This is a genomic window from Kaistia sp. SLG-1 (assembly GCF_059699055.1).
Map to the genome: position 1 here is coordinate 2,336,042 of NZ_AP048544.1, position 225,660 is coordinate 2,561,701.

Annotated in this window: 206 protein-coding genes and 1 riboswitch (1 of these 207 running past the window's edge); of the genes, 134 read left to right on the forward strand and 72 right to left on the reverse strand. The window is 66.6% G+C overall.

Features of this window, described 5'->3' with window-relative positions; all coding sequences use genetic code 11:
* The 21 genes from AC6HZP_RS10510 to AC6HZP_RS10610 all read left to right on the forward strand — a co-directional run.
* On the forward strand, positions 1–143 hold the 3' portion of the coding sequence (locus AC6HZP_RS10510; RefSeq protein WP_497526508.1) for a branched-chain amino acid ABC transporter permease. Its footprint begins 904 nt before the window's first position; the window shows 143 of its 1,047 coding nt (coding positions 905–1,047); the start codon falls outside the window, past its left edge; the stop codon is at positions 141–143.
* Positions 140–937 (forward strand): ABC transporter ATP-binding protein, encoded by a 798-nt coding sequence (locus AC6HZP_RS10515; RefSeq protein ID WP_497526509.1) that lies wholly within the window; start codon positions 140–142, stop codon positions 935–937. Before AC6HZP_RS10510 ends, AC6HZP_RS10515 begins: the two co-directional genes overlap by 4 nt.
* Positions 930–1,649: an ABC transporter ATP-binding protein gene (locus AC6HZP_RS10520; RefSeq protein ID WP_497526510.1), complete on the forward strand. Its 720-nt coding sequence runs from the start codon at positions 930–932 to the stop codon at positions 1,647–1,649. Before AC6HZP_RS10515 ends, AC6HZP_RS10520 begins: the two co-directional genes overlap by 8 nt.
* Before the next feature lie 258 nt (positions 1,650–1,907).
* The gene (gene npdG / locus AC6HZP_RS10525; RefSeq protein WP_497526511.1) at positions 1,908–2,573 is read left to right on the forward strand and encodes an NADPH-dependent F420 reductase; all 666 of its coding nucleotides are present in this window, start codon (positions 1,908–1,910) and stop codon (positions 2,571–2,573) included.
* Positions 2,574–2,577: 4 nt separating this feature from the next.
* On the forward strand, positions 2,578–3,345 hold the full coding sequence (gene cofE, locus AC6HZP_RS10530) for a coenzyme F420-0:L-glutamate ligase (protein ID WP_497526512.1): 768 nt from the start codon (positions 2,578–2,580) through the stop codon (positions 3,343–3,345).
* Positions 3,342–4,334: a 2-phospho-L-lactate transferase gene (gene cofD, locus AC6HZP_RS10535; RefSeq protein WP_497526513.1), complete on the forward strand. Its 993-nt coding sequence runs from the start codon at positions 3,342–3,344 to the stop codon at positions 4,332–4,334. The genes cofE and cofD overlap by 4 nt, the downstream gene beginning before the upstream one ends.
* A complete protein-coding gene (gene cofC / locus AC6HZP_RS10540; protein WP_497526514.1) occupies positions 4,331–5,011 on the forward strand; it encodes a 2-phospho-L-lactate guanylyltransferase in 681 nt (226 codons plus the stop codon). Before cofD ends, cofC begins: the two co-directional genes overlap by 4 nt.
* The gene (cofH, locus tag AC6HZP_RS10545; protein ID WP_497526515.1) at positions 5,008–7,419 is read left to right on the forward strand and encodes a 5-amino-6-(D-ribitylamino)uracil--L-tyrosine 4-hydroxyphenyl transferase CofH; all 2,412 of its coding nucleotides are present in this window, start codon (positions 5,008–5,010) and stop codon (positions 7,417–7,419) included. The genes cofC and cofH overlap by 4 nt, the downstream gene beginning before the upstream one ends.
* Before the next feature lie 132 nt (positions 7,420–7,551).
* The gene (locus AC6HZP_RS10550) at positions 7,552–9,054 is read left to right on the forward strand and encodes a pyridoxal-phosphate dependent enzyme (RefSeq protein ID WP_497526516.1); all 1,503 of its coding nucleotides are present in this window, start codon (positions 7,552–7,554) and stop codon (positions 9,052–9,054) included.
* 37 nt (positions 9,055–9,091) lie between these two features.
* On the forward strand, positions 9,092–10,057 hold the full coding sequence (locus AC6HZP_RS10555) for a CoA transferase subunit A (protein ID WP_497526517.1): 966 nt from the start codon (positions 9,092–9,094) through the stop codon (positions 10,055–10,057).
* The gene (locus AC6HZP_RS10560; RefSeq protein WP_497526518.1) at positions 10,050–10,817 is read left to right on the forward strand and encodes a CoA-transferase subunit beta; all 768 of its coding nucleotides are present in this window, start codon (positions 10,050–10,052) and stop codon (positions 10,815–10,817) included. The genes AC6HZP_RS10555 and AC6HZP_RS10560 overlap by 8 nt, the downstream gene beginning before the upstream one ends.
* A gap of 21 nt (positions 10,818–10,838) precedes the next feature.
* Positions 10,839–11,822 carry an LLM class flavin-dependent oxidoreductase gene (locus AC6HZP_RS10565; RefSeq protein ID WP_497526519.1) on the forward strand — a complete coding sequence of 328 codons (984 nt, stop codon included), beginning with the start codon at positions 10,839–10,841 and terminating at the stop codon, positions 11,820–11,822.
* 92 nt (positions 11,823–11,914) lie between these two features.
* Positions 11,915–13,198: an ArgE/DapE family deacylase gene (locus tag AC6HZP_RS10570; RefSeq protein ID WP_201403518.1), complete on the forward strand. Its 1,284-nt coding sequence runs from the start codon at positions 11,915–11,917 to the stop codon at positions 13,196–13,198.
* A 249-nt stretch (positions 13,199–13,447) separates the two neighbouring features.
* Entirely contained in the window at positions 13,448–14,587 is a 1,140-nt protein-coding gene (locus tag AC6HZP_RS10575) for a Re/Si-specific NAD(P)(+) transhydrogenase subunit alpha (RefSeq protein ID WP_497526520.1), read from the forward strand.
* 147 nt (positions 14,588–14,734) lie between these two features.
* Positions 14,735–15,058 carry an NAD(P) transhydrogenase subunit alpha part 2 gene (locus AC6HZP_RS10580; protein WP_201403520.1) on the forward strand — a complete coding sequence of 108 codons (324 nt, stop codon included), beginning with the start codon at positions 14,735–14,737 and terminating at the stop codon, positions 15,056–15,058.
* Complete coding sequence (locus AC6HZP_RS10585; RefSeq protein WP_201403521.1) at positions 15,055–16,443, forward strand: NAD(P)(+) transhydrogenase (Re/Si-specific) subunit beta; 1,389 nt, start codon at positions 15,055–15,057, stop codon at positions 16,441–16,443. Before AC6HZP_RS10580 ends, AC6HZP_RS10585 begins: the two co-directional genes overlap by 4 nt.
* 223 nt (positions 16,444–16,666) lie before the next feature.
* The gene (locus AC6HZP_RS10590; RefSeq protein WP_497526521.1) at positions 16,667–19,033 is read left to right on the forward strand and encodes a xanthine dehydrogenase family protein molybdopterin-binding subunit; all 2,367 of its coding nucleotides are present in this window, start codon (positions 16,667–16,669) and stop codon (positions 19,031–19,033) included.
* Positions 19,030–19,869: an FAD binding domain-containing protein gene (locus tag AC6HZP_RS10595; protein ID WP_497526522.1), complete on the forward strand. Its 840-nt coding sequence runs from the start codon at positions 19,030–19,032 to the stop codon at positions 19,867–19,869. The genes AC6HZP_RS10590 and AC6HZP_RS10595 overlap by 4 nt, the downstream gene beginning before the upstream one ends.
* Complete coding sequence (locus AC6HZP_RS10600) at positions 19,866–21,107, forward strand: xanthine dehydrogenase family Fe-S subunit (RefSeq protein WP_497526523.1); 1,242 nt, start codon at positions 19,866–19,868, stop codon at positions 21,105–21,107. The genes AC6HZP_RS10595 and AC6HZP_RS10600 overlap by 4 nt, the downstream gene beginning before the upstream one ends.
* A gap of 228 nt (positions 21,108–21,335) precedes the next feature.
* A complete protein-coding gene (locus AC6HZP_RS10605; protein WP_497526524.1) occupies positions 21,336–22,100 on the forward strand; it encodes a GntR family transcriptional regulator in 765 nt (254 codons plus the stop codon).
* A gap of 205 nt (positions 22,101–22,305) precedes the next feature.
* Positions 22,306–22,791 (forward strand): Lrp/AsnC family transcriptional regulator, encoded by a 486-nt coding sequence (locus AC6HZP_RS10610; RefSeq protein ID WP_201403526.1) that lies wholly within the window; start codon positions 22,306–22,308, stop codon positions 22,789–22,791.
* Between the two features lie 51 nt (positions 22,792–22,842).
* Here the strand turns inward: AC6HZP_RS10610 and AC6HZP_RS10615 are convergent, their stop codons facing one another.
* The 3 genes from AC6HZP_RS10615 to AC6HZP_RS10625 form a co-directional block, all read right to left on the reverse strand.
* The gene (locus AC6HZP_RS10615; RefSeq protein ID WP_497526782.1) at positions 22,843–23,970 is read right to left on the reverse strand and encodes an ABC transporter substrate-binding protein; all 1,128 of its coding nucleotides are present in this window, start codon (positions 23,968–23,970) and stop codon (positions 22,843–22,845) included.
* A 392-nt stretch (positions 23,971–24,362) separates the two neighbouring features.
* Complete coding sequence (gene amaB / locus AC6HZP_RS10620) at positions 24,363–25,907, reverse strand: L-piperidine-6-carboxylate dehydrogenase (protein WP_497526525.1); 1,545 nt, start codon at positions 25,905–25,907, stop codon at positions 24,363–24,365.
* A 37-nt stretch (positions 25,908–25,944) separates the two neighbouring features.
* The gene (locus tag AC6HZP_RS10625; RefSeq protein WP_497526526.1) at positions 25,945–27,228 is read right to left on the reverse strand and encodes an NAD(P)/FAD-dependent oxidoreductase; all 1,284 of its coding nucleotides are present in this window, start codon (positions 27,226–27,228) and stop codon (positions 25,945–25,947) included.
* 194 nt (positions 27,229–27,422) lie between these two features.
* On the opposite strand from AC6HZP_RS10625, the gene AC6HZP_RS10630 reads away from it, so the two are divergent.
* On the forward strand, positions 27,423–28,439 hold the full coding sequence (locus AC6HZP_RS10630; RefSeq protein WP_497526527.1) for a CorA family divalent cation transporter: 1,017 nt from the start codon (positions 27,423–27,425) through the stop codon (positions 28,437–28,439).
* 95 nt (positions 28,440–28,534) lie between these two features.
* On the opposite strand, the gene cydX is transcribed toward AC6HZP_RS10630, so the two are convergent.
* The 3 genes from cydX to AC6HZP_RS10645 are packed head-to-tail and all read right to left on the reverse strand — an operon-like array spanning position 28,535 to position 31,439.
* Positions 28,535–28,666 carry a cytochrome bd-I oxidase subunit CydX gene (gene cydX, locus AC6HZP_RS10635; RefSeq protein ID WP_201403531.1) on the reverse strand — a complete coding sequence of 44 codons (132 nt, stop codon included), beginning with the start codon at positions 28,664–28,666 and terminating at the stop codon, positions 28,535–28,537.
* A gap of 16 nt (positions 28,667–28,682) precedes the next feature.
* Positions 28,683–29,834 (reverse strand): cytochrome d ubiquinol oxidase subunit II, encoded by a 1,152-nt coding sequence (cydB, locus tag AC6HZP_RS10640; RefSeq protein WP_497526528.1) that lies wholly within the window; start codon positions 29,832–29,834, stop codon positions 28,683–28,685.
* A 15-nt stretch (positions 29,835–29,849) separates the two neighbouring features.
* Complete coding sequence (locus AC6HZP_RS10645; RefSeq protein ID WP_497526529.1) at positions 29,850–31,439, reverse strand: cytochrome ubiquinol oxidase subunit I; 1,590 nt, start codon at positions 31,437–31,439, stop codon at positions 29,850–29,852.
* A gap of 148 nt (positions 31,440–31,587) precedes the next feature.
* On the opposite strand from AC6HZP_RS10645, the gene cydD reads away from it, so the two are divergent.
* Positions 31,588–33,372: a thiol reductant ABC exporter subunit CydD gene (gene cydD / locus AC6HZP_RS10650; protein ID WP_497526530.1), complete on the forward strand. Its 1,785-nt coding sequence runs from the start codon at positions 31,588–31,590 to the stop codon at positions 33,370–33,372.
* Positions 33,372–35,024: a thiol reductant ABC exporter subunit CydC gene (cydC, locus tag AC6HZP_RS10655; protein WP_497526531.1), complete on the forward strand. Its 1,653-nt coding sequence runs from the start codon at positions 33,372–33,374 to the stop codon at positions 35,022–35,024. The genes cydD and cydC overlap by 1 nt, the downstream gene beginning before the upstream one ends.
* Positions 35,025–35,374: 350 nt before the next feature.
* Here cydC and AC6HZP_RS10660 read toward each other — a convergent pair whose 3' ends face one another.
* Positions 35,375–35,980: a TetR/AcrR family transcriptional regulator gene (locus AC6HZP_RS10660; protein ID WP_201403535.1), complete on the reverse strand. Its 606-nt coding sequence runs from the start codon at positions 35,978–35,980 to the stop codon at positions 35,375–35,377.
* 110 nt (positions 35,981–36,090) lie between these two features.
* On the opposite strand from AC6HZP_RS10660, the gene AC6HZP_RS10665 reads away from it, so the two are divergent.
* Complete coding sequence (locus AC6HZP_RS10665; protein WP_497526532.1) at positions 36,091–36,714, forward strand: FMN-dependent NADH-azoreductase; 624 nt, start codon at positions 36,091–36,093, stop codon at positions 36,712–36,714.
* Positions 36,715–36,816: 102 nt separating this feature from the next.
* Here AC6HZP_RS10665 and AC6HZP_RS10670 read toward each other — a convergent pair whose 3' ends face one another.
* The 5 genes from AC6HZP_RS10670 to AC6HZP_RS10690 all read right to left on the reverse strand — a co-directional run bounded on the left by AC6HZP_RS10670 (position 36,817) and on the right by AC6HZP_RS10690 (position 41,595).
* Positions 36,817–38,781 (reverse strand): aq_1923 C-terminal domain, encoded by a 1,965-nt coding sequence (locus AC6HZP_RS10670; RefSeq protein WP_497526533.1) that lies wholly within the window; start codon positions 38,779–38,781, stop codon positions 36,817–36,819.
* A 164-nt stretch (positions 38,782–38,945) separates the two neighbouring features.
* Entirely contained in the window at positions 38,946–40,088 is a 1,143-nt protein-coding gene (locus tag AC6HZP_RS10675; RefSeq protein ID WP_497526534.1) for an aq_1923 C-terminal domain, read from the reverse strand.
* A 207-nt stretch (positions 40,089–40,295) separates the two neighbouring features.
* Positions 40,296–40,457, reverse strand: coding sequence for a hypothetical protein (locus AC6HZP_RS10680; RefSeq protein WP_201403539.1), 162 nt, complete (start codon positions 40,455–40,457; stop codon positions 40,296–40,298).
* 168 nt (positions 40,458–40,625) lie between these two features.
* Positions 40,626–40,793: a hypothetical protein gene (locus AC6HZP_RS10685; RefSeq protein ID WP_497526535.1), complete on the reverse strand. Its 168-nt coding sequence runs from the start codon at positions 40,791–40,793 to the stop codon at positions 40,626–40,628.
* Positions 40,794–40,896: 103 nt separating this feature from the next.
* The gene (locus tag AC6HZP_RS10690; RefSeq protein WP_497526536.1) at positions 40,897–41,595 is read right to left on the reverse strand and encodes a pentapeptide repeat-containing protein; all 699 of its coding nucleotides are present in this window, start codon (positions 41,593–41,595) and stop codon (positions 40,897–40,899) included.
* A 259-nt stretch (positions 41,596–41,854) separates the two neighbouring features.
* On the opposite strand from AC6HZP_RS10690, the gene AC6HZP_RS10695 reads away from it, so the two are divergent.
* The 3 genes from AC6HZP_RS10695 to AC6HZP_RS10705 are packed head-to-tail and all read left to right on the forward strand — an operon-like array spanning position 41,855 to position 45,047.
* The gene (locus AC6HZP_RS10695) at positions 41,855–42,169 is read left to right on the forward strand and encodes an NIPSNAP family protein (RefSeq protein WP_201403542.1); all 315 of its coding nucleotides are present in this window, start codon (positions 41,855–41,857) and stop codon (positions 42,167–42,169) included.
* Between the two features lie 12 nt (positions 42,170–42,181).
* Positions 42,182–44,029, forward strand: coding sequence for a TRAP transporter large permease (locus AC6HZP_RS10700; protein ID WP_497526537.1), 1,848 nt, complete (start codon positions 42,182–42,184; stop codon positions 44,027–44,029).
* Between the two features lie 13 nt (positions 44,030–44,042).
* Positions 44,043–45,047: a TRAP transporter substrate-binding protein gene (locus AC6HZP_RS10705; protein ID WP_497526538.1), complete on the forward strand. Its 1,005-nt coding sequence runs from the start codon at positions 44,043–44,045 to the stop codon at positions 45,045–45,047.
* A gap of 288 nt (positions 45,048–45,335) precedes the next feature.
* Here the strand turns inward: AC6HZP_RS10705 and AC6HZP_RS10710 are convergent, their stop codons facing one another.
* Positions 45,336–45,941, reverse strand: coding sequence for a TetR/AcrR family transcriptional regulator (locus AC6HZP_RS10710; RefSeq protein WP_497526539.1), 606 nt, complete (start codon positions 45,939–45,941; stop codon positions 45,336–45,338).
* A 107-nt stretch (positions 45,942–46,048) separates the two neighbouring features.
* Here AC6HZP_RS10710 and AC6HZP_RS10715 point away from each other — a divergent pair, with 107 nt between their 5' ends.
* Complete coding sequence (locus AC6HZP_RS10715; protein ID WP_497526540.1) at positions 46,049–46,456, forward strand: VOC family protein; 408 nt, start codon at positions 46,049–46,051, stop codon at positions 46,454–46,456.
* A 4-nt stretch (positions 46,457–46,460) separates the two neighbouring features.
* Here AC6HZP_RS10715 and AC6HZP_RS10720 read toward each other — a convergent pair whose 3' ends face one another.
* Both AC6HZP_RS10720 and AC6HZP_RS10725 read right to left on the reverse strand, forming a co-directional pair.
* Complete coding sequence (locus tag AC6HZP_RS10720) at positions 46,461–46,898, reverse strand: RES family NAD+ phosphorylase (protein ID WP_497526541.1); 438 nt, start codon at positions 46,896–46,898, stop codon at positions 46,461–46,463.
* Between the two features lie 25 nt (positions 46,899–46,923).
* Entirely contained in the window at positions 46,924–47,352 is a 429-nt protein-coding gene (locus AC6HZP_RS10725) for an Xre family toxin-antitoxin system antitoxin (RefSeq protein WP_201403548.1), read from the reverse strand.
* A gap of 275 nt (positions 47,353–47,627) precedes the next feature.
* Here AC6HZP_RS10725 and AC6HZP_RS10730 point away from each other — a divergent pair, with 275 nt between their 5' ends.
* Positions 47,628–48,107, forward strand: coding sequence for a porin (locus tag AC6HZP_RS10730; RefSeq protein WP_497526542.1), 480 nt, complete (start codon positions 47,628–47,630; stop codon positions 48,105–48,107).
* Between the two features lie 13 nt (positions 48,108–48,120).
* A complete protein-coding gene (locus AC6HZP_RS10735; RefSeq protein WP_497526543.1) occupies positions 48,121–48,597 on the forward strand; it encodes a porin in 477 nt (158 codons plus the stop codon).
* Between the two features lie 205 nt (positions 48,598–48,802).
* Here the strand turns inward: AC6HZP_RS10735 and AC6HZP_RS10740 are convergent, their stop codons facing one another.
* From AC6HZP_RS10740 to AC6HZP_RS10755, 4 genes are all read right to left on the reverse strand, one after another.
* Positions 48,803–49,645: an HAD family hydrolase gene (locus AC6HZP_RS10740; RefSeq protein ID WP_497526544.1), complete on the reverse strand. Its 843-nt coding sequence runs from the start codon at positions 49,643–49,645 to the stop codon at positions 48,803–48,805.
* Between the two features lie 90 nt (positions 49,646–49,735).
* A complete protein-coding gene (locus tag AC6HZP_RS10745; protein ID WP_497526545.1) occupies positions 49,736–53,431 on the reverse strand; it encodes a vitamin B12-dependent ribonucleotide reductase in 3,696 nt (1,231 codons plus the stop codon).
* A 1,223-nt stretch (positions 53,432–54,654) separates the two neighbouring features.
* Positions 54,655–55,059 (reverse strand): NADH:ubiquinone oxidoreductase subunit NDUFA12, encoded by a 405-nt coding sequence (locus tag AC6HZP_RS10750; protein ID WP_497526546.1) that lies wholly within the window; start codon positions 55,057–55,059, stop codon positions 54,655–54,657.
* A gap of 104 nt (positions 55,060–55,163) precedes the next feature.
* Positions 55,164–55,640, reverse strand: a complete 477-nt coding sequence (locus AC6HZP_RS10755) for a MarR family winged helix-turn-helix transcriptional regulator (protein ID WP_497526547.1) — start codon at positions 55,638–55,640, stop codon at positions 55,164–55,166.
* 210 nt (positions 55,641–55,850) lie between these two features.
* Here AC6HZP_RS10755 and AC6HZP_RS10760 point away from each other — a divergent pair, with 210 nt between their 5' ends.
* Complete coding sequence (locus AC6HZP_RS10760) at positions 55,851–56,279, forward strand: organic hydroperoxide resistance protein (protein WP_497526548.1); 429 nt, start codon at positions 55,851–55,853, stop codon at positions 56,277–56,279.
* A 95-nt stretch (positions 56,280–56,374) separates the two neighbouring features.
* On the opposite strand, the gene AC6HZP_RS10765 is transcribed toward AC6HZP_RS10760, so the two are convergent.
* Entirely contained in the window at positions 56,375–59,290 is a 2,916-nt protein-coding gene (locus AC6HZP_RS10765) for an Rne/Rng family ribonuclease (protein WP_497526549.1), read from the reverse strand.
* 799 nt (positions 59,291–60,089) lie between these two features.
* On the opposite strand from AC6HZP_RS10765, the gene AC6HZP_RS10770 reads away from it, so the two are divergent.
* The 5 genes from AC6HZP_RS10770 to mgtE all read left to right on the forward strand — a co-directional run bounded on the left by AC6HZP_RS10770 (position 60,090) and on the right by mgtE (position 67,589).
* A complete protein-coding gene (locus AC6HZP_RS10770) occupies positions 60,090–61,463 on the forward strand; it encodes an N-acetylmuramoyl-L-alanine amidase (protein WP_497526550.1) in 1,374 nt (457 codons plus the stop codon).
* Between the two features lie 323 nt (positions 61,464–61,786).
* Entirely contained in the window at positions 61,787–64,231 is a 2,445-nt protein-coding gene (locus AC6HZP_RS10775) for a penicillin-binding protein 1A (RefSeq protein WP_201403557.1), read from the forward strand.
* Positions 64,232–64,288: 57 nt separating this feature from the next.
* Entirely contained in the window at positions 64,289–64,786 is a 498-nt protein-coding gene (locus AC6HZP_RS10780; protein ID WP_497526551.1) for a GNAT family N-acetyltransferase, read from the forward strand.
* A 689-nt stretch (positions 64,787–65,475) separates the two neighbouring features.
* Positions 65,476–65,901, forward strand: coding sequence for an EamA family transporter (locus tag AC6HZP_RS10785; protein WP_497526783.1), 426 nt, complete (start codon positions 65,476–65,478; stop codon positions 65,899–65,901).
* Positions 65,902–66,221: 320 nt separating this feature from the next.
* On the forward strand, positions 66,222–67,589 hold the full coding sequence (gene mgtE / locus AC6HZP_RS10790; protein WP_497526552.1) for a magnesium transporter: 1,368 nt from the start codon (positions 66,222–66,224) through the stop codon (positions 67,587–67,589).
* Between the two features lie 426 nt (positions 67,590–68,015).
* On the opposite strand, the gene AC6HZP_RS10795 is transcribed toward mgtE, so the two are convergent.
* A complete protein-coding gene (locus AC6HZP_RS10795; protein WP_497526553.1) occupies positions 68,016–68,645 on the reverse strand; it encodes a DUF4893 domain-containing protein in 630 nt (209 codons plus the stop codon).
* Between the two features lie 106 nt (positions 68,646–68,751).
* Here AC6HZP_RS10795 and prfB point away from each other — a divergent pair.
* Both prfB and AC6HZP_RS10805 read left to right on the forward strand, forming a co-directional pair.
* A protein-coding gene (gene prfB / locus AC6HZP_RS10800) for a peptide chain release factor 2 (RefSeq protein WP_497526554.1) occupies positions 68,752–69,880 on the forward strand; the annotation gives its coding sequence in 2 pieces (ribosomal slippage) (positions 68,752–68,820 and positions 68,822–69,880; 1,128 coding nt in all).
* A gap of 160 nt (positions 69,881–70,040) precedes the next feature.
* Positions 70,041–71,021, forward strand: a complete 981-nt coding sequence (locus tag AC6HZP_RS10805; protein WP_497526555.1) for an SDR family oxidoreductase — start codon at positions 70,041–70,043, stop codon at positions 71,019–71,021.
* Positions 71,022–71,052: 31 nt separating this feature from the next.
* On the opposite strand, the gene AC6HZP_RS10810 is transcribed toward AC6HZP_RS10805, so the two are convergent.
* Positions 71,053–71,622 (reverse strand): cysteine hydrolase family protein, encoded by a 570-nt coding sequence (locus tag AC6HZP_RS10810; RefSeq protein WP_497526556.1) that lies wholly within the window; start codon positions 71,620–71,622, stop codon positions 71,053–71,055.
* A 101-nt stretch (positions 71,623–71,723) separates the two neighbouring features.
* Here AC6HZP_RS10810 and AC6HZP_RS10815 point away from each other — a divergent pair, with 101 nt between their 5' ends.
* The gene (locus AC6HZP_RS10815) at positions 71,724–72,698 is read left to right on the forward strand and encodes a GlxA family transcriptional regulator (protein ID WP_497526557.1); all 975 of its coding nucleotides are present in this window, start codon (positions 71,724–71,726) and stop codon (positions 72,696–72,698) included.
* Positions 72,699–72,731: 33 nt separating this feature from the next.
* On the opposite strand, the gene AC6HZP_RS10820 is transcribed toward AC6HZP_RS10815, so the two are convergent.
* From AC6HZP_RS10820 to AC6HZP_RS10840, 5 genes are all read right to left on the reverse strand, one after another.
* Positions 72,732–73,481 (reverse strand): SDR family oxidoreductase, encoded by a 750-nt coding sequence (locus AC6HZP_RS10820; RefSeq protein ID WP_497526558.1) that lies wholly within the window; start codon positions 73,479–73,481, stop codon positions 72,732–72,734.
* Positions 73,482–73,585: 104 nt separating this feature from the next.
* The gene (locus tag AC6HZP_RS10825) at positions 73,586–74,200 is read right to left on the reverse strand and encodes a nucleotidyltransferase domain-containing protein (RefSeq protein WP_497526559.1); all 615 of its coding nucleotides are present in this window, start codon (positions 74,198–74,200) and stop codon (positions 73,586–73,588) included.
* Between the two features lie 149 nt (positions 74,201–74,349).
* The gene (locus tag AC6HZP_RS10830) at positions 74,350–75,813 is read right to left on the reverse strand and encodes a peptidoglycan DD-metalloendopeptidase family protein (protein WP_497526560.1); all 1,464 of its coding nucleotides are present in this window, start codon (positions 75,811–75,813) and stop codon (positions 74,350–74,352) included.
* 134 nt (positions 75,814–75,947) lie between these two features.
* Positions 75,948–76,772 carry a ferritin-like domain-containing protein gene (locus AC6HZP_RS10835; RefSeq protein ID WP_497526561.1) on the reverse strand — a complete coding sequence of 275 codons (825 nt, stop codon included), beginning with the start codon at positions 76,770–76,772 and terminating at the stop codon, positions 75,948–75,950.
* Between the two features lie 8 nt (positions 76,773–76,780).
* The gene (locus AC6HZP_RS10840) at positions 76,781–77,248 is read right to left on the reverse strand and encodes a peroxiredoxin (protein ID WP_497526562.1); all 468 of its coding nucleotides are present in this window, start codon (positions 77,246–77,248) and stop codon (positions 76,781–76,783) included.
* Between the two features lie 320 nt (positions 77,249–77,568).
* Here AC6HZP_RS10840 and AC6HZP_RS10845 point away from each other — a divergent pair, with 320 nt between their 5' ends.
* The 3 genes from AC6HZP_RS10845 to AC6HZP_RS10855 all read left to right on the forward strand — a co-directional run bounded on the left by AC6HZP_RS10845 (position 77,569) and on the right by AC6HZP_RS10855 (position 85,280).
* Positions 77,569–80,913, forward strand: coding sequence for a hypothetical protein (locus AC6HZP_RS10845; RefSeq protein ID WP_497526563.1), 3,345 nt, complete (start codon positions 77,569–77,571; stop codon positions 80,911–80,913).
* A gap of 231 nt (positions 80,914–81,144) precedes the next feature.
* The gene (locus tag AC6HZP_RS10850; protein ID WP_497526564.1) at positions 81,145–83,922 is read left to right on the forward strand and encodes an autotransporter family protein; all 2,778 of its coding nucleotides are present in this window, start codon (positions 81,145–81,147) and stop codon (positions 83,920–83,922) included.
* 279 nt (positions 83,923–84,201) lie between these two features.
* A riboswitch (SAM-I-IV-variant riboswitch) is annotated at positions 84,202–84,310 on the forward strand.
* A 37-nt stretch (positions 84,311–84,347) separates the two neighbouring features.
* The gene (locus AC6HZP_RS10855) at positions 84,348–85,280 is read left to right on the forward strand and encodes a homoserine O-succinyltransferase (RefSeq protein WP_201403571.1); all 933 of its coding nucleotides are present in this window, start codon (positions 84,348–84,350) and stop codon (positions 85,278–85,280) included.
* A gap of 301 nt (positions 85,281–85,581) precedes the next feature.
* On the opposite strand, the gene tyrS is transcribed toward AC6HZP_RS10855, so the two are convergent.
* The gene (gene tyrS, locus AC6HZP_RS10860; protein ID WP_497526565.1) at positions 85,582–86,835 is read right to left on the reverse strand and encodes a tyrosine--tRNA ligase; all 1,254 of its coding nucleotides are present in this window, start codon (positions 86,833–86,835) and stop codon (positions 85,582–85,584) included.
* A 185-nt stretch (positions 86,836–87,020) separates the two neighbouring features.
* The gene (locus AC6HZP_RS10865) at positions 87,021–88,082 is read right to left on the reverse strand and encodes a 3-deoxy-7-phosphoheptulonate synthase (RefSeq protein WP_497526566.1); all 1,062 of its coding nucleotides are present in this window, start codon (positions 88,080–88,082) and stop codon (positions 87,021–87,023) included.
* Between the two features lie 316 nt (positions 88,083–88,398).
* Between AC6HZP_RS10865 and AC6HZP_RS10870 the strand changes: the two genes are divergently transcribed.
* The 3 genes from AC6HZP_RS10870 to AC6HZP_RS10880 all read left to right on the forward strand — a co-directional run bounded on the left by AC6HZP_RS10870 (position 88,399) and on the right by AC6HZP_RS10880 (position 91,659).
* Positions 88,399–89,514 carry an anhydro-N-acetylmuramic acid kinase gene (locus AC6HZP_RS10870; protein WP_497526567.1) on the forward strand — a complete coding sequence of 372 codons (1,116 nt, stop codon included), beginning with the start codon at positions 88,399–88,401 and terminating at the stop codon, positions 89,512–89,514.
* Positions 89,515–89,575: 61 nt separating this feature from the next.
* A complete protein-coding gene (locus tag AC6HZP_RS10875) occupies positions 89,576–90,361 on the forward strand; it encodes an RBBP9/YdeN family alpha/beta hydrolase (RefSeq protein ID WP_497526568.1) in 786 nt (261 codons plus the stop codon).
* A 566-nt stretch (positions 90,362–90,927) separates the two neighbouring features.
* Positions 90,928–91,659 carry an outer membrane protein gene (locus AC6HZP_RS10880; RefSeq protein WP_497526569.1) on the forward strand — a complete coding sequence of 244 codons (732 nt, stop codon included), beginning with the start codon at positions 90,928–90,930 and terminating at the stop codon, positions 91,657–91,659.
* Between the two features lie 245 nt (positions 91,660–91,904).
* On the opposite strand, the gene AC6HZP_RS10885 is transcribed toward AC6HZP_RS10880, so the two are convergent.
* A complete protein-coding gene (locus AC6HZP_RS10885; RefSeq protein ID WP_201403577.1) occupies positions 91,905–92,558 on the reverse strand; it encodes an alpha/beta hydrolase in 654 nt (217 codons plus the stop codon).
* A 222-nt stretch (positions 92,559–92,780) separates the two neighbouring features.
* Between AC6HZP_RS10885 and AC6HZP_RS10890 the strand changes: the two genes are divergently transcribed.
* From AC6HZP_RS10890 to AC6HZP_RS10940, 11 genes are all read left to right on the forward strand, one after another.
* A complete protein-coding gene (locus tag AC6HZP_RS10890; protein WP_497526570.1) occupies positions 92,781–93,941 on the forward strand; it encodes a cysteine desulfurase family protein in 1,161 nt (386 codons plus the stop codon).
* Positions 93,942–93,990: 49 nt separating this feature from the next.
* A complete protein-coding gene (gene sufB, locus AC6HZP_RS10895) occupies positions 93,991–95,469 on the forward strand; it encodes a Fe-S cluster assembly protein SufB (protein WP_497526571.1) in 1,479 nt (492 codons plus the stop codon).
* A gap of 161 nt (positions 95,470–95,630) precedes the next feature.
* A complete protein-coding gene (sufC, locus tag AC6HZP_RS10900) occupies positions 95,631–96,380 on the forward strand; it encodes a Fe-S cluster assembly ATPase SufC (protein ID WP_497526572.1) in 750 nt (249 codons plus the stop codon).
* Positions 96,381–96,397: 17 nt separating this feature from the next.
* Positions 96,398–97,696, forward strand: a complete 1,299-nt coding sequence (gene sufD, locus AC6HZP_RS10905) for a Fe-S cluster assembly protein SufD (RefSeq protein WP_497526573.1) — start codon at positions 96,398–96,400, stop codon at positions 97,694–97,696.
* 20 nt (positions 97,697–97,716) lie between these two features.
* The gene (locus tag AC6HZP_RS10910; RefSeq protein ID WP_497526574.1) at positions 97,717–98,361 is read left to right on the forward strand and encodes a hypothetical protein; all 645 of its coding nucleotides are present in this window, start codon (positions 97,717–97,719) and stop codon (positions 98,359–98,361) included.
* Positions 98,348–99,586: a cysteine desulfurase gene (locus AC6HZP_RS10915; RefSeq protein WP_497526575.1), complete on the forward strand. Its 1,239-nt coding sequence runs from the start codon at positions 98,348–98,350 to the stop codon at positions 99,584–99,586. Before AC6HZP_RS10910 ends, AC6HZP_RS10915 begins: the two co-directional genes overlap by 14 nt.
* Before the next feature lie 9 nt (positions 99,587–99,595).
* Complete coding sequence (locus tag AC6HZP_RS10920; RefSeq protein WP_497526576.1) at positions 99,596–99,997, forward strand: SUF system Fe-S cluster assembly protein; 402 nt, start codon at positions 99,596–99,598, stop codon at positions 99,995–99,997.
* A gap of 14 nt (positions 99,998–100,011) precedes the next feature.
* The gene (locus AC6HZP_RS10925; protein WP_201404413.1) at positions 100,012–100,464 is read left to right on the forward strand and encodes a VOC family protein; all 453 of its coding nucleotides are present in this window, start codon (positions 100,012–100,014) and stop codon (positions 100,462–100,464) included.
* Between the two features lie 53 nt (positions 100,465–100,517).
* Positions 100,518–100,904 (forward strand): Fe-S cluster assembly scaffold SufA, encoded by a 387-nt coding sequence (sufA, locus tag AC6HZP_RS10930; RefSeq protein ID WP_497526577.1) that lies wholly within the window; start codon positions 100,518–100,520, stop codon positions 100,902–100,904.
* A 122-nt stretch (positions 100,905–101,026) separates the two neighbouring features.
* A complete protein-coding gene (gene tenA / locus AC6HZP_RS10935; RefSeq protein WP_497526578.1) occupies positions 101,027–101,692 on the forward strand; it encodes a thiaminase II in 666 nt (221 codons plus the stop codon).
* A gap of 8 nt (positions 101,693–101,700) precedes the next feature.
* Positions 101,701–102,036 (forward strand): TfoX/Sxy family protein, encoded by a 336-nt coding sequence (locus AC6HZP_RS10940; RefSeq protein ID WP_497526579.1) that lies wholly within the window; start codon positions 101,701–101,703, stop codon positions 102,034–102,036.
* A 23-nt stretch (positions 102,037–102,059) separates the two neighbouring features.
* On the opposite strand, the gene AC6HZP_RS10945 is transcribed toward AC6HZP_RS10940, so the two are convergent.
* Positions 102,060–102,923 (reverse strand): 2'-5' RNA ligase family protein, encoded by an 864-nt coding sequence (locus AC6HZP_RS10945; protein ID WP_497526580.1) that lies wholly within the window; start codon positions 102,921–102,923, stop codon positions 102,060–102,062.
* Between the two features lie 27 nt (positions 102,924–102,950).
* Positions 102,951–106,436 carry an acyl-[ACP]--phospholipid O-acyltransferase gene (locus AC6HZP_RS10950; protein WP_497526581.1) on the reverse strand — a complete coding sequence of 1,162 codons (3,486 nt, stop codon included), beginning with the start codon at positions 106,434–106,436 and terminating at the stop codon, positions 102,951–102,953.
* A 111-nt stretch (positions 106,437–106,547) separates the two neighbouring features.
* Between AC6HZP_RS10950 and AC6HZP_RS10955 the strand changes: the two genes are divergently transcribed.
* Positions 106,548–107,171: a TetR/AcrR family transcriptional regulator gene (locus AC6HZP_RS10955; protein WP_497526582.1), complete on the forward strand. Its 624-nt coding sequence runs from the start codon at positions 106,548–106,550 to the stop codon at positions 107,169–107,171.
* A gap of 6 nt (positions 107,172–107,177) precedes the next feature.
* Here the strand turns inward: AC6HZP_RS10955 and AC6HZP_RS10960 are convergent, their stop codons facing one another.
* From AC6HZP_RS10960 to AC6HZP_RS10970, 3 genes are read right to left on the reverse strand one after another with little or no spacing between them, the layout of a single operon-like run.
* The gene (locus AC6HZP_RS10960) at positions 107,178–108,185 is read right to left on the reverse strand and encodes a hypothetical protein (RefSeq protein WP_497526583.1); all 1,008 of its coding nucleotides are present in this window, start codon (positions 108,183–108,185) and stop codon (positions 107,178–107,180) included.
* Positions 108,185–108,613, reverse strand: coding sequence for a lasso peptide biosynthesis B2 protein (locus AC6HZP_RS10965; RefSeq protein WP_201403591.1), 429 nt, complete (start codon positions 108,611–108,613; stop codon positions 108,185–108,187). Before AC6HZP_RS10965 ends, AC6HZP_RS10960 begins: the two co-directional genes overlap by 1 nt.
* Positions 108,610–108,900: a PqqD family protein gene (locus AC6HZP_RS10970; RefSeq protein ID WP_497526584.1), complete on the reverse strand. Its 291-nt coding sequence runs from the start codon at positions 108,898–108,900 to the stop codon at positions 108,610–108,612. Before AC6HZP_RS10970 ends, AC6HZP_RS10965 begins: the two co-directional genes overlap by 4 nt.
* Positions 108,901–109,328: 428 nt before the next feature.
* Between AC6HZP_RS10970 and AC6HZP_RS10975 the strand changes: the two genes are divergently transcribed.
* Both AC6HZP_RS10975 and AC6HZP_RS10980 read left to right on the forward strand, forming a co-directional pair.
* Positions 109,329–110,381, forward strand: coding sequence for a nucleotidyltransferase family protein (locus AC6HZP_RS10975; protein ID WP_497526585.1), 1,053 nt, complete (start codon positions 109,329–109,331; stop codon positions 110,379–110,381).
* A 60-nt stretch (positions 110,382–110,441) separates the two neighbouring features.
* Positions 110,442–111,119, forward strand: coding sequence for a Crp/Fnr family transcriptional regulator (locus AC6HZP_RS10980; protein ID WP_497526586.1), 678 nt, complete (start codon positions 110,442–110,444; stop codon positions 111,117–111,119).
* Positions 111,120–111,170: 51 nt separating this feature from the next.
* Here the strand turns inward: AC6HZP_RS10980 and pgi are convergent, their stop codons facing one another.
* Complete coding sequence (gene pgi / locus AC6HZP_RS10985; protein ID WP_497526784.1) at positions 111,171–112,787, reverse strand: glucose-6-phosphate isomerase; 1,617 nt, start codon at positions 112,785–112,787, stop codon at positions 111,171–111,173.
* 256 nt (positions 112,788–113,043) lie between these two features.
* On the opposite strand from pgi, the gene AC6HZP_RS10990 reads away from it, so the two are divergent.
* The gene (locus tag AC6HZP_RS10990) at positions 113,044–114,330 is read left to right on the forward strand and encodes an ROK family protein (RefSeq protein ID WP_497526587.1); all 1,287 of its coding nucleotides are present in this window, start codon (positions 113,044–113,046) and stop codon (positions 114,328–114,330) included.
* 25 nt (positions 114,331–114,355) lie between these two features.
* On the opposite strand, the gene AC6HZP_RS10995 is transcribed toward AC6HZP_RS10990, so the two are convergent.
* On the reverse strand, positions 114,356–115,519 hold the full coding sequence (locus AC6HZP_RS10995) for a pyridoxal phosphate-dependent aminotransferase (RefSeq protein WP_497526588.1): 1,164 nt from the start codon (positions 115,517–115,519) through the stop codon (positions 114,356–114,358).
* Positions 115,520–115,670: 151 nt separating this feature from the next.
* Here AC6HZP_RS10995 and AC6HZP_RS11000 point away from each other — a divergent pair, with 151 nt between their 5' ends.
* The 6 genes from AC6HZP_RS11000 (at position 115,671) to aat (ending at position 121,141) form a co-directional block, all read left to right on the forward strand.
* Positions 115,671–117,059 (forward strand): M48 family metalloprotease, encoded by a 1,389-nt coding sequence (locus AC6HZP_RS11000; RefSeq protein ID WP_497526589.1) that lies wholly within the window; start codon positions 115,671–115,673, stop codon positions 117,057–117,059.
* 61 nt (positions 117,060–117,120) lie between these two features.
* Complete coding sequence (locus AC6HZP_RS11005; RefSeq protein WP_497526590.1) at positions 117,121–117,876, forward strand: DsbA family protein; 756 nt, start codon at positions 117,121–117,123, stop codon at positions 117,874–117,876.
* Positions 117,877–118,012: 136 nt separating this feature from the next.
* Complete coding sequence (gene aroQ / locus AC6HZP_RS11010) at positions 118,013–118,450, forward strand: type II 3-dehydroquinate dehydratase (protein WP_201403599.1); 438 nt, start codon at positions 118,013–118,015, stop codon at positions 118,448–118,450.
* 34 nt (positions 118,451–118,484) lie between these two features.
* On the forward strand, positions 118,485–118,943 hold the full coding sequence (accB, locus tag AC6HZP_RS11015; RefSeq protein WP_201403600.1) for an acetyl-CoA carboxylase biotin carboxyl carrier protein: 459 nt from the start codon (positions 118,485–118,487) through the stop codon (positions 118,941–118,943).
* A gap of 14 nt (positions 118,944–118,957) precedes the next feature.
* Positions 118,958–120,301: an acetyl-CoA carboxylase biotin carboxylase subunit gene (gene accC, locus AC6HZP_RS11020; RefSeq protein WP_497526785.1), complete on the forward strand. Its 1,344-nt coding sequence runs from the start codon at positions 118,958–118,960 to the stop codon at positions 120,299–120,301.
* Positions 120,302–120,463: 162 nt separating this feature from the next.
* The gene (aat, locus tag AC6HZP_RS11025; RefSeq protein WP_497526591.1) at positions 120,464–121,141 is read left to right on the forward strand and encodes a leucyl/phenylalanyl-tRNA--protein transferase; all 678 of its coding nucleotides are present in this window, start codon (positions 120,464–120,466) and stop codon (positions 121,139–121,141) included.
* On the opposite strand, the gene AC6HZP_RS11030 is transcribed toward aat, so the two are convergent.
* Positions 121,078–121,500 carry a DUF2155 domain-containing protein gene (locus AC6HZP_RS11030; protein WP_201403602.1) on the reverse strand — a complete coding sequence of 141 codons (423 nt, stop codon included), beginning with the start codon at positions 121,498–121,500 and terminating at the stop codon, positions 121,078–121,080. The two genes, aat and AC6HZP_RS11030, sit on opposite strands and share 64 nt — an antisense overlap.
* 444 nt (positions 121,501–121,944) lie before the next feature.
* Between AC6HZP_RS11030 and AC6HZP_RS11035 the strand changes: the two genes are divergently transcribed.
* The gene (locus AC6HZP_RS11035) at positions 121,945–122,886 is read left to right on the forward strand and encodes a DMT family transporter (protein WP_497526592.1); all 942 of its coding nucleotides are present in this window, start codon (positions 121,945–121,947) and stop codon (positions 122,884–122,886) included.
* Between the two features lie 15 nt (positions 122,887–122,901).
* On the forward strand, positions 122,902–123,699 hold the full coding sequence (thiD, locus tag AC6HZP_RS11040; RefSeq protein ID WP_497526593.1) for a bifunctional hydroxymethylpyrimidine kinase/phosphomethylpyrimidine kinase: 798 nt from the start codon (positions 122,902–122,904) through the stop codon (positions 123,697–123,699).
* 6 nt (positions 123,700–123,705) lie between these two features.
* Here the strand turns inward: thiD and AC6HZP_RS11045 are convergent, their stop codons facing one another.
* Positions 123,706–124,332 carry a TetR/AcrR family transcriptional regulator gene (locus AC6HZP_RS11045; RefSeq protein WP_497526594.1) on the reverse strand — a complete coding sequence of 209 codons (627 nt, stop codon included), beginning with the start codon at positions 124,330–124,332 and terminating at the stop codon, positions 123,706–123,708.
* Positions 124,333–124,534: 202 nt separating this feature from the next.
* On the opposite strand from AC6HZP_RS11045, the gene AC6HZP_RS11050 reads away from it, so the two are divergent.
* Entirely contained in the window at positions 124,535–125,491 is a 957-nt protein-coding gene (locus AC6HZP_RS11050) for a homocysteine S-methyltransferase family protein (protein ID WP_497526595.1), read from the forward strand.
* A gap of 48 nt (positions 125,492–125,539) precedes the next feature.
* Here AC6HZP_RS11050 and AC6HZP_RS11055 read toward each other — a convergent pair whose 3' ends face one another.
* Both AC6HZP_RS11055 and AC6HZP_RS11060 read right to left on the reverse strand, forming a co-directional pair.
* The gene (locus tag AC6HZP_RS11055; protein WP_497526786.1) at positions 125,540–126,793 is read right to left on the reverse strand and encodes a mechanosensitive ion channel family protein; all 1,254 of its coding nucleotides are present in this window, start codon (positions 126,791–126,793) and stop codon (positions 125,540–125,542) included.
* 324 nt (positions 126,794–127,117) lie between these two features.
* On the reverse strand, positions 127,118–127,966 hold the full coding sequence (locus tag AC6HZP_RS11060; RefSeq protein WP_497526596.1) for a fumarylacetoacetate hydrolase family protein: 849 nt from the start codon (positions 127,964–127,966) through the stop codon (positions 127,118–127,120).
* Between the two features lie 200 nt (positions 127,967–128,166).
* On the opposite strand from AC6HZP_RS11060, the gene AC6HZP_RS11065 reads away from it, so the two are divergent.
* From AC6HZP_RS11065 to AC6HZP_RS11085, 5 genes are all read left to right on the forward strand, one after another.
* Positions 128,167–128,760 (forward strand): LysE family translocator, encoded by a 594-nt coding sequence (locus tag AC6HZP_RS11065; protein WP_497526597.1) that lies wholly within the window; start codon positions 128,167–128,169, stop codon positions 128,758–128,760.
* 76 nt (positions 128,761–128,836) lie between these two features.
* Entirely contained in the window at positions 128,837–129,646 is an 810-nt protein-coding gene (locus AC6HZP_RS11070) for a UDP-2,3-diacylglucosamine diphosphatase (RefSeq protein WP_497526598.1), read from the forward strand.
* Positions 129,643–130,677, forward strand: coding sequence for a glycosyltransferase family 4 protein (locus tag AC6HZP_RS11075; RefSeq protein WP_497526599.1), 1,035 nt, complete (start codon positions 129,643–129,645; stop codon positions 130,675–130,677). The genes AC6HZP_RS11070 and AC6HZP_RS11075 overlap by 4 nt, the downstream gene beginning before the upstream one ends.
* 39 nt (positions 130,678–130,716) lie before the next feature.
* Entirely contained in the window at positions 130,717–131,688 is a 972-nt protein-coding gene (locus AC6HZP_RS11080; protein WP_497526600.1) for a threonine ammonia-lyase, read from the forward strand.
* Between the two features lie 126 nt (positions 131,689–131,814).
* Positions 131,815–132,984 carry an MFS transporter gene (locus AC6HZP_RS11085; protein WP_497526601.1) on the forward strand — a complete coding sequence of 390 codons (1,170 nt, stop codon included), beginning with the start codon at positions 131,815–131,817 and terminating at the stop codon, positions 132,982–132,984.
* Here AC6HZP_RS11085 and dgcA read toward each other — a convergent pair.
* Together dgcA and dgcN are read right to left on the reverse strand one after the other, a co-directional pair.
* The gene (gene dgcA / locus AC6HZP_RS11090) at positions 132,970–133,953 is read right to left on the reverse strand and encodes an N-acetyl-D-Glu racemase DgcA (RefSeq protein WP_497526602.1); all 984 of its coding nucleotides are present in this window, start codon (positions 133,951–133,953) and stop codon (positions 132,970–132,972) included. The two genes, AC6HZP_RS11085 and dgcA, sit on opposite strands and share 15 nt — an antisense overlap.
* Complete coding sequence (dgcN, locus tag AC6HZP_RS11095; protein WP_497526603.1) at positions 133,950–134,963, reverse strand: N-acetyltransferase DgcN; 1,014 nt, start codon at positions 134,961–134,963, stop codon at positions 133,950–133,952. Before dgcN ends, dgcA begins: the two co-directional genes overlap by 4 nt.
* A gap of 150 nt (positions 134,964–135,113) precedes the next feature.
* Here dgcN and AC6HZP_RS11100 point away from each other — a divergent pair, with 150 nt between their 5' ends.
* From AC6HZP_RS11100 to AC6HZP_RS11115, 4 genes are read left to right on the forward strand one after another with little or no spacing between them, the layout of a single operon-like run.
* Positions 135,114–136,256: an ABC transporter permease gene (locus tag AC6HZP_RS11100; protein WP_497526604.1), complete on the forward strand. Its 1,143-nt coding sequence runs from the start codon at positions 135,114–135,116 to the stop codon at positions 136,254–136,256.
* 2 nt (positions 136,257–136,258) lie between these two features.
* The gene (locus AC6HZP_RS11105) at positions 136,259–137,053 is read left to right on the forward strand and encodes an ABC transporter ATP-binding protein (RefSeq protein ID WP_497526605.1); all 795 of its coding nucleotides are present in this window, start codon (positions 136,259–136,261) and stop codon (positions 137,051–137,053) included.
* Complete coding sequence (locus AC6HZP_RS11110; protein ID WP_201403616.1) at positions 137,053–138,423, forward strand: MlaD family protein; 1,371 nt, start codon at positions 137,053–137,055, stop codon at positions 138,421–138,423. Before AC6HZP_RS11105 ends, AC6HZP_RS11110 begins: the two co-directional genes overlap by 1 nt.
* 56 nt (positions 138,424–138,479) lie before the next feature.
* Entirely contained in the window at positions 138,480–139,061 is a 582-nt protein-coding gene (locus tag AC6HZP_RS11115; protein WP_497526606.1) for an ABC-type transport auxiliary lipoprotein family protein, read from the forward strand.
* 341 nt (positions 139,062–139,402) lie between these two features.
* Here the strand turns inward: AC6HZP_RS11115 and AC6HZP_RS11120 are convergent, their stop codons facing one another.
* The 3 genes from AC6HZP_RS11120 to parE form a co-directional block, all read right to left on the reverse strand.
* Positions 139,403–140,941 (reverse strand): DEAD/DEAH box helicase, encoded by a 1,539-nt coding sequence (locus AC6HZP_RS11120; RefSeq protein WP_497526607.1) that lies wholly within the window; start codon positions 140,939–140,941, stop codon positions 139,403–139,405.
* 147 nt (positions 140,942–141,088) lie between these two features.
* Entirely contained in the window at positions 141,089–141,532 is a 444-nt protein-coding gene (locus AC6HZP_RS11125) for a hypothetical protein (protein ID WP_201403619.1), read from the reverse strand.
* Between the two features lie 103 nt (positions 141,533–141,635).
* A complete protein-coding gene (gene parE / locus AC6HZP_RS11130; protein WP_497526608.1) occupies positions 141,636–143,681 on the reverse strand; it encodes a DNA topoisomerase IV subunit B in 2,046 nt (681 codons plus the stop codon).
* Positions 143,682–144,232: 551 nt separating this feature from the next.
* Between parE and AC6HZP_RS11135 the strand changes: the two genes are divergently transcribed.
* From AC6HZP_RS11135 to AC6HZP_RS11150, 4 genes are all read left to right on the forward strand, one after another.
* Positions 144,233–145,054 carry a tetratricopeptide repeat protein gene (locus AC6HZP_RS11135; protein ID WP_497526609.1) on the forward strand — a complete coding sequence of 274 codons (822 nt, stop codon included), beginning with the start codon at positions 144,233–144,235 and terminating at the stop codon, positions 145,052–145,054.
* Between the two features lie 279 nt (positions 145,055–145,333).
* The gene (locus AC6HZP_RS11140; RefSeq protein ID WP_497526610.1) at positions 145,334–147,469 is read left to right on the forward strand and encodes an OmpA family protein; all 2,136 of its coding nucleotides are present in this window, start codon (positions 145,334–145,336) and stop codon (positions 147,467–147,469) included.
* An 8-nt stretch (positions 147,470–147,477) separates the two neighbouring features.
* Complete coding sequence (locus tag AC6HZP_RS11145; protein WP_497526611.1) at positions 147,478–147,606, forward strand: hypothetical protein; 129 nt, start codon at positions 147,478–147,480, stop codon at positions 147,604–147,606.
* Complete coding sequence (locus AC6HZP_RS11150; protein WP_497526612.1) at positions 147,603–148,673, forward strand: helix-hairpin-helix domain-containing protein; 1,071 nt, start codon at positions 147,603–147,605, stop codon at positions 148,671–148,673. The genes AC6HZP_RS11145 and AC6HZP_RS11150 overlap by 4 nt, the downstream gene beginning before the upstream one ends.
* Positions 148,674–148,759: 86 nt before the next feature.
* Here the strand turns inward: AC6HZP_RS11150 and AC6HZP_RS11155 are convergent, their stop codons facing one another.
* Positions 148,760–150,913, reverse strand: coding sequence for a transglycosylase SLT domain-containing protein (locus AC6HZP_RS11155; RefSeq protein ID WP_497526613.1), 2,154 nt, complete (start codon positions 150,911–150,913; stop codon positions 148,760–148,762).
* 306 nt (positions 150,914–151,219) lie between these two features.
* Between AC6HZP_RS11155 and dapA the strand changes: the two genes are divergently transcribed.
* Together dapA and smpB are read left to right on the forward strand one after the other, a co-directional pair.
* Positions 151,220–152,095 (forward strand): 4-hydroxy-tetrahydrodipicolinate synthase, encoded by an 876-nt coding sequence (gene dapA, locus AC6HZP_RS11160; protein ID WP_201403626.1) that lies wholly within the window; start codon positions 151,220–151,222, stop codon positions 152,093–152,095.
* Between the two features lie 12 nt (positions 152,096–152,107).
* On the forward strand, positions 152,108–152,584 hold the full coding sequence (gene smpB / locus AC6HZP_RS11165; RefSeq protein WP_201403627.1) for an SsrA-binding protein SmpB: 477 nt from the start codon (positions 152,108–152,110) through the stop codon (positions 152,582–152,584).
* A 173-nt stretch (positions 152,585–152,757) separates the two neighbouring features.
* On the opposite strand, the gene AC6HZP_RS11170 is transcribed toward smpB, so the two are convergent.
* The 3 genes from AC6HZP_RS11170 to AC6HZP_RS11180 form a co-directional block, all read right to left on the reverse strand.
* A complete protein-coding gene (locus tag AC6HZP_RS11170) occupies positions 152,758–153,981 on the reverse strand; it encodes a porin (RefSeq protein WP_497526614.1) in 1,224 nt (407 codons plus the stop codon).
* Between the two features lie 491 nt (positions 153,982–154,472).
* Complete coding sequence (locus tag AC6HZP_RS11175; protein WP_497526615.1) at positions 154,473–155,123, reverse strand: uracil-DNA glycosylase; 651 nt, start codon at positions 155,121–155,123, stop codon at positions 154,473–154,475.
* 15 nt (positions 155,124–155,138) lie between these two features.
* A complete protein-coding gene (locus AC6HZP_RS11180; RefSeq protein WP_201403629.1) occupies positions 155,139–155,744 on the reverse strand; it encodes a LabA-like NYN domain-containing protein in 606 nt (201 codons plus the stop codon).
* Between the two features lie 259 nt (positions 155,745–156,003).
* On the opposite strand from AC6HZP_RS11180, the gene rpoZ reads away from it, so the two are divergent.
* From rpoZ to era, 9 genes are all read left to right on the forward strand, one after another.
* Positions 156,004–156,378 (forward strand): DNA-directed RNA polymerase subunit omega, encoded by a 375-nt coding sequence (gene rpoZ, locus AC6HZP_RS11185; RefSeq protein WP_201403630.1) that lies wholly within the window; start codon positions 156,004–156,006, stop codon positions 156,376–156,378.
* Between the two features lie 122 nt (positions 156,379–156,500).
* A complete protein-coding gene (locus AC6HZP_RS11190) occupies positions 156,501–158,708 on the forward strand; it encodes a RelA/SpoT family protein (protein ID WP_201403631.1) in 2,208 nt (735 codons plus the stop codon).
* 34 nt (positions 158,709–158,742) lie between these two features.
* Positions 158,743–159,321, forward strand: a complete 579-nt coding sequence (gene pyrE / locus AC6HZP_RS11195) for an orotate phosphoribosyltransferase (protein ID WP_497526616.1) — start codon at positions 158,743–158,745, stop codon at positions 159,319–159,321.
* Between the two features lie 32 nt (positions 159,322–159,353).
* The gene (locus AC6HZP_RS11200; RefSeq protein ID WP_201403633.1) at positions 159,354–159,929 is read left to right on the forward strand and encodes a DUF2062 domain-containing protein; all 576 of its coding nucleotides are present in this window, start codon (positions 159,354–159,356) and stop codon (positions 159,927–159,929) included.
* A 17-nt stretch (positions 159,930–159,946) separates the two neighbouring features.
* Positions 159,947–160,711 carry a pyridoxine 5'-phosphate synthase gene (locus AC6HZP_RS11205; protein WP_201403634.1) on the forward strand — a complete coding sequence of 255 codons (765 nt, stop codon included), beginning with the start codon at positions 159,947–159,949 and terminating at the stop codon, positions 160,709–160,711.
* Complete coding sequence (acpS, locus tag AC6HZP_RS11210) at positions 160,708–161,112, forward strand: holo-ACP synthase (protein WP_497526617.1); 405 nt, start codon at positions 160,708–160,710, stop codon at positions 161,110–161,112. Before AC6HZP_RS11205 ends, acpS begins: the two co-directional genes overlap by 4 nt.
* A gap of 167 nt (positions 161,113–161,279) precedes the next feature.
* A complete protein-coding gene (gene lepB, locus AC6HZP_RS11215; protein ID WP_497526618.1) occupies positions 161,280–162,035 on the forward strand; it encodes a signal peptidase I in 756 nt (251 codons plus the stop codon).
* Between the two features lie 20 nt (positions 162,036–162,055).
* A complete protein-coding gene (rnc, locus tag AC6HZP_RS11220) occupies positions 162,056–162,754 on the forward strand; it encodes a ribonuclease III (protein ID WP_201404419.1) in 699 nt (232 codons plus the stop codon).
* Positions 162,744–163,667, forward strand: coding sequence for a GTPase Era (gene era, locus AC6HZP_RS11225; protein ID WP_201403637.1), 924 nt, complete (start codon positions 162,744–162,746; stop codon positions 163,665–163,667). The genes rnc and era overlap by 11 nt, the downstream gene beginning before the upstream one ends.
* Positions 163,668–163,845: 178 nt before the next feature.
* Here era and AC6HZP_RS11230 read toward each other — a convergent pair whose 3' ends face one another.
* From AC6HZP_RS11230 to xth, 5 genes are all read right to left on the reverse strand, one after another.
* A complete protein-coding gene (locus AC6HZP_RS11230; RefSeq protein WP_201403638.1) occupies positions 163,846–164,538 on the reverse strand; it encodes a helix-turn-helix transcriptional regulator in 693 nt (230 codons plus the stop codon).
* Between the two features lie 4 nt (positions 164,539–164,542).
* Complete coding sequence (locus AC6HZP_RS11235) at positions 164,543–164,845, reverse strand: hypothetical protein (RefSeq protein ID WP_201403639.1); 303 nt, start codon at positions 164,843–164,845, stop codon at positions 164,543–164,545.
* A gap of 117 nt (positions 164,846–164,962) precedes the next feature.
* On the reverse strand, positions 164,963–166,015 hold the full coding sequence (locus AC6HZP_RS11240) for a DUF2332 domain-containing protein (protein ID WP_497526619.1): 1,053 nt from the start codon (positions 166,013–166,015) through the stop codon (positions 164,963–164,965).
* 9 nt (positions 166,016–166,024) lie between these two features.
* Positions 166,025–166,447, reverse strand: coding sequence for a GFA family protein (locus AC6HZP_RS11245; protein ID WP_201403641.1), 423 nt, complete (start codon positions 166,445–166,447; stop codon positions 166,025–166,027).
* A complete protein-coding gene (gene xth, locus AC6HZP_RS11250) occupies positions 166,444–167,226 on the reverse strand; it encodes an exodeoxyribonuclease III (RefSeq protein WP_497526620.1) in 783 nt (260 codons plus the stop codon). The genes AC6HZP_RS11245 and xth overlap by 4 nt, the downstream gene beginning before the upstream one ends.
* Positions 167,227–167,418: 192 nt before the next feature.
* Between xth and AC6HZP_RS11255 the strand changes: the two genes are divergently transcribed.
* From AC6HZP_RS11255 to AC6HZP_RS11270, 4 genes are all read left to right on the forward strand, one after another.
* A complete protein-coding gene (locus AC6HZP_RS11255) occupies positions 167,419–167,844 on the forward strand; it encodes an OsmC family protein (RefSeq protein WP_497526621.1) in 426 nt (141 codons plus the stop codon).
* A gap of 98 nt (positions 167,845–167,942) precedes the next feature.
* A complete protein-coding gene (locus tag AC6HZP_RS11260; RefSeq protein ID WP_201403643.1) occupies positions 167,943–169,430 on the forward strand; it encodes an AMP nucleosidase in 1,488 nt (495 codons plus the stop codon).
* A 77-nt stretch (positions 169,431–169,507) separates the two neighbouring features.
* Positions 169,508–169,765, forward strand: coding sequence for a type II toxin-antitoxin system Phd/YefM family antitoxin (locus AC6HZP_RS11265; RefSeq protein ID WP_497526622.1), 258 nt, complete (start codon positions 169,508–169,510; stop codon positions 169,763–169,765).
* Complete coding sequence (locus AC6HZP_RS11270; RefSeq protein WP_497526623.1) at positions 169,762–170,193, forward strand: type II toxin-antitoxin system VapC family toxin; 432 nt, start codon at positions 169,762–169,764, stop codon at positions 170,191–170,193. The genes AC6HZP_RS11265 and AC6HZP_RS11270 overlap by 4 nt, the downstream gene beginning before the upstream one ends.
* Here AC6HZP_RS11270 and erpA read toward each other — a convergent pair.
* Positions 170,190–170,528, reverse strand: coding sequence for an iron-sulfur cluster insertion protein ErpA (erpA, locus tag AC6HZP_RS11275; protein ID WP_497526624.1), 339 nt, complete (start codon positions 170,526–170,528; stop codon positions 170,190–170,192). The genes AC6HZP_RS11270 and erpA overlap by 4 nt on opposite strands.
* A gap of 110 nt (positions 170,529–170,638) precedes the next feature.
* Between erpA and AC6HZP_RS11280 the strand changes: the two genes are divergently transcribed.
* The 15 genes from AC6HZP_RS11280 (at position 170,639) to AC6HZP_RS11350 (ending at position 187,285) form a co-directional block, all read left to right on the forward strand.
* Positions 170,639–171,856, forward strand: a complete 1,218-nt coding sequence (locus tag AC6HZP_RS11280; RefSeq protein WP_497526625.1) for a deoxyguanosinetriphosphate triphosphohydrolase — start codon at positions 170,639–170,641, stop codon at positions 171,854–171,856.
* Between the two features lie 45 nt (positions 171,857–171,901).
* Entirely contained in the window at positions 171,902–173,659 is a 1,758-nt protein-coding gene (gene argS, locus AC6HZP_RS11285) for an arginine--tRNA ligase (protein WP_497526626.1), read from the forward strand.
* A 65-nt stretch (positions 173,660–173,724) separates the two neighbouring features.
* A complete protein-coding gene (locus AC6HZP_RS11290) occupies positions 173,725–175,416 on the forward strand; it encodes an SPOR domain-containing protein (RefSeq protein WP_497526627.1) in 1,692 nt (563 codons plus the stop codon).
* A 70-nt stretch (positions 175,417–175,486) separates the two neighbouring features.
* Positions 175,487–176,521 carry a beta-N-acetylhexosaminidase gene (gene nagZ, locus AC6HZP_RS11295; RefSeq protein WP_497526628.1) on the forward strand — a complete coding sequence of 345 codons (1,035 nt, stop codon included), beginning with the start codon at positions 175,487–175,489 and terminating at the stop codon, positions 176,519–176,521.
* A 15-nt stretch (positions 176,522–176,536) separates the two neighbouring features.
* A complete protein-coding gene (locus tag AC6HZP_RS11300; protein WP_497526629.1) occupies positions 176,537–177,373 on the forward strand; it encodes a segregation and condensation protein A in 837 nt (278 codons plus the stop codon).
* A 2-nt stretch (positions 177,374–177,375) separates the two neighbouring features.
* The gene (gene scpB / locus AC6HZP_RS11305; RefSeq protein WP_497526630.1) at positions 177,376–178,050 is read left to right on the forward strand and encodes an SMC-Scp complex subunit ScpB; all 675 of its coding nucleotides are present in this window, start codon (positions 177,376–177,378) and stop codon (positions 178,048–178,050) included.
* A 212-nt stretch (positions 178,051–178,262) separates the two neighbouring features.
* The gene (locus AC6HZP_RS11310; protein WP_497526631.1) at positions 178,263–179,246 is read left to right on the forward strand and encodes a TAXI family TRAP transporter solute-binding subunit; all 984 of its coding nucleotides are present in this window, start codon (positions 178,263–178,265) and stop codon (positions 179,244–179,246) included.
* A gap of 55 nt (positions 179,247–179,301) precedes the next feature.
* Complete coding sequence (locus AC6HZP_RS11315) at positions 179,302–180,417, forward strand: ABC transporter ATP-binding protein (RefSeq protein ID WP_201403652.1); 1,116 nt, start codon at positions 179,302–179,304, stop codon at positions 180,415–180,417.
* A 97-nt stretch (positions 180,418–180,514) separates the two neighbouring features.
* Positions 180,515–180,739: a twin-arginine translocase TatA/TatE family subunit gene (locus tag AC6HZP_RS11320; RefSeq protein ID WP_201403653.1), complete on the forward strand. Its 225-nt coding sequence runs from the start codon at positions 180,515–180,517 to the stop codon at positions 180,737–180,739.
* A gap of 79 nt (positions 180,740–180,818) precedes the next feature.
* On the forward strand, positions 180,819–181,472 hold the full coding sequence (gene tatB / locus AC6HZP_RS11325) for a Sec-independent protein translocase protein TatB (RefSeq protein ID WP_497526632.1): 654 nt from the start codon (positions 180,819–180,821) through the stop codon (positions 181,470–181,472).
* Entirely contained in the window at positions 181,469–182,284 is an 816-nt protein-coding gene (gene tatC / locus AC6HZP_RS11330; RefSeq protein WP_201403655.1) for a twin-arginine translocase subunit TatC, read from the forward strand. Before tatB ends, tatC begins: the two co-directional genes overlap by 4 nt.
* Before the next feature lie 184 nt (positions 182,285–182,468).
* Complete coding sequence (serS, locus tag AC6HZP_RS11335) at positions 182,469–183,782, forward strand: serine--tRNA ligase (RefSeq protein WP_497526633.1); 1,314 nt, start codon at positions 182,469–182,471, stop codon at positions 183,780–183,782.
* Between the two features lie 94 nt (positions 183,783–183,876).
* Entirely contained in the window at positions 183,877–184,635 is a 759-nt protein-coding gene (surE, locus tag AC6HZP_RS11340; RefSeq protein ID WP_201403657.1) for a 5'/3'-nucleotidase SurE, read from the forward strand.
* 166 nt (positions 184,636–184,801) lie between these two features.
* Positions 184,802–185,494 carry a protein-L-isoaspartate(D-aspartate) O-methyltransferase gene (locus tag AC6HZP_RS11345; protein ID WP_497526634.1) on the forward strand — a complete coding sequence of 231 codons (693 nt, stop codon included), beginning with the start codon at positions 184,802–184,804 and terminating at the stop codon, positions 185,492–185,494.
* A 306-nt stretch (positions 185,495–185,800) separates the two neighbouring features.
* Positions 185,801–187,285, forward strand: coding sequence for a peptidoglycan DD-metalloendopeptidase family protein (locus tag AC6HZP_RS11350; RefSeq protein ID WP_497526635.1), 1,485 nt, complete (start codon positions 185,801–185,803; stop codon positions 187,283–187,285).
* Positions 187,286–187,355: 70 nt separating this feature from the next.
* On the opposite strand, the gene AC6HZP_RS11355 is transcribed toward AC6HZP_RS11350, so the two are convergent.
* On the reverse strand, positions 187,356–188,240 hold the full coding sequence (locus tag AC6HZP_RS11355; protein WP_497526636.1) for an ATP-binding protein: 885 nt from the start codon (positions 188,238–188,240) through the stop codon (positions 187,356–187,358).
* Positions 188,241–188,569: 329 nt separating this feature from the next.
* On the opposite strand from AC6HZP_RS11355, the gene yajC reads away from it, so the two are divergent.
* The 5 genes from yajC to AC6HZP_RS11380 all read left to right on the forward strand — a co-directional run bounded on the left by yajC (position 188,570) and on the right by AC6HZP_RS11380 (position 192,780).
* Positions 188,570–188,908 (forward strand): preprotein translocase subunit YajC, encoded by a 339-nt coding sequence (gene yajC, locus AC6HZP_RS11360; RefSeq protein WP_497526787.1) that lies wholly within the window; start codon positions 188,570–188,572, stop codon positions 188,906–188,908.
* A 64-nt stretch (positions 188,909–188,972) separates the two neighbouring features.
* Complete coding sequence (gene secD, locus AC6HZP_RS11365; protein WP_201403662.1) at positions 188,973–190,571, forward strand: protein translocase subunit SecD; 1,599 nt, start codon at positions 188,973–188,975, stop codon at positions 190,569–190,571.
* Positions 190,572–190,582: 11 nt separating this feature from the next.
* Positions 190,583–191,521: a protein translocase subunit SecF gene (secF, locus tag AC6HZP_RS11370; protein WP_201403663.1), complete on the forward strand. Its 939-nt coding sequence runs from the start codon at positions 190,583–190,585 to the stop codon at positions 191,519–191,521.
* Positions 191,522–191,526: 5 nt separating this feature from the next.
* Positions 191,527–191,925 carry an Mth938-like domain-containing protein gene (locus AC6HZP_RS11375; protein WP_497526637.1) on the forward strand — a complete coding sequence of 133 codons (399 nt, stop codon included), beginning with the start codon at positions 191,527–191,529 and terminating at the stop codon, positions 191,923–191,925.
* A gap of 12 nt (positions 191,926–191,937) precedes the next feature.
* A complete protein-coding gene (locus AC6HZP_RS11380; RefSeq protein ID WP_497526638.1) occupies positions 191,938–192,780 on the forward strand; it encodes a phytoene/squalene synthase family protein in 843 nt (280 codons plus the stop codon).
* Between the two features lie 21 nt (positions 192,781–192,801).
* Here the strand turns inward: AC6HZP_RS11380 and AC6HZP_RS11385 are convergent, their stop codons facing one another.
* From AC6HZP_RS11385 to AC6HZP_RS11395, 3 genes are all read right to left on the reverse strand, one after another.
* Positions 192,802–194,556: a B12-binding domain-containing radical SAM protein gene (locus tag AC6HZP_RS11385; RefSeq protein WP_497526639.1), complete on the reverse strand. Its 1,755-nt coding sequence runs from the start codon at positions 194,554–194,556 to the stop codon at positions 192,802–192,804.
* A gap of 152 nt (positions 194,557–194,708) precedes the next feature.
* Positions 194,709–196,118 (reverse strand): methylenetetrahydrofolate--tRNA-(uracil(54)-C(5))-methyltransferase (FADH(2)-oxidizing) TrmFO, encoded by a 1,410-nt coding sequence (gene trmFO / locus AC6HZP_RS11390; protein ID WP_497526640.1) that lies wholly within the window; start codon positions 196,116–196,118, stop codon positions 194,709–194,711.
* Between the two features lie 197 nt (positions 196,119–196,315).
* Entirely contained in the window at positions 196,316–196,462 is a 147-nt protein-coding gene (locus AC6HZP_RS11395; RefSeq protein ID WP_201404423.1) for a YjiS-like domain-containing protein, read from the reverse strand.
* Between the two features lie 283 nt (positions 196,463–196,745).
* Here AC6HZP_RS11395 and AC6HZP_RS11400 point away from each other — a divergent pair, with 283 nt between their 5' ends.
* Positions 196,746–197,333, forward strand: a complete 588-nt coding sequence (locus AC6HZP_RS11400) for a hypothetical protein (RefSeq protein WP_497526641.1) — start codon at positions 196,746–196,748, stop codon at positions 197,331–197,333.
* Positions 197,334–197,451: 118 nt separating this feature from the next.
* Here the strand turns inward: AC6HZP_RS11400 and AC6HZP_RS11405 are convergent, their stop codons facing one another.
* Positions 197,452–198,306 (reverse strand): DUF2189 domain-containing protein, encoded by an 855-nt coding sequence (locus AC6HZP_RS11405; RefSeq protein ID WP_497526788.1) that lies wholly within the window; start codon positions 198,304–198,306, stop codon positions 197,452–197,454.
* Between the two features lie 237 nt (positions 198,307–198,543).
* On the opposite strand from AC6HZP_RS11405, the gene AC6HZP_RS11410 reads away from it, so the two are divergent.
* Both AC6HZP_RS11410 and AC6HZP_RS11415 read left to right on the forward strand, forming a co-directional pair.
* Complete coding sequence (locus AC6HZP_RS11410; protein WP_497526642.1) at positions 198,544–199,944, forward strand: NfeD family protein; 1,401 nt, start codon at positions 198,544–198,546, stop codon at positions 199,942–199,944.
* A complete protein-coding gene (locus tag AC6HZP_RS11415) occupies positions 199,941–200,714 on the forward strand; it encodes a slipin family protein (protein WP_201403669.1) in 774 nt (257 codons plus the stop codon). The genes AC6HZP_RS11410 and AC6HZP_RS11415 overlap by 4 nt, the downstream gene beginning before the upstream one ends.
* A gap of 52 nt (positions 200,715–200,766) precedes the next feature.
* Here the strand turns inward: AC6HZP_RS11415 and AC6HZP_RS11420 are convergent, their stop codons facing one another.
* The gene (locus AC6HZP_RS11420; RefSeq protein ID WP_497526643.1) at positions 200,767–201,561 is read right to left on the reverse strand and encodes a polysaccharide lyase family 7 protein; all 795 of its coding nucleotides are present in this window, start codon (positions 201,559–201,561) and stop codon (positions 200,767–200,769) included.
* Between the two features lie 365 nt (positions 201,562–201,926).
* Between AC6HZP_RS11420 and AC6HZP_RS11425 the strand changes: the two genes are divergently transcribed.
* Positions 201,927–202,331, forward strand: coding sequence for a VOC family protein (locus tag AC6HZP_RS11425; protein WP_497526644.1), 405 nt, complete (start codon positions 201,927–201,929; stop codon positions 202,329–202,331).
* 38 nt (positions 202,332–202,369) lie between these two features.
* Here the strand turns inward: AC6HZP_RS11425 and AC6HZP_RS11430 are convergent, their stop codons facing one another.
* Positions 202,370–203,164, reverse strand: coding sequence for a VOC family protein (locus AC6HZP_RS11430; protein ID WP_497526645.1), 795 nt, complete (start codon positions 203,162–203,164; stop codon positions 202,370–202,372).
* 383 nt (positions 203,165–203,547) lie between these two features.
* Here AC6HZP_RS11430 and AC6HZP_RS11435 point away from each other — a divergent pair, with 383 nt between their 5' ends.
* Positions 203,548–203,823 (forward strand): hypothetical protein, encoded by a 276-nt coding sequence (locus AC6HZP_RS11435; protein ID WP_497526646.1) that lies wholly within the window; start codon positions 203,548–203,550, stop codon positions 203,821–203,823.
* 36 nt (positions 203,824–203,859) lie between these two features.
* Here AC6HZP_RS11435 and AC6HZP_RS11440 read toward each other — a convergent pair whose 3' ends face one another.
* The 4 genes from AC6HZP_RS11440 to AC6HZP_RS11455 all read right to left on the reverse strand — a co-directional run bounded on the left by AC6HZP_RS11440 (position 203,860) and on the right by AC6HZP_RS11455 (position 207,698).
* Entirely contained in the window at positions 203,860–204,975 is a 1,116-nt protein-coding gene (locus tag AC6HZP_RS11440; protein WP_497526647.1) for a winged helix DNA-binding domain-containing protein, read from the reverse strand.
* Positions 204,976–204,980: 5 nt separating this feature from the next.
* The gene (locus AC6HZP_RS11445; RefSeq protein ID WP_497526648.1) at positions 204,981–205,607 is read right to left on the reverse strand and encodes a LysE family translocator; all 627 of its coding nucleotides are present in this window, start codon (positions 205,605–205,607) and stop codon (positions 204,981–204,983) included.
* Positions 205,608–205,947: 340 nt separating this feature from the next.
* Positions 205,948–206,694 (reverse strand): LOG family protein, encoded by a 747-nt coding sequence (locus tag AC6HZP_RS11450; RefSeq protein ID WP_201404426.1) that lies wholly within the window; start codon positions 206,692–206,694, stop codon positions 205,948–205,950.
* 176 nt (positions 206,695–206,870) lie between these two features.
* Entirely contained in the window at positions 206,871–207,698 is an 828-nt protein-coding gene (locus AC6HZP_RS11455) for a DUF3626 domain-containing protein (RefSeq protein WP_497526649.1), read from the reverse strand.
* A 331-nt stretch (positions 207,699–208,029) separates the two neighbouring features.
* On the opposite strand from AC6HZP_RS11455, the gene AC6HZP_RS11460 reads away from it, so the two are divergent.
* From AC6HZP_RS11460 to AC6HZP_RS11480, 5 genes are all read left to right on the forward strand, one after another.
* A complete protein-coding gene (locus tag AC6HZP_RS11460; RefSeq protein WP_244669913.1) occupies positions 208,030–208,989 on the forward strand; it encodes a substrate-binding domain-containing protein in 960 nt (319 codons plus the stop codon).
* A 292-nt stretch (positions 208,990–209,281) separates the two neighbouring features.
* Complete coding sequence (locus AC6HZP_RS11465) at positions 209,282–210,820, forward strand: sugar ABC transporter ATP-binding protein (protein WP_497526650.1); 1,539 nt, start codon at positions 209,282–209,284, stop codon at positions 210,818–210,820.
* 19 nt (positions 210,821–210,839) lie between these two features.
* A complete protein-coding gene (locus AC6HZP_RS11470; RefSeq protein ID WP_201403678.1) occupies positions 210,840–211,859 on the forward strand; it encodes an ABC transporter permease in 1,020 nt (339 codons plus the stop codon).
* A gap of 202 nt (positions 211,860–212,061) precedes the next feature.
* Complete coding sequence (locus tag AC6HZP_RS11475) at positions 212,062–212,931, forward strand: DUF2092 domain-containing protein (RefSeq protein WP_497526651.1); 870 nt, start codon at positions 212,062–212,064, stop codon at positions 212,929–212,931.
* Positions 212,928–213,245: a hypothetical protein gene (locus AC6HZP_RS11480; protein WP_497526652.1), complete on the forward strand. Its 318-nt coding sequence runs from the start codon at positions 212,928–212,930 to the stop codon at positions 213,243–213,245. Before AC6HZP_RS11475 ends, AC6HZP_RS11480 begins: the two co-directional genes overlap by 4 nt.
* 422 nt (positions 213,246–213,667) lie before the next feature.
* Here AC6HZP_RS11480 and uvrA read toward each other — a convergent pair whose 3' ends face one another.
* Entirely contained in the window at positions 213,668–216,595 is a 2,928-nt protein-coding gene (gene uvrA, locus AC6HZP_RS11485; protein WP_497526653.1) for an excinuclease ABC subunit UvrA, read from the reverse strand.
* Positions 216,596–216,858: 263 nt separating this feature from the next.
* Between uvrA and AC6HZP_RS11490 the strand changes: the two genes are divergently transcribed.
* Positions 216,859–217,365 carry a single-stranded DNA-binding protein gene (locus AC6HZP_RS11490; protein ID WP_201403682.1) on the forward strand — a complete coding sequence of 169 codons (507 nt, stop codon included), beginning with the start codon at positions 216,859–216,861 and terminating at the stop codon, positions 217,363–217,365.
* 674 nt (positions 217,366–218,039) lie between these two features.
* Here the strand turns inward: AC6HZP_RS11490 and gbd are convergent.
* Positions 218,040–219,167, reverse strand: a complete 1,128-nt coding sequence (gene gbd, locus AC6HZP_RS11495; protein ID WP_497526654.1) for a 4-hydroxybutyrate dehydrogenase — start codon at positions 219,165–219,167, stop codon at positions 218,040–218,042.
* A 157-nt stretch (positions 219,168–219,324) separates the two neighbouring features.
* On the opposite strand from gbd, the gene AC6HZP_RS11500 reads away from it, so the two are divergent.
* The 5 genes from AC6HZP_RS11500 to AC6HZP_RS11520 all read left to right on the forward strand — a co-directional run bounded on the left by AC6HZP_RS11500 (position 219,325) and on the right by AC6HZP_RS11520 (position 223,415).
* Positions 219,325–219,861, forward strand: coding sequence for a mismatch-specific DNA-glycosylase (locus AC6HZP_RS11500; RefSeq protein WP_497526655.1), 537 nt, complete (start codon positions 219,325–219,327; stop codon positions 219,859–219,861).
* 33 nt (positions 219,862–219,894) lie between these two features.
* Complete coding sequence (locus AC6HZP_RS11505) at positions 219,895–220,647, forward strand: MOSC domain-containing protein (protein ID WP_497526656.1); 753 nt, start codon at positions 219,895–219,897, stop codon at positions 220,645–220,647.
* 112 nt (positions 220,648–220,759) lie between these two features.
* Entirely contained in the window at positions 220,760–221,569 is an 810-nt protein-coding gene (locus AC6HZP_RS11510) for a glycosyltransferase family 25 protein (RefSeq protein ID WP_497526658.1), read from the forward strand.
* Between the two features lie 156 nt (positions 221,570–221,725).
* Complete coding sequence (locus AC6HZP_RS11515; protein ID WP_497526659.1) at positions 221,726–222,532, forward strand: glycosyltransferase family 25 protein; 807 nt, start codon at positions 221,726–221,728, stop codon at positions 222,530–222,532.
* Between the two features lie 112 nt (positions 222,533–222,644).
* Positions 222,645–223,415 (forward strand): glycosyltransferase family 25 protein, encoded by a 771-nt coding sequence (locus AC6HZP_RS11520; protein WP_497526660.1) that lies wholly within the window; start codon positions 222,645–222,647, stop codon positions 223,413–223,415.
* An 8-nt stretch (positions 223,416–223,423) separates the two neighbouring features.
* On the opposite strand, the gene AC6HZP_RS11525 is transcribed toward AC6HZP_RS11520, so the two are convergent.
* The 3 genes from AC6HZP_RS11525 to AC6HZP_RS11535 all read right to left on the reverse strand — a co-directional run bounded on the left by AC6HZP_RS11525 (position 223,424) and on the right by AC6HZP_RS11535 (position 225,559).
* Entirely contained in the window at positions 223,424–223,744 is a 321-nt protein-coding gene (locus AC6HZP_RS11525; protein ID WP_201403689.1) for a hypothetical protein, read from the reverse strand.
* 130 nt (positions 223,745–223,874) lie between these two features.
* Positions 223,875–224,798, reverse strand: a complete 924-nt coding sequence (locus AC6HZP_RS11530; RefSeq protein WP_497526661.1) for a CHAD domain-containing protein — start codon at positions 224,796–224,798, stop codon at positions 223,875–223,877.
* Positions 224,799–224,899: 101 nt separating this feature from the next.
* Positions 224,900–225,559 (reverse strand): MarC family protein, encoded by a 660-nt coding sequence (locus AC6HZP_RS11535; RefSeq protein WP_497526662.1) that lies wholly within the window; start codon positions 225,557–225,559, stop codon positions 224,900–224,902.
* Positions 225,560–225,660 lie beyond the last annotated feature (101 nt).

The window sequence follows — 225,660 nt, forward strand, 5'->3', positions numbered from 1 at the left end:
TGCTGATGATCCTCATCGTCTTCGTCCTGCCGGAGGGCATCGTCCCGGCGATCGAGCGCTGGTTCACCCGCAAGCCCGGGAGCGCCTCCGCCGGCAAGCCGGCCGGCCTCGTCCTTGAATCGAGCAAGGGAGCGCGTTCATGACCGTCGCTGCAACGAGTTCCTCGCAGCCGATCCTCGCCATCGAGCATGTCGCGGTGCATTTCGGCGGCCTGATCGCCATCTCCGACATGAACTTCGTCGTCAACGAGGGCGAGCTGGTCAGCCTGATCGGCCCGAACGGCGCCGGCAAGACGACGGCGTTCAACGTCATCACCGGCTTCCTGAAGCCGACCAAGGGGCAGGTGACCTTCAAGGGCCAGTCGCTGAACGGGCTGAAGCCGCACGAGGTCACCTCGCTCGGCCTCGTCCGCACCTTCCAGCGCACCAGCGTGTTCGAGAAGATCTCGGTCTTCGACAATGTGCGGATCGGCCTGCATCGGCGCACTAGCGCGAGCCTCTTCGGCACGATCTTCGGCCTGCCGCGCGAACGCCGCCAGGAAGCGGCGCTGCGCGAGGAGGCCTGGGAAATACTGCGCCTCGTCGGCATTGAGCATCAGGCGGACGAGCTCGGCGGCAGTCTGCCCTATGGCGACCAGCGCCTGCTCGGCGTGGCGCTGGCTCTCGCCGCCAATCCGTCGGCGCTGCTTCTGGACGAGCCCGTATCCGGCATGAACGCCTCGGAGACCGGCCGTTTCGTCGCCCTGCTCAACAAGTTGCGCGCCAACGGCAAGACCATCCTGCTCGTCGAGCACGACATGCCGATGGTGATGGGCGTGTCCGACCGCATCGTGGTGCTGAACTACGGCCGGATCATCGCCAACGGCACGCCGAAGGAGATCCAGAACGATCCGGACGTCATCCAGGCTTATCTGGGGCAGGGAGTGAAGCATGCTTGAGATCTCGAACCTGGTCTGCCGATACGGCAAGGTCACCGCGCTCAAGGGCATCTCGCTCAAGGTCCCGGCCAAGCAGCTCGTGGTGCTGGTCGGTGCGAACGGCGCCGGCAAGAGCACGACGCTGCGCGCCATCTCCGGCCTCGTGCCGGCGGCGAGCGGCAGGATCACCTTCGACGGGCAGGACATCACCGGCATGTCGGCCGGGCGCATCCTGTCGCTCGGCATCGCGCATTGTCCCGAGGGACGGCGCGTCTTCAGCCAGATGACCGTGCTCGAGAACCTCGAGATGGGCTGCTATCTGCGCTCCGACAGCAAGGGCATCGCCTCCGATCTCGACCACATCTTCGGCCTGTTCCCGCGTCTCGCGGAGCGGCGCAAACAGGTCGCGGGCACGCTGTCGGGCGGCGAGCAGCAGATGCTCGCCATCGGCCGCGCCATGATGTCGAGGCCGAAGCTGATCATGTTCGACGAGCCGTCGCTCGGCCTCGCGCCGAATATCGTCGCGCAGACCTTCGACATCATCCAGGGCATCCGCGAATCCGGCACGACCGTGCTGATGGTCGAGCAGAACGCCTATGCCGCGCTCGACATGTGCAACTACGCCTATCTGCTCGAGGCGGGCACGATGGCGCTGGAAGGGCCGGGCGAGACGCTGATCAGCGACCCGCATGTGCGCGAGGCCTATCTCGGCGCTGGTCTCGCCCACGCCTGAGGCCGGGCTCGCCATCCATTTTCCGCAGCATCCCGAAGCCGGTCGCGCCCAGCGCGGCCGGCTTTGCCGTTTCCGGCCCTCGTTCCGGACGTCTCGGCCAGCCGGCAGCCCGTGTGAATGATGTTGTCTTATCTTTCTATTGATAGTATGACTCTTACATGGTGAAAGCCGAGGGGGATGGGCGCAGGGCTCGCGAGCGAGCCGAGCCCCGGCCTCCGAAAAGGCAGCCTCAACGCGAGCATTTCAGGCAGGGATCACATGTCCGATACGTCGAAGCCGGTCATTGGCATCATCGGGGGAACCGGCGACCTCGGTTCGGGGCTGGCCAAGTGCTGGGCCGCCGCCGGCTATCGGGTGCTGATCGGCTCGCGCTCGCGCGACAAGGCCGTGGCGCTGGCGCCCGAGCTGGGTGAGGGTGTCGAGGGCGAGGACAATGTCGGCGCCGCGCGCGCGGCCGACATCGTGATCCTCGCCGTGCCCTTCGCCAGCCACGACGCCACGCTCCACGAGATCCGCGACGTCGTGCAGGGCAAGATCGTCGTCGACGCCGCCGTGCCGCTGGTGCCGCCCAAGGTCTCGACGGTGCAGCTGCCGGAGGCCGGCTCGGCCGCGAAGATCGCCCAGGCGATCCTCGGCGAGAATGTCCGCGTCGTCTCCGCCTTCCACAATGTCGGAGCCACCAAGCTGCATGCCGGCGGCAAGATCGATTGCGACGTGCTGGTGTTCAGTGATGACAAGGACGCGCGCAACGCCGTCATCGAGCTCGCCGGCGCGGTCGCCAATCGCGGTGTCGGCGGCGGCGTGCTCGCGAATTCCGCGGCGGCCGAGGCGCTGACCTCCGTGCTCATCTGGATCAACCGCACCTACAAGGTGCCGGGCGCCGGCATCGCCATTACCGGTCTCGAAGACGCCGTCCGGGCCTGATCCCATGCGCGCGGCGTCCGTTTCCCTGCACCCGCTAGCGGGCGTTCCGCTCGTCGAGCCGGGCGACGACCTGGCGGAGATCCTGATCGGGACGCTCCGCGACAACGGTCTCCAGCTGGTCGATGGCGATATCCTCGTCGTCGCCCAGAAGATCGTCTCGAAGGCGGACGGCCTCTATGTCGATCTCGACAGCGTCGAGCCGTCGGACAAGGCGCGGGAATTGGCCGGGAAGGTCGGCAAGGACCCGCGCCATGTCGAAGTGGTGCTCCGGGAGGCGGCCGAGATCGTCAAGGTCGGTCCGCATGTCATCGTCACGGCGCATCGCCTCGGCTTTGTCATGGCCAATTCCGGCATCGACGAGTCGAACATCAGCCACGACAAGGGAAGTCGTGTCCTGCTCCTGCCGCGCGATCCCGACGGGTCGGCGGCGCTGCTGAAGCAGCGGCTCGACGCGGCCTTCGGCGCGAAGATCGGGGTCGTGATCAATGACAGCTTCGGTCGCCCGTGGCGCAACGGCGTCGTCGGTGTCGCCATCGGAGCGGCCGGCGTCTCGTCGCTGGTCGACCGCGTCGGCAGTACCGACCTGTTCGGCCGCAAGCTGAAGGTCACCGAGATCGCCATGGCCGACGAACTGGCCTCCGCCGCCTCGCTGCTGATGGGGCAGGGCGATGAGGGCATCCCCGCCGTGCTGATCCGCGGCGTCCGTTCGCCGGCGCCGGAAACGCCGGCCAAGTCTCTGATCCGCAGTCGCGAGAGGGATATGTTCCGATGAGTGGCTTGTCTTCATCAGGATCGGGAAGGGGCCGCGTCGTCGCACTCTGCGGCGGCGTCGGCGGCGCCAAGCTGGCGCTGGGCCTCGCCCGTCAGGTTGGCTCGGATCTGACCATCGTCGTCAATACGGGCGACGATTTCGAGCATCTCGGCCTCGCCATCTCGCCGGATCTCGACACCGTCCTCTATACGCTCGGCGGCATCGCCAACAAGGAGCTCGGCTGGGGCCGCGCCGACGAGAGCTGGAACTTCATGCAGGCGCTCGGCCATCTCGGCGGCGAGACCTGGTTCCAGCTCGGCGACCGCGATCTCGCCCTGCATGTCGAGCGCACGCATCAGCTCCGCGCCGGCCGGTCGCTTACCGATTTCATGGCCAAGGCGGCGCGCGCGCACGGCATCGACGCGACCATCCTGCCGATGTCGGATGATCCGATCCGCACGACGCTCGCCACGTCGGAAGGCCAGCTGCCGTTCCAGCGCTATTTCGTCGAGCGGCGTTGCGCGCCGGAAGTGTTCGGCATCGCCTTCGGGGGCGCGGCGACGGCCCGACCATCGGAACCGGTCGTAGAGGCGCTCGCCGATCCGGACCTGCGCGCCATCGTCATCTGCCCGTCCAATCCCTTCCTCAGCATCGATCCGATCCTCGCGGCGCCGGGCATCCGCGCGCTGCTGCAGCAGGCGAGCGCTCCGGTCGTTGCGGTCTCGCCGATTATCGGCGGTGCGGCGGTGAAGGGACCGACGGCGAAGATCATGGCCGAGCTCGGCGTGCCGGCGACCTCGCGCGCCATCGCGCAGCACTATGACGGCCTGCTCGATGGCCTCGTCATCGACACGGTCGACGCGGGCGAGCGCGACGAAATCGGCCTGCCGGTGCATGTCATGCCGACGCTGATGAAGAGCGACGCCGACCGCGAGCATCTCGCTCGCGAAGTGCTGGCCTTCGCCGACAGCCTGGCTGAGGCCAGCCAGCCCGTGGCGGCGGCGTCATGATCTGGGCGCTTATTCCCGTCAAGCGGCTGGGCGCCGCGAAGTCGCGCCTCGCGCCGGTCCTCGACAGCGCGGAGCGCGGGCGGCTCGCCAAGGCGATGCTCCGCGATGTCCTCGACACGCTCGGCCGCGTCAGTGCGCTCGCCGGCATTCTCGTCGTGACGGATGACGCCGAGGTCGCGGCCATCGCCGCCGGTCACGGCGCGACCGTGATCGGCGATCCGCCGGAGCCGGGGTTCAACGCCGCCGTGCTGCACGGCATGCATTGGCTCGATGCCCGCCCGAAGGCCGGCGCGCTCGTGGTTCCGGGCGATATCCCGCTGGTGAGCGTCGAGGAGATCGAGGCCGTGCTGGACGCGACGCGCGCCAGTCCGGTCGTCATCGTCCCGGCGACGCGTGACGGCGGCACCAACATGCTGGCGATCGCGCCGCCTCTGCTGATGTCGCCGGCCTTCGGTCCCGACAGCTTCGCCCGCCACGTCGCCGCCGCGCAGGCGCTTGGTATCACGCCCGCCATCCTCCGGCTCGAGGGCGTTGGCCATGACGTCGACGTCGCCGCCGACCTCGTTCTCGATCCGGAGAGCGCCGCCGCGTCGCGCACGCGCGCTCTCATCCGTCAGCTGCGCGGCGACCCCGGTCCCGCCGTCGCCGGTTCTTTCAAGGAGGCAGTTTTGCCATGAGCATCCAGACGCTTCTCGCCGACTTTGCCCATGACCGCCGGCTGACGCGCGCCGAAGCCCTCGGCCTCGTCGATATGGATGACCTGTCGCCGCTGCTTCGCGCCGCCTCGGCCCGGCGCGATTTCGCCCATGGCGACCAGGTCTCTTATTCGCGAAAAGTCTTCATCCCGCTGACGCAGCTCTGCCGCGACGTCTGCCACTACTGCACCTTCGCTCATCCGCCGCGGAAGGGCGAGCGCGCCTTCCTGACGCGCGAGGAGGTGCTTGCGATCGCCGAGGCCGGCAAGCGCGCCGGCTGCAAGGAGGCGCTGTTCACGCTCGGCGACAAGCCGGAGCTGCGCTACAAGATCGCCCGCGAGGAGCTCGCCGCGCTCGGCCACGAGACGACGATCTCCTATCTCGTCGAAATGGCGGCCATGGTGCTGAAGGAAACCGGCCTGCTGCCGCACGCCAATCCCGGTCTCCTGACCGATGCCGATCTCGACGCGCTCCGCCAGGTCTCGATCTCGCAGGGCATCATGGTCGAGAGCACGTCGGAGCGGCTCTGCGCCAAGGGCGGCGCGCATTACGGCTCGCCGGACAAGCTGCCGGCGGCGCGCCTCGATACGATCCGCCGCGCCGGCGAGCGCGCCGTGCCGTTCACCTCAGGCATCCTGATCGGCATCGGCGAGACGCGGGAGGAGCGGATCGACTCGCTGCTGGCGCTGCGCGACCTCAACGACGCGCATGGCCATATCCAGGAGATCATCGTCCAGAATTTCCGGCCCAAGGCCGGCACCAAAATGGCTGATGTCGAGGCGCCGTCGGAGGAGGATCATCTCTGGACCATCGCGATCGCCCGGCTGCTGTTCGAGCCGGAGATGAACATCCAGGCGCCGCCCAATCTGAGCCCCGGCGCGCTGCCGCAGCTGGTCGCGGCCGGAATCAACGATTGGGGCGGCGTGTCGCCGGTAACGCCGGACCACGTCAATCCCGAGGCGCCCTGGCCGCATGTCCGCGAGCTCGCCGCCGCCACCGCCGAGGCCGGCAAGGACCTGACCGAGCGCCTCGCCATCTATCCGGCCCACGCGCGCCAACCGTATCGCTGGGTCGATCCGGCGCTCCGGACTGCGCTGTTCAACCTCGTCGACGGCGACGGCTGGCCGCGCGCTGATGGCTGGTGCCCGGGCCGCGCCGACCCACTGCCGGCGCGCGACGTGGCGCTGCTCACCGGTGGTGCGCCGGCGCGGATCGATGTCGGCCTCGAGATCATCCTCGACAAGGCGATGGCCGCGCAAAGGCTGTCGGAGAGCGAGATCGTGCGGCTGTTCCGGGCGCGGGGCGATGCCTTCACGGCGGTCTGCCAGGCGGCCGACGATCTCCGCCGTCGCGTGAATGGCGACATCGTCAGCTATGTCGTCACGCGCAACATCAACTACACCAATGTCTGCTACTACAAGTGCCAGTTCTGCGCCTTCTCGAAGGGGAAGATGAGCGAGAATCTGCGCGGCCGCCCCTATGATCTGGAGATGGCGGAAGTGGCGCAGCGGGTGCGCGAGGCGGCCGAGCGCGGCGCCTCCGAGGTCTGCATGCAGGGCGGCATCCACCCGTCCTATACCGGCCAGAAATACCTCGACCTCTGCGCCACGGTGAAATCAGCCGTGCCGGCCATGCACATGCATGCCTTCTCGCCGCTCGAGGTCTCGCAGGGTGCCAAGACGCTCGGCGTCCCGGTCGGCGAGTTCCTGCAGCGGCTGAAGGAGGCTGGTCTCAACACGCTCCCCGGCACCGCCGCCGAGATCCTCGACGACGAGGTGCGGGCGCTGCTCTGCGCCGACAAGGTCAAAACCGACGAGTGGCTCGACGTCATGCGCACCGCGCACGGCCTCGGCTTCCGCTCCACCGCGACGATCATGTTCGGCCATATCGAGCGCTACGAGCATTGGGCCCGCCATCTGATCCGCGTCCGCGACCTGCAGGCCGAGACTGGTGGCTTCACCGAATTCGTGCCGCTGCCCTTCGTCCACATGGAGGCGCCGATCTACCTGAAGGGCAAGTCGCGCCCCGGCCCGACCTTCCGCGAGACCGTGCTGATGCACGCCGTCGCCCGCCTCGCGCTGCATCCCCACATCACCAACATCCAGACCTCCTGGGTGAAGCTGGGGCCGGAGGGCGCGCGCCATTGCCTGAACGCCGGCGTCAACGATCTCGGCGGCACGCTGATGGACGAGAGCATCTCGCGCTCGGCCGGGGCCAGCCACGGCCAGGAAATGACGCCGCAGCGGATGGAGGAGATCATCCGCGCCGCCGGTCGCCTGCCACGTCAGCGCACGACGCTCTACGGCAACGCACCCGCCGGCCTGCTGGAGCGGTCCTTCGCCGCCTGCCAGCCGGCTCAGGACGCCCCGCAGCCCGCCTTCGCCAACTGAGACGCGGTCCTTCCACCGCGCCCTGGGCGCGGTGGAATATTCACGCCATGGGATAGTAGTACTAACATTAGTATGATAGCCTCTTTTGACCGTCGGCAGTGACGGTGAGCAGGGGGCGGGGAGCTTTCGGAAATGGCGGATGTCGTGGCGGGTCTCGTCGCCAGGCCAGAGATTATGGATGGGGAAGGGCGCCGCGCCGCCATCGAGCGGGCGCGCAGCCGGGGCATCGTGCTGCCGACCTTCGCCCAGCTTTCCGGCCAGGAACCGGTTCCCGCTCCTATCGAGGCGCGCCTCGCCGAGGTCGATCCCGACGCGCCCGCCGCTGAAAACCTCTGGCGCGTGCACTGGTACAACGCTGCCGACCGACGCGGCCGCGTCGACGTGCCGGCCCATGTCGTTCTGCCGCCGGCGCTGACCGGCGTCGCCGCGCCGATCGTCGTCCTGCTCGGTTCGCGCTTTCCGATGATCGGCGCGCACAAGGTGCTGCCGGCCTATGCCGGGCTGGTGACGCGCCTCGTGACGGGTGAGTTCGATCCCGACCGCAACCGCGCTGTCTGGCCGTCGACAGGCAATTATTGCCGGGGCGGCGTCGCGGTCTCGCGCATCCTCGGCTGCGACGGCATCGCCGTGCTGCCGGAGGGCATGAGCCGCGAGCGCTATGAATGGCTGGAGCGCTGGGTCGCCGACCCCGCGCACATCATCCGCACACCCGGCACCGAGAGCAACGTCAAGGAAATCTACGACAAGTGCCACGAACTGGCGGCGAGCGACGAGAACGTCATCCTCAACCAGTTCTCGGCCTTCTCGAACTACATGGCGCATTACGCCTGCACCGGCATCGCCTGCGAGCGGGTGTTCGCCGACGTGCAGGCGAAGCGCAGCGACGCGCGGCTTTCCGCCTTCGTCTCGGCGACCGGCTCGGCCGGCACGATCGCGGCCGGCGACCATCTGAAGGAAGTGTTTGGCACGCGGATCGCCGCCGTCGAGGCGCTCGAATGCCCGACCATGCTGGAGAACGGCTATGGCGAGCACAACATCCAGGGTATCGGCGACAAGCACATCCCGCTGATCCACAACATGATGAACACGGATTTCGTCATCGCGGTCTCGGACCGGGTCAGCGACAAGCTCAACCTCTTGTTCAACACGGATGCGGGCAGGTCCTATCTGGCCGCGCGGCCGGATCTCGACGGCGATCTCGTCGCTGCCTTCGCCGAGATCGGCATTTCCGGCCTCGCCAACATTGCCGCCTCGATCAAGCTGGCGCGCTACATGGACTACGGCCCCGACGACGTCGTCATGACGATCGCGACGGACAGCGCGCGGCTCTACGGCACCGAACTCGGCGGCGCCGAGCGCAAGTTCTATCCCGGCGGATTTTCCTCGGCCGATGCGGGCGGGATCTTCGCATCCTGCCTTACCGAACTCTCGGACGAGAACGTCCTCGAACTCGGCCAGCCGGGACGGCGGCGCGTCTTCAACCTCGGCTACTACACCTGGGTCGAGCAGCAGGGCGTCAACGTCGAGGATTTCGACAGCCGCCGGGAGCAGTCCTTCTGGAAGGACATCGCCGCGTCCGTGCCCGCCTGGGACCGGCTCATCACCGAATTCAACGCCGAAGTCGGCCTGAACTAGCAGAAGCGGCACTGGCCGCCAGCGGAAGGAGGAGCGTGTGCTGAACGCCCAGGTAGAGCCCTATCAGAGGCTCAGGGAGAATCTGTCCCAGCGCGACCGCAGTCTGCGCGAAAAGGTCATGACCTTGGAGGAGGCCGCCTCCTTCGTGCAGGACGGCATGAAGGTCGGCATCGGTGGTTCCACCATGTCGCGCACGCCGATGGCGATGATCTGGGAGCTGGTCCGCCAGCGCCGCAAGAACCTGTCCTGCTCGCGGGCCATAACCTCGACGGATGGCGACATCCTGTTCGGCTCCGGTGTCTCCGACCACATCATCACCAGCTGGTTCGCGCAGGGCATTCTCTGGGGCCTTTCCAAGGTCATGCGCCGCCATGTCGAGCAGGGCCTGGCCCGCTACGAGGAATGGAGCCACATGGCGGTCGGCATGCGCTTCCGCGCCGGCGGCATGGGTGTGCCGTTTTTGCCGATCCGCTCGATGCTGGGTTCCGGTGTCATGGATCAGCGCCCCGAGGCCAAGCCAATCGACTGCCCGTTCACGGGCGAGAAGCTGCTGCTGGTGCCGGCGCTCAACCCCGACGTCGCGCTGATCCATGTCCAGCGCTGCGACGCCTATGGCAACGCCCAGATCGACGGCCTGCAGTTCATGGACATCGACCTGGCGCTCGCCGCTAACCGCGTGATCCTGACGACGGAGCGCATCGTATCCAACGACCAGATCCGCCGCGCGCCCGACCAGACCAAGATCCCGTTCTTCTGCGTCGACGCGGTCGTCGAGGTTCCCTATGGCTCCGCGCCGCATGAATGCTTCGGCCTCTACGAGCCGATGCTGAAGCACATGGAAGCCTATGTCGGTCAGGTCAATTCCGACCCGGTCGAGGGCATGCGCGACTATCTCGAGCGCTACTTCTACGCGCCGAAATCCTGGAACGAATACCTCTCGCTGATTGGCATGGAGGAGGTCCTGGACGCGAGCCAGAAGGGGCGGAGCATCTACAATGACTGACACGACGCGCTACACCGCCGCCGAGATCCTCGCGATCCTGAGCGCCCGCCAGTTGAAGGACGGGCAGGTGGTCTTCGCCGGCGTCGGCACGCCGCTGCTGGCGGCGACGCTGGCGCAGCGCCTGCGCTGCCCGGGCCTCACCATCCTGTTCGAGGGCGGCGTCGTCGGCGCCTTCGTCGAGCCCGGCAAGCTGCCGCCCTCGACTAACGACCAGCGTTGCACCAAGCGCGCCAACATGGTGCTCGGCAGCGCCGACGTGCTGCTGCTCCTGCAGCGCGGCTATGTCGACATCGGCTTCATGGGTGGCGCCCAGATCGACCAGTTCGGCAATCTGAACTCGTCCTTCATCGGGGATCCGGCTGTGCCGAAGACGCGCCTGCCGGGAACCGGCGGCGGCAACGACATATCGAGCCTCACCAACATGATCGTGGCGATGAAGCACGAGAAGCGCCGCTTCGTCGAGAAGGTCGACTTCATCACCAGCCCCGGCTTCCTCCGCGGCGGCACCAGCCGCGCCGAGAGCGGCCTGCCGGCCGGCGGCATGTTCCGCGTCATCACCGAGCTCGCCGTCTTCGGCTTCGACGACACGACGCGCCGCATGAAGGTGCTAGCGCTCAATCCCGGCGTCAGCCGCGAGAACGTGCAGGACAATACCGGCTTCGACCTCGTCTTCGACGAGCAGATCGCGATCACCGAGCCGCCAACCGAACATGAACTGGAAACGCTCCGGTCGATCGACCCCGAGCGGATGTTCATCTGAGTTTTCATTGGGAGGAATTCAATGACTATGCTGTCCAAGACGTTCGGCATCGCCGCGCGCAACTTCGTCGCGTATCCGAACATGCCCGATGCCCGCGCGCTGGTCGATTATGGCGTCCGCGTCGAGGAGCTCGGCTATGACTCGGTGTGGGTCTGGGACCACATGCTGCTCGGCGTCGACCCGAACTTCCCGATCATCGACTCGCTGACCGCTCTGACCGGCATCGCCGCCCGCACAACCCGCATCAAGATGGGCACCGGCATTCTCGTCCTGCCGCTGCGCAACCCGGTCGCGCTGGCCAAGCAGCTCTCGTCGATGGACCAGCTGTCGAACGGCCGCATGGTCATGGGCATGGCCGCCGGCTGGTACAAGCGCGAGTTCGACGCCATGAGCCTGCCCTTCGGCAAGCGCGGCAAGATCATGGATCAGAACCTCGAGATCATTCGCCGGCTGTGGACCGAGGATCTCGTCACCGGCGACTACAAGATCGACGACGAGACCACAGGCGTGCAGCTGAACTACAAGCTGTCGAAGGCGGTGATGTATCCGAAGCCCGCGCAACCGCAGCTTCCGATCCTGATCGGCGGCTATGCCGATGCGGCGCTGAAGCGCGCGGGATCCACCGGCGACGGCTGGCTGACCTATTTCTACCGCGCCGAGGACTTCAAGAAGTCGTGGGACAAGGTGCTCGGCTTCGCCAAGGAAGCCGGTAAGGACCCGTCGAAGGTCATGAACGCCTCGCAGCTGCCGATCATGGTCGGCCCGTCCAAAGAGGCGGTGCATGACGACATGATGGATTGGCTCAACAAGGAATGGGACTTCCCCGAGCACAGCGACTGTACCCGCGAGAGCGCCATCATGGGCTCGGTCGACGAGTGCGTCGAGCAGCTCCGCGCCCATATCGACGCCGGCGTCCAGAAGATCATCTTCGTCCCCTACAAGTACCAGACGGACCAGATCGAGACGATCGCCCGCGAGATCATTCCGCGTCTGAAGGCGCTCTGAGCCTCCGAGCTTAGGCCCGCGCCGTCTCCGGAGGGGAGGCGGCGCGGCCTCTCGCCGCCGAAACACCATCCAGAAGCAATCCGGAACGTCTCATGACCGATCCCAACCGCCAGAAAATCATCGACGCGATCGACGCCAACCGCGACCCGGCGATCCGCTTCCTGCAGGACATGGTCGCCATTCCGAGCGTCACCGGCGACGAGGCCGCGATCCAGGAGTTCGTCTCCGGCTACATGACCGGCATCGGCCTCGACGTCGACATGTGGGAGACGGACTGGGAAGAGCTGAAGAAGCATCCGGGCTACCGTCCGGTCGATCGCGGCTATGAGGGTCGCCCCAACATCGTCGCCACCCGCAAGGGCACCGGCGGCGGCCGCTCGCTGCTGCTGAACGGCCATACCGACGTCATCCCTGTCGGCAATGGCGAGGGCTGGAGCGATGATCCGTGGTCGGCCGCCATCAAGGATGGCCGCATCTATGGCCGCGGCTCCTGCGACATGAAGAGCGGCGTCGCCAGCCACATCCTGGCGGTCCAGTATCTGAAGGAAGCCGGCATCGATCTGAAGGGCGACGTCTACATCAACGTCGTCATCGACGAGGAGGTGTCGGGCCACGGCACGCTCGATACCGTCATCCGCGGCTACACCGCCGACGCCGGCATCTCGGGCGAGACCAGCGATCTCGCCGTCCAGCCTGCCTGCATCGGTCGCATCTGGTTCCAGATCGACGTGCAGGGCAAGCCGGCCGGCATCCAGCAGCGCTATATGGGCATCAGCGCCATCGAGCTCGGCAACAAGGTCGTCAAGGCCGTGCAGGAGCTGGAGGATCACCGCGTCGCGACGGTCAAGCATCCGCTCTATCCGAGCGCGCTCGACTCGCTGCCTTGCATCATCGGCTCGTTCCAGGCCGGTAACTATCCGAGCGCCTTCCCGGCCAGCGCCGTGCTCAAGGGCAGCATTGGCACCGTGCCGGGCGAGGACCATGAAGGCGTCAAGCAGAGCCTCGTCGACAAGATCGCCGAGATGGCGAAGAACGATCCCTGGATGAAGGACCATCCGCCGGTCGTCCGCTTCGTCGGCTATGACGCGCAGGCGTCCGAGATCCCGCGCGACCACGGCATCGTCGAGACGGTGTGCCGAACCTATACCGAGGTGACGGGCAAGACGCCGGTGATCAGCGGCCGCCAGGGCGCCGCGGATACCCGCTTCCTGAACGAATATGGCCACACGCCGACCGTGATCTTCGGACCGGGCTCGACGGCGGTCATGCATGCCAATGACGAATATGTCTCGATCGACGATTACCTTACCTCGATCAAGGTGATGGCGCTCAGCATCTATGACTGGTGCAATAGCGAGCCGATCGCGAAGGCCTGACGGCCGCCGACCCGCAGCGGCTCGAGGAGGGGAAGAGGCATCGCCTGGCGATGCCTCTTTTTTTGCGCGTGACTCGCCCCTGGGTTGCGCCCTGAGGCGGCGAATAATTTCGGCATCAATAGTTTCTATCTTACTATAAATAGGTTGATTATGAATCGCGTCGGGCGCAGTGTGGGCTCGATGTCAGGGCAAATGACCGTGGGGGCACGCTGTCGGCTCTGCCGTCTTGCCAGTTCAGGAGACGAGGCCATGCATATTGCGGTTCTGTCCGATACGATGACCGACACGCGGGTGGCAGCCACCCCGGAGACGGTGAAGAAATACGAGACGCTGGGCGGGAAGGTCCTGGTACAGGGCGGCGCCGGACACGGCGCGGGCTTCTCCGATCAGGAGTTCGAGCGTGCCGGTGCCCGTGTCGCGCCCGACGCCGCCACGACGGTTCGCCATGCCGACATCGTGCTGTCGGTCAACCGGCCCTCGGCCGACGTCATCCGCGCCTGCAAGCCGGGCGCGATCGTCATCGCCACGATGGATCCGCATCGCCCGGCCGACTCGCTCGACGTCATGGCGAGCGCCGGCGTCTCGGCCTTCGCCATGGAGCTGATGCCGCGCATCACTCGCGCGCAGAGCATGGACGTACTGTCGAGCCAGGCCAATCTCGCCGGCTACCGCGCCGTGATCGACGCCTCTTCCGCCTATACCCGCTCGCTGCCGATGATGATGACAGCGGCGGGCACCGTTCCGGCCGCGCAGATCTTCATTATGGGCGCCGGCGTCGCCGGCCTGCAGGCGATCGCCACCGCGCGTCGCCTCGGCGCCGTGGTCACGGCGACCGATGTCCGCCCGGCCGCGCGCGAGCAGGTTGAATCGCTCGGCGCGAAATTCATCGCTGTCGAGGACGAGGAGTTCAAGAAGGCCGAGGCCGCCGGCGGCTACGCCAAGGAGATGTCGAAGGCCTACCAGGCCAAGCAGGCGGAGCTGGTCAGCGAGCATCTGCGCCGCCAGGACATCGTCATCACCACGGCTCTGATCCCCGGCCGCGCCGCGCCGATCCTGATCACCGCCGCGATGATCGAGCCGATGCGCGCCGGATCGGTGATCGTCGATCTCGCCGTCGAGCGCGGCGGCAATGTCGAGGGCGCCAAGGCGGGCGAGGTCGTGACCACGGCGAACGGCGTCAAGATCCTCGGCAATTCCAGCGTGCTGAAGGTCGCCGCCACCGCGTCGAACCTCTATGCGCGAAACCTCTATTCCTTCGTCTCGACGCTGGTCGACCAGCGCACGGCGGATCTCGCCGTCAACTGGGACGACGATCTGATCAAGAGCACCAATCTGACGCGGGGAGGGCAGATCGTGCACCCGGCCTTCGCCAACGCGCTCGCGAGCTGACGCGGCGCGCGCCGCCAGCGTCTAACGGACCTTTTCACATCGAGCACCGGGCGTCGTCGTCCGGCGCAGCCCCCGCGAGCCATCGCGGGGGAATGCCTTCCCTTGCGCCGCCGTCGCCGACGGTCGGCCATCCTCCGGAGGATCATCATGACGTCCACGGCCGTCATCCAGCTCTTCGTCTTCGTCCTCGCCGGCTTTGTCGGCTTCCAGGCCATCACCCGCGTGCCGCCGCTGCTGCACACGCCGCTGATGGCCGCGACCAATGCCATTTCCGGCATCTCGCTCGTCGCCTCGATCGTGCTCGCCGGCGCCAACCAGAGCGTGCTCAGCACCGTGCTCGGCACCATCGCGGTGGGCTGCGCCATGGCCAACGTCGTCGGCGGCTTCCTGATCACCGATCGCATGCTCGCCATGTTCGACAAGGCCAAGGCCGCCAAGCAGGAGGAGCGCGCGAGCGCTAGGGTCCATTGATCGACATTGTCATCCAGCTTTCCTACCTGCTGGCCTCGGTCCTCTTCATCTTCGCGCTGCGCTCGCTGAGCCGTCCCGATACGGCGCGGCGCGGCATGCAGCTCGCCGCCTTCGGCATGCTGATCGCCGTCGCGGCGACGCTGCTCCATGCCCGCATCGTCACCTATGAGTGGATCCTGATCGGCGCCGCCGTCGGCGCGCTGATCGGCTACCCGCTCGGCATGTGGGTGCCGATGACGGCCATGCCGCAGCGCATCGCCTTCAGCCACGCCTTTGGCGCGCTGGCCGCGACCCTCGTCGGCATCGGCGAATATGCGCATCTCTATCACGAGCAGAGCCTGACCCGCGGCGTCATGACGGCGCTCGGTTTCGAGGTGCTGCTCGGCGCGCTGACGGTGACGGGAAGCCTGATGGCCTTCGGCAAGCTGCAGGAGCTGCTGCCCGGCCGGCCGATCACCTTCCCCCTCCAGAACTACTTCAACCTGGCCCTCTTCGCCCTCGGCGTCGCCGGCTTGGTCTGGGTGGTGCTGTTCCCGTATGACGTCTGGGTCTTCGCGGCGATCTGCGCGATCGGCCTCATCGTCGGTATATTGATCGTCATGCCGATCGGCGGCGCCGACATGCCGGTGGTGGTCTCGCTGCTCAATGCCTATGCCGGCCTTGCCGCGGTAGCGACGGGCTTCGCCCTCGACAACAACGTGCTGATCGTCGTCGGCGCGCTGGACGGCGCCAGCGGCTTCATCCTCTCGGTCGCCATGAGCAAGGCGATGAACCGCTCCTTCGCCAACGTGCTGTTCGGCGCCTTCGGTTCGGCGGGCGGTCCCGACGAGGCCGCGGCTTCCGGAGCCTCCGGCGATATGACGGCGATCCAGGTCGACGACGCGGCGCTCCGCCTCGCCTTCGCCAACCGCGTCATCATCGTGCCGGGCTACGGCCTCGCCGTGGCGCAGGCGCAGCACCAGGCGCGCGAGCTGGTGGATCTGCTGGAGAAGCGCGGCGTCGACGTCCGCTTCGCCATCCATCCGGTCGCCGGCCGCATGCCGGGGCACATGAACGTCCTGCTGGCCGAGGCGGGCATCTCCTACGACAAGCTGATCGACATGGAGGACATCAACGAGCGCTTCGCCGGCACCGACGTCGCGCTCGTCGTCGGCGCCAACGACGTCGTCAATCCGGCGGCGCGCACCAACAAGAGCTCGCCGATCTACGGCATGCCGATCCTGAACGTCTCCGAGGCGACCAGCGTCATCGTGCTGAAGCGCGGCAAGGGCGCCGGCTTCTCCGGCGTCGAAAACGATCTCTTCGTGGCGCCAAAGACGTCTATGCTGTTCGGAGACGCGAAGCAGTCGTTGATGCAGCTGGGCGCCGAGGTCAAACTGGCCTAGCCCGCGCGAGCGGTGGCGCCGGCTCCGGCGCCACCAGCGGCTCTCCAGGCGAGAGCCGCCTCCCGTTCTCAGACCCGGCAAGCGGCCGGCATTCGGACGGCAGGCACAATAGTCTTGCTATCATTCCAAAAATAAGATGAGCTAGCGTTTGCGGACGGTCCGAGAGGACAGCCGCCGGCATCCGACCGCCGGCGCTGGGGGCCACCGCAACGGGAGGATCCAAATGAAGAAACAGGGTGTCGGCGCTTCCATGCTCCGCAAGGAGGACGACCGTTTCCTGCGCGGGCGCGGCCAGTATGTCGCCGACCTGCGGCTGCCGGGGATGAAGGACGTCGCCTTCGTGCGCTCGCCGCTGGCCCATGCCCGCATCGCCGGCGTCCGCGTTCCGGACGAGATGCGCGACCGGGTCTATGTCGCGGGCGACCTCGAGGGCGTGAAGCCGATCGTCGCCGTCTCGGGCCTCGCCGGCTTCAAGGTCTCCGAGCAGCCGGTTCTGGCCTATGAGAAGGTGCGCCAGGTCGGCGAGCTGATCGCCGTCTGCGTCGGCGCGACCCGGGCCGAGGCGGAGGATATCGCCGCGACCGTCGAGCTCGACCTCGACGAACTGCCGGCCCTGCACGACATGATCGAGGCCCGGAAGCCGGGCGCCGCGCTGGTGCATGAGCATTGGGGCGACAACGTCTTTCTCGAGACCTTCGTCGACGTCAACATGGAGGCGGCCTACGACGCCCCAATCAAGGTGACGCGCGAGATCTCGACCGCCCGCCAGTCGATGGCGCCGATGGAAGGGCGCGGCACCGTCGCCTATTGGGACAAGCGGCTGGAGCAGCTCGTGCTCCATACCGGCAGCCAGATGCCGCACATCGTCCGCACCGGGCTTGCCGAATGCCTCGGCCTCGACCAGGGCCAGGTCCGCATCGTCTCGCCGGATGTCGGCGGCGGCTTCGGCTACAAGGGCATCCTGCTGCCGGAGGACATCTGCCTCGCCTTCCTCGCCATGAAGCTCGACCATCCCGTCCGCTGGATCGAGGATCGCCGCGAGCATCTGACCGCCGGCGCGAATTGCCGCGAGCACCACTACGTCATCACCGGCTATGCCGACCGCGACGGCAAGCTGCGCGGCATCGAGTGCGAGGCGACCGTCGATTCCGGCGCTTACTCGTCCTATCCGTTCTCGGCCTGCCTGGAGGCGGCGCAGATCGCCAGCATCCTGCCGGGCCCGTATGATTTCCCGTCCTATCGCTGCCGGACCTGGTCGGTCTCGACCAACAAGTGCCCGATCCTGCCCTATCGCGGCGTGGCGCGGACCGGCGTCTGTTATGCGCTGGAGCTGGTGCTCGACGCCATCGCCCGCGAGGCGGGGATCGAGCCGCATGAGGTCAGGCTGAAGAACCTCGTCCAGCCGGAGCAGATGCCGTTCGACAACATCACCCGCAAGCATTTTGACTCAGGCGATTATCCCGAGGCGTTGAACCGGGCCATCGCGGCGATCGACCTCTCCGGCATCCGCGAGCGCCAGCGGCGCGGCGAGCCGGACGGGCGGCTGATCGGCATCGGCCATTCGATCTATTGCGAGCAGGGCGCGCATGGCACCTCGGTCTATGCCGGCTGGGGCATTCCCATGGTCCCCGGCCATGAGCAGGCAACGGCACGCATGACGCCGGATGGCGGCCTCGAACTCCGCGTCGGCGTGCATTCGCACGGCCAGAGCATGGAGACGACGCTGCCGCAGGTGGCGCACGAGATCCTCGGCATCGACATCGCCAGGATCAAGCTCGTACATGGCGACACCGAATACACTCCGTACTCGACCGGAAGCTGGGGCTCGCGCTGCGCCGTGATGGCCGGCGGCGCGGTCGCGACCGCGGCCCGCGAGGTCGCCGGCCTCGCCAAGGGCATCGGCGCACATCTGCTGCAGGCCGACGTCGCCGACGTGAAGCTGGTCGATGGCCATGTCGTCGGCCCGAATGGCAGCGTCAGCCTCGAGACGGTCGCCTACACCTGGTATCGCCGTCCGCAGGACCTGCCGGCCTCGGTCGATCCGCGCGGTCTGGAATCGACCATCGGCTTCAAGCCGGTGCGCGATTCCGGCACCTTCAGCTATGCCGCGCATGCCGTGGTCGTCGCCGTCGATCCCGAGATGGGCGACATCGAGATCCTCGACTACGTGATCGTCGAGGATGGCGGCCAGCTGATCAATCCGATGGTCGTCGATGGCCAGATCTATGGCGGCCTGGCGCAGGGCATCGGCACGGCGCTCTACGAGGAGATGAATTTCGACGCCTCGGGCCAGCCGCTCGCCTCGACCTTCGCCGATTATCTGCTGCCCGGCCCGACCGAGGTGCCGGCGCCACGGCTCGACCATATGGAGACGCTCGCGCCCTATACGGAGTTCGGCGTCAAGGGCATCGGCGAGGGCGGGGCGATCGCGCCGCCGGCGGCGATCGGCAACGCCGTCAACGATGCGCTCCGCCGCTTCGGCGCCGAGTTGCTGCACTCGCCGATGACGCCGCGCCGCGTGCTCGAGGCGATCCAGGCGGCCAAGACGACCAAGAAGGCCAGCCAGGTGAAGCAGGGGGAATTCGCGTGAAGCCGGTCAATTTCGACTATGCGCGGCCGGCCGATGTCGGAGCGGTGCTCGCGCTGCTCGCCGAGGACGGCCCGACCGTGAAGCTGATGGCGGGCGGCCAGTCGCTCGGCCCGATGCTCAACATGCGGCTGGTGCAGCCGGATCTCCTCGTCGACATCGCCGCGATCGACGAATTGAAGCAGGTGACGGACAAGGGCGATACGATCGTCTTCGGCGCGTGCATCACGCACGCCGATATCGAGGATCGCCGCGTGCCCGACGTGACGCATGGGGCGCTGCCCCGTGTCGCCAACGGCATCGCCTATCGCGCCGTGCGCAATCGCGGCACGGTCGGCGGCAGCCTGACCCACGCAGACCCGTCGGCCGACTGGATCTCCATGCTCTCGGCGATCGGCGCCCGCGTCACGCTGCGCGGGCCCTCCGGCGAGCGGACGATCGCCGTCGAGGACTACATGCTCGGCGCGCTCGAAGCCGATCTCCGGCAGGGCGAGATGCTCGTCTCGGTGACGGTGCCGAAGCTCGGCCGCTCGGCGCGCTGGGGCTACTACAAGAGCTGCCGCAAGACCGGGGAGTTCGCCCATGCGATCGGCGCGTTCCTGGCGGATCCGGATCGCGGCGTCAGCCGCGTCGTGATCGGCGCCACGGAAAGCCGGCCGATCGTCATCGCCGATGCGCGGCATCTCCTCGGCGACGGCACCGCCGCCCGGCTCGACCAGGCCTTCGACAGCGCCGCCGCCGAAGAGGCCGTCGCCGCCGCCGGCATGGACGACCCGATCGACCGCCAGACCCATGTCGTCGCGCTCCGTCGCGCCATCGAACGAGCCACTTCAGCATGAACACCGTCACCCTCAAGGTAAACGGCAAGCCGGCGCGCGCCGAGATCGAGCCGCGCATGCATCTCGCGGATTTCTTGCGCGACACCCAGAACCTGACCGGCACCCATATCGGCTGCGAGCACGGCGTCTGCGGCGCCTGCACGATCCTCGTCGACGGCGTGCCGACGCGCTCCTGCATCACCTTCGCGGTCGCCTGCGAGCAGGCCGACGTCACCACCGTCGAGGGGCTCGACGCGGACGAGGTCGCGACCGAGCTGCGCGCCGCCTTCACTAGGGAACACGGTCTTCAGTGCGGCTATTGCACGCCCGGCATGATCGTCTCGGCGCGCGACGTCGTGCTGCGCATGGATGATCCCACCGAGCACGAGATCCGCGTGGCGATGAGCGGCAATCTCTGCCGCTGCACCGGCTATGTCGGCATCGTCCGCGCCATCCAGGGGGTGATCTCGGCCCGCCGCGCGCGCGGGATCGCCGCCATCCCCGGCGGCGAGCACCGCACGACGCTCGGCCCGGCCGGATCCGGCCACGCCGCCGCGGCGACGCAGGCAGGCTCCGCCTCGACAAAACGTCCCGCGCTGACGGTCGCGAAATCCGAGGTGAGGGCGGAGACAAAGGCCGCCGCGCCGGCCCGGCAGGAGGCCGACTGGAAGCCGCAGACGACCTTCACCGAGAGCTTTGTCGTCGGCCATCCCGTCGAGGACGTCTGGGCGTTCTTCGACCGTATCGGCGAGGTCGCGTCCTGCCTGCCCGGAGCCTCGCTCGCCGGCGAGCCGGTCGATGGCCATGTCGAGGGCCAGATCCGCATCAAGGTCGGGCCCATCTCGGCCGAGTTCCAGGGTGTCGCCGATGTCAGCCGCGACGACGCGACCAAGACCGGCACGATCAACGGCGCCGGCAAGGACAAGCGCAGCAATTCCGCCACGCGCGGCCTGATCGGCTATGCCGTGAAGCCCGGCGACAAGCCGGGCGAGACGCGGGTCGACGTCAGCATCGGCTACACGCTGACCGGCGTGCTCGCGCAGTTCGGCCGCTCGGGGCTGGTGCAGGACGTCGCCGGACGGCTGATCGCCGCCTTCGTCCAGAATCTGGAGGCGAAGCTGGCGCATCAGGCCGGCGGCGGGGAGCCGGGCGCCTCGGCGCCGCCGGTGGTGACCGAACTCGACGCGGGCTCGCTCGTCTCCTCCGTCATCCTCGGCCGGCTGAAGCGCTTCTTTGCCGCGCTGTTCGGTCGTCGCTAACAGTCGCGCGCGGGCAGGGGAGGGAAGTTGCCCTCATCCGCATCGGTGGCGGCGACCTCAGGGGTTGCCGTAGGGGCCGGCTGGACGTATCGAGGTTGTGGGGATGATCGGACTCGCGCAAGCTTGCTTCGGTCCCGACAGCTCGCCGCTGCCGGGGGACCGATCGGTCTGCGCGGAAAGGTCGGGGTTGCGCTGGTAAAATAGGCCCATCTGCCGTATGTTGGTATTATGAGCAAACTCACTTCGATCTACGACCGCAGCCGCGTGCCTCTCTACATCCAGGTCGCGTCCGTGATGCGACAGCGCATCGACACGGGCCACTGGGTGGAAGGCGACAAGATCTCGACGCTGGAAGAGCTGGAGCAGGAGTTCGCGGTCGCCCGCGTCACCATCCGCCAGGCGATCGAACTTCTGCGCGAGGAAGGCCTCCTCAACGCCCAGCAGGGTCGCGGGACCTTCGTGTCCGGCAAGCCGAAGCACAATCGCTGGCTCAATCTCGCCAATGATTTCGACACAATGGTCTCGTCGATCAAGGACAATGTGCTGAAGCGCGTCCATATCGAGGAGATCGCCGCCAATCCGGATCTTTCGGAAGGCGAGGGCACCCTCGCCGACAGCTACGTCTTCCTGCGCAGCGTCCAGTACAACGACAACGAGCCGTTCTCGGTGGTCAACCTGCACCTGGCCCGGTCGATCTTCGACAAGGGCGGCAAGCAGTTCATGAGCGTGGCGGCGCTGCCGAAGATCGTCGAGATGGCGGATGTCACGATCGCCCACGCCCATCAGACCCTGACCATCGGCGTCGCCAGCCCGGAGACGGCCGACCTGCTCAAGATCGGCCTCGGCGAACCGACGGCGGATTGCCGGCTCGTGCTGGTCGACGACAACGGCATCGCGATCTACGTAGCCGATATCCACTATCACAAGAACTGCTTCGCGCTCCGGAACGATCTTCTCGAGCGAAGCGGCCCGCGCCGGGGCGGCGCCAAGTAGGCCCGCCCGCTTCGCTGGATTTCTGGCGATCTTGTCTTTCGAAAAATTCCAGCGAACCGCCATGCGCACGGCCGATGAACCGTCGCGCGTGTCCGATTATCCTTCCCGTCTCGATATCGGTGTGAGCAATTCTGTTGCGGCTGTGACGGGATCTGCGCTCTAATCGAGGCCGTTGCATGAAGCGTTCTTGCGTGGAGCCCCAGTCTTGCAAAGTGATTCCTCCGCCAGCGGGCTCGATCGCTTCGACCTGGCCATTCTCGAAATCCTGCAACGCGACAACACCACACCGCAGCGGCTGATCGGCGAGCAGGTGCATCTCTCCGCCGCCGCCGTGCACCGGCGCATCCGCCGCATGGAGGCGGAGGGCGTCATCGCCGCCAACATCGCCAGCGTCGATCCCGCGCGCGTCGGCCGCCCGATCACCATCGTGGTGGAGGTGCATGTCGAGAGCGAGCGCATGGGCCTGCTCGACGACGCCAAGAAGGCCTTCTCGGAGGCGCCCGAGGTGCAGCAATGCTACTACGTCACCGGCGACGCGGATTTCGTGCTGATCATCACGGTCGCCAGCATGGGCGAATATGAGGCGCTGACCCGCCGACTGTTCTTCCAGAACCACAATGTGAAGCGCTTCCGCACGCTGGTCGTGATGGACCGGATCAAGACCAGCCTCGCTGTGCCGACCGGGGCGTGAACGAAAAAGGCCCCGGCGCAGGTCCGGGGCCTTCAAGAGTTGGTTTAGACCTCAGTGGGCGAGGGTGACCTTGCCGTCGACGATCTTCACCAGCGTGCCGTTCGCCATGTACTGGCCGCTCTCGCGACCCTCGGGCCCGTCCTTGACGAAGGTGACGGTGCCGTTCAGCGTCGGCACCGAAATCTGCCAGAACGCCTCGCGGATCGCCTTCGGATCGGCGGCGCCGGCCTTCTCGATCGCCGCCTTGATGACGTGGATGCCGTCATAGCCGCGATAGCTCTCGGTCAGGCCCGCGCTGCCATGGCCCTGCTTGGCCCAGGCGTCGATGAAGGCCTTGGCCTGGTCCGGATGCGGGGTCTTGTCCGGCTCCCACGGCGCGAAGAACACCATGTGCATCGTGTTGTTGGCGGCGGAGCCGGCCTGCTCGATCAGCTGGTCCGGGTTCTGCGATCCGCCGGTGGTGATGATGCGCTTGGTGATGCCGAGGGCCGCCGCCTGCTTCAGCACCAGCGTCAGCTGCTCGACGGCGGTGGTGACGATGATGGTGTCGGAGTCAGACGCCTTGATCTTGGAGAGCTGGGCGCTCATGTCCTGCGCCGACTGGTCCATGATCTCGGAGAGGCTGACGTCGACGCCGTTCTCCTTGAACATCGCCGTGAAGTCGGTGATCGTCCCGCGGCCCCAATCGTTGTTGATGGCCAGGAAGTCGACCTTCTTGATGCCGAGATCCGGCAGCAGCGTCTTGAACAGCGCCGCCTCGACGAAGGAGGGCGGCGAGATGCGGAAGATGTAGGGATTGCCCTGCTTGGTGATCTTGCTCGACGACGACGTCTCGACCAGCATCGGCACTTCGTACTGCATCAGCTTCGGCATCGCGGCGAGCGTCAGGCTGGAGCCCCAGGCGCCCATCATCACCGGCACCTTGTCGCGCTCGATCAGCTTCTCGGCGACAGCGGCGGCCTCGGTCGGGTTGCTCTTGTTGTCCTCGATCACGAGCTCGATCGGGTTGCCGAGCACGCCGCCGGCGGCGTTGATCTGCTCCACGGCGATCTTGGCGCCGTCGACGATATAGGTTCCGGAGGCCGCGAACGGCCCCGTGAGCGGCTGGTTGACGCCGATCTTGATCGCGTCCGCCGATGAAAGCCCCGTCGTCGCCATGAGCATCGAAAGGGCCAGCATCGTGATCGAAGTTCTTGCCTTGAGCATTCGTTCTCCTCCCGTCGGGTTGGGCCGCACGCTTCTGCACGCCCGCGACGACGCCGTACCACCGAGGCGGCCTGGTACAGCGTTCCTCATCGTCGATGGAGCAGGCCACCCTTGTTCCAAAGTTGCCTGACGCATTGGTGCTATCTTGCTGTCTTTAGGATGTTATCGCAAGGGAAATATAGGACCAATTTTCGCGTTGGTCCGCTCGTCCGAACGCGCGGTTTCCGGACGATTTCCGGATCGGGACGAAGGGCTGGAAGATCAATCGGTTGCCGCGAAATCCTGCATGGGCGCGACCGGGCGAGCCCCGTCGCGAGCCCGGTCATGGGCCGGGCTCGTCGGGGTAGGATCGGCTTCGGAAGTCGTCAGGCGACGTCGAACTGGACGCCTTGCGCCAGCGGCAGCGTCTTGCCGAAATTGATCGTGTTGGTGGCGCGGCGCATATAGGCCTTCCAGGCGTCGGAGCCGGATTCCCGGCCGCCGCCGGTCTCCTTCTCGCCGCCGAACGCGCCGCCGATCTCGGCGCCGGACGGGCCGATATTGACGTTGGCGATGCCGCAATCGGAGCCGCGCGACGAGAGGAAGGTCTCTGCCTCGCGCAGGTCGTTGGTGAAGATCGACGAGGAGAGGCCCTGCGGCACGGCGTTGTGCAGGCGAAGCGCCTCGTCGAAATCGGAATAGCGCAGGACATAGAGGATCGGCGCGAAGGTCTCCTGCTCGACCGGGCCGGTCTGCGCCGGCATCTCAACGATGGCGGGTCGCACGTAATAGGCGGCGGGCGCGGCCGCCGCGTCGACGCGATCGCCGCCCGTCACCGTGCCGCCGGCGGCCCTCGCGGCGCCGAGCGCCCGCTGCATGCCCTCGAAGGCGCGGGCGTCGATCAGCGGGCCGACCAGCGTGCCGGCCTCCAGCGGGTTGCCGATTTTGACCGAGCCATAGGCCTGCTTCAGGCGCGACACGAGGGCATCGTAGATGCTGTCATGAACGAAGAGGCGACGCAGCGTGGTGCAGCGTTGGCCGGCCGTGCCCATGGCGGCGAAGGCGACGCCGCGCAAGGTCAGGTCGAGATCGGCCGAGGGGCAGACGATGGCGGCGTTGTTGCCGCCGAGCTCCAGGATGGCGCGGGCGAAGCGGCCGGCGAGGCGCGGGCCGACGGCGCTGCCCATGGCGGTCGAGCCGGTCGCCGAGACGAGCGGTACGCGCGGATGGTCGACCAGAGCCTCGCCGACGGCGCGGCCGCCGATCAGGACGGTCGCGAGGCCGTCCGGCAGCGTGCCGCCTTCGGCGACGAAGCGTTTTGCCGCGCGGTTGAACAGGGCCGTCGTCGCCAGCGCCGTCAGCGGCGTCTTTTCGGACGGCTTCCACACGACGCTGTTGCCGCAGACGAGCGCCAGCGCCGCATTCCACGACCAGACCGCGACGGGGAAATTGAAGGCGGAGATCACGCCGGTGACGCCGAGCGGATGCCAGGTCTCCATCATCCGGTGATCGCTGCGCTCGGTGGCGATGGTGAGGCCATAGAGCTGGCGCGACAGGCCGACGGCGAAATCGCAGATGTCGATCATCTCCTGTACCTCGCCGAGGCCTTCCGAGACGATCTTGCCGGCCTCGATCGAGACCAGCCGGCCGAGGGCCGCCTTGTGCTCGCGGAGCTCCTCGCCGAGCAGGCGGATCAGTTCGCCGCGCTTCGGCGCCGGCACGCTGCGCCAGGCGAGGAAGGCCGCATGCGCCGCCTCAATGGCGCGGTTCGCCGCGGCTTCGTCGGTCTCGACGAGACGGGCCAGCTCCTCGCCGGTAACAGGCGAATGGACGGCGAGCGTGCCGCCGGAGCGTACCGATGCGGGAACGCCGATCTCGGCGAGAAGGGTGTCGACCTCGGCCTTGAGGCTGTTCTTGATGGCGATGGTCATGCTCTTCCTTCCTCGAAATCCGGGTCTCGACTGCGTTTCAAAGCCGGGCGTCGGCCAGATGGGCGATCTGCGACCCCACTTCGTAATAGGCTTCCTTGAGACGGCGCAAGCGCGCCGCGCTGGCATCGGTGACGGGAAGCGGCAGCGCCTCCTCCGGGATCCGGCCCGCGATATGCCCGGCGAGGATTTGCCCGAACACGGTGCCGGGCGCGATGCCGCGTCCATTGTAGCCCGAGAAGGCGATCACGTTGGGGGCGAGCTTGTGGAAGCGCGGCAGGCAATTGTCCGTCATGCCGATCTGGCCGTACCACTCGGCCTCGAAGGCGATTTCGCCGATCTGCGGGAAGATTTTGGCGAGCGCCCGCTTGGCCCAGGCGCGGTGGATCGGCGCGCCGCTGCCGCGCAGCGCCCCGACGCTGCCGAAGACGAGCCGGCCGGCCCGGTCGAAGCGGAAGGAGCTCAGCACCTCGCGGGTATCCCAGGCGCCCTGCCGCCCCGGCAGGATCGTGCTCCGGAGATCCGCGTCGAGCGGCACGGTGGCGAAGTTGAAATAGGGCAGGTGGATCTGCTCGGCGCGGATCTCGGGCCAGGGCATGCTCGTATAGGCGTCGGTCGCGACGACCACCCACCCGGCCGTGACGCTGCCGCCCGCCGTTGCCACGCGCCAGCCGCCGGCCGCTCTTTCCGCCGAGACCACCGGGCTTCGCACATGGATGCGCGCGCCGTGATCGAGCGCGGCGCGGGCGAGGCCGCGCGCGTAGGCGAGCGGCTGGATCGTCCCGGCGCGAAGGTCGAGCAGCGATCCGGCATAGGCATGGCTGCCGGTCGTTTCCGCCGTCTCGGCGGCGTCGAGCAGGCGGACCGGCGCGCCGCGGGCAAGCCATTGCCCCGCCCGCTGCCGGATCTCCGCCAGCCCCTTCGCCCCGACGGCGCAATGCAGCGTTCCCTGTGTCTCCAGCTCGCATTCGATGCCATGCGCCCGGACCAGCTCGAAAACCTGTCGCGGCGCGTCGCCGAGCAGCTCGAGCAGGCGGTCGCCAGGCTCGCGGCCGAGCGTCGCCGGCACGTCGTCAGGCATCACCCACATGCCGGCATTGACCAGCCCGACATTGCGCCCCGACCCGCCGAAGCCGATCTCGACGCCCTCGAGCAGCACGACATCGAGGCCGTCGCGAGCGGCATGCAGGGCGGTCGACAGGCCGGTATAGCCGCCGCCGATCACCACGACGTCGGCCGTGCGGTCGCCGGCGAGAGGCGTCAAAGGCGGGGCAGGCGGCGCCGTGCGCTCCCAGAGACCGTGCGATCGTGGATCGTTCTGCATGAGCCCGTCCCGGCGGATGTTCACCTTCCGTAAGGCGATCATGGCTGCCGCCCGCGTCGGCGACAATGGAATTCCACGACCCGCGCGCGGCCTGTCATCGTTCTGTCATATGAACTGTCGCATGTGGTGCCGCCGCGCGGCGGCATGTCGAAATTCCTGCTCGACCGGCAAGCGATGCGATGATCAATCCGGCAATGCCTGCTGAAGCTTCTGCGCTGTCCCGACCCGTCTCGGGTGTGATCTGGGCCTATCGTTTCGATGCCGGCGGCGGCGCGCGCGCCATCGCGCTGGACGAGACGATCGCGCCGAGCGATCCGGCCGATGGTTTTGTCTGGGTGCATATCGATTTCGTCGATCGTCTGGCGCGCGACTGGATCGCCGGGGTCGGTTGGCTGAGCGGCGATGCGCGTCGCCTGCTGCTCTCCGTCGACGATCATCCGACGCTCGATTTCGACAAGCACGCCGTCTGGGGCCGCTTCTCCGACACGCTGCAGGAGCATCCGGGCGAGGATTCCGACCGGACGGTGCCGATGCGCTTCGCCTTTGGTCCGGGCTATCTGGTCTCCGGCCGGCGGCATCCCGTGCGCGCCGCGGCGCTGGCGCGAAGCAAGATCCAGAGCGGCCAGCCCGTCTCAGGTCCCGTCGCGCTGTTCGAGCTGATGATCGAGCAGGTGCTGCGTGCCATGGCGGAGACCCTTCGTGCGCTGCGGATGGAGGCGGATTCGATCGAGGACCGCGTGCTCGACGAGCGGCTGCACGACGAGTCGCGCCGGCTCGGGCCGCTGCGGCGGACGGCGGTCAAGCTGCACCGTCAGCTGTCGGGCTTCCGCAGCATCCTGCGCGAGTTTCCCGAGGACGACGACGACGAGGACGAGCAGAGCCACCAGGCCGCCTCCGCGGCGGCGGAACGGCTCCTGCGCCGCATCGAGACGCTCGATCAGGAAGTCCAGGAAGTGCAGGACCGCGCGCGCTTCCTGCAGGACGAGATCGCGGCGAAGCTCGCCAACATCAGCAACCGCCACCTCTATGTGCTCTCGATCATGACGGCGCTCTTGATGCCGCCGACGCTGGTGACCGGCTTTTTCGGCATGAACACCGGCGGCCTGCCGTTCCTCGACGGCTCCACTGGCTGGATCGGCGCCTCCGTCATCGGCGTCGTCGCCTCCGGCTTCACGCTTCTGCTGCTGCGCCGGCTCGGCTTCTTCGACTAGGGCGGCGGATCCGAGGCCCCCAAACGAAAACGACCGCCCGGGATCGTCGGATCCGTCGGGCGGTCGTTCTGTTTTGCGCCGGGCGCTGGTCTAGATCAGCGATCCTTGCTCGGCGTGATGCCGAGGCGGCCCTTCAGGCGGTCGTCACGCAGCTCGTACCACATGGCGTTCAGGATGCCGAAGGCGCAGGCGAGGCTGAGGCCGAGGATCCAGGAGAAATACCACATTGCTGAAATCCTCCGCTCAGTAGGCGTTCGGGTTCTTGTCCATCGTCACCGCCGTCACCTTGCCGCGCATGACGCGGTAGATGAAGGCCGTGTAGATCAGGATGATCGGCAGGAAGAAGCAGGTCGACAGCAGCATCACCCAGAGCGTCAGCTTCGACGAGGACGCGTCCCAGATCGTGAGGCCGTTGCTCGGATCGACCGAGGACGGCAGCAGGAAGGGGAACAGCGACACGCCGGCCGTGGCGATGATGCCGAAGATGGCCGCGCCCGAGGTGATGAAGGTGAGCGCCGGCTTCCTGACGGTGAAGCCGACGAGCGCCAGCAGCGCGCCCGCGAAGCCGAGGATCGGCGCGATCATCATCCACGGATACTTCGTGTAGTTGGCGAGCCACGCGCCGTTCTCGACCGACACCGTCTTGCCGAGCGGGTTGGAAGGCCCGAGCGGGTCGATGACGCTGGTCAGCACATGGCCGCCGATGCCATAGGCGGTCCAGACGCCGGCAAGCGCGAACAGCACGATGACGGCGAGCGCCGCCAGCCGTCCGTAGCTGCGGGCGCGATCGGCGATGACGCCCTCGGTCTTCCACGTCAGCAGCGCCGCGCCATGCATGATCAGCATGGAGAGGCTGACGAGGCCGGCGAGAAGCGCGTAGGGCGTCAGCAGCTGGAAGAAGTTGCCGCGCCAGAACGTCCGGAGCGTGTCGTCGAACTCGAACGGCACGCCGAGCAGCACGTTGCCGACGGCGACGCCGAGGATCAGCGCCGGAATGACGCCGGCGATGCAGAGCACGATGTCCCAGGTCGAGCGCCAGCCGGGATCGCCGATCTTGCTCCGGTACTTGAAGCCGACCGGGCGCAGGATGAGGGCGACCAGGATCACCATCATCGCCAGGTAGAAGCCGGAGAAGGACACGGCGTAGAGCATCGGGAAGGCGGCGAAGATGGCGCCGCCGCCGAGGATCAGCCAGACTTGGTTACCTTCCCAGACCGGCCCGACGACGTTGATCACGACGCGGCGTTCCTCGTCCGTCTTGGCGACGAACGGCAGGAGGGCGCCGATGCCGAGATCGAAGCCGTCCATCACGGCGAAGCCGATCAAAAGCACGCCGAGCAGGAGCCACCAGATGAGGCGGAGCGTTTCGTAGTCGACTGGTACAATGTCATTCATGATAACCCCCGCGGATCAGAGCTTGGGGCCGGCGGCGGCCGGGATCGGCAGCACGTCGGGACCTGCGACGGCCGGCTGCAGCGGATCATGCTCCAGCGGGCCCTTCTTGATCGTCTTCACCATCAGGATCACTTCGATCACGGCCAGCACGCTGTAGATCAGAAGGAAGATCGACAGGCTGATGACGAGATCGGTGAACGTCAGGCCGGATGCCGCATAGAAGGTCGGCAGCACGCCTTCGATCGCCCAGGGCTGACGGCCATATTCGGCAAGCAGCCAGCCGGCTTCGATCGCCACCCAGGGAAGCGGCAGGCTGAACAGCGCCAGCCACAGCGTCCAGCGCTGCTCGCCGAGCTTGTGCCGCGAGGCGATGTAGAAGGCGGCGGCGAAGAAGGCGATGAAGTAGAAGCCAAGACCCACCATCAGGCGGAAGCTCCAGAACATGACGGGCACGTTCGGGATGGTCGAGGCGGCGGCCTTGGTGATGTCCGCGTCCGTCGCGTTTTCGACGTCGGGGCGGATCTGCTTGACCAGGAGGCCGTAGCCGAGGTTCGGCCACTTCTCGCTGAACACCTCGCGAGCCTGGGTGTCGCCCGGATTGGCGCGGACGACCTGCAGGGCCTTGTAGGCCTCGATGCCGTCGCGGATCCGGTCCTTGGCCGTCTCGACCAGGTTGACGATGCCGGGCAGTTCCTTCGTCAGCGAACGCGTGCCGATGACGCCGAGCAGGTAGGGGACGCTGATGGAGAAGCTGTTCTCCTGCTTCTCCATGTTCGGGAAGGCGATGAGGTTGAGCGCGGCCGGAGCCGGCTCCGTGTGCCACATGCTCTCCATCGCGGCGACCTTCATCTTCTGGTTTTCCGTCGTCACGTAGCCGCTCTCGTCACCGAGCACGACGACGGACAGCGCCGAGGCGAGGCCGAAGCTGGCCGCGACCGCCATCGAGCGCTTGGCGAACTCCAGGTGCCGGCCCTTGAGCAGGTACCAGGCGCTGACCGCCATGACGAACATGGAGCCGGTGACGTAGCCGGCGCTGACCGTATGGACGAACTTCGCCTGCGCGACCGGGTTGAACAGCACCGCCATGAAGTCGGTGACTTCCATGCGCATCGTGTCGGGATTGAAGACCGCGCCGACGGGATGCTGCATCCAGCCGTTGGCGATCAGGATCCAGAGCGCCGAGAAGTTGGCGCCGAAGGCGACCAGCCAGGTGACGCAAAGGTGTCCGACCTTCGACATCCGGTCCCAGCCGAAGAAGAACAGGCCGATGAAGGATGCTTCGAGGAAGAAAGCCATCAGCCCTTCGAGCGCCAGCGGCGCGCCGAAGATGTCGCCCACGTAGTGGCTGTAATAGGACCAGTTCATGCCGAACTGGAATTCCATGACGACACCCGTCGCCACACCCATGGCGAAGTTGATGCCGAAGCAGGTTCCCCAGAAGAGGGTCATGCGGCGCCAGATCTCGCGGCCCGTCATAACATAGACGCTCTCCATGATCGCCATCAGGAAGGAGAGCCCGAGCGTCAGGGGAACGAAGAGAAAATGATACATAGCCGTGGCCGCAAATTGCAGCCTCGACAGCGTAACGACATCGATATCAATCATGGCCTATACCTTTTGAGTCGCCAGGCTTTCACAGCTAGGGTTCCATAAGGCTCCGAACATTGAGCGAAATCAATGCAGCGAGATCACGCGTGCGGTGGATTGGCACAGGGGCCGCACGGATACCGGCCAACACTATAAGCTTGGCCACATGAACACTGTCGAATCCAGGCGCGACTCCGCGCCCGCCCGCCCGTCCTCCCGTGAAATCCGGTGGCTGAGGGAGCGGGGACGTGTCGGCAAACGTGCGCTCGGCATCGCGATTCTCGTGCCGCTTGTGAGCGCCTGCCTGACGGTGACGCAGGCTTACTGGCTTGCAACCATCCTCCATCGCGCCATCGTCGACCACGTCGAGATGGCGACGCAGATGCCCGCGCTCGCCGGTCTCGCCGGCCTCGTCGCCGCCCGCGCCGCGCTCGCCTGGATCGGCGAATGGGCCGGAATTCGCGCCGCCGAAGACGTCAAGCAGGCGATCCGGCGCGATCTTTTCGCGAATTTGATGCGCCGAGGGCCCGATTGGATGCGTCAGCGTGCCTCAGGAGAGCTCGCGAGCCAGATTCTCGACCAGGTCGAGGCCCTTGACGGCTATTTCGCCCGATTCGTTCCGGCGATGATCGCCGCCGCCGTCGTGCCGATCGCCTTCGCCATCGGGCTGATGCCGGTCGATCTCGTCGTCGGCATCGTGCTCCTCGTCACCGCGCCGCTCATCCCCGTCTTCATGGCGCTGGCCGGCTGGGGCGCCGAGGCGGCGAGCCGCCAGCATCTGACCGCGCTCGCCCGGCTTTCCGGCATGTTCGCCGACCGCATTCGCGGCCTCGTCGTGCTGAAGCTGTTCGGCCGCGCCGAGGACGAGATCGTCCGCGTCCGCGCGGCGAGCGACGAGTTCGCCAGCCGCACGCTCGCCGTGCTCCGAATCGCCTTCCTGTCGTCGGCCGTGCTGGAGTTCTTCGCGGCCCTCGGCGTCGCCGGCGTCGCGCTCTATGTCGGCCTCACCTATCTCGACATGCTCAACCTGCGCGGCAGCGAGCTCGGCCTGCAGGCGGGCTTGTTCTGCCTGCTGATGGCGCCCGAGGTCTACATGCCGCTGCGCACGCTCGCGGCGCACTATCACGACCGAGCCAACGCCAAGGCGGCGGTCGCCAGCATCGAGGCGGCCTTCGGCAGCCTGCCGGAGGTCGCGCCCGCGACGGAGGCAAAGGGCGCGCCCTGGCCGGGCGAGGGCGGCGCCGTCCCCGTCCGGGCCCGGCATCTCACCGTCGATACGCCGGAGCGCGACACGATCCTTGCCGATACGAGCCTCGATATCGCGGCCGGCGAGAGCGTCGCGCTGCTCGGGCCGAGCGGTATCGGCAAGTCGACGCTGATCGAGGTGCTGGCGCGGCTACGCAGCCATCAGGGCTCCGTCGAGATCGGCGGCGTCGCGCTTGAAGCGCTGGACGAAACGGCATTCCGCCGGCATGTCGCCGTGCTCGGCCAGCGGCCGCGCCTGTTCCACGGCACGATCGAGAGCAACATCCGGCTCGGCCGGCCGGGCGCCACCGATGTCGAGGTCCGGCTCGCGGCGACACGCGCCTCAGTCCTCGATTTCGCTGAGCGTCTCCCGGACGGTCTCGCGACGCCGATCGGCGAGCGGGGCAGGGGCCTCTCCGGCGGCGAGGCGCAGCGCGTGGCGCTCGCTCGCATCTTCCTGCGTGATCCGGCGCTGGTGCTCCTCGACGAGCCGACCGCCCATCTCGACACCGAGACCGAGGCGCGGGTGATGGACGAAATCCTCGCTTTCGCCGCCGGCCGCACCCTCCTGATCGCGACCCACTCCATGGCAGTAGCCGAGCGGATGAATGCGATCTGCGAGATCGACGATCGCAAGCGCATCGTCCGTCGCGCGCGTGCCCCCGGCCGCGCCGCTCCCGCCATCCAGCTCGACGGGGTGGCGTGATGCGTCTTCTCTTCAGTCTCTTCGCGGCACGCTCGGGCGGTCTTCTGCTGGCGCTTGCGCTCTCCTGCATGACGCTCGCGGCCGGCGTCGCCCTGTTCGGCGTCTCCGGCTGGTTCCTGACCGGCGCGGCGCTCGCCGCCTCGGCGATGACCTTCGATCTGTTCGCCCCCTCGGCGATGGTGCGCGGCTTCTCGTTCCTGCGCATCCTCTCGCGCTATGGCGAGCGCCTCTCCGGACACGCGACGACCTTCAAGATCCTGTCGGATATCCGCGTACGCATCTTCTCGCGGCTGATCCCGCTGGTGCCGCTCAAGGCGGCTGCCCACCGCACCGGCGATTTCGTCGCCCGGCTGACGGCGGATGTCGAGACGCTCGACATGATGTTCCTGCAGGTCGTCGCCCCGGTCGCGACCGCGATCCTCGGCGCGCTCGGCCTTGGGATCTTCCTCGCCCTCGTCCTGCCGGACGCGCTGCCGGTGGCGCTGATCGGCTTCGGGCTGACGGCGCTGCTCCTGCCGTCGCTGATCGTGATCGCGGGCCGGAATACGGGCGCAGCGACCGTCCGAACGGCGGCGGACCTCCGCGTCGCCGTGCTCGACGGCATCGACGGTCATGCCGATCTCGTCGCGCTCGGCGCGGTCGGGGAAGCCACCCGCGCCGTCGACGATGCCGCCGCCGTTATGCGTCGTGCCCGCCTGCGCCAGTCTCTGCTGATCGCCTGCGGCCCGGCTTTCGTCACGCTCGGCTCCGGCGCGACGCTGATCGGCACGCTCTGGATCGGCTTGCAGGTTCTCGCCGAAGGCCGTGTCAGCGGGCCGGCCATGGTCGGCGTTCTGCTCGCGGTCACCGCCATCTTCGAAGTCGCAGGCCCGATCCTGCGCGGCGCGGGCAAGCTGGGCGCCGCCAGCGCCGCGGCGCGGCGGGTGCAGTCGCTGGTCGACATGCCGCCGGCGATCCGCGATCCCGAACGCCCGGTGGCGATGCCGGCCTCCGGCGGGATCCGCTTCGAGAAGGTCGGCTTCACCTATGGCCGCGACCACGATGTCCTGTCCGGGCTCGATCTCACCGTCGAAGAGGGCGAGCGCATCGCCATCCTCGGCGAGAGCGGCACCGGCAAGTCGACGCTGCTCAGCCTTCTGCTGCGGCTCGCCGATGTCGAGGCCGGGCGGATCCTCGTCGACGGCGTCGATATCCGCGCTGTCCGCCAGGCGGACCTGCACGCGCATATTGCACTCCTGACGCAGGAAGCGCCCGTCTTCATCGGCACGATCCGCGACAATCTCCAAATCGCCGACCCCTCGGCCGATGATGCCGCCCTCTATGCGGTTCTGGAAAAGGCGCGGCTCGACGCCTTCGTGCGCGGCCTGCCGCGCGGGCTCGATACCTGGCTGGGGGAGGCGGGCGAGACGCTGTCGGCCGGCCAGGCGCGCCGCCTCTGCCTGGCGCGCACGCTGCTGTCGCCGGCGAAGGTATTGCTGCTCGACGAGCCGACCGCCGGCCTCGACCGCGCGACGGAAGTGGCGTTCCTCGTCGATCTCCTCGCGGTGACGACCGGCCGCACGCTGATCCTCGCCACCCACGCGGCGCTGCCGGAAGGCGCGGTCGACCGGGTTTACAGGCTGGAAAACGGCACGCTGACGCTGGCTGGGTAGGTCGGGTCAACGAAGTGAAGGGCCCGAATACCGATCATCATCCTGAGGTGCTTCGCGTCAGCGAAGCCTCGAAGGAGGGTCCAGCGGGGCACCGAAGTTTGCCGACTAAGTCCGGCGAAATTCTCTCGCGGTCTTCATCAGGCGCGTGTCCCCTGGACCCTCCTTCGAGGCCCAGCGTTGCCGGGCACCTCAGGATGATGGTCGAGATTTGGAAATGCGGTCTGGGAGAATGGTCTCGGCGATCGATCGCCGACCTCCGCCAGCATCATGCGCTTGGATCGACGCGCACGAGGATCGTCCCAGCATCCGCCCCACCCATCGGGAAGATGGGCGTCGCAGACTGAACCAGCCTACCGCTTATGCGAGGCGATGATGCCGGCGGCGAGCGTTGCGAGATCGGCGCCCGTGCCGTGGCCGACATTCTGCCAGGCGACGCGCGAGCCCTCGATCAGCAGGAACAGCTGATCGGCGAGTAGCTCCGGCTCGGCGAGATCGGAGGCGCGGCAGAGGCGGATCAGGTTGTCGCGGTGCCGGCGCGTATTCTCCTCGATCACCTTGCGGCCGGGATGGTTCGGATCGGTGATCTGCACCGCCGCCTTGGCCAGGGCGCAGCCGCTCTCATTGTCGGGCTCGGCATGCCGGGCGAACCGCCCCAACCAGGCGTTGATCTGGGCCAGCGGCTCGCCGGGATGCTCCGCCTCGATCTCGCACCAGATCGCCGAGGACTCGGCCACCAGGCCGCGCAGATATTCGGCGACCAGCAGATCCTTCGATTCGAAATGCCGGTAGAGCGTCATCTTGTTGGTGCCGGCCGTCTCGGCGATCGTCTCGACGCCGACGCCGTGCACGCCATGCCGCGCGAACAGCTCCCGCGCCGCGACGAGGATGCGCTCGCGCGGCGGCGTCGCCTTCGCAGCGCCCAGGTGAACAGTCTGTTCAGCGGTTTTCAAATCCATCCCAATTGACTCGATGTTACCCAGTAGTAACATTTGCTAATGTTACTCAACGGTATCGGCGGCTCCCCCCGGGTCTCGGCCGGCTCCGTAACATAGTGAAGGAAAGACCGATGACCAATATCCTTTTCGTAACGTCCAGCCCGCGTGGCGACGCTTCGCACTCCAGCAAGGTGGCCGAGCGCGTGCTCACCGACCTCGTCGCCCACAGCCCGAACGCGACTGTCGTCCGCCGGGACCTGGCGCGCGATCCGCTGCCGCATATCAACGAGGCCTATCTCGGCGCCGTGTTCACCCCGGCCGAAGCCCGCAATGAAGAGCAGCAGGCGATCGCCGCGCTCTCCGACAAGCTGATCGACGAGCTGTTCGCCGCCGACATCATCGTCATCGCCTCGTCGATGATCAACTTCTCGATCTCCTCGACGCTGAAGACCTGGGTCGACTATGTCGCGCGCGCCGGCCGCACCTTCTCCTATGTCGATGGCAAGCCGGTCGGTCTCGTGACGGGCAAGCGCCTCGTGCTGGTCGAGTCGAAGGGCGGCGTCTATTCCGAGGGCCCGGCCAATCAGTTCGACTTCCAGCTGCCCTATCTCCGCGCCGTCTTCTCGTTCCTCGGCCTGAGCGATATCGAAGCGATCACGGTCGAGGGCGTCGCCTTTGGTCCGGAGCATGCGGCGAAGGCCGTCGCCGCCGCCGAGGCCAAGGCCTCCGAGACGGCGCGCACGCTCGCCGCCTGATCGGCCGGCAATGCCTGGTCTCCCGTAGGAACGGGTTCCCCATAAGAAAACGGCCGGATCTCGCGATCCGGCCGTTTTTTGTTACGGGGTGGTCTTGTGCCGTTACGGGGTGGTCTTGATCTCGACCTGGAGCAGGTCGGGCAGCTTCTGCGGCGCGTTCTCCGCCGTGTCGATCAGCTGCGTCACCGGCACCGGCGTCGCCGGCGCGGCGATGAGCGTCAGCGTGCCCGGCGCCTTCAGGAACGCCTGCAGGGCCGGGGCGAGCTTCGCCTGGAAGCCCGGGTTCTTCAGCGCGATCAGGAACAGCGGCAGCGCGCCGGCGATCTGCTGGCGGAACTTGTCCGGCTCGACGTTCATCTTCTTCGCCTGCATGCCGATGGCGCGCTCGACGATCGACTTGTCCTCGATCGCAAGCTGGCCGCGCGCGAAGAGCAGCGACGGGAGCACGGCCTCGAGCCGCTTCGGATCCTCGATCGCGGCCCGCGACAGGCCGGTCAGGGTGGCGTCCAGCGTCACCGTCGCCATGTCCTTGAGGGCGAGGCGGAACGTGTCGATCTTCACGCTCTCGTCGGCCTCGCGCCAGGAGATCTTCAGGCCGTAATCGGCGATCAGGCGGTCATAGCCGAGACCCTTGATCATCTCGCGCGCCCGGCGATCGTCGATCTGCGACAGGTCGAGGTCGAGCCCGCGGACGTCGGTCGCGATGCTGGTGGGAACCGGGCCGATATAGCCGCTGAGATCCGTGCGGGCGCGATCGACGGAGCCGAGCTTCTTGCCGCCCTGCGTGACGTCGAGATTGACCGCCTCGGCGAAGCCGAAGGTCGGAAGGAGCGGCAGCGGATTGACCTCGATGCCGCGCTCGCTGGCGTAGATCGACTGAACCACCGCGTCGGGATCAGGGAACTTGAAGCCGCCGATCGCCAGGCGCTCGGCGCCGATCGAGCCCTTGTCCTGGATCGCCGCGTCGAGGTCGGCGATGCCGATCTCGCCGATGCCGTCGCTGGACAGGTCGAGGATGTGGAAGTCGCCGAGGTGGAAGCGCTCAACCTCGGGGGCCGAGACGTCGAGGTCGTTGAGACGCAGGGCGCCGACGCCGGCGAAGCTCAGCAGGCCGGCGATGTTGTCGCGTGCGACCCGGGCCATCTCGTCCTCGGACATCTCCGGATTGGCGATGATGGAGTCGATGAAGCCGGTGAAGCTCCGCTTCGGCTGGCGGACGCGGAGATTCTCCGCCTCGAACGAGCCGACGCGGATCGCGGCGCCGGGGACGTCGATGGCGAAGTTGCGGTAGGTTTCGAGGCCGAGCACGTCGCGCCACTTGCCGTCGCCGACGCCGCCGACATAGCGATCGGGATCGAACACGTCGATCATCGCGTCGAGGTCGTATTTGTGCGCCTCGATCTTGTCGACCTTGAAGGTCACCAGCCCATCCGGAGACGGCATTTCCTGCAGCACCGGACCGAGCGTGACGCGCTCGATCTTGCCGTTGGCCATGCCCTTCAGCTCGTAGCTGCCATAGGAGGCGCGCGAGGTCTGGCCTTCGGCCTTCTGGGTCGATTCCACCTGGCCGATGCGGATGCTGTCGATCGAGGTCTTGGCCGCGATCGCCAGGCCCCTCACGGCGGAGGTGAAGGCGTGGGCCGGATCGAAGACGAAATTGGCGAAGCTCGGCACGGCGAGATTCTCGACGCGGATATCGCGGAGGTTCATGTCGGCGATGTCGCCGATCACGATCTTGCTGTCGTCGGCGCGAAGCTCGAGCGCCTTGAAGCCGTCCGAGGCTTCGGAATAGCCGGTCACGCCGATCGTGCCGAAGCTGATCTCGATCTTGGTCGCCAGCGTCTCGCTGCGGATGGTCAGGTTGCGGACCGTCGCGGTGCGCTGGCTCGCGTCATAGGAGAGCTCGGCATAGCCGGCGACCCAGTTGGGCGAGGCGTCGAGCGCGGCGATCCAGCTGCGGATTGCCGTTTCCGCCGGCTCCTCGGCAAGGGCGGGCAGCGAGGCCGTCATCGCGGCGGCGCTGACGCTGACGGCGAAAAGACGGAGGCGTAGCGACGGACGACTCATAGCAGGGCTCCATGGCGGCTGGGCGTTCGCGCGATTTCGGCGTTGCCCTCTCGAAGGCGGTCTTTCCGGCAGGGGAAAGAAAAAACCGGGCGGTCTGCACCGCCCGGGATCCATTCATCGCGTTTCGGGCGCGGGGCCCGCGACGCGCAAGAGAGGCGGTGACCTCAGTTGTTGGCCTTGATGTCGACGGCCAGCACGTCCGGCAGCGTCTGCGGCGCGGTCGAGGCGGCGCCGAAGATCTGCATGACCGGAACCGGGTTGCCCGGGGCGGCCGTGATCGTCAGCGACTTCGGATCCTTCAGGAAAGCGGTCGCGGCGGTGGCGATGCGGTCCTGGAAGTTCTGGTTGCCGACGACGGAGAGCAGCAGGGGCAGGGCGCCGCTGATCTGGTCGACGAACTGGTCCGGCGTCGCGCCCATGGCCTTCGCCTGCATGTCGATGACGCGCTGGACGATGCCGGCATTGTCGAAGCGGATCGTCGCGGCGTCGACGGTGGCGGTCGCGGCGAGCTCCGACAGCTTGTCCGGATCCTGCAGCTTCTCGCGCGGCAGGCCGCCGAAGGTGCCGGTGATGGCGAGCTTGCCGACATCCTTGCCGTCGAAGCTGATCGACTTGAAGGTGAAGGTCTTGTTGGAGCCGTCATAGCTGCCGTCGATGGCGACGTCGAAGTTCAGCTTGTCGTAGCCGAGCTGCTCGACCCAGTCCTTGGTCTGCTCGTCCGACTTCAGCACGTCGCCGGGCACGTTGACGCCGTTGACATGGAGCTGGCCGTCGTTCGGCGCGCCCTCGATGACGTTGCCGAGCGCGACGTTGAAGCTGTCGACGGTGATCGGCGCCGGCGCCTCGGTCGACACGACGCTGATGGTCGAGATCTCGAGGTTCGAGAAGGGGGTGATCTTGGCCTTGGAGTTGATCTCGGTCGGCGCCGGGACGATCGCGTCCTTGGCGAGGCCCTTGGTCCAGTTGATCGTCGTTTCCTTGTCGACGATCTTGCCCGAATCGAAGCCGATGCTGGCCGCCGTGAAGCCGCCGGCGGTGCGCTCGATCGGGCTCTCGATGACGAGCAGCGGGATCGTCACGTCGCCGCCATGCTTCGCCTTGATCACCACGTTGCTCAACGTGACGTTGTCGCCGTCCGCCTTGGCGGCATCGAACGTGACCTTGGCCTCGTCCCGGGTCTGGGCCGCGGCGACGAAGGCGTCTGCGATCTTCTGGGCATCGGGGGCAGCGAAGGCCGCCGTCGACAGCATCAGCGCCGAAGCCAGCGTGAGGCTGCGCACCGCGAAGCCGGAAACCGTCAGGTTCATTATGTCCTCCAAGGAACGAATCGGAAGGGCCCGGGTGTGTGCCCGGGCCATGACTGGTGGGCATTCTGGACGGAGTTCATGGCGAGAGCAAGAACCGGCCCGATGGCTGTGACGGAGTTCACCCGCGTCGAATGGGCCGCTTGCACGCGCGCGAAACTTCCCGCCCCGCGCGCACTCCGTTGGTTGCGGCAATCCGGCCCGCTGGTCTCAGCGGTGATTGGAGGAACAGGCATTGATGTCCTGCGTGCCGCCGGAGCCGCAGGCATTGACCGGCTCCATGGCGCGGATGGCCGGCGAATTCGGATCGGTGGTGCAACCGCTGAGCCCGAGGAGGGTGCAGAGGACGAGAAGGACGGAGAATTGGGGCATGATGACTCAAAGGTGGGGGGCAGATGCCAGTTAGATAGGGCGTCCGGCGCGCGTAAACAGCCGGGCGAGAACGGGATCCTTTCCGCGCGCTGTCGCTCGCGGAAGGGATCCCGTGCTGCTGGGTATCGTGGCTGCTATCGGCGCGGGAGAGACGTCTCTTCCGCGATACTAGCGACCGCGGCCGCTCGGGCAATCCTCGGCGTTGGCCGAGCCGCCGGGTCCGCAGGCGTTGACGGGGTTCATGGCCTCGATGCCGGGGGCATTCGGATTGCTGGTGCATCCGGCGAGGGGCACGAGGCTGGAGCCGATGGCAAGGGCGAGAAGTAGTGCACGCATGGGTACTCTCCTCCGCGGCGAGGTTGCCGCAGCGTCAATATAGCGCCCGGCGGCCGGGTGACCAGAGACCTGTTCAACCCAAGGATGGCGCTGGGGGTACGCCTCAGAGCACGATGAGACCGATTCCCTTCAGGAGCTCGCTCGCCTGCGCCTTCGAGATGATAGCCTTGCGGAACAGCGCGGCGTCGGCGAGCGTGATGTCGCCCAAATCGCAGCCGCGCAGGTCGGCGCTCTCGAACTTGGCCGCCTTCAGATTGGCGGAGCGGAGCGACGAATCGACGAAGATCGCGTGGCGGAAATCGGAGCCGGCGAGATCGGCATCGGCGAAGTCGACCCCGTCGATCGTCTCCTTGCGGAAGGAGATGTTGCGCAGCATCGCGCCGTTCAAGCGGGAGCGGCGGAACGAGATGCCCAGCGTCGCCGCGCCCTGAAAGTCGCCGCCCGTCAGCTTGCAGTCCTCGAAGCTCGCCTGGGACAGCCGCGCGCCGGCGAAGTCGGCATTGCTGAAATTCGAGTGGCTGAATTGCGCTTCGGAGAGATCCGCGCCGGCGAGCTTGGTCTTGAGGCTGCGCGTGCCGGTCCAGCGCGAGCGCGAGGCGTCGACACCGCGAAGATCAGAGCCGCTGACGTCGCAATGCTCGAACACGGCCTCGGACAGATTGAGCCCGGTCATGTCGCAGTCCGTCAGCCGGCAATTGACGAAGCGCGCGCCGGCAAGCTGCGTCGTTCCGTCGAGAAACTTCGACAGCCGGACTTCCGCGACGACGAGTTCTTCGAACAGGCGCGGCTGGGATTTGCGCATCGAATCGAGCCCTCCCGGAGGCTGTCATTTTACCGTCACGTGCGGCGCGGCGCCATGCGGAGCGGTTTTTTCCAATCGCGGCGCGCGCGGGAGAATATCCTTGCCATGCCGGACAATGCGGTCGCCAAGCCCGCCATTTTCGCCTAAGCCGGGGCGATCGAGCGGTGGCGGCCAGGCGGTTTCCCCAAGCCGATCAGGATGTTCCGGCTGGATCCTGCGAGCCGACGCGGGAGGGCGGGACGCGCGGACGGAGCAGGCGATGATTGTCGACGAGCGGACCTATGCCATCCACCCGGCCCATGTCCGGGAATATCTCGATCTCTATGTGCGCGAGGGGATGGAACTGCAGATCCACCATCTCGGCCATCTGATCGGCTGGTTCACCACCGATGTCGGCACGGTGAACGAGGTGGTGCACATGTGGGGCTTCGAGGGGCTTGGCGAGCGCGAGCGCCGCCGCGCCGCCATGGAAGCCGATCCCGAATGGCAGAAGTTCCGCGCCCGCACCTCCGGCTTCGTCCAGAGCATGCGCAGCCGCATCCTGCGGCCGACGGCCTTCTCGCCGCTGCGCTAGGGACGGGCAGCTTTGTCGTCGAGCGAAACCCTGGTGACGCGCGAGGCCTTCGCGGCGGCCGTCGCCGGCCGTCTGCTGCGCGGGCTCGAGGGGCTCCTCGGCCTCGTCTGCGCGGGGCTGCTGGTGGCGTTGCTCGGCGTGGTGATCACGGCGGTGGCGCTGCGCTACGGTTTCGGCGGCGGCTTTGCCGGCTCCGACGAGCTGGCGATCTGGCTGCATGTCGCGCTGATCGCCTTCGGCGCGCCGCTCGCCATCAACAGCGCGCTCGCCATGCGGCTCGATGTCTTCACGCGGCTGCTGCCGGCCTGGGGGCAGCGAACCGCAGATATCGTCGCCGACGCCTTCGTCCTCGTCGGCGGACTGGTGCTGGTATCCGGCGCCGCCGAGATCGCAGCGATGATCGGCGGTGTCTCGCCGATGCTCGATCTGCCGGAATGGATCCGCTTCGCGCTTTTGGGCGGCGGCGGCGCGCTGGTGCTGCTGGCGGTGTCGCTGCAGCGGATCGCCGCCGGGCGTAGTCTCCGGCTGCTAGCCTCGCTGGCGATCGCCGTCGTCGTCTATGGCGGCGCCGGCAGACTCGAGATCGCGACGTCGCTGCCGCCGAGCCTCGCACTCGGGCTGATCGCGCTGGTCGGGCTCATCGTCTCGGCGCCGCTGCCCTACGCCTTCCTCGCCGCCGCCTATCTCGCCATTCCCTTCGGCAGCACCATGCCGGAGCCCGCCATGGTCGGCTCCGTTGTCTCGGGCCTGTCGAAGTTCCTCCTGCTCGCGATTCCCTTCTTCCTGCTGGCGGGCGGCCTGCTCACCGCCTCCGGCGTCGCCGGCCAGCTGGTGCGCTTCGCCGCAGCGCTGGTCGGTCACAAGCGGGCGGGCCTCGCGCAGACGACGCTGCTCACCAGCGTGCTGTTCTCCGGCGCCTCCGGTTCGTCCGTCGCCAATGCCGCCTTCGGCGCCAGCACCTTCCAGCCGGAGTTGGTCAAGCACGGCTATCCGCCGGCGCAGGCCGGCGCGATCATCGCCTCGACCTCGGTGCTCGACAACGTCATTCCGCCGTCGATCGCCTTCCTGATCCTCGCCGCGGCGACCAATCTTTCCGTCGGCAAGCTGCTGGTCGGCGGCTTCGTCGCCGGCGCGGTGATGGCGGTGTCGCTCGCCGTCGCCATCCATTGGACGGTGCGGGGCGGCGCCACGGCGATGCCCTCGTCCAGCGCGGAAAAGTGGCGCGCGGCGGTGGCGGCGATCCCCGCCTTCGGCCTCGGCTTCATCGTCGTCGCCGGCATCCGCTTCGGCATCGTCACGACGACCGAGGCGGCGGCGCTCGCCGCGCTCTATACGCTCGGCCTCGGCCTGTTCGGCCGGCTCCGCGCCGCCAGCCTCTACGACGCCTTCCGCCAGGCCGGCACCGAGGCTTCCGCCATCGGCCTCCTGATCGGCACGGCGGCGCCCTTCGCCTTCCTGCTCGCCGTCGACGACATCTCCGGCCTGGTGGCGAGCCTCGCCGGCGCCTTCGGCAACAGCGCCGTCGCCGTCATGCTGCTCAGCAATGTCATCCTGCTTGTCGTCGGCCTCGTCCTCGATATCGGCGCGGCGATCCTGCTGTTCGGGCCGCTGCTCCTGCCGCTCGCGGTCGCCGCCGGCATTGATCCCATCCATTTCGGCGTGATCGTCGTCGTCAATCTGATGATCGGCGGCCTGACGCCGCCGGTCGGCATGCTGGTCTATGTCGTCAGCGGCGTCACGCGCCTGCCGGCGGCGTCGCTGTTCCGCGCCATCCTGCCTTATCTCGCCGCGCTGATCGTCTCGCTCGCCATTCTCTCGGCCGGCGCCGTCGTCGCCAGCGCCCTCGTTGCTCCCCGCTAGGAAAGAGCCCGCCATGTCCGTCTTCAACCGCCGCCAGTTCCTCCGATCCGCAACGCTCGCCGGCACCGCGGCGCTCGCGGCTCCCGCGCTGATCGGCCGGGCCGAGGCGGCAGTGCGGACACTGACCGTCGCGTCTCTGCTCGGCCCCGACAAGCCGGAGACGATGATCTGGCAGAACATCCGCGATCGCGTCGAGGCCGAGCTTCCCGGCGCCTTCCGCTTCAACATCGTCCAGAACGCGGCGCTCGGCGGTGAGAAGGAGGTGGCCGAGGGGCTCCGCCTCGGCTCGATCCAGGCTTCGCTCTCGACCGTCTCGGCGCTTTCCGGCTGGGTGCCGGAGGCGCAGATCCTCGACCTGCCGTTCATTTTTCGCGACGGCAACCACCTGAACCGCGTGCTCGACGGCGATCTCGGCGCCGAACTGAAGCAGAAATTCGCCGCGCAGCAGTTCATCGTCGCCGACTACATCAACTACGGCGCCCGCCACCTGCTCGCCAAGGAGGCGATTACCGTTCCCGAGCAGCTCGCCGGCAAGCGCATCCGCGTCCTGCAGAGCCCGTTGCATACCGCGCTCTGGTCGGCGCTCGGCGCCAATCCGGCGGCGATCCCGATCCCCGAGACCTACAACGCGCTGGCGACCGGCGTCGTCGACGCCATGGACCTGACCAAATCCGCCTATGCCGGCTTCAAACTCTACGAGGTCGTGCCCTGGCTGACCGAGACCGGCCACATCTGGGCCTCCGGCGTCGTGATGTTCGCGGCGCCCTTCTGGAACGGCCTCAGCGACAAGGAGAAGGAAGTCTTCCAGCAGGCAGCGCAGGCGGGCGCCGCCTATTTCGACGCGCTGATCGTCGCCGACGAGGGCGCCTCGATCGAGCTGGCGCTGGAGAATGGCGGCCATGTCATCCAGCCGGAGGACCGCCCGGCCTGGGAAGCCGGCGCGCATCCGGTCTGGCAGCAATTCGCCGACAAGGTCGGCGGCATGGACAAGATCGAGGCAATCCGCGCGGCGGACTGAGTTCAGGCGGAGGAGGGGGATGCTTTCTTGCTCCTCGCTCTGGAGACTGCTGCAGAACGCAATCCCCATCATGCTGAGGAGGCCCGAAGGGCCGTCTCGAAGCACGCAGAGCGGTCGTGCAGTCGAAAAGCTGCATAGAGACCGTGCGTCCTTCGAGGCCCGAGCTGCGCTCGGGCACCTCAGGATGTTGGAGATCGGGCGCTGCATGTCGGTTGGACAGGGTTGCGCGAAGGTCTTCTCGGGGAGAGGTGAAATCCGGGCGTTCCTGAAAAGGGGGCTGCTCCCGCCTTAGGCACCGGCGAGCCGCCGGGCCATGAGCCCCGCCAGCACTTGCTCGACGATGGCAGCGAGTTCCCCGGCGCTGGCGCCGTCGCGCGCCTGCACGGAAAGGCCCTGCATCACGGCGATGAGATAGCGGGCGAGCGCCGGCGCTTCCGCCTCGCCTGTCCAGGGGGCGAGGGCGCGGACGATCGCCTCGCGATAGCGATCCCGCCGCTCCGCCACGATGCGCGCCACGCCCTCGTGCTCGGGATTGGCGAAGATCATGCCGGTGGAGATCATGCAGCCGAGCTCGCCGGCCGGATGGGTGACGGCGGATACGCTCGCCTCCAGCAGCTGCCGGACGGCGTCCTCCAGCGTCTCCGCCTCGCCGGCCTCGGGCAGGCCGACGGTCGACAGCGCCTCGTAGCGGCCGAGCGCTTCCGCATAGAGCTCGGCCTTGCTGCCGAAGGCGGCGTAGAGGCTGGGCGGCGCGATGCCGAGCGCGCGCGTTAGCTCGCCGATCGAGACGCCCTCATAGCCATGCCGCCAGAACAGCCGCATGGCGATGTCGAGCGCACGATCGCGATCAAAGCTGCGCGGCCGCCCGCCGCGTGATTTTTCCCGAAGTTCCATAGCGATCACTAAATATCCCTTGACCCCTTCCGTCAAGTTCAGGTTGTTTAGTGATCACTAAGAATCATTCAGGCTTCCGTCGCGACGTCGAAAATCAGGAAAATCCCATGATCCTAAAGACCTACGCCCGCGTCTTCACCAACGATGCCGAGAGCGCGCTGGCAACGTTCCGGGCGCTGCACGGCGCCGAGCCGCATCTGAACTTCCGCTTCGGCGAGTGGGACCTGATCGGCATCGGCGACACGTTCATCGTCGGCGGCACCGACGCGGCGCTGGCGCCGATCCGCGACAGCCATGGTCCGTGGATCGTTCGGGATCTCGACGAGGCGCAGCGCCGGCTGGAGCAGGCCGGCGCGACGATCACGCAAGCGGCGGCGGCGTCGCCGACCGGGCGCTTCCTCTATGCCCGCCACGCCGACGGCACGCTCGTCGAATATGTGGAGTGGACGCCCGAGCTGGTGGAAGAATTCATCCGCGCGCCGCAGCGCGAGGGCCGGCTGTCGTCGCAATTGTGAGCCCTCAGGGCTGCCAGAGCCGGGCGTCGAAGCGAAACGGCCGCTGGCTTTCCACCCTCAGCCCCGCCGCGTCGGGATGGGCGGGGTTGATCAGCAGGTTCGAACTCTCCGGCACGATGAAGGAGGGCACGCGCAGGATCGGCGTCCGCGCCTCGGCCAGCCAGGCGTCGCCCGTCGCCTGCGGGGCCTCCGGCAGCGTATCGACCGTCTCGACCGCGAGGCCGTCGACGGCGATGCCGGTCAGCACATAATCGTCCGGCAGCAGGTCGGGCGTCAGGTCGAGATGGACGCGAACCTCGAGCACGGCGAGTGCCGCCGTCTCGGCCGCATAGATCAGCGTCCGTCCCGGTGAGTTCCAGCGCCCGCCATAGAGCCGAGCCCCCGTGCCCGAGAGATCGGCATAGGGAGCGCGGCTGATGCGCCAGGCGATCAAGCGCGGCACGCCGCGAGGCGAGGGAAGTGGCCCATCACGCCGCGATGCCGTGGTTGATCCGGCCGAGTAAAGTCTCGACCTGCAGCGCGCCTTCCGACGTGTCGAGCAGCGACAGCGGCGTCTCGTCGTCGAGCGCCGTCGTCGGCCGGCGCAGCCATGAGGCCGCCTTCTCCTTCGAGCCGAACGTGTCTTCCGCCGCCGCGATGACGCGGGCGGCGCGCATCAGCCGGTCGGACTGGTCGGCGGTGAGCGTGCCGATCTTGCGGCGGTGCGACAGCGTTTTTCGCGGCAGGACGACGAGATCCAGCTCGGCCAGCGTCATCCGCCCGCTGTCGAGCACATGCTCGACCGCCTGGACCGGCAAGCCATGCCGGACGGCCGCGATCAGGTCGCGCCCGCTGCGGATCGAAAGCCCGAGCGCGCTCTCGCCGCCAACGATGTCGAGCGCTTGCGTGTGAGCCATGGAAACCTCCGCGCTTCTGGCGATATGCCCACAAGATAGGGGCACATCGCCGCCCAGGCAAGGAGAGGCCCGGCCGACATGCCTCGGCCGAACCATGGCGCGCGCCGATCGGGCTTGGGTGCGATCGGTTGCAAAGCTGCAACACGGTAAAGGAATGATGAATGGCAGCCTTATGGGATGGCAGGCGATCTTGTTGGAAAGGAAATTGCGGCGCTAGTCTCGCGCTGCGTAAGGCGGGGCCCGGCGGCGTCGCAGCGCTTCTGTAGGGGCACAACATGAAGATTTCGGCCATTGGCGCCGCGACGCTCGTCGCGGCGAGCGCTCTCGCTATGCCTGCGCCCGCCCGGGCCGCGATCGAATATGTCCGGGTCTGCAATTCGTTCGGTGTTGGCTACCAGTACATCCCGGGCACCGACACCTGCGTCAAGGTGGCGACCGGCGAGACGGCGAAGAACACCGAGAACGGGCCGGTCTTCGGCAAGACGGAGCTGGCCTCCCGCGTCGACCAGGCCTTCGACGCGATCGACGAGGCGAATGAGGGCGTGGCGGTGATGAGCTCGCTGCCGGTGCCGATCATCGAGAAGAACCACAATTTCGCGCTGGCCGGCAATTTCGCCCAGTTCGACAGCGACGGCGCCTTCGGCCTCGCCGGCGCCTTCCGCGTCAACAGCCATCTGACCTTCAACGGCGGCCTCGCGGTCGGTGCCGACCAGGGCAAGGTCGGCGGCCGCGTCGGCTTCAACCTCTCCTGGTAGGGCGGGCAGCAGCATGGCCATCAGGATCACGATCCTCGGCGCCGCCGTCCTCCTCGCCGTAGCGCCTGTCCCCGTGCGCGCCGCGCCGGTGGAATATGTGCGCGTCTGCAACACGTTCGGCCCCGGCTATCAATATATCCCGGGCACCGAAACCTGCGTTCGGGTCGATACCGGCGAGACCGCGCGCCAGACCGAGAACGGCCCGGTCTTCGGCCAGACGGACCTCGCCGAGCGGATCGACCAGGCCTTCGCCTCGGCCAAAGAGACCAGCCGCGCCGCCGCGGTGATCGGCGCGCTGCCGGTTCCGATCATCGAGCAGGGGCACAATTTCGCGCTCGCCGGCAATTTCGCCCAGTTCGAGGACGACGGCGCCTTCGGCCTCGCCGGCGCCTTCCGCATCAACAACAACGTCACCTTCAACGGCGGCCTCGCCATCGGCGCCGACGAAGGCAAGGTCGGCGGAAGGATCGGGCTGAACGTGTCGTGGTAGGGGCGGGGCCCCGCCCCGCCCGCGCTTTGCCCGAACCGCACGCTCTGTCGTCATCCCCGCGAAGGCGGGGATCCATGCAGCCGGGTTCTTCGTCGCGATCGACGCTCCGGCTGGATGGATCCCGGGTCAAGCCCGGATGACGGCGAGTTTGGTTCGACTGTACTAGAAGGCCCTGCGGTTGCTTTCGTGCAGGCGCTCTTTGCAGCTAATCGTCCGCCCGGACGTGCTGAGCGGCGGAGCGTGTCGCAACCAGGTCGATCTGCGCCTTTACAATTCTGTCTATTCTGCTTCCAGCATCATAATTTGCCGGGGACACGCAATGAACGCGCCCGTCATTCTTGTATTGCTCAGCTTTCGATTTGGCGCCGCTGGTATGCGGCCTGTATACCGCAATCGACAATCCGCCCTGCTCCTTGACCAGCCGGAAGCAAGGTATGTCAGTTGATCCGTCGCCTATGAAGATCATGTTCTCGAACGGAACTGGCCGATCCTGTTTGGCTACGAACCGGTTCACTTCCGAGTTTTCACTCAGGTCGTGAGCATCTTTGTTGATGCGGAATAGGTATTGGGTTTTTGTTGTGTAGTTAACGGCCAATGCAGGCCAGTCAGCGACGCCGTTTTGATTAAAGATGAACTTCGAAGCATATACTTGAGAAAACTTAGATGCGATCGGCGTCCCGGCAAATATCTCGGCATTGCCAGAGGAAATCAAAACATGGTCGACACGAACTTCTTGCGCTCGCGCGTACTCGGTAATTCGGTCAAACCATTCAATCACCCCGTCGAAGAGCTTAATTTGCTCGCCGTGGGCCTTGAAGTTTTCGCGGCGCACGGGGACATTCGCCGCATTAGCCTTCTTCAACATCAAGTTCATGTACACTAGCACTTCGTCAGCTTGGTGCTCCTGCGTGAGGCGTTTAACCTCCGCCCAGAAAACGGCCGGCTTTATACCTATGTCCGGAAGGAACTGATGTTCCTGCATATTGCCGGGAGCGAGCGTTCCATCGAAGTCATATGCGATTGCCATGCGTGCATGTTTCTTCGCCATGTGGGTCGTGGTTTCCAGCTTCTATCTTTGTGACTTGGCCATAAAAGAAGGGCCGGCATTTCTGCCGGCCCTAACTTCCAGAAAAACTAGTTACGAGCAGCCGCTCGTATTGCCGCAGGTGTCGCACTTCAGGCAGGTGCCGTTGCGGACCATGGTGAAGTTGCCGCATTCGGTGCAGCTTTCGCCCTCGTAGCCCTTCATCCGCGCGATCGCGACTTGTTCGGCCGCCTTCGGCTTCGGCTGGGCCGAGGCCGGCTCGGCGTGGCCGATAGCGAGCTCCGCCTCGGTGGCGACGTCGCGCTTGAAGGCGGTGGCGGCCGCGCCGCCGACGCTCGTCGTGCGCAGCGCCGTCACGGTCGAGCCGGTGGCGGTGGGAGCCGTCGCTGCGCCCTTCGATTCCCCGGCGCGGTCGACCAGCTTGAAGCGCTCGGTCTTGCCGCGGACGAGGCCGTGGCTCACCGGGGCAGGCCGGCCGGTCGGCTGGTCGCCGCCGCCGAGCGTCGTGGCGTTGTTGTCGTCGGGGACGACATGCGCCAGGTCGTTGCGGCCGAGATAGGAGACGGCGAGCTCGCGGAACACGTAGTCGAGGATCGAGGTCGCGTTCTTGATCGCCTCGTTGCCGGTGACGAGGCCCGCCGGCTCGAAGCGGGTGAACACGAAGGCCTCGACATATTCTTCCAGAGGCACGCCGTATTGCAGGCCGAGCGAGATGGCGATGGCGAAGTTGTTCATCATCGCACGGAAGGCGGCGCCTTCCTTGTGCATGTCGATGAAGATCTCGCCGAGGCGGCCGTCGCGATATTCGCCGGTGTGCAGGTAGACCTTGTGGCCGCCGACATTCGCCTTCTGGGTGTAGCCCGTGCGGCGATCCGGCATCTTCTCCCGCTTGCGGACCTCGCGCTCGATGATCCGCTCGACGATGCGCTCGGCGATCTGCTCGGCGCGCGCCGCCGGTGTCTTGGCGACCAGCGCCTCGACCGCGTCCTCGGCGTCGTCCTCGTCATCGGCGAGGAGCTGCGAGTTCAGCGGCTGCGACAGCTTGGAGCCGTCGCGGTAGAGCGCGTTCGCCTTCAGCGCCAGCTTCCACGACAGCATGTAGGCGTTCTTCGCGTCCTCGACGGTCGCGTCGTTCGGCATGTTGATCGTCTTGGAGATGGCGCCCGAGATGAAGGGCTGCGCCGCCGCCATCATGCGGATGTGGCTCTCGACCGAGAGGTAGCGCTTGCCGAGCTTGCCGCAGGGATTGGCGCAATCGAACACGGCGTAGTGCTCGGTCTTCAGGTGCGGGGCGCCCTCGAGCGTCATCGCGCCGCAGACATGCACGTTGGCGGCCTCGATGTCCTTCTTGGAGAAGCCGAGCGCCGGCAGGATCTCGAAGGCCGGGTCGTTCAGCTGCGCCTCGGTGAAGCCGAGGCCCTTCAGGAAGTCCTCGCCGAGCGCCCACTTGTTGAAGACGAACTTGATGTCGAAGGCGGAGGCGAGGCTCGCCTCCAGCTTCTCCAGAACCTCGTCGGTGAAGCCCTTGGCCTTCAGCGTCGTGTGGTTGACGCCCGGCGCCTGGCGCAGCGAGGCGTGGCCGACGGCGTAGGCCTCGATCTCGGCGATCTGGTGCTCGGCATAGCCGAGCGTCTGGAGCGCCTCCGGCACGGCGCGGTTGATGATCTTGAAGTAGCCGCCGCCGGCGAGCTTCTTGAACTTCACCAGCGCGAAGTCCGGCTCGATGCCCGTCGTGTCGCAGTCCATGACCAGGCCGATCGTGCCGGTCGGCGCGATCACCGTCGCCTGGGCGTTGCGGTAGCCGTGCTGCTCGCCAAGCGCCAGCGCCTTGTCCCAGGCGGCCTTGGCATGCTCGCCGAGGCGGGCATCCTTGAGCGAGCCGTGGTCGAGCGGCACCGGCAGGACCGACAGGCCCTCATAGCCAGCGGTTTCGGCATGCGCCGCGCGGCGATGGTTGCGGATGACGCGCAGCATGGGCTCTCGGTTCTTGGCGAAGCCGGGGAAGGGGCCGAGCTCCTTGGCCATCTCGGCCGAGGTGGCATAGGCCGTGCCGGTCATGATCGCCGTCAACGCGCCGCAGATGGCGCGGCCCTCGGCCGAGTCATACGGGATGCCGGCGGTCATCAGCAGGCCGCCGATATTGGCGTAGCCGAGGCCGAGCGTGCGGAACTCGTAGGAGAGCTCGGCAATTTCCTTGGACGGGAACTGCGCCATCAGCACGGAGATTTCGAGCACGACGGTCCAGAGCCGGCAGGCATGCTCGTAGCGCTCGACATCGAAGGACTTGTCCTCGTTGCGGAACTGCAGAAGGTTCAGCGAGGCGAGGTTGCAGGCCGTGTCATCGAGGAACATGTATTCCGAGCAGGGATTGGACGCGTTGATGCGGCCAGACGCCGGGCTGGTGTGCCACTCGTTCATCGTCGTGTTGAAGTGCAGGCCCGGATCGGCGGAAGCCCAGGCGGCGTGGCCGATCTGCTCCCAGAGGTCCCTGGCCTTCAGCGTCTTGGCGACCTTGCCGTCGGTGCGGCGGATCAGCTGCCAGTCCCCATCATCCTCCACCGCGCGGAGGAAATCGTCGGTGATCGAGACGGAGTTGTTGGAGTTCTGGCCGGAGACGGTGAGGTAGGCTTCCGAGTCCCAGTCGGTGTTGTAGGTCGGGAACTCGATGTCGGTGTAGCCCTGCTTGGCGAACTGGATGACGCGCAGGACGTAGTTCTGCGGCACCAGCGCCTTCTTGGCGGCGCGGATCTCGCGCTTCAGGGCCGGGTTCTTGGCCGGGTCGTAGCAATCGTCGCCCGAGCCCTCGCAGTTCACGCAGGCCTTCATGATGGCCTTCAAGTGCTGCGCGTTGATCTTCGAGCCGGTGACGAGGGCGGCGACCTTCTGCTCCTCGTGCACCTTCCAGTTGATGTACTTCTCGATGTCGGGATGGTCGGCGTTGACGACCACCATCTTGGCGGCGCGGCGCGTCGTGCCGCCCGACTTGATGGCGCCCGCCGCGCGGTCGCCGATCTTCAGGAAGCTCATCAGGCCCGACGACTTGCCGCCGCCGGAAAGCTTTTCGCCTTCGCCGCGGAGCGCCGAGAAGTTGGAGCCGGTGCCGGAGCCGTACTTGAACAGGCGCGCCTCGCGGACCCAGAGGTCCATGATGCCGCCCTCGTTCACCAGGTCGTCGGAGACGGACTGGATGAAGCAGGCATGCGGCTGCGGGTGCTCATAGGCGGTCTTCGACTTCACCAGCTTGCCGGTCTTGAAGTCGACGTAGAAATGGCCCTGGCTCGGGCCGTCGATGCCATAGGCCCAGTGCAGGCCGGTGTTGAACCACTGCGGGGAGTTCGGCGCCACCTTCTGGGTCGCCAGCATGAAGCGGTGCTCGTCGAAGAAGGCCTGGGCGTCTTCCTCGGTATCGAAATAGCCGCCCTTCCAGCCCCAGTAGGTCCAGGTGCCGGCAAGACGGTCGAACACCTGGCGCGAATCGATCTCGCCGGTGAAGCGCTCTTTCTCGGGGAGGCTTGCCAGCGCCTTCTCGTCGGCGACCGAGCGCCAGAGGAAGGACGGGACGTCGTTCTCCTCGACGCGCTTCAGCCGCGCCGGGACGCCGGCCTTGCGGAAATATTTCTGGGCGATGATGTCGCTGGCGACCTGGCTCCAGGTCGCGGGCACGGCGATGCCCTCGAGGCTGAAGACGATCGAGCCGTCGGGATTGCGGATCTCGCTCTTGGTCGTTCGGAACTCGATCCCGGCATAGGCTGACTGGCCTGCTGTGGTGTAGCGCCGTTCGATCCGCATCGTCTCAAGCCCCTTGCTTTTTGGTGGCGCGCTTCAAGCGCGTCCCGGCCGGCGCTATCGCGCCCGCTCTGTCCCTTGCCCAACGCCTTACACGCGGATGGGTTCTATCCATCCATCATCTTGTGCTCAAGATACGCTGAGACTCTAAATATAGTATTTACACACCCAAAAGTCAGGGGGTGCGCACTCACACCGCGGACACAATAAGGCGATCAAACGGGGAGGGAGTCTACCCTTCCGCCGCATGCTGATGCTGCCGACAATGTCCTGGAAAATCTGGGCCGAGCGACCCAGAGCGCATTCCAACTCTCAGCCGGAAGCTATTCCGAGTCCGACGAAACCGTCAAGGAATAGTGGTGCCCATTTCAAAGCCGGCTATATCTGGATTTGGGGTTGCAAATTCCGGCGGAGGTCGCGTAGCGCGGGGCCGAGCCCCAGGGAAATCGCGGGAGTTGCAAGGTTAACAAAGCCTTGCGTCGCGAAGCCCCCGGATGCGACGGCGTTGTGACGATCCTGACGCAACGGAAATGATCCCCGCCTTATCCTCAATCTCCACAGATCCGGAGATTCGCCGCCCCTGTGGCAGCCCGGACCTTGCGAAACGCGAAACGGCGGAAAGCCGCCGTCCGGGGTCTGAACGCGATTGCAGGTTGTTTCGGCGGAGGCCGAATCGGCCGGGGTGTTTCGTGTGGGCTACTCACTGAGGAGGGTTGCACCGGGCGCCACTTCTTCACCTCTCCCTGAGGGAGAGGTCGGAGCGAAGCTCCGGGTGAGGGTTTAGGGAACTATCCGGCAAAGCCGTAAACCCTCACCCGCCGGCCTTTGGCCGTCGACCTCTCCCTCAGGGAGAGGTGAAAGGAGCGCGTCCCCCGCACGGACCAGACACTGGAGGAGAGCTTGCAGATGGGCAAGGCTCCGTCGCCCCGGCGGAGGCCGGGGCCCATGAACACCGGCCAAGGAGCTTGGACTAGACACCTTGGCCTGGCCTTGTGGCCACGGAGGATCTGGATCCCGGCCTTCGCCGGGATGACGGCCAAGGCTGGCACGGCCCGAGCTGCGCATCGATGGCAAGATCTCTCTGCGCGCTTCGACGGCCCGTCGGGCCTCCTCGGCATGTTGTTGCGCGAAGGCCTCCTCAGGCCGAGGGTGAGGGCGCCGCCCAAAAACAAAAGAGCCCTCCGCGGGGAGGGCTCTCGAAATCAACCTGCGGGCCGGCGATGCGCCTAGGGCGTCCAGGCCTCGTAGTCGCCGGTCGAGCGCGGACGCTGGTCGGCGCCGACGATCGAGCCCTTGGGGCGGTAGGCGGCGGCGGAGCCGGTGCCGTTCGGCTTGTGCGGCCGCTGCCAGCTGCGCGGCGTGTAGCTCTGCTGCGACGGCGGCGTCTCGACGCGGTGGTGGATCCAGCCGTGCCAGCCGGTCGGGATCGTCGAGGCGTCGGCATAGCCGTTGTAGATGACCCAGCGCCGCTCGGCGAAACCGCCGGCGGTGCGATCGCGGTCCGGCGTGCGGTAATAGGTGTTGCCGAACTCGTCGGTGCCGACCTTCTCGCCCTTGCGGCGGGTGTACCAGCGCGTGCCCATGGTCTGGCCGTTCCACCAGGTGAACAGCTCGGTCAGGAACCAGCCCATTTGTGACCTCTTCTCGAAATCTCGTTGCCCTGCTTATGCCGCCGTGGCGCAGGCAAGTCAAAGGCTGGAATGGCTCGAAGGGGAGAATGCGCCCCGTTTTGCGCTCATCCGTCGCGGCCTGTGTCGGCGCGTCCCTGCGCGGTCAGCGCGTCGCGCAGCGCGGCGATGCTGTCGCGGAGCTCGAGCGCCTGCGTTTGCGTGATCCCGAGGCCGGATCCGAGCGACTTCGTCACCGCGCAGGCATCGCCGAGCAGCGACCGTCCCTGGTCGGTGAGGGCGACCCGCACTTGCCGCTCGTCGGCGGTATCGCGGCGGCGGACCAGATGGCCGGCCGCCTCCAGCCGCTTCAGGAGCGGCGTCAGCGTGTTCGATTCGAGGAAGATGCGCGCGCCGATCTCGCCCACCGTCTGGTCGCCATGCTCGCGAAGGGTGAGGAGCACGAGATATTGCGGATATGTGAGGCCGAGCTTGTCGAGCAGCGGCCGGTAGGCGCGGTTGAAGGCGCCATTGGCCGAATAGATCGCGAAGCAGAGCATGCGGTCGAGATCGAGCGCGGCTGCCGCCGCCGTGGTTTCCGCCATCACGCGCATCTCCCCTGAAAGGCCCTTTCGGCTCCCTAAACCCGTCAAGATAGATCGTGAGCGATTGAAGCGGAAGCGAGAAGGCTGCATGCCGGCCATGCGAAATTATGCATCGTCAGCGATTAGATCGTATGCGATTTAATGCATCGCCGCGACGCAAGCGGCCATGCATCGAAGCGCCAAAGCGCTGCCGCATCCAGGAGCCAGGACATGACGATACTTTATTCCACCGCCGCCACCTCCACCGGCGGCGGCCGCGACGGCCGCAGCACCAGCGCCGATGGCCGGCTCGACCTGCAGCTGAGCGTGCCGAAGCCGCTCGGCGGCAATGACGGTCCCGGCACCAATCCGGAGCAGCTCTTCGCCGCCGGCTATTCCGCCTGCTTCCTGAGCGCGCTGCGTTTCGTCGCCGGCAAGGAGAAGGTGGCGCTGCCGGAGGGCACCACGGTGACGGCCGAGGTCGGCATCGGCCCGCGCGCCGACGGCACCGGCTTCTCGCTCGACGTGGCGCTCGTCGTCGCGCTTCCGGGCTTCGACAAGGCCGCCGGCGAGGACCTCGTCGCCAAGGCGCATGTCGTCTGCCCCTATTCGGAAGCGACCCGCGCCAACCTCGCCGTCCGTCTCTCCGTCGCGGTCTGATCGCTCGACGGATCCAGGCCCCAAGGGCTCAGCCAAAAAGAAAAGGCCCGGCAGATGCCGGGCCTTTTCCATTTCATGTTCCGATATCGCCCTTCTTAGAAGAACGACCGGCGCTGCCACCAGCCGCCGCGCTTCGGACGATCGTCCTCGGGCTGCGGCTCGGCTTCGACCTTCGGCGCCGGCTCGGCCTGCGCCGCCACCGGCTCGACCGCGACGGGCTCGCGTGCCGTTTCATCCGCTTCGGCGGCTTCCTCGGCGGCGATTGTATCCTCGGTGATCACCGTGAAGCTCGGGCGCTCCTCGGCCGGGGCGTCGTCCTCGTTGTCGCCGATTTCCGGCATTTCGAGTTCCGGCTCGTCGCGGATCTCGTCCAGGAAGGGCTCGTTCATGTCGCCGATGTCGGCGACCGGGATGTCGGCCGCGATCAGCCGATCGCCGGCGTCTTCCGGCTCGACATCGCGAATGCCCTGGTCCTCGACCTCGACATAGCCCTCGGAGAGGACTTCGCCAGTCTCGTCGAGCTCCAGCGTCTGGCCTTCTTCCGAACCTTCGCCCTCGGAGCCTTCGCCCTCGGCGCCACGACGGCCGCGACGGCCACCGCGACGGCCGCGACGACGGCGACGGCGCGGCTCGCCGTTTTCGTCATGGTCCTGGCCTTCGCCATCCGCCTCGGCGGCATCATCGGATGCCTGTTCGCCAGCGACGTCGGCGTCCCCCGCCTCGGAGGCTTCGGCGCCTTCGCCGTCCTCGTCCTCGTCGCCATGCTCGCCGGATGCGGCGTCCTGGCCGGCAGCACCAGCCTCGCCACCCCGCCGCCGCCGACGACGACGGCGCTTGCGGCGTCCGCCTTCATCGGCGCGAGCCGCTTCGGTCGAGCTGTCGCCAGCGGCTTCCGTCTCGGCCTCGGCCTCATCGGCAACGGCCTCGTCCTCGATCTCCTCGTCTTCCGGATAGATCGTATCGGGATGGACGATGGGCGAGGGGGCCGCGACCAGCGGCGCGTCGCGCGGCGCGACCGGCTCGCCGCGCTCGAGCATGTAATGCTGGGCGGAGTTGACGGTCTCGTCGGCGAGAACGGTGATGGCGATGCCGAAGCGCGCCTCGATCTCGGCCAGATGGTTGCGCTTCTGGTTGAGGATGTAGAGCGCGACGACCGTCTTGGTGCGGATCGTCAGATTATGCGTGGCGCTCTTGAGCAGGTTGTCCTCGAGCGAACGCAGGACGTGCAGCGCCACCGAAGCCGGCGCGCGGACATAGCCGGTGCCGTGGCAGTGCGGGCAGGTCTCGACCGAGCTCTCGACGACGCCGGTGCGCAGGCGCTGGCGCGACATTTCGAGCAGGCCGAAATGCGAGATCCGGCCGACCTGGATGCGGGCGCGGTCGTTCTTCAGCGCGTCCTTGAGCTTGCGCTCGACTGCCCGGTTGTTGCGCTTCTCCTCCATGTCGATGAAGTCGACGACGATCAGGCCGGCGAGATCGCGCAGGCGGAGCTGGCGCGCCACCTCTTCGGCGGCCTCCAGGTTGGTCTGGTAGGCGGTGTCCTCGATGTTGTGCTCGCGCGTCGACCGGCCCGAGTTCACGTCGATCGCGACGAGCGCCTCGGTCTGGTTGATGACGATGTAGCCGCCGGACTTCAGCGTCACCTGCGGCGAGAACATCGCGTCGAGCTGCGCCTCGATGCCGGTGCGGGCGAAGATCGGCTGGCTCTCGCGGTAGGGCTGGACGTTCTTGGCATGGCTCGGCATGAGCATGCGCATGAAGTCCTTGGCCTCGCGATAGCCGTCGTCGCCGGCGACGAGAACCTCGTCGATGTCCTTGTTGTAGAGATCGCGGATCGACCGCTTGATCAGGCTGCCTTCCTCATAGACGAGGGTCGGGGCGGCCGAGCGCAGCGTCAGCTCGCGGACGTTCTCCCAGAGACGCAGCAGATATTCGAAGTCGCGCTTCACCTCGGCCTTGGTGCGGGTCGCACCGGCGGTCCGAAGGATGACGCCCATGCCCTCCGGCACCTCCAGATCGGCGGCGACTTCCTTGAGGCGCTTGCGATCGGCGGTGTTGGTGATCTTGCGCGAAATACCGCCGCCACGCGCCGTGTTCGGCATCAGCACCGAATAGCGGCCGGCGAGCGACAGATAGGTGGTGAGAGCCGCGCCCTTGTTGCCGCGCTCTTCCTTGACGACCTGGACCAGCAGCACCTGGCGGCGCTTGATCACTTCCTGGATCTTGTACTGGCGCGCGCGGGCGCGGCGCCGCTCGGGCAGCTCCTCGAGCGCGTCCTCGGCGCCGACGGTGTCGACGGCGTCTTCTTCATGTTCCTCGTCGCCGCCGATTTCCTCGACGCTGTGGTCGGAGGGAGGCGCGTCAAGTTCGGAATGGTGGTCGTCGTGATGATCGTCCGACGCGGAAACCTCGGCCGGTGCATTGTCCTCGCCGTGCGGTGCGTCCTGGTCGTCCTCGGCGTGACGATCGTCATGATGGTCGTCGCCGTGGCCGGCGTCATCATGGTGCTCGGCGCGGGCGCCGGTGTCGTCGCCATTCGCCTCGTCGTGGTTGGTCTCTTCGCCGTGGGTCTCTTCGCCGTGAGCCTCGTCGCCATGGGCGTCGTCCGACTGGACCTCGCCGGTGCGCGCCTCGTCGGCGGCCTTGGCGGCGGCCGAACGATTGCTGCCGCGGCGGCGGCCGTTCCGGGCCTTGGCGGCGGCGCGCTCTTCAGCCTCGCGCTCTTCCTGCTCCTCGGCCTCGATCAGGGCCTGACGGTCGGCGACCGGGATCTGATAGTAGTCGGGATGGATTTCCGAGAAGGCGAGGAAGCCATGGCGATTGCCGCCATATTCGACGAAGGCCGCCTGCAGCGAAGGTTCGACGCGGGTGACCTTGGCTAGATAGATGTTGCCGCGCAGCTGCTTCCGGCTCGCGGATTCGAAGTCGAATTCCTCGACCCGATTGCCGCGCACCACCACGACCCGGGTCTCCTCCGGGTGGGTGGCATCGATGAGCATCTTGTTTGCCATATTGGGAACTCTCCATGGCCCGTCCGCGCAAATCTCCGGCCGGCGCCATGCGCCGATGCCGTGTTGGTCGCGAGCGGACCGTGATGGGGGAAAAGTGAACGTGCGCGCGCCTGCGCCAGCACCGTCGACGCCCCGCGACCGGCGATGGCCGGTTCAAGGTTGGCGTGACGGTCGGGGGTCGGCAAAAACATGGGTACGCGCTTTGAGCCTCTTGAAGAATATACCGCCGGAGCAAGCCCCGCCGGGAACTCGACCGTCGGCGCTTGCGCACCGCTCGGTCGCCGGACGGCAGGTTCCCGCATCGTGCGCTCTGAATATCAGGAGAGCTGCACGCGCCGGATCCCTGTCCCCATCCTCTGGCCGTGCACCGAAACGACCGGGACGTACCTGGTTCGCATGGGCTGGAAAGCCAGCCGATCGATCCGCAGCGTCCCCTCCGTGTCAGGCCGATCACGCCACGTAAGGCGGCAAACCAGCCGGAGGATGAATTCCGTGATCTCCTTTTATGGAAGGCGGCGATTCTTGGCAAGGATATTGGGGCGCGCGCACCGGAGCGGGCAGGGCGGCGAGCGATCCTTTCGGACGGAACGGGTGTGGATAGGCTAAGCTTGTACGCACTCTGGTTATCGGCTCTTAACCATTGCGGCCTAATCGTCTAAACAGCCGGATATCGGGGCAAGGTGGGGCTGGCACCGGACGACACGAGCAGATGCAGGCAGACAAACGCGTGACCGCCGATCAAAAGGGTTGGCGAAACAGCAGGCGAGGGGCCGGACGGCTTGTCGCCGCGAGTATCCTTTTGCTGTCATCCACGCTGTTGTCAGCCGCCCAGTCGCCCGATTCCGCGCGGCTCGCGCTCGGCGACGAGGCGGTCGCGCCTGACGCCACGGCTCCCGCTGTCACCGCTCCCGTCGACGTCCCGGCCATTCGCGGCAGCGCCGCGCAGGATCCGGCCGCTCCGGATGCCGCGACGGATACCTCTCCATCTTCGGTGGCCCCGGTCGCCTCCGGGCCGGTCGTGGCGCGGGAAGCGCGCGTCGTCGGAGACGGGTCGCGCACCCGCTTCGTCATGGATCTCTCCGGTCCGGCAGCGCTTTCCGTCTTCATGCTCGACGAGCCCTACCGTGTCGTCGTCGACCTGCCGGAGACGCATTTCGAGCTTCCCACCGATACCGGCAAGACCGGCAAGGGCCTGGTCTCCGCCTTCCGCTACGGCCTGATCTCGGCCGGCAAGTCGCGCATCGTCCTCGATGCCACCGGCCCGGTCGCGATCGACAAGGCCTTCGTCCTGCCGGCGGAGAAGGGCCAGCCCGCGCGCGTCGTCGTCGACCTCGTCAAGAGCACGCGCACCGCCTTCCTCGAGACGCTGCGTGTCTCGCGCGACCGCGACGGCAAGGGTCCGGCCCAGAAGCCGGAGGCGATCCCCGGTCCCGCGCCGAACGACGGCAAGCTGCGCATCGTGCTCGATCCCGGCCATGGCGGCATCGATTCGGGCGCCATCGGCAAGTCGGGCACGCTCGAGAAGACCGTGGTGCTGGCCTTCGCGCAGGTCTTGAAGGAGAAGCTCGAGGCGAACGACCGCTACGAGATCATCCTGACCCGCACCGACGACACCTTCCTGCCGCTGCGCGGTCGCGTGCAGTTCGCGCGGCAGAAGCATGCCGACCTGTTCGTCTCGATCCACGCGGATTCGTTCTCCGGCGGCGATATTCGCGGCGCCACCGTCTACACGCTCTCGGAACGCGCCTCCGACCAGATGGCGGCCCAGATCGCGGAATCGGAAAACAAGTCCGACATCCTCGCCGGCGTCGATGTGCCGGAGGACACCAACGAGGTTTCCGATATCCTGATCGACCTGGCGCGGCGCGAAACCAAGAATTTCGCCACCGTTTTCGCGCGCAACGTGATCAAGGAGCTGAAGCCGAACGTGCGGCTGTTCAAGCGCGCGCACCAGCAGGCCGGCTTCATGGTTCTGAAGGCTCCGGACGTTCCGTCTGCCTTGGTAGAACTCGGCTATCTCTCGAACGCGGAAGATGAAAAGCTGCTGACTTCGCCCGAATGGCGCGAGAAAACAGCCGTCGCCATCACCCGCGCCATCGACGCGTTTTTTCGCACACGGGTTGCAAACATGGCCGCCTCGGTCCCGGTGACGCCGGAGGTCGGGGAGCCGTGATGGGGCTGTTGCCTGAACATCACGCGCCGCCGCGGCCTTTGCTTATCGGCCCCAGCGCCCAAGTTTCTCCACAAATCGGCTGGAAGAACGGACCCATTGGGTCTATCGAGGCCAAACGAACCAGTAGTTCGCCGGCGGTCAACGGGCGGTTGAGTCCGTGGTTGCCAGGCGATGGTCGCGCGATGAGCGCGATCGGTGTCGTTAGACATTCAGGACCCGCTAGGCGACGGATGCCGAACGGATCAACCCATTTCGAACCGGGGTTCGTCTCGTCGGCTTGAGCTTGTCGCCGGCAAGGCGATCCAGCGGGGAACGCGAGCGATATGTTTCTGCGACTGATCGGTTATTTATTCGGGATTGGCGCCGTGTTTTTCTTGGCTGTTGCTGCAGGTGTGGCTTGGTACGTGTCCGGCTTGACGGGCGGTCTGCCTTCGGTCGAAGTCCTGGCCAAATATGAACCGCCGGTCATGACGCGCATCCACGCGTCGGACGGCCAGCTCGTCGGCGAATACGCCCGCGAGCGCCGGCTCTACCTGCCGATCCAGGCGATCCCGGATCGGGTCAAGGCCGCGTTCATCTCGGCCGAGGACAAGAATTTCTACCAGCATGCCGGCCTCGATTATTACGGCATCGCCCGCGCCGCGCTGCAGAACATCTCCGCCCTGTCGTCGGACAAGCGCCTGATCGGCGCCTCGACCATCACCCAGCAGGTCGCCAAGAACTTCCTGTTGACCAACGAGCGCTCGATGGATCGCAAGATCAAGGAAGCGATCCTGTCGCTCCGCATCGAGCAGGCGAACTCGAAGGACAAGATTCTCGAGCTCTATCTGAACGAGATCTTCCTCGGCCTCGGCTCCTATGGCGTCGCCGCCGCGTCGCTGTCCTATTTCGACAAGTCCGTGCACGAGCTCACCCTCGCGGAGGCCGCCTATCTGGCGGCGCTGCCGAAGGGCCCGAACAACTACAATCCGTTCCGCTACGCCGACCGCGCCATCGAGCGCCGCAACTGGGTCATCGACCGCATGGTCGAGAACGGTTTCGCCACCGCCGACGAGGGCGAGGCGGCCAAGGCGTCGCCGCTCGGCGTCAAGACGCGCGTCACCAGCCCGCACATCTTCGCGGCCGACTACTATGTCGAGGAAGTGCGCCGCCAGCTGATGCAGATGTATGGCGAGAAGGCGCTCTATGACGGTGGCCTGTCGGTGCGCACCTCGCTCGACCCCGGCATGCAGGTCATGGCCCGCCAGGCGCTGATGAACGGCCTGGTCAGCTTCGACGAGCAGCATGGCTGGCGCGGTCCGGTCAAGAACGTGCCGATCGAAGGCGATTGGGGCGTCGCCGTCGCCTCGGTGCCGGCGCTCAGCGACATCATCGAATGGCGTCTCGCCATCGTCACCGCCGTCGACAAGGACGAGGCGAAGATCGGCCTGCAGCCCGGCCGCGACGGCTCCGGCAAGCTGCTGCCCGACCGCGAGACCGGCGTCATCCCGTTCTCCGAGATGAAGTGGGCGAAGCCCGCCGGCAAGAAGCTGAGCGGCGCCAGCGACGCGCTCGAAGTCGGCGACGTCGTCTATGTCGAGCCCGCCGACGGCAAGCCCGGCGCCTACCGCCTGCACCAGGTGCCGAGCATCGCCGGCGCCATGGTGGTGATGGACCCGCATACCGGCCGCGTGCTGGCGATGGATGGCGGCTTCTCCTATGCGGAGAGCCAGTTCAACCGCGCCACCCAGGCGATGCGCCAGCCGGGTTCGTCGTTCAAGCCCTTCGTCTACGCCGCCGCCCTCGACAATGGCTACACGCCGTCGTCGGTGGTGATGGACGCGCCGATCGAGGTCGATCCCGGCTATGGCCAGCCGATCTGGCGTCCGGAGAACTACGCCCAGAAGTTCTATGGCCCGTCGACGCTGCGCACCGGCATCGAGCAGTCGCGTAACGTCATGACCGTGCGCCTGGCGCAGGACATGGGCATGCCGCTGGTCGCCGAATATGCCAAGCGCTTCGGCGTCTACGACAAGCTCGGCCCGTTCCTGCCGAACGCGCTCGGCGCCTCGGAGACGACGGTGCTGCGCATGGTCGCCGGCTATTCGGTGTTCGCGAATGGCGGCCGCCAGGTGAAGCCGACGCTGATCGACCGTATCCAGGACCGTTTCGGCAAGACCATCTTCAAGCATGAGGAGCGGGTCTGCGAGACGTGCGACGCCGAGCAGTGGACGCACCAGGACGAGCCGGTCATCGAGGACAATCGCGAGCAGGTGCTCGACCCGATGACCGCCTACCAGATCACGTCGATGCTGGAAGGCGTCGTCCAGCGCGGCACGGCGACGGTGCTGAAGAGCGTCGGCAAGCCGCTCGCCGGCAAGACCGGCACCTCGAACGACTACAAGGACGCCTGGTTCATCGGCTATTCGCCGGATCTCGTCGTCGGCGTCTTCATCGGCTACGATAATCCGCGCCCGATGGGCCGCGGCATGACGGGCGGCGAGGTCGCGGCGCCGATCGCGGGCGACTTCTTCAAGTTGGCGCTCGCCGACAAGGCCGGCGTTCCATTCCGCGTGCCGGACGGCCTGACGCTGATCCCGATCGACCGCAAGACGGGCATGCGCGCCAGCGCCGGCGCGCCGGGCACGATCCTCGAGGCGTTCAAGCCGGGCACGGGCCCGCCGGACACCTACTCGATCATCGGCCAGACCGATGCGAACGGGCAGCCGCTGACGGTGACGCCCGAAGCCGACCGGGCGGTGATCTCCGGCACCGGCGGATTGTACTGATCGAACGGGCCGCGGAGTTATCCGCGGCCCGACCGTTTTGCGGGACCTTCGAGACGAATGACGAGTTTCTGGCGGCCGATGCGGCCGGGCGATCTGGCCGCGGTCGAGACGATCGCCGCGCGCGTGCACGAGGCCTATCCCGAGGACCCGGAAATCTTCGCCGAGCGGCTGAGGCTCTGGCCGGAGGGATGCTGGGTCTATGAGCGGGATGGCGCGCTCATCGCCTATGTGCTGAGCCATCCGGCGCTCGCCTTCGCGCCTCCGTCGCTCAACACGCTGCTCGTCGCGCTGCCGGAGCGGCCTTCGACCTATTACATCCACGATCTCGCTCTGCTTCCCGAGACGCGCGGGCAGGGGGCGGGCTCGGAAGTCGTGCGCATTCTGCTCGAGGGTGCGCGCCGGGCGGGCTGCCCGGACGTCTCGCTGGTTGCCGTCAACGGCTCGACCGGCTTCTGGCGCCGCCACGGCTTCGAGCCGGTGGCGCACCCGGCGCTCACGGAAAAGCTCCGCAGCTACGACGACGACGCCAGCTATATGGTTCGAGCGCTGGGCTAGGTTCGCCTTGCCGGCGGTCGATGCCCGTCCGTCTCGAGCAAGACCCTCACCCCACCCTCTCCCGCAAGCGGGAGAGGGAGATCGCCTGCGCTGTCGCTGCGTTCAAACACGGATGAAGGGCACTGGCCCAAGCCCTCTCCCGCGAGCGGGAGAGGGTGGGGTGAGGGGCTTGCTTGGCCTCCTGCGCGGTGGGTGATGAACAAGCAGGCGGCGGGCATTGCGACCTGACCTGGGCATCACGCTCCGCCGTCATCCCCGCGGAGGCGGGGATCCATGCATCCGAGGCACCGGGCGTTTCGCGCGCCAGCCAACCCGGCTGAATGGATCCCGGGTCAAGCCCGGGATGACGGCGAGGGCGAGTGGGAGGCAGAGTGTGACGACGAACGCCGCGGAGCCGCAGGTCGTGATTGCCTGTACGGCGAATGGAGGCTGCTCCTTCACCTCTCCCTGAGGGAGAGGTCGACGGCCGAAGGCCGGCGGGTGAGGGTTTACGGCCTCGCCGATTGGACTTCTGACCGACGGTATTCCTTCCGGTAAGTTCCCTAAACCCTCACCCGGAGCTTCGCTCCGACCTCTCCCTCAGGGAGAGGTGAGGGAAGCGCCGCTCCCTGCGACCTGCACGCCGCATTGCGTCCCGCTCCGCCTTCTGCAACGCTCGCTTCCGGGCCGGGGATACGGTGGTGCCGAACATGATGTCGTCGTGGTTCTTCTGGGCTCTGCTCTCCGCGGCCTTTGCCGCGCTCACCGCCATCTTCGCGAAGGTCGGCATCAGCGGTGTCAATTCCGATTTCGCCACCTTCATCCGCACCATCGTCATCCTGCTGACGATCGCCTTCATCCTGACGGCGACGGGGAAGTGGCAGCCCTTCGGGTCTGTCGCGCCGCGCAGCTATGTCTTCCTCGTGCTTTCGGGCTTCGCGACCGGCGCGTCCTGGCTCTGCTATTTCCGCGCGTTGAGCCTCGGCGACGCGGCGCGGGTCGCGCCGATCGACAAGCTGAGCGTCGTCCTGGTCGCGCTTTTCGGCGTCGCCTTTCTCGGCGAATCCCTGTCCGTCCGCAATTGGCTGGGTGTGCTTCTGATCGCCTCCGGGGCGGTTCTGGTGGCGCTGCGCTGAGCCGCTGCGGGGGTCTTTCTTTACCGGCTAAGCCTCTGTCCGGCCTTCCCGATCGATTGGAGGGGTGGTCGCCGCGTTCTGCACGTCCCGATCGACCTGCGGCAAAAAATAAGCGCGTCGGAAAGAGCTTGACGCGGCGCTGCGAGTGGCGCACCTGACTACTTGTCAAGCCGGTGTCCGTTCGCGGTCCGGCCCCCACTGGAACCCCCAGCTTCATGTCGAGCGACAGTAGCAGTCGAATAAAGGCGCCGCCCAGGGCCGCGATGAACTGATCGCTAGATCGGCTCACTCGGTCTGCCGGCGGCCGATCGGAGTAAGCCATGGAAGATATCGTCCACGCTGACGAGGCGGCGCTGCGCGCCGAGACGTCGCGCCTTGACGGCGAGCATGTCGCCGACGTCGTAGAACTTCTCAACCAACACGAACCCGAAGCGATTTCCGCCGTCCTCGCGGGGCTGTCGGACGAGCGCGTGATCGAGATTCTCGATCAGCCCGAATTCTATGAATCGGTCGAGGTGCTCTCGAACCTGCCGATCGAGCGGGCCGTGCGCATCCTGGGCGGCATGTCGGCCGACCGCGCCACCGACCTTCTCGCCGAGATCGACGAGCCGCTGCGCACGCAGCTGATCGGCCGGCTCGATCCCGAGACCCGCAGCGCCGTCAAGCGCCTCTCCGCCTTTCCCGAGGGCAGCGCCGGCAGCATCATGACGACCGAGTTCGTCAGCGTGCCGACGAGCTGGACCGTGGGCCAGACGCTGCAGCACATCCGCGCCGTCGAGAAGAGCCGGGAGACCATCTACACCATCTGCGTCCTCGATCCCGTGACGCATCAGCTGGTACAGACCGTCTCGCTGCGGCGCCTGATCGCGGCCGAGCTCAACGCCGAGGTGCTGTCGGCCGCGCGGCATCGCCGCCCGATCACCGTCTCGCCGCAGACGGACCGCGAGGACGTCGCGCAGCTGTTCTCGAAATACGACCTGCTCGCCGTCCCGGTCGTGGACGAGCGTTTCCATGTCGTCGGCATCGTTACGGTGGACGACGTCATCGATACGATCTTCGCCGAGAATACCGAGGACGTGCAGAAGTTCGGCGGCATGGAGGCGCTCGACGAGCCCTACATGGACATCAGCTTCCTGACGATGATGAAGAAGCGCGCCGGCTGGCTGTGCGCGCTGTTCATCGGCGAGATGCTGACGGCGACCGCCATGCAGCATTTCGAGACGGAGCTGGAGAAGGCGATCGTCCTGACGCTGTTCATCCCGCTGATCATGAGCTCCGGCGGCAATTCCGGCTCGCAGGCGACGTCGCTGATCATCCGCGCGCTGGCGCTCGGCGAAGTCAAGCTGAAGGACTGGTGGCGCGTCGCGCTGCGCGAGCTGCCGAGCGGCCTGGCGCTTGGCTCCATCCTCGGTACGCTCGGCATCGTCCGCATCACCGCCTGGCAGCTGCTCGGCCTCTATGACTATGGCGAGCACTGGATGCTGGTCGCGGCGACCGTCGGCACCGGCCTTCTCGGCATCGTCACCTTCGGCTCGATGACCGGCTCGATGCTGCCCTTCATCCTGCAGCGGCTGAAATTCGACCCCGCCAGCGCCTCGGCCCCCTTCGTCGCGACGCTCGTCGACGTGACCGGACTGGTCATCTACTTCTCGGTCGCTCTCGTCATCCTGAGCGGCACGCTGCTGTAAAGGGAAGGGTGCGTCCTTTTAGGGCCCACCCTTAGCTCCTGAACCCTCCCCTTGAGGGAGGGTCAAGACCGCCTTCGGGCGGTCTTGGGGAGGGGTTCTTCGTCGGACTTGCCGCGAGCTGAGCGAAGCGCCCCCGCGCTGCCCTTCACCTCTCCTTGAGGAGGCCGCGCAACATTGTCTTTATTGCGCGGATCGGATCTTGCCACCCTCCGCCGTCATCCCGGCGAAGGCCGGGATCCAGACACGCAGGCCCGTGGCCGATAGGCTGAGCCAAGCTTTCCGGGTCGGTGTCTATGGGCCCCGGCCTCCGCCGGGGCGACGGTGCCCTGCCTATAGGCCGTGGGCGGCATGACGACCTTGGGTGCTTTGCAAAGGTCTCTTCAGGGAGAGGTGAAGGGGCGAAGCCCGCACGCCCCCTGCCGAACCTCACCGCTTCTTCAGCTCGATGATGTCGAACTTCGATTCGAATTTCGGCTCCGGCAGGTCGAGCCGGTAGCTCTTCGGGCCGGTCTTGTAGAAATAGCCCACCTGGTCGTTGTCGGCCTTGGCGCCATAGCGACGCGGCTTCTCGTTCGCGAAATGGTCGGCGCCGTAATAGATCAGCCGCTTGTCGCTCTCGTCGATGAAATGGCCGCTGAGGCGCTGCGATCCGCTCGTCTTGACGAGGCGATAGCCGAGATCGTCCTCGTCGATCCGGCAGGCGAACCAGTCATAGACGGTGAGGGGCAGCCCCCCGCCGAGCTTGATCGTGCGGCAATTGTAGCTGCCGCGAATGTCGATGCCGAGGATCGGCTGCGGCTGGATGGCGAACATCGCGTCGATCATCGACACGTCGCCCTGGCCGCCGCCGGCGCGCGCCTCCTTCAAGGCGTCCGCCCGCGTCGCCTCGTAGCGGTCGAGGCGGCCCTTGTCGGTCTTGGTCAGCGTCCGCGCCGCCATCGTGCCCTCGGCGAACGCGCTGCCCGAGACGAGCAGCAGCACCATGGCGGGCAGCAGACGAAGGCTTCTCGACAGCCGCGACTTGGACAGCTGAAAAGGCTTGGGAAGCGGCGTCATGGAGGTCTCCTCGGTTCGTCCGCTTGGTTTACATGGGAAGGGGGCATCACTATGTTGCCGCACCCGGCAGGGAAACCTGCCCGAACGAGAACTGGACGTCTATCCAATGCGAGCCGAGATCGAGACGATCGTCGACGAAATCAAGCAGGGCATAACCCTGCTGAGGAGGCATCTTTGACTGGGATCGTGCCCAGAGACGCCTGCTTGAACTGAACGCCCTCTCCGAGACGCAGAACTTCTGGGACGATCCCCAGAAGGCGCAGAAGCTGATGCGCGAGCGCCAGGGGCTCGAGGACGGCATCAACGCGGTGCTGACCAGCGAGCGCGAGCTTGCCGACAATATCGAGCTGATCGAGATGGGCGAGGCCGAAGGCGACGCCTCGATCATCGCCGACGCCGAGGCCGCGATCGTCGCGCTCAAGGGCGACATCCGCAAGCGCCAGGTCAATTCGATGCTGTCCGGCGAGGCCGACGGCAACGACACCTATGTCGAAGTCCATGCCGGCGCCGGTGGCACCGAGAGCCAGGACTGGGCCAACATCCTGCTGCGCATGTACACGCGCTGGGCGGAGAAGAGTGGCCGCAAGGTCGAGCTGCTCGAAGTCCATGACGGCGAAGAGGCGGGCATCAAGTCGGCCACCATCCTCGTCAAGGGCGAGCAGTCCTATGGCTGGCTGAAGACCGAATCGGGCGTGCACCGTCTCGTGCGCATCTCGCCCTATGACAGCGCCGCGCGCCGCCATACGAGCTTTGCCTCGATCTGGGTCTATCCGGTCGTCGATGATTCGATCGAGATCGAGATCAACGAGAGCGACTGCCGCATCGATACCTATCGCGCGCAGGGCGCCGGCGGCCAGCACATCAACACGACCGACTCGGCCGTGCGCATCACGCACATGCCGTCCGGCATCGTCGTGCAGTGCCAGAACGAGCGCTCGCAGCACAAGAACCGGGCCGCGGCCTGGGAGATGCTGCGCTCGCGCCTCTACGAGGCGGAGCTGGAACGGCGCGAGGCGGCCGCGATGGCGACCGAATCGACCAAGAAGGACATCGGCTGGGGCCACCAGATCCGGTCCTACGTCATGCAGCCGTACCAGCTGGTGAAGGACCTGCGCACCGGTGTCGAAAGCACCAGCCCGCAGGACGTGCTGAACGGCGATCTGAACGAGTTCATGGAAGCCGCGCTGGCACAGCGCCTCGGCGGCCCCGCCGTGGACGTCCAGGACATCGACTGATCAGACATCGGCGAATAGCGTCGATTGAAATCCAGAGGGCGGAGCCAGGCTCCGCCCTTTGTCGTTTGGTCTCGGCAATATCGTTCCGACGGGTTGCGTCCTCCGGGAATGCCTGCTTCGCTGGAGCGGTGATCCCTGCATTTCCGACAAAGGTTTTCAGATGGCGCTGAGCATTCTCTTCATCGGCGGTACCGGCCAGATCTCCTACCCATGCGTCGAACGTGCCGTGGCGCAGGGGCATGACGTCAGCGTCTTCAATCGCGGCAAGAGCGAGGGCGAGCTGCCTCGCGGTGTCACATCGATCATCGGCGAGCTGGCGGGACCGGAATATGCCGATCTGGCCAAGGCCAATTATGACGTCGTGTGCCAGTTCATCGCCTTCACGCCCGATCAGGTGGCGCGGGACATCGAGATCTTCTCCGGCCATTGCGGCCAGTACATCTTCATCTCGTCGGCTTCGGTCTATGAAAAGCCGGCGCGTCATTATGTGATCACCGAGAAGACGCCGGCGATCAATCCGTACTGGCCCTACAGCCAGGCCAAGATCGCCTGCGAAAAGCTGCTGCAGGATGCCGAGGGCCTGAACTGGACCATCGTGCGCCCCAGCCATACCGTCCGCACCGGCCTGCCGATCATGATGGGCGACAGCGATATCATGGCGCGCCGCATGCTGGACGGCGAGCCGACGATCGTTGCCGGCGACGGCCATACGCCGTGGACGCTGACCCGGTCGGTCGATTTCGCGGTGCCGTTCGTCGGCCTGTTCGGCAACAAGGCGGCGCTGAACGACGTCTTTCACATCACCAACGACCGCGCCCATATCTGGGACGACATCCAGAAGGCGATTGCCCGCCTGCTTGGCGTCGAGGCCAAGATCGTGCATGTGCCGACCGACACGCTGGTCCGCTACAATCCGGAATGGATCGGCCCGCTGACCGGCGACAAGGCGTGGACGGCGATCTTCGACAATTCGAAGATCAAGAGCGTGGTGGGCGATTTCCACTGCGCCGAAAGCCTCGACGAGATCCTGGCCGAGCCGATCCAGCACCTGAAGCAGCGCCTGGCGATGCAGCGTCCGCCGAAGGGCGAGTTCGATGCCCTGGTGGACCGGATCTGCCGGGAGCAGGCGGCGCTCGGCTAGGAGCGTTTCGAGCGAACGCCGCCGCATCCGGTCAGGCGACGGAGAGCACCGGCTCGGCCGCGAGATGCTCGGCCGTGGTGATCACCCTGGCATAGGCGAGGGCGAGCGCCGCCATGTTGGCGGCGTGCACCTCGGCAGCCGGAATGACGGTGCCCTCGAACTCCAGGTCCCGCGTCGCGCAGGCGTCGTGGAGCACGGTGGTGCGATAGCCGAAATCGGAGGCCGCGCGCCCGGCGGCGGCGATGCACATGTGGCTCATCGCGCCGACGATGACGATCTCCTCGACGCCATGCCGCTCCAGCGTCGCCTTCAGCTCGGTGTCGCGAAACGAGTTGACGAAGTGCTTCACCACCACCGGCTCACCCTCGGCCGGGCGGACGGCGTCGTGGATCTCCACGCCATGCGTGCCGGGCACGAGATAGGTCGCCCCCGGCGCCAGCGACTGGTGCTGCACATGGATCACCGTGTCGCCGCGCCGGCGCGCCGCCGCGAGCACCCGCGCGCCATTGGCGACCGCGGCGTCGGGGCCGACGAGCGGCAGGTTGCCGCCGGGAAAGTAGTCGTTCTGGAAGTCGATGATGACGAGGGCCCGCTGGGTCATGGGAGGCTCCTGCTCCTGGGTTGACGATGTCAGGCAGTATGCAGGCGGGCTTTCCCGCGCTAAATTGGCGAAATCGACAATATGAGGTTCGATATCGACAAATGGCGACCGATCGGACGATCGAAATCGGCATGGTGCTCTACCCGGACGTCCAGATGGCGGCCGTGCTCGGCCTGACCGACCTGTTTGCGATGGCGAACCGGATGGCCCGTGGCCGCGACGGCGCGAAGTCCGGGACGATCCGTGTCTCGCACTGGCGGCAGGATGGGCCGGACGGCGCGATCGGCCGCGTCTTCGACACCCTGCCGGAGCGGGTGGCGGGCGAGCCTGCGGCCCTCATCGCGGTTCCGAGCCTCGCCGGACCGGTCGAGCCGGCCGACGCCGTGCCCTATGCGGCCTGGCTGCGCCGCTTCCACGCGGCGGGCGGCACGCTGGTCGCGGCCTGCGCCGGCGTGTTCCTGCTGGGCGAGACGGGGCTCCTCGCCGGCCGCACCGTCACCACGCACTGGGTGCTCGGCGAGCGTTTCCACCGCCGCTTTCCCGATGCGCGCCTCGATATCGACCGGCTGCTCGTCGATGAGGGCGACCTCGTCACCGCCGGCGGCATGATGGCCTGGACGGATCTCGGCCTGCGTCTCGTCGATCGCTATCTCGGTTCGGAGGTCATGCTCGACACGGCGCGGATGCTGCTGGTCGATCCGCCGGGCCGCGAGCAGCGCTATTACAGCACCTTCGTTCCCCGCCTCGACCATGGCGACAGGGCGGTGCTGCAGGCGCAGCACTGGCTGCATGGGCAGGGCGCCAAGGATGCCTCGCTGGAAAGCCTCGCCGCCCATGCCGGCCTCGAGGAGCGCACCTTCCTGCGCCGCTTCCGCAAGGCGACGGGCCGCACGGCAACCGAGTATCAGCAGGAGCTGAAGGTGAACAAGGCGCGAGAACTCCTGCAGTTCAGCGCGTTTTCAGTCGACCAGATCGCCTTCGACGTCGGCTATGGCGATGCCGGCGCCTTCCGCAAGGTCTTCGCCCGCATCGTCGGCCTGTCGCCGGCGGAGTACCGCCGGCGATTTCACGCTTGAGGGGCCGGTTCGGCGCCTCAGGCCGGGCCGCGATTACTTCACCGCGGCGTTGCCGCCATCGGCATAGAGCGCCGATCCGGCCACGAAGCTCGACATCGGGCTGGCGAGAAAGAGCGCTGCCAGCGCGATCTCCTCCGGCTGCGCGATGCGCTTCAGGGCATGCAGGCCAGCGGCCCAGTCCTTTTGAGCCTGATCGCCCGCCATCGCCGTGTCGACTCCGCCCGGCAACAGCGCATTGGCGCGGATTCCCCGGCTCGCATAGTCGGCGGTGATGCCCTTCACCAGCCCCATCAGCGCCGCCTTGGAGGCGCCGTAGGCCGACATGCCGGGGATGCCGACGCTGGTGCCGACGAAGGTCGAGGTGAAGACGATCGATCCGCTGCCGCGCGCGAGCATGGCGGGGATCTGGTGCCGGCTGGCGAGGAATGCGGAGGTCAGGTTCGCCGCCAGCGTCTCCTGCCAGTCGGCGACCGTCACCTCGGCGAGCGGCAGGATCGGGCCGACCATGCCGGCATTGTTGACCGCGATATCAAGGCCGCCGAAACGCTCAGTGGCGGCGGCGACGAGCGCTTCATGCGTCGCCTCGCGGCTGACGTCGCCCGCGACGGCATGGGCCTTTCCGCCGTCTGCCCGGATGGTGGCCGCGACCGCGTCGAGCCCCGCCTGGCCACGTGCGTTGAGCACGACGGCGGCGCCGTGCTCGGCGAGCAACAGGGCGATGGCGCGACCGATCCCGGCCGATGCGCCGGTGACGATGGCGACCTTGTCTTGCAGCATGGACATGAAGAACCTCCTTGAATGGGAGGTCGAGGGATAGGGGTGGTCCGAGACGGCGGCGATCCGATTGTTGCGGTCAAATCGACGGCAGTAGAGGTTTGTCGTCGAGGCTACAGCGCGACGATCCAGGGATGGCCGGGATGGAGCGTCTGGAGGCCAGCCTTCAGCCATGCACGTTCCGCCTTCTCCAGCTTCGGCAGGGCGTTGGCGAAATCGAGCTCGTCCTTGGCGCGGGCGTGCTTCGCCTTGAACAGCAGAACGGCGGCGGGCTTCAGATAGGGCAGGCCGCCCGGCGTCGTCGCGACCATCTCCGCGCGGCGGCGAACCAGTCGCGGGTCGCGCCGATAGACCCATTCGTCCGGCGTTCCCGGCTCGATCATCATGTCGACGCGCCAACGCCGTTCCACAGGGTCCAGGCACCAGATCTGGAAGATCTCCGGGGCAGGGTCCGCGCCGACCGGCAAGGGAGCGACGATGCCGCTGCCGGCCGTGAAGAACTCCATGCCGGCGAGCGCGTGGCGAAACGCATCGAGATCGTCGCGGAGAACGGCGAATTCGAGGTCCTCGTGCTCGCGCGTCTCCTGGCCGTGCCAGAGATCGAGCGCCCAGCCGCCGACAACGTGCCAGGGTCTGCCGATGCCGCGCAGGCGCTGGCCGAGCTCGGCCGGATGCCAGGCGGTCCAGGCGACATCGTCGGGTAGGATCTGGGAAGTAATGCGAGCCATCCGCGTGTCGTTCCGGCGCCACGCGGCCTGGAGGGCGCGCGGATGTCCGGATGGTCGGTCTGGCCGGACGGCCCTGTCAATTTGGTTGCGTCTTCTTCACGCGAGCCAGCATCCGCCTCGCTCAAAATGCTCTGGATCCGGTCGCTGACCTAGATCCAGTCGCTGATTTCCTGACCGGCGCGCAGATATTCCATCGGGTCGATCGCCTGGCCGTTGATGCGGATCTCGTAGTGCAGGTGCGGACCCGTCGAGCGTCCGGTGGAGCCGACATTGCCGATGCGGCGGCCGGCGACGACCTTTTCGCCGACCTTGACGGCGATCTGGCTGAGATGGCCGTAGCGGGTCACGACGCCATTGCCATGGTCGACGTCGACCATGTTGCCGTAGCCGCCATTGTAGCTGGCGGCGATCACCGTGCCGTCCGCGACCACCTTGGCCGGCAGGCCGGTGGGGGCGCGGAAGTCGATGCCGGTATGCATGGCGAGGCGGCCGAGGAACGGATCCTTGCGCGTGCCGAAGCGGCTCGAGATATCCGCCGTGCCGATCGGCCGCTTCAGCGGCAGCGCCTGCGCGATCGAGCGCAGCTTGGCGAAACGGTCGAATTCGTCGGCGAGCGAGGCGACCTCGCTCTTGAAGTCGATATTGCTGGCCGTGACCGGAACGAAGGGGCCGCCGACGTCCTGGTCGCGACCCTGATTGCGGCTCTTGGGCACGGGGCGGCCGAGCCGCTTCAGCACGGTCTCGATCTTGCGGGTGCGGCCCGACATCTTGCCGGCCATCGCCAGCACGACGGCATCCTGGTCGGCCTGCATGGCGTCGAGCTTGCGGGCGAGCGGAGCTAGCCGGGGATCCGGCGGCATCGGCGTCGCGGCCGTCTTATCCTTGCCGGGCGAGCGCAGCCCCATATCGGCGAATTGCGCGACCGGCTTGGCGACGGTCGGCGAGATCGAACCGGTGATGTCCGGATCGGTCGACTTGCCGCGGCCCTTCGTGCTGCGCGCCTTGGTGGAGCCCGGCGCCGGAACGTCGAGCCCGGCGCGGCGCGCGGCCTCGGAGAGCTTGGTCAGCGCCGCCTGCCTGAGCTCGAGTTCCTTCTGCCGGTTGAGCAGGTCGCGGACCTTCTGGTCGACGCCGGCATTTTCCTTCGAGCGGACCGCGTTCAGCTGGTCGATCTCTTTGGTCAGGCTGTCGATCGTGCCGCGCAGCGAGGCGATCTCGCCCTCATAGATGGCGCTCGCCTCGACTTCGCGGGCCTCGCGCACATTCTGGCTGGCGACGATCGCGGTCTGGCGCGCGGCTTCCGCGTTCAGGAGATCGTCGCGGTAGACCAGGTAGGCGGTCGAGCCGAAATAGAGCATCGAAAGAACGAACAGGCATGCGCCGCCGAGCGCGAGCGTCCGCGGACGCAGATGGATCGTGCGCACGCCTTCGCGATGGGCGATGGCGATCTGCGTCTTCGCGGGCCTTGGCTGCTTTGCAGGCTTGGGCTGCTTCGCCTGTTTCGGGAGCGAATTGCGGCCAGCGCGACGCGGCTCCGGCAGCGGGGGCTCGGGCAGGTGGTGGACCAGATCCACGCGAAGAGGATGATGGGGTTCCGGGTAGGCACTCGGCATTGACGTTCCAACCATGGCGACGGTTGTCTGTGGCCGAGGACACGACCGCTTCGCCACGATTAAAATCGGTTAGGGTTAAGGCTTGGTTGACGGAGGGCGTCCCGAGGCCCGCCGTCCCCAGGGAGACCCGGGGCTCAGCCGTTGGCGCGGGGCGCCAGCGGGCGGTAGAAGCCGGGCGTCATGCCGGCCTCGGAGCGCGCGGCATCGTTGAAGGGCGGCTTCAGGGGCCCGCGGAAATGCTTGATCACCAGCTGCCGGAAGGTCGGCTCGGGCGGCAGGCGGTGGCGATCGCACATGAATCGGAACCACTTGGCGCCAAAGGCGACGTGGCGCTTTTCGTCGCGGTAGATGATCGAGAGGATGTTGGCGCTGGCCGCGTCGCCGACCTCGTTCATCTTGTCGATCAGCGGCGGCGTGACGTCCAAGCCGCGCGCTTCCAGCACCAGCGGGAGAATCGCCAGCCGCGCCGTCAGGTCGTGGCCGGTCTCCTGCGTCGCCTGCCAGAGCCCGTCATGCGCCGGCAGGTCGCCATAGGCGGCGCCGAGCTCCTTCAGCCGGTCGGCGAGCAGCGCGTAGTGCTTCGCCTCCTCCAGCCCGACCTGCACCCAATTGTCGAAGAACGAGCGGGGCAGCGGCACGCGGACGAATCGGCCGACCAGGTCCCAGGTCAAATCGACGGCGTTGAGCTCGATATGGGCGAGCGAATGGATCATCGAGATGCGGCCATGCTCGGAATGAACCGAGCGCTTCGGCAGTTCGCGCGGCGGCACCAGGATCGGCCGGTCGGGGCGACCCGGCCTGTCCGGCATGGCGCCATCGAGCGCGCCGGCCGAAAGCGACAGGCGCCGGCCGAACCAGGCCTTGGCGGTGGCGAAGGCGAGCTCGACTTTCTCGTCGAGATCGCGCGTGGCGACGATGCGCGCCGAGGCGGCGGCGAGGCTGCGGAGGTCGGACGACATCGGTGCGTTCACAGGCTCCGCGCGGCGGCGAGGACTTCCTCGACATGGCCGGAGACCTTGACCTTCTCCCAGACGCGGGCGATCCGGCCCTCGGCGTCGATGAGATAGGTCGTGCGCACGATGCCCATGAAGGTGCGGCCATACATCTGCTTCTCGGCCCAGACGCCATAGGCCTCCAGCATCGTCTTCTCCTCGTCGGAGGCGAGCGGGATCGTCAGATCGTGCTTCTTCTTGAAGCGGTCGTGCGATTTGACGGAATCGGCCGAGATCCCGACCACCTTGGTGCCGGCGGCCTCGAAGGCGGCGGCCTGGGCCGAAAAGTCGATCGCTTCCAAGGTACAGCCGGCGGTGTTGTCCTTGGGATAGAAATAGAGGACGACCTTGTGTCCGCGGAGGTCGGCCAGACTGATTCTGCCGCCGCCATCTGTGGGCAGGTCGAAATCGGGAGCAGGGGAGCCTTGGGGCAGGGCGGGCATGCGCCTTCCTTTCGTCGCACTTCTCTGGCGTGACAAGCAGAATTGACGGGGATTTTGCAAGAGGGGCTTGGATCTGTTCGCGATTCCGGTTGTGATCGCGGACAGGAGGCTGGCGGATATTCGCACCGGCTCCCGACACCAGGGTTTACGCCGCTCCCGAGCCCGGGCGCGGCAGGCAAGGGATTTGAGGCCTGACCATTCGCCTGGACGAGTTCCCATCGGCGCGCGCGCATCGGCCTCGCCGTGATCGTCCGCCGAAAAAGCGGGGCGGCTGGCCAAGGCTGCTGCTGCGGCTGCTCGGGGCTATCCTGCTGGCGGTGATGATCGTCGTCGGGATGCTGGCCGCGATCGTCTTCACGGGTCCTGTCGAGTTCGATGTCGTCCGCGAGCGGGTCATCGCCACGCTGTCGTCGCGGCTCGGGCCGGATTATGGCGTAAAGGTCGGGCGCACCACCATCGATGTCGATCCCGTTCTCGGCCTCGTCGTCGAGGTCGACGAGGTGTCGATCCGGGATCGCGACGATGCCGTCGTCGGGCGCGTGCCGGCGGCGAGGCTGGCGATCGACCCGCTGTCGCTGCTCCGCCTGCGCCTGGACGTTAGGACGATCGAGATCTCGGATGCTGACATCTCGCTGGTGCGCAGCCGGGCCGGCCGGGTCTATCTCGGCACGCCGAACACCATTCATCGCGCCGAGCGCGCCCAGGCCGACGCCACGCCGGCGCAATCACCCGTGCCGCCCGAGCCCGTCGCAGCCGAGCCGCCGGGGGAGATCGACGGCGGCTTCCCCGACCTCATCACGGCGCTGCGCACGCTGAACGGCGCGCTCGACCCGGCCATCGAGCTCGCGCTCGACCGCGGCTTCGAGCGCCTGTCGATCGACGCCTCGACCATCCAGGTCTGGGATGCGAGCCGCCTGCAGCAGCGCACGTTCGGGCACACCGACATCGCGCTCACCGTCGACGCCGAAACCGGGACGGTGAAGGCGAATTTCGACACCTCCGGCTATGCCGGCCGGTGGGGCATCATTGCCGAGCGGACGGTGGACGACACCACCGGCGCCCGCATGCTGTCGCTGGTCTTCTCGCAGCTATCGCTCGCCGACATCAATCCGGATCTGGGCCGGCCGGACAGCCAGCTGCAGTCGGACGTGCCGCTGTTCGGCCGCGCCACGGTCCGCCTGAACGAGAAGGGCGAGGTCGAGAACGCCGCCGTCCGCCTCGATCTCGGCGCCGGCAACATCGTCTCCGGCATCGGCAAGGACACCGTGCTGCTCGACGAGGCGACGATCCGGCTGCGCTGGGACGTGCCGCGCCGGACCATCGTCGTCGAGCCATCCTCGCTCTTCTTCGGCGATACCCGCATGGTCGTCGCCGGCGAGGTCAAGCCGCTCAGCGACAAGCCGGACGGCCGCTACAGCTTCAACCTCGAGAGCCGCAACGCGATGCTGTTCGCGAGCGACGCCAACGCGCCGCCGATCATCGCCGACCGCATTGCCATCGTCGGCACCGCCGACATTCCGGCGCGGCGGCTCGACTTCACCGACGCGGCGATCAACACCCAGGGCGGATCGATCGCCGCCGCCGGCTCGCTTGGCTTCGACGGGGCGACGCCCTCGCTCGCCATGGCGGCCTCGTTCTCGCCGATGGCGATCTCGACGCTGAAGCAGATGTGGCCGCCGTTCCTCGCCGGGGGCGCGCGCAAATGGGTGTACGAGCACGTCCATGGCGGCACGCTCGAGGCGGGGCGCTTCGAGGCGGCCGTGCCGGCGGGCGTGCTCTGGACCGGCGAGCGCGTCATCCTGCCGGAAGACAACATGCGGCTCGACATGCGGCTGGAGGACGTCTCCTTCACCACAATCGGCAACATTCCGTCGATCACCGGCGCCAGCGGCAACGCCGTGCTCGCCGGATCGACCTTCGGCGTCGACATGGAGAAGGGCCTCATCACGGCGCCGTCCGGCAAGACGCTGGACGTGACGGTCGGCGCCTTCGCCATCTCCAACACGGCGCAGCGCTTCCCCGAAGGCCATATCGAGCTGCAGCTCGAGGGCGATGTCGGCGCCATGGCCGAAATCGCCGACAGCGAGCCGATCCTCGCCATGCAGCGCCGCTCGATCGACCCGGCAACGCTTTCCGGCCGGGGGCAGGCCAGCATTTCGGTCAAGCTTCCGTTGAAGCCGGGCCTGACGCCCTCCGAGGTCGACTGGCGCGTCGGGCTGACGACGTCGGGCTTCGCCAGCGCGACGCCGATCGAAGGCAAGACGATCAAGAACGGCGCGCTGTCGATGGTCGCGACCCCGGCCGAGGTCTCCATCCATGGCAAGGCGACCATCAACGGCGTGCAGGCGTCGATCGATCTGGCGCAGCCGCTCGGCGACGCGGATGGTGACGGCGACGGCGACGAGGGCCGGCGCAAGATCACGCTGAGCCTCGACGCCCAGGCCCGCAAGCAGCTCGGCATCGGCCTCGACGACGTCATCGGCGGCACGGTCGGCGCCACGGTCTCCGACCTCGGCGACGGAGCCAAGGGCCAGCATTACGAGCTCGATCTCAAGCAGGCGCGGCTGGTGCTGCAATCGGTCGGCTGGTCCAAGGGCATCGGCGTTCCGGCCAAGCTGAGCTTCGATCTGAAGCCGACCAAGAACGGCTTCGCCGTCGACAACATGGTCGCGACCGGCGACGGCTTCGGCTTCCGCGGCAAGGCGGTGCTCGATGCCAAATACGGCCTCATCTCGGCCGAGCTGGAAAACCTGGCCCTGCGCAAGGGCGACAAGCTTTCCGTCAGCCTGAGTCGCAAGGGCAACGGCTATTCGATCGTCGCGCGCGGCCCGTCCTTCGACGTGCGCGGCCTGATCGCGCAGTACAAGGCCGCCGCCGCCGGCCCGAACGAGAACGCCGCCGACATCTCGGTCGACGCCAAGGTCGGCACGCTGATCGGCTTCAACCAGGCGACGCTTTCCGACGCCGCCCTGGTGGTGCAGTCGCGCGGCGGCACGGTCCGCAAGGCGACGGTGGAAGGCGTGCTCGATAGCGGCGGCATCTCGTTGAGCTACGCCGACAGCGGCGACCAGGCGGAGCTCCGCGTCAATTCCGGCGACGCCGGCAGCGTCTTCCGCTTCATCGACATCTATAGCCGCATTACCGGCGGGCGACTGACCATGACCGGCCGGCGCGTCGGCGCGACGGGGCCGTTTTCCGGCATCTTCGACGTCCTCAATTTCCGCATCGTCGGCGAGCCGTCGATGGCGCGCCTCGTCTCGGCGACGAATGGCAGCGGTCCGGCGGCGACGCGCACCGGCGTCGATCCCAACAACGTGCCGTTCGATCGCATGCGCCTCGACTACACCAAGCGCGGCTCGATCGTCGTGATCGACGACGCCATCCTGCGCGGCGCAACCGTCGGTGCAACCTTTAATGGTACGCTCGATCTCGCCAGGCAGACCGTCTCGCTCGCCGGCACCTATCTGCCGGCCTACGCCTTCAATAATTTGTTCGGCAAGCTTCCTATCATCGGCCTCGCGCTCGGCGGCGGCAGCCAGGGTGGCCTGATCGGCGTGACGTTCAAGGTCGAGGGCAAGCTCAACGCGCCGAGCCTGATGATCAACCCGCTCTCGGCGATCACGCCCGGAATCTTCCGGAAAATCTTCGAATTCCCCGTTAACTGACGGGCTCGGGACGACGTAGCGTCCCTGGGGCAGGGGCGGGCGGATGCGCCTGCGATCGCGGCCGCGTCGGCATTCGAGCGGAGCGTTTCCGATCGAAACAATTCCGAATTAATATTGATCCCTTAATATCCTGAACGTAGAGTTGCAGCAGCACATCGTAGGGCACGGTGCGTGTCGGCCGATTCCCGCCCAGGGATGCCGACGGTGCTGTAACTGAGTTTTGGGGGCAGAATGTCATCTCGTATCCATCGCGGCCGCACGGGCCGCGCGCCGCTGACCGCCGGCGTGTCGCTGGCCGTAATCGCGGCGATCACCGGAACGGCGTCCGCGACGGACATCACGACGCTGAAGACGGTCACGAACCAGGCTGATCTGGACGCGCTCGGCAGCACGATCAACGTCAGGGCGCCGTACGGACTTCAGGTTATCTCCGCCGACAATATTGTCTTCTCGGGCACGATCCTGAACGACAACAACTCCTGGACGCCAAGCAACAATTACGGAAAGTTCAACAAGGGCGGCACCGGCACGCTGACGCTCAACAACGCCACGATTCGTGGTGGTGAGGCTTACGTCACCGGTGGCACATTGAACTTTGCCGGCAACAACAACATCATCGACTATCTGGCGGTCGGCTCCGGTACTACGCCCGTCGGATCTGGTCCGGCGACCACCCCCAACGTCGGCGCCATGACGATCGGCGACGGCGCATCGGCGCGCTTCAACGTCACCCTTTCGGTCGGCGACTGGGGCGGCACCGGCACCGTTTCGCAGACGGGCGGCACGGTGACGGTCTCGAAGGACTGCGTCGACTTGAGCCGCTGCGGCGCGATGCACATCGGCAACCAGGGCGGCAACGGCACCTACACGATCACCGGCGGTGTCCTGGATATCAACAATGCGCGCCTGACCATCGGCCGCAACGATCGGAACGAAGGCAACAGCACCGGCCTGCTCGAAATCCAGGGCGGTGAAGTCCGGATCGGCGAGAAGGCCTATCTGACGATCGGCTTCGGCGGAGAGCTGGCGGATCGCACCGGCACGGCTTCTGGCGCCATCCGCCAGACCGGCGGCGTCCTCAGCATCACGAACGGCTCCCAGTTTCATCTGGCCGGCCGTGGCACCGGTACCTACGACCTCGACGGCGGCACGTTGAAGATCGGTGGCAACAGCCTCATGGCCAATCGCCCCAACACGACCGGCGCCTACACGTTCAATCTCGGCGGCGGCACGATCAAGGTCGATGGCCAGAAGCTCGTGACCAGCGTCAATGCGACGCTGAAGGAAGGCACCGTCTCGACGATCGACACGAGCGGTTTGGGCGCGAGCTGGTCGGGACGTTTGGATGGCACCGGCGGGCTGAACAAGGTCGGCGGCGGTGATCTCGCGATCGGCACGCTGTCGAACCAGATCAGCGGCCTGCGGATCGCCGAGGGCTCCGTTTCGCTCGGTTCCGAGACTCTTTTCGGCCAGCGCGACATGAACCGGGCGGACCCGGTCAACACGACGCTCGATCTCGCCGGCGGCACGCAGCTGAACGTCAACGGCAACTTCTCGCTCGGCGCGGAAGACCGCTACATCGTCGGCATCAACGGCAACGACCAGGCGGGCCGGATCGTCGTCAATGGCCAGGCGGATCTGCAGGGCGCGACGCTCGAGATCGGTGCGAACCCTGGCCTGAAGGCGAACCACGACTACACGATCGTCTCAGCCGACAGCTTCCGGCAGGAAGGCGCGTCGGACAACTTCACACTCGCGCCGACCGACTTCGCCTTTGTGACGCCGGAACTGCTCTTCGGCGAGATTGTCGGCAACAAGCAGAATCTCGATCTGCGTCTCCAGCGCGACAAGTCCTTCGCCTCGGCCGCGCAGACCGCCAATCAGGCGGCGGCCGGCAACGGGCTCGATTCGGTTGGCGGCGGCGCGCTCTACGAGGCGCTGGAAGTCGTTTCGCGCGGCAACGCCGCGGCGGCCCTCGATGCGATCTCCGGCGAGGTCCATGCCAGCGCTTCCGGCGTGCTGCTGAACGACGGTCTCTTCCTGCGCGACGCCGTGCTCGGCCGGCTGCAGTACCCGTCGAAGGGCGCGGCAACCCCGTCCGTCAGCCTCGCTTCCGGCTATGCCGAGGGCGAGAAGCGCAGCGCGGCTCCGTTCCCGGGCGCGCCGCAGGCGCCGGTCGCCGAGGCCAACACGTTCTGGTCGCAGGCCTTCGGTTCCTGGGGCCATAGCGACAGCGACGGCAACGCCGCCAAGGTTGACCGTTCGACCGGCGGTATCCTGGTCGGTTACGACCGCGACTTCGGCCGCGACTGGCTGCTCGGCGTCGCCGCCGGCTACAGCCGGACGAACTTCGACCTCGATGACCGTAATTCGTCGGGCAACAGCGACAACTACCACCTGCTCGCCTATGCCGGCGGCAAGTTCGCCGACGTGAATGTCCGCCTCGGCGCCAGCTACACCTGGAACGACATCGACACGACCCGCAACGTCGTGCTGCCGAACTATTTCGAGCAGGTGAAGGCCGACTATTCCGCCGGCACGACGCAGGTCTTCGGCGAGCTCGGCTATGACGTCGCCGTCGGCGCCGCGACGAAGATCGAGCCCTTCGCCGGCCTCGCCTATGTCCATCTCTCGACCGATGGTTACAGCGAGACGGGCGGTTCGGCTGCTCTCACCGCCGCGAGCAACAACCAGAGCGTCACCTACGGTACGCTCGGCCTCCGCGCCGATCACAAGATCGCCGTCGGCAACACCGCCGTGACGCTGCAGGGCGCCGCCGCCTGGCAGCATGCCTGGGGCGACGTGACGCCGACGACGGCTCTGGCCTTCGCCGGTGGCGATGCCTTCCAGGTGACCGGCGCGCCGATCGCCAAGGACGCGCTGCTGCTCAAGGCTGGCTTCGACGTCGACGTGACGGCGGGCGCCAAGTTCGGCCTGTTCTATGCCGGCCAGATCGCCAGCGACGCGGCCGACAATTCCGTGCAGGGCCGCCTGAGCGTCGCCTTCTAAGGCGAGCTGGTCGATAGACCCTCACCCCAACCCTCTCCCGCACGCGGGAGAGGGGGATCGCCGGAGCTCGACGTTGCGCGTTGACGTTGGCGAAAGGCGCTGGCCCAAAGCCCTCGCCCGCTTGCGGGAGAGGGTTGGGTGAGGGACTTGCTTCTGTTTGAATAGAGATCGAGGGGCGGTGCTTTCGGGCGCCGCCCCTTTTCGTTTCGGCTCCCGCGCTTCGCGTGCGCCAGTCGCGATAGAATTCTTTGCCAAATCGCTCCAGTCGGGATAGAAGCGGTCCTACATCAAGAGTTGGGGCGACGCCCAACGCCAACCTGCCTATCCGGGCAAGGTGGCACTCTCCTTCGGAGAGGATGTGGCCGAGCCGGCAACCAAACGGATCCAGCCACCAAGCGTCCGCCCTCGCTGCAGAGGACGCATGAATGCCGATCAAGATCCCTGACGATTTGCCTGCTTCGCGGACGCTCGAGGCTGAGGGCGTCGTGGTGATGCGGGAAACCGACGCGGTCCGTCAGGACATCCGCCCGCTCCGGATCGGGCTCCTGAACCTGATGCCCAACAAGATCTCCACGGAGACGCAGTTCGCCCGCCTGATCGGCGCCTCGCCGCTGCAGGTCGAGCTGACGCTGGTGCGAATCACCGACCACACGCCGCGCCACACGGCGGCCGAGCACATGCTCGCCTTCTACCAGCCGTGGGAAGACGTGAAGTCGGAGCGCTTCGACGGCTTCATCATCACCGGCGCGCCGGTCGAGCGCATGCCGTTCGAGGCGGTCAGCTACTGGGACGAGATGCGCCGCATCCTCGACTGGACGCAGACGCATGTGCATCGCGGCCTGACCATCTGCTGGGCGGCGCAGGCGGCGCTGCATCATTTCCACGGCATGCCGAAGCATGACCTCGACGCCAAGGCCTTCGGCATCTTCCGCCATCGCAGCCTGCTGCCGAGCTCGCCCTATCTGCGCGGCTTCTCGGATGATTTCACCATCCCCGTGTCGCGCTGGACCGAGGTGCGCAGCGCCGATGTTCCCACGGGAAGCGGGCTCCGGACGCTGGCCGAAAGCGACCAGACGGGCCTATGCCTGCTCGAGGATCCCGGCCACCACATGCTGCACATGCTGAACCACGTCGAATACGACACGACGTCGCTCGCGGACGAATATCATCGCGACGCGGCGATCGATCCCGCCATGCCGCTGCCGGTCGACTACTTCCCGGACGACGACCCGACGCGGCGGCCGGAGAACCGCTGGCGCAGCCATGCGCATCTGCTGTTCAGCAACTGGATCAACGACGTTTACCAGACCACGCCCTTCGACATGGCGCGGGTCGGGCTGGACCGCGACAAGGGCTGAGCGCGTCGGGCGTTGAGGACAACAGAAAAGGGCGGGCCTCGGCACCGCCCTTTTTGCTTGTTCGCCCCTGCTCGGGGGGAGGCGCCGGGACAGCCTTGCGCTCCGTCAGCCCCACGCTCGCCGTCATCCCGGCCCCCGAGCCGGGATCCATTCCGCCGAGGCATGGGAGGTGCAGCCGTCCAGCGCCGCGGCTGCATGGATCCCCGCCTTCGCGGGGATGACGGGGAGCTTGTGGCGACCGCCTTCGGAATGCCGGCAACGCCAGCGGCATCTCTTCAGAACGAGACGCCGCTCCAGGCGATCAGACCGGGCGCACCAGTATGTGCTTCTTGCGGCCGAGCGAGAGCTTCACGACGCCCTCGGCGGTCAGCGCGTCCGGGCCGACCAGCACCTTCTCGTCGGTGATCGCCTGGTCGTTGACGCGCAGGCCGCCGCCCTTGATCTGACGCCGCGCTTCGCCGTTCGAGGCGACGAGGCCCGCCTGCACGAACAGCGACAGCACGCCGAGGCCATTGGCGAATTCCGATGCGCCGACCTCGATCGTCGGCAGGTTCTCGGCCAGCGCGCCTTCCTCGAAGGTGCGCCGCGCCGTCTCGGCAGCCTCTTCCGCTGCCGCGCGGCCATGCGCCAGCGCCGTCACCTCGGTGGCGAGGATCTTCTTGGCGTCGTTGATCTCGGAGCCGCCGAGCGCCGCGAGGCGGGCGATCTCGTTGAGCGGCAGCTCGGTGTAGAGCTTCAGGAAGCGCTCGACGTCGCCATCCTCGGTGTTGCGCCAGAACTGCCAGAACTCGTAGGAGCCGAGCATGTCGGCGTTGAGCCAGACGGCGCCGTTCGCGGTCTTGCCCATCTTGGCGCCGGACGAGGTGGTGAGCAGCGGCGTCGTCAGCGCGTAGAACTGCTTGTCGAGCATGCGGTGGCCGAGCTCGATGCCGTTGACGATGTTGCCCCACTGGTCGGAGCCGCCCATCTGCAGGATGACGTCGTGACGCTGGTTCAGCTCGACGAAGTCGTAGGCCTGCAGGATCATGTAGTTGAATTCGAGGAAGGACAGCGACTGCTCGCGGTCGAGGCGCATTTTCACCGAATCGAAGGAGAGCATGCGGTTGACCGAGAAGTGGCGGCCGACGTCGCGCAGGAAGTCGATATAGTGCAGGCCGTTCAGCCACTCGGCGTTGTTGGCCATGATGGCCGGGCGTTCGCCGCCTTCGAAATCGATGTAGTTGGCGAACACCTTGCGGATGCCGGCGAGATTCTCGTCGATCATCTCGTCGGTCAAAAGCTTGCGCGCCTCGTCCTTGAACGACGGGTCGCCGATGCGGGTCGTGCCGCCGCCCATCAGCGCCAGCGGGCGATGGCCGGTCTTCTGCATCCAGCGCAGCATCATGATCTGCATCAGCGAGCCGACATGCAGGCTCTTCGCCGTGGCGTCAAAGCCGATATAGCCGGTGACGGATTCCGTTGCGAAGCGGCGGTCGAGCCCCTCGCTATCCGAGCACTGGTGGACGAAACCACGCTCGGTCAGGATCTGCATCAACTCGGACTTGAAGGCGCTCATGACGGCCGGACCTTTGGACTTTGATTATTGGATTTGGGCCGCTTTCTAGCAGCCGGAACGGGAAATTTCACCTCGAAGGTGAAAGTTCGGGAAGAAAGTGACAGTCCGCGGACTACGGGCTGTCGAGGGCGACGCCGGGATCGGGAACGCTTCTCCGTCCGTTGACGATGAAGCGTTCCCGGATCTCACGCGGCGCGGCGAACCGCGGCGCGGCGGGCCTCGACGGCCGCGGCGAGCCGCTCGAGCACGTCGACGGTGGTGTCCCAGTCGATGCAGCCGTCGGTGATGCTCTGGCCGTAGACGAGCGGCTGGCCCTCGACCAGGTCCTGCCGGCCGGCGACGAGGTTGCTCTCGACCATCACGCCCATGATGCGGCTGTCGCCGGCTTCGAGCTGGCGGGCGATGTCCTCGACGACGAGCGGCTGGTTTTCCGGCTTCTTCGACGAGTTGGCGTGGCTGGCGTCGATCATGATGCGCGGCGTGATGCCGGCTTTTTCCGAAGCCTTGGCCGCTTCCTCGACGCTGGCCGCGTCATAGTTGGTCGTCTTGCCACCGCGCAGGATGATGTGACAATCCTCGTTGCCGGCCGTAGTGGCGATCGCCGAGCGGCCGGTCTTGGTCACGGCCAGGAAATGATGCGGCTCGGACGCCGACAGCACCGCGTCGAGCGCGATCTTGACGTTGCCGTCCGTGCCGTTCTTGAAGCCGACGCCGCAGGAGAGGCCGGAGGCGAGCTCGCGATGCACCTGGCTTTCCGTCGTCCGTGCGCCGATGGCGCCCCAGCTGACGAGATCGGCGAAGTACTGCGGCGTCGTCATGTCGAGGAATTCGGAGCCGGCCGGCATGCCGAGATCGTTGATGTCGAGCAGGAGGTTGCGGGCGATCCGCAGGCCCTTGTCGATCTCGAAGCTGCCGTCGAGATTGGGATCGTTGATCAGGCCCTTCCAGCCGACCGTCGTGCGCGGCTTCTCGAAATAGACCCGCATGATGATCTCGAGCCGGTCGGCGAGGTAGGGGCGGATCTCCGCCAGGCGGCGGGCGTAGTCCATCGCGGCGACGGGATCATGGATCGAGCAGGGGCCGATCACGACGACCAGGCGGTCGTCCTCGCCCTGGAGGACGTTGTGCACGGCGGCGCGGGCGGCGGTGACCGTCTCGGTCGCCGTCTCGGTGCGCGGGAATTCCCGCATCACCTGCTCGGGCGTGCTCAGCTCTTTCAGATCGCGGATGCGAAGATCGTCGGTCATCAACACGGGTGTGGCTCCTTGGGATTGGACCCACCCGGCGGCACAAAAAAAGCCGCCAGGTGTCTGGCGGCTTCGGGACATTCTGCGGCTTTTTAAGCCGCGCGCACCCCTACCTCCGCCATTGCGAGCGGATAGCTAAAGTACCAAGCATAGGTGGTGGCGGCGAAAGTCATGTCAGCGCATATAGATCAGCCGAAGGCGTTTGTCACGTGGCGGATTGGCGGCGTGAACGAAACGGCGCGACTGTTGCCGATCTGCTCTTTGCCCGGGCGATCGCAGGGTCTATCCCGGATTCGGAACTATTCCGGGGGAACGAATGCGCAGAACCGTCGTTGTCGGCCTCATGAGTGGAACGTCAATGGACGGCGTCGACGCGGCCCTGATCGCGACCGACGGCGAAGAAGTCGAGGCTTTCGGCCCGACCCATTTCCGAGCTTATGAGCCTGAGGAGCGCGCCGTGCTGCGGGCCGCGCTCGCCGCGGCCGTGCATCTCGACCGGCGCGACGACCGGCCCGGCGTGCTCGCCGAGGCGGAGCGAATCGTCACCGAGGCCCATGCCGAGGCGGTCGAGGCGCTGCTTGCCCGCGTCGATGTCGACGCGCCGCGCGTCACGCTGGTCGGTTTCCATGGCCAGACCGTCTTCCATGCGCCGGGTCGCCGGCTGACCATCCAGATCGGCGACGGCGCGGCGCTGTCGCGGCGGCTCGGCCTCCCGGTCGTCTACGACTTCCGCGCCGCCGATGTCGCGGCCGGCGGGCAGGGGGCGCCGCTGGTGCCTATCTTCCATGCCGCGCTCGTGCGTGCCGCCCGTCTGGTAGGCGATGTCGCCGTGGTGAACATCGGCGGCGTCGGCAACGTCACGCGGATCGGCGCCGACGGCTCGATCGTCGCCTTCGATACCGGCCCCGGCAACGCGCTGATCGACGATCTCGTGCGCGAGCGCACCGGCGCCGCCATGGATGTCGGCGGCGTGCTCTCCTCGTCGGGAATCGTGCACCAGCAGTCGCTGGCCGAAATGATGGATGATCCCTGGTTCAGCCTGCCGCCGCCGAAATCGCTCGACCGCGACGCTTTTTCGCGCGCGCCGGTGGCAAGGCTTTCGACCGCCGACGCGGCCGCGACGCTCGCCGCCTTCACGGCCGAGTCGATCGTGCGCGCCGTGGCGCTCGCCGGCGGCGCCGACCAGATCATCGTCTGTGGCGGCGGCGCGCATAATCCCGCCATCCTGCGGTGTCTCGCCGAGGCGAGCGGCGCCACCGTGCTGCCTGCCGACGCGCTTGGCTGGTCGGGCGATTTCCTGGAAGCGCAGGCCTTCGCCTATCTGGCGGCGCGCAGCGTCGCCGGCCTGCCGCTGAGCCTGCCGGAGACGACCGGGGTTCCCTATCCGATGCCGGGCGGCGTTCTGGCCGAACCGGCGGAGCTCCTGCGCTGATTGGACGAATCGCATCGCCTGCGGCAAGCATGGCCGCACGTTACTGACTGGGGAGATACGCATGCCGAGCCGCCTGACCAAACTCTGCTATGTGCTGATGGGCACTGCGTTGCTGTCCGCGCCGCTCGTGTCGGTTTCCGCCGCGGCGCCGGCCCAGCCGCCGGCTCAGTCGCCGGTCGCCCAGGCCGATCCGGCCAAGCCGGCGCCGGTCCGGAAAGCACGGAGCCAGGCCGCGAAGCCCGCCAAGGCGCAGCGCGATCCCCAGGTCTATCTCTTCCGCGGCCTCGCCAATGTGTTCTCGCTGGGCATGGACGACATGGCCAAGGAACTCTCCAGCCAGGGCATTCCCAATCACGTCCTGAACCACGCCAACTGGCCGCGCATCGCCGCCGAGATCACCGCCAAGTACAAGGCCGATCCGAAGGCGACCCGGCCGATCGTCCTCGTCGGCCACTCGCTCGGCGCCAATGCCGTTCTCCTGATGGCGCAGCAGCTTTCGCGGAGCGGCGTTCCCGTCGATCTCGTCGTCACCTTCGATCCGACGACGGCCGGCCCCGTGTCGCCGGGCGTTCGGCGCTATCTCAACCTCTATCAGTCGAACAATGGCTGGAGCTCGGCGCTCGACGTGCCGGCCGGCGCGGAAAGGCGGGTCGTCAATTCCGATGTGCGCAAGCGCCGCGACATCAAGGCCGAACTCTCCCATTTCGATATTGACAAGAACCGTGTCTTGCATGAGCAGGTCGTCTCCGAGATCGCCAGGCTGACCCGTGCGAAGCCCAAGGCTCCTGGCAAGGCCGGCGCGCTTGGCAAGGTGGCGACGGCGAACAAGGTCGCCGGGCCCCTCTAGGGCGATCTCGCGTCCTTCGGCGGCGAAGCGGATTGGCGGACCGGCCCGAGGGCGGTCCGCTTTTTTGTGCGCGTCTCGTGCCCCGATCTTTACGCCGGGATGGAGCACCGTCCCGAGGGGGTGTCGTCCGCGATGCGGCGCCGGCGGCGACTCGGAGATGGCCGTTTGCCCGGTCCCGAGTCGGCGGCGGCGAGGCGTCTGGCACCCGAAATCCCGGCCAAATTGGCAATTTCAGGTTGAAAACGGGCGCCGGGTACCGTGCACGCGGCATTTAGAAGAGTGCCCGGAAAAAATCTTCAACGGCGTGTGGCGGCGAGGGTCACGCAGCGTCATTCGGCGCTTGGTCTTATCCTTCAATACTTTGCCGGAAATTTGATAAGTTTACTTGCTCATCATGAAGAAGAATGGCGTACTAACGTAGCGTCAGGTTGTGTTTTGGGTGATGCTGTTCTGCAACAGTCAAAGTGGAATGGGTGCGCTACAGTCCTGACATCGGTGATCGACTGTTCTGCCCCCTGGCCCATCCCGTCGATCGTCAGGAACCTTCCGAGCGTAAGGAGCTCCCGATGAAATTCATGCTTCGCAGTGCAACCATGGCTTCGGTGCTGGCGCTCGGCGTCGTCGGCGCACACGCCGCCGACCTGACCTATGAGCCCGCGCCGGTGGTGGCGCCGGTCGCCTTCAACTGGACCGGCTTCTACATCGGTGTGCATGGCGGCATCGGCGGCGGCGGCTTCGATACGACGTTCACGGACCCGGGCAACTTCTCCGTGGGCTGGAGCGACAACGCCTTTGGCGCCTTCGGCGGCGCGCAGGTCGGCTACAACTACCAGTTCTCGCCCAACTGGGTGGTCGGTGTCGAAGCCGATATCGCGGCTGCCGGCATCAGCGCGGAACATACCGCCGACTTTAACTATGGCGTCTCGACGAACCAGGAGGCGAAGGTCGATTGGTTCGGCACCCTGCGCGGCCGGATCGGCTATGCCTGGGACAATCTGCTGATCTACGGCACCGGCGGCGCGGCCTATGGCGACGTCGAAAGCTCCTCCAGCTATACCGACAACGTTCTCGGCTTCACCGACAGCAATTCCTTCTCCGACACCCGGTGGGGTTGGACTGCCGGCGCCGGCGTCGAATATGGCATCACGAAGAACATCACCCTGAAGACCGAATATCTCTATGTCGATCTCGGCAGCATTCACACCAATGGTCTGAACGGCTTCCAGGGTATTGTCGGCGACAACGATGCCGATATCAAGTTCCACACGGTCAAGCTGGGTCTGAACTACAAGTTCTGATCCAAAGAAAGACGGGGGTGAGGGCTCCGCTTCGGCGGGGCCCTTTCTTTTTTGGCGTTTTCAAGCGACCCCGATGCCGGTTCGCGCCGGGAAGACGCGACCCAGCGGAGCGCAGGCGTCGCGGATCGCAAGGCGGCGCTGCGACTGTTCGTCCAAAGCCGGCGATCACAAAAAAACGGCCCGGGCGGTGACGCCTCGGGCCGTTTTGGTTCGTGCGGGCAGGGCGCTCGGCCCTGCCGGAAGCGTCAGGCGGCGCTCAGCATGGCGAGGCGCTTGTCGACATAGTTGCCGCAGATATCGATCAGCGGCTCGACCTGGCCTTCGAAGAAGTGGTTGGCGCCCGGCATGATCTGCTGCTCGACGATGATGCCCTTCTGGGTCTTCAGCTTGTCGACCAGCGTCTGCACGTCCTTCGGCGGCGCGACCTTGTCCTGGTCGCCATGCACGATCAGGCCGGAGGACGGGCAGGGCGCCAGGAACGAGAAGTCGTAGAGGTTGGCCTGCGGCGCGACCGAGATGAAGCCCTCGATCTCCGGCCGGCGCATCAGAAGCTGCATGCCGATCCAGGCGCCGAACGAGAAGCCGGCGACCCAGCAGGCGCGCGCGTCGGGATGGATGGTCTGCACCCAGTCGAGCGCGGAAGCCGCATCCGACAGCTCGCCCTCGCCATGGTCGAACTCGCCCTGGCTGCGGCCGACGCCGCGGAAATTGAACCGCAGCACCGCGAAGCCGCGCTTCGCGAACATGTAGAACAGCTGGTAGGTGATCGCGTTGTTCATCGTGCCGCCGAACTGCGGATGCGGGTGCAGGATGATGGCGATCGGGCCGTTCTTTTCCTTCGAGGGCTGGAATCGACCCTCGATGCGACCGGCGGGGCCGGTGAAGATAACCTCGGGCATTTTTTGCCTCGGACCTTTCGATCTGTTCAGAAGCCCCCAAGCGACCTATATCAGCGTCAAATCGTAACTTGACTCTGAGCGTCAGGGTTTCTAGAACACTTTAGAATTCTTCGAAATTGGCGTCGGATGTCGATCCTGCCGTGTAGCGGGCCTTGTAGCATGAGGCGGGGTCCGGATTTCAAGCATAATGCGACATCCGCTCGCGACTGGAGACTGCAAGCCTTGGCCGCGCCGCGCATCTATCTCGACTACAACGCCGGCGCGCCGCTTCGCCCCGAAGCGCGCGCGGCGATGGTCGATGCGCTTGTTGCCACCGGCAACGCCTCTTCCGTGCATGGCGAGGGCCGGGCGGCGCGCGCCCGGGTCGAGACGGCGCGACGCCGCGTCGCGGCTCTGGTCAACGCGGATCCGGCGCGGGTGATCTTCACGTCGGGCGGCACCGAGGCGAATGTCACGGCGCTGTCGCCGGTGATGCGGGTCGGCGCGGCGACGGTTTCGATCGACGTGGTGCTGGTCGGTGCGACGGAACATCCTTCCGTGCTCGCCGGCGGCCGCTTCGGCGCCGACGAGGTCCGTATCGTCGCCGTCGACGGCGAGGGCCGGCTCGATCTCGCCGATCTCAAGACGCAGCTGGGCGCGGTCGCTGCCGAGGGCAAGCGGGCGCTCGTCTCTGTCATGCTGGCGAACAACGAGACCGGTACGATCCAGCCGGTCGCCGAGATCGCCGAGATCGCCCGCTCGTTCGGCGCGCTTGTGCATACCGACGCGATCCAGGCCGCCGGCCGCATCCCGGTCGACATCGCCGAGCTCGGCGTCGACCTTCTGACGCTCTCGGCGCACAAGCTCGGCGGCCCGCAGGGCGCCGGCGCCTTGGTGCTGGGCGGCGATCTGGTATCGCCGGCGCCGCTGCTCGTCGGCGGCGGACAGGAGAAATACAGCCGCGCCGGCACGCAGAATGTGGCGGCGATCACGGGCTTCGGCGTCGCGGCGGATTGCGCCCGCGCCGATCTCGACCGGCAGGCCGAATGGACACGCTGGCGCGACGAAATCGCGACGGCGGCGGAGCCTGCCATGCAATTGAGCGGGGAAGCCGAGCGGCTCCCGCAGACGCTGTCCCTCGGCGTCAACGGTCTCTCGGCGGAAACGCTGGTGATCGCGCTCGATCTCGAAGGGGTCGCGGTATCAGCCGGATCCGCGTGTTCTTCGGGAAAAGTCGGTGTTTCGCATGTGATGAAGGCGATGAACGTGCCGGATCCTTATGCGAAATCCGCGATCCGCGTCAGTTTCGGATGGGAAACCACCGAAACGGACATACGTAGATTTACGGAGGTCTGGGGACGTGTCATGAGACGGCTCGCGCCGGGCGTGACACGCGCCGCATGACAACGCACTCAACCCGCGGTCCTTGAAACCGCTGTGGATGGAGTAGGCAATGCCTGCAGTTCAGGAGACAGTCGATCAGGTTCGCCAGATCGATGTCGATCAGTACAAATATGGTTTCGTGACCGATATCGAGTCCGAACGAGCCCCCAAGGGCCTTTCGGAGGATATCGTCCGCTACATCTCCGCCAAGAAGAACGAGCCGGAATGGATGCTCGAATGGCGGCTCGACGCCTATCGGCGTTGGCTGACCATGACGGAGCCGACCTGGTCGCGCGTCCAGTATCCGAAGATCGACTTCGAGGATCTCTATTACTATTCGGCGCCGAAGAGCACGGCCGGTCCGAAGTCGCTCGACGAGGTCGATCCCGAGCTCCTCGCCACCTATGAGAAGCTGGGCATCCCGCTGCGCGAGCGCGAGATCCTGGCCGGCGTCGAGGGCGCTGCGGATCGTCGGGTCGCCGTCGACGCGGTGTTCGATTCCGTCTCGGTCGTCACGACCTTCAAGGAAGAGCTGAAGAAGGCCGGCGTGATCTTCTGCGCCATTTCCGAGGCGATCCGCGAATATCCGGAGATCGTGAAGAAGTATCTCGGCTCCGTCGTGCCGACGACCGACAATTTCTACGCGACGCTGAACTCCGCCGTCTTCTCGGACGGTTCGTTCGTCTACATCCCCGAGGGCGTCCGCTGCCCGATGGAGCTGTCGACCTATTTCCGCATCAACGAGCGGAACACCGGCCAGTTCGAGCGCACGCTGATCATCGCCGAGAAGGGGGCCTACGTCTCCTATCTCGAGGGCTGCACCGCGCCGATGCGCGACGAGAACCAGCTGCACGCAGCGGTCGTCGAGCTGGTGGCGCTGGAAGACGCCGAGATCAAGTACTCGACCGTCCAGAACTGGTATCCTGGCGACAAGGACGGCAAGGGCGGCATCTACAACTTCGTGACCAAGCGCGGCGATTGCCGTGGCGACCGCTCGAAGATCTCGTGGACGCAGGTCGAGACCGGCTCGGCCATCACCTGGAAGTACCCGTCCTGCATCCTGCGCGGCGACGACAGCCAGGGCGAGTTCTATTCGATCGCGGTGTCGAACGGCTATCAGCAGGTCGATAGCGGCACCAAGATGATCCATCTCGGCAAGAACACGAAGAGCCGGATCATCTCGAAGGGCATCGCCGCCGGGCGCTCCGACAACACCTATCGCGGCCTCGTCTCGGCGCACCGCAAGGCGTCGGGCGCGCGCAATTTCACCAATTGCGACAGCCTGCTGATCGGCGACAAGTGCGGCGCGCACACCGTGCCCTACATCGAATCGAAGAACGCCAGCGCGGTCTTCGAGCATGAGGCGACGACGTCGAAGATCGCCGACGACCAGCTGTTCTATTGCCTCCAGCGCGGGCTTTCGTCCGAGGAGGCCGTGGCGCTGATCGTCAACGGTTTCGTCAAGGACGTCATCCAGCAGCTGCCGATGGAATTCGCGGTCGAAGCCCAGAAGCTGATCTCGATCAGCCTCGAAGGGTCGGTCGGCTAAGCCATACCTTGCCTGAACCTCCCCCGCCGGGGGGAGGCCGAAACCGGCGCAGCCGGTTTCGGGAAGGGGGCGCTTCGATCGCCCGTGACCTTCCCGGAACGCCGTCGGCGCTTCGGCCACCCCGGAACGGTTCAAGGCGCAGAATTGAACGGAACAACGATATGCTCGAGATCAAGAACCTCCACGCCTCCATCGACGGCAAGGAGATCCTGCGCGGCGTCGATCTGGTCGTCCCGACCGGCGAAGTCCATGCGATCATGGGGCCGAACGGCTCCGGCAAGTCGACCCTCTCCTATGTGCTGGCCGGCCGCGATGGCTATGACGTCACCGAAGGCGAGATCATTTTCGACGGCAACGACATCGTTGAGACGCCGGCCGAAGAGCGCGCCTCGGCCGGCGTGTTCCTCGCCTTCCAGTACCCGCTGGAGATCCCCGGCGTCGCGACCATGACCTTCCTGAAGGCCGCCCTCAACGCCCAGCGCAAGGCGCGTGGCGAGGCCGAGCTGACCACGCCGGACTTCATGCGCCGCGTGAAGACCGCGTCGGAAAAGCTGAACGTGACTCAGGAAATGCTCCGCCGTCCGCTCAATGTCGGCTTCTCCGGCGGCGAGAAGAAGCGCAACGAGATCCTGCAGATGGCGCTGCTCGAGCCGAAGCTCGCCATCCTCGACGAGACGGATTCGGGCCTCGACATCGACGCGCTGCGCATCGTCTCGGAGGGCGTCAACGCGCTCCGTTCGCCGGATCGCTCGATGCTCGTCATCACCCACTACCAGCGCCTGCTCGACCACATCGTCCCCGACAAGGTGCATGTGATGTCGGCCGGCCGCATCGTCCGCACCGGCGGTCCGGAGCTGGCGCTCGAGCTGGAAGCCAAGGGCTACGCCGACTACGTCGACGAGCCGGTTTGAGCGGGGGAGTGGCATCGATGAACGCCGAGCCGCGCATCCTGCGCACACAGGCTGAAGATACGCTGGCGCTGGAATTCGCCGCCGCCCGCACGGATCTGCCGGGTTCGCCGGCGATCGCCGCGGCGCGCGAGGCCGCCTTCGCTGCCTTCCAGCAGCTGGGCCTGCCGCATCGCCGCACCGAGCCCTGGCGCTATACGGACCTGCGCGCCCTGCTCAGGACCATTCCGCCGCTGGCGAATGGCCATGGCGCCGAGCCCGTCTCGCTGGCGGATCCGCTCCCGGGCCTCGATCGCGCGCGCCTCGTCGTGCTCGATGGCGTGTTCCGTCCGGATCTCTCCGATCTCTCGGGCATCGACGGCGTGACCGTCCGCCCGCTGGTCGAGCTGCTCCGCGCCGGCGACGCCTCGATTGGCCGCGAGATCGCGACGCTCAAGGACGCGGTCGTCTCGCTGAACACGGCGCTGATGACCGGCGGCGTCGTCATCGACGTGCCCGCCGGCGCGAAGGTCGAGCGCGCGATCGAGATCGCGCATCTGACCAGCTCGGCCGTCGCCTCGCATGTCCGCAACATCGTCACCATCGGCGCGGAAGCCTCCGCCCGGATCCTCGAGACGCATGTCGGACCGGCGGATACCGCCTACCAGGCGAACGTCGTCACCGAGGTTTCGGTCGGCGATCGCGCCAAGGCGGTCTGGGCCAAGCTGCAGACGGAAGGCGGCGCCGCCGTCCATCTCGGCACGCTCGCCGTCTCGATCGGCACGGAGACCGAGTTCGATCATCTCACCCTGATGACCGGCGCCGCGATCTCGCGCGCGCAGAGCTTCGTCACCTATACCGGCGAGAACGCCCGCGCGGGCCTGTTCGGCGCGACGATGGTGCGCGGCAAGCAGCATGCCGACATCGCGCTCGGCGTCGATCACGCCGTGCCGAACGGCTCCAGCCGCGAGCTGTTCAAGGCCGTGATGGATGGCCGCGCCGAAGGCGTCTTCCAGGGCCGCATCGTGGTTCGCCCCGACGCGCAGAAGACCGACGGCCGGATGATGACGCAGGGCCTGCTCCTCTCCGAGGATGCCTCGTTCTTCGTCAAGCCGGAGCTCGAGATCTTCGCCGACGACGTCCAGTGCGCGCATGGCGCGACCAGCGGCGAGATCGACGAGGACATCCTGTTCTACCTGCTCTCGCGCGGCATTCCGCGTCCCGAGGCCGAGACCCTGCTGGTGACGGCATTCCTGGCCGAGGCGATCGAAGGTCTGGGCGACGAAGCGATCGGCGACGCCTTCGAGGCGATCGCCCGCGAGTGGCTGGCAACGCGATAGGTCATTTGAAGGACTAGATCTTGCGTCAAGCGCTTGCCTTGGGGTTGAGAAGCATCGTGGCGCCCCGGAACGTCGTTTCGACCGGGCGCTTGGGCGCCATGCAGGGAGCCACGCTCTTCTTTGCTTGGGCATTGCTTACATTTGTCCCGATCGCCGTGGCGCTGCTCCAGGCCGACCTTGGTCTCGTTGCAGAGGTCGTTGGTCCAGTCCTTCTGGTTCTCGGTTTGGTCGGGTTCCTGGTCGCCATGGCCATCACCATGGCCCTGGCGGTCAGCTATGGCACCGTATTCTTCTGGGCGGCGTTCTGGTTGGCGTCCAGACGAGCAACCTTTGCCGGCATCTTCAGGGCGGGAGCCCTGGTGACGTTCGGCACGGCGGTCATCGGCTTCGTTCCGTCCCTGTTGCTGGCCTTCGTCGAAGCGTCGGTACCGGGGTCGATGGAACCCGTGGCCGCACTGATCGAGCGGGTATTGTGGCTGGTCACCGCCCTCTACCTAGTCAGCATGTTTTCCGAGCTGACTGGTCTCGGCGTGGCAGCGTCCTTTTATGTCTTTCTCGCCGCGAGCTTTGCGGCGCTGATCGGGTACTTGGGCATTTCGTGGCTTGTGGGGTCGGCTTTTCCCGATCTCGATTTGCTCTTGGGGTCCACTGATGAACTTGAGTGATCGCGACGAGTATGACGTTCAGGCGATACGGCAGGACTTTCCGATCCTTTCGAGGACCGTGCATGGCAAGCCGCTCGTCTATCTCGACAACGGCGCCTCCGCGCAGAAGCCGCAGGCGATGCTGGACGCGGTGGTGAAGGCCTATTCGGAGGAATACGCCAACGTCCATCGCGGCCTGCACTATCTCTCCAACGTCGCGACCGACGCCTACGAGGCGTCGCGCGAAACGGTGCGGCGCTTCCTGAATGCCGGCTCTGTCGACGAGATCATCTTCACCCGCTCCTCGACCGAGGCGATCAATCTGGTCGCCGCGTCGCTCGGCCAGATGGAGATCGGGGAGGGTGACGAGATCATCCTCTCGATCCTCGAGCATCATTCGAACATCGTGCCCTGGCATTTCCTGCGCGAGCGCAAGGGCGCGGTGATCAAGTGGGCGCCGATCGCCGATGATGGCACGTTCCTCATCGACGAATTCGAGAAGCTGATCACGCCGAAGACGAAGATCGTCGCGGTCACCCACATGTCGAACGTCACCGGCACGGTGGTGCCGATCAAGGACGTGATCCGCATCGCGCACGCCCATGGCGTCAAGGTGCTGGTCGACGGCAGCCAGGGCGCCGTGCACCTGCCGGTCGACGTGCGCGATCTCGACGCCGATTTCTACTGCGTCACCGGCCACAAGCTCTACGGCCCGACCGGCGTCGGCGTGCTCTATGCCAAGAAGGCGCTGCTCGAAGTGATGCCGCCCTTCCTCGGCGGCGGCGAGATGATCCGCGACGTCACCGAGGACAACGTCACCTATGGCGTGCCGCCGCATCGCTTCGAGGCCGGCACGCCGCCGATCGTCCAGGCGATTGGCCTCGGCGCGTCGCTCAACTACATCGAGGGCATCGGCCGCGACCGCATCCTCGCGCATGAGGAGCGGCTGCGCGACTATGCGACGGAGCGGCTTCAGGCGATCAACAGCCTGAAGATCTTCGGCACGACGAAGAACAAGGGCGCGATCATCTCGTTCGAGATGGCCGGCGCGCACGCGCATGACGTCTCGACCATCATCGACCGCGAGGGCGTCGCCGTCCGCGCTGGTACCCACTGCGCCCAGCCGCTCTTGCAGCGCTTCGGCGTGACCTCCACATGTCGGGCGTCGTTCGGTCTCTACAACACGCTGGACGAAGTCGATCGCCTTGCCGATGCGCTGGTCAAGGCGCATGCTTTCTTCGCATGAGGACCTGAAATGGACGATGCCACGCTGACCCGCGAAGAGGCCGTCGACGCCGAGGGCCCGGAGACGACGCCGGTCGTCGCCGGCTCGGCAATCCCGGCCGAGGAACTGGAGCGGCTCACCGGCGACATCGTCGCCGCGCTGAAGACCGTCTACGATCCCGAGATCCCGGCCGACATCTACGAGCTCGGCCTGATCTACAAGATCGACGTCGACGACGACCGCAATATCGCGATCGAGATGACGCTGACGGCGCCGGGCTGTCCTGTCGCCGGCGAGATGCCGGGCTGGGTCGAAAACGCCGTCGGCGCGGTTCCCGGCGTTGGCCGCGTCGACGTCACCATGACCTTCGATCCGCCCTGGTCGCAGGACCGGATGTCGGACGAGGCGCGCGTCGCGCTCGACTGGTACTGAGGTCCGCCGTGAGCATGGCGCCGCCGATCACCGGGATCCTGGAAACGGCGATCTATGTCGACGATATCAAGCGCGCCGCCGCCTTCTATCGCGACATTCTCGGCCTGAAGGCGATGATCGCGGACGACCGCCTCGTCGCCTTCGATGCGGGCCCCGCAAGCGTGCTGCTCCTGTTCCGGCGCGGCGCCACCTTGCAGGACGTGCACCTGCCGGGCGGCACGATCCCGGCGCATGACAGCAGCGGCCCCTATCATTTCGCGCTGCGCATCCCGAAGGGCCAGCTCGACGCCTGGCGCGATCATCTGGTGGCCAAGGGCGTCGTCATCACCGCCGAAATGCGCTGGCCGCAGGGCGGCGAGAGCCTCTATTTCAATGACCCGGACGGGCATGTCGTCGAGCTGGCGACGCCCGGCATCTGGTCGAACGATCTCGATCTGCCCGCAAGTGCCTTGCAGAACGGGATCTGAAGGCCGATCTTAGGGCCGGAAGGGCGCTTCGCGCCGCGAATTGGAGATATGCCATGGGCGTCCGTTCACGCTTCGCCGTGATGACCCTGACCGAGGCCGCCGCCGAGCGGATCCGCGAGATCGTCGAGGATTCCGACGAGCCGGTGCTGGGCCTGCGCATCGGCGTCAAGAAGGGCGGCTGCGCCGGCATGGAATACACCATGAAGCCGGTCGCCGAGCCCGACCCGAAGGACGAGCGCATCGAGGGCCATGGCGCCACCGTGTTCGTCGATCCGGCCGCCGTGCTTTACCTGCTCGGCACCGTGATGGATTTCGAGACCACCAAGCTCCGTTCCGGCTTCGTCTTCAAGAACCCGAACGAGGTCTCCGCCTGCGGCTGCGGCGAGTCCGTCATGCTGAAGCCGGCCGATCCGGCCGAGGCGTCGGCCACCGCCGGCTGAGCGTTAACGCGACGCTACCATCCGGTTGACGGGCGGCGGGGTGTTAACCCGGCCGTTAACCCGTCGCGGGCGGCTGCGTCTCCTCCCGACTTCCCTCCCATTCCCGCCTGATGGAGACCGGTTTGCCGAGCCTGTTCGAACGCCTGAAAACCGACGCGAAGGCTGATTGGGAGGCCTATGTCCGCCATCCCTTCGTCCTCGGCCTCGGCAACGGATCGCTCGCGAAGGCGTCGTTCCAGCACTATCTGGTGCAGGACTATCTGTTCCTGATCGAGTTCGCCCGCGCCTATGCGATCGGCGTCTACAAGGCGCCGAACCCGCTCGAGATGCGCAAGGCCTCGGCCGGCATGCACGCGATCCTCGACGAAACCAGCCTGCACCTGAAGCTCTGCGCCGAATGGGGTCTTTCGCAGGAAGCCGTTGAGAACACGGCGGAATCGCGCGCGACGGTTGCCTATACGCGCTTCGTGCAGGAGGCGGGCCTGCGCGGCGACATGCTCGATTTGGTCGTTGCGCTGTCGCCCTGCGTCGTCGGTTACGCCGAGATCGGCACGGCGCTGGCCGCCTCCGGAACGGGCCTCGACGGCGCCAATCCCTATGCCGCCTGGATCCGCGAATATGCCGGCGAGGGCTATCAGGACGTGGCGCGGCAGAGCCTTGCCCAGATCGACCGGCTCGCGGCATTGTCGCTGACCGAGGCGCGCTATCCGCGCCTGCTCGAGATCTTCCGCCAGGCGGTTCGCCTGGAGGCCGATTTCTGGCAGATGGGCCTCGATATCGCCGACTGAGGAACCCGATGAACGCCGATCTCGACTACCTCGCGGAGTTGTTCGAACCGGTCGGAAACGTCCGGATTCGCCGCATGTTCGGCGGCCTCGGCTTCTTCCGTGACGGGCTGATGTTCGGCATCTGGCAGGACGACGTGATCTACCTGAAGGTCGACGACACCACCCGCGCGACCTTCGAGGCGGAGGGCTGCGGGCCCTTCGTCTATGGCACCAAGAACGGCCGCGCATGGCGCTCGGTTACTACCGAATGCCCGAGCGCCTGCTCGATGAGACGGATGAACTCAGGGACTGGGCGCTGGCGGCGATCGACGTGGCCATCCGGGCAAACGCCGCCAAGCCGTTGAAAAAGCGGAAGTAACGCGCGCCGTCAGGGCGAGAGCGGGATCGCCTTCAGCTCTTTCCTCGCCGTACCGAAGGTACCGAGCTGGTAGACGGAGGCGCCCGTCGCCTGGAAGGTGAACGGCTCAAACGGCTCGGCCAGCATCTTCTTCAGATAGCTTTCCCTCGCGACGCCGATCGTCACGTGCGGATTGAAATTCTTGCCGGCCGCATCTGTGACAAAGTCGTCGACATAGTCGATCAGGGATTTCTGGATGTCGTGGCCGCGGACCCGGCTGAAGAACGCGGCCGGGGACCCTGTTTTGACCGTAAAGGGCGTGACGGCCTCGATGAGCTCATCCTGCAGCCGATGCAGATCGTCCGTCGGTTCGACGACGATGCCGGCCAGTCCGACCGGTGGCGACGGGATATAGTAGTATTTTATCGCCTTCAGCGTCCAGCTCGTCGGCTTTTCCTTGTTGAGGACCGTTTCCGCCGCCGCGTAGACCTTGTCGAGATCATCGGTGCGGACGAATTGCTGCAGCAGCGTGACGTGCGGATGGTGCGTCGCGTCGAGCGCAAACCCCTTCGGGAAGGATTTGAGCAGTCGGGCGTTGGCGTCCTTCGCGTGCTGAAGCATGGTCGCATCGGGTTCGAGCGCAATGTCGATCGCCGTCACGGAATCGGGTTTCGCGACCGCGCCCTGGCTAGATCCGAGCGCCAGCGCCAGCCCGAGGCCGGCCGCTAGACCCGCCACGATGAAGGCTGGCAGACGCCGAGGGCGCCTCTTGGACACGGGAAGGCTCTCAGCATTCCTCATCGCTCTTCTCCCGCAATCGTTGCAGATCCGCAGGCAGGTTGTGCCTGCGCCTGAGAAGAATGGGCGCAGATCCAACGTTTCAAGGCGCTTCACGCAATCGTTTGGGAGGGCGCGGATGGTTCAAGCCGGTTGAGGGCTCTTTGCCTTCAGCGCCAGTTCAGTCACCGCCGTGTTGTCGACCTTGCCGGAGCCGAGCAGCGGCAGCTTTTCGACAATGAGCACCGTGCGCGGCAGCATGATCTCCGACAGGCCGCGGCTCCGGACGAAGCGCTGGAACTCCGCGAGGTCGGCGTCGGGCCGCTCCGTCACCAGCACGATCTCCTCGCCCTTGCGCTCATGCGGCACGGCCGCCGCCGCCGTGGCGTGGTGCGGCCAGAATTCGCCGGCCAGCGCCTCGATCGACGCCAGCGACACCATCTCGCCGCCGACCTTGGCGAAGCGCTTGGCGCGGCCGGAAATGGTGATGAAGCCGTCGTCGATCGTGACGATGTCGCCCGTGTCGTACCAGCCGTCGACCGGAGGCTCGAGCATGCCCGGCGCCTCGGCGCGGTAGTAGCCGCGCATCACATTGGCGCCGCGCACCAGCAGCTTGCCGCCTTCCTCGATGCCGGCGACCGGCTCAAGCCGCGTCTCGATGCCCGGCAACGCCCGGCCGACCGAGCCGGGGCGGTTCGCCATCGGCGTGTTGATGGCGATGACGGGCGCGGTCTCGGTCGTGCCATAGCCTTCCAGCAGGCGGATACCGAACTTTTCCGCCCAGACGCGGCGCGTCTCCGGCTTCACCCGCTCGGCGCCGGCGAAGACGTAGCGGATCGAATAGAAGTCATAGGGGTGCGCCATGCGGGCATAGCCGGCAAGGAAGGTATCGGTGCCGAACATGATCGTCGCGTTCACGTCATAGGCCATCTCCGGCACGATCCGGTAGTGCAGCGGCGAGGGGTAGAGCATCTGGCGGACGCCGGAGAAGAGCGGCAGCAGGCAGCCCGCCGTCAGGCCGAAAGCGTGGAACAGCGGCAATGCGTTGAGGACGACGTCCTCGCCGGAGAAATCGACCACGCTGGCGATCTGCTGGCGGTTCGCCTGGATGGCGTGGTGGCTGAGCGAGACGCCCTTCGGCGTGCCTTCGGAGCCCGAGGTGAAGAGCACGACGGCCTCGGCCTCCGGATCGGTCGGGCGCTGGAAGGCGACGCGGCTCAGGAAGCGCGGCGCGACGCCGCCGGCCATGGCGAAGAGCTTGCGGGTGAAGCCGATCTCGCCATGGAGATCCTCCAGATAGACGATGCGGGCCCGCTCGCCGAGCGCGTCGATGAGCGGCTGCAGGCGGCCCTTCTCGATGAACTGGCGCGAGGTCAGCACGAGCTTCACCTCCGCCGCGCGGCAGGCGGCGTCGACCGAGGCCGGTCCGGCGGAGAAGTTGAGCACGGCCGGGATGCGGCCGGTGACCTGCAGGGCGAAGAAGGTGACGACGGCGGCCGTCGTGTTCGGGAGCAGCACGCCGACCCGTTCACCGGGCGCGCTCATCGCGGCGAAGGATTTGCCGAGCGCGAAGGCGCCACGGAGGATGGCGGTGTAGCCGACCGGGGCGCGCGTCACGTCCTCGATCAGCGGCCGCTTGCCGTTGATGTGGCGGGCGCGGATCAGCCCGTCGAACAGCGTCTCCGCCGCCGGGCTGGTCTCGTAGACCATCTCGGTCATGATCGCCTGCAGATGGTGCCCGGCCTCGTGCCGGCGCTTGCGGCCGACGAGGCCGGGCGTCAGTTCGATCCGGCGCGGCGGCAGGACGGTCATCGAAATCTCGGGGAACAGCCGCTGCCGCACCTTGCCCTTCAGGCGCGAGAAGATCGTGTACTGGGCGCCGTCGATACGGACGGGGATGATCGGCACGTCGGAGAGCGCGGCGATCATCGCGGGGCCGTCATAGACCTTCATCAGCGCGCCGGTGACGGTGATGCGCCCCTCCGGGAAGATCACCAGCCGGCGGCCTTCCTTGACCAGCTTCACCATCTTGCGGACGGTGAAGGGACTGGTCGGATCGACTGGCACGAGGTCGAAGAACAGGAAGGCCGGCTTCACCCACCAGCGGGTCGCGATGTATTTGTTGATGGCGAAGACGGGCTTGCCCGGCAGCATGCAGCCGATCAGCACCGCGTCGATGAACGAGGTGTGGTTGACGACCACCACGGCGGCGTCGTCGCCCTCGCCATAATGCTCCAGGCCTTTCACGCGGGCGCGGAAGAGGATCTGCATCAGCCGGTGGCCGATTGCCTTGATCAATTCGTCCGGCACGAATTTCAGGCAGATTACCGCCGCCACGACATTGGCGAGGCCGAGCCAGAACAGGAGCTGCAGCGTGGTGACGCCCGCTGCCAGCAGGCCGGCGGCTAGGCCCGTGCCGATCACCATCAGCGCCGAGTTCATGATGTTGTTGCCGGCGATCGCGGCGGAGCGCTCGCGTTCGTCGGCGCGCGACTGCAAGAGCGCATAGAGCGGCACGGTGAAGAGGCCGCCGCCGAAGGCGACGCCGACGAGATCGACGAGCACGCGGATGCCGGCCCAGGAGGTGATGAAGGCGCCGAAATCGAGCGCGCCGCCGGCGCCGACCGCGCCGAGCGCGGTCGCGGCATGCGACAGGTCGACCATGAAGGCGGCCATGACAAGCGCGCCGATCGGCGTATGCCGGGCCGAGATGCGGCCGGCGAGCAGTTTTGACGTCGCGGCCGAGCCGAGCGCGATGCCGACCACGAAGGCGGCGACCAGCAGATTAGCGACGATCTCGTCGACCTTCAGCGTCGACTTCGCGAAATCGGGGAAGACCGACATCACGATCAGGCCGATCATCCAGAACCACGAGATGCCGGAGACGGCCAGGAAAAGCGTGCGCTTGCGACGGATGGCGGCGAACGCGTCGCGGCTCGATCCGAACAGCGAGAAGTGGAAACGCCCGGCTCCGGGAGCCGGCGGCGCGGACGGCACGAAGAAGGCGGCAACAGCGCCGACGAGCGCGACGGAGACGAGGCCGACGATCGCGATCCACTTGCCGCCGAGGCCAACGGTGAGCCCGCCGAACAGCGTGCCGAGCAGGATGGCGACGAAGGTCGAGCCCTCGAACAGCGCGTTGGCGGCGACGAGGCGGTCGCGGCTGACGAGCTGCGGCAGGATCGAATATTTGGCCGGGCCGAAGATGGTCGACTGCACGGCGTAGAAGAACATACCGAGCAGGGCCAGCGGCGCCGAATGGATCATGATGGCGTAGGCGGAGAGCAGGGCGAGGCCGACTTCGGCAAGCCGCGTCCAGCGCACCACCAGCTTCTTGTCGACCGTGTCGGAGAGCCGGCCAGAGACGCCCGAGAACAGGAAGAAGGGCAGCATGAACACCGCGCCGCCCAGCGTTACCGCCACCTGCGGCGACAGGCCGAACAGCTCGGCGCCGCCATAGGCGACCATGAAGCCGAAGGCACTCTTCAGCGCGTTGTCGGCGAAGGCGCCGAACCATTGCACGATGAAGAGCGGCAGGAAGCCGGGCGTCTTCAAGAGCGGCGGCGAGCCGGCGCGAGACGCGGAAAGGGGCGGGGTGTCCGCCGGCGGGGTCTGGGTGGAGGCATCCATGGCGTCAAACCTCAGCCTGTTCGCGGCATCTCGCAAGCCGCTTTAATTGAACGACGTTCAATTGGATAGCAGTGTTTTGAACGATGTTCAATATGTGCTATCGAGGGGACTGTGACGACGATCTCTCCTGACGGGAAGGGCAGCGAATTCATGGCACGGCGCAGCGACCACGCTCCGGAAGAGCTCAAGCGCCTGGCGCTCGACGCGGCGCGGGCCATCGCGGCGGAGGAGGGGCTGCGCGGCCTGACGGTGCGCCGGGTCGCCGAGCGGATCGGCTACGCCCCCGGCACGATCTACAATCTCTTCGCCAATCTCGACGACCTGATCGTGCAGCTGAACGGCATGACGCTGGACGCGCTGGCGGTCGAGCTCGGCGCGGCCGCCGACGCGGCCCCGCGCGAGCGTCCGAAGCGGCTGGTCGAGGCCTATTTCGATTTCGTCGAAAGCCGGCCGCGCCTCTGGAGCATGCTGTTCGAGCATCGGCTGCCGGAAGGCGCGGAGCTGCCGGACTGGTATCGGCCGAAGTTGGCGGCCCTGATCGGGCTGGTTGCCGAGGCGCTCGGGCCGCTGATGCCGGAGAGGACGGCCGAGGCGCGCCAGGACGCGACGGTCACCATGTGGGCTGGCCTGCACGGGATCTCGACGCTGGCGGTATCCGCCAAGCTGACGCTCGTCGCCGAGACGGAGCCGCGCCGGCTCGGCCATCTGCTCGTCGACAGGATGCTCGGCGGCTGAGCCGGCTCAGGCCTCGGCGGTCGCCGGTTCGCGGATGATACCCAAAGCGGCGTCGAAGGCCGGGGCGATCGAATGCGGGTCGCTGCCGGCGTCGAGCTGGAACACAGGCGTGGTCGAGACCAGCTTGGTCAGCAGCCGGAACAGCGCTTGCTGCGGGCGCGGAACGCCGTCCGAAAGGATGCCGATATTGTCGGTCAGGATCACCGACAGCGCGTCCGCCTTGCTGATCGGCTTGACCCGGGCCGGGCCTTCCGAACGGGGGCCGACCACGACGATCGCCGCCGTCCTGTAACTCTTCCTCGGATCGGGCAGCGGCATCATCGCCGCGAGCGCCTCGCGCGTCAGCCCCGCCTCGTCCTCCTCGCCGCTGAACGTCCCGAGATGCGGCAGGAGCTCGGGGAACATCGCGGCGGTTCGGCGCTGGACCTTCAGCGCGCGCGGCAGGCCCCAGGCGAGGATATCGCTACCCTCCTGGCGCAGGACCACGACATCGTCGCCGAGATGCGCGTAGCCGGAGAGCGCCAGCGCCAGCGAGGTCGTCGTCTTGCCAAAGCCGCTCGGCGCGAACAGCAGCACGAGTTCGTCCCGGCCCGGCGGCATCAGCGATCCGGCATGGATGGTCAAGAGGCCATGGTCGCGGATGATGGTGTCGAGCAGGATCACCGGCGCCATCGAATAGAAGGGGTTCTCGGCGCTGGCGAGGACCTCGACCCGTGTCACCGGCTCTTCGCCTCTCTCGAGGATCGCCAACTGGCCGGGAATGCGGAGCTGCTGCTCGTCGCCGTCGCGGCTGAACTCGGCATAGGTGCCGTCGATCAGATTGCCGCCCCAGATGACCGTGCCGCGCGTGGCGATGTCGTCGCCCTCGACGGTGGTGAGGATGACCTCATGCTGGACGGGGCCTTCCTCCGCCTCGAACAGCTTGAGTTGCGGCAGGGCCTGGTCGCCGCGCGCATCGGGATCGGCGACGAGGCTGAAGGCGAGGCCGGGGATCTCATAGCGTTTCCGAAGCATCAGGCGGGTCCGGCGCGGTTCTGTTCGGTGAAGATCGTCACCATGGTGGGCTCGGGCGGGTTCAGGATGGGCATGCCGACCGCTGACACCCAGCAATGGGCGGAGAGCTTGGCCTTGCCGATGCTGGTGCGGTCGACGCCGAAATGGATGGTGGCCGGGATGCCGGCGAGCGTCAGGAAACGGTAGGCGAGAATGCCCTCGCGCAGGCAGCGCCGGTCGCGCATCAGCCAGGGGCGGCGACCCGCCTTCTTGGCGCGCGTGCCGATATAGGCCGACCGCAGCCCCGCATAGCGCCGGCTGGCGCCCGCGTGGGCGATCCGCAGGATATCCGAGAAATCGCGCGACTTGCGGCAGCGAAACGGCAGGGTCTTCGCCCAGAACCACATCTCGGCCCGGAATTTCGCACGCAGGAGCAGGTTCGGCGTCACGGGGTGCGTACGATCAGGCCTTCGCTGGCCAGCTGGTCGGCGAGCACGGCCATGTCATCGCGCAGCACGGCGGCCTCGACCTCGAACACCTTCTCGAGCTCGATGAGGATGCCGGCGAAGTCCCGCTCGCCATCGACCGCGGCAAGGAAGGCCGCCGTCGTGTCGTTGCAGGTGAAGAGCTGGCCCGACGTGATGTCGAGCAGCACGCCGCCTTCGCCATCGCCGAGCGGCTGGAAGCTGGTGTTCTCGTGCAGGGCAAAAACGGTCCCCGGCTCCAGGCTCGACATGCTGAATCCCCCAGTGGTGTGGTTGCCTTCGATAGCGGAACGCCGCGTCAAGGAAAAGGGGGCGGCGGTCGGGTCGAAGCTCGGCGTTTGCTCTGCGGCTACGGGCCGTAGCTGTTGCTAAGGCATTGACCGTGAAGCGTCATTCGGTCGGATTTCGCAGGCAAATTGCAATGAATGCTTATTGATTTGAGAGCTGATTATGCGAAGATTTATGAGCGGCCGGAGCCTCTGAAGCGCGAGCCCGCTGCCACGATGGTGGCGGCGTTCTCCAACCTGCCGGACGGATCACAATTTTCCTTATTCCGTGGGACCGTGCACGCGGTTCCGCATCCTGAATTCCATCTCCTGAGCGTCGCGACGGCATCCTTGATGTCGGTAAGCGGTGCGAGGCGCTGGTCGTCAGCGACCAACCGTAGACCGAGGATTTCATGTCTGTCCGCGAGACCGATGGCGCGAGCCTGGAAGCCACCGGAACGCCGCGCCGCCTGACGCGCCCGGATGCCCGTCTGCTGATCGCTCTGGCCGATCCCGAATCCGAGTTCGCCCCGCCGCCGCTCTCCGCCGAGCGGGCGCAATTGCTGCTGTCCCAGGCCGAGCGGCACGGCGTGCTGCCCGCCGCGCTCCGGAAGCTGCGTCCGGCCCTGTCGACGCCGGAACTGACGCCGGTTCGCGATCACTTCTCGACGCGCTACCAGGGCGGCGTCGCCTTCAACATGCAGCTCGCGGCTTACGCCAAGCGGCTGCGGACGGCGCTGGCCGCGGCCGAAGCGCCGGCGCTCCTGATCAAGGGACAGGATTTCGCCGAGAACATCTATCCCGATCCGCTGCTGCGCCCGACCAGCGACATCGACTTGATCGTGCCGCTCGAGCGGCTGGACGAGGTCGAGGCGGTCGCAGCGCAGGCGGGCTTCGCGCTCTATCCCGAGCAGCGCGACGACGGGCAGCAGGAGCGCAAGTGGATCCATGTCCGACATCCGACGCTGATGCTGGAGATCCAGGGCAATCTGGTGCACGCGCCGGGACTTCGTTCCGTGCTGTCGCTCGGCTTCGCGGAGCTTTGCCCGGATGGAGATCCCGCCGCGGCGGCCCGGCCCTCGACGCGCCTCGCCATCGCCGGCGTGCATGCCGCGAGCTCCCATCATTTCGAGCTGCTGCGCCTCGTCGTTGACGTGCTCCAGGCCGCCCGGCGGGTCAAGGGCGCGAAGGAGGAACAGGCGCTGCAGGATCTCGTCAATCGCTCCGGCATTCGCCTGGCGCTCGTCGCGGCGCTCGATCTCGCCGACAGGCTCTATGACGACGCCTCCTGCCGCGCGATCGCCACCGCGCTTGCCCCGGTCCGGTTCCGCCGCGCCGCCCGCCTCCTGATCGACGAACGCGTCGTCATGGCGATGGAAACGGAGGAGCGGGCGCTGCAATCCTGGCGCCGCTCGCTGTTCCGCGAGCTCCTGAAGCGAGGCGCCAAGCGGCCTCGCTCGTCATGAGACGATTTGAATGCTATCGGTTGAACTAGCCAACGGGCGGATCGTCGACGGAGGGCAGGGGTGCAGGTCGCTGAAATCGTATCCTGGCTCGGGCGAACGAGCTTTTTCAATGGTCTGGAGAAGGACGACATCACGCGCCTGGCGCAGATCGCCCGCGTCTCGACCGTCCCTGCCGACACGCTGCTGTTTTCGCAAGGCGATGAATCCGACGGCCTTTATTCGGTCGTCGAGGGTATTGTCCGCATCTTCCTGACCGCCGACGACAGCCGCGAGCTGACGATCCAGCTGTTCGAGGAGGGCGAGGTGATCGGCGAGATCTCGCTGATCGACGGTTTGCCGCGCAGCGCCGGCGCCGCGACGCTGACCGAGGCGAGGCTGATCTTCCTGCCGCGCCAGCCGTTCCTCAATCTGCTCGACAGCTCCAGCCAGCTGCAGCGGCAGATCATCTTGAGCCTCTGCGAGAGGCTGCGTCACACCAACGAGCAGGTCAATCGCGCCGTCTTTTCGGATCTGCGCCACCGGCTGCTGGTGCTGCTGCGCCAGCTCGCGCTCATCCATGGCCGGATCGAGCGGGACATCGCCGTCGTCGAGCTCGACATGACGCAGGGAACGCTGGCCCAGATGCTGGGCGCGAGCCGCGAGGCCGTGAACAAGCAGATCCGCGCCCTGATCAAGGAGGGGCGTCTCTCCGTCGAGGGCCATCGCATCGTCGTGCACCGGTCCGCACGCGAAACCTGAAGGCCGTTTGGACTCCGGCGCCGTCGGAACGGCGCCGGAGGATTCTTGCTCTTACTTGAGCTGGGCTGCGGCCTTGATCAGGCCCGCCGTCGAGGAATCGCGGCTGTCGGCCGAGACCTTGCCCTCGACCATCGGCAGCAATTGCACTGCGAGCTGCTTGCCGAGCTCGACGCCCCACTGGTCATAAGAATCGATGCCCCAGATCGCGCCCTGCACGAAGACCTGATGCTCGTAGAGGGCGATCAGGCGGCCGAGCGTGTAGGGATCGAGCGTCTTGTAGAGGATCGTGTTCGACGGGCGGTTGCCCGGGAAGGTCTTGTGCGGCGCCAGCCGCTCGACTTCCGTCGGCACCTTGCCTTCGGCGGCGAGCTCGGCGCGGGCTTCATCGGTAGTGCGGCCGCGCATCAGCGCCTCGGTCTGCGCGAAGCAGTTGGCGAGGAGCAGCGCGTGGTGGACGCCGTCCTTCTCATGCGCGTTCGCGGCGATCAGGAAATCGCAGGGGATGACGTCCGTGCCCTGGTGGATCAGCTGGTAGAAGGCGTGCTGGCCGTTGGTGCCGGGCTCGCCCCAGACGAGCGGGCCGGTCGCCAGCGTCACCGGCGCGCCCTCGAGGGTGACGCGCTTGCCGTTCGATTCCATGTCGAGCTGCTGGAGATAGGCGGCGAAGCGCTCCAGGCGCTGGTCGTAGGGCAGGACCGCCTTGGCCGGGAAGCCGAGCACGTTGCGGTTCCAGATGCCGATCAGCGCCAGAATGACCGGCAGGTTGCGGTCGAGCGGCGCGGTGCGGAAGTGCTGGTCCATGTCGTGCGCGCCGGCGAGGAAGGCGCGGAAGTTCTTCGAGCCGATGGCGATCATCACCGGCAGGCCGATCGCCGACCAGACGGAGTAGCGGCCGCCGACCCAGTCCCAGAAGCCGAAGGCGCGCGCCGTGTCGATGCCGAAGGCGCTGACCTTGTCGAGCGCGGTCGACTGGGCGGCGAAATGCGCGCCGACCGCCTCTTCGCCGAGCGCCTCGACGATCCAGCGGCGCGCGGTCGCGGCGTTGGTCATCGTCTCGATCGTCGTGAAGGTCTTCGAGGCGACGAGGAACAGGGTCGTGGCCGGGTCGAGCTTGGCCAGCGTGTCGTGGATATGCGCGCCGTCGACATTGGAGACGAAATGCAGGCGCGGGCCGTCGTGATAGGGGCTGAGCGCCCGCGTCACCATGGCCGGGCCGAGATCCGAACCGCCGATGCCGATGTTGACGACGTCGGTGAAGCGGCCGCCGACGCCAGCGATCGAGCCGTCGCGCACGCCTTCGGCGAAGGCCGTCATGGCGTCCAGCACGGAATGGACGTCCTCGACGACGTTCTCGCCGTCGACCAGATAGGTCTCGCCGGCCTGGGCGCGGAGCGCCACATGCAGCACGGCGCGGTTCTCGGTGACGTTGATCTTCTCGCCGGCGAACATCGCGTCGCGACGCTCCTCGACGCCGGCGACACGCGCCAGATCGAGCAGCCCGACGACGGCGGCGGCGTCGATCCGGTTCTTCGAATAGTCGAGCAGCAGATCGTCGACGGTGAGCGAAAGACGGCTGAAGCGCGCCGGATCACTCGCGAACATGTCGCGCATGGTCTGGGCTTCGACGCGGTCGCGGTGGCCGCGAAGGGTCGAGAATGCGCTGGTGATGGCAGCCGCCGTAGCGGCGGTTCGGGCGACGGTCATAAGGGGGCGTCCTTCGAAGCGATGAGCCTACGGGGCCGTGACGGAATACGACGCCGCCGTCGTGCCGGCAAGACCACGCTAGGGAAGCCCCGGCAAATAGGTCCGGACAGCCACGCGATATTTTTCCCGAATATGCTAGGTTTCGGAACTTGCGAAGGCCCGATGCATATTCCTTGGAAATCAATTATCGATACGTGATCGTGCGGCCTGGGAGAGAATCGTGCAGAGCAAAGCCGACACAGAACTCGTGCGTCGCCAGAACAGGGGCCTCGTTCTCGGGGCGGTTCGGCGGGCCGGTCCATTGGCGCGTGTCGAACTGGGTCGGGAGACTGGCCTCAGCCCTGCCACCATCTCCGCCATTACCGGCGATCTTCTCGCCGAGCACATTCTCGTTACCGCGAGCCTGGATGAACGGGCCGAGCGGCCGCTGGGGCGCGGCCGGCCGCGCGTCGCGCTGACGCTGAACGAGGAGGCCGCCTATGTGCTGGGCGTCAAGGTCTCGCTCAACACGGTGACGCTTCTCCTCAGCAACTATGCCGGCCACCTGCAGGATCGCAGCCGATACGCGGTCGCGACCGTCGGGCCGGATTCCTCCGACTTCGTGCCGCGCCTGATCGAGATCATTCGCGGCTATCTGGTCGATCGCGGCATCGAGCCGTCCAGAGTGTCGGAAATCTCGATCGCCATTCCCGGCACCACCGACGAGACCACCGGCACGCTCCTGTGGAGCCCGACGGTCAACGTCGATGTCGGCGCCATTCCGGGGCCGGTCGCGGAGGCCGTCGGCATCCGCGCCTCGATGACCAACGACGTCAACGTGATGGCGCAGGCGCTCAATTCGCGCGATCCCGTCCGCTTCGGCGGCACCTTCGCGGTGATCTTCATCGCCTATGGCGTCGGCATGGGGCTCTATATCGACGGCAAGCTGTTCACCGGCGCCTATGGCTCCGGCGCCGAATTCGGTCATGTCAACCACATGCCGGGCGGGGCGCTCTGCCGGTGCGGCCGGCGCGGCTGCGTCGAGGCCTATGTGGCCGACTATGCCATCTATCGCGCGGTGGAGAACCTGCCGCCGGACGAGCCGCCGACCGAGATCGATCCCGATGCCGAGACGATGCGCAAGCTCGAGGAGCGGGCACGCGCCGGCGAGGATCGCGTCCGCATGGCCTATCATCAGGCGGGGCTGGCGCTTGGCTTCGGCCTGTCGCGGCTGGTCGCGCTGCTCAATCCGCAGCGCGTGGCGCTCACGGGGCGCGGCGTCGCCGGCTTCGACCTGATGGAGGCGGGCTTCAAGGCCGGGCTGGAGGAGGGGCTGGTGAGCGAGCTGGCCCGCATGACCGAGATCGAGGTGTTCTCGGCCGAGGACGATCTGGTCGATGTCGGCATCCTGGCCGGCGCCATGCAGCGGCTCGACCGCGAGGTCTTTGCCAGCTCCGACCACGAACCGGTCACGCCCGGCCGTCCGATCGCCGCGCACGCCCAGCCGCTGCTGGGCGCCAAGGCCTGAATACCGGAAGGCCTGAATTTCGGGCTCAGGCGAGCCAGTGTTCGAGACGCTCGGCCGCCTCGGCGATCTCCGTCGTCGCGCCGGCGAAGGAGAAGCGGATATGGCTGTGCCCATGGATGCGGTCGAAATCCGCGCCCGGCGTCGCCGAGATGCCCGCTTCGGCCAGCATCCTCTGCGCGAAATCGGCTGAATCGTTCGAGAAGCGCCGCACGGACGCGTAGATGTAGAAGGCGCCGTCGACCGGGAAATAGTCGTCGAAACCGAGCTTCGGCAGCTTGTCGAGCAGCAGGCGGCGATTGGCGGCGTAGCCGGCCTTGATGATCTCGAGTTCTTCCGTGGCGTCGAACGCGGCAATCGCCGCGCGCTGCGACAGGTCCGGCGCCGAGATGTAGAGGCTCTGGCCGATCCGCTCGACCGGCCGCACCAGGATCTCCGGCAGCACCATCCAGCCGATGCGCCAGCCGGTCATGCAGTAATATTTCGAGAACGAGTTGATGACGATGGCGCGGTCGCTCGTCTTCAGCGCCGTCTCGGCGACGCCGTCATAGACGAGGCCGTGATAGATCTCGTCCGAGATGAAGCGGATGCCGAGATCGTCGGCGGCGCGGACGAGGGCGGCGAGCGCCTCCGGCGTCATCATCGTGCCGGTCGGGTTGCCCGGGCTCGCGACGAGAATGCCGGCGAGCGGCGTTTCCGCGTGGACCGTCTCGAGCATGGCCGGCGTGATCGCGTGCCGCGTCTCGGGAGATGTCTCGATCTCGATCACCTCGAGGCCGAGCGCGGCGAGGATGTTGCGATAGGCGGGGTAGCCGGGCGAGGCGATCGCGACGCGGTCGCCGGGATCGAACGCCGCCAGGAAGGCGAGGTTGAAGCCCGCCGACGAACCGGTGGTGATCGCGATCCGCGACGCCGGCACGTCCACGCCATGGGCGTCGGAGTAGTACTGCGCGATCCGTTGCCGCAGCGCCCGCGATCCGAGCGCCTCGGTATAGCCGATACGGCCCTGGTCGAGCGCGGCGCGGGCGGCGTCCAGCACGGCGCGGGGCGCCGAAGCGCCGGGTTCGCCGATCTCCATCCGGATGATCCGTTCGCCCTCGGCGATCCGGTCGAAGGCCGCCGTCATGACGTCCATCGCGATGAACGGGGCGACCGCGCTGCGGCGCGACGGCGGACGATCAGAAGCTGTCATGGCGCGCGGGTTCCATCTCGGGATGAAAAGTCTTGCTATCGCCCCATTTTCTGCGCATCCGTCCAAGGGGGATGCCGCTGGCCGGCGACGGCGTGAGCGGCTTCAATACAATCCGGCAGCCTTCAGGGGAAGGCTGGAGAGGGAGGGGCGGGTGTTGAAATCAGCGCAGCGGATGATGCGGGGGCTCGTGGGCGGTATCGTCGGCGCCGTTCTTCTGAGTCCGCTGGCAAGTAACCCCGCCGCCGCGCAATCGAGGCCGGCGCTGGTTCGCGACGCGGAAACGGAAGCGCTGATCCAGGACTATCTGCGCCCGATCTTCAAGGCGGCGGGCCTGCGGTCGTCGTCGGTCGAGCTCTATCTGGTCAACAGCCCCGCCTTCAACGCCTTCGTCGCCTCCGGCGACAAGATCTTTGTCAACACCGGCGCGATCATCGATTCGAAGACGCCAAACGAACTGATCGGCGTTCTGGCGCATGAGACCGGCCATCTCGCCGGCAATCACCAGATCCAGCTGCGCCAGCAGCTCGAGACGGCCAAGACCATGGCATTGATCGGCAGCGTCGTCGGCATGGGCGCGGCGATTGCCGGGGCCGCCAGCGGCTCGGGCGACGCGGCGCGCGCCGGTGGCGGCATCGCCATGGGCTCGGGCGAGCTCGTGCGGCGCGGGCTGCTCTCCTACCAGCGGGGCGAGGAAATGGCGGCCGACCGGTCGGCGCTCGAATATCTGGACAAGACGGGCCAGTCGGCCAAGGGCATGATCACGACGTTCGAGCGCTTCGCCGACAACACGCTGTATTCCAGCCGCGGCACCAATCCCTACCTGCAGAGCCATCCGCTGCCGAACGAGCGCATCGACCTGATCCAGGGCGCGGCCAAGAAGAGCAAGTTCTACAACGCCAAGGATTCGCCCGAACTGCAGGCGCGCCACGACATGGTTCGCGCCAAGCTCTCGGCGTTCTCCGAGGATTCCATGCTGGTGGTGCGGCGCTATCCGCCAGGCGACACCTCGATGCCCGCGCAGTATGCCCGCGCCATCCTGGCGTATCGCACCGGCAATTCCCGCAACGCCTTGGACCAGATCAGCGCGCTGATCCGGGCACGGCCGAACAATCCCTATTTCTACGAGCTTCAGGGCCAGGTGCTGCTCGAGAGCGGCCGGGCCAAGGAGGCCGTCGCGCCATTGCGCAAGGCGGTTGCGTCGCAGCCGAAATCGGGCCTTTTGCGCATCATGCTGGGCCAGGCGCTGGTTGAGCTCGGGGACAAGAAATCGGTCGACGAGGCGGTCAAGAACCTGACCATCGGCCTGCAGACGGACCCCGACATGCCGATCGGCTATCGCAGCCTGGCGCGCGCCTACGCCCTGAGGGGCGACGTGGCCATGGCCGATCTCGCCACCGCGCAAGGTGAATTCGCCGAGGGCAAGTTCGCCTCGGCCAAGGCGCGTGCCAAGCGGGCGCAGAGCCAGTTCAAGACGGGTTCGCCGGCCTGGCTTCGCGCCGACGACATCGTATCCTATACACCGCCTCCGAAGGGCAAATGACCCAATTCACCCATCGATTGCCACGCGCTATGTTCCCGATGGGTCCAAACAGGTGAGTACAATGCCGAGACTGTTCCTTGCCGCGGCGTTCGCCGCCCTGACGCTTGCGACGGCTCCCGTCCAGGCCGCCAGCTTCTCCGAAAGCCAGCGCTCCGAGATCGGGAACGTGGTCAAGGAGTATCTCATGCAGCATCCGGAAGTGATCCGCGATGCGATGGAAGAGCTGCAGCGCAAGCAGGAGGCGGCGGAAGCCGAGGCCCGCCGGACGGGCGTCTCGAAATACGCCGACCAGTTGTTCAACTCCAAGCGCCACGTCGTCCTGGGCAATCCGGAAGGCGACGTCACGCTGGTCGAGTTCTTCGATTACAACTGCGGCTACTGCAAGCGCGCGCATGCCGACATGGAGAAGCTGCTCGACGAGGACAAGGGGCTGCGCGTCATCCTGAAGGAGTTCCCCGTGCTCGGGCAGGGCTCCGAGGAAGCGGCGCAGGTCGCCGTCGTCGTCAACAAGATCGCCCCCGACAAGTATCGCGCCTTCTTCGACGAGCTCTTGATGAGCCGCGGCGCGGTTGACGGCGCGCGGGCGCTGGCGGTGGCCGCCGATCTCGGTCTCGACAAGGCCGCAATCCAGGCGCAGCTGAAGGATCCGGAAGTGGGCGCGACCATCAACGAGTCGTATGCGCTGGCGCAGGCGCTCGGCATCAACGGCACGCCGTCCTACGTCCTGCAGAACGATGTCGTCATCGGCGCCGTCGGCTATGACGCGCTGAAGTCGAAGATCAAATCGGTGAGGGAATGCGGCGCCACAAGCTGCTGACCGCTTGGACAAGAATCATGGGACACTACCCCCGAGGCGAAAGCTTCGGGGCTTTTCCTTTATTGTTTGACCCCCTATAACCGGCCAACCTCGCCGCAAGGGCCTGTCCTTGCATGGCCCTCGGTAGAAATCATCGATGACAGTCGCAATCCTCGTTCTGAACGGCCCCAACCTCAACATGCTCGGCAAGCGCGAGCCTGGTGTCTACGGAGCCAAGACCCTGGGTGAAATCGAGGCTGAAACGAAGGCTGCGGGCGAGCGGCTTGGCATGGCGGTGGATTTCCGCCAGTCGAATCATGAGGGCGTCCTCGTCGATTGGATCCATGAGGCCCTCGGACGGTTCCGTGGCATCGTGATCAATCCCGGCGCCTACACCCACACCTCGATCGCCCTGCACGACGCGATCCGCGCCGTCGGCCTCCCCACGATCGAGCTGCATCTCTCCAACGTCTTCGCGCGCGAGGACTTCCGGCATCATTCCTATGTTTCCCCCGTCGCCGCCGGCGTGATCTGCGGTTTCGGAGCCGCTGGCTATGGCTTGGCGCTGCAGGCGCTGCAGCCGCTCGTCGACTGAGCGAGGGGAAACGGATCATGAAAGAACAAAGGGCATGACGAGCAAAAATTCGATCGACCAGGATCTCATCCGCCAGCTGGCCTTGCTGCTGACGGAGACGGACCTCACCGAGATTGAAGTCGAGCACGAGGATCTCCGGATCCGCGTCGCGCGCACGGTGACCGCGGCTCCGACCTATCAGGTCGCCGCGCCCGTAGCCCCGGTCGCCGCCGCGCCTGCGGCCGCCGCCGCGCCGGCCGAGGTCAATCTGGCGAGCCATCCGGGCATCGTGCCGTCGCCGATGGTCGGCACCGCCTACCGTTCGCCGGAGCCGGGCGCCAAGACCTTCGTCGAGATCGGCGACACGGTTCGCGAGGGCCAGACCCTGCTGATCGTCGAAGCCATGAAGACCATGAACCAGATCCCGTCGCCGCGCTCCGGCGTCGTCAAGGCGATCATGGTCGAAGACGGCCAGCCGGTCGAATATGGCGAACCCCTGCTGATCATCGAATGAGCGTCGTGGTGCCGATGTTCAACAAGATCCTCATCGCCAATCGAGGCGAAATCGCCCTCCGCATCCTCCGCGCCTGCAAGGAGCTGGGGATTCAGACTGTCGCGGCGCACTCGACGGCCGACGCTGACGCGATGCATGTCCGCCTCGCCGATGAGAGCGTCTGCATCGGCCCGCCGCCCGCTCGCGATAGCTACCTCAACATCCCGTCGCTGCTCGCCGCTTGCGAGATCACCGGCGCCGACGCGATCCATCCCGGCTACGGCTTCCTGTCGGAAAATGCGCGCTTCGCGGAGATTCTCGAGGCGCACAACCTGACCTTCATCGGACCCAAGTCCGAGCACATCCGCATCATGGGCGACAAGATCGAGGCGAAGCGCACGGCGAAGCGCCTCGGCATTCCGGTCGTCCCCGGTTCGGATGGCGCGCTGAAGGACGAGGCCGACGCGATTCGCAACGGCGCCGCCATCGGCTATCCGGTGCTGATCAAGGCATCGTCGGGCGGCGGCGGACGCGGCATGAAGGTCGCGCGCTCGGAGGCCGATGTCGTCATCGCCTTCCAGACCGCCCGTTCCGAGGCGAAGGCCGCCTTCGGCGACGACGCCGTCTACATGGAAAAGTACCTCGAGAAGCCCCGCCACATCGAGATCCAGGTTCTCGGTGACGGCAAGGGCTACGCCGTGCATCTCGGCGAGCGTGACTGCTCGCTGCAGCGCCGGCACCAGAAGGTCTGGGAAGAGGCGGGTTCGCCGGCCCTCAACGCCGACGAGCGCGACAAGATCGGCGCCATCTGCGCCAAGGCCGTGGCCGATCTCGGTTACTCCGGCGCCGGCACGATCGAGTTCCTGTACGAGAACGGCGAGTTCTACTTCATCGAGATGAACACCCGCCTGCAGGTGGAGCATCCGGTGACGGAAGCCGTCACGGGCATCGATCTCGTCAACGAGCAGATCCGCATCGCCGCCGGCAGCGGCCTGTCCTTCCGCCAGGAGGACGTGACGTTCGAAGGCCACGCCATCGAATGCCGCATCAATGCCGAGGACCCGCGGACCTTCGCGCCGTCGCCCGGCAAGATCACCTACTACCACCCGCCGGGCGGCCTCGGCGTCCGCGTCGATTCGGGCGTCTATCAGGGCTACAAGATCCCGCCCTACTACGACAGCCTGATCGGCAAGCTGATCGTGCACGGTCGCAATCGCGTCGAATGCATGATGCGGCTGCGTCGCGCGCTGGACGAGTTCGTCGTCGACGGCGTGTCGACGACCATCCCGCTCTTCCGCCAGCTGGTGGACGATCAGGACATCGCCGACGGCCGCTACGACATCCACTGGCTGGAGAAGAAGCTGGCTGTGGACCACTGATCGGGCGTCGGCATTCGCCTTTCGAGAGCCTCGGGAACATGACAATGTGCCCGGGCTCTTCGGGGGAGGGGTGCACAATGCGCGGGATTCGTTTAGTCATGGGTACGGGAGCCGGTTTCGGCTCCGCGTGCTCGGCTTCCGGTCCCCGCGTCGCGTGATCCCATGGCCCGCCAGTCTGACCATCTGCCCGAAATCACGCCTCAAGTTCTCTTGAAGGCATATGCGTGCGGCATCTTTCCGATGTCGGACTCGGCCGAGGATCCCGGCTTATACTGGATCGAGCCCGAAAGCCGCGGCATCTTTCCGCTCGACGCGTTCCATGTTCCGCGCCGGCTCGCCCGCACCATGCGGCACCAGCCTTACGAGATCCGGATCGATTCGGACTTTGAAGGCGTGATCGCGGGCTGCGCCGGCAACGCCGCCTCTGTCTATCGCGACAAGACCTGGATCAACCAGCGCATCCGCGCCCTCTATCGCGAGCTGTTCGCGCTCGGCCACTGTCACACCGTCGAGGCGTGGCAGGACGGCAAGCTGGTCGGCGGGCTCTATGGCGTGCGGCTGCAGGGCGCCTTTTTCGGCGAGAGCATGTTCAGCCATGCGCGCGATGCGTCCAAGATCGCGCTCGTCTATCTCGTCGCCCGGCTGAAGGCCGGCGGCTTCAGCCTGCTCGACGCCCAGTTCACCACCGAGCATCTGTCGCAGTTCGGCGCCATCGAGGTCGACCGCGACGAATATCACGCGCGGCTCGAGGTCGCTCTCGCGGGCGAGGGCGACTTCTACGGCTTGGACGGATGCGCCACGGTCGACGAGGTCTTGCAGTTGGCAAGCCAGACGTCATAGACGGCGTGGTCGACGGCGTGCAGGCCGGGGCTGTCTGCGAACATCCATCCCGTGAAGATACGGCGCACCTTGCGGTTCAGCGTGATCTCGTCGACCTCGACGAAGGCGTCCGTCTGCGGCTGCTCGGTCGCGGGGCGCGAATAGCAGGCCCGCGGCGTCACCTGCAGGGCGCCGAACTGCACCGTCTCGTCCATATAGACGTCGAAGGTGATGATCCGGCCGGTGATCTTGTCGAGACCCGCGAACTCGGCAACCGGATTGGTGATCCGCTCCGCATGGGCGGACGTGCCGACGAGGAGAGAGGCCAGGGTTGCCGCGACAAGCGTCGGGCCGCAGCGTCGTGTGATGAAACGTGTCATGGGATTCCGATGATGACCTCTGCACCGCCGGTTGGGTGCTTAACACGCGATTCCGGCGGGGAAAAGGCGTTGCGCGCATGACGGGAGCGGTCGGCGTCCACCTGTTGAGAGGTTTGGACCATTTTGCGTCTCCGCTTTGGCTCCAGGCGGTTGCACCCGGCGGCGAGCGGGTCCTATGATCCATGAAATGCGGCGCTTCGGCCCAGCTTTGCCGATCCGTTCCGCATCTTCTGCCGATGATCGATCGAGGAGGCGGCCCGCCCGGGCCGGATCGTCATGAACGAAGTGTCGTCCATTCGCGATTTCAGGCCTCGCCGGATCGGCTTTGTCCCAACCGATCGCGCTCGTCTAGCCCTGCGGGCCGGCTGAAAGCGAAGTCCGAAACCGGGCCGCATCCCCTGCGGCCCCCGAAGAAACGGACCGCCCCCCGGTCCGGTGGGTTCCATGGAAGCGCTTCAGAAGGGGCAGCCGCTTTTCGGCGTGCTGCTCAAGATCATCTCGACGATCGCCTTCACGGCGATGGCGACCCTGATCAAATATGTCTCGGACAGCTATCCGCCGGGCGAAATCGCGTTCTTCCGCTCCGCCTTCGCGCTGATCCCCGTGCTGATCTGGGTCGGCTGGTATGGCGGGCTTCCCTCCATCTTCATCACCCCGCGCATCGGCGGCCACGTGCTGCGCTCGATCGCCGGGGCGACGTCGATGTTCTTCGGCTTCTCGGCGCTGGCGCGGCTGCCGCTCTCCGACGCCACCGCGATCGGCTATGCCTCGCCGCTGCTGACGGTGGTGCTCGCGGCGGTGCTCCTGAAGGAGGCGATTCGCGTCTACCGGTGGACGGCGGTAGTGGTCGGCCTGATCGGCGTCCTCGTCATCCTGTCGGGCTATATCGGGCCCGAGCGAGGCCCGGACCGCAGTGCGCTCGGCGCCGTCTTCGCGATCCTCGCCGCCTTCTTCGGCGCGCTCGCGGCGACGCAGACGCGCCGCCTGACCTGGGTCGAGCCGCCGGGGACGATCGTCATCTATTTCTCGATCTTCACGGCGCTCTTCATGCTGCTGACCGCGCCATTCGGCTGGGCGATGCCGCGCTGGGAGCATGTGCCCTTCCTCGTCGGCTCCGGCATCTTCGGCGGCATCGGCCAGGTGCTTTTGACGCAGAGCTACCGCTATGGCGAGGCGTCGCTGATCGCGCCGTTCGAATATGTCTCGATGCTCTGGGCGATCATCGTCAGCTATCTGCTGTTTCACTCGACCCCGAGCGCCACCATGCTCGTCGGCTCGGCGATCGTCGTTGCATCGGGGATGTTCGTGATCTATCGCGAGCATCGTCTCGGCATCAAGCGTAGCCGGGAGCGCGCGTCGAAGACCCCGGCGGGGCCGGGGGCCTGAGGAAGGATACCAGGGATGACAGCCATCGCCGTTACCATCGCCGGCTCGGATTCGGGCGGCGGCGCCGGCATTCAGGCCGATCTGAAGACTTTCTCGGCGCTCGGCGTCTATGGCGCCTCGGTGATCGCGGCGCTGACGGCGCAGAACACGCTGGGCGTCACGGGGATCCATGACGTGCCGGCCGATTTCGTCACCGCCCAGATCGACGCCGTCTTCTCCGATCTCGATGTCGGCGCGGTCAAGATCGGCATGCTGTCCCAGCCTGATGTCATCCGCGCCGTAGCGGCCGGGCTCGATCGCTTCGACCAGAAGAACGTCGTGCTCGATCCGGTCATGGTGGCGACCAGCGGCGACATGCTGCTGCGCGACGAATCGGTGGCGGTGCTGATCGCCGACCTCCTGCCGCGCTCGGCCCTCGTCACGCCGAACCTGCGGGAGGCGGCGCGCCTGCTCGAAACCGACGTCGCGACGGACGCGGCCGGCATGGAGGCGCAGGCCGAGGCGATCCTGCGCCTCGGCGCCCGTGCCGTCCTGATCAAGGGCGGCCATGGCACCGGTCCGGAGAGCGACGATCTCCTGATGTCGGCCGCCGGCAAACGCTGGTTCAGCGCGCCGCGCATCGACACGCTGAATACGCATGGCACCGGCTGCACGCTGTCCTCCGCGATCGCGGCGGGCCTCGCGCGCGGCCTCGCGCTCGAACCGGCGATCGAGGAGGCCAAGCGCTACATCACGGACGCGATCGTCGCCTCGGACCGCCTGCAGATCGGCCGTGGCCACGGCCCGGTGCACCACTTCCACAAGTGGTGGTGACGGCAGTCAATTGCCGAGGAAGATCGCCCGGATGAAGTCGCGGTAGAGCAGGATCTGCCGCGGCAGGATCGTCGCATCCCGCAGCGCGCGACCCAGGATCAGGCCGCCCTCGACCAAGGTCGAGATCATGTCGGCGAGGGCATCAATGTCGACATCGTGGCGGGGCGGATAGCGGGCCGCGATCAGTTGCAGCCGCTCGCCGAAGCGGCTGCGCCACGCCAGCATGCCGGCGGCGTTCAGGTCGCGGATCTCGCGGTCGAACAGCTGGTCCTGGTAGCAATAGGACGCGGCGATGCAGCCCGGATGCTGCTCCGGCAGGTCCGCCAGCATTTCGGCGAACAGTTTCAGGCCGACGAGAAAGCCGTGCAGCGGGTCGTCATGCAGGTCGTCGCCGCGCTGGAAGATCGCCTCCAGCACGGCGCGGTCCTGCTCGAGATAGCGGAGCAGCAGCGCCCGGGCGAGCTCGTTCTTGTCGCGGAAATGATAGAAGAAGCCGCTCTTGGTGATGCCGACGCCGGCGATCAGCTCGTCGATGGATGTCGCCGAGAAGCCCTTGGCGAGCACCCGCTGCTCGGCGAGGCTGAGCAGCCTTTCGCGCGTATCCGTTCGAGGCTGGGGCGCGGAGTTCGACATGCCGGAACTTTACCATAGGTCAAGTTCGGCTTCCTCCGATCTGTCATTCGTTGAATCGAGATCAGAGGAGTGATGCCTATCTGTTTGATAAATAATCAGTTCGTGAAATTCGATCCGACTGGACCACGCGCTTTCTAGTCGCGGAACAGGAGCGGGATAGAGTCCGTCGCCATCCGAAGCTCCAAGGAGGAGGATGGACGACATGGCCCGCTACAGAGACGCCCTGCCGCAACTGACGGATCGCCTGTTCACCACCGATGGCGGTCTGGAGACGACGCTGATCTTTCACGATGGGATCGAGCTTCCGGCCTTCGCCGCCTTCGATCTGTTCTCGCGTCCCGGCGGGCGCGAGCGCCTGCGCGCCTATTATGACCGCTACGCCGCGCTCGCCCATGCGCGCCGGCTCGGCTTCATTCTGGAAAGCCCGACATGGCGGGCCAACCGGGACTGGGGCGCGCAGATCGGCTACGACGCCGATGCGCTCGCCGTCAGCAATCGCGCCGCCATCGATCTGATGCGCGAACTGCGCGATCGCTATGACAGCCCCGAAACGCCGATGGTGATCAGCGGCGATATCGGTCCACGGGGCGACGGCTACCAGATCGACCGGAAGATGAGCGTCGCCGAGGCGGCCGACTATCATGGCGAGCAGATCCGCACCTTCGCCGCCACCGAGGCGGATTTCGTCAGCGCGATGACGATCAACTATGTCGAGGAGGCGCTTGGCCTGGTTCGCGCCGCCTCGGACGCGCAGATGCCGATCGTCCTCTCCTTCACGGTCGAGACGGACGGCCGGTTGCCGAGCGGGCAGGAGCTTCGCGACGCGATCGAGACCGTCGACGCCACGGCCGCGGTCGCGCCGGTCTACTACATGATCAATTGCGCCCATCCGACCCATTTCGAGCACCTGTTCGGGGCAAGCGAGGGCTGGACGCGGCGGATCAAGGGGCTGCGGGCCAATGCGTCGCGGCGCAGCCATGCCGAGCTCGACAACGCCCCCAATCTCGACGACGGCGACCCGGCCGAACTCGGTCGCCAGTTCGCAGCACTTCGGCGGGCATGCCCCGGTTTGAACGTGGTCGGCGGCTGCTGCGGCACCGATTTCCGGCATGTGGAGGCGATCTGTTTCGCCTGCCAGTCGGTCAACCTGGCGGCGTGATGGCGACGGGCGGCCGATCCTCGGGGACCGGCCGCCGCATGCAAGGCGTCAGGCGTCCGCCGCCGCCAGGGCGCGTGGGCTTCGGCGCAGGCCCGGCGCCAGCGCCTTCAGGTCCTGACCGCTGGGGTTCTGGAATACGCGGAGGTCGAATTCCGGCAGGATCGCGTAGAGGTGGTCGAAGATGTCCGACTGGATGCCTTCGTAGCGCGCCCAGACGATGGTGTTGGTGAAGGCGTAGATCTCGATCGGCAGGCCGTCCGGCCCCGGCGGCATCTGCCGCACCAGGATCGTCATGTCCTGGCGCAGGTCGGGATGGTTCCTGAGATAGCTCTCCACATAGGCGCGGAAGGTGCCGATATTGGTGGAACGCCGGCGGTTGGCGGCGAACTTGGCCCGCTCGCCGAGCTTGCCGTTCCAGTCGTCGATCTCGGCGCGCTTACGCGCCAGATAGGTCTCCAGATGGCCGAACAGGGTGAGCTTGTCGAAGTCTTCCTCGGTCAGGAAGCGGATGCTGTTCTGGTCGAGATAGAGCGAGCGCTTGATCCGCCGGCCGCCCGTTTCCTGCATGCCGCGCCAGTTCTTGAACGGCTCGGTGACCAGCTTGCGGATGGGCACCGTCGTGATCGTCTTGTCGAAGTTCTGCACCTTCACCGTATGCAGCGCGATCTCGATGACGTCGCCATCGGCGTTCTGGCCGGGCATTTCGATCCAGTCGCCGACGCGCACCATGTCGGTCGACGAGATCTGGATGCCCGCGACGAGCGACAGCAGCGTATCCTGAAAGACGAGGATCAGGACGGCGGCCATGGCGCCGAGACCCGACAGCAGGATGACCGGCGAGCGGTCGATCAGCGTCGCGATGATCAGGAGCGCCGCGATCACATAGACCGCGATCTTGACCACCTGGATATAGCCCTTGATCGGCTTCAGCCGGGCCGAGGGGCGGCGATGATAGGTGGTGTCGACGATGTTGAGCGCCGCGCTCACCGTCATTGCCAGCGACAGGATGATGAAGGCGTTGGCGACGTTCTTGATGACCGTCAGCGCGAATTGCGGAAGACCCGGAACGAGGTCGATGCCGGCCGAGATCACCAGCGCCGGCATCAAATTGGCGAGGCGTTCGATGACGCCGTGGCTGCGCAGTTCCTCGTCGCGGCCATAGGCCGTCATGCCGAGGGCCCTGTGCACCAGCTTGAGCAGCAGCGCCTTGACGACATAGTTCGCGAACAGGGCGGCGATGATGAGGGCTGTCAGGGTGAGCAGGGCGTTGATCCAGTGATGCTCGGTCAGGATCTTCTCGATGCTTTCCACCGGCTCTCCTTCAGGAATTGGCAAGCGCCGTCCGCGTGGTCCCGTCCGGCATTCCCGGGTCGACGGGCGCTTGGTTGAAAGGGCATCCCGCGCGAGCGCGCCTGGGTCCCGAACCGCGCGGCGGCGGGCGGGATGGATGCGGGCGAGGGACCGGGACACCGAAAGGGCGCCCGGGGCCCGAGTCAGGCGCTCAGGGTGACGGGGAGGGCCACGCCCGTCAATGCGCGCCCGTAGAAGTAGACGCAGAAACGAAAAGAGCGGCCGACGCATGGCGCCGGCCGCTCTTCAATCCGTCAGGCTGTCAGCCAAAGGGGATCAGCCCTGGTAGGCGACGAATTCCTGCTCCTGGTCGCCCAGGCCCTGGATGCCGAGGCGAACCTTGTCGCCGGCCTTCAGGTAACGCGGCGGCTTCATGCCCATGCCGACGCCCGGCGGGGTGCCCGTCGTGATGACGTCGCCCGGATCGAGCTGCAGGAACTGGCTGATGTAGCTGACCAGGTGCGCAACGCCGAAGATCATCGTCTTGGTGTTGCCGGTCTGGGCGCGCTCGCCATTGACGTCGAGATAGAGGTCGAGGTTCTGGATGTCCGCGATCTCGTCCGGGGTGACGAGCCAGGGGCCGAGCGGACCGAAGGTCGGCGAACCCTTGCCCTTCATCCACTGGCCGCCGCGCTCCGTCTGGAAGGCGCGCTCGGACACGTCGTGGCAGACGGCGTAGCCGGCGACGTAGTTGATCGCGTCGGCTTCCGACACGTAGCTCGCGGTCTTGCCGATGACGATGGCCAGCTCGACTTCCCAGTCGGTCTTTTCCGAACCCTTGGGAATCGTGACATTGTCGTTCGGGCCGACGATGCAGTTCGGAGCCTTGTTGAACAGGATCGGCTCGGCCGGGATCGGCATGTTCGTTTCATGCGCGTGGTCGACATAGTTCAGACCGACGGCGATGAAGTTGCGCGTTCCGTTGACGACGGGGCCGAGGCGCGTGCCGGCGGGCACGACCGGCAGCGAAGCCGGGTCGACCTTGGCGACCGCGTCGATCGCGCCGTTCTTGAGCGTCTCCGGGGTGATGTCGGAAATGACGCCCGACAGGTCGCGAATCGTGCCGTCCTTGGCGAGAAGGCCGGGCTTCTCCGAGCCAGGGGCACCGAAGCGTAGGAGTTTCATTGATATTTCTCCGTGTTGGCGGCCGGGATCATGGTCGAGGGGGCGCTGGCTTGCAAGCCCAGATGTCTGATGACTGGAGCAATGCAGCTTGGCCCACAGAGAACAGCTGCGCCGCCATCTGTTCCACAGATAAATGTCAGCATTATTGACCTATTAGGAAGGCCGTGCCACCGTGTCCCGGGCATTGGCGGAGGGCTGTCATGGACCAGATTCTGGCAATTCTGGGCTTCGCCCTGGTGACCGCGTTCACGCCCGGTCCGAACAACACGATGCTGATGATCTCCGGCGCCAACTGGGGCGTCGTTCCCAGCGTGCCGCATATCCTCGGCATCACGGTCGGCTTCCCGGTCATGGTGTTCGCCGTCGGCATGGGCCTCGGCGGCGTGTTCGAGACCTACCCGCTCCTGCACGAGATCCTGAAATACGTCTCGTTCCTGTATCTGCTCTATCTCGCCTGGAAGCTGGCGCGGGCAGGGCGGCACGATACGGAAGGCGCGCGCGAGGGCAGGCCGATGAGCTTCCTCGCGGCGGCTCTGTTCCAATGGGTCAATCCCAAGGCCTGGATCATGGCCGTCAGCGCCATGGCGCTCTACGTCCCGCAGGGCGGGACAATCCTGCCGGCCGTCCTGCTGCTGACCGCCATTTTCGCGCTGACCTCGCTTCCGTCCTCGGCGACCTGGTGCCTGTTCGGAACGGCGATTGCCCGTTTTCTGGACAGCGATCGTCGCGTGGCAATTTTCAATGCAGTGATGGCGGTGCTTCTCGTCCTCTCCATGGTGCCGACCCTGTTCTGAGCGACTGTCACAAATCTGTGGTTCGTGTCGGCTAAGCAATCGACAACGGTCTCCTGGACGAGGACGAATCAAGATCATGTCGAGCGGTGTCGCGCCCCGTCACTTGCGCACGCTTTTCCTGTCGGACATTCATCTCGGTACTCGAGGTAGTCAGGCGGAACTGTTGCTCAACTTCCTAAGATGGCATGACGCCGAGACGATCTATCTTGTCGGCGACATCATCGATGGCTGGCGTCTGAAGAAGGGCTGGTATTGGCCGCAGGCGCACAACGACATCGTGCAGAAGCTGCTGCGGAAGGCGCGCAAGGGCGCGCGGCTTGTCTATGTTCCGGGCAATCACGACGAATTCCTGCGCGATTATCTCGGCACGCATCTCGGCGGCGTCGAACTCGTCGATCGCGCCATCCACGAGACGGCGGACGGCAAGCGCCTGCTGGTGATCCATGGCGACCAGTTCGACGTCGTGGTCCGCCATGCCAAGTGGCTCGCCTTCCTGGGCGACCATGCCTACAACCTTGCCCTCGCGCTCAACACGGTGGTCGGCAAGGTTCGCCGCAAGCTCGGTTTCGAATACTGGTCGCTCTCCGCCTGGGCCAAGCTCAAGGTCAAGAACGCCGTCTCCTTCATCGGCGCCTTCGAGCAGGCGTTAGTAACCGAGGCGCGGCGGGTCGGCGCCGACGGCGTCGTCTGCGGCCATATCCACCACGCCACCATCCGCGACGATCTCGGCATCCGCTACATCAACACCGGCGACTGGGTCGAAAGCTGTACGGCGATCGTCGAGCATCATGATGGCCGGATCGAGATGATCCGCTGGGCCGATGTCGCCCCCCTCTATGCCGTGGCGGAGGAAGAAGAGCCGGAGATCGACAAGGTCGCCGCATGAGCCGCATCCTGATCGCGAGCGACGCCTGGCATCCGCAGATCAACGGTGTCGTGCGGACGCTGGAGCGGTTGTCCCGGCACCTGCCGGAATTCGGCGCCACCCCGGTTCTTCTGACCCCCGAAGGCTATCGCACCGTTCCGTGCCCGACCTATCCGGAGATCCGCCTGACGATCGCAGCACCTGGCGCGATCGGCCGGCGGCTCGACGCGGCGATGCCGGATCACGTCCACATCGCCACCGAAGGGCCGATCGGCTATGCGGTTCGGCGCTGGTGCCGCAAGCGGAAGCGCATCTTCACGACGAGCTACCACACCCGCTTTCCGGAATATCTCGCCGCTCGCCTGCCGGTGCCGGTCGACTGGACCTATGCGGTGTTGCGGCAGTTTCACAATGCCGGCGCCGGTTGCATGGTCGCCACGCCGTCGCTGGAGGCTGAGCTCGCCGAGCGCGGATTCCGCCATCTGATGCGCTGGTCGCGTGGCGTCGACGCCGACCTGTTTCGGCCGGATCGCCGCTCCGACGTGCTCGCGCATCTGCCGCGGCCGATCCATCTCTATGTCGGGCGGGTGGCGGTCGAAAAGAACATCGGCGCCTTCCTCGATCTGGACCTTCCGGGCAGCAAAGTCGTCGTCGGCGACGGCCCGGCGCTGGAGACGCTGCGCCGCGCCCATCCGGAAGTGTCGTTCCTGGGGGCGAAGGTCGGCGATGCGCTCGCGGACATCTACGCCGCGTCGGATTGCTTCGTCTTCCCGAGCCGCACCGACACGTTCGGCGTCGTCATGCTGGAAGCGCTCGCCTCGGGGCTGCCGGTGGCGGCGTTTCCGGTGGCTGGGCCGCGCGACGTGGTGGGCGGCACGGGCGCCGGCGTGCTTGACGAGGATCTGCGCAGGGCCGTGCTGGCGGCGCTCTCGATCCCGCGCGATCACTGCCGCACCGTCGCGCTCCGCCATTCGTGGCAGGCGGCGGCGCGACAGTTCCTCGACAATGTCATCGCGGCGCAAAAAAGCTGCGCCGGAAGCGCTTTCGTGTAAATCTGCGGTCCTGTCACCCTCGCGTCACCGGACAGCGTCATGACCCCCACGATCGAAGACGTCCGCCAGGCGGCCCGGCGTATCGCCGCTGAGGCCATCCGCACGCCGCTGCTCGCGAGCGCCGCGCTCGACGCGATCACCGGCGGGCGCGTCTATCTGAAATGCGAGAATCTGCAGCGCACCGGCTCGTTCAAGTTTCGCGGCGCCTATAACGCCATCGCCTCGCTGAGCGAGGGCGAGCGGGCGCACGGGATCGTCGCTTCATCGTCCGGAAATCACGCGCAGGGGATCGCCGAGGCGGCGCGCCTGTTCGGCGTCACGGCTACCATCGTCATGCCCGGCGACGCGCCGGCCGCAAAGCGCGAGGGCACGATGCGGCGCGGCGCCAGCATCGTCGCCTATGACCGGGCCAGCGACGACCGCGACGCCATCACCGCCTCGATCGTCTCCGAGACGGGAGCCGAGCTGGTCCACGCCTACAATGACCGCCGCGTCATCGCCGGGCAGGGGACGATCGGCCTGGAGATCGCCGACGAGCTCGCGGCGCGCGGCGAGCATGCGGATATCGTGATCACGCCCTGCGGCGGCGGCGGCCTGTCGGCCGGCATCGGCGTCGCGATGTCGGCAGAGAGCCCGGAGACACAGGTCTATCTCGCCGAGCCGGAGGGCTTCGACGACTATCGCCGTTCGCTGGCGTCGGGCTCGATCACCCGCAATGCGCGGACCGGCGGCTCGATCTGCGACGCGCTGCTGGCGCCGCAGCCCGGCGCGCTGGGCTTCGCCATCAATCGCGAGACGGGCGCGCGCGGCGTCGCCGTTTCGGACGCCGAGGCGCTCGCCGCCGTCGCCTATGCCTTCCGCACGCTGAAGCTCGTCGTCGAGCCGGGCGGGGCGGCGGCGCTCGCCGGCCTCCTCACCGGTCGCGTCGACGCGCGCGGCAAGACGGTGGTCATCGTGCTGTCCGGCGGCAATATTGATCCGGATATCCTGGAGCGGGCGCTCGCGGCCTGAACGCCGCCACTCCCGCTTCGTCACCGACATCGCTATCCTGCGAGCGCGCACCCCGGTTCCCCACCGGTGAGTCGCGCATGTCCCGCCGCGAGTTCTCGCCGGCATTTTCAGATCGGCACGTTATCCATGGTCGCCGCGCCGCGCCACTTCGGCCTTCGCATCTCGTTGTTCTATATCGGGTTCTTCGTCGTCGGAGGCCTGATGACGCCGTTCTTCCCGGTCTGGCTCAAGCTTCGCGGCCTGACGCCGGAGGAAATCGGCGCCTGTCTGGCCTTTCCGCTGGCGGCGAGGCTGCTTTTCATGCCGGTGGGCAGCGCCTTCGCCGACCGGGCGCCGAACCGGCGCTTCGCGGTCGTCGTCTTCACCCTGTTCGGCCTGTTGTTCTTCCTGCCTGCCACGCTGGTCACCGGCTATTGGCCGATCCTCCTGCTGACCGGCATCGCGACGGCGATGCTCGGCCTGAGCATGCCGGCGATTGATGCGCTGGCGCTCACCGGCGTCCGCCGCTTTGGGCTCGACTATGGCAACATGCGTGTCTGGGGGTCGATCAGCTTCATCGCAATCAGCCTCGTTGGCGGCGTCGTGTTCGGCCATCTGGGCCCGGCGTCGCTCTCGCCCATGCTGATCGGCGCCTATGTGACTGCGGCGGTGACCGCTTTCCTGCTGCCGGTCACGCCGCCCGAGATCCGCGCCGCCGACGACGCGGCGAAGCCCGAGGCGCTCTCGGCCCGCGCCATCCTGATGAGCCGCGAGTTTGTCGTCGTCATCGCCTCGTTCTCGCTGATCACGGCGAGCCACGCCGTCTTCTATTCCTTCGGCACCATCTACTGGGAGCAGCTCGGCTTCAGCGGCAGCGAGATCGGCCTGCTCTGGGCGGCCGGCGTCGTCGCCGAGATCGGCATGTTCGCCGTGTCGGGCAAGGCGCTGCGACGCCTACAGCCCGAGCGGCTGATCATGCTCGGCGCCGTCGCCGCCATCGTCCGCTGGGGCCTGTTTCCGTTCGCGACCGACCTGGTCTTCTCGCTGGCGCTGCAATTGCTGCACGCCCTGACCTTCGCGGCCGTCTATGCGGGCATGCAGCTCGCCATCGCCCGGCAGGTGCCGGACGCGATGATGGCTTCCGCCCAGGGCATTTCACAGACGGCCTCGGGCCTGGCGCTCGCCGCGACGACGCTGCTGTCGGGTCCGCTCTACGGCCATCTCGGCGCGGCGGCCTTCCCGACCATGATGATCGGCGGCGTGCTGGCGATCCTCGTCCTGCTGGTGCCGAGGAAGCCCCGCTCAGCCCCAGAGTGAGGGCGTTGGCGGGCTGACCAGGCTGCCGTCATAGACGAGGCCGGGCGTTCGGTCGCGCGCCAGCAGGAGCGGGCCGTCGAGATCGACGAAATCGACGTCCTGCGCCAGCAAGACGGCCGGCGCCATCGCCAGCGACGTGCCGACCATGCAGCCGACCATGATCGCGAAATCGTGGGCGCGCGCCGCCTGTTTCAGGCGCAGCGCCTCGGTCAGGCCGCCCGTCTTGTCGAGCTTGATGTTGATCGCGTCGTAGCGGTCGATCAGCTGCTCGAGATCGCCGGCGACATGCAGGCTTTCGTCCGCGCAGACCGGCACCGGCCGATCGGCATGGCGGAGTAAGTCGTCCGCTCCGGCCGGCAGGGGCTGCTCGATCAGTTCCACCCGCGCTTCCACGCAGGCGCGCATGTTGGCGTCGAAATCGGCGGCCGACCAGGCTTCGTTGGCATCGACGATGATCCGGCTCGCCGGCGCGCCCCGCCGGACGGCGGCGATACGGTCGCCGTCGCCGGCGCCGCCCAGCTTCACCTTCAGAAGTGGCCGATGCGCCGCATTCCTCGCCGCTTCCTCCATGCTTTCCGGCGTGCCGAGGCTCAGCGTATAGGCGGTCAGCAGGGCCAGCGGCGAGGAAAGCCCCAGCCGCTCGGCGACGGCGACGCCGCTCGCCTTGGCTTCCAGGTCCCAGAACGCGCAATCGAGCGCGTTGCGCGCCGCGCCGGGCGGCAAGGCGTCCTGCACCGCCGCGCGGTCGGAGAGGCCGCCGGGTCGCCGCGCCGCTGCCTCGATCGCCGCGACCACGCCCTCGACCGTCTCGCCATAGCGCGCATAGGGCACGCATTCGCCACGGCCCGTGGCGTGGCCGTCCCGGATCGTGACGGTGACGACGGTGGCCTCGGTGCGGGAGCCGCGGGAAATGACGAAGCTGCCGGCGATGGGCCAGCGCTCGACGTCGACGGAAACAGTAGAGGTCATGAGGGAGGGAAGTCCTGCAGGATGCGGTCGACGATCGGTCCGACGCCGGTCCGGATCGGATCGACGGCGGGAATATCATGCGCGGCGGCCGCTTCGTCCAGCGTCGCCTGCGCCGCCTCGTCGTCGAGCGCCTGCGTATTGATGGCGATGCCGACGCAGCGAATGGCGGGATTGGTCAACCGTCCGCAGACGCGGGTCAGGTCGATCACCTGCTGGATCGTCGGCAAGGGGTGGCGGACGCCGCGCATCGTCGTGCGCGTCGGCTCGTGGCAGACGACGAAGGCGTCCGGCTGCGCGCCATGCAGCAGGCCGAGCGACACGCCGGCGAAGGAGGGATGGTAGAGCGAGCCCTGGCCCTCGATCAGGTCCCAGTGGTCCGGCGCCGCATCGGGCGACAGCCATTCGACGGCGCCGGAGATGAAGTCGGCCACCACCGCGTCGATGGCGACGCCGCGGCCGGAGATGAACACGCCCGTCTGCCCCGTCGCACGGAAGTCGGCATCGAGGCCGGCGGCGCGCATCTGCCGCTCCAGCGCCAGCGCCGTGTATTTCTTGCCGACCGAGCAGTCCGTCCCGACCGTCAGCAGACGCAGCCCCGAGCGCTTGGTTCCCTTGCCGGTATCGAAACGCTGCGACGCGTGCCGGACATCGTACAGGCGGCGCCCCCAGCGGGCGGCGGCCGCGCGGATGGAGGGATTGTCGCCGAGACGCGCGTGCAGCCCGGAGGCGACGTCGAGCCCGGCATCCAGCGCCTCCACGATCGAGCTGACCCAGTGATCGGGAAGAACGCCGCCGGCGTTGACCGCGCCGACGATCATCGTCCTGGCGCCGGCGGCTCGCGCTTCGGCGATCGTCATGTCGGGAATGCCGGCATCGGCGCGACAACCGGCGAATCGCAACTGCCCGACGCACCATTCCGGTCGCCAGTCGACGATTCCGAGCGCGGTCTTGGCGGCGAGGGCATCTGGAACGTCACCCAAAAACAACAGGTAGGGTGTTGCGATCTCCATCACGACTTCCTTTCCCGCCAAAGGCTTGCCCGCAGTTCCGTGCTTGTGCGATCACCTAATCGGAGATGGGAGCTTAGGAGGCGCCCCGCGGTGCCACAAGTGCCGCTCGCCCCTTCCGCCCCTCGGTCAGGCGTCGAACGCGGAGCAGTCGTGGCGACGGCAGCAGCAACAGCAGCGCAACTCGAATTCTCGGACCAGAACGGGCAGGCGCGTCTGCGCGCCCTCGGTCCCTGGACCGTGCGCAGCGTTGGCGGGCTGGAAGCCTCGATCGACGACGCGATTGCCAGGATCTCCGGCGCGACGGTGATCGACCTGTCGGCTGTCGAGCATATCGATACGGCCGGCGCTTGGCTCATTACCCGGCTCGAGCGCGGCCTGCGCGCCAAGCAGAGCGACGTTTCCGTCGAAGGCGCCTCCGAAAACGCCAAGCGGCTGCTCGAGGCGCTCGATCCGGCCGAGCGCGAGGTGCCGCCGTCGCCGGCGCCCGTCGGCGCGGCGCTGGAACTGGTCGAGGCCGTCGGCCGGACCATGTATCTGTCGTGGCAGGATCTGATCGCCGGCTTGAGCCTGCTCGGCGGCGTGACGCGCGGCTTCGTCAGGGCCGTGCTGGACCCGAGGCGCTTCCGCGTTACCTCGATCGTCTATCACATCGACAGGACCGGATTTCGCGCCGTCCCGATCATCACGTTGATGTCGCTGCTGATCGGCGCGATCATTTCGCAGCAGAGCGCCTTCCAGCTGCGCGCGTTCGGCGCGGAGATCTTCTCCGTCGATCTCGTCGGCATTCTCGTCCTGCGCGAGATCGGCGTCTTGCTGACCGCGATCATGATCGCCGGCCGCTCCGGCAGCGCCATCACGGCCGAAATCGGTTCGATGAAGATGCGCGAGGAGATCGATGCGCTGAGCGTCATCGGCGTCGACCCGGTCGAAGTGCTGATCATGCCGCGCATCATCGGGCTGATCATTGCCTTGCCGATGCTGGTGTTCCTGGCGGATATCGCCGCGCTTGTCGGCGCGGGGCTCGTCAGCTGGGTCTATATCGGCCTGCCGCCCGAGGCCTTCATCGACCGGGTGCGCGACGCGGTGGCGCTCAATACGCTCTTCGTCGGCCTGATCAAGGCGCCGTTCATGGCGCTGATCATCGGCATCATCGCAGCCTCCGAAGGCCTGGCCGTTCGCGGCAGCGCCGCCTCGCTCGGCCAGCACACGACGGCGGCCGTGGTGAAGGCGATCTTCATGGTGATCGTCGTCGACGGCCTCTTCGCCCTCTACTTCGCCGCGGTGAACTACTGATCATGACGGAAACCGCGCATGGACATGGCCGCGAGAAGGAAGTCGTCATCCGGGGACGGGGGATCACCGTCGGGTTCGGCGACCGGCTGATCCTGGAAAATCTCGATATCGACGTCTATCGCGGCGAGATCCTCGGCGTCGTCGGCGCGTCCGGCACCGGCAAGTCCGTGCTGCTGCGCACGATCCTCGGGTTGCAGTCGAAGCGGGCCGGGTCGGTCGAGATCCTCGGAACCGCCTATGACGAGGCCGATCCCGATACGCGGGCCCAGATCGACCGGCGGCTCGGGGTCCTGTTCCAGCAGGGCGCGCTGTTCTCGTCGCTGAACGTGCTGCAGAATGTCGAGTTTCCCATCCGCGAACACCTGCATCTGTCGCCACGGCTGATGGAGGAACTCGCCCGTCTCAAGATCGATCTCGTCGGACTGGGTCCGGAGGCGGCCGACCGCATGCCGTCCGAGCTTTCCGGCGGCATGATCAAGCGCGCCAGCCTGGCCCGGGCTCTTGCGATGGATCCGGATATCGTCTTTCTCGACGAGCCGACCTCGGGCCTCGACCCGATCGGCGCGACCGAGTTCGATGAACTGATCGCCACGCTGCGGGATACTTTGGGGCTGACCGTGTTCATGGTAACGCATGACCTCGACAGCCTGTACACGGTCTGCGACCGAATCGCGGTATTGGGCGACCGCCATGTGCTGATCGAGGGGACCATCGACGACATGCTCGCGTTCGATGATTCCTGGGTCCAGAAATATTTCCGCGGCGCGCGTGCACGCCGCCTGGAGAATGAAGCTTAATGGAAACGCGCGCCAACTATGCCACGATCGGCCTGTTCACGCTCGGCGTGATCGTCGCGTGCTTTGTCTTCGTCTATTGGCTCGCGCGCTATGACGAGAGCGGCATCCGCAAGCCCATGCGCATCCTGATTCCCGGCTCCGTCACCGGCCTCGCGCCGGGCAGCCAGGTTTTGTTCAACGGCATCAAGGTCGGCGAAGTCCGCACGCTCCGGATCAATCCCGAGGATCCGAACGAGGTCGAGGCCATGGTCGGCGTCGATCCGACCCAGCCGATCAAGGCCGACACCAAGGCGACGCTGGGCATCCAGGGCCTGACCGGCATCGCCTTCATCGAGCTGAAGGGCGGCTCCGGCAAGCTGCCGAACCTGCTGGACCAGCCCGGCATCCCGACCCTGGAGGCGCAGGGCTCCGGCCTGCAGGACCTGATCGCCAGCGCCCAGGAGCTTGTGTCGAAGGTCAACACGGCGGTCGATCGCGTCAACGGCTTCATCGACACGGCGGAACCGTCGCTGACGACGTCGATCAAGAACGTCCAGACCTTTACTGACGCGCTCGCCGAGAACTCTGCCGGCGTGAAGGAATTCATGAGCCATTTCGGCGATCTGTCGAAGCGCCTCGGCTCGCTTTCCGAAACGCTGAGCGGCGCCGTCCAGAAGGCCGACAAGATCATCGCCGCGATCGATCCGAGCAAGGTCGCGGAGACGATCGCGAACATCGACAAGGTGACGCAGAAGCTTTCCGCCTCGTCGGACGCCTTCCCGGAGATCGTCGCCAACGTGAAGAATATCTCCGAACAGCTCGGAGACACGCTTGCAGGGGCGAAGCAGATCATCGCGGCGATCCAGGTCGAAGCCGTGAAGAGCACGATCAACGACATCGCCACCGTCGCGCGACGCGTCCAGACGGCAACGGTCGACGTGAACAAGATCGTAGCCGATGCCGGCCAGACCGTCGCGGATGCGAAGGACTTCGTTGCCAGCGTCAAGGCGAAGCAGTCCGACATCGACCTCATCGTCGACAACACGCGCGACATGATCCAGAAGCTGAACGCCGCGTCGACCCGCATCGACGGCATTCTCGGCAAGGTTCAGGACCTCGTGACCGACCCGAACGGCAAGAACTTCTTCGCCGAGGCGACGGCCGCCGCCGCCGCGATCCGCAAGGTCGCGGAAGCCTTCTCGGGCAGGGCCGGCCAGATCGCCGACAACCTCGCCAATTTCAGTGGCCAGGGCTTGCGCAACGTCGACGGGCTGGTCGACCAGCTGCGTCGGACGACGACGCAGTTCGACCGGACGCTGAATTCCATCCAGAGCAATCCGCAGCGCTTCATTTTTGGCAATCCGACGGTACAGGACTACAACCGGAAATGACGCAGAGTGGGGCACGTCAGACCATGCACTTCCTGAAGCGATCCCGGACTGTAGGGATGTTCTCGACGCTCCTGTGCGCGGCGCTGCTGTCGGGCTGCGTGAGCAAGCTTGTGACCTCGCCGCCGCCGGTTACCTATGACCTGGCGGGGCTGCAGTCGGCGCCGGCCGTCAAGGGGCGCACATCGGCCCAGGTTCTCGTGCCGGAGCCGTTCGCGCTGCAGACGCTGGCGAGCCAGCGCATCGTCGTGACGCGCGGCTCGCTCGTCGCCTACTACCCGAACGCGCAATACCCCGACACGCTGCCCCGCGTGGTTCAAAGCCGGATCATCCAGGCGTTCGAGAAGTCGAAGAGCGTGCGCGCCATCGGCCGGCCGGGCGAGGGGCTGTCGATCGACTACCAGCTCCTGACCAACCTCCGCACCTTCGCGTTCAACGTCACGCCCTCGGGCCGCTTCGCCGAGATCGAGCTGTTCGCGCAGATCATGAACGACCGCAACGGCAAGGTCGTCGAGGCCAAGGTGTTCGAGGCCTCGGTGCCCGTCGCCGAGGATACCGCGCCGGCGGCCGTGGCCGGCCTCAACGCGGCGTTGGACGAGGTCCTGAAGGAACTCGTCGCCTGGGCCGTTCCGCGGCTCTAGCGCCTTCATCGTTTCGCTGAATTCATCCGGCGGCGGGTCGCGTTTTCACACGTGAAGCGGGATCCGCCTCACCGGAACGCGGCATGACCGGACGCGGGGCGATATGCCCCGTCCGCCCAGCGGTTCGCCTGAGCGCAAGTCGACAGACCAAGGCGCGCTGAGAGCAGCGGGACCTTCTGCCGGATCAATCTGAACTTTTGGGAAATGGAAGCGGGCGCCTGAGGGCGGCCTGGGCGACGCTTCGTGGCATCATATGCCGAAGGGGGCGTCCGGGATGCGGATAGCCCAGATATCCATGCCTCGCGGGATCGGAGGCATGGCGGACAGCCGATATGGGCTGATCAGGAGGACGGCGCGCGAACCGGGCGCAGCAGGAACTGCGGCACGTGATCGCCGAGGCCGATGACCTTCTCGTCATTGTCGTTGCGATCGCGACGATCGGAACGGGCAGGGCGGTCACGCTGATCGCGCTCGCGGCGCGGATTTTCCTGCTGGCGGGCGGCGTCCTGCTGGCGCGGGGCTTCCTGCCGCTCGCGACGGGGAGCCGCCTCGGGCTTGCGCTCGCGCGGTGCCGGCTCGGCTGCAGGGGCGTCCGGCGCCTCTGCGGTCGCCTCGACGGCGGCCTCGGCGCGGGGCTTGTCCTGCTGACGCGACGACGAACGTCCGCCGCGCGGCTTGCGCTCGCCACGGGAGTCGTCGGACTTGCGACCACGGCCACGACCGGCGGGAGCCGCCTCGTCCGAGGCGCTTGCCGGCTGGATCTCGTTCATCCAGGTCACGCCGTCGCCCGTCAGCTTCTCGATCGCGGCCAGGTACTTCTGGTCGGACGGGGCGACGAGCGTCATGGCGGTGCCGGAACGTCCGGCGCGGCCCGTGCGGCCGATGCGGTGGACATAGTCGTCCGCATGGGTCGGGATGTCGAAATTGAACACGTGGCTGACATCGGGGATGTCAAGGCCGCGCGCGGCGACGTCGCTGGCGACCAGCAGCGTCAGGCGGTTGTTCTTGAACGCGTCCAGCGTCGCCATGCGGGCCCGCTGGTCCATGTCGCCATGCAGCGCGCCGACGGAGAAGCCGTGCTTCTCGAGCGAGCGGGCGAGGACGGCGACGTCACGCTTGCGATTGCAGAAGATGATCGCGTTCTTCAGGTCGGTCGCGCCGCGGATCAGCTCGCGCAGAGTCTCGCGCTTGTCGAACGCCTCGCGGCCGGTATGCACGAACACCTGCGTCACGGTCTTCGCGGTCGTGGCCGGCTTGGCGACCTCGATGCGGACCGGGTTCGACAGGAACGTGTCAGCGAGGCGCTGGATCTCCGACGGCATGGTTGCCGAGAAGAACAGCGTCTGGCGCGTGAAGGGGATCAGCTTGGCGATGCGCTCGATGTCGGGGATGAAGCCCATGTCGAGCATGCGGTCCGCCTCGTCGATGACGAGGATCTCGACGCCGGTCATCAGCAGCTTGCCGCGCTCACAATGGTCGAGCAGGCGGCCGGGCGTCGCGATCAGGACGTCGACGCCACGGTCGAGCTTCTTTTCCTGGTCGTTGAACGACACGCCGCCGATCAGCAGCGCCACGTTGAGCTTGTGGTTCTGACCGTACTTGTTGAAGTTCTCTTCAACCTGCGCCGCGAGCTCGCGGGTCGGCTCCAGGATCAGCGTGCGGGGCATGCGCGCCCGGGCGCGGCCCTGCTCCAGCAGCGTGATCATCGGCAGCGTGAAGGACGCGGTCTTGCCCGTGCCAGTCTGGGCGATGCCGAGGACATCGCGCCGAGAGAGCACATGCGGGATCGCCTCTGCCTGGATCGGCGTGGGCGTGGTGTATCCGCTTGCCTCAACGGCAGCCAACACCTTGGGGCTCAGTCCGAGCGTAGAGAAGGTCATGTTTTGAAAAAGGGCCCAGAGCCCGACGGGACGGCAAACCAGCACATCACCATCGATGAAAGATGCACGCAAATACGAGATTTTGCGTGGACTTGTCAAATGTTTCGGCGAAAAGGGCCGATTTCCCTCGCTGTCGCGGCCGGGAGGTCAGTTGCTGGCCGGTCCGAAACGATAGCTGTCGTCGTCGCCGATGAAGAGCTCGTAGCTCTCCCGCGCGCCATCGGCGGCCGGATTGATCATCTCCAGGAAGATGCTGAGGCCGTCGTCGTCCGCCTCGATGACGAAGTCGCCGATATTCTGCTTCAGCTCGATCAATTCCTTGATGTCGACCGTGCGGGTGACCGTGAACGCGCCGTCGGCGCCGCTCGCCAGCCACTGCACGAACAGTCGCGCCACCGGCTCGGGCCCGCTGCGCACGACGACGACGCGATAGACCCCCTTGGTGCCATCCTTCTCCCAGGTGCCGGCCGTGCGGACCTCCTGAACCGAGGTGGCGATGGCGGCGACGCTGTCGGCGATCGGATCGGCGCGCAGGGGAGCGACCGTCGCCACGGTAAGGATACAAGCCGTCAAAAGCGCGCGAACGGTCATCTCTGAACCTCCTTGAAACGGGATCCACATCGAGCGATCCCGGGGACGGGCAAAAGGTCCCTGGACGAGTTTGGCGTCGAACCGCGACAATCCCGTGTCGCGTTCAGATATCGAGCTCTTTGGCGAAGACGGCGCGCTCCTGGATGAAGCGGAAGCGCTCCTCCGGCTTGTTGCCCATCAGCTGTTCGACGACATCCTGGGTGAGCGAGATATCGCCGTCAACGATGCCGACGCGCAGCAAGGTGCGCTTGCCGGGATCCATCGTCGTCTCCTTGAGCTGGCCGGGCAGCATCTCGCCGAGGCCCTTGAAGCGGCCAATCTCGACCTTTCCCTTGCCCTTGAATTCGGTCGCCAGCAGGTCTTCCTTGTGCTGGTCGTCACGGGCGTAGAGCGTCTTGCCGCCCTGGCTGATGCGATAGAGCGGCGGCACTGCGAGATAGAGGTGCCCCTTGTCGATCAGGGACGGCATCTCGCGATAGAAGAAGGTGATCAGCAGCGAGGCGATGTGGGCGCCGTCGACGTCGGCGTCGGTCATGATGATGACCTTGTCGTAGCGCAAATCGTCGTCGCGATAGTGGGTGCGCGCGCCGACGCCCAGCGCCTGCATCAGGTCGGCCAGCTGTTGGTTCTGCGCCATCTTCTCGCGGCCGGCATTGGCGACGTTCAAGATCTTGCCGCGCAGCGGCAGGACGGCCTGGCTGGTGCGATTGCGCGCCTGCTTGGCGGAGCCGCCTGCGGAATCACCCTCGACGATGAAGATCTCGCTGCCCTGGGCCGCGCTCTGGCTGCAGTCCGCCAGCTTGCCGGGAAGGCGCAGCTTGCGCACCGCCGTCTTGCGGTTGACTTCCTTTTCCTGCCGCCGGCGCAGCCGTTCCTCGGCGCGCTCGATGACCCAGTCGAGCAGGCGCGAGGCTTCCTGCGGCGCTGCCGCCAGCCAATGGTCGAACGGATCGCCGATCGCCTTCTCGACGATGCGCGTCGCTTCCGCCGTCGACAGCTTGTCCTTGGTCTGGCCGACGAATTCCGGCTCGCGCACGAAGACCGACAGCATCGCCGCGCAGGACGTCATCACGTCCTCGGCGGTGATCGCGGCGGCGCGCTTGTTGCCGGAGAGCTCGGCATAGGCCTTGAGGCCGCGCAGCAGCGCCATGCGCAGGCCCTGCTCATGCGTGCCGCCTTCCGCGGTCGGGATCGTGTTGCAGTAAGAGCGGACATAGCCGTCGCCCGGATACCAGGCGATCGCCCATTCCGCCGCGCCGTGCCCGCTCGCCTTGTCGGTGCGGCCGGCGAAGATCTGCGACGTGATCGTCTTCTCGGCTCCGAGCTCGGCCGCCAGGAAGTCCTTCAGGCCGGCGGGGAAGTGGAAGACCGCCGACGGCGGCGTCGCGCCCTCGGGATCCAGCAGTTCCGGCGCGCAGGTCCAGCGGATCTCGACGCCGCCGAACAGATAGGCCTTCGAGCGGGTCATGGCGAACAGGCGCCAGGGCTTGAAATGGGCCTCGGCACCGAAGATCTGCGGATCCGGCTTGAAGCGGGTCTTGGTGCCGCGACGATTGTGGACCTCGCCGACCGCTTCGAGCGTCGAGGTCGGATGACCGCGCGAGAAGGTCTGGCGATAGAGCCGCTTGCCGCGCGCGACTTCGACTTCCAGCAGTTCCGACAGCGCATTGACCACGGAGACGCCGACGCCGTGCAGGCCGCCCGAGGTCTCGTAGACCTTGGAATCGAACTTTCCGCCGGAATGCAGCGTCGTCATGATGACTTCGAGCGCCGACTTGTCCTTGAACTTCGGATGCGGGTCGACCGGGATGCCGCGGCCATTGTCGGTGACCGTCACGCTGCCATCGGCCGAGAGTTCGACATCGATGAAGGTGGCGTGGCCGGCCACGGCCTCGTCCATCGAATTGTCGATCACTTCGGCGAACAGGTGATGCAGCGCCTTCTCGTCGGTGCCGCCAATATACATGCCGGGGCGACGACGCACCGGCTCGAGCCCCTCGAGGACCTCGATGTCGGCGGCGGAATAGCTGCCTTCGGCCGCGAGTGGCGCCGCCGTACGCCGCGGGGCGGCCTCTTCGCGGGGCGTCTCTGCCGGCTTCACTGCGCGCGCGGTTCCACCGGCTCCGAATAGGTCGTCGATCTCTGCCATGGTCATCCGTTGTTGTGTGGCCCGTGCAATGGCGTGATGGAGGCGGCGAATCAAGACGGAATTTTGCCACGCCTCATGCGAGGGCGCGAGTGTGTTCCTCGTTTGTTCATTCTGACGCGAGCCGCCGGCCGCTTTCCGGCGCCAGGCCGGCCGACAACCCTGACGACGTATTGCCCGGTCCCGCTACGATTCCATGTTGCGGTCCCGCAACACTGGTTTCGCATCTCGCCGCCGGGGCTACCGGCCCGCCGCAATTGCCGCCTTTCAGCCATAAAGTGAAACGACCGTCGCTTTCATCCGGGGGCGGATAGGACAAACCTTGCGTATTGTCGGCACAAAATCTTGTTGGTCTTCAGCGGTACACGGAGCTGTGATGGCGCGCGTAGTCAAACGCGCCTGCAACCGCCTCGGATTCGCCCGAAACCAGTCCCATATTTCCGGAAATCGAAATTTCCGCGACGTCGCGGAACGGAAAGAGAACTTCGCTTCGACGACCCTGATGGCCCTTTGGCCGTCGGCGGGCGCGGGCGGCAAGCATGGTATGACGTGCAATGCGATTCTATAACGCGTTCGGCGGCGTCGCCCTATTTGGCATGTCCGTCCTGGCCGGGCTCGGTGCGTGGTCGGGACAGGCGCTGGCCCTCGACGCCCGTACGCTCGACCGTAACGCGACGCCGGTGGAGGCCTTCCGCTTCGGCTTCAACGCCTACAAGCAGGGCGACAAGACGACGGCGGTCGAAGCGCTGACCTTTGCCGCCGACAAGGGACACGCGGTCGCCCAGTGGAAGCTCGGGCGGATGTATGCCGAGGGTGACGGCCTCACCAAGAACGACGTGAAGGCCTTCGAGCTGTTCAGCGAAGTCGCCGACGCCCATGCCGACGACAATCCGAACGCGCCGTCCGCGCGCTTCGTATCCAATGCGTTCGTCGCGCTCGGCTCCTACTATCGCGATGGCATCCCGAACAGCGTCCAGCCGGATTTCGGCCGCGCGCGTCAGATGTTCTCCTACGCCGCCTCCTATTTCGGCGACTCCGACGCCCAGCTCAATCTCGCCCGCATGTATTATGACGGCGAGGGCGGCGACCGGGATCCGCGCCAGGCCGCTCGCTGGGCCAAGCTGTCCGCCGACAAGGGCAATGTCGGTGCCCAGGCCCTTCTCGGGCACATGCTGTTCGAAGGCGACGGCGTCACGCGGCAGCCGGTCGTCGGCCTCATGTTCCTGACGATCGCGCGGGATCGCGCCCCGGCGACAGACGGCTGGATCCAGAAGCTGCAGGAACAGGCCTTCTCCGTTGCGACGGAGACGGAGCGACGCACCGCCCTTGCCATGGCGGATGACTGGATCGGCAAGAACCCGCCGAGCGTCCAGTAAGCGCGCGGTTCGCGCCCGACATTCGAGCAACACACGCCATCTGCATCGTCGCCCGGGCAAGCTTGCCGGGGATGACGGCTTACATGCGCTTGCGGCGCCTCGGCCAATTCGGCGAGGATCGTCCCCAGCACTCGTCAGCCGAACCGGAGCCTTCTCTGGCGCGGGCTCCGGCGTTCGGGAGGGAGGCGACATGGAAAGCAGCGCGAAGCAACGCGCCTTGTCAGCCTGGTTGTCGAGGCTGCCTGCCGATGCGCGCCGGACGCGGGGAGTACTTCGGCGATGAGCGCATGGCGCCTGTGCCTGATTCCCGGCCTCGTCATCGTGACGATCCTGACGCTTCTTGCCCTGTTCATGACGTCCGGCCGGGTCGCGCGCGACATCGGCGAGCGTGTCGACGCGCAGCTGGCCATCGACGGCCAGCCCTGGGCAACCGGCAAGGTGAGCGGTCGCTCCGTCACGGTCATGGGCACGTCGCCGACCTTGCTGGCGCAGCGCCTGGCCGTCGAATCGGCCGGCCGCGTCTGGGGCGTCGATCGGGTGGTCGACGGCAGCGGCATCATCCCGCTCCAGTCGCCCTATATCTGGTCGGCGACGCGTACCGCGAGCGGCGTCGCCATCACCGGCTACGCTCCTTCCGAAGAGGCGCGGCAGGCCGTGCTGGCATCCGTTGCCCGCGTCCTGCCCTCGGTGACGCTGGACGGCACCCTGGTTCTGGCGCGCGGCCAGCCCTCCGGCTACCTCGCTCTCGTCGATTTCGCGCTGCAGCGGCTCGCCGAGCTCGATATCGGCACGGTGACGCTGACCGGCTCCAGCCTGTCCGTCGACGGCACGGCGCGGGACGAGGCGAACTTCGCGCTGGCGGCGCAGGCCCTGTCCGGCGGCGTGCCGGCGGGTGGGCAATTGCGGAACGTCCGGGTTCTGCCGCCGCGAAGCGAGAATTTCTCCTGGGTCGCGGACTATGACGGCACCTCGGTCAAGCTCACCGGCTTCGTGCCCTCCGTCGCGGTCCGGCGGGATATCGCCGACGCGCTCGCGACGGCGTTGCCCGGAACGCCCGTGGAGGATACCACGCAGCTCGCCTCCGGCGTGCCGGACGGCTTCGCCTTCGCCGCCGTGTTCTCCGCCTACCAGCTGGCCCGCTTCAGCCAGGGGCGTATCGTCATCGACGGATCGCTGCTCTCCGTCGAGGCCAAGGCGAAGACGGTTGCCGATTACGAGATGGCGCTTGCCGAGATCGAGGCGCGTCGCAGCAAGCGGCCGGTCGGCATCGGCATCGGTACGATCGATCTGCTGCCGGCGGCCGTGGATCCCTATGTCTGGCGGGCCGACCATACCGGCGACAGCCTGGTCCTGACCGGCTATGTGCCGTCGGTGGCGGCGCATGACGAGGTCCTCGGCATGGCGGCGAAGCTCTTTCCCGAGCATTCGATCGTCGATCACGTTCGCGTCGCCGACGGCGATCCGAAGATGGACTGGATCGGCGCGCTCAAATTCGCGCTGACGCAGCTGGCGCAGCTCGACAAGGGCTTCGTCTCGCTGACCGGCCGGAAATACGACATCGTCGGCGAGGCCTCGTCCTCGGCCGCCTATTCGAGCCTGACCGAGGCGCTCAAGAAGATCCTGCCCGCCAGCATGGAGCTGCGCCGTTCGGCGGTATCGCCGGGCGCCGTGTCGCCTTTCGTCTTCGCGGCGGCGCGCGGCTCGGAGACGCTGACGCTGAGCGGCTATGTCCCGACCGATGAGGTCGTGCAGAAGATCGTCGCGGTGGCGCGGCCGAAATTCGGCTCCGACAGGATCGAGTTGCGGCTGCTGCTCGCCGGCGGCGCGCCGGACGGCTTCGTCGAGGCGGTCGACGTCGCGCTGCAGGCGGTGAGCCGCCTGCAGGGCGGGCGCTTCGACCTCGTCGACCAGAAACTCTCGCTGTCCGGGGTGGCGGTGTCAGAGGGCGCGCGCGGCGCGATCGAGGCGACGGTCAAGTCGGATCTGCCGCCGGGCTTCGAGATCGCCTCGTCGCTGATGGTCGCCGTCGGAGGCGATCCGTTGACGGGCCCGCAATGCCAATTGGCCCTGCGCGCGGAGGCCGACCGCGAGAAGGTCCAGTTCGACGGCAGCACGGCGCGGATCCTTCCCGGCAGCTACGGCCTTCTCGACCGGATCGCGGCGATCGTCCAGCGCTGCCCGATCGCGACGGTCGAAATCGGCAGCCATACGGATTCGCAGGGCGGGACGCGCAAGAATCAGGCGCTGAGCGTCGAGCGCGCCAATGCCGTGGTCGACCACCTGGTCGCCGATGGCGTCCGGCGCGAGCGTCTCAACCCGATCGGTTATGGCAGCAGTCGGCCGATCGCGTCGAACTCGAAGGCTTCCGGCCGAGCGCAGAACCGGCGCATCGAATTCGGCATCGTTGGACAGTAGGAGGCGGCATGGCCTATGTGATCGTAAACTACTGGCCATTCCTGGCGGCGGCCGGCGGTTTCGGCTTCCTGGTCGGCTGGTGGGCGCTCGGCTCGAGCCGCCGCGCGCATTCGTCCGATGGAGGCACCGCGCCATGATCCTGCACGCGGCGGAGATCTGGGCGGCGCTGGCCGGCTGCTTCATTCTGGGAGCCCTGGTCGGATCGATCTTCCATCGGGCGATCGCGCTGACCGGCGCGAACCGCGCGCAGGCGAGCCTCATTCGCGGGATCGATCGGGTGGTCCGCGCGCTCGAGCGCATTCTGTTGCCTTGGCGCGGCACCGTGCCTGCGATCCTGCCGCAGACGGTTCCCGTCCCGCCGCCGGACTTCAGCCCGGTTCCGGTCCCGGTCATTCCGGAGGTCCATCCCGTCATGGAATCGCTTGCGTCGGGACCCCTCGAGATCGATCCGTTCCCGTCGGAAAGGCTGGCCGAAGCCGAGCTGCTGCCGCCCGTCTCCTACGCCTACGCCCACCTCGATCCGGCGACAGCATCCGATCCGACCTCGCATGGCGATGCCAGCGGCTTCCAGCCACTTCCCCTGCCGGGTCCTCGCCATGGCGTCGCCGATCCGTTGCACGCCATCGTCGGCCTGACGAAGCGCCACGCCGGCCGCCTCGCCGAGGTCGGCATCTATCATTTCAGCCAGATCGCCTCCTGGACGCCGCAGGAGGTCGCCTGGATCGCCGCCTATCTGCAGGTCGGCGATGCCATTGTCAGCAAGGACTGGGTCGGGCAGGCGATGCATTTCGCCAGCTCCGACGAGCCGATCGTCGTGCCCGAGCGCGTCCGCAAGGCTCCAGTGGCCGCCAAGCCGAAATCGCGCCCGAAGCGGTCGAAGGTGAAAGCAGAGGCGGTGGCGGAAACGGTGGCGCTCGAGGAGCGGGCGTCGGCAGAGGAGCCTCACGGCGAGGAGGCTTCGACGGGCGACGCATCGGCCAAGCCAGCCCGAAAGAAGCGGGCAGCGAGCAAGGATGGCGGTACGCGGGAAGCAAAGCCCCGCGCCAGACGCAGGAAGTCCGCCGAGAACGCGGCAGTCTCATCCGAGACGGGCGCGGCCGCGGTCGTGGCGGCAGTCGAGGAGCCGGCAGCCGCATCGCCCGATCCCGGGCCGCGTGAGGGGGAAAACTCCGAGAATTCGGCGGATCATCGCCGCGAGCCGTGACGCGGCGATGCGTGAGAGGCACGCCACGATGATCCGCATAGCGCGGACGGGATGGGGCCCGTCCGGTCAGGTTTCCTTGAGAGGAGTTAGCTGCGGCCGCCGCGATTGAGGTCGCGGTTGATCACGAGGGCCGGCTCGCCGAGGCGGGCGCGGTAGACCTGCAGGTTCTCCATGCAGCGCATGACGTAGTTGCGCGTCTCGCTGAAGGGGATCCGTTCGATCCAGTCGACGGCGTCGACATTGGGATCACGCGGGTCGCCATATTGCTGGACCCACTTGGTGACGCGGCTGCGGCCGGCGTTATAGGCGGCGAACGACATGATGTAGGAGCCGTTGAAGCCGTTCACGAGCTCGGCCAGGTGGGCCGCGCCGATGGTGGCGTTGTAGCCGGCGTCGCTCGTCAAACGGTCCAGCGAATAGGGCAGGCCGGCCGCCTTGGCCACGACCTTGGCCGTGCCGGGCATCAGCTGGAGCAGGCCGCGCGCGCCGGCATGGCTGACGGCGCCGGGATTGAAGGCGCTCTCCTGGCGGGCGATGGCGTAGACGATCGACTTCTCGATGCTGGTGGTCTTCACCGAGCGCGGGATCGCCGCCGTCGGGAAAGCGAGGGTTTCGACCGGCAGGCCGCGCGTATAGGCCTTCTTGCCGACCTGCAGCGCCAGCTGGTGGTCGCCCCGCTTTTCCGCCATCTGGGCGAGGAGCGCCATCTCGGCCGGATTGGTCAGGGTCTCGGAAAGCCGGACGTAGAAGGCCCGCGAGCGGTCATTGTAGCCCGCAGCGGCGAAGCGCTGCGCCGCCTGGACCATCGGACGGCTGTTGAAGCGCTTCTGGAGCGCGCTGTCCGCCGTCGGCGGCGACGAGAGCTTCAGCTGCTTGACGCCGAGCTTGGAGGCGGCCAGCTGGCCATAGAAGGTCGTGGGATAGGCGGCGGCGAGGCGGTACTGCGCGGTGGCCTCGGCCTTCTCGCCCAAGGCTTCCGCCGTGCGGCCGAGCCAGTACTCGGCGCGCGACTGGCTCAGCGGCATGCTCGAGACCTGCTGGATCGCCTGGAAGTGCCGGCGGGCGACGGCGGGGCTGTTCAGGAAACGCAGCGCGTACCAGCCGGCATGGAACTCGGCATCGGCCTGGTTGCTGCTCGATTCCGCCGCATGTTCCGATACCAGCTTGTAGGCGAGCTTGGCGTTGCCGAGGTCGAGCAGTTCGCGAGAGAGCACGCGCCGTTCGATCCACCAGGCGTCGGGGTCGACAAGGGCGGCGCCGTCGCGCGGCGCCGTCAGCATCAGGGCCGCCGCCTCGCGGTAGTTCTCGCCCCGGCGCAGATACTGCACCTTGGAGTAGATGTAGCCCGGATCCTTGCGCAGGCGCGCCGGCACCTTCTCGAGCAGGGCCCCGGCGTTCTTGTCCTTGCGGATGACGGCCGCGCGGGCCGCCGCCAGCTGCTGGATGTCGCCACCCAGCAATTTGGCCATGGCGAGGCCCTCGGCCGCGTCGTTGTCATAGAAGAACTTGTCCATCCGCGTCTTGTGATCGGCGGTGGTCAGCAGTCCCCCGAATTCCTTCAGGATCGTCGCTTCGGTGCTCTGCGAGAACGAATCCTTGCGCCACTTCGGGCGGAGCAGGGCGGCGGCGTCCTTGGTGCGGCCCGCGCCGACATAGGCGCGCAGCAGCAGTAGCGTGCCCTCGTCCGAACCCGGCTGGGTTCCGCCGAAGGCGCCGATGACGGTGGCGGGATCGGCGTTCATGCGCGTCAGCGCCTGCTCGGCGCGCCGGCGCAGCAGCGCCTGTCCCGGCCAATCGGAGAGCTCCTGCGCCACCTGCGTAATCTGCGATACGGGGACGTCCGGGCTGCCGCTCTGGGCCACGAGCCAGGCGATGATGTCCTGGTTGGTCTTGTCCGGCATCATCCGGCCGAGCGCCTGCGCCTTGCCGATCTGTCCGCTGTCGATGAGCTTCAGGGCGGCGTCGAGGCCGAGCTGGCTCGGCGAAAGACGCTCGACGAGATCGTTGGCCTGCGAGGCGGCACCGGCATTGGCCGGCCGCGACGGCTTGGCGACGGGGGTGATACCGGAGGTGATGATTTCCCCGGACACGTCGGCGCCGCGGGAGGGGTTGGAGCGGGGAAGGGGCGTGGTCGAGGCGATGGCGTCGCCCAGGATGCCAAGGCTGATCAGAGCGCAACCTGCTGCCTGGGTCAGCATCCATCCACGACGCTGCCAGCTGCGATCCGCTTTCATCACCATGTCATCACCTCTCGTTTCGTTCCGCGCCTCCGGCAGCTCCATCCTGGACGAATATCCCGATAGCGCTCTGACGAAGCCCGCTCGACGCACACCAACTCGTACAAGCAGCCTCGACCCTACGCGGTCATGGTGAACAAAGGCTTGACGCAACCTGCCGTCCAATGCGGAGGTGTTGCCCTGCCAAGGGGCAGCGATTATGTTCGCCGCCCAAGTTAGAGCACAAAACAAAGCATGTTGGACCGATCCGCCATCGGTCATGATCCGGGCGGAATTCGGCCAATTGACGGCAAAAGGTGGAAGCGCGCGATGTTCAAGGGTTCGATCACGGCCATGGTCACCCCGATGCGAGAGGGTTCGGTCGATGAGGACGCGCTGCGTTCCTTCATCGATTGGCAGATCGCCGAGGGTACCCACGGTCTCGTGCCCGTCGGCACGACCGGCGAAAGCCCGACCTTGTCGCACGCGGAACACAAGCGCGTCGTCGAGATCACAATCGAGGTCGCGGGCGGCCGCGTCCCGGTGATCGCCGGTGCCGGTTCGAACAATACGGCCGAGGCGATCGACCTCGCCCGCCACGCCGAGAAGGCCGGCGCCGACGCCGTCCTCGTCGTCACGCCCTACTACAACAAGCCCAATCAGGAAGGCCTGTACCAGCACTACAAGGCGATCAACGACGCCATCGGCATTCCGATCATCATCTACAACATCCCGCCGCGCTCAATCATCGACATGTCGGTCGAGACCATGGCGCGCCTGTTCGAGCTGAAGAACATTATCGGCGTCAAGGACGCGACGGCGAAGCTCGACCGCGTCAGCCTGCAGCGTCAGGCGATGGGGCCGGAATTCCTGCAGCTTTCGGGCGAGGACGGCACGGCGCTTGGCTTCATGGCCCATGGCGGCCATGGCTGCATCTCCGTCGCCTCCAACGTCGCGCCGCGTCTCTGCGCCGAGTTCCAGGAGGCCTGCATGGCGGGTGACTTCGCCCGCGCGCTGACCTATCAGGACCGGCTGATGCCGTTGCATCACGCGATCTTCATCGAGCCGAACCCGACGGGCGTGAAGTACGCGCTGTCGCTGCTCGGCCGCATGGAAGACCGCGTCCGCCTGCCGCTGGTCGGCATCTCCGACCCCACCAAGACGGCCATCCGCAGCGCCCTTGCGCATGCGGGCCTGATCAACTGAAGGCAATGAATCATGAGTAGCGGCACCGGCGATCCGCGTTATCGGCTTGCCGCCGACAATCGACGCGCACGCTACGATTTCGAGATCGGCCAGACCTACGAAGCAGGCATCATGCTGACCGGCACGGAGATCAAGTCTCTCCGTGGCGGGCGCAGCACGATCGGCGATTCCTATGCTGCCGAGAAGGGCGGCGAGGTCTGGCTGTTCAACGCCTATATCCCGGAATACCTGCAGGCCAACCAGTTCAACCACGAGACGCGCCGTCCGCGGAAACTGCTCCTGCACAAGAAGGAGATCGCGCGCCTCTCGCAGGCCGTGCAGCGCGAGGGCATGACGATCGTGCCGCTCAAGATCTATTTCAACGACAAGGGGCGGGCGAAGGTCGAGATCGCGCTGGCGCGCGGCAAGAAGCAGCACGACAAGCGACAGGCGGAGAAGGCGCGCGACTGGAACCGCGAGAAGGGCCGCCTGATGCGCGACAAGGGCTGACGCGCCCTCGCATCCACGGATTGAGTTGAGAAAGCCCGGTCGCGATGCGGCCGGGCTTTTCGTTTTGGCGTTCAGGCAACAAAAAAGCCCCGCCGAAAAACGGCGGGGCCTTCGTCATTCCGGGCGCCCGGTGGATCGCTCCACCGGACGCGATATCGCCGAGGCGACCTGGATTACCAGGAGCGCTTCAGGAACAGGTTGGCGGTCCAGGAGTCGCCGTCGTCTGCGATGCCCTGGAGCGGGTTGTTCTTGATGTCGACGTCCGTGTAGAAGATGTCGGCGACAAGCTCGAGGCCCTTGACCGGAGCGTAGGCGGTGTTGAAGCCAACGCGCCATGCGTCGACCTTCACGTTGTCGATGCTGCCCGAGCCGTCGAAGCTGGCGTAGCCGCCCGAGAGCGACGACCAGAGCTGCGGGGTCCAGACGTGCTTGTACGAAGCGAGCGCGCTCCAGCTCTTGCCGGACGCGGCCGAGAAGAGGTTGTCGTCGAGGCCGAGCGAGCCGACGACCGAGGTGCCGCCCGAGATACCGGTGAACGAGTTGGCGTTGTCGCCATAAGCAGCCGACACGAAGAAGCGATCACCAGCCGAGACGCTGTCGAGTGCGACCTCGAGACCACCACCGACGGCCCAGCCGCTCTTGCCCTCGCGCGTGTTGAAGTCCACGGCCGTCTTCGTGTAGGCGCCAGCGACCTTCGCGCTGAAGATGCCCGACGAGTAGGTGACGGCGCCGATGATGTCCGGAATGTTGTCGTTGCCGGCGAACACATTGCCGTTCGCGTCGACCAGGCTGCCGACGGAGCTGCGATCGCGCTGGTCTTCGACCGAGATGGCCAGACCGAAGCCGTTGACGGCATAGGTCAGCTGGATGTGGTCGGTGGTCGAGTCCGAACCGAACATGCCGGTGTCGTCATAGCCGCGGCCGAAGTCGAACAGCGACGTGAAGTAACCAGCCTTGAGCGGGCCGAGCTCGAGGTAGGCGCTGTCAACGTAGGTCGAATTGGTCGACTCGTTGAGGAAGTCGGCGAGGTCGTTGCCGGCGCCGGTCTTGTTGCCGGTCTTGGCGCGGTAGTCGATGAAGCCGGTCAGGTTGCCGTATTCCGTGACCGACGAAGCCGTCAGCTGGATCGAAACTTCCGTGTAGAAGTTGCCCCAGTTGTTGTTGTCGTTCTTGTCCAGCGGGCTGCGGTCGCCGCCGCCGAAGGACGTGCCGAACTCGACGTAGCCGCCGATCTTGATGCAGGTGTCCGTGCCGGGGGAGTAGAAGAAGCCCGAACCGAAGGCGTCGCAGACCTTCACGTAATCGACCGGCTCGGCGACCGTGAGATCGGCAGCCTGAGCGCCGCCTGCGAGCACGATTGCTGCGGCCGAGCCGAGCAGAATGGACTTAAAGTTCATGAAACCTGACCTCTAGTTGTCAGGGGATCGAAAGAAGCGTCGCGGCCCCGGCTGCGCCTATTCAGGCGCTTCGAAGCGGCATGCTGCCCCAGTTCCCCCAGCCAATGAGCTGTCCGTGACCCCCCATGGGAAACGGACAGGACTTTCTCCAAATCACTCTTCGAAAGTCAGGTGAACTTAGCTGGGAAGATGATTCACGTAACTCAAAAACAGCCAAGCTTCCGATATGTATGGGTGATTGTAAGCTTTAGTTGCTATTTTACAGCACCCGCTGTTTGGCAAGCAGAAACAAGGGTTTCTGCGGGGAACGGCGACGCGGACGGGGCTCCGACGCGGACGGTCGCCTCGATCGGGGTCGTGGGAGGTCGGTTGAGATGGCTAAGCGATTGGCTGGTCGAGGGAAGTGAGAGCAGCGCCCGCGAAGGCCCATCGCGTCTCGATGCGGCCGGTCTGTGGTCGCGTGGAGGAGAGGTGACGGCCTGTCGGGACGGTCAGCGCGGGTCGGCGCCGAGGAACTCGCGCATGTCCGAGAACACCGAGCGGAACATGTCCGTCGTCAGCACGCCGGTGTTCGTATTGTAGCGCGAGCAGTGATAGCTGTCGAAGACGGTAAGGCTGCCGATATTATGTTGCGCGCCGTGGGCGAACTTCCGGCGGGCCATCCTCTCGCCCAGGGCGACGACGATGCTGTCATGCGCGATCTTGCCGAGCGCGAGGATCGCCCGCAGCCGCGGCATGCCGTCGATCGTGGCGCCGAGATAGGGGCGGCAGGTGCGGATCTCGTCGGTCGTCGGCTTGTTCTCGGGCGGCACGCAGCGCACGGCATTGGTGATCGCCGTGTCGATCGGGGTCAGGCTGTCGTCTGGCCGCGCCTCGAATACGCCACGCGCAAAACCGAACTCGATCATCGTCTGGTAGAGGAGGTCGCCGGCATAGTCGCCGGTGAACGGGCGGCCGGTGCGATTGGCGCCGCGCAAGCCCGGCGCCAGCCCGACGATCAGCAGGCGCCCGTCATCCACCCCGAAGGACGGGACGGGCGCGTTGTTCCAGTCCGGCTGCCTGGCGCGCCATTCCTCGCGAAAGGCGACGAGGCGAGGGCAGAGCGGGCAGTCGCGGCCAGGATCCGAGGAAGACAGAGTCACCAGTCAGGCCCGTACTCAGATCTCGTCGTCGAATTCGTCGTCGAAATTGCCGCCGCTCGCGTGCTGCCGCTCGGCGCTGCGGTGCGCCCGCTCAGACGGATCGCGGCCGATGCGGTTCTGCAGGCTGACCAGGTCGATGAAATGGTCGGCCTGGCGTCTGAGCTCGTCGGCGATCATCGGCGGCTGTGTCGAGAGCGTCGAGACGACGGACACCTTGCGGCCCTTGCGCTGCACGGCCTCGACCAGCGAGCGGAAATCGCCGTCGCCGGAGAAGAGCACGACATGGTCGACATGCTCGGCCACTTCCATGACGTGGACGGCGAGTTCGATGTCCATGTTGCCCTTGACCTTGCGGCGGCCGGCGGCGTCGAAGAATTCCTTGGTCGGCTTGGTCACCACCGTGTAGCCGTTGTAGTCGAGCCAGTCGATCAGCGGCCGGATCGAGGAGTACTCCTGATCCTCCGACAGCGCCGTATAATAATAGGCGCGCATCAGGTAGCCCTTGGACTGGAACTCGACCAGAAGCTTCTTGTAGTCGATGTCGAACGCCAGTGCCTTGGCGGCGGCGTACAAATTGGCGCCATCGATAAAGAGCGCAATCTTCTCGCGTGCGTCGAACATTTGAGGACCCAATAATCCAGACAATAATAGAAAGAATGACGAAGCGGTCGGCGGCGGCCGACTCAAAAGTGCAATATTGAATCCATATAGGGTGCGCAGGGCGTCGGCAAACGGTCTACCAGCAGGCCTCGGTCCCGCCGGGCCGCATCGCGTCCCGCCGTAGCGGGCTGGGTGCGCCGTATAAACTCTTGCAATTCAACGGCCACGCTCTTATTCATGCGCGCTTGAACCCCAGACTTTCCCGAACAGGAGACCTGACATGGCGCGCGTCACCGTGGAAGATTGCGTCGACAAGGTCGAGAACCGCTTCGAGCTGGTCCTCCTTGCCGGCCATCGTGCTCGCATGATCGCCAGCGGCTCGCCGCTGACCATCGATCGCGACAACGACAAGAACCCCGTCGTTGCGCTGCGCGAGATCGCCGACGAGACCATCCACCCGGATGATCTCAAGGAAGACCTGATCCATTCGCTGCAGAAGTATGTCGAGGTCGACGAGCCCGAGCAGGACCTCCAGCTGCTCGCCGACGATTCGGCCGACGAGGACAATGGCGTCGCTTTCGACCGCATGTCGGAAGAGGATCTGCTGCGCGGTCTCGAGAACATGGTTCCGCCGGACAAGCAGGACGATTTCTGAGGCTTCGCGCCGCAGCAGGGCTGAACCGCTTGTCGTTTAGCCTCGTTCGCTATCCTATATGAACGGATAGCCTTTTGGCCGGGTCATGCCCGGCCTATTCGTATGCCCGCGGAAGCCGCGCCATGATGCGCCAATATGAACTCCTCGAACGGGTCCAGCGGTACAATCCGCAAGCCGACGAGGGGCTTTTGAACAAGGCCTATGTGTACGCCATGCAGAAGCATGGCTCGCAGCGCCGCGCCAATGGCGATCCCTACTTCTCGCATCCGCTCGAAGTCGCCGGCATTCTCACCGATCTGAAGCTGGACGATTCCACGATCGCCGTCGCGCTGCTGCACGACACGATCGAGGATACGGACGCGACGCGCGCCGAGATCGACGGCATGTTCGGCGAGGACATCGGCCGCCTGGTCGAGGGCCTGACCAAGATCAAGCGCCTCGACCTGGTGACCAAGAAGGCCGCCCAGGCAGAGAATTTCCGCAAGCTCCTGCTCGCCATCTCCGAGGATGTGCGCGTTCTGCTGGTGAAGCTGGCCGACCGGCTGCACAACATGCGCACGCTCCACTTCATGCCGGAGGAGAAGCGCGGCCGGATCGCCGAGGAGACGCTGGAGATCTATGCGCCGCTCGCCGGCCGCATGGGCATGCACGACATGCGCGAGGAGCTCGAGGAGCTCGCCTTCGCGGTCGTCAATCCCGAGGCGCATCTCGCCGTCACCACAAGGCTTGCCGAGGTCCGCAGCCGAAACGAGACCCTGATCGAGGAGATCGAGAAGGATCTCCGCGAAAAGCTCGAAAAATACGGCATGCAGGCCAAGGTGTTCGGCCGGACCAAGCGACCCTATTCGATCTTCCGCAAGATGGAGCGGAAGGCGGTTTCGTTCGAACAACTCTCCGACATCATCGGCTTCCGGGTCATCCTCGGGACGACGGCCGAGTGCTACGCCGCGCTCGGCATCGTGCACACGACCTGGCCGACGGTGCCGGGCCGCTTCAAGGACTACATCTCGACGCCGAAGCAGAACGACTACCGGTCGATCCACACGACCGTGGTCGGGCCGGGGCGCCAACGCGTCGAGCTGCAGATCCGCACCCGCGAGATGAACGACGTCGCCGAATACGGCATCGCGGCGCACGCGCTCTACAAGGACAAGGGCAACGGCAACCTGTCGGACGAGAGCCGCGCCTATACCTGGCTGCGCCGCACCGTCGAGATGCTGGCCGAGGGCGATACGCCGGAAGAGTTCCTCGAGAACACCAAGCTCGAGCTCTTCCACGACCAGGTGTTCTGCTTCACGCCGAAGGGCCGTCTGATCGCGCTGCCGCGCGGCGCCACGCCGATTGACTTCGCCTATGCGGTGCATACCGACATTGGCGATACCTGCGTCGGCTGCAAGATCAACGGCCGGATGATGCCGCTCACGACCGAGCTGCATAATGGCGACGAGGTCGAGATCATCTGCTCCAAGGCGCAGGTGCCGCCGCCCGCCTGGGAATCGATCGCCATCACCGGCAAGGCCCGTGCCTCGATCCGGCGCGCCGCCCGTACCGCGATCCGCAAGCAATATGCCGGCCTCGGCCGCAAGATCGTCGAACGCGCCTTCGAGCGCGCCGGCCGCGATTTCTCCGAGGACCGCCTCAAGGCGGCGCTGCCGCGCCTGGCGCAGCAGAACATCGAGGACATGCTGGCGTCCGTCGGTCGCGGCGAGATCCAGTCCGTCAACGTGCTGAAGGCCGTCTATCCCGACCACAAGGAAGAGCGCGCGGCCGTGCCGAAGGGCGGCAACGGCACGGGCGGCGAGCCGGGCTGGTTCGGGCTGAAGAAGGGCTCGGGCATGATGTTCCGCGTGCCCAATGGCGAGACGCCGTCGGAGCTGCCGGCGATCCCGATCCGCGGCCTGCATGGCGACATGCCGGTCCGCTTCGCACCGGAAGCCGGCGCCGTGCCGGGCGACCGCATCGTCGGCATCATGACGCCGGGCGAGGGGATCACGATCTATCCGATCCAGTCGCCCGCGCTGAAGGATTTCGATGACGAGCCCGACCGCTGGCTGGATGTCCGGTGGGACATCGACGCCGCCAATCGCGAGCGTTTCCCCGCCCGCATCGAGGTGACGGCGATCAACGAGCCCGGCACGCTGGCGCAGATCGCCCAGATCATCGCCGACAATGACGGCAACATCTCCAACCTCCGGATCGTCAAGAGCGCCCCCGATTTCTCGGAGCTGGCGATCGATCTGGAAGTCTGGGACCTGAAGCACCTCAACCGCCTTTTGAGCGATCTCCGCGAACGTCACGTTGTGAGCGCCGCCAACCGCGTCAACGCCTGACGGCCGCGACGGCAAGATCTGGACTGGATACCGAATGAATCAAGCTGAAATCCTCGATGTGTTCCGCGCGTCCGGCGCTCTGCTCGAGGGCCATTTCATCCTGAGCTCTGGGTTGCGCAGCCCGATCTTCCTGCAGAAGGCCCGCGTCTTCATGTATCCGGACCGGACGGAGCGCCTCTGCAAGGCGCTTGCCGAGAAGATCCGCGAATCCGGCGTCGAGTTCGACCTGATCGTGTCGCCGGCGCTCGGCGGCCTGATCCCGGGTTACGAGACGGCCCGTCATCTCGGCGTCCCGGCGATGTGGGTCGAGCGCGAGCAGGGCGAATTCCGCCTGCGCCGCTTCGAGCTGCCGGAGAATGCCCGGATCGTCGTCGTCGAGGACATCGTCAGCACCGGCCTTTCGATCCGCGAAACCATCAGCGCGATCCGCGCCATCGGCGGCAATGTCGTCGCCGCCGCCTGCCTCATCGATCGCTCCGACGGCGAGGCGGAAGTCGGTGTTCCCTTGGTAGCGCTGACCCGCTACAAGGTGCCTGCCTACCCGGTGGACCAGTTGCCGCCGGAACTCGCCGCCATCCCGCCGGTAAAGCCGGGAAGCCGCAGCCTCGCCTGAGGCCGTCGCGCAGAGCACGATCGCTGCATTCCATGCTGTTTCGTCGTCGCCGTCCCCTGAAGCCACACCAGAAGCTGGCCCAGTTCGTGTGGCCGAGGGGAGGGTGGGCGCGAACGTCGCTCTACTACCGCAAGCGCCTGATGCGGCTGTCGGACACGCCGCATTCGATCGCGGCGGGTTTCGCGGTCGGCGTCGCGCTGGCGATCACGCCGTTCCTCGGCTTTCACTACCTGCTCTGTCTCGCCGTCGCCTTCCTCGTCCGGGGCAATGTGCTCGCGGCCGTGCTCGGCACCTCGCTCGGCAACCCGCTGACCTTCCCGTTCATCTGGCTCGGCACCTTCGAGACCGGCAGCCTGATCCTCGGCTGGTTCGGCCAGCGTCCGGACCCGATCGACTTCGACCACCTAGCGCACAAGCTCTTGACCGATTCCTGGCGCGAAATCTGGCCGATCATCGAGCCGATGCTGATCGGCGCCATCCCGATCGCACTCGTTCTGGGTGCGATCTCCTATGTTCTCGTCTATATGGCGGCGAAGAGTTTCCAGTCGTCGCGTCGGCAGAGATTCGCCGTGCGGCGGAGCGCCTTGCACGGCCATCGCCGGCATTGATTGAAAGGGATCGCGTCGTGACTGTCCGCAACGAACTCCGCCTTGGCGTCAACGTCGATCACGTCGCGACGGTCCGCAACGCCCGCGGCGGCGTGCATCCGGATCCGGTTCGGGCGGCGCAGCTGGCGGCGGCCGCCGGCGCCGACGGCATCACGGCGCATCTTCGCGAGGACCGGCGCCACATCATCGATAGCGATATCGAGCGCCTGCGCGCCGAGATCGCCCTGCCGCTCAATTTTGAGATGGCGGCGACGCGCGAGATGGTGGACATCGCGCTCCGGCACCGGCCGCACGCCGCCTGCATCGTGCCGGAACGGCGCGAGGAGCGGACGACGGAAGGTGGTCTCGACGCCGCCGGCCAGCTCGCCCATCTGCTGCCCCTCGTTCGCGAGCTCGGAAGCGCCGACATTCGCGTCTCCTTGTTCATCGCCGCCGATCGCCGGCAGATCGACGCCGCGGTCGCGCTCGGCGCGCCGGTGGTCGAGCTGCATACGGGAACCTATTGCGAGGCGATCGAGGACGGGCCGGAGGCTTTCGAGCGCGAGCGCGCCCGCATCGAGGATGCCGCCCGCTATGGCGCCAGCCTCGGGCTCGAGATCCATGCCGGCCATGGCCTCGCCTTCGATACGGTGCAGCCGATCGCTGCCATTCCGGTCATCCGCGAACTCAATATCGGCCATTTCCTCATCGGCGAGGCGATCTTCGTTGGCCTCGAACAGTCGATCCGCACAATGCGCCGTCTCATGGACGAGGCCCGCGCCCAGGCGGACGCGCTGTCATGATCATCGGGCTCGGCAGCGATTTGATCGACATCCGTCGCGTCGAGAAGACGCTCGAACGCTTCGGCACGCGTTTCACCGAGCGCGTCTTCACCGAGATCGAGCAGAAGAAGTCGGACAGACGTGCCGAGCGGGCGGCGTCCTACGCCAAGCGCTTCGCGGCCAAGGAGGCCTGCTCGAAGGCGCTCGGCACCGGCCTCAATCACGGCGTCTTCTGGCGCGACATGGGTGTCGTCAACCTGCCGAGCGGCAAGCCGACCATGGCGCTGACGGGCGGCGCGGCGGCGCAACTGGCCCGGATGATGCCGCCGAACCATCATGCCGCGATCCATCTGACCATCACCGACGACTATCCGCTGGCGCAGGCCTTCGTGATCATCGAGGCGCTGCCGGACCCGGCCTGACAGGCGGTTCGGGCATCGGCCTCTCCACTCGGCCGGCGGGCGTTTTTCCCGCCGCGAACGCTATTTCTGGGCGATGTCGGGCCATGCGTTGCGCCGGCGTCGGCGACTCGGTATGAACCTGCTTCTGCCATACGGTGGGCTGCACGAAAGACGGATCGGAAGGACGCATGAGCGTGGCGGGCGACAAATACAAGGCCGAGCGCGGGGGCATGGGCGAGACCGTCAAGATCGTCGTCAATGCGCTCATCCTGGCGCTGATCGTCCGGACCTTCCTGTTCCAGCCGTTCAATATTCCGTCGGGATCGATGAAGTCGACATTGCTTGTCGGCGACTATCTGTTCGTTTCGAAATACGCTTACGGCTACAGCAAATATTCGATCCCCTTCGCGCCGGACCTGTTCTCGGGCCGGATCTGGGCCACGCCGCCGGAGCGCGGCGACGTCGCCGTCTTCAAGCTGCCGCGCGACCCCTCGGTCGACTACATCAAGCGCGTGATCGGCCTGCCGGGCGACAAGGTGCAGATGATCGGCGGCGTGCTGTATCTGAACGGCACGGCGGTGCCGAAGGAAAAGATCGACGACTACGTCACCACCGACGAGTTCGGCACCCAGACCCACGTCCCGCGCTACAAGGAAACGCTGCCGAACGGCGTCAGCTATACGGTGCTCGACCTCGATCCGCGCAGCTTTTCCGACGACACCCCCGTCTATGAAGTCCCGCCCGATCACTATTTTATGATGGGCGACAATCGCGACAATTCCACCGACAGCCGCGTTCTGGGGGCTGTGGGCTACGTTCCTTTCGAGAATTTCGTCGGCCGCGCCGGCATGGTCTTCTTCTCCGTCGAGGAGGGCGCCCAGGCCTGGCAGTTCTGGAAGTGGCCGTGGACCATTCGTTTTGACCGACTTTTCAAGGTGATCTGAGCTTGGCATCCGAAGAACCGCTGCAGCGTCTCGAGGAAAGGATTGGTCATCGGTTTTCGAGCCGCGGTCATCTGGTTCGGGCTCTGACACATGCGAGCGCGGTGGCGGAGAGCCACCTGACGCCGGGCGAGAGCTATCAGCGGCTGGAGTTCCTGGGCGACCGCGTGCTCGCGCTCGTCATCGCGGATATGCTGCTCGAGGCATTTCCGGCAGCCGACGAGGGCGAGCTCGCCCGCCGGCTGACCGGGCTGGTGCGTAACGAGAGCTGCGCCGAAGTGGCGCTCGACATCGATCTCGGCAGCTGGATCCGGCTCGGCGGCGGCGAAGTGCAGTCCGGCGGCCGGCGCAAGGCCGCCATCCTGGGCGACGTCTGCGAGGCCGTCATCGGCGCCATCTTCGTCGATGGCGGTTTTCCGGCGGCGCGGGCCTTCATCGACCGGCATTGGCGCAAGCGCATGCTGAATTGGACGGGCCCGCTGCGCGACGCCAAGACGACGCTGCAGGAATGGGTCCAGGGGCGCGGTCTGCCCGCCCCGAAATACGAAATCGCCGAGCGGAGCGGGCCTGACCACGCGCCGCATTTCAAAGTGGAAGTAAAGATCGAGGGCATGCCTGTCGTCCTCGGTTCGGGCCGTTCGCGGCGCGAGGCGGAGCAGAAGGCGGCGACTGCCGTGCTGCGCGCCCAGGGCGTATGGAGAGAAGAAGCCAATGTCGTCTGATCTGGTGAATCCCGCGGAGACCCCGACGCGCTGCGGCTTTGTCGCGCTGATCGGCGCGCCCAACGCCGGCAAGTCGACGCTCCTCAACCAGCTGGTGGGCACGAAGATCTCGATCGTCACCCACAAGGTGCAGACGACGCGCGCCATCATGCGCGGCATCGCGCTCGAAGGCGCGTCGCAGATCATCTTCGTCGATACGCCCGGCATCTTCCAGCCGAAGCGTCGCCTCGACCGCGCCATGGTGGACACCGCCTGGGGCGGCGCCAAGGATGCGGACCTGGTCTGCGTTCTGATCGACGCCGAGCGCTACCAGAAGAGCGAGACGGCGCAGATCCTCGACAAGGTGGCGGCGGTCGGCCAGCCGAAGATCCTGGTCATCAACAAGATCGACACCGTGCCGCACACCGCGCTGCTGGAGATGGCGGCCAAGGCCAACCAGACCGTGAAGTTCGAGCAGACCTTCATGATCTCGGCGCTCAAGGGCCACGGCTGCAAGGATCTGATGGCCTATCTGGCGCAGCGCGTGCCGGAAGGGCCGTGGCTCTATCCGGAAGACCAGATCTCGGACCTGCCGATCCGGCAGCTCGCCGCCGAGATCACGCGCGAGAAGATGTTCCTGCGCCTGCATGACGAGCTGCCCTACCAGTCGACGGTCGAGACCGAGCTCTGGAAGGATTTGCCGGACGGTTCGACCCGGATCGAGCAGACCATCTATGTCGAGCGCGACGGGCAGAAGAAGATCGTGATCGGCCATCGCGGCGAGACGATCAAGGCGATCTCGATGGCGGCGCGCACCGAGATCCAGGAGATGGCCGAGCGGCCGGTGCACCTGTTCCTGTTCGTCAAGGTTCGCGAGAACTGGGGCGACGATCCCGAGCGCTACCGCGAGATGGGAATCGAATTCCCGCGCTGATTTGCTGAAGCGAGCGGTCGACAGACCCTCACCCCAACCCTCTCCCGCAAGCGGGAGAGGGGGATCGCCTGCGCTTGTCGCCGCGTTGGAGGCCGATGAAGCGCGCCGGCCCAAACCCTCGCCCGCTTGCGGGAGAGGGCAGGGTGAGGGCCTTGTTGTGCGCTAGAGCCGGATGCGGCTAGGGCCTCCGCCCTTCTTCCCGCAGCCGCTTCATGTAGTCGGCCAGCGTGCGGCCCTTTTCCGGCTTGAAGACCTCGTCGAGGATCTCCGCATCGACGATGCGGTCGAGGCGGAACATGCGGAAATCCTCGCGCAGCTCGCACCAGGCCGTCGCCGTCCAGGCGTGGCCCCAGGCCTCGATCGCCAGCGGGCGAATGACCCGGCCGGTCAGCGCCTCGGTCGCGCTTCGATAGTTCAGCTGCATCTTGTGCCGTTGCCGGATCGCCTGCCGGAACAGGGGAAGCTGCGCATTGGCGGCCGCGATCAGGGCGGGCGACTTGACCTGCACCGCGTCGCGCCAGATCTCGCCGCGCCGCGCTTCCGGCAACACCGCGTCGATCTTGACCAACGCCTCGCGGACCGCGGCGGCCAGCTCCGGATCCGCCCAGGCCTCGACGAAGCGCGCGCCGAGCGCCAGCCCTTCCAGTTCCGCCTGCGAGAAGGCGAGGGGCGGCAGCAGCAGGGTGCCACGCAGGACATAGCCCACCCCGCGCTCGCCCTCGATCGGCACACCGGTCGCCACCAGCGCGTCGATGTCGCGATAGACCGTCCGAACCGAAACCTCGAGGCTGTCGGCAATCTCTTGCGCCGTCCTGAGGCGCGCGCCGCGCAGGATCTGCACGATGTCGAACAGGCGGTCGGCGCGCCGCATCGCGTCAGCCGGAATAGGCGACGGGGTAGTAGCCGCGCTGCAGCGTTGGCGTGTCGATCAGGGCCGAGAAGGCGGCGGCGTCGGGATTGGCGGCGAGCCGCGCGCTGGCGTCGCGGGCCGAGTCGCGGTCGAGCCAGTGGACGATCTCCGTCCAACTGCCATCCTCGGCCTTGGCGATGCTGCGCGCGAGAAAACCGCGCTGGCGGCGCAGGATGCCCATCGCGTCATCGGCGGCGCGCACGAACTGGCGCTCGTCGATGCCCGGCACGAGCGAATAGGAGCTGATTTCGAGCACGTTGCTGTTCATGGCGGGATCCTCGCCGACATCTTCGATGCTGCCAATATAAGCATACCCAACTGACAGCGTTATGTCAGTTGGGTTGGTGCTCCTGACAGAAATCGCGTGTTGCGGGACGAATGCCGACTAGCGCGCAAGCCAGTCGACGAACCGGCCATGAAAATCGGCGCGGCCGATCTCGCGCTCGCTGCCATCCGGCCAGATGGTCAGGCGCACGCTTGCCGTCCCGGGCTGGCTGTCTGCCTCCATGCGCAGCCAGGCCACCGGGGCCTCCGCTGTCGCCGATCGTCCGGCGGCCTGCAGGCTGGCGGTAACAGCGCGCTGCGTGGCCTCGGGCAGATACTGCCACATGATCGTATGGACGAGGACGCGCGCGACGCCAGCGGGCGATGGCGGGGAGAAGCGCCGCGCGACCCATGCGGCGGCATCCGCTTTTTCGACCCGCCAGGGGGCGGATGCCGCGACATCCAGCGCGGCGCCGGCACGGGCGAGCCGCTCCGCCTGGTCCGCCCAGATATAGGCCATCAGCCTTTCGCGATCGGCTTTCGAGCCGGGATCGAGCGGGCTGACGTCGCAACCGGCTCGATCGGCGATGCGCAGCGGCGCGCCTATGTCCGGTGTCGCTCCGCGCCATTCCGAACGGATCCGGACGGTCGAGTCGGTCGTCCCCCAATCCTGGGCGCCGAGCGCGTAGCGATAACGGTCGAAGCCGAGATTGAGCCCCATGCTGGCGCCAATCTCGTGCCAGGCGAGCGGCAGGCCGATTTCCTGGCTGAGGATCAGCGCGCCGCCGAGCAGTACCGAGGATCGGGCAACCTCGTTGGTCTGCGGCGGGCTGTCGAGCCAGTAATGCAGGAAGTCGTCGTTCTCGGCGATGGCCGACGCAAGGGCGTTCGCCAAGGCGTCGCGATCGGTCGATGCGGGTGGATAGGTGGCGACGAGCGCGTCAGATCTTCCGGCCCGCTTCAGGGCATGGAAACCCGCCGCCGCCCGTAGCGCCAACGCATCGGCGATTGGGTTGCCCGGCCAGTCGAGGATGCGCCGTCCGAAGCGGCTTGTCTCGTCCAGGCGTTCGGCGAGGATTTCGCAAACATCCGCCGTGAACGGCGAGCCGAGCGACCGGCAGGCAGCGGCTTGACGTTCAAATGCCTGCAGCCGATCGCCCGTCAGCTTCGCCATCGCGCTCCTTCAGCCGGTCGGCTCGTCCAGATGCGACGGCAGCGTCGTGTCGAAACCCTTGCTGGCGACGCGGCGGCTGCCGACCCAGATGTTGTGCTGGGCGGTGAAGCGGTCGGGCTCGTCGAGCGAGGCGAGGGTGACGTCGATCTTCAGGGGATCGTCGGTGGTCGTCATCATCAGCGGCGTGCCGCAATCGGCGCAGAAATGGCGTCGGCCGGTCGCCGAGGATTCGTGGATCGCCGGCGTGCCGGCGGTCAGGCTGAAGGCGCTGGCATCGAAGGTAGCCCAGGTCAGGAACAGCGCGCCGCTCGCCAGCTGGCAGAGCCGGCAATGGCAATGGCAGACGATCCGGGGCGGCCGGTCGATCGTGTAGTGAATCCGGCCGCACAGGCATCCGCCCGTGATCGGCGCCGCGCTCATAACCTGGCTCAAATTGAAAGCTCCACATGAACCGGCACGTGATCCGACGGCTTGTCCCAGGCCCGGACATGCTTGTCGATGCCGACCGAGACGAGCCGATCGGCCGCCTGCGGCGACAGCAGCAGATGGTCGATGCGGATGCCGTTGTTCTTCTGGAAGGCGCCGGCCTGGTAGTCCCAGAACGTGTAGAGGCCGCCTTCGTCGCTCGTCGCCCGCACCGCGTCGGTGAGGCCGAGGGTCTCGATCGCCCGGAAGGCTTTTCGGGTTTCCGGCTGGAACAAGGCGTCGTTCACCCAGAGCGACGGGTCCTTGGCGTCCTTGGGCTCGGCGATGACGTTGTAGTCGCCGGCGAGAACCAGCGGCTCCTCATAGGTCAGCCGCTCGGTCGCCCAGTCGCGCAGCCGCTCCATCCAGGCGAGCTTGTAGGTGAATTTCTCGGTGCCGATCGGATTCCCGTTCGGCAGGTAGAGCGACACAACCCGGAGCGCGCCGCTCGGGACCGAGAAGACGCCCTCGATGAAGCGCGCATGCGCGTCGTTGTCGTCGCCGGGCAGACCGCGATTGACCTCGTCGAAGGGGAGCTTCGACAGCAGCGCCACGCCGTTGAAGCCCTTCTGGCCATGGGTCGCCACGTTGTAGCCGAGGTCCTCGAAGGCCGATGTGGGAAAGCCTTCGTCGACCGATTTGATCTCCTGCAGGCAGGCGATATCGGGCGAGGCTTCCTTGAGCCAGGCAAGGGCGGTGTCGATGCGGGCTTTGACGCCGTTGATGTTCCAGGTCGCGATCTTCATGCCGAGCACACTAGCCGATCCGCGTGACGTTGCCAGCTCCAAGCCGGGACGCCGGCGCGTCTTGCACATCTCGTACACCGCCTTCAAGACGGCGCGCACCTATACTTTGGGCCCCTTGGATCCCGCGATGCGACGGCCTAACTCTAAGGGCGCCGGCAGGAGCCGGAATTGCAACCGCAGAAGGAGGCTCGAATGCCGGTCAGGACATCGGACGCGAAGTGGCAGGGTGATCTCAAGAGCGGCAAGGGAACCGTTCACCTCGGCAGCGGCGCCTGGGAAGGGCAGTACAATTTCTCGTCGCGCTTCGAGGAGGGCAAGGGCACGAACCCGGAGGAACTGATCGCCGCCGCGCATGCCGCCTGCTTCTCGATGGCGCTGTCGGCCGGCCTGTCGGGCGCTGGCTTCACGGTCGAGTCGATTGCGACTTCGGCAAAAGTGAAGGTCGAGCCGGTCACGGGCGGCTTCGAGATTACCAAGATCGATCTCATCACCGAGGCCAAGGTGCCCGGCATCGACAAGGAGGCCTTCGACAAGATCGCCGCCGCGACCAAGGAAGGCTGCCCGGTTTCGAAGGCGCTGAAGGCGGTGCCGATCGAGCTCGACGCGAAGCTCGTCTGATCGCGGTTCGCGGCGCGGATCGCCGCATCCGTTCCGCCGGCGCATGGCTTGACCCCATGCGCCGGCTGGTCGACAGTCGCGCCCGAAAGTGGGGTGCCATGCCGATCGATGAAGTTATATTCGACGTCCCGAAGCCCATCGCCAGCGAGGCGTTCACCGATCCCGATCGGGCGATCGCGCGCCTGGAGGAGATTTACGATCTCCATACCGCGCATCTCCGCGACCGCTTCGACGCGCTCCTGAAGGGGCATCCGCCCGTCGGCCGCGTCCGCGCCACCTATCCCGAGATCCGTTTCACCACGACGAGCTACGCGAAGATCGATTCGCGCCTGTCCTATGGCCATGTCTCGGGCCCCGGCACGTACGCCACCACCGTCACGCAGCCGAGCCTGTTCCGGAACTATCTGAAGGAGCAGATCAAGCTGCTCGTACGCAATCACGGCCTGCCGGTGACGGTCGGCCCGTCGAACCTGCCGATCCCGCTGCATTTCGCCTTCCCGAATGGCGTGCATGTCGAGGGCCAGCTGGCCGAGCGGATCGAGCGTCCGCTGCGCGACATGTTCGACGTGCCGGACCTCGCCGTGACCGACGATGCCATCGTCAACGGCACCTTCGAGCCGCTGCCGGGCATGCCGCTGCCGCTGGCGCCGTTCACCGCGCCGCGCATCGATTATTCGCTGTTCCGGCTCGCGCACTACACGGCGACGAACGCCGAGCATTTCCAGAACTTCGTGCTGTTCACGAACTACCAGTTCTACATCGACGAATTCTGCGTCCGCGCCCGCAAGCTGATGGCGGAAGGTGGCGGTGGCTACGAGGCCTTCGTCGAGCCCGGCAACGTCATCACGCCGGCCGGGGCGACACAGCCCGTCTCCGGCGCCGCGCCGCCGCGCCTGCCACAGATGCCCGCCTATCACCTGAAGTTCGCCGGCAATGCCGGGCTGACGATGGTGAACATCGGCGTCGGCCCGTCCAACGCCAAGACGATCACCGACCATGTGGCGGTGCTCCGCCCGCATGCCTGGCTGATGCTCGGCCACTGCGCCGGCCTCCGCAACACGCAGGCGCTCGGCGACTATGTGCTGGCGCATGGCTATGTGCGCGAGGACCACGTGCTCGACGCCGATCTGCCGAGCTGGATCCCGATCCCGCCACTTGCCGAGGTGCAGGTCGCGCTGGAGGACGCCGTCGAGGCCGTCACCGGGCTGGAAGGCTACGATCTCAAGCGCATCATGCGGACCGGCACCGTCGCGACGATCGACAATCGCAACTGGGAGCTGCGCGACCACCGCGAGCCGGTGCAGCGCTTCTCGCAGTCGCGCGCCATCGCGCTCGACATGGAATCGGCGACGATCGCCGCCAACGGTTTCCGCTTCCGCGTGCCCTACGGCACGCTGCTCTGCGTCTCCGACAAGCCGCTGCATGGCGAACTGAAGCTGCCGGGCATGGCCTCGGACTTCTACCGTCGCCAGGTGGGCCAGCACCTCGAGATCGGCATCCGCGCCATGGAAATGCTGCGCGAAATGGCGCCTGAGCGCCTGCATTCCCGCAAGCTCAGGAGCTTCACCGAGACGGCGTTTCAGTAGAGGGCAGCACGGTTGGCGTTGGTCGCGGCGAGGCCTATATTGGTGCTTGTATAAACATAGCTACAGGGGGCGTCGCCATGACCATCACTACCCTGACCAGTCGCGAGTTCAACCAGGATACCAGCCGCGCCAAGAAGGCCGCGAACGAGGGGCCCGTGATCATAACGGATCGCGGGCGGCCGGCCCATGTGCTGCTCTCGATCGAGGAATATCGGCGGATCACCGGCACCGGCCGGAGCCTGTTGGAGGCGCTGACCCCAGCGGAGCCTCATGATTTCGACTTCGATCCGCCGAAGCTCGGGAACATGGGCTTCAAGCCGGTCGACTTCGATTGACGATCCTTCTCGACACGAACGTCATTTCCGAGTTCCGAAAATCCGGAAACGCCGATCGCAACGTGATGGACTGGGCAGCGGCTCTTCGCGACGAGGAGGTCTTTCTGTCGGCGATCAGCGTATTCGAGATTGAGCTTGGCGCACTGCGCATGGCCCGGCGCGATCCGCGACAGGGGGCCATGCTTCGCAGCTGGATCGACGACCGCGTATTGGCTCGTTTCAGCGGGCGTATCCTGCCCATTGATGTCGCTGTCGCGTTGCGCTGTGCCGAACTGCATGTTCCGGATCCGCGTGCGGAGCGCGACGCCCTGATCGCCGCGACGGCGCTAGTGCATGGAATGGTATTGGCCACGCGGAATACCCCCGACTTCCGGGGAACCGGCCTACAGCTCATCAACCCCTGGGAAAGCGGATCGCTTGGAACCTAGAGCGCGAAGCTGGTGCCGCAGCCGCAGGAGGCGGTGGCGTGGGGGTTCTTGATCTGGAAGGACTGGCCGATCAGGTCATCGACGAAGTCGATCTCGGAGCCGTCCATATAGGGCAGCGAGATCTGGTCGATCAGCACGAGCGCGCCGCCCCGCTCGATGACGAGGTCGTCGTCGGCGCGGTTGGTGTCGAGATCGAAGCCGTACTGGAAGCCCGAGCAGCCGCCGCCGGATACGCTGACGCGCAGAGCCGTGCCGCTCGGTTCCTTGGATAGGATCCGGGCGATCCGCTTCACGGCGCGGTCGGACAGGGTGACGTCGAGCGTTTCAGTGGTCATGGCAGCTTCCGAAATTAGGGCTACCTTGCCGGTGCCCGCACCCGATAGTTAGGAATGCGTTTGGCGGTGTCAATCGCTGCGATGCAGCGGACGGGAAGAGAGTAGCACAGATGGAAGGCCAGATCGGCTTCGGCATTGGTCCTCACGCCGCCTTCGCCGTCGATCCGGCGGCGAGTCGCGGACGGCTCTATCCCGAGCCCGAGAGCCCGACTCGCACGCCCTATCAGCGTGACCGCGACCGCATCATCCATTCGACCGCCTTCCGCCGCCTGAAGGACAAGACGCAGGTCTTCCTGTTCGACGAGGGCGATCATTATCGCACCCGCCTGACCCACACGATCGAGGTGGCGCAGATCGCCCGGGCGCTGGCTCGCGCGCTCCGCCTCGACGAGGATCTCGCCGAGGCGATCGCGCTGTCGCATGACCTCGGCCACACGCCGTTCGGCCATGCCGGCGAGCGGGCGCTCGATCGGCTGATGCAGGGCCATGGCGGCTTCGATCACAACGCGCAGAGCCTTCGCGTCGTCACCAAGCTCGAGCGACGCTATCCGCATTTCGACGGGCTGAACCTCTCGTGGGAAGCGCTGGAGGGGCTGGTCAAGCACAACGGGCCATTGGTCGACGCGGCGGGCAGGGGCGTGGGATCCTATGCCGGCAAGACGCTCCCGGCTGCGATCCTCGCTTATGCGGAGGAGCAGGATTTGCAGCTTGCCACCTACGCTTCGGCCGAGGCGCAGGCGGCCGCGATCGCCGACGACATCGCCTATGACGCGCACGACATCGATGACGGCCTGAGGGCGGGGCTGCTGAAGGTAGAGGGCCTGCGCGAGGTCGAGTTCCTGCGCGACATCATCGACGAGATCGACGCCCGTCATCCGGGGCTGGAAAAGCCGCGCCTCGTCAACGAGGTGGTGCGGCGCGTCATCACCCGGATGATCGAGGACGTGATCGCCGAGGCCCTCGCGCGCCTTGGCGAGGCGAAGCCTTCCTCGGCCGATGCGCTCCGTCACGCGGGGCGGCCGATGCTCGCCTTCTCCGACGAATTGTCGAAGGCCGACCGGGCGATCAAGACGCATCTCTGGCACAACGTCTATCGCCATCCGCGCGTCATGCAGGTGATGACGGCGGCGGAGGGCGTGGTCGAGCGCCTGTTCGAGCGCTACTGGAGCGATCCGGCCGCACTGCCGGACGAATGGCGCCGGGATCTCGACTTGACCGATTCCAACCGCCGCGCCCGCCGGATCGCCGATTTTCTGGCCGGCATGACGGACCGCTATGCACTGCGCGAGCATCAGCGCCTGTTTGACGCTTCGCCCGATTTGGGTTAGGCGCGCAGCACAATTTCCTATCCGCCCGAAGGGCTCGATCCCGCTATGAACATTTTCCGCGACTTCACCGCACGCGTCACCTCGGCCGTCGAGATCATCCTGGCGGCGCGCGACAGCGCGCCCGTCGATCTCTCCCGTATCGTCGTGGAGCCGCCGCGCGACGCAGCCCATGGCGACCTCGCGACCAACGCCGCCATGGTGTTGGCGAAGCCGCTCGGCCTGAAGCCGCGCGATCTCGCCGAGGCGATCGCCGGCCGCCTGCGGGATGACGAGGACGTTGCTTCCGTCGAGGTCGCGGGACCCGGCTTCATCAATTTGACGCTGGCCGCGCCCTATCGCGCCTACGCGCTGAAGAGCCTGATCCAGGCCGGCCAGGATTATGGCCGCAGCCGGATCGGCGCCGATCTCAAGGTGAATGTCGAATACGTTTCCGCCAATCCGACCGGCCCGATGCATGTCGGCCATTGCCGTGGCGCCGTGGTGGGCGACGCGCTGGCCAATCTGCTCGATTGGGGCGGCTTCGACGTCACCAAGGAGTATTACATCAACGACGCTGGCGGTCAGGTCGACGTGCTCGCCCGCTCGGCGTTCCTGCGTTATCGCGAGGCGCTCGGCGAGGATATCGGCTCGATCCCCGAGGGGCTCTATCCGGGTGACTATCTGAAGCCGGTCGGCGCGGCGCTGGCCGACGTCCACGGCCGCAAGCTGCTCGAAATGGCCGATACGGAATGGCTGCCGATCGTCCGCGACGCGGCGATCAGCGCCATGATGATCATGATCCGCGACGATCTCGCGCTTCTGAACGTCCATCACGACGTCTTCTTCTCCGAGCGCACGCTCAGCGGCTCAAACGGCGGCAAGATCGCCGAGACGATCGCCGACATGGAGACGAAGGGCTTCGTCTATCGCGGTACGCTGCCGCCGCCGAAGGGCCAGCTGCCCGAGGACTGGGAGGATCGCGAGCAGCTCCTGTTCCGCGCCACCGATGTCGGCGACGACATCGACCGTCCGCTGATGAAGTCGGACGGCAGCTACACCTACTTCGCCGGCGACGTGGCCTACTTCAAGGACAAGTTCGACCGCGGCTTCCGGCAGATGATCTATGTGCTCGGCGCCGACCATGGCGGCTACGTCAAGCGCCTGCAGGCGGTCGGCCGCGCCATCTCCGGCGGCACCGCCTCCGTCGACGTGCTGCTCTGCCAGCTGGTGAAGCTGTTCCGGGCCGGCGAGCCGGTCCGCATGTCCAAGCGCTCGGGCGACTTCGTCACGCTGCGCGACGTCGTCGAGGAAGTCGGCCGCGACGCGGTGCGCTTCATGATGCTCTATCGCAAGAGCGACGCGCCGCTCGATTTCGACTTCCAGAAGGTGACGGAGCAGTCCAAGGACAATCCCGTCTTCTACGTCCAGTACGGCCATGCCCGCGCCGCTTCGATCCTGCGCAACGCCGCGCAGGAGCTGCCGGCGCTCGACCTTTCGGCGTCGTCTCTGGCAGGCGCCGACCTGTCATTGCTGGACGATGCGGGCGAAATCGGCCTGCAGCGCCGCCTCGCCGAGTTCCCGCGAATCATCGAATCGGCCGCCGAAGCGCACGAGCCGCACCGGATCGCCTTCTACCTCTACGATCTCGCAGCAGAGTTCCATCAACAGTGGAACCGGGGCAAGGACCTGCCGCAATTACGTTTTATTAACCTTGAACAACCACAGTTGACCGCGGCCCGACTTGCCCTTGTTCATGCCACAAAGCTGGTGCTGTCATCCGGTTTGCTGGTGCTAGGGGTTAACGCGCCCGAAGAGATGCGGTGATGTCTCTGTCGGAGCTTTGCGTCCGGCAGACGAACGACACCGGCTAAGACGGAAAGTGGAGCGCGATGGCAGATCGCTACGATAATTCGTTCTCGCGGCGGCCTCAGCCGGGCGACGGGAACACGGGGCGGCGCAATGAGCCGTCGCCGGTGGAAGACGATCCGCTGGTCGAGCTGGCGCGGATCGTTTCCGGAAAATCAAGCTTCGACGACATCGTCGGCAGCCGTTCCCCCGCCGCCGCGCCCACGGTGCGGCCGGCGCAGTCGGCGAATGTGCGCGATACGTCGTTCGACCTCGAATCCGAGCTGATGAACGATCTTCAGTCCTCGTTCGATCCTTCGGTTCGTTCCGCCTCCGGTCGGTCGGCCCAGGTCGAGCCGCAGCCGCCCCGTGCCGTGCCCCCGCGCGATCCGGGCTTTGACCATCTGGCGCTGCGGCCGGGTGCTCCGGCTGCGCCGCCGCAGTGGCAGGCCGTCCAGCCGCCGCGTCAGGCCGAGCCGCGTTATCAGGCTGAGCCGCGCTACCAGCAGGAGACCTACGCCCAGCCGCCGGTCGAGGAAGATCCCTATGCCGGCACGGCCTATTCCGCCGCCGACTATGGCCGCGAGCGGGGGCAGCCCGCCTATGCCGGATATCATCCGGGCCAGGAAAACGGCGCCGACGATCATTCGACCGGCTACGACACCGATTATGCCGACGATCCCAATGCCGGCTACGACGACGGCTATGACGACGCGCAGCCCTATGGCCGCGACCGGGACTATGAGGAGCCGCGCCGCTCGCGCAAGGGCCTGATCCTTGCCGCCGCCGGGCTCGCCGTGGTGCTGGCCGGTGGCCTTGGCGCTCTGGCGCTCAAGGGCGGCGGCGGCAGCGCGAACACAGGCGCGCCGCGCGTGATCGCCGCCGACGAAGGCCCGACCAAGGTGCAGCCGACGGTCCAGCCGACCGATACGGAAGTCGCCCAGAACAAGCTGATCTACGATCGCGCCAGCCCCGAACTCGCCGGCGACGAGCAGCTCGTCCTGCCGGATGATGGTCCGATCGACGAGCGGCCCGCTTCCAACGAATCCGAAGCGAGCCGTGGCATTTCGCGGATCATCCTGCCGGGTGCGCCCGGCGACAATGCCAATCCGCAGTCGATCGACGATCTCGCCGGCCCCGCTTCGGCGGCTCCGGCGACGGATGCCGATGCCGGTCCGCGCAAGGTCCGCACCGTCGTCGTGAAACCGGACGGCACGATCATCTCGAGCGAGGCGCAGCCGCGCAACGGCGCCGCCGCTGCCGCCAATGCGCCCGCTGCGTCGGCACCCGCCGCGGCGGCCCCGGCAGCTCCTGTGAATACGGCGGAAGCCGATCCGGTCGATCTCGGTGCGCCGGAGAAGGACGCCTCGCAGCTGGCGGCTCCGGCCGCCCCGGCGGCGCCCGCGCCGGCCAGGCCGCGCGCCCAGCAGACGGCGGCGGCTCCCGAACCCGCTCCGGCGGCGCCGCGCGCGGCGGCCCCGGCCTCGGGCGGCTTTGTCGTCCAGGTCGCTTCGCAGCGCACCGAAGAGGCGGCGATCGCCTCCTACAAGGCGATGCAGCGCAAGTTCCCGAGCGTGTTCGGGTCGCAGGAGCCGAACGTCGTGCGCGCCGATCTCGGCGCCAAGGGCATCTACTATCGCGCCCGCGTCGGCCCGATGGCGACCCGCGACCAGGCCGTTTCGTTCTGCGAAAGCCTGCGGGCGGCCGGCGGCGACTGCATCGTCCAGAAGAACTGATCGCGACAGACCGGGCGGCGGAGTCACTCCGCCGCTTGCGGTCTGCGCGGCAAGCGGCTAAGGCCGAAGAATGACCGCCAAAGCATTCATTTCGGGCTGCGCGGGCCGCAGCCTCACGGCCGACGAAATCGCGTTCTTTCGCGATGAGCAGCCTTGGGCACTGATCCTTTTCAAGCGCAATATCGGCACGCCGGAAGAGGTCTGCGACCTGGTCGCGACCTTCCGCGATGTCCTCGGCGATCCCGATCGTCCCGTCCTGATCGACCAGGAGGGCGGCCGCGTCCAGCGCATTGCCCCGCCGCATTGGCGCAATCGCCCCGCCGCCCGCTTCGCCGGGGATCTCTATGCCGAGGACCAGGCCGCCGGACGGCGCATGGCCTGGCTGCACGGCCGCCTGATCGCCTCCGACCTGATCGACCTCGGCATCACCGTCGACTGCCTGCCGGTGCTCGATGTCGGCACGCCGCAGACGCATGCGGCGATCGGCAATCGCGCCTATGCCGAGGAAGCCGCGACCGTCTCGGCGCTTGGCCGCGCCACCACCGAGGGCCTCGCGGCCGGCGGTGTGCTGCCGGTCATGAAGCACATGCCCGGCCATGGCCGCGCCACCGTCGACAGCCATTTGAGCCTGCCGGTGGTCGACGCCAGCCTCGCGACGCTGAAGGCCTCGGATTTCGCGCCGTTCAAGGCATTGAACGACCTGCCCATGGCGATGACGGCGCATATCGTCTTCACGGCGATCGACAAGGATCGGCCGGCGACGACCTCGCCGGTGGTGGTCGAGGAGGTCATTCGCGGCGCGATCGGCTTCGATGGCCTCCTGATGAGCGACGACTTGTCGATGCAGGCGCTCGGCGGCGACTATGCCAGCCGCGCCGCGGCGGTGCTCGGCGCCGGCTGCGACATGGTCCTGCATTGCAACGGGCTGATGGAGGAGATGCGGGAAGTCGCCCGTGTCGTTCCCGAACTGTCGGGCCGCGCCGCCGAGCGCGCCGCCGCCGCCCGCGCCGCCCGCAAGCCGCCGCATCCGCTCGACCGCGAGGCGGCCGAGGCCGAGTATGCGACGCTCGCCGAACGCGCCGGCTGGCCGCCGGCGCAGGCCTGAGCGGAGATCGACGGGATGGCCGGGACCAGCGACCAACACGGCCAGAGCGACCTCTGGGAGATGGAAGGGCGGGCGGAGCGCAAGGTCGGCGACGCGGCGCTTGTCGTCGACGTCGATGGCTTCGAAGGCCCGCTCGACCTGTTGCTGGCCCTCGCCAGGACCCAGAAGGTCGATCTCGCCAAGGTCTCGATCCTGGCGCTGGCGGAGCAGTATCTCGCCTATATCGAGGAACTGCGCCAGCTGCGGCTTGAACTCGCGGCCGACTACCTCGTCATGGCAGCCTGGCTTGCCTATCTGAAGTCCCGCCTGCTGCTGCCGGCGCCCGCGCCAGACGAGGAGCCGAGCGGCGAGGAGATGGCGGCGTCGCTCGCCTTCCGGCTGCGCCGTCTCGAGGCGATGCGCGACGCGGCGGCGAAGCTGGTCAACCGGGACCGGCTTGGCCGCGAAGTCTTCGCGCGCGGCATGCCCGAGCCGATCGAGGTCGTCGATCACAGCGTCTATAGCGCCACGCTCTACGATCTCCTGACCGCCTATGCGTCGCAACGCCAGCGCCAGATGGTGTCGGTCGTGCACGTGCGCCGGCGGCAGGTCTGGTCGCTCGCCGAGGCGCGCGAGGTGCTGACGCGGATGATCGGCAGCATCGCCGACTGGACGCCGGTCGACGTCTTCCTGTCGCCCTGGATCCAGACGCCGGAGATGCGCGCCACGGTGCTGGCGAGCTCGTTCAGCGCCAGCCTGGAGCTGGTGCGTGAGGGCAGGGTGGAGCTGCGCCAGACGGCGCCCTTCGCCCCGCTCTACATGCGCGATCGCGACCGCGATGGCGCGGAGACCAAGAGTGCTGAGAGTGGCTGAGAATGGTTGATCGCGGAAATCTCACCCTGCTGGCGCCCGAGGAACACCGGATGGCGCTGCGCATGCTGGAAGCCATGCTGTTCGCCAGCGACGCGCCGCTCGGCAAGGCGGAGCTCGCCGCGCGCCTGCCCGAAGGCAGCGATATTGACGCCCTCATCCGCGAGATCGAGCACGCCTATTCGGGGCGGGGGGTCAATCTCGTCAAGGTCGCCGGCAAGTACATGTTCCGCACGGCGAGCGATCTCGCCTTCCTGCTGCAGCGCGAGGCACACGACCAGAAGAAGCTGTCGCGCGCGGCGCTGGAGACGCTTGCGATCATCGCCTACCACCAGCCGGTGACGCGGGCCGAGATCGAGGAGATCCGCGGCGTGTCGATCTCCAAGGGCACGATCGACGTGCTGATGGAGGCGGGCTGGATCCGCATGCGCGGCCGCCGGCGTACGCCCGGTCGCCCCGTGACCTATGGCACCACGGAGGCATTCCTGGTGCATTTCGGGCTTGAGGCCATTGGCGACCTGCCGGGCCTCGACGAGCTCAAGGGCGCCGGCCTGCTCGATGGCCGCATTCCGCCGGGCTTCTCGGTGCCGGAGCCGCGCGATGGCGACGCCTTGACCGACGACGAGGATCCGCTCGATCCCGGCGATCTGCTGGCCGCCGGGCTTCGCGAGCACGACTAGTCGTTTCGCGTCTCTCGCAGCTCTCGATAGCAGTGCAGCGTGAAAGGCCGGTCGGTCTCCGCGCTGCGCCAAAAGTAGAGCGGCGCGATCGAACAGAATTCATTGACCCTGTTTATCTGGCTTCCCTTGCGTCGCATCCGGCTGCTTCTATGATCTGGAGCGTCCAGCGCGGTGGAGCGTGCCGCGCAGGCCTCTGGGGAGGGGGAAGCGTCGTGGTCGAATTTGTCCTGAACCGTCGTCATCTTCTGGCTGCGGGTCTCGGTGCCGCCGCCTTGGCGGCGTCGCCGCGCCGGCCGCTCGCCGAGGAGCCGATGCGCGCGGTGATCGTCTCGGGTGGCGTCGGCGGTGTGTTCTATCCCTATGGGCAGATCCTCGCGAGCCTGCTCTCGGCCTCCGTGCCGGCGCTCGCGGCGTCGGGCCAGATGACGCGCGGCTCGGTCGACAATGCGCGCTTCATCCATCGACGCGAGGCGGATATCGGCTTCTCGACGCTGGACTCCGCCTATGACGCGATACACGGGACCGGCGCCTTCGCCGCGGATGGCAAGCTCGACCTCTGCGTCCTGGCGGTGCTCTACGATTCCAACCTGCACATCGTCGCGGCGGGCGACAAGGGCATCTCCCGGATCAGCGATCTCAAGGGCAGGCGGGTCTCGGTCGGATCCACGGGATCCTCGACCGAGACGATCGCCGACCGCGTCATGGAGGCGGCCGGGCTCCATCCGCACGCCGAGATCGAGCGGTTTAATTTCGGCGTCGCGGAATCGGCCGACGCGTTGAAATCCGGCCGCATCGACGCGTTCTTCTGGATCGGCGGCCTCCCGACGGCGGCGGTGTCGAACCTCGCCGCTTCCGGAACGCCCAAGCTCGTCTTCCTGCCGACCGAGAACCTTGAGGCGATCGACAAGGCCTATCCCGGGCTCTATCGCCCGGCCTCCCTGCCGAAGACCACCTATGCCGGCATGACCGAGGACGTTCCGAGCCTCGAGGTCGCGAATGTGCTCATCGTCTCGAGCAAGGCGGAGCCGCGCTTCGTCACGACGGTGCTGGAGGGTATCTTCGCGAATGTCGAGCTGATCCGGAGCTCGCACCCGGAGGCGAAGAAGCTCTCGCTCGAAACCGCGGGCTTGCGAACGGCGGTGCCGTTCCATCCGGCGGCGGAGGCCTTCTACGCGGAGAAGGGCGTCCTGAAGTAGCGCTGCGCCCTGACATCAACTCGACGCCGGCCGCGTCAGCCGTTAAACCGCTTGCATGAGCGCAAGCACCCAATGGATTGAACGCACCGCCTGGGGCCGTCGCGGCACCGCCGGTGTCACCATCGCCGCCCGTCTCGGCTTTGACGGCGTCACCCACCACTATGGCGACGCGCCGTCGCTGCGCGGCATCAAGCTCGATGTCGAACCGGGGGAGGTGGTCTGTCTGCTCGGCCGCTCCGGCTGTGGCAAGACGACGCTGCTGCGCGTCACGGCGGGCCTCGAGCGGCCTTCCTCGGGCCGCATTACGGTCAACGGCCGCGAGATCGCCGGCCCGTCCGTCTTCGTACCGCCGGAGAAGCGCGGCGTCGGCCTGATGTTCCAGGACTATGCGCTGTTTCCGCACATGACGATCCTGAAGAACGTCATTTATGGCCTCGACGATCTGCCGCGTGCCGAGGCGGAGCGGCAGGGGCGGCTGGCGCTCGCCCGCGTCGGCCTCGACGGCTACGCCGCCTCCCATCCGCATGCGCTTTCCGGTGGCGAGCAGCAGCGTGTGGCGCTTGCCCGCGCCATCGCGCCGCGGCCCTCCATGCTGCTGATGGACGAGCCGTTCTCCGGCCTCGACAAGCGCCTGCGCGATCACGTCCGCGAGGAGACGATGGCGATCATCCGCGAGACGCGGGCGACCTGCATCATCGTTACCCACGATCCCGAGGAAGCGATGCGCATGGGCGACCGTATCGCCCTGATGCGAAACGGCAAACTGCTCCAGGTCGGCACCGCGCGGCAACTCTACGAGAAGCCCGTCGATCTCTATGCGGCCCGCTTCTTCTCCGAGCTGAACGAGTTCGAGGCCGTCGCGAAGAACGGCCGCGCCGAGACGCCGATCGGCACATTCGCGGCGCACAGCCATGCTGACGGCACGGAGCTTTCCGTCGGCGTGCGGCCGCAGGGCGTCGGCTTCGCGATCGCGGGGGACGGCGTGCCGGGGCGCATCGTCGGGCATCAATTCCTGGGTGAGGTCGACCTGCTCAGCGTGGCCATTGACGGCGCCGATCGGCCGGTTCGGGTCCGGACGCGCGACAACGCCGAGCCCTTCGTCGTCGGCAGCACGGTGTGGCTGAAGGTCGATCCGCGCGAGGTCTTGGTGTTTGCCAAACAGGCAGAATAACCCTACATGCGTTTTACAAGTCCGTTGCGGCAGCAGGGTGCGTCTGCGATAGTCTCGCACCAAACGCGGTGCGCGTGAATTTTGTGGAGATGAGTTGATGGGTTCTTTCAGCATCTGGCACTGGCTGATCGTGCTGGTGATCGTCCTCCTGCTCTTCGGCAAGGGGAAGATTTCGGATGTGATGGGCGACATGGCGAAGGGCGTGAAGAGCTTCAAGAAGGGTCTCGCCGACGACGATGAGCCCGCCGCCAAGCCGACGATCGACCACAAGCCGTCCGACGTCGTTTCGTCGAGCACCGACGAGAAGACCCGCGCCAGCTAAGGCCTAGAAAAGGGCCGCGAAGCTGCCTCGGATCCGCGCGAAGGCGCGGATCACAGGTTAGGCAGATCGGTGTGAGAGAATGCTGGATATCGGCTGGAGCGAGTTGCTCGTCATCGCAGTGGTGGCGATTGTCGTGGTTGGTCCCAAGGATCTGCCACCGATGTTGCGTGCGCTGGGACGAACCGTCTCCAAGATGCGGAAGATGGCGGGCGAGTTCCAGGGTCAGTTCAACGAGGCGCTCAAGGAAGCGGAGCTCGACGACGTCAAGAAGTCGTTCGACGAGTTGCGCGGCCTGAACCCGATGAACGACATCAAGAATAGCCTGAACCCGCTTTCCGGGCCGATCGCCAAGCCGGCTCCGGCGCCTGTGCCGCCGCCTGCGGACCAGCCGCTGCAGCCTGCCACCGCCAGCGACATCGAGCCGGCCGCTCCCGGGCCCGTCCTGGCGGAGCCCGCGGCTGAGCCTGTGGCTGTGAAGCCGAAGCGGCCGAGGAAGACGGCTGCCGTGGAGAACGGTGAGGTCGCGCCGGCGAAGCCGCGTGCGTCGCGGGCCAAGGCCAAGCCCGCCGCCAACGGCACGGACGCGGAAGCCGCGCCGGTGAAGCGGGTTCGCAAGCCGAAGCCCGCTCCGGCTCCGGTCGAAGTCGCGGCTCCGGTCGAGGTCGTGACCGCGCCTCCCTCCGTCGCCAGTGAACCGGTCGTCGCCAGCGTGACGGAAGAACCCAAGACATGAGCGACAAACCGACGGTCGACGAAGACGAGATCGAAGCGAGCCGCATGCCGCTGATGGAGCATCTGATCGAGCTGCGCTCGCGGCTGATCAAGACGCTCGTGGCGGTGCTCGTCGCCTTCCTGGTCTGCTTCTATTTCGCCGGCACCATCTACAACATCCTCGTCCTCCCCTATGAATGGGCTGTGGGGCCGGCGAAGGATGTGAAGCTGATCTATACCGCGCCGCAGGAATATTTCCTGACGCAGATGAAGCTCGCGCTCTATGGCGCGGTGTTCATCGCCTTCCCGGTCATCGCGATGCAGATCTACAAATTCGCGGCGCCGGGCCTGTACAAGCACGAGCGGCAGGCCTTCGTGCCCTACCTGATCGCGACGCCGGTTCTGTTCGTGCTCGGCGCGGCGCTTGTCTATTTCCTCGTCCTGCCGATGGCGCTGCACTTCTTCCTTTCGTTCCAGCAGACCGGCGGCGAGCACAAGGCGCAGATCGAGGCGCTGTTCAAGGTCAACGAGTATCTCGGCCTGATCATGACGCTGACGCTGGCCTTCGGCATCGTGTTCCAGCTGCCGGTGGTGCTGACGCTGCTCGGCCGCGCCGGCGTCGTGACGAGCCAGATGCTCAAGGCCAAGCGGCGCTATGCGATCGTCCTCGCCTTCGTCATCGCGGCCGTGCTGACGCCGCCCGACGTCGTCAGCCAGATCTCGCTCGCGATCCCCGCCATGCTTCTCTACGAGATCTCGATCTATTCCGTCCGGATGGTCGAGCGGAAGCGTACCGAGGCGGAGACGCCCGACGAAGAGGGCGAAGCCGCTTAAGGCGGAAGCGATCCTCCGGATTTCATTCAAAGCCCCGCCGTCTCGGCCGAGACGGCGGGGCTTTTGCGTTCCGCCGGGTCGCTCCCGGGTTGATCCGCCGGCCCACTCACACTATCGGTCATGCGGCGATATCTTCGCTCCTTTGCGGCCGGGATGACGGCCGCTCTCTCTTCGAGGCTCGATCATGCTCGACATCAAATGGATCCGCGAAAACCCCGAAGCGCTCGACCGTGCGCTCTCCAGTCGTGGGGCCGAGCCGATCTCGTCGAAGCTGATCTCGCTGGACGAGGCGCGCCGCGCCCACATCGTCCAGGTCCAGGCCGCCCAGGAGCGCCGCAACGCCGCCTCCAAGGAGATCGGCAAGGCGAAGGGCGCCAAAGACGAGGAAACCGCCCAGCGCCTGATGGCCGAGGTCGCGACGCTGAAGGAATTCCTGGCGCACGCCGAGGAGGAGGAGCGCCGGCTCAACAAGGCGCTGGACGACGCACTGGCGGTGATCCCGAACGCGCCGTTCGAGGACGTGCCGCTCGGCAAGGACGAGGCCGACAACGTCCCGTATTTCGGCCGCAACCAGACCGCCGCGCAGGCGGACGCCACGCGTCCCAGGAAACGCGAGCACAGCTTTGTTTCGAAAGAGCATTTCGAGATCGGTGAGGGCCTCGGCCTGATGGATTTCGAAGCCGCCGCCAAGCTCTCGGGCAGCCGCTTCGTCGTGCTGAAGGGGCAGCTGGCGCGCATGGAGCGCGCCATCGGCCAGTTCATGCTCGACCTGCATACCGGCGAGCACGACTACACCGAGGTGCAGCCGCCGCTCCTGGTCAAGGACGACGCGCTCTATGGCACGGCGCAGCTGCCGAAGTTCGCCGAGGATCTGTTCAAGGCCGGCGAGCAGCATTGGCTGATCCCGACCGCCGAGGTGCCGCTGACCAATCTGGTCCGCGAGTCGATCCTCGACGAGAAGGAACTGCCGCTCCGCTTCACCGCGCTGACGCCGTGCTTCCGTTCGGAGGCCGGTTCCGCCGGCCGCGACACGCGCGGCATGCTGCGCCAGCACCAGTTCAACAAGGTCGAGCTCGTCTCGATCACCACGCCCGAGACGTCGATCGACGAGCATGAGCGCATGCTCAGCTGCGCCGAGGAAGTGCTGAAGCGCCTCGACCTGCATTATCGCGTCATGACGCTCTGCACCGGCGACATGGGCTTCGGCTCGCGCAAGACCTACGACATCGAGGTCTGGCTGCCGGGCCAGAACACCTATCGCGAGATCTCGTCCGTGTCGGTCTGCGACGATTTCCAGGCGCGCCGCATGAATGCCCGCTATCGCCCGGGCGCCGAGAAGGGCACGCGCTTCGTGCACACCCTGAACGGTTCCGGCACGGCGGTCGGCCGCGCGCTCATCGCCGTCATCGAGAACTACCAGAACGAGGACGGCTCCATCACCGTGCCGTCGGCGCTCAAGCCCTATATGGGCGGGCTCGACAAGGTCGGGGCGGCCTAGCCGTAGCCGTGCGGAAAAGAGCCGGCGTCCAGGTGGCGCCGGCTCGCCCAACCGCGAGAATCTCTTCTGACCCATAGCGAAGGCTGAATTGGCAATGCGCATTCTGATCACCAATGACGACGGCATCCACGCTCCCGGCCTCGCGGTGCTGGAGCGGATCGCGCGGACGCTTTCCGACGACGTCTGGGTGGTCGCGCCGGAGACCGATCAGTCCGGTCTCGCCCATTCGCTGACGCTCAACGATCCGCTTCGCCTGCGCCAGGTTTCGGAGCAGACCTTTGCCGTGCGCGGCACGCCGACCGATTGCGTCATCATGGCGGTCCGCAAGGTTCTCGACCGGGCGCCGGACCTCGTCCTGTCCGGCGTCAATGCGGGGCAGAACGCCGCTGACGACGTCACCTATTCCGGCACCGTCGCCGGCGCCATCGAGGGTACCTTGCTCGGCATTCCGTCGATCGCGCTCAGCCAGGCCTATGAGTTCACCGACGGCCGCCGGGTCATCCCGTGGGAGACCGTCGAGGCGCATGCCCCGCGCATCCTGAAGAAGCTGATCGCGCATGGCTGCCCGCGCGGCGTGCTCTACAATCTGAACTTCCCGAACCGCGCGCCCGGCCTCGTCACCGGCGTCGAGGTGACGTCGCAGGGCGTCGTCACGCACGGCCTCACCGTCGACGAGCGCAATGACGGCCGCGGCAACCCGTATTTCTGGCTGAAGCACCGCCGGATCGACGAGCAGCACGTGGCGGGAACCGACGTTGACGCGATCCAGCGCGGCGTCATCTCGGTCACGCCGCTCCGGCTCGACATGACCGCCTATGATCAGGCGCATGAGCTGAAGGCGCTGTTCGACTGAGATCGGGCTCCGTCCCCAACGGAAGGCCGTTTCGCGCGCCGGGATGCGCGTGAGCGGCCCGATGTCGCCATTTGATACGAATTTGCCGTACGCGGTGCGTGCACTAAGACGGCGTTTACCACCTTGGCCGCATGACTATCGTTCTGTAGGCGAGGGCGCGTAGCGTATGGCACTCGGAGCGGTTCAGTTTTACCCGACGGATTATGAGGCCATCGACGATGGCCTCATTCCGATCGCAGAGTTCCTGCTGCGCATGCGGCAGTTCGGCATCATGGATCGGCGCATGGTCGATGCGTTCGAGTCGATCTCGCGCGAGCCGTTCATGCCGTCCAACATCCGAAGGGCGCCGCTGTTCGCCGAGCGCCCGCAGCCGATCGATTGCGGCCAGCTCAACACGCCGCCCATTCTCGCCGCCCGGATGATCGAGGCGCTGGCGCCGACGACGCGCTGCCGCGTGCTCGAGATCGGCACCGGCACCGGCTATCTCGCCGCCGTGCTCTCCCGCCTTTCGCGTCGCGTCTACACGATCGATCGCTTCCGCACGCTCGTCGCGGCGGCGCAGGCTCGTTTCGAGGCGCTCGGCATCAGCAACATCACCTCGGTCTTCGGCGACGGGCTGATCGGCTGGCCGGAGAAGGGCCCGTTCGACCGGATCATCTGTTCCGCCTCGGCGCCGGCGGTGCCGCTGGCCTTCGTCGAATCGCTCAGCACCAACGGCATGCTGGTCATGCCGATCGGTCCCGATGACGGCATCCAGACCATGACCCGTTTCGTCCGCGTCGATCGCCAGCTGGTGTCGACGCCGATCTGTCCGGTCCGGATGGTGCCCTTGATCCGGGGCAGGGCGGCCAAGCTGTAGCCGGCCGCCGGCTCGGGCGGAGCGCACCCAGACGCTGGGATCCAAGCGGCCAAGGGCTGCCCCGCCGAGCGCTATCCCTTAACCGTGCAAGTCGGCGCTCTGTAGCATTCCACAACCGGGTAACCACGCGTTCCCGCGGCTTTGCGGCGGTTCGGCGGCACGCCGGCGAAATTTCGGTTCGTGCTTAAGCCTTTATAAACGTTACCGGCGTTTAGTGGCGTCATGTGTGGTGTGGCGTTGCGGGTTGGCTCGATGTACAGAAATGTCCCCTCTTTTCGGTCTCGGACTCTCTCCCAGGTCGCGTTTGTGGCGCTTCTCGCAGGACTGACTGCGGCGTGCAGCTCCGACGGTTCGCGCTACGGCTCGATCTTCACCGGTAGCACGGCCAATCAGAAGCAGATCATCGGCGGCGGGAGCCAGCCGATGCCGGCTCCGGTCGATTACAGCAACGACGTGGTGACGACGCCGCCGCCGGCGCGCTCCGTCAGCCGTTCGGATCTGCCGATGCTGCCCGGCGTCCAGCAGGGCTCGCAGCAGGTCGCCGCGGCACCCTCCTACAACGCACCTAGCTATGACGCGCCGCGCGGCTACACCCCGCCGTCCGCTTCCGCCTCTGCCCAGCAGGCCGCCGCTCCCATGCAGGTCGCCTCGGCAGCCCAGCCGCCGCGTCGCGGCGGCGCCTGGACGACCGAGGGTGGCACTGTCGTCACGCTCGGCCCGGGCGAGACGCTCTCTTCCGTGTCGCGGCGCTATGGCGTTCCGATCAAGGAACTGGCGCGGGTCAACAACATCGCCAATCCGTCCGCCGTCGGCACGGGCACCCGCCTGACGATCCCGACCTATGGCATGGGTGGCGGCGAGGCCGTCGCCTCGGCCATCCCGCAGAACGCGTCGCAGGCTGGCGATTCGACGCGCCTGGTCGCCGGGCCGGTTCCGGCCGCCGAGCGCAAGCCGGTCGCCTCCGGCGAGGGCGCGCCGCTCAACGGCCTTCACACCGTTTCGCCGGGGCAGACGCTTTCCTCGATCGGCCGCCTCTATGGCGTCAGCGCCGCGCAGATCGCTGCTGCCAACAATCTGACGTCGAACAACCAGCTGAAGTCCGGCCAGAAGCTCCGCATTCCCGGCAACGATCAGAACCCGCAGGCCGTGGCGCTGCGCAATGATCCGTCGCGTCGCGAGGAGAAGGCGCGCGGCGAGGATCCGAACAGCAAGCCGCTGGCTGCCAACGCGCCGCAGAAGGGCACGCAGGCTGATCCGACCACGACCGCCGCGATCGGCAAGCCGGGCGCTCCGTCGCCGGGTCTCGCCGAGGCTACCGCCGTCACCAAGCCGAACCAGCCGGTGGCCTACGAGCCGCCGTCCGAGGACAAGGCGACCGCCACCAATGCGAGCCTGGATCCGGGTTCCGCCAACGGCACGACGTTCCGCTGGCCGGTGCGTGGCCGCATCATCACCGGCTTCGGCGCGTCGGCGACCGGCGAGAAGAACGACGGCATCAACCTCGCCGTTCCCGAAGGCACCTCGATCAAGGCCGCCGAGGCCGGCACCGTGATCTATGCCGGCAACGAGCTGGAAGGCTACGGCAACCTCGTGCTGGTGCGCCATGCCGACGGCTGGGTCTCGGCCTACGCCCACAACAGCAAGATTCTGGTCAAGCGCGGCGACACCGTCCGGCGCGGCCAGATCATCTCGCAGGCAGGCTCGTCGGGCTCGGTCAACGCGCCGCAGCTGCACTTCGAGCTCCGCCGCGGCTCGAAGCCGGTCAACCCGCTGGATTATCTCCAGGGCTGACCGACCCAATCCTAGGCCTGCCGACTTCGTCTCGTGAGGGTCGGCCGGTCACAAAGCTGGTGGGGCGGCTTCAGCCCTTCAGAGCGACCCCAAGTCGCCCCGCCAGATCCTGGACATACTGCCAGGCCACGCGTCCCGACCGCGCGCCGCGCGTCGTCGACCACTCCAGCGCCTCGGCGCGCAGGATCTCGGGCTCGACCTTCAGCCCGTAATGCTCGGCATAGCCGTTGACCATGGCGAGATAGTCGTCCTGGCTGCACTTGTGGAAGCCGAGCCACAGACCGAAACGGTCCGACAGTGACACCTTCTCCTCGACTGCCTCGCCGGGATTGATCGCCGTGGAGCGCTCGTTCTCCATCATGTCGCGCGGCAGCAGGTGGCGGCGGTTCGACGTCGCATAGAACACGACATTCTCCGGCCGGCCTTCGACGCCGCCGTCCAGCGCTGCCTTGAGCGACTTGTAGGACGTGTCGTCATTGTCGAAGGAAAGGTCGTCGCAGAACAGGATGAAGCGGCGGTCGAGCCCGCGCACCAGCGTCATCAGCTCCGGCAGGCTGTCGATGTCCTCGCGATGAATCTCGATCAGCTTCATCGCGTGGCCGCCCGGCAGCTTGGACGGGTCGCTGTTGATCGTCGCATGCGCCGCCTTGACCAACGAGCTCTTGCCCATGCCGCGCGCGCCCCAGAGCAGCACGTTGTTGGCCGGCAGGCCGCGCGCGAAGCGGTCGGTGTTGTCGACGAGGATGTCGCGCACCCGGTCGACGCCCTTGAGCAACACCATCTCGACGCGGTTGACCTTCGGCACCGGCTGCAGCGTGCCGGTGGAGGCCTGCCAGACATAGGCATCGGCGACGTCGGGGTCGAATTTCGGCCGGGCCGGCGGCACGGCGCGCTCGATCAGGGCGATGAGCCGGTCGAGGCGATCGGCGACGGACTTCAGGGGATCTTCTGTCACAGTGTATTTCCTCGGTCCGCGCCTTACCTCACGCGGGTCGGGAGGCCTGCGGGCGGCGCCGGCAGCTGGGGGTGAAGGCGTCCGGACGAAGGTGAAAGCCCTCATCCCGCCGTCCGGACGGGGAACTTGCCGCATGCGTGCGGAGCCTCCGGACGACAATCGCCACTATCATGCTGGCGCGGCCATTTGCAAAGGCTTGCCGCGTCGTTATATTCCGCGCCGTTTCGCGAACCGCTGTCTTTCCCTATGTGATGGTCGGCGCAAACGACGCGTCCAGACCAGACGGGCCACCAGCGGACCCGCCAATGCCACAGGGAGCACCCTTTTTCATGTTCATTTCACCCGCCTTTGCGCAGGCTGCCGGCGCTTCCGCCGGTGGTGCCGACCTGCTCATCCAGTTCGTCCCGTTCATCTTCGTCTTCGCGATCATGTGGTTCCTGATGATTCGCCCGCAGCGGCAGAAGCAGAAGGCGCACCAGGAAATGATCAAGAACGTGCGCCGCGGCGACACGATCGTCCTGTCGGGCGGCCTGATCGGCAAGATCAACAAGGTCGTCGATGAATCGGAAGTTCTGCTTGAGGTCGCGGAAGGCGTGCGCGTGCGGGTTTCCCGCGCGGCGATTGCCGATGTGCGCGCCAAGGGCGAGCCGGCCAAGGACGGCGAGTAAGCCGCGTCACGCTCCCCTGAAGAAGCGGCCCGTCTAAGGGCCGAGATCGACTGGAACGGTTTCCATGCTGCACTTCACACGCTGGAAGATGATTTCGATCCTGACAGTGATCATTGTCGGGCTCCTTCTCGCTCTTCCCAATCTGTTCTCCAAGGAAACCGTCGAATCCTGGCCGAGCTGGGTGCCCAAGCGGCAGCTGGTTCTCGGCCTCGATCTCCAGGGGGGCGCCTATCTGCTCTACCAGGTCGACAAGCAGGACTATGTCCAGAAGCGCCTGCGCACGCTGGTCGGCGATATCCGCAAGACGCTGCTCGACGAGCCGCGCATCGGCTATTCCGGCCTCGGCGTGCAGGGGCAGGGCGTGCAGTTCCGCGTCCGCGACCTGTCGCAGCTGCCGGAAGTCCGCAAGCGCCTGGAGAAGCTGCAGAACCCGCTCGGAACCTCCGCGCTCGGCGGTCCGGGCGTCAATGAGTTCGATCTCGACGTCGGCAGCGACGGCGTGGTGCGGATGACCTATTCGCAGGCCGGCCTCGACCAGCGGGTGCGCCAGATCGTCGACCAGTCGATCGAGGTCATCGGCCGCCGTATCGACCAGCTCGGCACGGTCGAGCCGTCGATCCAGCGTCAGGGTTCGGACCGCATCCTAGTGGAAGCGCCCGGCCTTGGGGATCCCGAGCGCCTGAAGTCGCTCGTCGGCCAGACCGCGCAGCTGACCTTCCACCTCGTCGACACCGGCGTTTCGCCGACCGCGCCGCGTAAACCCGGCACGCTCGTGCTCGATTCGACCGATACGCCGCCGGTTCCCTATGTCGTCGAGGAAGCGCCGCTTCTGACCGGCGAGGACCTGACCGACGCGCAGGCGACCTTCGACCAGCGCACCAACGAGCCGGTCGTGTCGTTCCGCCTGTCCAGCACCGGCGCGCGCATCTTCGGCGAAGTGACGCAGAAGAACGTCAACCGGCCGTTCGCCATCGTCCTCGACGACAAGGTGATCTCGGCCCCGGTCATCCGCGAGCCCATCCTCGGCGGTTCCGGCCAGATCAGCGGCAATTTCTCGATCCAGTCCGCCAACGATCTCGCGATCCTGCTGCGCGCCGGCTCGCTGCCGGCGAAGCTGACCATCGTCGAGGAGCGCAACATCGGCCCGGGCCTCGGCGCCGACTCGATCGAAGCCGGCAAGCTCGCCTCGATCATCGCCACCGTCGCGGTCTGCGCCTTCATGGTGCTCACCTACGGCCTGCTCGGCTGGATCGCCAACATCGCGGTGATCGTCAACGTCGTGCTGATCTTCTCGATCATGACGTTGCTCGGCGCGACGCTGTCGCTGCCCGGCATCGCCGGCGTGATCATCACCGTCGGCACGGCCGTGGACGCGAACGTGCTGATCTACGAGCGCATACGCGAGGAGTTCCGATCCGGACGATCCGCGATCGCCTCCATCGATGCCGGCTTCCACAAGGCGCTCGGCACCATCCTTGACGCGAACGTGACCACCCTGATCGCCGCGCTCGTGCTGTTCTATCTCGGCTCTGGTCCGATCCGCGGCTTCGCCGTCACGCACGCCATCGGCGTCGCGACGACGATGTTCACGGCGTTCACCTTCACGCGCCTCATGGTGGCGATGTGGGTGCGCTGGCGTCGTCCGACCAAGATCACGCTCTGAGGGCGAAACAAATGGCACATTTTCGTATCGTCCCGGACAACACCAACATTCACTTCATGCGGATGCGGAAGTGGACGTTTCCGATCGCCGCGTTCCTGTCGATCATGTCGGTGGTGCTGTTCTTCACCATCGGCCCGAACTACGGCATCGACTTCCTCGGTGGCACGGTCATCGAGATCCAGACCAAGGAAGAGCACCCGGACATGGGCGCTCTCCGCTCCAAGCTGAACGGCCTCGGCCTCGGCGACGTGCAGGTGCAGACGATCGGCGCCGACGACTCGATCCTGATCCGCATGGGTCAGCAGGACGGCGGCGAGGAGGCGCAGCAGGCGGCGATCAGCAAGATCCGCACCGCGCTCGCCGACGAGGCGGAGTTCCGGCGCACCGAGATTGTCGGTCCGCGCGTCTCGGGCGAGCTGGCGTTCAACGGCACCATGGCGCTGCTCGTCACCTTCGCGGCGATCGCGGTCTATGTCTGGTTCCGTTTCGAATGGCAGTTCGCGGTCGGATCGTTCATTTCGGCCGCCAACGTCGTGGTCATGACGTTCGGCTTCTATGTGGTGACGCAGCACGAGTTCAACCTGACCTCGCTCGCCGCGGTGCTCACCACGATCGGCTACTCGCTGAACGACACGGTCGTCGTGTATGACCGCATTCGAGAAACGATGCGGAAATACAAGAAGATCGGCATCGGCGACCTGATCGACCGCGCCATCAACGACATGCTCGGCCGTACCATCATCACGACCGTGACGACGCTGATCGCGTTGTTCTCGCTGTACTTCTTCGGCGGCGAGGTCATCCAGTCGTTCACGGCCGCCATGATCTTCGGCGTGCTCGCGGCGATCTTCTCGTCGGTCTGCGTTGCGGCGCCGATCCTGATCTATTTCGGCCTGCGTCAGGATCAGATGACCAAGAAGCAGGATGCGGAGGCGGCCAGCAAGGCCTGATCGGCATGGCGCTCTTCACGCGACCATCGCATTCGCTCCGGCCCCAGCATTTCCCGGGGCAGGTTCCGATCGACGTCTACGGCGAAGGGGTCTTCCGCTTCGCCGAGATGTCGCATCCGGGCTCGCTGCTCTGCCTGCCCAGCGGAATCTATGGCTGGCCGGTGACGGATGTTGCCGAGATCACCGAGGAATCGCTCGCCGATGTCATCGCCGAGGCAGCCGATGTCGCCTTGCTCGTCATCGGCTGCGGCCGGGACATCGGCGTCATCCCGAAGCCGCTGCGCGAGCGACTCAAGGAGAGCGGCATCGGGCTCGAGGTGATGCCGACCGGAGCGGCGGTCCGGACCTACAATATCCTGCTCGCCGAAGGCCGCCCCGTCGCGGCGGCGCTCGTCGTTCTCTGATCGGTTTTCATCATGGATGTCTTCGCCCTCTGCGCCGATGAAGTGCGCGCGCACGATCGCGATCGCTTCCTGGCCGATCTGTTCGCGCCGGAAGCGAGGCGGCGCTACCTGTTCGCGCTGCACGCCTTCAACCTCGAGGTCACGCGGGTGCGCGAGCTCGTCAGCGATCCGATGCCGGGCGAAATCCGCCTGCAATGGTGGCGCGACGTGCTGGCGGGCCAGGCGCGCGGCGATGTGGCGGGCCATCCCGTCGCGGCGGCGCTTCTGGAAACGATCGGCCTCAACGATCTGCCGCGCGCCGCCTTCGACAATCTCGTCGCCGCGCATATCTTCGATCTCTACAACGATCCGATGCCGACGTTGACCGATCTCGAGGGCTATGCCGGCGAGACGGCGTCGGCGCTGATCCAGCTCGGCGCCTTGGTGCTGGCAGGGGGGCAGGATCCGCGCACGGCCGAGGCCGCCGGCCATGCCGGCGTCGCGCAGGCGCTGACCGGATTGATGCGGGCCTTGCCCTATCACGCCCGTCGCCAGCAGCTCTTCCTGCCGGCGGATTTGATGGCGCGCCACGGCGTCGAGGCGGCCGACATCTTCGTCGGCAAGACCACACCGGCGCTGCTGCGCCTGCTGGCGGAGCTGCGCGCCACGGCCCGGCGCCATCTCGCCGCCGGCAGGGCGGCCCTCGCCGGCATCGATCGCGTCGCACTGCCGGCCTTCCTGCCGGTCGCGCTCGTCGAGCCGACGCTGGCGCTGATGGATCGCTCCGACTACGCCCCGTTCAAGACGGTAATCGACCCGCCGCAATGGAAGCGCCAATGGTGGCTCTGGCGCGCGGCCCGGAAGGGGACGTTTTAGGCGAGAGCGGCTGACTGCCCCTCACGCCGTGCCGTGCGTCAGGATGTCGATCTGGTGGGCGTGGCGGACCGCGCCGCGCGCCGCCTCGTTCTGGTTGAAGATCTCCAGCGTCTCGGTCTCGTCGTCCGCGACCGGCAACAGGGCTGCGTCCATATAGGCTTTCTTCGCCGGATCGGCCTCGATGCGCCGGCGCTTCAGCTCGAGCCGGGCGAAGAGCCAGAGCAGCTTCGCACTCTTGGCCACCGTCTCGGCGGCATGGCGCGGATAGAAGCGCCAGGCGGGCTCGATCGGCAGGCCGGGCCGGCGGTCGAGCCGGTCCTTGAAGCGGATGACGCCACCCTGCAGCGGATGCACATTCTCGACGTCGACAGAGGTCGAGAACCACATCAAAAGCTTCTGGATGCTCTTGGTCCGGACGCCTGTGGCGGCGGCGCGGCGCAGGATCGTCACCATGTGCTCCGGCGAATAGAACAGCCGCCACGCCTCGCGATAGATGCCTTCCCATTCCTGCTGCGACATCTGGCTGTGGCCGGTGACGGCATGCTCCAGGTCGTATTTGTTGAGGTCGGCGTCCATCGCCACGCCCTTGCGGTGCAGGGTCTGGTGGTCCTCGGAACCGGGCAGCGGCGTCAGGAAGAAGAATTCGAGGATATCCAGCGGCAGCTCGCGCTGGATGATGCCGATATCGCGGCGGATGCTTTCCGGCGTGTCGTTCGGGAAGCCGAGGATATAGCCGGCATAGGTGATGATGCCCTCGTGCTTCCAGTCGAGCAGCATTTTCCGGTATTCGGTGATCTTGTTCTGCCGCTTCTTCGCCGCCATCAGATTGTCGGGGTTGATGTTCTCCAGCCCGATGAAGACGCGGCTGACGCCAGCGCGCTTGCACTTCGAAATGAAGTTCGGGATCTTGTGGCAGAGCGTGTCGACCTGGACCATCAGGCCGATCCACATGCCTTCCTTCTCGCGCAGCGCGATGATGCGGTCGAGGATGATCTCCCAGTCCTTGTTGCGGGCGAAATTGTCGTCGGTGATGAAGTAGTTGTGGATGCCCTGGGCGAGGTTTTCGCGGATCAGCTTCTCTATGTCGTCGGGCGAGCGGCGGCGCGACTTACGTCCCTGGACGTTGATGATCGTGCAGAACGAGCACTGGAACGGGCAGCCGCGGCCGGCGTCGAACGAGGTGTTGCCGCCCAGCGTGCGGGCGACATAGCCGGCCGGCAGGAAGGGCGGCGGCGTGCCTTCGACGCTCGGCAGCTCCTTCATGTAGTTGTAGAGCGGCTCCAGCGTGCCGGCGGCGGCATCGAGGAGCACGCGGTCCAGCCGCTCCTCCGCCTCGCCGGCGAACAGGCTGACGCCGATATCGAGCGCCTGCTGCAGGTCGACATGCAGGTCCGGCAGCATGGCGAGGCAGCCCGAGACGTGGAAGCCGCCCATCGCGACCGGAATGCCGGCCTCGCGCAGCGGACGGGCGAGGTCGAGCGCGCGGGGATATTGGTTGGACTGGACGCCGACGAGGCCGACCAGGCCGAAATTGCCGTTCTGGCGGAACTCCTCGACGATCCGCTCGACGCGGACGCGCGTGTTGGTCTCGTCGATCGCACGGACGTCGAGCGTGACGTCTTCGCCGAGCACCTTGCGATCCTCGCAATCGGCGGCAAGCCCATAGAGGCTCGCCAGCGAGTTGGACGGGATCATCGAGCGATGCCAGCGGATCACATAGCCGTCGTCGTCATAATGCGACGGCTTGATCAGGATCAGGAGAAAGCGCCGCGTCATCGGCGACGCCCGGAACGCACATCGGACTGCATGTCTGGCTTCCCCGTTGTGGCGGTTCTAGCGCATGCGAATGCCCGGCTCGGGCATGGGTAGATGGACGTTACCTTACGGAGTGCCGGCGCATTCGGCAATGCCATGCGCCGGCATTGGGTTTATTCGGCCGCGGCGACCGAGGCATGGCCGTTCAGCCAGGCCGAGGCGTCGGCGCGGGCGCGGGCCGTCAGCGCCTTCTTCTTGGCGACGGTCTTGTCGGTGCCGCGCAGCTTGACGCCCGGCTCCTTCGGGATCTCCACCGGCGGGAACAGGCCGAAATTCACGTTCATCGGCTGGAACGAGCGGCTGCCGGCTTCCTCGTCGACGAGGTGGCCGCCGGTGATGTGGCCGAGCAGCGCGCCGAAGGCCGTGGTGGCGGGCGGCGGCACCGGCACTTCGCCGAGCCGCTCGGCGGCGGCGAAGCGGCCGGCCAGCAGCCCGATGGCGGCGGATTCGACATAGCCCTCGCAGCCGGTGATCTGGCCGGCAAAGCGCAGCCGCGACTGCGCCTTCAGCCGCAGCAGCGGATCGAGCAGCTTCGGCGAGTTCAGGAAGGTGTTGCGGTGCAGGCCGCCGAGGCGCGCGAACTGGGCGTTCTCGAGCCCGGGGATCATGCGCAGCACGTCGGTCTGCGCGCCATACTTCAGCTTCGTCTGGAAGCCGACCATGTTGTAGAGCGTGCCGAGCGCATTGTCCTGGCGCAGCTGGACGATGGCATGCGCCTTGACGGTCGGGTTGCGCGGATTGGTGAGGCCGACGGGCTTCATTGGGCCGAAGCGCAGCGTCTCGCGGCCGCGCTCGGCCATGATCTCGATCGGCAGGCAGCCGTCGAAATAGGGCGTCGAGGCTTCCCAGTCCTTGAAGTCGGCCTTGTCGCCGGCGATCAGCGCGTCGAGGAAGGCGTTGTATTGCGCCTCGTCCATCGGACAGTTGATGTAGTCGGCGCCGTTGCCGCCGGGGCCGACCTTGTCGTAGCGCGACTGGAACCAGGCGACGTCCATGTTGATCGAATCGAAATAGACGATCGGCGCGATGGCGTCGAAGAAGGCGAGCGCGTCGGCGCCGGTCAGGCCGCGGATGGCCTCGGAGAGCGCCGGCGAGGTGAGGGGGCCGGTCGAGACGATGACATTGTCCCACTCGGCCGGCGGCAAGCCGTCGATCTCGCTGCGGTCGATGGTGACGAGCGGGTGGTCTTCCAGCGCCTTGGTGACAGCCTGCGAGAAGCCTTCGCGGTCGACGGCGAGCGCGCCGCCGGCGGGCACCTGGTTGCTGTCGCCCATGCGCATGATGAGCGAATTCGCCATCCGCATTTCCGCGTGCAGCAGGCCGACCGCATTGGTCTCGGCGTCGTCCGAGCGGAACGAGTTGGAGCAGACGAGCTCGGCCAGGCCGTCCGTCTTGTGCGCGTCGGTCGCCCGCACGGGACGCATCTCGTGCAGGACGACGGGAATGCCGCGATTGACGACCTGCCAGGCTGCTTCCGAGCCGGCGAGACCGCCACCGATGATGTGAATGGGATCTGTTTTCATGGCGCGGAGATTATTGCGCCGGAACCGTTCGGACAACCGCGCAAAGCGCGAAGAAGCCCGGACAAAAGAAAACGCCCGTCGGGGAGGAGGTCGACGGGCGTTCTCTTTGGGTGGCGCTTCGCGAGGGAGGAGGTTCGCTGGCGCCGTATCGCGGGGAACGAGGGAGGAGGTTCGTTCCAGGCGAATTCTGTATTGGCTTAGTAGCCGGCAGACTGCTTGGCGAGCTGGCTGATGTCGCCGCGATTGATGCCAAGGTCATTGAGTTCGCGGTTGGTCAGGCGCATCAACTCGCTGTAGGTCTCGCGGTACTTGCGCCAGTTCTTGTAGGAAGCGAGGATGTTCACGGCCACGGTCATATTCCTTCGGACAATCGGACATTTGGGGCAGCGGGGAAGTTCTGTTTCGGTCCCGCCGTCCTTGTTGACCCGAATATAGGAGAAGGCGCCGGAGAGGAGCACTGCGAGAATTCGCATGGCTGTCTTGCGCATGATGCAGGGCAACAATCGCTTCTGATTAAATGTTGCACCGCAATATTGCCCAAATCGGTTGCATCGGGGCAGGATGCGGTCGCGGTCAGGTGGCAATCGGCCAACCTCAGATAGCGATCCGCATGGGGGAATTCCGGGAATGTCGAAAAGAAGCGCCCTCGGTGGCATCGCCGCCGGGCTGATTCTGGCGCTGGCCGGACCGGTCGCCGCCGAGGCTTTGCAGCCGGTCAAGATTCGGTACTGCCACGGCTATGGCTGCCGCATGAGATCGCCGGTGACCTTTTCGGTCGCGGATCTGAACGCGCTGAAGCGGATCCTCGACAGCGGCCGCGGCAGCGCGACGGCGGAACGGGCCGCCATCTCGCGCGCCGACCAGTGGTACGAGCGCAAGGCCGGCGCGCAGACCGGCACGTCGAGCGACCGCGCCAAGGGCGATTTCGGTGTCTACACGCCGCTGTCGCAGCTCGACTGCGTCGACGAGATGACCAACACGACGACGCTGCTGAAGCTCCTGGCCCGGCATGGCTGGCTGCGCCACCATACGGTCGGTCCATCGGCCAGCCGCGGCGTCCTGTTCGACGGCCGCTACCCGCACAACACGGCGACGATCGTCGAGACGGCGAGCGGCAAGCGCTGGGTGGTCGACAGCTGGGTCCGGGCCAATGCCGAGTCGCCTGACATCAAGCCGCTCGACGTCTGGAAGCGCGAGGGCGGCCGGCGCGGCTAGAGCGTTCCGCACGAAAAGGCACGAATGAATGCCGTCCATGCGAGGCGGGCGCGCTCACGCGGGAAGGCTGGATCATCTCATCGCTTCGAGGAAATGACGAGATGATCCAGGGCCTGGTTTACGGCGTCCAGCGATTGGGCCGCTCGGGGGCGACTTCCGGAACGGGCGCGGCGACGACCTTGCGGTAGAGGTGCCAGGTCGCATGGCCGAGCACCGGCAGCACGACGGCGAGCCCGAAGAACAGCGGGATCGAGCCGAGCGCCAGGCTGACGGCGACGATCAGGCCCCAGAGCGCCATCGGGCCGGGATTGGCGAGGACGGCGCGGATCGACGTCAGGATCGCCGGCGCCAGGCCGACATCGCGGTCGAGCAGCAGCGGGAACGAGACGACGCTGATCGTCAGGACCAGCAGGGCGAACAGGAAGCCGACGCCGTTGCCGACGAGGATCAGCGCCCAGCCTGCCGGCGTCGTCAGGACGCGGTGCAGGAAGTCCGGCATCGACGCCGCCGCCGCATAGCCGAAATTGGCGACATAGATGGCCTGCGCCGTGGCGACCCACACGAAGAAGATCACCATCAGGCCGATGCCGAGCATCAGGATGGCGCCCATCGACGGCGAATGACGCGCCTCCAGGATCTTCGGCAACGAGACGTCGAGGCCTTGTTCGCGCCGGCGCGACAGCTCGTAGAGCCCGAGGGCCGCGAAGGGTCCGAGCAGGGCGAAGCCCGCCATCAGCGGAAACAGCAGCGGCAGGATGTCGGAGCCGAATACCGCGCGGCCGATGAACAGGCCGACGACGGGATAGATCACGATCAGGAAGATGGCGTGCGTCGGGTAGGCCGAGAAATCGTCCCATCCCTCCCTGAGCGCGTCGCGGATGTCCTGGATGGTGATGTGGCGGACGACCGGCATGCTGCTGTCCGGCGACGTCGATCCGGTGATGAGATGCGAATGGGCCGAATAGTCACTCATATTCGCGGCCATGAACGTGCTCTCCTGATCTGCCCCCCAGTTGAGCGAACACCAGTCCTGGCCCGGACATGCCTTTCGGTCGGCCGCGCCGCGACCCGTGCTGTGACACTTTAGCGCAGAAGCGGCGGCCGGGCGATCCCGATTTTCGCGCGTCCGATCCCGCCGCTTCCGGCGCGGGCGCGATGATGTGGAAGCGGCAGCGCTCCGCACCCATATGTTGTACAGGGAGCCCTGAGCGTGAAACCTGCACGCATCGCCCTGTTCGCGGCCCTTGTCGCCGCCGCCTCGATCCCGCTTCCGGTCGCGTCGCAAAATCCGCCTCCGGAAGCCGGGAACGCGCCGCGCGTGGCTCTCGCGGTCGACGTCGACGGCGCGATCGGCCCGGCAGCCGCGCGTGAAATCAAGGAAGGCCTGGCGGTCGCGGAGGCCCGGCGCGCGGAAGTCGTGATCCTTCGCCTGAATACGCCGGGCGGCCTCGCGACCAGCATGCGGGAGATCATCGCCGATCTCATCGCCTCGCCGGTTCCCGTCGTCGGCTATGTCGCGCCCTCCGGCGCGCATGCCGCCAGCGCCGGCACCTACATCCTCTACGCGACCCACATCGCCGCGATGGCGCCCGGCACCAATATCGGCGCCGCGACGCCGGTCGAGCTCGGCACGCCCATTCCCGGATTGCCGGCGGGCGGCGGACCGCCGAACGCGCCGCCACCGAAGACGGGCGGGGACGTCGAGTCGGCCAAGGCGACCAACGATGCCGTCGCGCTGATCCGAAGCCTGGCGGAACTGCGCAAGCGCAATGCGGACTGGGGCGAGAAGGCGGTGCGCGAGGCGGCGAGCCTTTCCGCCGATGCTGCGCTTCAGGCCGGCGCGATCGATCTGGTCGCCCGCGACGAGGCCGACCTGTTGCGGCGGATCGACGGCCGGACGGTCGAGGTTACGGGCGGCGCGCATCGCACGCTCGCCACCGGCGCCATCGCCATCGAGCGCTATGATCCCGGCTGGCTGATCCACCTGCTCGCCGTCATCACCGATCCCAACATCGCGGTGCTCCTGATGCTGGCCGGCGTCTACGGCCTGATCTTCGAGTTCGTCAGCCCCGGCCTGATCGCCCCCGGCACGGTCGGCACCATCTGCCTGCTGCTCGGCTTCTACGGGCTCAATCTTCTGCCGATCGACTACACCGGCCTGGCGCTGATGCTGCTCGGCCTCGTCTTCCTGGCGATCGAGGTCTTCAATCCGACCGTCGTGCTCGGGCTCGGCGGGCTGGTCTCCTTCCTGCTGGGCTCCGCCATGCTCCTGCGCGTGCAGGCGCCGGGCTTCACCCTGTCGCGGCCGATCCTTTGGGCCGTCGCCATCCTCGTCTTCGGCCTGTCGGCGCTCACCGGCCGGGCGCTCTGGCGCATCCGCAGCCGCCCGGCCCTGGTCGGCGGCGAGGCGATGCCTGGCATGACGGCGGAGGTGATCGATTGGGAAGGCGCGACCGGCCATGTCTTCGCCCATGGCGAGCGCTGGAGCGCGCGCGGAACCGAGACCCTCGCGCCCGGCGAGAGTGTCGAGGTGGTGGCGATGGACGGCCTCGATCTCTCGGTTCGCCGCAAGGCCGGCGACGAGGCCGAACCCGATGGAGAACGTCCATGACGCTGATCTACGTGCCGTATCTGATCATCCTGGTGCTGGCGATCGTCTTCCTGATGGCGGCCATCCGCGTCCTGCGGGAATATGAGCGGGGCGTCATCTTCACGCTCGGCCGCTTCACCGGCGTCAAGGGGCCGGGGCTGATCGTCCTGGTGCCGTTCGCGCAGCAGATGGTGCGGGTCGATCTCCGCGTCATCGTCCACAACGTGCCGCCGCAGGATGTGATCTCGCGCGACAATGTTCCGGTCCGGGTCAATGCGGTGCTTTATTTCCGCGTCATCGATCCCGAACGCGCCATCATCCGCGTCGAGGACTTCATGGCCGCGACCAGCCAGCTGGCGCAGACGACGCTCCGCTCGGTGCTCGGCAAGCACGAGCTCGACGAGATGCTGGTCGAGCGCGACCGGCTCAATGCCGACATCCAGTCGATCCTCGACCGGCAGACCGAACCCTGGGGCATCAAGGTCGCCAATATCGAGATCAAGGACATCGACCTGAACGACAACATGGTGCGCGCCATCGCCAAGCAGGCCGAGGCCGAGCGCCTGCGTCGCGCCAAGGTCATCAATGCGGAGGGCGAACAGCAGGCGGCGGAGAAGCTCGTCGAGGCGGGTCGTATCCTGGCTGGAGAGGCGCAGGCGATGCAGCTTCGCTATTTCGCCGCGCTGCACGATATCGCCGGCGAGCGGACCTCGACCATCGTCTTCCCGCTGCCGATGGACCTTCTCGCGCATTTCCAGCGCATGACGACACCGCCCGAGGCGCGCGGCTGATGCGAACCGCGTCGCCGCGACGCCGGATCGGCGTCGCGGCCACTACATCAGCTCAGCTCGCCTTCAGCCCGCCATAGGCGACAACGGCATCCGCGCCGCCACGGGTGGAATCCTGGTTGTAGTTGCCGGCCTTGAAGTAGAGCGCGATGCCCTCCCAGCTCTTCCGGGGGAAGGCATAGGTCCTGTCGACGGATTGGCCGTGAGCACTGATCTTCAGCGTCACCTTGATGCCGGTCTTGTCGCCCGAAGCCGTCAGCGTATAGGCGATCGGCTCATTGAGCTTCACGCCCTTGAAGAGCGTGTCGAATTTCTCCTTGTCGCCGAAATTCGTCTTGATCCCGGCGACGACCGTGCCGTCGTTCCAGCGCAGCTTGAACAGTTCGGAGCCGCCGACCTTGTCGCCATGGATCTGGGCGAAGATGATCGACTTGGTTTGCGGGTTCTCAATGATATAGGCGGTGCCGGACTGCGTGTATTCGAACGTCTGGCCGGCCTTGAACTCGGTCTTTCCCCGGAGCTCGCTGCGCGGATAGTGGCTGTTCGGCGTCGTGCCATAGCCGGACGGCACCTTGAAGACGACGGCGCCCGCCGGCACCTTCTTGTAGCAATGCGCGGCATCGAAGCAGTTGGAGAAGAAGTAGGGGTTCTGCGACGTCTGGGTGATGGGCGTATAGCTCGTCTTCCCGTCCGCATCGAAGGACTGCAGCGTATAGGACGCCGCCAGTCCGGGATTGTCCTGCGCGGGCGTCGTCGCGGCGCTCGCCGCGAAAGCGGAGCCCGAGGCGATGGCGACGGCCACGGCCGCCAGGCGGGGGAGGGACGTTCTGAACTTCGGGAGGATTGGCATGAAGCGATCCGATCGGAGGTGGGAACGCCGCCATCTAGACCTTCTCAACCGCCCGCTTCCAGTGCTCGAAGGGTCGGGAACGAAATCGTGAAGAAGAACGCCCGTGCGGCGACGATAATTCCCCAACGAAAGAAAACGTCCAAGTTGTATCTTGCGAGAGGCGCGATCGTGTGAAGTAACTGCTTCACGATCGTGCTGCGTATTGATATGGTGAAGCAGGATAGGGATAGGGTATAGGTTTCGAGGTTGTCTTAGGGTCTCGCGCGGGTGCCGCATATCGCCATTAGTACTAGGAGGCAAGGCTAGTTGTTGGGTATTTGTCTGCCCCAGAAGTTCTCCACGTCCCGGTTGGTGGGAGGCCCGATATGATCGCGATCGACCATCTGGATCACCTGGTGTTGACCGTGGCCAGCATCGAGCGCACCTGCGATTTCTATGCGCGTGCGCTCGGCATGACGGTGGAGACGTTCGCCGAGGACAGGGTTGCCCTGCGCTTCGGGCGCCAGAAGATCAACCTGCACAAGGTCGGGCACGAGTTCGAGCCGAAGGCGCGGTTCGCGGTCGCCGGTTCGGCCGATCTCTGCTTCCTCGCCAGCACGCCGCTCGAGGATGTCGAGGCGCATCTGGAGCGGGTGGGGGTCGACGTCGAACTCGGCCCGGTGCTTCGCACGGGCGCGATGGGCGCGATCCTCTCGCTCTATCTCCGCGATCCCGACGGCAATCTGATCGAGATCTCCAATGCGAGCCGGGCGTCCGGCGCGGCCGGCTGAGCCCGAAGGCGCGCCGGCCGTCACCGGAGGACTCGCGATCAGGCGTGGCCTTGGCCGCGCGCGCCGACCAGCGCGAACATCGCGCCCTGCGGATCCTGGCACTGGATGATCCAGGCGCCGCCGGGCACTTCCATCGGCCCGTTCAGCACCTTGCCGCCACCGCTCTCGACGCGGGCGGCCGCGGTGTCGATGTCGTCGACGTTGAAATAATAGAGCCAGAAGGTCGCCGGTACGGAGCGGGGCCGGTTGAACATGCCGCCGGCCGCCTGGCCGCCATCGACCGAGAAGAGCTGGTAGGTGCCCATCTCGCCCATGTCGATCGTCTCGCCCTTCTTCCAGCCGAACATCGCCTCGTAGAAGGCGAAGGCCTTCTCCCAGTCATCGGCATAGAGTTCGTGCCAGCCGATATGGCCCGGCGTTCCCATCTCGGCCGGCTCCGGCGGGTCGCCCTGCATCGGCAGCGGCTTGAACAATGTGAAGGCGGCCTTCTGCGGGTCGGAGACGACGGCGAAGCGACCGACCTCGGGAATATCGGTCGGCGGAACATGCACGGTGCCGCCGAGGCTCGTGACCTTGGAAGCCGCCGCGTCGACATCGGCGACGGAGACGTAGCCGATCCAGTTCGGCGGCGCGCCCATCTTGCGGGCCTGCTCCGGCAGGTCCATCAACCCGCCGATCGGCTGCTCGCCGATGGTGAAGAGCGTGTAGGCCATGTGGGGCTGCGAGGCGTCGCGCGTGCCCCATCCGACGACCGAGCCGTAAAATACCTTGGCCCTGCCGGTATCGGTGGTCATCAACTCGTACCAGACGAAACGGCTTGCAAGATCGGTCATTCCGGCCTCCTTCCGCTGGGGAATACTGTTTTTACACGAGATGTCGCGGCGGTGGAAATCAAGCGTCGCGGCGGACGCGGGGGGCCGGCCACGTTCGCCGGGGCGCGGTCCTGCTCCGGAACGACAATGCGCCCGCCGCCATGCCGTTGCATGCCAGCGCGGGAACCGGGACCGCGCCTTCCCATTGAGGCATGGGAGAGACGAGGGATAGCAATGCCGTTCTGTCGCAATTCCGACGTGATGCTGCTAGTCTTTGCCGTCCATGTATCGTCGCGTCCGGCGTCGGCCCCCGAACGAAACGCTTTGAACAGAGAAAACTTCCCATGAATCATCGAATTCCCGCAGTGATCGCAGTGCTGGCTGCTGTCGCGTTGGCTGGTTGCGTGTCGTCGCCGCGGCCGGTGCAGGTCTCGGCGCCGCCGGGACTGGCGTCGTCGGAGGCACTGACCTGGGTCCGCAAGGACGGCCAGAGCGGCCGCGCCAATCCGGCGCTCGCCGACCAGTTCGCCGCCGATCGCGCCGCCTGCGTCCGCGCTCCCGGCGACAACGCCGCGCTGCGCGAGGCGGAGTCCTGCATGGGTCAGCGCGGCTATGCGCTGGTGCCGGCATCGCAGGCAGCAGCTCGCGCGGCCCAGTACCGCCGCATGGCCGGCTACTGATCCACCGTTTGGGGGAAACATCGTCGGCGCGCCGCACTACGGCGCGTCGGCGAACCCTATGTCGCGCGTCCGCGCGTCAGGCTCGTGGAAGGCCAGCAGGGCCTCGGCCTCCCGCGACAGCGCCTCCCGATCCTTCCGGCCGAGGGTCGCAAGCGGCGTGATCGAAAGCGTCGCGGCTCCCTTGTCGCGGTCGAGCCGCCAGCTGCCGGCGACCCGGCCGTCGATCAGGAAGGCGGGCAGCAGGCCGTTCTGCTTCTTGAAATGCAGCCGGTGTCCGTCGTCGATGACCCGGCGGCGGTCGTCGTGCCCGAGCAGGGCATTGTCGTAGTCCGGCAGGAAGCGCGCCGGCGCATCACCGTCCTCTCCCGGTCGCGGCGCGTCGGGCAGGTCGTAGAGAACGCGGCCGTCCTCATCCCGGAATTCGGCAAGCTGCGGCCGGAGCCGCGCCACGGCGCCGGCAAGCCGCGTCAGCCCCGACCATGCCTGCATGTCGGCGACCGAGGCGGGGCCGAACGCCGCCAGATAACGCAGGATGGTCGCGTCGGGCACGTCGTCGGCGGCGAGTGTCTCGCCCGTCCAGCTTTCGATCGTCGTCGAGATCGCCAGCCCGCCCCGGCGCCAGAGCCCGCGTGGCGTCACCTGCACCAGCGGCAGCACGGCGCGCACCGCCTGCGACAGCGCATGGCCGTCGCGGTCCGGAAAATGAGGGGCAAGCGCGTCTGCCAACTCCTTGTTCGAGCGGGGCTTTTCCTCGACCAGGCGACGACCCGCCTGCATCAGCGCCGCCATGTCGATGCCCGCCAGCGCCTTTCCATAGACGCTGCCGGGCGTCATGTTGCGCTCGAACACCTTCTGCACGACCGGCCGGAGCGCGAGCGCGTCGCGGACGGTAACCAGATGCAGCGTGCCGCGCATCAGCGCGATGCGGACCAGTTTTCGCGACTGGGTGAGCTCCGAGACGGCCTCGGGGTCGAAATCGTTGAGGCGCGACCAGAGCGCGACATAGGGATTGCCGGGGATCTGCGACTGCAGCCCGAGCAGCCGCTCGATCGCCGCCTCAGGCGGGATATCGACGCGTTCGAGCAGCATCTGCCGCGCCAGGAGCGCCCGGTTGAGGGCGCGTCGTGACAGCGTGGCGGGCTGCCCGGACATCCCGTTCAGCGCGCGTCGAGGAGGAGGCGGATGCCGAGTATGCCGATGACGGCGCCGGCGGCGCGGTCGATCCAGCTCTTGGCGCCGAGATAGAGCGCGCGCGGCCGGGCCGACGAGAAGGCGAGGGCGACCAGCGCGTACCAGGCCGTCTCCTGGACGAAGATCAGCGCCGGCAGGGTGAGATCGAGCCAGAGCGGCCGGGTCGACGGCAGCAGCGCGGCGAAGACGGCGCCGAACACGGCGATGATCTTCGGGTTGCTCAGCTGGGTGGCGAGCGCCAGGCCGAAGGACCGGCCGAGGCTGCGGGCGTTCGAGCCGCCGTTCCGCGCCACCTCGATCGGCTCCTTGGCGCCGCGCCAGATCCGGATCGCCAGATAGACGAGATAGACGCCGCCGGCGATCTTCAAGACCAGATAGAGCCCGGCCGCCTCGGTCATCAGTGTGCGCAGGCCGAGCAGGGCGAGCGCGCCGAACAGCATGGCGCCGACGCCCATGCCGAGGGCCGCGGCGATGCCGTCCGCCCGCGACTGCGCCACGGCGGTGCGCACGACGAAGACGAAGCTCGGGCCGGGGCTGATCGCGCCGATCAGCAGGGCGCCGAGAATGGCGAAGAGCGCGGCAAGCGGCGTCATGCGGTTTCCTTCAAGACGGGGCCATCGGCCTTTTCCAGAAGGAGTATCCGCCGATCCCCGGCGCGACAAGCGCGTCGGCGAGGCGGCGTGCCTTGGGCTTGCTGCTAGAGCCCGGTCCCAACGAGTGGGGTCCACCTATACCTCTCCCTGAGGGAGAGGTCGGCTCGAAGAGCCGGGTGAGGGTTTAGGGAACCATCCGGATGGAGCTCCGTCCGTCGGAGTCTGACTTGCGAGGCCGTAAACCCTCACCCGCCGGCCTGCGGCCGTCGACCTCTCCCTCAGGGAGAGGTGAAGGGCCGCTCGTGTCGTTCAATCTAGTCGCAGCCGGCTGAACCGAATTCTATTCGCCCGCCTTTTCGCCCTCGTGCAGGCCGACGCCGGCGTCGGAGAGCTTCTGCCAGACTTCCTCGGCGGTCTCGGCGAAGTCGAACAGGTCGAGATCCGTGCGGGCGATCATGCCCTCCTCGATCAGCGCCTCGAAATTGATGACCTTGGTCCAGTAGGCGCGATCGAACAGGATGATCGGGATGGCCGGCGCCTTGCTGGTCTGGCGCAGCGTCAAAAGCTCGAACATCTCGTCGAAGGTTCCGAAGCCGCCCGGGAACACGATCAGCGCATTCGCCCGCATGGCGAGATGCATCTTGCGCATGGCGAAATAGTGGAAGCGGAAAGTGAGTTCCGGCGTCGAATAGGAGTTCGGCTCCTGCTCGTGCGGCAGCGTGATGTTGAAGCCGATCGAAGGCGCGCCGACGTCGGCCGCGCCGCGATTGGCGGCCGCCATGATGCCGGGGCCGCCGCCGGTCGCGATGACGTTGTCGCGGAAGGTGCCGTTGGAGACGAGGGCGCCGCCGCGCTCCGAGACGATGCGGCCGACGGCGCGCGCTTCCTCGTACCAGCGCGCATGCTGGCCGGAACCGTTCTCATGGATGCGGGCGCTGCCGAAGACGACGATCGTCGAACGTACGCCCCAAAGGCGCAGGATTTCCTCGGCCTTGGCATATTCCAGCAGGAAGCGCACGCCGCGCATCGTGTCGCTCAGCAGGAAATCGCTGTCGAGGGCGGGCAGGCGGTAGGACGGGGAAGCCATCTGGGGCGTGTTGGTTTTGTTTTCAGTCATCTCGTCATCGCATCATGAATCAAGCGCGGATTATGCCGCGCGGGGACGCCAGGGGATAGCGCGGCGGCCGCGACTCAGGGTCCGGGAGGACCGCATGCCGCATGGCCGGCAGCGTCTAGACGCCCTTGCCGCGATATGGGCTCGCATCAGGGATGCCCGTATCGCGCCATGCAATGCCAGACCCATTTCGCCGTCTGGTAGTCGAGCCGGTGGTCGCGGGCGCGCCACAGGATCTCCGGCGTCACGATCTCGCTCTCCGCGATCCGCGCGATGGCGCTGGCGGCGTCCGGCCCGCGAAACTGTTCGCAGTCGACGATCCGCTCCAGCGACAGGCGGAAGCCGTCGTGCCATTCCACCGCGCAGCCGAGAGAACCTACGGCTGCCTCGATCGTCGTGGCTCGAAACGAGGGATCGAGAACCACGGCGTCGATATCCCGGCCGATATGCACGGGACCATGGACGTGCGCCTCGATGTAGTTGTCCAGCCACGGATCGAGCTCCCGGGTATTCGCCTTGGCCATGGCGATGAGCGGACCGGCATCGCCGACGGCGAAATCGCTCGGCTGCCAATGGCTGTCCGGATAGCAGAACGACGTGCGGGAACGGACATGCGGCGCGAGGCGAAAGTGGGAGGAGCCGAAGCGACGCGACCCGCCGACGGGGTCGTCGCGATAGTTGAGGGCGCCATATTTCGGTCGGAAGGCGGGATCGCCGTCGTCATAGGCGCCCCCGAAGATCCGGCTCTCCCAATTCCAGCGGTCGCCGCCCGGATAGGCCGTCAGACCGCCGCTGCTGGTGCCCGTCTCGAACTGGGAGCGATAGGCGCCGTGCCGGGCGAGGAGTTCGATGACCGTGCTGCCGGCGACGCCGATGTCCGGGTGGAAGTTCAGCGTGATCGGATGCGTCGCGCCGTCCGGTGTCGGTGCGGAGAACTGGCGGAGATGGGTGAGCGCGCGCTCGACGAAGTCATCCATGGTCCTGCGTGCATATCAAGGGCTGGATCGAACATCCACTGACACACCGCCCATGCCGACAGGGACGGATGCGGCCGATCATGCGCTTCGGGCGGCAGCGGATGAATGCCATTCCCACCCGATGCCGGTTCGCGTCTGCCGTAGAGTCGGGCGAGTAGCCGGGCGCGGCTGACCCAAGGGGCGGTGGTCCGTTTACTTGTGCAGTGCGAGATGAGGATGGCTTAATTTTGAACGGCGCGTGCAAAGTTCAGAAATCCGTTTGAATGGTGGATCAACCTGCGGCATGCTCACCTTCAGCCCCAATTCAAAGAGGGCATGGGAGGGAAATAGAATGTCGAATATTGCAAGGTCAGTGCTTGCTGCCGGTGCGATCGCGCTCGCGGCCATGTCCACCGCGCCGACACAGGCGGTCGCGCAGGAAAAGATCGAGATCCTGACCTCGGTCCCCGGCCTGACCTTTCCGTTCTTCGTCCACATGATGAACGCCTTCAAGGCCGAGGCCGCGAAGCAGGGCGTCACGGCGATCGAGAGCGACGGCCAGGTGTCCTCGCCCAAGCAGACCGCCGACGTCGAAGCGGCGATCGCGCGCGGCGTGAAGGGCATCGTCATCAGCCCGAACGAAGTCGACGCCATGGCGCCGGCGCTGGCGCAGGCTGTCGAGGCCGGCATCCCGGTCGTCACCGTCGACCGTCGCGTGGCGCAGGTCGAGGGCATTCTCGGCCATATCGGCGCCGACAACGTCAAGGGCGGCGAGGCCCAGGCCGAGCTGATCATGAAGCTCTATCCCGATGGCGCCACCATCGTGAACCTGCAGGGCCAGTCGGGCGCCTCGCCGGCGATCGACCGCAACAAGGGCCTGCACAACATCCTCGACAAGGCGGCCGACAAGTACAAGATCGTGTTCGAGCAGACCGCCGGCTTCGACCGTGCCAAGGGTCTGTCGGTCACGGAAGCGGCGCTCGCCGCCCTGCCGGAAGCCCCGAAGGTCATCGTCGCCGCCAATGACGACATGGCGCTCGGCGCGATGGAAGCCGTGAAGGCCCGCAATCTCTCGGGCATCGCCATCATCGGCTTCGACGCTCTTCCGGAAGCGCTCGGCCAGGTGCGTGACGGCGGTCTGACCGCCACGATCGAGCAGTTCCCGGGCAAGCAGAGCTCGATGGGCGTCGACATGCTCGTCGACTTCATCAAGAACCAGAAGAAGCCGGCCGAGGCCGTGACCCTGCTGACGCCGGTGGCGATCACCAAGGACAACCTCAACACCGCCGAGCGTCTCGGCGAGCTGAAGTAAGGCCTGCGTCCCGGCGAGGGCGCTTCGCGCGACAGTCGCGGAGCGCCCTCGCTGTCTCTCCCGATCCGGCCGCCCGCGGCTTCGCCCGGCCGAACCGCGCCGGCGCCAGAGCCGGCTTCGATCGGGGGATGCTGCGCCGGGACCGGCGCGCTGCGCCGTACAGCCTGAAAATCGCGCGCAAGCCAAGCCCGCGCCTGCCACGATCGCGAGCCATGTCCTTGCCGCCCTGCCGTCAGGTCCGCCCATCCGGGCAGGGCCGGACGTTCCCTTGCTCCATCGTAAGCGAAGACGGATGACCGATCCTGTAACCCTCTTGAAGATGAGCGGCATCGCCAAGAGCTTTCCCGGCGTCAAGGCGCTCGACGGCGTCGACCTCGAGATCGCGCCGGCCGAGATCCATGCGCTGCTCGGCGAAAACGGCGCCGGCAAGTCGACGTTGCTGAAGATCCTCGCCGGCGCGCAATCGCCGGATCGCGGCACGATCTCGTTCGAGGGCCGCGACGTCGTGCTCTCGAGCCCGCAGGATTCCCAGAGGCTCGGCATCGTCACGATCTATCAGGAATTCACCCTCGCGCCGGACATGACGATCGCCGAGAACGTCTTCATCGGCCGCGAGCCCGGCTCCCGCCTCTTCCTCAACTGGTCGAAGATGGCGGCCGAGACGCAGAAGCTGATCCGCCGCATCGGCCTGGAACGCAGCCCGATGACGCTGGTGCGAGACCTCTCGGTCGCCGAGCAGCAGATGGTCGAGATCGCCCGCGCGCTGTCGATGCAGTCGCGCGTCATCATCATGGACGAGCCGACCTCGGCGCTCAGCCTGGCCGAGGTGGAAAAGCTGTTCCGCATCGTGCGGCAACTCAAGGCCGAGGGCATCTCGATCATCTTCGTGACCCATCGCCTCGAGGAGGTGATGGAGATCTGCGACCGCTTCACCGTGCTCCGCGACGGCCGCAATGTCGGCGCCGGCAAGGTCAGCGAGATCACCATTGACGGCATCATCCGCCTGATGGTCGGGCGCGAGGTCAACGCGCTCTATGCCCATCGCGAGGCGGGCGAGGCCGGTCCGGTTGCGCTCGCCGTCGAGGGGCTGACGCGCCGCCGCAGCGCCCACGACCCGCACGCGACCGAGCTGCAGGACGTGTCGCTCAACGTGCGGCGCGGCGAGATCCTCGGCATCGCCGGCCTCGTCGGGGCGGGGCGCACCGAGACGGCGCGCGCGATCTTCGGCGCCGACCCCTTCGACAGCGGCCAGATCTTCGTCGACGGCCAGCCGGTCGACATCCGCTCGCCGCGCGACGCCATCAGGCATGGCATCGGCCTGGTGCCGGAGGACCGCAAGCAGCAGGCGCTGTTCCTGAGCCAGGCGATCCGCGCCAATCTCTCGATCGCGGCGCTCGATCGCATCGACCGCTTCGGCGTGTTCATCGACGAGCGCAAGGAGCGCGTACTGGTCGAGGAATACCGCAAGCTTCTCAACATCCGCATGGCGAGCCCCGACCAGGCGGTCGGCAATCTCTCCGGCGGCAACCAGCAGAAGGTCGTGCTCGCCCGCTGGCTGGCGCTGCGCCCGAAGGTGCTGATCGTCGACGAGCCGACGCGCGGCATCGACATCGGCGCCAAGGTCGAGGTCCACAACCTGCTCTTCGAGATGGCCCGCGCCGGCATCGCCGTGATCGCCATCTCCTCCGAGCTGCCCGAGGTTCTCGCGGTCGCCGACCGCATCGTCACGATGCGCGAAGGCCGCGTCACCGGCGAAGCGCTGCGCGCCGAGGCGACCCAGGAAAAACTCATGACCATGATGACGCTCAGCGCCGCCGGCCGAGCCGCGTGACAAGACAAGGAATACGGTAATGACGGATGTGAAACGAGAAGCGGCGGAAAGCGCGGGCTTCGACCTGTTCGGGGTGCTGGCGCGGTTCGCGCCGCTGATCTTCCTGATCGCCCTGATGATCATCTTCGCGGTGCTCGAGCCGCGCTTCATGTCGTCGATCAACCTGTTCAACGTCATGCGACAGGTCTCGATCACCGGCCTGCTGGCGATCGGCATGACCTTCGTCATCCTGACCGCCGGCATCGACCTTTCCGTCGGCTCGCTGCTCGCTTTCGCCGGTCTCGTCGCGGCGGCGGTCGCCAAGGGCGGCATGCAGGACCGCTTCACGGTCGGCGAGGGCGTGATCGGCTATGGCTGGCAGCTGGCGGCGCTCGCGGCGATCGCGGTCGGCGTCTGCGGCGGCCTGTTGCAGGGCCTCGCCATCACCCGGCTCCGGGTGCCGCCCTTCGTGGTGACGCTGGGCGGCATGTCGGTGTTCCGCGGCGCGGCGCTCCTGTTCGCCGCCGGCGGCCCGATCTCCGGCTTCCAGCCTGACTATACCTGGTGGGGCCAGGGCAAGATCGGCCCGGTGCCGGTTCCGGTCATCATCTTCCTGTTCGCGGCGCTGCTCGCGCACATCGCGCTCCGCTACATGCGCTATGGAAGGCAGGTCTACGCGGTCGGCGGCAATCCGGAGGCGGCGCGATTGTCCGGCCTCAACGTCAACTGGGTGATCTGCAGCGTCTACGTCATCATGGGCTTCTTCGCCGGCCTCGGCGCCTTCGTGCTGTCGGCGCGGCTGAACTCGGCCGAGGCCGTCGCGGGCACCGGCTATGAGCTCACCGTCATCGCCTCGGTCGTCATCGGCGGCACGTCGCTCTTCGGCGGCGTTGGCACGATCTTCGGCACCGTGATCGGCTCGATCCTGATCGGCGTGCTCCTGAACGGCCTCGTGCTGATGAACGTGTCGTCCTACATCCAGCAGATCATCATCGGCGTGATCATCGTGCTGGCGGTGGCGTTCGACACCTTTGCCAAGTCGCGCCGCCGCAAGGCCTGACATCCCGCCCTGAAGCTTTGGCAACGACGAGGAATGGCCGCGCCCCGCGCGGCCATTCGCGTTTCGGCGGCATGGGGCACCGTATCGATCACGGGAAGTCGAATTTCGGACGCCTCCGGCGGCGTGCTAGTGTCGTTACGTCACCTGCGGTCGGTGGCCGTGCGAAGCCGCGACGTTTCGAGGGGATCCGAGGGAGGATGCGATGACAAAGCATGCACTGACGCGGCCGAAGGGCGCCGGCCGGCGAGCGGCCTTCGCGGCCGGGGTCGCGACGCTGCTGGCGCTCGGCCAGCCGGCCTTTGCCCAGCAGGCTGATTCAACGACCGCCGCCGCCGAACAGAACCGGAAGGAAGCGGACGAGATCGTCCAGGGCATGGCGCGGTTCGTCGGCGGCCAGCAGGACATCAGTCTCGGCTACGACAGCGAACTCGAGGTCGTCACGCCGCAGATGGAGAAGCTCCAGTTCAACAGTTCCGGCAAGGCGAAGATCAGCCGCCCGGACAAGTTCCGGCTGAACCGCACCGGCGGCTATGCCGATGTCGAGATGATCTATGACGGCAAGAGCGTGACCGTCTTCGACAAGAACACCAACACCTATGCCAGCGAGCCCATGACCGGGCCGATCGAAGGCGTCATCGACCGGCTGCGGAGCGACTTCATGCTCGATCTTCCCGCCGCCGACCTGCTGATCGCCGATTCCTACAGCGCGCTGATGCCTGACGTGGTCGAGGCGAAGCATATCGGCCGCGCCGTCATCGGCGACGTAACCTGTGAGCACGTCGCCTTCCGCAATCACGACACCGACTGGCAGCTCTGGGTCGAGACCGGCGCGCAGCCGATCCCGTGCAAGATGGTGATCACCAGCAAGGCGGTTACCGGCGCGCCGCAATATTCGATCCGCTTTACCAGCTGGCATACCGGCAGCGCCTTCCCGCCGGGCACCTTCACCTTCGAGCCGCCAGCCGGCGCCAAGAAGGTCGATTTCAGCGCGCTCGCCGATATCGACGAAATCCCGGCCGGCACCGCGATGCCATCCGACGCGGTCGCGCCCAAAGCAGGAGCCAGCAAATGAACCGCACCTTGCCGTTACGAGGGGCCGTCCGGGTCGCGGCGGTCGCCCTCGGCCTCGCCGCGCTGTTTCTATCCGAGAACCCGGCGCCGCAGGCGCCCGCCTTCGGCCTGTTCAGCCGGGCGGAGGCGATCATCGGTCGTCCGCTGACGCCGCTCAGCTATGCCGGCGTCGCCCGCCGCACGACCCGCCGGGCCGTGGTCGGCGGCGCCTATGTCGGCGGAGCCTATGTCGCGGCGCCTTATGCCGTGGCCCCGCGCGCCGGCTGCGTCCGCGTCGTCGACGCCTATGGCCGGATCTACTGGCGCTGCGTGTAGGAAGTCTGGACTGCCGGATTTGAGCCGTCACTCTCCCCGGGAAGCGTTCGCAGAACGGCGTCCCGAAGGGGGCGGGTCGGTTTGCTCCGCCATCATCCAGAATGTCTGGGCCGCCCTGTCCGGCGCGATCTTCGTCATCCCGGGGCGATGCTCGCAGAATGCCGCTCATAACGGTGTGCTGCGACCATGCGAGGAGCCCGGATCAGACCCTCACCCCAACCCTCTCCCAGAGGGAGAGGGAGATCGCCTGCGTCTGATGGCAGAACCGCGCTCCCTATCAATGACCGCGCGCCGGCCCAAAACCCTCTCCCTCTGGGAGAGGGTAGGGTGAGGGCCTTGCTTGGCCTCTAGCGTCGAGGCGTCTCAAGACAACCGCAGGGCCAATATGCCCGTCGGGCCCGATACAAGCCGGACCGCACGCTTTACTCCGCCGCGACGGCCTTGCGCTTGCGGTTCGCCTGCTTGGCCTTGTCCAGCACCGGCTTCAGGAAGTGGCCGGTATAGCTGCGCGGCTCCTTGACGATCTGTTCCGGCGTGCCGACCGCGACGATCTCGCCGCCGCCGTCGCCGCCCTCGGGGCCGAGGTCGATGATCCAGTCGGCCGTCTTGATCACTTCGAGATTGTGCTCGATGACGACGACCGTGTTGCCCTGATCGACCAGCGAATGCAGCACTTCCATCAGCTTGGCGACGTCGTGGAAATGCAAGCCCGTCGTCGGCTCGTCGAGGATGTAGAGCGTCTTGCCGGTGGCGCGGCGCGACAGCTCCTTGGCGAGCTTGACGCGCTGCGCCTCGCCGCCGGAGAGCGTCGTCGCCGGCTGGCCGACCTTGACGTAGCCGAGCCCGACCTCCTCCAGCGTCGCCATCTTGTCGCGGATGCCGGGCACGGCCTGGAAGAAGTCGCGCGCCTCCTCGACGGTCATGTCGAGCACGTCGGAGATCGACTTGCCCTTGAACTTCACGTCGAGCGTTTCGCGGCTGTAGCGCTTGCCCTTGCAGACCTCGCAGGTGACGTAGACGTCGGGCAGGAAGTGCATCTCGATCTTGATGACGCCGTCGCCCTGGCAGGCCTCGCAGCGGCCGCCCTTGACGTTGAACGAGAAGCGGCCGGGTCCGTAGCCGCGCACCTTGGCCTCCGGCAGGCCGGCGAACCATTCGCGGATCGGCGTGAACGCGCCGGTATAGGTGGCCGGGTTGGAGCGCGGCGTGCGGCCGATCGGCGACTGGTCGATGTCGATGATCTTGTCGATCAGCTCCAGACCGTCGATGCGGTCATGCGGCGCCGGGTGGATGTGGGCGCCGTTCAGCCGCCGCGCCACGGCGGCGTAGAGTGTATCGATCAGGAAGGTCGACTTGCCGCCGCCGGAAACGCCGGTGACGCAGGTGAAGGTGCCGAGCGGGATGTCGGCGGAAACATTCTTCAGATTGTTGCCGCGCGCGCCGACGACGCTGATCTGGCGGTTCTTGGCGATGGCGCGGCGCTTCTCCGGCACCTCGACCGCCAGCTCGCCGGAGAGATACTTGCCGGTCAGCGAGTTCGGATTGGCCATGATCTCGGCCGGCGTGCCCTTGGCGATGATCTGGCCGCCATGCACGCCCGCCTCCGGGCCGACGTCGACGACATAGTCCGCCGTCATGATGGCGTCCTCGTCATGCTCGACGACGAGCACGGTGTTGCCGATGTCGCGCAAGTGCCGCAGCGTCTCCAGCAGGCGGTCATTGTCGCGCTGATGCAGGCCGATCGACGGCTCGTCCAGCACGTAGAGAACGCCGGTGAGGCCGGAGCCGATCTGCGAGGCCAGGCGGATGCGCTGGCTCTCGCCGCCCGACAACGTGCCGGAATTGCGCGACAGCATCAGATAGTCGAGGCCGACATCGACGAGGAAGGAGAGGCGCTCGCGGATCTCCTTCAGGATGCGGACGGCGATCTCGTTCTGCTTCTCGTTCAGCTCGGCCGGCAGCGCCTCGAACCAGCGCGCGGCGTTGCGGATCGACATCTCGGTGACCTGGGCGATGTGCTTGCCGGCGATCTTGACCGCCAGCGCCTCGGGCTTCAGCCGGGCGCCGCCGCAGGCCTTGCACGGCGTCGAACCCTGGTAGCGCTCGATCTCCTCGCGGGCCCAGTTCGATTCCGTCTCGCGCCAGCGCCGCTCCAGATTGGTGACGACGCCCTCAAAGCTCTTCTGCGTCTTGTAGGAGCGGGTGCCGTCATTATAGACGAACTCGATCTCGCCCTTGCCGGTGCCGAACAAAATGGCGTTCTTCGCCGCCTCGGGGATCTCGTCCCAAGGCTTCGTCATCGAGAATTCGTAGTGCCGGGCGATCGCTTCCAGCGTCTGCGCGTAATAGGGCGAGGACGACTTGGCCCAGGGCGCCACGGCGCCCTGCTTCAGCGAGACGGAGCCGTCCGGCACGACGAGGTCGGGATCGATCTTCTTCTCGGAACCGAGGCCGTCGCATTCCGGGCAGGCGCCGAACGGGTTGTTGAACGAGAACAGCCGCGGCTCGATCTCGGCGATGGTGAAGCCGGAGACGGGGCAGGCGAATTTCTCCGAGAAGATGACGCGGCGCTCATTGCCCTTCTCGTCCTTCTCGTCGGCGAATTCGGCGACCGCGATGCCGTCGGCGAGCTCCAGAGCCGTCTGGAAACTGTCGGCCAGGCGGGCCGAGATATCGCCGCGCACGACGATGCGGTCGATGACGACGTCGATGTCGTGCTTCAGCTTCTTGTCGAGGACCGGGGCCTCGGCGATCTCGAAGAAGACGCCGTCCAGCTTGATGCGCTGGAAGCCCTTCTTCTGCAGCTCGGCCAGCTCCTTCTTGTACTCGCCCTTGCGGCCGCGGATCATCGGCGCCAGCAGGTAGAGCCGGGTGCCCTCCGGCAGCGCCATGACGCGGTCGACCATCTGGCTGACCGTCTGGCTCTCGATCGGCAGGCCGGTCGCCGGCGAATAGGGGATGCCGACGCGCGCGAACAGCAGGCGCATGTAGTCGTAGATCTCGGTGACGGTGCCGACCGTCGAGCGCGGGTTCTTCGAGGTCGTCTTCTGCTCGATCGAGATGGCGGGCGACAGGCCGTCGATCTGGTCGACGTCCGGCTTCTGCATCATCTCGAGGAACTGGCGCGCATAGGCCGAGAGGCTCTCGACATAGCGGCGCTGGCCCTCGGCATAGATCGTGTCGAAGGCGAGCGACGACTTGCCCGAGCCGGAAAGGCCGGTCAGCACCACCAGCTTGTCGCGCGGGATGTCGATGTCGATGTTCTTGAGGTTATGCTCGCGCGCGCCCCGGACCGAAATGAACTTGCCAGAGGTCGCGCTGGTAGACCGCGCGTCAGCATGCTGAGCCATGTGTCGTCTGTCCAAATGGAAGGGGCCGGCGCGGCGGCGCCAAGGCCCAAATTTAGGCTATTGGCCTCTCCATACAAGGAGGCGGCCCGGATTGTCGCGGCATTCGACTGATTCACCTGACCAGATCTTGCCATTTCGACGCCGATTGTCTAGAACAAAAAGAGAACAGGCCGGTCTGATGTGGACAAGACCCGATTGGCGCGGGCGGGCCGTGCCATTTCGGGATAGTTTGGGGCCAGCAATGAGACAAGAAGGAACGGATCATGGCCGGTAGCGTCAACAAGGTCATTCTGGTCGGCAATCTCGGGCGCGACCCCGAGGTTCGGCGTATGAATTCGGGCGAGTCGGTCGTCAATCTGAACATCGCGACGTCGGAAAGCTGGCGCGACAAGCAGAGCGGCGAGCGCAAGGAAAAGACCGAGTGGCATCGCGTGGTGATCTTCAACGAGAACCTCGCGAAGATCGCCGAGCAGTATCTGAAGAAGGGCTCGAAGGTTTACGTCGAGGGCCAGCTGCAGACCCGCAAGTGGCAGGACCAGTCGGGCGCCGAGAAGTTCACCACCGAGATCGTGCTGCAGCGTTTCCGCGGCGAGCTGACCCTGCTCGACGGACGCGCGGGCGGAGGCGAGCAGTCGGATTACCAGGGCGGTGGCGGCAGCGATTTCGGTCGTTCGAGCCCGCTCGAGGCTCCGCGCGGCGGCGGCCAGTCGCGCCAGCCGGCGGCCTCCTCGTCCTACGCGGCCGACCTCGACGACGACATCCCGTTCTAGGATCGGGAAGGGCGCCCTTCACCTCTCCCGTGGGGAGAGGTCGACGGCCGAAGGCCGGCGGGTGAGGGCGTAGGGAACCATCCGGTGAGGACGCAAATCTCACCAGGCTCTTCGAGCTGACCTCTCCCTCAGGAAGGGGGAGGCGAGGTGGTTCGATGGGTTTTAGTATCGAAAACAGAAAGACCCGGGAAGCGATCGTTTCCCGGGTTTTTCTTCGTCTGCCATTTCGCGACAACCGACTTCCAAGCCAATCGACCGGCTCCGCCAACATCCTGCTGGCCCGTAATTCAAGAATGGAATTGGCGCCTTGAACCCTCCCCTTGAGGGAGGGTCAAGACCGCCAGATGGCGGTCTTGGGGAGGGGTTTCTTCGTCGGTTTTGCTGCAGGCTCAGCGAATTGCCCCCTCCCGAAAACGCGAAGGGCGTTTTCGACCTCCCCTCAAGGGGGAGGTTCAAGAAAGAAGGCCAATATTGCGGGCCAGATATTGAGGTGCTTCGCGGGAGCGAAGCCTCGAAGGAGGATCCAGCGCAGCACCGCTGTTTGCAGTCGCAGTCCGGCGAAGCTCGCCCCGCAGTCCCATCCCGGCGTTCCCTGGACCCTCCTTCGAGGCCCGGCTATGCCGGGCACCTCAGGATGATGGTCGAGCTTGTGAGTTCTGCCGGCCGCTCTGCGCTCAGACCATCACTTCATCCAGAATGGCGCGGAATTCTTCCGCCGTCGCGGCGCGCGGGTTGGTGGCGTAGGAATGGTCGGCGAGGGCGCGCTCCACCACCCAGGGCAGTTGATCGTCGGTGACGCCGAGCGTCCGGAGGCCGGCCGGGATATCCAGCCGGCGGTTGAGCGCGTCGAGTTCGTCGGCGAGGTCGGCCGTCTCGGCAAGCCCCATCGCCGCCTGAAGCCGGCGGATCTTCTCCGGCACGGTCTGCTGGTTGAAGCGCAGGATCGATGGCATCAGGATCGCGTTCAGCGTGCCGTGATGCAGGCTCGGGCTCTTCAGGCCGCCGAGCGCGTGGCTCAGCGCATGCACGGCGCCGAGGCCCTTCTGGAAGGCGAGGCCGCCCTGCAGCGCGCCCATCATCATCTCGCTACGCGCCTCCAGATCGCTGCCGTCGTCGAAGGCGCGCCCGATGTGGTCCCAGATCCGGCGCGCGCCGTCGAGGCCGATCGCGTCGGCGACGGGATTGATGCGCGGCGACAGGAAGGTCTCGATGCAGTGCGACAGACCGTCGAGGCCGGTCGCGGCGGTAAGGCCGCGCGGCAGGCCGAGCGTCAGCTCGGGATCGCAGATCGCGCGCTTCGGGATCAGGTGCGGGCTGATGAAGCCGAGCTTGCGGCCGTCGTTCAGCGTCAGCAGCGCGGCGCGGCCGACCTCGGCGCCGGTGCCGGCCGTGGTCGGAACGGCGAGGATCGGCGCCACCTTGCCGCTGATGCGGGCGACGCCACCGAAGATCGCCGCGTAGGGCTCCAGCGGCCCCTCATGGGTCGCGAGCAGCGCGACGCCCTTGGCGAGATCGATCGGCGAGCCGCCGCCGACCGCGACGACGCCGTCGCAGCCCTCGGCCTTGTAGACTTCCAGCGCGGCGAGCACGGCCGCCTCGGTCGGGTTGGTCGGAATATCGAGGAAGACGGGCGCGCCGGCGGGGATGAGGGCGGTGACGCGATCGAGCAGTCCCGACGCCTGCAAACCGCGATCGCTGACGACGAGGGGGCGCTGCACGGCGAGCGCGGTCAGGGCATCCGGCAGAACCGACACCACGCCGGGTCCGAACTCAATCTGCGTCAGGTAGTTGATCGTGCTCATTCCGTGTCTCTTCCCTGTAGGCTCTCGCGGGCCGCGGCCCGGCGGGAGAGTGGCAGCAATGGCGGGCGAGCGACAGATGGTTTTTGCTCGCGGCGTGCATTAATCAGGGCACGACTGGACGCGGCACATCTTGCGCAAGCGAAGGGATTTTCCGCCGATGCCGATCTTGCCGGATGTGCTGGAGCCGGGCCTGAAAATCGTGTTCTGCGGCACGGGCGCCGGAGCGTGGTCGGCGCGCGTGGGCGCCTATTACGCCAATCCCGGCAACAAGTTCTGGCCGACGCTTCATGCGATCGGCCTGACGCCACAGCGGATCGCGGCCACCGATTTCCGCTCGGTGCTCGCTTTCGGCATCGGCCTGACCGACGTCGCCAAGGAGCATGTCGGCCAGGATACGGCGATTGATCTGGCGCTCGTCGACGCGGCGGCGCTGCGCGCCAAGATCGAGGCGAACGCGCCCGCAATCCTCGCCTTCACTTCGAAGCGGGCGGCGAGCCTCTATCTGGGCGAACCGACGGCGGCGATCCCGTATGGACGGCAACAGGCGACGATCGGCGCGACGCGGATCCACGTCCTGACTTCGCCCTCCGGCCAGGCCGGGCCGCACTGGTCGATCGAGCCGTGGCGCGATCTCGCTACCGCCGCGCGTCAGGCTGGACAAACCGGCCGGACTTTGCTCCTCAATGAACGATGACGTAACGGCCCGGTGGGCCGGACAGGAGACGGCATGGCCGAGATCGCTTCGCTCTATCGCTACCCTGTGAAGGGCTTCTCGCCGGAGGCGCTGGAGGCCGCCGATCTGCGTCCGTTTCATCGCTTCGAGAGCGACCGCGCCTATGCGATCGAGAACGGCCCATCCGGCTTCGATCCCGCCGCGCCGGGCCATCTGCCGAAGGCGAAATTCCTCTGCCTGATGAAGAACGCCCGGCTCGCCGCGCTCGACACGCATTTCGATCCGGCGACGCAGGTCTGGACCATCGAGGGCCATGGCGATCGCTTCTCCGCCGACCTGTCGACGCCGGCCGGCCGCGCGGCGACGGAAGCGTTCCTGACCGACTTCATGGGCGACGAGCGGCGCGGGCCGCTCAAGGTGCTGTCGGCGCCGGGCCATGCCTTCACCGATGTCGGCAAGCCCTATGTGTCGTTCATCAATCTCGCCTCCGTCGAGGCGATCGGCGATCTCGTCGGCAAGCCGGTCGATCCCCTGCGCTTCCGCGCCAACATCAATCTTGCGGGGCTCGAGCCCTGGCAGGAGCTTGAGCTGGTCGGCCGCGAGGCGCGGATCGGCGATGTCCGGCTGCGTTTCACCAAGCGCACGCAGCGCTGCGCCGCGACCAATGTAGATCTCGAGACGGCGACGCGCGACCTCGATATTCCCGGCACGCTGCTGCGAAACCTCGATCACATGGATTGCGGCATCTACGCCGATGTGCTCGATGGCGGAACCATCCGGATCGGCGATGCGCTGCGGTTCGACTAGCGGCGACGGCTTGGCGGTTCTCTAGGTCGCTCCGTCGAAAACTCTGACGCGGCGATGGAATCCGCGTTCGACTTTCAGTAGCTTGCCGGCCGAGATTCCAGCGGAGATTGTTGTGCGGGCTGTTGTTATCAATCTGGATCGTTCCCCGGAGCGGCTTGCGTTGTTCGGAGAGCAGGCGGAGCGGCTCGGTTTCGCCTTCGAGCGGCTCGAGGCCGTCGATGCACATGGCCGTGCGGAGACGCGCGGCCCTCTCTCAGCGGCTGAAATCGCATGCTTCGAGAGTCATCGCCGCGCTTGGCAATCGCTGGTCGACAGCGGAGAGGACTGGTTGGCGGTATTTGAGGACGATGTCTTGTTGGCGTCGCCGATCGCCAAGCTCCTAGCCTCCGATCATTGGATTCCTGACAAGACGGATCTCGTCAAACTGGAGACGTTCGACGTTCGGGTCGCGATTGCGGCGAAAGGTGCCGTCGTCGAGGGGGTGTCGCTCCACCGTTTGCAGACCACGCATTGCGGCGCCGCCGGCTACATTCTGTCGAGGCAATGCGCGATCGAACTGCTTGCGAAGACGCAGAACTTCAGCGAACCCGTGGACATTGTGATGTTCGACCAGGAACACGAGGTCTGTCGAAACGTTCGGATCCTCCAGACAGTCCCCGCGGTCTGCATCCAGGAGCGCTTTATCGCCGCGCGAGCCCAGCGACCGCCAAGGACAGCCACCTTGATCCAGTTCTGGGAAAGCGATGGTTCCTTACCGGCGCAGAGTGACAAATCCGTAGAGCGGAAGGGCGTGTTGACGCGTGTCCGGCGCGAAGTAGCGCGCGTCGTACGACAGTTCAGCAATCCCGTACGTGTGTCTCTCTTGTTTCGAAGGGCCATCCGGCCATCCCGTTATCTGGTAGTTCCCTATATCGACGCGTAGTTTTGTTGAATAGAAGACACGTTCGATATCGAACTTTGTTGTTCGAGCGGCTGATACGGACAATTGTCATCCGCAATTATCGGTTCGTCGAGAGTTCGGCGTTGCGCGTGCTGTCTTGTCGTCCGTAAAGGGATGCATGAACTTCGAACGTGCGGAATGGATTTTGGTTTTGTTGGGGAACAGGCCGTGCGCACCTATGTGATCAATCTCGACCGGGCGCAGGCGCGCCTCGCGGCCTTCGACGCGCAGGCGAGGGGGATCGGCCTCGTCTATGAGCGGATCCGCGCCGTCGAGGCCTGTTCGATCGCCGAAGCGCCGGAGGGCATGCTGCCGACAGCGGTGGCCTGTTTCCAGAGTCATCGGCTCGCCTGGCGCAAGATCGTCGAGGGCGGCGATGCCTGGGGGGCGGTCTTCGAGGATGACGTCCTGCTTTCGGCGTCGCTCGCGGGGCTTCTTGCCGAACCGCGCTGGATCCCTCGCGACGCGTCCGTGATCAAACTCGAGACCGTCAACACGCCGACCAAGATGGGCCGCCGCGGCCGGAAGATTGCCGGTTGCCTGGGGTTGCACGAACTGCTGAACTATCATTCTGGCGCCGGCGGCTACCTGATCCGCGCCGACGCGGCGAAGCTTTTTCTTGCCCTGAGCGAGACGATCGAGCGTCCGGTCGACGACGTGCTGTTCGATCTCGCCGTGGCGAAGGAGCGTGGGCTCCGGGTGCTCCAGATGGTGCCGGCGCTCTGCGTCCAGGACCGGGTGCTCGCCGAGATCGACGGGCGGGCGATCGTGCATGAGACCCAGATGCAGACGGTCTCCGCGCCGCTCCTTCGACCCCGGTTGACGTTACGGCAGAGATGGCGGCGAGAGGCCTTGCGTCTTCCGCGCCAGCTTGGGAATGTGGTTCGCAACCTCAGACGTGGAATCGTTTTTCCCGTCAGAATAAGGGTCCCTTTCGAACGATAGGCGAGGAACCACAAGGGGCCCAAATCGTTCTCATGCATGCCGGTTTCAGGGCGTAGCTTTCCAAACAGATTTCGTGCGCCCGCCTGAAACCGGTCTTCCTCTGGGAGGCTTGATGCGGGCGCTTGTGATCAATCTGGACCGTTCGCCGGGGCGACTGATGGCGTTCCGCGAGCAGGCCGACCGGCTCGGCTTTTCCTTCGAGCGCCTCGCCGCCGTCGACGCGTCGACGATCACCACGACGCCGGGCCTTTTGACGCCCAGCGAGGTCGGCTGCTTCGAGAGCCATCGCCAGGCCTGGCTGAAGCTGGTGGAGAGCGGCGACCGATGGCTCGCCGTCTTCGAGGACGACGTGCTGCTGGCGCCGGTGATCCCGACGCTGCTGGCGTCGGATGACTGGATCCCGTCCGGCACGGATGTCGTCAAGCTGGAGACGTTCAACAAGGCCGTTTCGATCGAGCCGAAGGGGTACCCGGCGCATGGCTACCGACTGCATCGGCTTCGCTCGACCCATTGGGGATCGGCCGGATACATCATCTCGCGGCGCTGGGCCGCCCGCCTTCTGAAGCTGACCGAGAGCTACACCGTCCCGGTCGATTGGGCCCTGTTCGATTTCGAGACGGATGGGAGCTTCAAGGCGAAGGTGATGCAGATGGTGCCGGCGCCCTGCATCCAGGAGCAGTGGCTGGCGCACAATGAGGGGCGGATCCCCGTGCACGACACGCTGATCACGCGGGTGCCGCCGCAGCGCCCGGTGCTCAGCCGCGCAGCCAAGTATCGCCGCGAGCTGCGCCGGATCGGCCGCCAGATCGTCGGGATCCCGCGAAAGATCCGCAGGCGGTTCATTCCGCTGCGGCGGATGGTCGTGCCGTATGAGGAGATCTGAAGCGGATCTCAGTGCATCGGCACGACGCGGAAGATGCTCCAGCGCGAGGTGCCGGAAACGACATGCGGCTCCAGCTTCTTGCCCCAGGCGGCATGGGCCGGGTTCTTGCCAATGGTCTCGAAGAATCGCTCCAGCTCGGCGAGGCTCTCCACCGTCAGATTGTTCTCGATGGTGGCTTCGAGCGCCCCGATCGATCCGGTGACGAAGGAGGAGCGGTCAAGATCCAGGCCGGAACTGGCGCCGATGTCGCGCTCCCATTCCTTCATCAGTTCCAGGACTTCCTGCTTGTGCCCGAAGCGGGCGTCGATCTGCCAGCGCGCGATGAACATGGCCGTCCTCCCAGGCTGCGAACCGCCGCGAGAGAGGCGCGGCGCCATGCAAGCGTAGCATGCAGGCGGGACGGCCGATCTTCACGTCTCTGTGGCGGCTGCCGGGATGGGCGGTGACCGGAGAAGGCGGCTACCAGAACGGCTTGGTGGAGCGGAAGCGCCGCCACAGCTCGCCCAGCACCTCGAGCTGTTCGCGCTTGTCGCGGGCCGACCAGCCGAGGACGGCGCCGATCGCCTGGTGCACGGCGGGCGAGGGCGTCTCCGCCGCGATCTGGTCGAGCAGGCGCCGGGTGGTCCTGAGGTCGTTCAGCGCGCCGAGCGCCGTCTGCAGGCCCTTCACATGGGCGCGATAGGCGTGGCGCTTGCGCCGCTTGGGCCAGACCGGCCCCAGGAAGTCGATCGTGTAGCCGAGGCGCTTGGCATCGATGCGCACGCGGTGCCGCTCTTCGTCCGAAAGCTCGGTGATCCGCTTGCCATGGCGCTTCTGCCGGCGCTGGGCGCGCGACAGCTCGCGGGCGGCGCGTGGTTTCAGCTTGTCGGCCAGGCGTTTTGGCGCGGGGGCTCCGCCGGCGCGCCAGGGCGGTTGCGCCAGCAGCAGCGCCAGTCCGAGCAGCAGCTTCTGCGGCAGCGGGCCGTCGAGCCGGGCGAGCATCTGCCGGTAGCCCTCGTTGCGCGCGGCGTTGGCTTCCTCGATCAGGGCGGAAAGATTGGCCACCCCCGCCAGTTCGTCGGCGTGGCGCGGCAGCGTCTCGGTGACGAGGACATCCCAGTCGCGCGCCCGGCCGAGCGCCGCCGCGAGGTCGTGGGCGTCGCTCCGCAGCGCCTTGAAGACGTCGGCCCCGACCCATCGCCCGCACAGGGCCAGCGCGGCGCGCAGCCGGCGCAAGGCGACCCGAAGCGCATGCACCTCGTCCGGCGCGGGCCGGTCGAGTGTCGCCCGCAAGGTCGCCACCAGCTCCGTCTGGCGCTCGGTCAGGATCGCGATGATGGCGGTGTCGACCGATTGCGCGGCGGTCAAATCGGTGGGAGTGCCTGCGCGGCCTGATTTTGCCATGGGGGGTCCTGGTGGCGCCTGCTTGAGCATCTCGCTGTTCTAGATCCGCGCCGCGGAATTGGATACTGGCTTTCGCGAATCACGGTGAACGCGGGGCTCGGTCAGCCGCCGGTGGCGGTCGCCGCGCGGACGATCTCGGTGACGCCGTCGGCGACGAATTGCACGGCGAGCGCGGCGAGCAGGACGCCCAGAAGCCGCGTCAGCACGATGCGGCCGGTATTGCCGAGCATGCGGTCCAGCGGGCCGGCCAGCAGGAAGACGGCGAGGCAGGCGCCGACCAGCGCGCCAACGATGACGAGCAGGCCGACGACGCCCAGCGTGCTCGGCGCCGAGGCGGCGATCAGGATGGTCGCCGAGATCGCGCCCGGGCCGGCGATCAGCGGAATGGCGAGGGGGAAGATCGCCAGGTGATGGATGTCCGCGGGCTCGTGCACGCGTTCGTCCTCGATCGCCTTGGCGGCGTTGGCCATCTTGCGCTGGTCGCGCCGCTCGAAGACCATCTCGAAGCCGATCCAGAATAGCATCAGCCCGCCGGCGATGCGGAAGGCCGGCAGCGAAATGCCGAGAAAGCCGAGCAGGCCCTCGCCGACCAGCGCGAAGGCGTAGAGGATGACGGCGGCCGTGAGCGTGGCGCGGATCGCCGTCTGCCGGCGCTGGTCGCGCGTCATGCCGCGCGTCAGCCCGACGAAGATCGGCGCCAGCCCGATCGGGTCGATGGTGACGAAGAGGGTAACCAGCGCGTTCAGAAGATAGTCGAGCAACGAGGCCCCCTGCGGCGGCGGGAATGGCCCCAATGGTGACAGGCGACGCGCTGCTTCGCCAGTGGGAACACCGCCGGCGGCGACCTCGTGCGGCAAATCGT

What these genes read in the sequence shown, in the direction of transcription:
- dgcN (WP_497526603.1), bottom strand. Translation starts at nt 134,963, where the DNA reads ATGGAGATCGCAACACCCTACCTGTTGTTTTTGGGTGACGTTCCAGAT.
- AC6HZP_RS10520 (WP_497526510.1), top strand. Translation starts at nt 930, where the DNA reads ATGCTTGAGATCTCGAACCTGGTCTGCCGATACGGCAAGGTCACCGCG.
- AC6HZP_RS10815 (WP_497526557.1), top strand. Translation starts at nt 71,724, where the DNA reads ATGGCGACCGATCGGACGATCGAAATCGGCATGGTGCTCTACCCGGAC.
- cydB (WP_497526528.1), bottom strand. Translation starts at nt 29,834, where the DNA reads ATGAATGACATTGTACCAGTCGACTACGAAACGCTCCGCCTCATCTGG.
- AC6HZP_RS10630 (WP_497526527.1), top strand. Translation starts at nt 27,423, where the DNA reads ATGCCTGCTGAAGCTTCTGCGCTGTCCCGACCCGTCTCGGGTGTGATC.
- AC6HZP_RS11035 (WP_497526592.1), top strand. Translation starts at nt 121,945, where the DNA reads ATGGAAGCGCTTCAGAAGGGGCAGCCGCTTTTCGGCGTGCTGCTCAAG.
- AC6HZP_RS10775 (WP_201403557.1), top strand. Translation starts at nt 61,787, where the DNA reads ATGTTTCTGCGACTGATCGGTTATTTATTCGGGATTGGCGCCGTGTTT.
- AC6HZP_RS11455 (WP_497526649.1), bottom strand. Translation starts at nt 207,698, where the DNA reads ATGGATGACTTCGTCGAGCGCGCGCTCACCCATCTCCGCCAGTTCTCC.
- AC6HZP_RS11480 (WP_497526652.1), top strand. Translation starts at nt 212,928, where the DNA reads ATGAACCGCACCTTGCCGTTACGAGGGGCCGTCCGGGTCGCGGCGGTC.
- AC6HZP_RS11170 (WP_497526614.1), bottom strand. Translation starts at nt 153,981, where the DNA reads ATGAACTTTAAGTCCATTCTGCTCGGCTCGGCCGCAGCAATCGTGCTC.
- AC6HZP_RS10915 (WP_497526575.1), top strand. Translation starts at nt 98,348, where the DNA reads ATGAACTTGAGTGATCGCGACGAGTATGACGTTCAGGCGATACGGCAG.
- AC6HZP_RS10570 (WP_201403518.1), top strand. Translation starts at nt 11,915, where the DNA reads ATGACCGATCCCAACCGCCAGAAAATCATCGACGCGATCGACGCCAAC.
- AC6HZP_RS10600 (WP_497526523.1), top strand. Translation starts at nt 19,866, where the DNA reads ATGAACACCGTCACCCTCAAGGTAAACGGCAAGCCGGCGCGCGCCGAG.
- AC6HZP_RS10880 (WP_497526569.1), top strand. Translation starts at nt 90,928, where the DNA reads ATGAAATTCATGCTTCGCAGTGCAACCATGGCTTCGGTGCTGGCGCTC.
- AC6HZP_RS11085 (WP_497526601.1), top strand. Translation starts at nt 131,815, where the DNA reads ATGGTCGCCGCGCCGCGCCACTTCGGCCTTCGCATCTCGTTGTTCTAT.
- sufB (WP_497526571.1), top strand. Translation starts at nt 93,991, where the DNA reads ATGCCTGCAGTTCAGGAGACAGTCGATCAGGTTCGCCAGATCGATGTC.
- AC6HZP_RS11240 (WP_497526619.1), bottom strand. Translation starts at nt 166,015, where the DNA reads ATGGCGAAGCTGACGGGCGATCGGCTGCAGGCATTTGAACGTCAAGCC.
- AC6HZP_RS10875 (WP_497526568.1), top strand. Translation starts at nt 89,576, where the DNA reads ATGCCGAGCCGCCTGACCAAACTCTGCTATGTGCTGATGGGCACTGCG.
- accC (WP_497526785.1), top strand. Translation starts at nt 118,958, where the DNA reads ATGTTCAACAAGATCCTCATCGCCAATCGAGGCGAAATCGCCCTCCGC.
- AC6HZP_RS10925 (WP_201404413.1), top strand. Translation starts at nt 100,012, where the DNA reads ATGGCGCCGCCGATCACCGGGATCCTGGAAACGGCGATCTATGTCGAC.
- AC6HZP_RS10870 (WP_497526567.1), top strand. Translation starts at nt 88,399, where the DNA reads ATGCGCAGAACCGTCGTTGTCGGCCTCATGAGTGGAACGTCAATGGAC.
- AC6HZP_RS11265 (WP_497526622.1), top strand. Translation starts at nt 169,508, where the DNA reads ATGACCATCACTACCCTGACCAGTCGCGAGTTCAACCAGGATACCAGC.
- AC6HZP_RS11450 (WP_201404426.1), bottom strand. Translation starts at nt 206,694, where the DNA reads ATGGCTTCCCCGTCCTACCGCCTGCCCGCCCTCGACAGCGATTTCCTG.
- AC6HZP_RS11080 (WP_497526600.1), top strand. Translation starts at nt 130,717, where the DNA reads ATGACCCCCACGATCGAAGACGTCCGCCAGGCGGCCCGGCGTATCGCC.
- AC6HZP_RS11115 (WP_497526606.1), top strand. Translation starts at nt 138,480, where the DNA reads ATGTTCTCGACGCTCCTGTGCGCGGCGCTGCTGTCGGGCTGCGTGAGC.
- argS (WP_497526626.1), top strand. Translation starts at nt 171,902, where the DNA reads ATGAACATTTTCCGCGACTTCACCGCACGCGTCACCTCGGCCGTCGAG.
- dapA (WP_201403626.1), top strand. Translation starts at nt 151,220, where the DNA reads ATGTTCAAGGGTTCGATCACGGCCATGGTCACCCCGATGCGAGAGGGT.
- AC6HZP_RS11200 (WP_201403633.1), top strand. Translation starts at nt 159,354, where the DNA reads ATGCTGTTTCGTCGTCGCCGTCCCCTGAAGCCACACCAGAAGCTGGCC.
- AC6HZP_RS10820 (WP_497526558.1), bottom strand. Translation starts at nt 73,481, where the DNA reads ATGTCCATGCTGCAAGACAAGGTCGCCATCGTCACCGGCGCATCGGCC.
- cofE (WP_497526512.1), top strand. Translation starts at nt 2,578, where the DNA reads ATGCGCGCGGCGTCCGTTTCCCTGCACCCGCTAGCGGGCGTTCCGCTC.
- AC6HZP_RS10830 (WP_497526560.1), bottom strand. Translation starts at nt 75,813, where the DNA reads ATGCCGAGTGCCTACCCGGAACCCCATCATCCTCTTCGCGTGGATCTG.
- scpB (WP_497526630.1), top strand. Translation starts at nt 177,376, where the DNA reads ATGGTTGATCGCGGAAATCTCACCCTGCTGGCGCCCGAGGAACACCGG.
- erpA (WP_497526624.1), bottom strand. Translation starts at nt 170,528, where the DNA reads ATGACCACTGAAACGCTCGACGTCACCCTGTCCGACCGCGCCGTGAAG.
- aroQ (WP_201403599.1), top strand. Translation starts at nt 118,013, where the DNA reads ATGACAGTCGCAATCCTCGTTCTGAACGGCCCCAACCTCAACATGCTC.
- AC6HZP_RS11050 (WP_497526595.1), top strand. Translation starts at nt 124,535, where the DNA reads ATGGCCCGCTACAGAGACGCCCTGCCGCAACTGACGGATCGCCTGTTC.
- AC6HZP_RS11475 (WP_497526651.1), top strand. Translation starts at nt 212,062, where the DNA reads ATGACAAAGCATGCACTGACGCGGCCGAAGGGCGCCGGCCGGCGAGCG.
- AC6HZP_RS11530 (WP_497526661.1), bottom strand. Translation starts at nt 224,798, where the DNA reads ATGGCAAAATCAGGCCGCGCAGGCACTCCCACCGATTTGACCGCCGCG.
- AC6HZP_RS10845 (WP_497526563.1), top strand. Translation starts at nt 77,569, where the DNA reads ATGATCGTCGTCGGGATGCTGGCCGCGATCGTCTTCACGGGTCCTGTC.
- AC6HZP_RS11375 (WP_497526637.1), top strand. Translation starts at nt 191,527, where the DNA reads ATGGCGCTCTTCACGCGACCATCGCATTCGCTCCGGCCCCAGCATTTC.
- AC6HZP_RS10805 (WP_497526555.1), top strand. Translation starts at nt 70,041, where the DNA reads ATGGCGCTGAGCATTCTCTTCATCGGCGGTACCGGCCAGATCTCCTAC.
- AC6HZP_RS11105 (WP_497526605.1), top strand. Translation starts at nt 136,259, where the DNA reads ATGACGGAAACCGCGCATGGACATGGCCGCGAGAAGGAAGTCGTCATC.
- cofD (WP_497526513.1), top strand. Translation starts at nt 3,342, where the DNA reads ATGAGTGGCTTGTCTTCATCAGGATCGGGAAGGGGCCGCGTCGTCGCA.
- AC6HZP_RS10755 (WP_497526547.1), bottom strand. Translation starts at nt 55,640, where the DNA reads ATGGCGGAAACCACGGCGGCGGCAGCCGCGCTCGATCTCGACCGCATG.
- gbd (WP_497526654.1), bottom strand. Translation starts at nt 219,167, where the DNA reads ATGAGCACGATCAACTACCTGACGCAGATTGAGTTCGGACCCGGCGTG.
- AC6HZP_RS11140 (WP_497526610.1), top strand. Translation starts at nt 145,334, where the DNA reads ATGAGCGCATGGCGCCTGTGCCTGATTCCCGGCCTCGTCATCGTGACG.
- AC6HZP_RS11255 (WP_497526621.1), top strand. Translation starts at nt 167,419, where the DNA reads ATGCCGGTCAGGACATCGGACGCGAAGTGGCAGGGTGATCTCAAGAGC.
- xth (WP_497526620.1), bottom strand. Translation starts at nt 167,226, where the DNA reads ATGAAGATCGCGACCTGGAACATCAACGGCGTCAAAGCCCGCATCGAC.
- cofC (WP_497526514.1), top strand. Translation starts at nt 4,331, where the DNA reads ATGATCTGGGCGCTTATTCCCGTCAAGCGGCTGGGCGCCGCGAAGTCG.
- AC6HZP_RS10780 (WP_497526551.1), top strand. Translation starts at nt 64,289, where the DNA reads ATGACGAGTTTCTGGCGGCCGATGCGGCCGGGCGATCTGGCCGCGGTC.
- AC6HZP_RS11515 (WP_497526659.1), top strand. Translation starts at nt 221,726, where the DNA reads ATGGATTTTGGTTTTGTTGGGGAACAGGCCGTGCGCACCTATGTGATC.
- AC6HZP_RS11235 (WP_201403639.1), bottom strand. Translation starts at nt 164,845, where the DNA reads ATGAACAGCAACGTGCTCGAAATCAGCTCCTATTCGCTCGTGCCGGGC.
- AC6HZP_RS11120 (WP_497526607.1), bottom strand. Translation starts at nt 140,941, where the DNA reads ATGACCTTCTCTACGCTCGGACTGAGCCCCAAGGTGTTGGCTGCCGTT.
- AC6HZP_RS11490 (WP_201403682.1), top strand. Translation starts at nt 216,859, where the DNA reads ATGGCCGGTAGCGTCAACAAGGTCATTCTGGTCGGCAATCTCGGGCGC.
- AC6HZP_RS10865 (WP_497526566.1), bottom strand. Translation starts at nt 88,082, where the DNA reads ATGACCGACGATCTTCGCATCCGCGATCTGAAAGAGCTGAGCACGCCC.
- cydX (WP_201403531.1), bottom strand. Translation starts at nt 28,666, where the DNA reads ATGTGGTATTTCTCCTGGATCCTCGGCCTCAGCCTCGCCTGCGCCTTC.
- cydD (WP_497526530.1), top strand. Translation starts at nt 31,588, where the DNA reads ATGAACACTGTCGAATCCAGGCGCGACTCCGCGCCCGCCCGCCCGTCC.
- AC6HZP_RS10760 (WP_497526548.1), top strand. Translation starts at nt 55,851, where the DNA reads ATGACGATACTTTATTCCACCGCCGCCACCTCCACCGGCGGCGGCCGC.
- AC6HZP_RS11190 (WP_201403631.1), top strand. Translation starts at nt 156,501, where the DNA reads ATGATGCGCCAATATGAACTCCTCGAACGGGTCCAGCGGTACAATCCG.
- acpS (WP_497526617.1), top strand. Translation starts at nt 160,708, where the DNA reads ATGATCATCGGGCTCGGCAGCGATTTGATCGACATCCGTCGCGTCGAG.
- AC6HZP_RS11030 (WP_201403602.1), bottom strand. Translation starts at nt 121,500, where the DNA reads ATGACACGTTTCATCACACGACGCTGCGGCCCGACGCTTGTCGCGGCA.
- AC6HZP_RS11520 (WP_497526660.1), top strand. Translation starts at nt 222,645, where the DNA reads ATGCGGGCGCTTGTGATCAATCTGGACCGTTCGCCGGGGCGACTGATG.
- AC6HZP_RS10695 (WP_201403542.1), top strand. Translation starts at nt 41,855, where the DNA reads ATGATTGTCGACGAGCGGACCTATGCCATCCACCCGGCCCATGTCCGG.
- AC6HZP_RS10710 (WP_497526539.1), bottom strand. Translation starts at nt 45,941, where the DNA reads ATGGAACTTCGGGAAAAATCACGCGGCGGGCGGCCGCGCAGCTTTGAT.
- AC6HZP_RS11060 (WP_497526596.1), bottom strand. Translation starts at nt 127,966, where the DNA reads ATGAAACTCCTACGCTTCGGTGCCCCTGGCTCGGAGAAGCCCGGCCTT.
- AC6HZP_RS11500 (WP_497526655.1), top strand. Translation starts at nt 219,325, where the DNA reads ATGCCGATCTTGCCGGATGTGCTGGAGCCGGGCCTGAAAATCGTGTTC.
- sufA (WP_497526577.1), top strand. Translation starts at nt 100,518, where the DNA reads ATGGGCGTCCGTTCACGCTTCGCCGTGATGACCCTGACCGAGGCCGCC.
- AC6HZP_RS10840 (WP_497526562.1), bottom strand. Translation starts at nt 77,248, where the DNA reads ATGCCCGCCCTGCCCCAAGGCTCCCCTGCTCCCGATTTCGACCTGCCC.
- rpoZ (WP_201403630.1), top strand. Translation starts at nt 156,004, where the DNA reads ATGGCGCGCGTCACCGTGGAAGATTGCGTCGACAAGGTCGAGAACCGC.
- AC6HZP_RS11380 (WP_497526638.1), top strand. Translation starts at nt 191,938, where the DNA reads ATGGATGTCTTCGCCCTCTGCGCCGATGAAGTGCGCGCGCACGATCGC.
- AC6HZP_RS10690 (WP_497526536.1), bottom strand. Translation starts at nt 41,595, where the DNA reads ATGCGCAAATCCCAGCCGCGCCTGTTCGAAGAACTCGTCGTCGCGGAA.
- accB (WP_201403600.1), top strand. Translation starts at nt 118,485, where the DNA reads ATGACGAGCAAAAATTCGATCGACCAGGATCTCATCCGCCAGCTGGCC.
- nagZ (WP_497526628.1), top strand. Translation starts at nt 175,487, where the DNA reads ATGACCGCCAAAGCATTCATTTCGGGCTGCGCGGGCCGCAGCCTCACG.
- AC6HZP_RS10725 (WP_201403548.1), bottom strand. Translation starts at nt 47,352, where the DNA reads ATGGCTCACACGCAAGCGCTCGACATCGTTGGCGGCGAGAGCGCGCTC.
- AC6HZP_RS11440 (WP_497526647.1), bottom strand. Translation starts at nt 204,975, where the DNA reads ATGTCCGGGCAGCCCGCCACGCTGTCACGACGCGCCCTCAACCGGGCG.
- AC6HZP_RS11290 (WP_497526627.1), top strand. Translation starts at nt 173,725, where the DNA reads ATGGCAGATCGCTACGATAATTCGTTCTCGCGGCGGCCTCAGCCGGGC.
- AC6HZP_RS11385 (WP_497526639.1), bottom strand. Translation starts at nt 194,556, where the DNA reads ATGACGCGGCGCTTTCTCCTGATCCTGATCAAGCCGTCGCATTATGAC.
- sufD (WP_497526573.1), top strand. Translation starts at nt 96,398, where the DNA reads ATGAACGCCGAGCCGCGCATCCTGCGCACACAGGCTGAAGATACGCTG.
- AC6HZP_RS10740 (WP_497526544.1), bottom strand. Translation starts at nt 49,645, where the DNA reads ATGGCGAAGAAACATGCACGCATGGCAATCGCATATGACTTCGATGGA.
- trmFO (WP_497526640.1), bottom strand. Translation starts at nt 196,118, where the DNA reads ATGAAAACAGATCCCATTCACATCATCGGTGGCGGTCTCGCCGGCTCG.
- AC6HZP_RS11405 (WP_497526788.1), bottom strand. Translation starts at nt 198,306, where the DNA reads ATGAGTGACTATTCGGCCCATTCGCATCTCATCACCGGATCGACGTCG.
- yajC (WP_497526787.1), top strand. Translation starts at nt 188,570, where the DNA reads ATGTTCATTTCACCCGCCTTTGCGCAGGCTGCCGGCGCTTCCGCCGGT.
- AC6HZP_RS10950 (WP_497526581.1), bottom strand. Translation starts at nt 106,436, where the DNA reads ATGGATGCCTCCACCCAGACCCCGCCGGCGGACACCCCGCCCCTTTCC.
- AC6HZP_RS11505 (WP_497526656.1), top strand. Translation starts at nt 219,895, where the DNA reads ATGGCCGAGATCGCTTCGCTCTATCGCTACCCTGTGAAGGGCTTCTCG.
- AC6HZP_RS10920 (WP_497526576.1), top strand. Translation starts at nt 99,596, where the DNA reads ATGGACGATGCCACGCTGACCCGCGAAGAGGCCGTCGACGCCGAGGGC.
- AC6HZP_RS10730 (WP_497526542.1), top strand. Translation starts at nt 47,628, where the DNA reads ATGAAGATTTCGGCCATTGGCGCCGCGACGCTCGTCGCGGCGAGCGCT.
- AC6HZP_RS10515 (WP_497526509.1), top strand. Translation starts at nt 140, where the DNA reads ATGACCGTCGCTGCAACGAGTTCCTCGCAGCCGATCCTCGCCATCGAG.
- AC6HZP_RS10835 (WP_497526561.1), bottom strand. Translation starts at nt 76,772, where the DNA reads ATGTCGTCCGACCTCCGCAGCCTCGCCGCCGCCTCGGCGCGCATCGTC.
- AC6HZP_RS10750 (WP_497526546.1), bottom strand. Translation starts at nt 55,059, where the DNA reads ATGGGCTGGTTCCTGACCGAGCTGTTCACCTGGTGGAACGGCCAGACC.
- AC6HZP_RS10960 (WP_497526583.1), bottom strand. Translation starts at nt 108,185, where the DNA reads ATGCTTCGGAAACGCTATGAGATCCCCGGCCTCGCCTTCAGCCTCGTC.
- secD (WP_201403662.1), top strand. Translation starts at nt 188,973, where the DNA reads ATGCTGCACTTCACACGCTGGAAGATGATTTCGATCCTGACAGTGATC.
- AC6HZP_RS10745 (WP_497526545.1), bottom strand. Translation starts at nt 53,431, where the DNA reads ATGCGGATCGAACGGCGCTACACCACAGCAGGCCAGTCAGCCTATGCC.
- AC6HZP_RS11005 (WP_497526590.1), top strand. Translation starts at nt 117,121, where the DNA reads ATGCCGAGACTGTTCCTTGCCGCGGCGTTCGCCGCCCTGACGCTTGCG.
- tatB (WP_497526632.1), top strand. Translation starts at nt 180,819, where the DNA reads ATGCTGGATATCGGCTGGAGCGAGTTGCTCGTCATCGCAGTGGTGGCG.
- npdG (WP_497526511.1), top strand. Translation starts at nt 1,908, where the DNA reads ATGTCCGATACGTCGAAGCCGGTCATTGGCATCATCGGGGGAACCGGC.
- AC6HZP_RS11460 (WP_244669913.1), top strand. Translation starts at nt 208,030, where the DNA reads ATGTCGAATATTGCAAGGTCAGTGCTTGCTGCCGGTGCGATCGCGCTC.
- AC6HZP_RS10605 (WP_497526524.1), top strand. Translation starts at nt 21,336, where the DNA reads ATGAGCAAACTCACTTCGATCTACGACCGCAGCCGCGTGCCTCTCTAC.
- AC6HZP_RS11320 (WP_201403653.1), top strand. Translation starts at nt 180,515, where the DNA reads ATGGGTTCTTTCAGCATCTGGCACTGGCTGATCGTGCTGGTGATCGTC.
- AC6HZP_RS11525 (WP_201403689.1), bottom strand. Translation starts at nt 223,744, where the DNA reads ATGTTCATCGCGCGCTGGCAGATCGACGCCCGCTTCGGGCACAAGCAG.
- parE (WP_497526608.1), bottom strand. Translation starts at nt 143,681, where the DNA reads ATGGCAGAGATCGACGACCTATTCGGAGCCGGTGGAACCGCGCGCGCA.
- amaB (WP_497526525.1), bottom strand. Translation starts at nt 25,907, where the DNA reads ATGACCATCGCCATCAAGAACAGCCTCAAGGCCGAGGTCGACACCCTT.
- AC6HZP_RS11300 (WP_497526629.1), top strand. Translation starts at nt 176,537, where the DNA reads ATGGCCGGGACCAGCGACCAACACGGCCAGAGCGACCTCTGGGAGATG.
- AC6HZP_RS10685 (WP_497526535.1), bottom strand. Translation starts at nt 40,793, where the DNA reads ATGCGTGCACTACTTCTCGCCCTTGCCATCGGCTCCAGCCTCGTGCCC.
- AC6HZP_RS10680 (WP_201403539.1), bottom strand. Translation starts at nt 40,457, where the DNA reads ATGCCCCAATTCTCCGTCCTTCTCGTCCTCTGCACCCTCCTCGGGCTC.
- aat (WP_497526591.1), top strand. Translation starts at nt 120,464, where the DNA reads ATGGCCCGCCAGTCTGACCATCTGCCCGAAATCACGCCTCAAGTTCTC.
- AC6HZP_RS10975 (WP_497526585.1), top strand. Translation starts at nt 109,329, where the DNA reads ATGTCTGTCCGCGAGACCGATGGCGCGAGCCTGGAAGCCACCGGAACG.
- AC6HZP_RS10735 (WP_497526543.1), top strand. Translation starts at nt 48,121, where the DNA reads ATGGCCATCAGGATCACGATCCTCGGCGCCGCCGTCCTCCTCGCCGTA.
- AC6HZP_RS11070 (WP_497526598.1), top strand. Translation starts at nt 128,837, where the DNA reads ATGTCGAGCGGTGTCGCGCCCCGTCACTTGCGCACGCTTTTCCTGTCG.
- AC6HZP_RS10550 (WP_497526516.1), top strand. Translation starts at nt 7,552, where the DNA reads ATGGCGGATGTCGTGGCGGGTCTCGTCGCCAGGCCAGAGATTATGGAT.
- AC6HZP_RS10850 (WP_497526564.1), top strand. Translation starts at nt 81,145, where the DNA reads ATGTCATCTCGTATCCATCGCGGCCGCACGGGCCGCGCGCCGCTGACC.
- AC6HZP_RS10665 (WP_497526532.1), top strand. Translation starts at nt 36,091, where the DNA reads ATGACCAATATCCTTTTCGTAACGTCCAGCCCGCGTGGCGACGCTTCG.
- AC6HZP_RS10825 (WP_497526559.1), bottom strand. Translation starts at nt 74,200, where the DNA reads ATGGCTCGCATTACTTCCCAGATCCTACCCGACGATGTCGCCTGGACC.
- AC6HZP_RS10645 (WP_497526529.1), bottom strand. Translation starts at nt 31,439, where the DNA reads ATGATTGATATCGATGTCGTTACGCTGTCGAGGCTGCAATTTGCGGCC.
- AC6HZP_RS11110 (WP_201403616.1), top strand. Translation starts at nt 137,053, where the DNA reads ATGGAAACGCGCGCCAACTATGCCACGATCGGCCTGTTCACGCTCGGC.
- AC6HZP_RS11065 (WP_497526597.1), top strand. Translation starts at nt 128,167, where the DNA reads ATGGACCAGATTCTGGCAATTCTGGGCTTCGCCCTGGTGACCGCGTTC.
- AC6HZP_RS11045 (WP_497526594.1), bottom strand. Translation starts at nt 124,332, where the DNA reads ATGTCGAACTCCGCGCCCCAGCCTCGAACGGATACGCGCGAAAGGCTG.
- AC6HZP_RS10885 (WP_201403577.1), bottom strand. Translation starts at nt 92,558, where the DNA reads ATGCCCGAGGTTATCTTCACCGGCCCCGCCGGTCGCATCGAGGGTCGA.
- AC6HZP_RS10970 (WP_497526584.1), bottom strand. Translation starts at nt 108,900, where the DNA reads ATGTCGAGCCTGGAGCCGGGGACCGTTTTTGCCCTGCACGAGAACACC.
- AC6HZP_RS10560 (WP_497526518.1), top strand. Translation starts at nt 10,050, where the DNA reads ATGACTGACACGACGCGCTACACCGCCGCCGAGATCCTCGCGATCCTG.
- cydC (WP_497526531.1), top strand. Translation starts at nt 33,372, where the DNA reads ATGCGTCTTCTCTTCAGTCTCTTCGCGGCACGCTCGGGCGGTCTTCTG.
- AC6HZP_RS11315 (WP_201403652.1), top strand. Translation starts at nt 179,302, where the DNA reads ATGAGCGCAAGCACCCAATGGATTGAACGCACCGCCTGGGGCCGTCGC.
- AC6HZP_RS10575 (WP_497526520.1), top strand. Translation starts at nt 13,448, where the DNA reads ATGCATATTGCGGTTCTGTCCGATACGATGACCGACACGCGGGTGGCA.
- AC6HZP_RS10795 (WP_497526553.1), bottom strand. Translation starts at nt 68,645, where the DNA reads ATGACGCCGCTTCCCAAGCCTTTTCAGCTGTCCAAGTCGCGGCTGTCG.
- AC6HZP_RS10565 (WP_497526519.1), top strand. Translation starts at nt 10,839, where the DNA reads ATGACTATGCTGTCCAAGACGTTCGGCATCGCCGCGCGCAACTTCGTC.
- AC6HZP_RS11155 (WP_497526613.1), bottom strand. Translation starts at nt 150,913, where the DNA reads ATGGTGATGAAAGCGGATCGCAGCTGGCAGCGTCGTGGATGGATGCTG.
- AC6HZP_RS10625 (WP_497526526.1), bottom strand. Translation starts at nt 27,228, where the DNA reads ATGCAGAACGATCCACGATCGCACGGTCTCTGGGAGCGCACGGCGCCG.
- secF (WP_201403663.1), top strand. Translation starts at nt 190,583, where the DNA reads ATGGCACATTTTCGTATCGTCCCGGACAACACCAACATTCACTTCATG.
- AC6HZP_RS10855 (WP_201403571.1), top strand. Translation starts at nt 84,348, where the DNA reads ATGCCGATCAAGATCCCTGACGATTTGCCTGCTTCGCGGACGCTCGAG.
- AC6HZP_RS11280 (WP_497526625.1), top strand. Translation starts at nt 170,639, where the DNA reads ATGGAAGGCCAGATCGGCTTCGGCATTGGTCCTCACGCCGCCTTCGCC.
- AC6HZP_RS11125 (WP_201403619.1), bottom strand. Translation starts at nt 141,532, where the DNA reads ATGACCGTTCGCGCGCTTTTGACGGCTTGTATCCTTACCGTGGCGACG.
- AC6HZP_RS11430 (WP_497526645.1), bottom strand. Translation starts at nt 203,164, where the DNA reads ATGACCGATCTTGCAAGCCGTTTCGTCTGGTACGAGTTGATGACCACC.
- AC6HZP_RS10660 (WP_201403535.1), bottom strand. Translation starts at nt 35,980, where the DNA reads ATGGATTTGAAAACCGCTGAACAGACTGTTCACCTGGGCGCTGCGAAG.
- dgcA (WP_497526602.1), bottom strand. Translation starts at nt 133,953, where the DNA reads ATGACCTCTACTGTTTCCGTCGACGTCGAGCGCTGGCCCATCGCCGGC.
- AC6HZP_RS11445 (WP_497526648.1), bottom strand. Translation starts at nt 205,607, where the DNA reads ATGACGCCGCTTGCCGCGCTCTTCGCCATTCTCGGCGCCCTGCTGATC.
- thiD (WP_497526593.1), top strand. Translation starts at nt 122,902, where the DNA reads ATGACAGCCATCGCCGTTACCATCGCCGGCTCGGATTCGGGCGGCGGC.
- AC6HZP_RS11075 (WP_497526599.1), top strand. Translation starts at nt 129,643, where the DNA reads ATGAGCCGCATCCTGATCGCGAGCGACGCCTGGCATCCGCAGATCAAC.
- uvrA (WP_497526653.1), bottom strand. Translation starts at nt 216,595, where the DNA reads ATGGCTCAGCATGCTGACGCGCGGTCTACCAGCGCGACCTCTGGCAAG.
- AC6HZP_RS11400 (WP_497526641.1), top strand. Translation starts at nt 196,746, where the DNA reads ATGTCGAAAAGAAGCGCCCTCGGTGGCATCGCCGCCGGGCTGATTCTG.
- AC6HZP_RS10675 (WP_497526534.1), bottom strand. Translation starts at nt 40,088, where the DNA reads ATGAACCTGACGGTTTCCGGCTTCGCGGTGCGCAGCCTCACGCTGGCT.
- surE (WP_201403657.1), top strand. Translation starts at nt 183,877, where the DNA reads ATGCGCATTCTGATCACCAATGACGACGGCATCCACGCTCCCGGCCTC.
- AC6HZP_RS10590 (WP_497526521.1), top strand. Translation starts at nt 16,667, where the DNA reads ATGAAGAAACAGGGTGTCGGCGCTTCCATGCTCCGCAAGGAGGACGAC.
- AC6HZP_RS11420 (WP_497526643.1), bottom strand. Translation starts at nt 201,561, where the DNA reads ATGCCAATCCTCCCGAAGTTCAGAACGTCCCTCCCCCGCCTGGCGGCC.
- AC6HZP_RS10580 (WP_201403520.1), top strand. Translation starts at nt 14,735, where the DNA reads ATGACGTCCACGGCCGTCATCCAGCTCTTCGTCTTCGTCCTCGCCGGC.
- AC6HZP_RS11260 (WP_201403643.1), top strand. Translation starts at nt 167,943, where the DNA reads ATGCCGATCGATGAAGTTATATTCGACGTCCCGAAGCCCATCGCCAGC.
- sufC (WP_497526572.1), top strand. Translation starts at nt 95,631, where the DNA reads ATGCTCGAGATCAAGAACCTCCACGCCTCCATCGACGGCAAGGAGATC.
- AC6HZP_RS10810 (WP_497526556.1), bottom strand. Translation starts at nt 71,622, where the DNA reads ATGACCCAGCGGGCCCTCGTCATCATCGACTTCCAGAACGACTACTTT.
- AC6HZP_RS10615 (WP_497526782.1), bottom strand. Translation starts at nt 23,970, where the DNA reads ATGCTGGCCCTTTCGATGCTCATGGCGACGACGGGGCTTTCATCGGCG.
- AC6HZP_RS10715 (WP_497526540.1), top strand. Translation starts at nt 46,049, where the DNA reads ATGATCCTAAAGACCTACGCCCGCGTCTTCACCAACGATGCCGAGAGC.
- AC6HZP_RS11415 (WP_201403669.1), top strand. Translation starts at nt 199,941, where the DNA reads ATGACGCTGATCTACGTGCCGTATCTGATCATCCTGGTGCTGGCGATC.
- AC6HZP_RS11425 (WP_497526644.1), top strand. Translation starts at nt 201,927, where the DNA reads ATGATCGCGATCGACCATCTGGATCACCTGGTGTTGACCGTGGCCAGC.
- AC6HZP_RS11230 (WP_201403638.1), bottom strand. Translation starts at nt 164,538, where the DNA reads ATGCGGCGCGCCGACCGCCTGTTCGACATCGTGCAGATCCTGCGCGGC.
- AC6HZP_RS11345 (WP_497526634.1), top strand. Translation starts at nt 184,802, where the DNA reads ATGGCACTCGGAGCGGTTCAGTTTTACCCGACGGATTATGAGGCCATC.
- tatC (WP_201403655.1), top strand. Translation starts at nt 181,469, where the DNA reads ATGAGCGACAAACCGACGGTCGACGAAGACGAGATCGAAGCGAGCCGC.
- mgtE (WP_497526552.1), top strand. Translation starts at nt 66,222, where the DNA reads ATGGAAGATATCGTCCACGCTGACGAGGCGGCGCTGCGCGCCGAGACG.
- AC6HZP_RS11145 (WP_497526611.1), top strand. Translation starts at nt 147,478, where the DNA reads ATGGCCTATGTGATCGTAAACTACTGGCCATTCCTGGCGGCGGCCGGC.
- era (WP_201403637.1), top strand. Translation starts at nt 162,744, where the DNA reads ATGTCGTCTGATCTGGTGAATCCCGCGGAGACCCCGACGCGCTGCGGC.
- AC6HZP_RS11465 (WP_497526650.1), top strand. Translation starts at nt 209,282, where the DNA reads ATGACCGATCCTGTAACCCTCTTGAAGATGAGCGGCATCGCCAAGAGC.
- AC6HZP_RS10940 (WP_497526579.1), top strand. Translation starts at nt 101,701, where the DNA reads ATGAACGCCGATCTCGACTACCTCGCGGAGTTGTTCGAACCGGTCGGA.
- tyrS (WP_497526565.1), bottom strand. Translation starts at nt 86,835, where the DNA reads ATGAGCGCCTTCAAGTCCGAGTTGATGCAGATCCTGACCGAGCGTGGT.
- AC6HZP_RS10670 (WP_497526533.1), bottom strand. Translation starts at nt 38,781, where the DNA reads ATGAGTCGTCCGTCGCTACGCCTCCGTCTTTTCGCCGTCAGCGTCAGC.
- AC6HZP_RS10785 (WP_497526783.1), top strand. Translation starts at nt 65,476, where the DNA reads ATGATGTCGTCGTGGTTCTTCTGGGCTCTGCTCTCCGCGGCCTTTGCC.
- AC6HZP_RS10765 (WP_497526549.1), bottom strand. Translation starts at nt 59,290, where the DNA reads ATGGCAAACAAGATGCTCATCGATGCCACCCACCCGGAGGAGACCCGG.
- lepB (WP_497526618.1), top strand. Translation starts at nt 161,280, where the DNA reads ATGAGCGTGGCGGGCGACAAATACAAGGCCGAGCGCGGGGGCATGGGC.
- pyrE (WP_497526616.1), top strand. Translation starts at nt 158,743, where the DNA reads ATGAATCAAGCTGAAATCCTCGATGTGTTCCGCGCGTCCGGCGCTCTG.
- AC6HZP_RS11180 (WP_201403629.1), bottom strand. Translation starts at nt 155,744, where the DNA reads ATGTTCGACGCACGCGAGAAGATTGCGCTCTTTATCGATGGCGCCAAT.
- serS (WP_497526633.1), top strand. Translation starts at nt 182,469, where the DNA reads ATGCTCGACATCAAATGGATCCGCGAAAACCCCGAAGCGCTCGACCGT.
- AC6HZP_RS10995 (WP_497526588.1), bottom strand. Translation starts at nt 115,519, where the DNA reads ATGACAGCTTCTGATCGTCCGCCGTCGCGCCGCAGCGCGGTCGCCCCG.
- AC6HZP_RS11150 (WP_497526612.1), top strand. Translation starts at nt 147,603, where the DNA reads ATGATCCTGCACGCGGCGGAGATCTGGGCGGCGCTGGCCGGCTGCTTC.
- cofH (WP_497526515.1), top strand. Translation starts at nt 5,008, where the DNA reads ATGAGCATCCAGACGCTTCTCGCCGACTTTGCCCATGACCGCCGGCTG.
- AC6HZP_RS11470 (WP_201403678.1), top strand. Translation starts at nt 210,840, where the DNA reads ATGACGGATGTGAAACGAGAAGCGGCGGAAAGCGCGGGCTTCGACCTG.
- AC6HZP_RS10705 (WP_497526538.1), top strand. Translation starts at nt 44,043, where the DNA reads ATGTCCGTCTTCAACCGCCGCCAGTTCCTCCGATCCGCAACGCTCGCC.
- smpB (WP_201403627.1), top strand. Translation starts at nt 152,108, where the DNA reads ATGAGTAGCGGCACCGGCGATCCGCGTTATCGGCTTGCCGCCGACAAT.
- AC6HZP_RS11135 (WP_497526609.1), top strand. Translation starts at nt 144,233, where the DNA reads ATGCGATTCTATAACGCGTTCGGCGGCGTCGCCCTATTTGGCATGTCC.